Source organism: Bacteroides uniformis, assembly GCF_025147485.1.
GTDB classification, from domain to species: Bacteria; Bacteroidota; Bacteroidia; order Bacteroidales; family Bacteroidaceae; genus Bacteroides; species Bacteroides uniformis.
Window position 1 is genome coordinate 1,081,887 of record NZ_CP102263.1, and the last position, 230,686, is coordinate 1,312,572.

At 46.8% G+C, this 230,686-nt stretch carries 162 protein-coding genes, 1 tRNA gene and 8 pseudogenes (2 of these 171 only partly in view); 79 read left to right on the plus strand and 92 right to left on the minus strand.

The features are described from left to right. The 3 genes in view from NQ510_RS04135 to NQ510_RS04145 are tightly spaced (at most 52 nt apart) and all read left to right on the plus strand, a layout consistent with a single transcriptional unit that may run on beyond the window. Nucleotides 1-1,115: the 3' portion of a DNA topoisomerase IV subunit B gene (locus NQ510_RS04135; protein WP_005830915.1), read on the plus strand. Its footprint begins 820 nt before the window's first position; only the last 1,115 of its 1,935 coding nucleotides appear in the window; the start codon falls outside the window, past its left edge; its stop codon occupies nt 1,113-1,115. Beyond that, the gene (gene coaD / locus NQ510_RS04140) at nt 1,112-1,570 is read left to right on the plus strand and encodes a pantetheine-phosphate adenylyltransferase (RefSeq protein WP_005830918.1); all 459 of its coding nucleotides are present in this window, start codon (nt 1,112-1,114) and stop codon (nt 1,568-1,570) included. Before NQ510_RS04135 ends, coaD begins: the two co-directional genes overlap by 4 nt. A 52-nt stretch (nt 1,571-1,622) precedes the next feature. Continuing rightward, entirely contained in the window at nt 1,623-3,236 is a 1,614-nt protein-coding gene (locus tag NQ510_RS04145) for a S41 family peptidase (RefSeq protein ID WP_034526010.1), read from the plus strand. 82 nt (nt 3,237-3,318) lie between these two features. Here the strand turns inward: NQ510_RS04145 and NQ510_RS04150 are convergent, their stop codons facing one another. Next, entirely contained in the window at nt 3,319-3,921 is a 603-nt protein-coding gene (locus tag NQ510_RS04150) for a phosphatase PAP2 family protein (protein WP_005830921.1), read from the minus strand. A gap of 105 nt (nt 3,922-4,026) precedes the next feature. Here NQ510_RS04150 and NQ510_RS04155 point away from each other — a divergent pair, with 105 nt between their 5' ends. The 4 genes from NQ510_RS04155 (at nt 4,027) to NQ510_RS04170 (ending at nt 8,562) form a co-directional block, all read left to right on the plus strand. Continuing rightward, entirely contained in the window at nt 4,027-4,929 is a 903-nt protein-coding gene (locus NQ510_RS04155; RefSeq protein WP_005834304.1) for a helix-turn-helix domain-containing protein, read from the plus strand. Nucleotides 4,930-5,091: 162 nt separating this feature from the next. Next, on the plus strand, nt 5,092-5,790 hold the full coding sequence (locus NQ510_RS04160) for a succinate dehydrogenase/fumarate reductase cytochrome b subunit (protein ID WP_005830923.1): 699 nt from the start codon (nt 5,092-5,094) through the stop codon (nt 5,788-5,790). Between the two features lie 36 nt (nt 5,791-5,826). Beyond that, on the plus strand, nt 5,827-7,773 hold the full coding sequence (locus NQ510_RS04165; RefSeq protein WP_005830924.1) for a fumarate reductase/succinate dehydrogenase flavoprotein subunit: 1,947 nt from the start codon (nt 5,827-5,829) through the stop codon (nt 7,771-7,773). 33 nt (nt 7,774-7,806) lie between these two features. Continuing rightward, complete coding sequence (locus tag NQ510_RS04170) at nt 7,807-8,562, plus strand: succinate dehydrogenase/fumarate reductase iron-sulfur subunit (RefSeq protein WP_005830925.1); 756 nt, start codon at nt 7,807-7,809, stop codon at nt 8,560-8,562. A gap of 138 nt (nt 8,563-8,700) precedes the next feature. Here the strand turns inward: NQ510_RS04170 and NQ510_RS04175 are convergent, their stop codons facing one another. The 4 genes and pseudogenes from NQ510_RS04175 to NQ510_RS04190 form a co-directional block, all read right to left on the minus strand. Next, complete coding sequence (locus NQ510_RS04175; protein WP_008662453.1) at nt 8,701-9,564, minus strand: helix-turn-helix domain-containing protein; 864 nt, start codon at nt 9,562-9,564, stop codon at nt 8,701-8,703. Nucleotides 9,565-9,712: 148 nt separating this feature from the next. Next, nucleotides 9,713-10,681: a fimbrillin family protein gene (locus tag NQ510_RS04180; RefSeq protein ID WP_005830928.1), complete on the minus strand. Its 969-nt coding sequence runs from the start codon at nt 10,679-10,681 to the stop codon at nt 9,713-9,715. Between the two features lie 45 nt (nt 10,682-10,726). Then, on the minus strand, nt 10,727-11,731 hold the full coding sequence (locus NQ510_RS04185) for a DUF5119 domain-containing protein (RefSeq protein WP_034525948.1): 1,005 nt from the start codon (nt 11,729-11,731) through the stop codon (nt 10,727-10,729). After that, nucleotides 11,707-12,222: pseudogene (locus tag NQ510_RS04190) on the minus strand (DUF3575 domain-containing protein); the annotation flags it as partial. The gene NQ510_RS04185 and the pseudogene NQ510_RS04190, both read right to left, overlap by 25 nt. 536 nt (nt 12,223-12,758) lie before the next feature. Here NQ510_RS04190 and NQ510_RS04195 point away from each other — a divergent pair. Beyond that, a complete protein-coding gene (locus tag NQ510_RS04195; RefSeq protein ID WP_005830938.1) occupies nt 12,759-13,562 on the plus strand; it encodes a glycerophosphodiester phosphodiesterase in 804 nt (267 codons plus the stop codon). A 19-nt stretch (nt 13,563-13,581) separates the two neighbouring features. Here the strand turns inward: NQ510_RS04195 and dprA are convergent, their stop codons facing one another. Genes dprA through NQ510_RS04210 form a run of 3 tightly spaced genes read right to left on the minus strand, consistent with a single transcriptional unit; the run spans nt 13,582 to nt 16,452 of the window. Next, nucleotides 13,582-14,700, minus strand: coding sequence for a DNA-processing protein DprA (dprA, locus tag NQ510_RS04200; RefSeq protein WP_005830940.1), 1,119 nt, complete (start codon nt 14,698-14,700; stop codon nt 13,582-13,584). 11 nt (nt 14,701-14,711) lie between these two features. Continuing rightward, nucleotides 14,712-15,128 (minus strand): acyl-CoA thioesterase, encoded by a 417-nt coding sequence (locus NQ510_RS04205; protein ID WP_005834284.1) that lies wholly within the window; start codon nt 15,126-15,128, stop codon nt 14,712-14,714. A gap of 31 nt (nt 15,129-15,159) precedes the next feature. Further along, nucleotides 15,160-16,452, minus strand: coding sequence for a peptidase U32 family protein (locus tag NQ510_RS04210; RefSeq protein ID WP_005830944.1), 1,293 nt, complete (start codon nt 16,450-16,452; stop codon nt 15,160-15,162). Nucleotides 16,453-16,521: 69 nt separating this feature from the next. On the opposite strand from NQ510_RS04210, the gene dusB reads away from it, so the two are divergent. Both dusB and NQ510_RS04220 read left to right on the plus strand, forming a co-directional pair. Further along, on the plus strand, nt 16,522-17,502 hold the full coding sequence (gene dusB, locus NQ510_RS04215) for a tRNA dihydrouridine synthase DusB (protein ID WP_005830947.1): 981 nt from the start codon (nt 16,522-16,524) through the stop codon (nt 17,500-17,502). A 359-nt stretch (nt 17,503-17,861) separates the two neighbouring features. Further along, nucleotides 17,862-17,987 (plus strand): hypothetical protein, encoded by a 126-nt coding sequence (locus NQ510_RS04220; protein WP_005834280.1) that lies wholly within the window; start codon nt 17,862-17,864, stop codon nt 17,985-17,987. Here NQ510_RS04220 and NQ510_RS04225 read toward each other — a convergent pair. The 3 genes from NQ510_RS04225 to NQ510_RS04235 form a co-directional block, all read right to left on the minus strand. Further along, nucleotides 17,984-18,949 carry a phosphatase PAP2 family protein gene (locus NQ510_RS04225; protein WP_005830954.1) on the minus strand — a complete coding sequence of 322 codons (966 nt, stop codon included), beginning with the start codon at nt 18,947-18,949 and terminating at the stop codon, nt 17,984-17,986. The two genes, NQ510_RS04220 and NQ510_RS04225, sit on opposite strands and share 4 nt — an antisense overlap. Beyond that, nucleotides 18,940-19,947, minus strand: a complete 1,008-nt coding sequence (locus tag NQ510_RS04230; RefSeq protein ID WP_005830955.1) for an NAD-dependent epimerase/dehydratase family protein — start codon at nt 19,945-19,947, stop codon at nt 18,940-18,942. The genes NQ510_RS04225 and NQ510_RS04230 overlap by 10 nt, the downstream gene beginning before the upstream one ends. 61 nt (nt 19,948-20,008) lie before the next feature. After that, nucleotides 20,009-20,947: a cation diffusion facilitator family transporter gene (locus NQ510_RS04235; protein ID WP_034523299.1), complete on the minus strand. Its 939-nt coding sequence runs from the start codon at nt 20,945-20,947 to the stop codon at nt 20,009-20,011. A gap of 226 nt (nt 20,948-21,173) precedes the next feature. Between NQ510_RS04235 and rnr the strand changes: the two genes are divergently transcribed. Next, the gene (gene rnr / locus NQ510_RS04240; RefSeq protein WP_005830959.1) at nt 21,174-23,318 is read left to right on the plus strand and encodes a ribonuclease R; all 2,145 of its coding nucleotides are present in this window, start codon (nt 21,174-21,176) and stop codon (nt 23,316-23,318) included. Between the two features lie 165 nt (nt 23,319-23,483). After that, nucleotides 23,484-23,960, plus strand: a complete 477-nt coding sequence (locus tag NQ510_RS04245; RefSeq protein ID WP_005830961.1) for a pyridoxamine 5'-phosphate oxidase family protein — start codon at nt 23,484-23,486, stop codon at nt 23,958-23,960. A gap of 63 nt (nt 23,961-24,023) precedes the next feature. On the opposite strand, the gene cysK is transcribed toward NQ510_RS04245, so the two are convergent. Next, on the minus strand, nt 24,024-24,971 hold the full coding sequence (gene cysK / locus NQ510_RS04250) for a cysteine synthase A (RefSeq protein WP_005830963.1): 948 nt from the start codon (nt 24,969-24,971) through the stop codon (nt 24,024-24,026). Nucleotides 24,972-25,190: 219 nt separating this feature from the next. Here cysK and epsC point away from each other — a divergent pair, with 219 nt between their 5' ends. From epsC to NQ510_RS04295, 9 genes are all read left to right on the plus strand, one after another. Next, the gene (epsC, locus tag NQ510_RS04255; RefSeq protein ID WP_005830965.1) at nt 25,191-26,090 is read left to right on the plus strand and encodes a serine O-acetyltransferase EpsC; all 900 of its coding nucleotides are present in this window, start codon (nt 25,191-25,193) and stop codon (nt 26,088-26,090) included. A gap of 139 nt (nt 26,091-26,229) precedes the next feature. Next, nucleotides 26,230-27,729 carry a THUMP domain-containing protein gene (locus NQ510_RS04260; protein WP_005830967.1) on the plus strand — a complete coding sequence of 500 codons (1,500 nt, stop codon included), beginning with the start codon at nt 26,230-26,232 and terminating at the stop codon, nt 27,727-27,729. 20 nt (nt 27,730-27,749) lie between these two features. Beyond that, on the plus strand, nt 27,750-29,975 hold the full coding sequence (locus NQ510_RS04265; RefSeq protein ID WP_005830969.1) for a S9 family peptidase: 2,226 nt from the start codon (nt 27,750-27,752) through the stop codon (nt 29,973-29,975). A gap of 174 nt (nt 29,976-30,149) precedes the next feature. Continuing rightward, nucleotides 30,150-31,424, plus strand: a complete 1,275-nt coding sequence (gene purD / locus NQ510_RS04270) for a phosphoribosylamine--glycine ligase (RefSeq protein WP_005830971.1) — start codon at nt 30,150-30,152, stop codon at nt 31,422-31,424. Beyond that, nucleotides 31,425-32,420, plus strand: coding sequence for a hypothetical protein (locus tag NQ510_RS04275; protein WP_005830973.1), 996 nt, complete (start codon nt 31,425-31,427; stop codon nt 32,418-32,420). It abuts the gene before it with no gap. Continuing rightward, entirely contained in the window at nt 32,405-32,884 is a 480-nt protein-coding gene (locus NQ510_RS04280) for a YqaA family protein (protein WP_005830979.1), read from the plus strand. The genes NQ510_RS04275 and NQ510_RS04280 overlap by 16 nt, the downstream gene beginning before the upstream one ends. Nucleotides 32,885-33,046: 162 nt before the next feature. After that, a complete protein-coding gene (mnmD, locus tag NQ510_RS04285; protein WP_005830981.1) occupies nt 33,047-33,727 on the plus strand; it encodes a tRNA (5-methylaminomethyl-2-thiouridine)(34)-methyltransferase MnmD in 681 nt (226 codons plus the stop codon). 77 nt (nt 33,728-33,804) lie between these two features. After that, the gene (locus tag NQ510_RS04290) at nt 33,805-34,707 is read left to right on the plus strand and encodes a metal ABC transporter solute-binding protein, Zn/Mn family (RefSeq protein WP_005830983.1); all 903 of its coding nucleotides are present in this window, start codon (nt 33,805-33,807) and stop codon (nt 34,705-34,707) included. 34 nt (nt 34,708-34,741) lie between these two features. After that, the gene (locus NQ510_RS04295) at nt 34,742-35,551 is read left to right on the plus strand and encodes a metal ABC transporter ATP-binding protein (protein WP_005830985.1); all 810 of its coding nucleotides are present in this window, start codon (nt 34,742-34,744) and stop codon (nt 35,549-35,551) included. 82 nt (nt 35,552-35,633) lie between these two features. On the opposite strand, the gene NQ510_RS04300 is transcribed toward NQ510_RS04295, so the two are convergent. The 6 genes from NQ510_RS04300 to NQ510_RS04325 all read right to left on the minus strand — a co-directional run bounded on the left by NQ510_RS04300 (nt 35,634) and on the right by NQ510_RS04325 (nt 48,958). Continuing rightward, the gene (locus tag NQ510_RS04300; RefSeq protein WP_172679951.1) at nt 35,634-37,523 is read right to left on the minus strand and encodes a hypothetical protein; all 1,890 of its coding nucleotides are present in this window, start codon (nt 37,521-37,523) and stop codon (nt 35,634-35,636) included. Further along, entirely contained in the window at nt 37,513-40,041 is a 2,529-nt protein-coding gene (locus tag NQ510_RS04305) for a glycoside hydrolase family 9 protein (protein WP_005830988.1), read from the minus strand. The genes NQ510_RS04300 and NQ510_RS04305 overlap by 11 nt, the downstream gene beginning before the upstream one ends. A gap of 5 nt (nt 40,042-40,046) precedes the next feature. Next, nucleotides 40,047-41,291: an AGE family epimerase/isomerase gene (locus NQ510_RS04310; protein WP_005830990.1), complete on the minus strand. Its 1,245-nt coding sequence runs from the start codon at nt 41,289-41,291 to the stop codon at nt 40,047-40,049. Nucleotides 41,292-41,493: 202 nt separating this feature from the next. After that, complete coding sequence (locus tag NQ510_RS04315) at nt 41,494-43,173, minus strand: RagB/SusD family nutrient uptake outer membrane protein (protein ID WP_008662437.1); 1,680 nt, start codon at nt 43,171-43,173, stop codon at nt 41,494-41,496. A gap of 24 nt (nt 43,174-43,197) precedes the next feature. After that, the gene (locus NQ510_RS04320; RefSeq protein WP_211475851.1) at nt 43,198-46,371 is read right to left on the minus strand and encodes a SusC/RagA family TonB-linked outer membrane protein; all 3,174 of its coding nucleotides are present in this window, start codon (nt 46,369-46,371) and stop codon (nt 43,198-43,200) included. Between the two features lie 211 nt (nt 46,372-46,582). Then, the gene (locus NQ510_RS04325; RefSeq protein WP_005830996.1) at nt 46,583-48,958 is read right to left on the minus strand and encodes a glycoside hydrolase family 31 protein; all 2,376 of its coding nucleotides are present in this window, start codon (nt 48,956-48,958) and stop codon (nt 46,583-46,585) included. Between the two features lie 256 nt (nt 48,959-49,214). Here NQ510_RS04325 and NQ510_RS04330 point away from each other — a divergent pair, with 256 nt between their 5' ends. After that, nucleotides 49,215-53,126 (plus strand): hybrid sensor histidine kinase/response regulator transcription factor, encoded by a 3,912-nt coding sequence (locus NQ510_RS04330; protein WP_005830998.1) that lies wholly within the window; start codon nt 49,215-49,217, stop codon nt 53,124-53,126. Nucleotides 53,127-53,131: 5 nt separating this feature from the next. On the opposite strand, the gene NQ510_RS04335 is transcribed toward NQ510_RS04330, so the two are convergent. Genes NQ510_RS04335 through NQ510_RS04345 form a run of 3 tightly spaced genes read right to left on the minus strand, consistent with a single transcriptional unit; the run spans nt 53,132 to nt 58,054 of the window. Continuing rightward, nucleotides 53,132-54,862, minus strand: coding sequence for a glycoside hydrolase family 9 protein (locus NQ510_RS04335; protein WP_005831000.1), 1,731 nt, complete (start codon nt 54,860-54,862; stop codon nt 53,132-53,134). A gap of 40 nt (nt 54,863-54,902) precedes the next feature. After that, the gene (locus NQ510_RS04340) at nt 54,903-56,777 is read right to left on the minus strand and encodes a glycoside hydrolase (RefSeq protein WP_229031923.1); all 1,875 of its coding nucleotides are present in this window, start codon (nt 56,775-56,777) and stop codon (nt 54,903-54,905) included. A 23-nt stretch (nt 56,778-56,800) separates the two neighbouring features. Beyond that, entirely contained in the window at nt 56,801-58,054 is a 1,254-nt protein-coding gene (locus NQ510_RS04345; protein ID WP_008662425.1) for an AGE family epimerase/isomerase, read from the minus strand. Between the two features lie 339 nt (nt 58,055-58,393). Between NQ510_RS04345 and NQ510_RS04350 the strand changes: the two genes are divergently transcribed. Next, nucleotides 58,394-60,928: a glycoside hydrolase family 9 protein gene (locus NQ510_RS04350; RefSeq protein ID WP_005831008.1), complete on the plus strand. Its 2,535-nt coding sequence runs from the start codon at nt 58,394-58,396 to the stop codon at nt 60,926-60,928. Nucleotides 60,929-61,081: 153 nt separating this feature from the next. On the opposite strand, the gene NQ510_RS04355 is transcribed toward NQ510_RS04350, so the two are convergent. Then, nucleotides 61,082-62,503 carry a sialate O-acetylesterase gene (locus NQ510_RS04355; protein WP_005831010.1) on the minus strand — a complete coding sequence of 474 codons (1,422 nt, stop codon included), beginning with the start codon at nt 62,501-62,503 and terminating at the stop codon, nt 61,082-61,084. 193 nt (nt 62,504-62,696) lie between these two features. Here NQ510_RS04355 and NQ510_RS04360 point away from each other — a divergent pair, with 193 nt between their 5' ends. Further along, nucleotides 62,697-63,824, plus strand: coding sequence for an AAA family ATPase (locus tag NQ510_RS04360; protein ID WP_005831012.1), 1,128 nt, complete (start codon nt 62,697-62,699; stop codon nt 63,822-63,824). Between the two features lie 791 nt (nt 63,825-64,615). On the opposite strand, the pseudogene NQ510_RS04365 reads toward NQ510_RS04360, so the two are convergent. Then, nucleotides 64,616-65,572, minus strand: a pseudogene (locus NQ510_RS04365) (ATP-binding protein); the annotation flags it as partial. 389 nt (nt 65,573-65,961) lie between these two features. Between NQ510_RS04365 and NQ510_RS04370 the strand changes: the two are divergent. Continuing rightward, nucleotides 65,962-69,306: a DUF2723 domain-containing protein gene (locus NQ510_RS04370; RefSeq protein WP_005831023.1), complete on the plus strand. Its 3,345-nt coding sequence runs from the start codon at nt 65,962-65,964 to the stop codon at nt 69,304-69,306. 134 nt (nt 69,307-69,440) lie between these two features. Then, entirely contained in the window at nt 69,441-70,097 is a 657-nt protein-coding gene (locus NQ510_RS04375) for a polysaccharide deacetylase family protein (RefSeq protein WP_005831030.1), read from the plus strand. Between the two features lie 143 nt (nt 70,098-70,240). Here the strand turns inward: NQ510_RS04375 and NQ510_RS04380 are convergent, their stop codons facing one another. Beyond that, nucleotides 70,241-71,137 (minus strand): DUF4595 domain-containing protein, encoded by an 897-nt coding sequence (locus NQ510_RS04380; protein WP_005831035.1) that lies wholly within the window; start codon nt 71,135-71,137, stop codon nt 70,241-70,243. 321 nt (nt 71,138-71,458) lie between these two features. On the opposite strand from NQ510_RS04380, the gene NQ510_RS04385 reads away from it, so the two are divergent. Further along, the gene (locus NQ510_RS04385; RefSeq protein ID WP_005831040.1) at nt 71,459-73,348 is read left to right on the plus strand and encodes a tetratricopeptide repeat-containing sensor histidine kinase; all 1,890 of its coding nucleotides are present in this window, start codon (nt 71,459-71,461) and stop codon (nt 73,346-73,348) included. Then, nucleotides 73,345-73,977 carry a response regulator gene (locus NQ510_RS04390; protein WP_005831042.1) on the plus strand — a complete coding sequence of 211 codons (633 nt, stop codon included), beginning with the start codon at nt 73,345-73,347 and terminating at the stop codon, nt 73,975-73,977. The genes NQ510_RS04385 and NQ510_RS04390 overlap by 4 nt, the downstream gene beginning before the upstream one ends. A gap of 78 nt (nt 73,978-74,055) precedes the next feature. Here NQ510_RS04390 and NQ510_RS04395 read toward each other — a convergent pair whose 3' ends face one another. The 28 genes and pseudogenes from NQ510_RS04395 to NQ510_RS04540 all read right to left on the minus strand — a co-directional run bounded on the left by NQ510_RS04395 (nt 74,056) and on the right by NQ510_RS04540 (nt 101,893). Next, nucleotides 74,056-75,288 carry a DUF4861 domain-containing protein gene (locus tag NQ510_RS04395; RefSeq protein WP_008662385.1) on the minus strand — a complete coding sequence of 411 codons (1,233 nt, stop codon included), beginning with the start codon at nt 75,286-75,288 and terminating at the stop codon, nt 74,056-74,058. A gap of 174 nt (nt 75,289-75,462) precedes the next feature. Further along, entirely contained in the window at nt 75,463-76,266 is an 804-nt protein-coding gene (locus NQ510_RS04400) for a gluconate 5-dehydrogenase (RefSeq protein WP_005831048.1), read from the minus strand. Nucleotides 76,267-76,322: 56 nt separating this feature from the next. Next, a pseudogene (locus NQ510_RS04405) lies at nt 76,323-76,457 on the minus strand (5-keto-4-deoxyuronate isomerase); the annotation flags it as partial. A gap of 253 nt (nt 76,458-76,710) precedes the next feature. After that, nucleotides 76,711-76,781: transfer RNA gene (locus NQ510_RS04410), tRNA-Gln, on the minus strand. Nucleotides 76,782-76,905: 124 nt separating this feature from the next. Beyond that, on the minus strand, nt 76,906-78,198 hold the full coding sequence (tyrS, locus tag NQ510_RS04415; RefSeq protein ID WP_005831052.1) for a tyrosine--tRNA ligase: 1,293 nt from the start codon (nt 78,196-78,198) through the stop codon (nt 76,906-76,908). A gap of 107 nt (nt 78,199-78,305) precedes the next feature. Then, on the minus strand, nt 78,306-78,971 hold the full coding sequence (locus NQ510_RS04420; protein WP_005831054.1) for a TatD family hydrolase: 666 nt from the start codon (nt 78,969-78,971) through the stop codon (nt 78,306-78,308). Then, nucleotides 78,968-79,189: a membrane protein insertion efficiency factor YidD gene (yidD, locus tag NQ510_RS04425; protein WP_005831056.1), complete on the minus strand. Its 222-nt coding sequence runs from the start codon at nt 79,187-79,189 to the stop codon at nt 78,968-78,970. The genes NQ510_RS04420 and yidD overlap by 4 nt, the downstream gene beginning before the upstream one ends. Next, nucleotides 79,186-79,602 carry a ribonuclease P protein component gene (rnpA, locus tag NQ510_RS04430; protein WP_005831059.1) on the minus strand — a complete coding sequence of 139 codons (417 nt, stop codon included), beginning with the start codon at nt 79,600-79,602 and terminating at the stop codon, nt 79,186-79,188. The genes yidD and rnpA overlap by 4 nt, the downstream gene beginning before the upstream one ends. A gap of 185 nt (nt 79,603-79,787) precedes the next feature. Continuing rightward, nucleotides 79,788-80,540: a uroporphyrinogen-III synthase gene (locus NQ510_RS04435; RefSeq protein ID WP_005831061.1), complete on the minus strand. Its 753-nt coding sequence runs from the start codon at nt 80,538-80,540 to the stop codon at nt 79,788-79,790. Nucleotides 80,541-80,544: 4 nt separating this feature from the next. Beyond that, nucleotides 80,545-81,276, minus strand: a complete 732-nt coding sequence (locus NQ510_RS04440; RefSeq protein WP_005831062.1) for a DUF4271 domain-containing protein — start codon at nt 81,274-81,276, stop codon at nt 80,545-80,547. Then, on the minus strand, nt 81,273-81,860 hold the full coding sequence (locus NQ510_RS04445) for an LOG family protein (RefSeq protein ID WP_034526017.1): 588 nt from the start codon (nt 81,858-81,860) through the stop codon (nt 81,273-81,275). The genes NQ510_RS04440 and NQ510_RS04445 overlap by 4 nt, the downstream gene beginning before the upstream one ends. A gap of 299 nt (nt 81,861-82,159) precedes the next feature. Next, the gene (locus NQ510_RS04450; RefSeq protein ID WP_005831064.1) at nt 82,160-82,981 is read right to left on the minus strand and encodes an RHS repeat domain-containing protein; all 822 of its coding nucleotides are present in this window, start codon (nt 82,979-82,981) and stop codon (nt 82,160-82,162) included. Nucleotides 82,982-83,173: 192 nt separating this feature from the next. After that, on the minus strand, nt 83,174-83,446 hold the full coding sequence (locus tag NQ510_RS04455; protein WP_005831065.1) for a hypothetical protein: 273 nt from the start codon (nt 83,444-83,446) through the stop codon (nt 83,174-83,176). Nucleotides 83,447-83,449: 3 nt separating this feature from the next. Then, a pseudogene (locus NQ510_RS18835) lies at nt 83,450-84,858 on the minus strand (RHS repeat domain-containing protein); the annotation flags it as partial. Nucleotides 84,859-84,953: 95 nt separating this feature from the next. Then, complete coding sequence (locus tag NQ510_RS04475; protein WP_225982726.1) at nt 84,954-85,220, minus strand: hypothetical protein; 267 nt, start codon at nt 85,218-85,220, stop codon at nt 84,954-84,956. A gap of 2 nt (nt 85,221-85,222) precedes the next feature. Then, nucleotides 85,223-86,909: pseudogene (locus NQ510_RS04480) on the minus strand (RHS repeat domain-containing protein); the annotation flags it as partial. 530 nt (nt 86,910-87,439) lie between these two features. Next, a complete protein-coding gene (locus NQ510_RS04485) occupies nt 87,440-89,938 on the minus strand; it encodes an RHS repeat domain-containing protein (protein WP_005825328.1) in 2,499 nt (832 codons plus the stop codon). A gap of 147 nt (nt 89,939-90,085) precedes the next feature. Continuing rightward, nucleotides 90,086-90,634, minus strand: a complete 549-nt coding sequence (locus NQ510_RS04490; protein ID WP_005825326.1) for a hypothetical protein — start codon at nt 90,632-90,634, stop codon at nt 90,086-90,088. Further along, a pseudogene (locus NQ510_RS18870) lies at nt 90,624-91,934 on the minus strand (RHS repeat domain-containing protein); the annotation flags it as partial. The gene NQ510_RS04490 and the pseudogene NQ510_RS18870, both read right to left, overlap by 11 nt. Nucleotides 91,935-92,116: 182 nt before the next feature. Continuing rightward, nucleotides 92,117-92,695 (minus strand): hypothetical protein, encoded by a 579-nt coding sequence (locus tag NQ510_RS04500; RefSeq protein WP_008662344.1) that lies wholly within the window; start codon nt 92,693-92,695, stop codon nt 92,117-92,119. Continuing rightward, nucleotides 92,658-95,639, minus strand: a complete 2,982-nt coding sequence (locus NQ510_RS04505; protein ID WP_236253218.1) for a DUF6443 domain-containing protein — start codon at nt 95,637-95,639, stop codon at nt 92,658-92,660. The genes NQ510_RS04500 and NQ510_RS04505 overlap by 38 nt, the downstream gene beginning before the upstream one ends. A 14-nt stretch (nt 95,640-95,653) precedes the next feature. Continuing rightward, nucleotides 95,654-98,914, minus strand: coding sequence for a hypothetical protein (locus NQ510_RS04510; RefSeq protein ID WP_005825321.1), 3,261 nt, complete (start codon nt 98,912-98,914; stop codon nt 95,654-95,656). A 107-nt stretch (nt 98,915-99,021) separates the two neighbouring features. After that, the gene (locus NQ510_RS04515) at nt 99,022-99,123 is read right to left on the minus strand and encodes a smalltalk protein (RefSeq protein WP_005825315.1); all 102 of its coding nucleotides are present in this window, start codon (nt 99,121-99,123) and stop codon (nt 99,022-99,024) included. Between the two features lie 26 nt (nt 99,124-99,149). Further along, a complete protein-coding gene (locus tag NQ510_RS04520) occupies nt 99,150-99,590 on the minus strand; it encodes an N-acetylmuramoyl-L-alanine amidase (protein WP_005825313.1) in 441 nt (146 codons plus the stop codon). A 158-nt stretch (nt 99,591-99,748) separates the two neighbouring features. Then, nucleotides 99,749-100,237: an HU family DNA-binding protein gene (locus NQ510_RS04525; protein ID WP_005825310.1), complete on the minus strand. Its 489-nt coding sequence runs from the start codon at nt 100,235-100,237 to the stop codon at nt 99,749-99,751. 185 nt (nt 100,238-100,422) lie between these two features. After that, the gene (locus NQ510_RS04530; protein WP_005825306.1) at nt 100,423-101,286 is read right to left on the minus strand and encodes a DUF4373 domain-containing protein; all 864 of its coding nucleotides are present in this window, start codon (nt 101,284-101,286) and stop codon (nt 100,423-100,425) included. A 47-nt stretch (nt 101,287-101,333) separates the two neighbouring features. After that, nucleotides 101,334-101,648, minus strand: coding sequence for a hypothetical protein (locus NQ510_RS04535; RefSeq protein WP_008662326.1), 315 nt, complete (start codon nt 101,646-101,648; stop codon nt 101,334-101,336). A 101-nt stretch (nt 101,649-101,749) separates the two neighbouring features. After that, nucleotides 101,750-101,893, minus strand: a complete 144-nt coding sequence (locus tag NQ510_RS04540; RefSeq protein ID WP_005834025.1) for a hypothetical protein — start codon at nt 101,891-101,893, stop codon at nt 101,750-101,752. A 180-nt stretch (nt 101,894-102,073) separates the two neighbouring features. Between NQ510_RS04540 and NQ510_RS04545 the strand changes: the two genes are divergently transcribed. Then, nucleotides 102,074-102,796 (plus strand): LexA family transcriptional regulator, encoded by a 723-nt coding sequence (locus NQ510_RS04545; RefSeq protein ID WP_005825301.1) that lies wholly within the window; start codon nt 102,074-102,076, stop codon nt 102,794-102,796. A gap of 155 nt (nt 102,797-102,951) precedes the next feature. Next, a complete protein-coding gene (locus NQ510_RS04550; protein WP_034525440.1) occupies nt 102,952-104,898 on the plus strand; it encodes a tetratricopeptide repeat-containing sensor histidine kinase in 1,947 nt (648 codons plus the stop codon). Between the two features lie 104 nt (nt 104,899-105,002). Here the strand turns inward: NQ510_RS04550 and metK are convergent, their stop codons facing one another. From metK to NQ510_RS04590, 8 genes are all read right to left on the minus strand, one after another. Beyond that, nucleotides 105,003-106,295, minus strand: coding sequence for a methionine adenosyltransferase (metK, locus tag NQ510_RS04555; protein WP_005825299.1), 1,293 nt, complete (start codon nt 106,293-106,295; stop codon nt 105,003-105,005). Between the two features lie 301 nt (nt 106,296-106,596). Beyond that, a complete protein-coding gene (folK, locus tag NQ510_RS04560; protein ID WP_005825297.1) occupies nt 106,597-107,073 on the minus strand; it encodes a 2-amino-4-hydroxy-6-hydroxymethyldihydropteridine diphosphokinase in 477 nt (158 codons plus the stop codon). A gap of 2 nt (nt 107,074-107,075) precedes the next feature. Further along, a complete protein-coding gene (gene queA / locus NQ510_RS04565) occupies nt 107,076-108,134 on the minus strand; it encodes a tRNA preQ1(34) S-adenosylmethionine ribosyltransferase-isomerase QueA (protein WP_005825296.1) in 1,059 nt (352 codons plus the stop codon). A 123-nt stretch (nt 108,135-108,257) separates the two neighbouring features. Next, nucleotides 108,258-108,965, minus strand: coding sequence for a tRNA pseudouridine(55) synthase TruB (truB, locus tag NQ510_RS04570; protein ID WP_005825294.1), 708 nt, complete (start codon nt 108,963-108,965; stop codon nt 108,258-108,260). A 115-nt stretch (nt 108,966-109,080) separates the two neighbouring features. Next, on the minus strand, nt 109,081-109,872 hold the full coding sequence (locus tag NQ510_RS04575) for an undecaprenyl-diphosphate phosphatase (protein WP_005825291.1): 792 nt from the start codon (nt 109,870-109,872) through the stop codon (nt 109,081-109,083). A 156-nt stretch (nt 109,873-110,028) separates the two neighbouring features. Next, on the minus strand, nt 110,029-110,268 hold the full coding sequence (locus NQ510_RS04580; protein ID WP_005825288.1) for a DUF3098 domain-containing protein: 240 nt from the start codon (nt 110,266-110,268) through the stop codon (nt 110,029-110,031). A gap of 83 nt (nt 110,269-110,351) precedes the next feature. Next, nucleotides 110,352-111,227 carry a cell division protein FtsX gene (locus tag NQ510_RS04585; protein ID WP_005825286.1) on the minus strand — a complete coding sequence of 292 codons (876 nt, stop codon included), beginning with the start codon at nt 111,225-111,227 and terminating at the stop codon, nt 110,352-110,354. 82 nt (nt 111,228-111,309) lie between these two features. Further along, nucleotides 111,310-112,209 (minus strand): class I SAM-dependent methyltransferase, encoded by a 900-nt coding sequence (locus tag NQ510_RS04590; RefSeq protein ID WP_005825283.1) that lies wholly within the window; start codon nt 112,207-112,209, stop codon nt 111,310-111,312. A gap of 372 nt (nt 112,210-112,581) precedes the next feature. On the opposite strand from NQ510_RS04590, the gene NQ510_RS04595 reads away from it, so the two are divergent. Further along, nucleotides 112,582-113,085 carry a DUF3836 domain-containing protein gene (locus tag NQ510_RS04595; protein WP_005825281.1) on the plus strand — a complete coding sequence of 168 codons (504 nt, stop codon included), beginning with the start codon at nt 112,582-112,584 and terminating at the stop codon, nt 113,083-113,085. Nucleotides 113,086-113,187: 102 nt separating this feature from the next. Here NQ510_RS04595 and miaB read toward each other — a convergent pair whose 3' ends face one another. Next, entirely contained in the window at nt 113,188-114,561 is a 1,374-nt protein-coding gene (miaB, locus tag NQ510_RS04600) for a tRNA (N6-isopentenyl adenosine(37)-C2)-methylthiotransferase MiaB (RefSeq protein WP_005825279.1), read from the minus strand. Nucleotides 114,562-114,955: 394 nt separating this feature from the next. Between miaB and NQ510_RS04605 the strand changes: the two genes are divergently transcribed. Both NQ510_RS04605 and NQ510_RS04610 read left to right on the plus strand, forming a co-directional pair. Beyond that, a complete protein-coding gene (locus tag NQ510_RS04605) occupies nt 114,956-115,336 on the plus strand; it encodes a hypothetical protein (protein WP_005825277.1) in 381 nt (126 codons plus the stop codon). A gap of 73 nt (nt 115,337-115,409) precedes the next feature. After that, nucleotides 115,410-116,906: an acetyl-CoA hydrolase/transferase family protein gene (locus tag NQ510_RS04610; protein WP_005825276.1), complete on the plus strand. Its 1,497-nt coding sequence runs from the start codon at nt 115,410-115,412 to the stop codon at nt 116,904-116,906. A 431-nt stretch (nt 116,907-117,337) separates the two neighbouring features. Here the strand turns inward: NQ510_RS04610 and NQ510_RS04615 are convergent, their stop codons facing one another. Genes NQ510_RS04615 through NQ510_RS04625 form a run of 3 tightly spaced genes read right to left on the minus strand, consistent with a single transcriptional unit; the run spans nt 117,338 to nt 123,097 of the window. Continuing rightward, nucleotides 117,338-118,744, minus strand: a complete 1,407-nt coding sequence (locus NQ510_RS04615) for a TolC family protein (protein WP_005825275.1) — start codon at nt 118,742-118,744, stop codon at nt 117,338-117,340. A 29-nt stretch (nt 118,745-118,773) separates the two neighbouring features. Then, the gene (locus NQ510_RS04620) at nt 118,774-121,953 is read right to left on the minus strand and encodes an efflux RND transporter permease subunit (RefSeq protein ID WP_005825274.1); all 3,180 of its coding nucleotides are present in this window, start codon (nt 121,951-121,953) and stop codon (nt 118,774-118,776) included. Between the two features lie 37 nt (nt 121,954-121,990). Beyond that, nucleotides 121,991-123,097, minus strand: coding sequence for an efflux RND transporter periplasmic adaptor subunit (locus NQ510_RS04625; RefSeq protein WP_034523281.1), 1,107 nt, complete (start codon nt 123,095-123,097; stop codon nt 121,991-121,993). A 222-nt stretch (nt 123,098-123,319) separates the two neighbouring features. Here NQ510_RS04625 and NQ510_RS04630 point away from each other — a divergent pair, with 222 nt between their 5' ends. Beyond that, the gene (locus NQ510_RS04630; RefSeq protein WP_005825269.1) at nt 123,320-124,231 is read left to right on the plus strand and encodes a helix-turn-helix domain-containing protein; all 912 of its coding nucleotides are present in this window, start codon (nt 123,320-123,322) and stop codon (nt 124,229-124,231) included. A gap of 97 nt (nt 124,232-124,328) precedes the next feature. Here the strand turns inward: NQ510_RS04630 and dacB are convergent, their stop codons facing one another. Continuing rightward, a complete protein-coding gene (gene dacB / locus NQ510_RS04635) occupies nt 124,329-125,768 on the minus strand; it encodes a D-alanyl-D-alanine carboxypeptidase/D-alanyl-D-alanine endopeptidase (RefSeq protein ID WP_005825265.1) in 1,440 nt (479 codons plus the stop codon). A 177-nt stretch (nt 125,769-125,945) separates the two neighbouring features. Between dacB and NQ510_RS04640 the strand changes: the two genes are divergently transcribed. After that, the gene (locus tag NQ510_RS04640) at nt 125,946-127,217 is read left to right on the plus strand and encodes a M1 family aminopeptidase (protein ID WP_005825263.1); all 1,272 of its coding nucleotides are present in this window, start codon (nt 125,946-125,948) and stop codon (nt 127,215-127,217) included. 8 nt (nt 127,218-127,225) lie between these two features. Here NQ510_RS04640 and NQ510_RS04645 read toward each other — a convergent pair whose 3' ends face one another. Both NQ510_RS04645 and lpdA read right to left on the minus strand, forming a co-directional pair. Continuing rightward, a complete protein-coding gene (locus NQ510_RS04645; protein WP_005825260.1) occupies nt 127,226-127,648 on the minus strand; it encodes a putative signal transducing protein in 423 nt (140 codons plus the stop codon). A 34-nt stretch (nt 127,649-127,682) separates the two neighbouring features. Then, the gene (gene lpdA, locus NQ510_RS04650; RefSeq protein ID WP_005825257.1) at nt 127,683-129,041 is read right to left on the minus strand and encodes a dihydrolipoyl dehydrogenase; all 1,359 of its coding nucleotides are present in this window, start codon (nt 129,039-129,041) and stop codon (nt 127,683-127,685) included. Between the two features lie 188 nt (nt 129,042-129,229). Here lpdA and NQ510_RS04655 point away from each other — a divergent pair, with 188 nt between their 5' ends. Further along, nucleotides 129,230-130,177 (plus strand): hypothetical protein, encoded by a 948-nt coding sequence (locus tag NQ510_RS04655; protein ID WP_061412812.1) that lies wholly within the window; start codon nt 129,230-129,232, stop codon nt 130,175-130,177. Here the strand turns inward: NQ510_RS04655 and NQ510_RS04660 are convergent. Next, a complete protein-coding gene (locus NQ510_RS04660) occupies nt 130,174-130,506 on the minus strand; it encodes a DUF4907 domain-containing protein (RefSeq protein WP_005825250.1) in 333 nt (110 codons plus the stop codon). The two genes, NQ510_RS04655 and NQ510_RS04660, sit on opposite strands and share 4 nt — an antisense overlap. A gap of 25 nt (nt 130,507-130,531) precedes the next feature. Beyond that, the gene (locus tag NQ510_RS04665) at nt 130,532-131,611 is read right to left on the minus strand and encodes a Kelch repeat-containing protein (RefSeq protein WP_005825248.1); all 1,080 of its coding nucleotides are present in this window, start codon (nt 131,609-131,611) and stop codon (nt 130,532-130,534) included. A gap of 242 nt (nt 131,612-131,853) precedes the next feature. Between NQ510_RS04665 and NQ510_RS04670 the strand changes: the two genes are divergently transcribed. Together NQ510_RS04670 and NQ510_RS04675 are read left to right on the plus strand one after the other, a co-directional pair. After that, nucleotides 131,854-133,170, plus strand: coding sequence for a DUF4270 family protein (locus tag NQ510_RS04670; RefSeq protein WP_005825247.1), 1,317 nt, complete (start codon nt 131,854-131,856; stop codon nt 133,168-133,170). Continuing rightward, on the plus strand, nt 133,167-134,378 hold the full coding sequence (locus tag NQ510_RS04675; RefSeq protein ID WP_005825246.1) for a PorV/PorQ family protein: 1,212 nt from the start codon (nt 133,167-133,169) through the stop codon (nt 134,376-134,378). Before NQ510_RS04670 ends, NQ510_RS04675 begins: the two co-directional genes overlap by 4 nt. A 153-nt stretch (nt 134,379-134,531) precedes the next feature. On the opposite strand, the gene NQ510_RS04680 is transcribed toward NQ510_RS04675, so the two are convergent. The 3 genes from NQ510_RS04680 to NQ510_RS04690 form a co-directional block, all read right to left on the minus strand. Then, nucleotides 134,532-135,278 carry a LytR/AlgR family response regulator transcription factor gene (locus tag NQ510_RS04680; protein WP_005825244.1) on the minus strand — a complete coding sequence of 249 codons (747 nt, stop codon included), beginning with the start codon at nt 135,276-135,278 and terminating at the stop codon, nt 134,532-134,534. A 225-nt stretch (nt 135,279-135,503) separates the two neighbouring features. Further along, complete coding sequence (locus tag NQ510_RS04685) at nt 135,504-135,896, minus strand: PH domain-containing protein (RefSeq protein ID WP_005825240.1); 393 nt, start codon at nt 135,894-135,896, stop codon at nt 135,504-135,506. A 33-nt stretch (nt 135,897-135,929) separates the two neighbouring features. Further along, nucleotides 135,930-136,304, minus strand: coding sequence for a helix-turn-helix transcriptional regulator (locus NQ510_RS04690; protein WP_005825238.1), 375 nt, complete (start codon nt 136,302-136,304; stop codon nt 135,930-135,932). 220 nt (nt 136,305-136,524) lie between these two features. On the opposite strand from NQ510_RS04690, the gene NQ510_RS04695 reads away from it, so the two are divergent. From NQ510_RS04695 to NQ510_RS04710, 4 genes are all read left to right on the plus strand, one after another. Then, complete coding sequence (locus NQ510_RS04695) at nt 136,525-138,444, plus strand: tetratricopeptide repeat protein (protein ID WP_005825236.1); 1,920 nt, start codon at nt 136,525-136,527, stop codon at nt 138,442-138,444. Between the two features lie 76 nt (nt 138,445-138,520). Then, nucleotides 138,521-140,092: an L-aspartate oxidase gene (nadB, locus tag NQ510_RS04700; RefSeq protein ID WP_005825234.1), complete on the plus strand. Its 1,572-nt coding sequence runs from the start codon at nt 138,521-138,523 to the stop codon at nt 140,090-140,092. A gap of 18 nt (nt 140,093-140,110) precedes the next feature. Next, the gene (locus tag NQ510_RS04705; protein ID WP_034525438.1) at nt 140,111-141,859 is read left to right on the plus strand and encodes a transglutaminase domain-containing protein; all 1,749 of its coding nucleotides are present in this window, start codon (nt 140,111-140,113) and stop codon (nt 141,857-141,859) included. A gap of 30 nt (nt 141,860-141,889) precedes the next feature. After that, on the plus strand, nt 141,890-144,073 hold the full coding sequence (locus NQ510_RS04710) for a DUF3857 domain-containing protein (RefSeq protein ID WP_005825230.1): 2,184 nt from the start codon (nt 141,890-141,892) through the stop codon (nt 144,071-144,073). 293 nt (nt 144,074-144,366) lie between these two features. On the opposite strand, the gene rbr is transcribed toward NQ510_RS04710, so the two are convergent. Beyond that, nucleotides 144,367-144,945, minus strand: coding sequence for a rubrerythrin (gene rbr / locus NQ510_RS04715; protein ID WP_005825226.1), 579 nt, complete (start codon nt 144,943-144,945; stop codon nt 144,367-144,369). Between the two features lie 321 nt (nt 144,946-145,266). On the opposite strand from rbr, the gene NQ510_RS04720 reads away from it, so the two are divergent. Together NQ510_RS04720 and NQ510_RS04725 are read left to right on the plus strand one after the other, a co-directional pair. Further along, entirely contained in the window at nt 145,267-146,949 is a 1,683-nt protein-coding gene (locus NQ510_RS04720) for a SulP family inorganic anion transporter (protein ID WP_005825218.1), read from the plus strand. Between the two features lie 7 nt (nt 146,950-146,956). After that, the gene (locus NQ510_RS04725) at nt 146,957-147,796 is read left to right on the plus strand and encodes a DNA/RNA non-specific endonuclease (protein ID WP_005825215.1); all 840 of its coding nucleotides are present in this window, start codon (nt 146,957-146,959) and stop codon (nt 147,794-147,796) included. Between the two features lie 5 nt (nt 147,797-147,801). Here NQ510_RS04725 and NQ510_RS04730 read toward each other — a convergent pair whose 3' ends face one another. From NQ510_RS04730 to NQ510_RS04740, 3 genes are all read right to left on the minus strand, one after another. After that, a complete protein-coding gene (locus tag NQ510_RS04730; protein WP_009037517.1) occupies nt 147,802-148,311 on the minus strand; it encodes a flavin reductase family protein in 510 nt (169 codons plus the stop codon). Nucleotides 148,312-148,321: 10 nt separating this feature from the next. Further along, nucleotides 148,322-149,095, minus strand: a complete 774-nt coding sequence (locus NQ510_RS04735) for a radical SAM protein (protein ID WP_034525437.1) — start codon at nt 149,093-149,095, stop codon at nt 148,322-148,324. Between the two features lie 138 nt (nt 149,096-149,233). Beyond that, nucleotides 149,234-151,279 (minus strand): helix-hairpin-helix domain-containing protein, encoded by a 2,046-nt coding sequence (locus NQ510_RS04740; RefSeq protein ID WP_005825210.1) that lies wholly within the window; start codon nt 151,277-151,279, stop codon nt 149,234-149,236. Nucleotides 151,280-151,376: 97 nt separating this feature from the next. On the opposite strand from NQ510_RS04740, the gene NQ510_RS04745 reads away from it, so the two are divergent. Further along, a complete protein-coding gene (locus NQ510_RS04745; protein ID WP_005833968.1) occupies nt 151,377-152,009 on the plus strand; it encodes a DUF4294 domain-containing protein in 633 nt (210 codons plus the stop codon). Here the strand turns inward: NQ510_RS04745 and NQ510_RS04750 are convergent. The 3 genes from NQ510_RS04750 to NQ510_RS04760 form a co-directional block, all read right to left on the minus strand. Continuing rightward, entirely contained in the window at nt 152,004-152,744 is a 741-nt protein-coding gene (locus NQ510_RS04750; RefSeq protein ID WP_005825207.1) for a DUF5131 family protein, read from the minus strand. The genes NQ510_RS04745 and NQ510_RS04750 overlap by 6 nt on opposite strands. Before the next feature lie 129 nt (nt 152,745-152,873). After that, nucleotides 152,874-153,836: a YitT family protein gene (locus NQ510_RS04755; RefSeq protein WP_005825206.1), complete on the minus strand. Its 963-nt coding sequence runs from the start codon at nt 153,834-153,836 to the stop codon at nt 152,874-152,876. Nucleotides 153,837-154,159: 323 nt separating this feature from the next. Continuing rightward, nucleotides 154,160-154,687 carry an RNA methyltransferase gene (locus NQ510_RS04760; protein WP_005825205.1) on the minus strand — a complete coding sequence of 176 codons (528 nt, stop codon included), beginning with the start codon at nt 154,685-154,687 and terminating at the stop codon, nt 154,160-154,162. A 464-nt stretch (nt 154,688-155,151) separates the two neighbouring features. On the opposite strand from NQ510_RS04760, the gene nadA reads away from it, so the two are divergent. Next, nucleotides 155,152-156,090, plus strand: coding sequence for a quinolinate synthase NadA (nadA, locus tag NQ510_RS04765; protein WP_005825202.1), 939 nt, complete (start codon nt 155,152-155,154; stop codon nt 156,088-156,090). A 93-nt stretch (nt 156,091-156,183) separates the two neighbouring features. Here the strand turns inward: nadA and NQ510_RS04770 are convergent, their stop codons facing one another. The 3 genes from NQ510_RS04770 to leuS are packed head-to-tail and all read right to left on the minus strand — an operon-like array spanning nt 156,184 to nt 160,545. Beyond that, nucleotides 156,184-156,762 (minus strand): non-canonical purine NTP diphosphatase, encoded by a 579-nt coding sequence (locus NQ510_RS04770; RefSeq protein WP_005825199.1) that lies wholly within the window; start codon nt 156,760-156,762, stop codon nt 156,184-156,186. A 37-nt stretch (nt 156,763-156,799) separates the two neighbouring features. Then, complete coding sequence (locus NQ510_RS04775; protein ID WP_005825197.1) at nt 156,800-157,702, minus strand: YitT family protein; 903 nt, start codon at nt 157,700-157,702, stop codon at nt 156,800-156,802. Nucleotides 157,703-157,707: 5 nt separating this feature from the next. Continuing rightward, a complete protein-coding gene (gene leuS / locus NQ510_RS04780) occupies nt 157,708-160,545 on the minus strand; it encodes a leucine--tRNA ligase (protein WP_005825196.1) in 2,838 nt (945 codons plus the stop codon). 548 nt (nt 160,546-161,093) lie between these two features. Here leuS and NQ510_RS04785 point away from each other — a divergent pair. Beyond that, entirely contained in the window at nt 161,094-161,972 is an 879-nt protein-coding gene (locus NQ510_RS04785; RefSeq protein WP_034525442.1) for a DMT family transporter, read from the plus strand. 70 nt (nt 161,973-162,042) lie between these two features. On the opposite strand, the gene NQ510_RS04790 is transcribed toward NQ510_RS04785, so the two are convergent. The 7 genes from NQ510_RS04790 to NQ510_RS04820 form a co-directional block, all read right to left on the minus strand. Then, a complete protein-coding gene (locus NQ510_RS04790; protein WP_005825193.1) occupies nt 162,043-163,476 on the minus strand; it encodes a DUF4185 domain-containing protein in 1,434 nt (477 codons plus the stop codon). 6 nt (nt 163,477-163,482) lie between these two features. Then, nucleotides 163,483-165,456, minus strand: a complete 1,974-nt coding sequence (locus NQ510_RS04795) for a glycoside hydrolase family 97 protein (RefSeq protein ID WP_117652920.1) — start codon at nt 165,454-165,456, stop codon at nt 163,483-163,485. A 76-nt stretch (nt 165,457-165,532) separates the two neighbouring features. After that, nucleotides 165,533-167,107 (minus strand): RagB/SusD family nutrient uptake outer membrane protein, encoded by a 1,575-nt coding sequence (locus tag NQ510_RS04800; RefSeq protein ID WP_005824689.1) that lies wholly within the window; start codon nt 167,105-167,107, stop codon nt 165,533-165,535. 18 nt (nt 167,108-167,125) lie between these two features. After that, the gene (locus tag NQ510_RS04805; RefSeq protein WP_229031968.1) at nt 167,126-170,050 is read right to left on the minus strand and encodes a SusC/RagA family TonB-linked outer membrane protein; all 2,925 of its coding nucleotides are present in this window, start codon (nt 170,048-170,050) and stop codon (nt 167,126-167,128) included. A gap of 102 nt (nt 170,051-170,152) precedes the next feature. Beyond that, entirely contained in the window at nt 170,153-171,328 is a 1,176-nt protein-coding gene (locus NQ510_RS04810) for a glycoside hydrolase family 172 protein (RefSeq protein ID WP_005824687.1), read from the minus strand. Between the two features lie 29 nt (nt 171,329-171,357). Continuing rightward, nucleotides 171,358-172,296 (minus strand): FGGY-family carbohydrate kinase, encoded by a 939-nt coding sequence (locus NQ510_RS04815; protein WP_081030281.1) that lies wholly within the window; start codon nt 172,294-172,296, stop codon nt 171,358-171,360. 329 nt (nt 172,297-172,625) lie between these two features. Beyond that, on the minus strand, nt 172,626-173,690 hold the full coding sequence (locus NQ510_RS04820) for a hypothetical protein (RefSeq protein WP_005824685.1): 1,065 nt from the start codon (nt 173,688-173,690) through the stop codon (nt 172,626-172,628). 230 nt (nt 173,691-173,920) lie between these two features. On the opposite strand from NQ510_RS04820, the gene NQ510_RS04825 reads away from it, so the two are divergent. From NQ510_RS04825 to NQ510_RS04945, 24 genes and pseudogenes are all read left to right on the plus strand, one after another. Beyond that, nucleotides 173,921-174,925: a LacI family DNA-binding transcriptional regulator gene (locus NQ510_RS04825; RefSeq protein WP_005824684.1), complete on the plus strand. Its 1,005-nt coding sequence runs from the start codon at nt 173,921-173,923 to the stop codon at nt 174,923-174,925. Nucleotides 174,926-175,002: 77 nt separating this feature from the next. Next, the gene (locus NQ510_RS04830; RefSeq protein ID WP_005824683.1) at nt 175,003-176,790 is read left to right on the plus strand and encodes an L-fucose isomerase; all 1,788 of its coding nucleotides are present in this window, start codon (nt 175,003-175,005) and stop codon (nt 176,788-176,790) included. A gap of 14 nt (nt 176,791-176,804) precedes the next feature. Then, nucleotides 176,805-178,028: a DUF6786 family protein gene (locus NQ510_RS04835; protein ID WP_005824682.1), complete on the plus strand. Its 1,224-nt coding sequence runs from the start codon at nt 176,805-176,807 to the stop codon at nt 178,026-178,028. Nucleotides 178,029-178,053: 25 nt separating this feature from the next. Then, nucleotides 178,054-179,484 (plus strand): L-fucose:H+ symporter permease, encoded by a 1,431-nt coding sequence (gene fucP, locus NQ510_RS04840; RefSeq protein WP_005824680.1) that lies wholly within the window; start codon nt 178,054-178,056, stop codon nt 179,482-179,484. A gap of 11 nt (nt 179,485-179,495) precedes the next feature. After that, nucleotides 179,496-181,136 (plus strand): ribulokinase, encoded by a 1,641-nt coding sequence (locus NQ510_RS04845; protein WP_200998837.1) that lies wholly within the window; start codon nt 179,496-179,498, stop codon nt 181,134-181,136. Between the two features lie 28 nt (nt 181,137-181,164). Beyond that, nucleotides 181,165-182,346 (plus strand): glycoside hydrolase family 172 protein, encoded by a 1,182-nt coding sequence (locus tag NQ510_RS04850; protein WP_005824517.1) that lies wholly within the window; start codon nt 181,165-181,167, stop codon nt 182,344-182,346. Between the two features lie 100 nt (nt 182,347-182,446). Then, the gene (locus tag NQ510_RS04855) at nt 182,447-185,665 is read left to right on the plus strand and encodes a SusC/RagA family TonB-linked outer membrane protein (RefSeq protein WP_005824519.1); all 3,219 of its coding nucleotides are present in this window, start codon (nt 182,447-182,449) and stop codon (nt 185,663-185,665) included. A 13-nt stretch (nt 185,666-185,678) separates the two neighbouring features. After that, the gene (locus tag NQ510_RS04860) at nt 185,679-187,487 is read left to right on the plus strand and encodes a RagB/SusD family nutrient uptake outer membrane protein (RefSeq protein WP_005824521.1); all 1,809 of its coding nucleotides are present in this window, start codon (nt 185,679-185,681) and stop codon (nt 187,485-187,487) included. A gap of 24 nt (nt 187,488-187,511) precedes the next feature. After that, complete coding sequence (locus NQ510_RS04865) at nt 187,512-187,925, plus strand: DUF4945 domain-containing protein (RefSeq protein ID WP_225982630.1); 414 nt, start codon at nt 187,512-187,514, stop codon at nt 187,923-187,925. Between the two features lie 94 nt (nt 187,926-188,019). Then, nucleotides 188,020-189,426, plus strand: a complete 1,407-nt coding sequence (locus NQ510_RS04870) for a DUF4185 domain-containing protein (protein ID WP_008662231.1) — start codon at nt 188,020-188,022, stop codon at nt 189,424-189,426. Nucleotides 189,427-189,448: 22 nt separating this feature from the next. Beyond that, entirely contained in the window at nt 189,449-191,545 is a 2,097-nt protein-coding gene (locus NQ510_RS04875; protein WP_005824527.1) for a hypothetical protein, read from the plus strand. Nucleotides 191,546-191,638: 93 nt separating this feature from the next. Further along, nucleotides 191,639-194,551, plus strand: coding sequence for a GH116 family glycosyl hydrolase (locus NQ510_RS04880; RefSeq protein ID WP_008662228.1), 2,913 nt, complete (start codon nt 191,639-191,641; stop codon nt 194,549-194,551). Between the two features lie 40 nt (nt 194,552-194,591). Further along, nucleotides 194,592-196,574: a glycoside hydrolase family 97 protein gene (locus tag NQ510_RS04885; protein WP_200998835.1), complete on the plus strand. Its 1,983-nt coding sequence runs from the start codon at nt 194,592-194,594 to the stop codon at nt 196,572-196,574. Nucleotides 196,575-196,675: 101 nt separating this feature from the next. Continuing rightward, a complete protein-coding gene (locus NQ510_RS04890) occupies nt 196,676-198,124 on the plus strand; it encodes a glycoside hydrolase family 125 protein (protein ID WP_005824760.1) in 1,449 nt (482 codons plus the stop codon). 31 nt (nt 198,125-198,155) lie between these two features. After that, nucleotides 198,156-199,349, plus strand: coding sequence for a glycoside hydrolase family 172 protein (locus tag NQ510_RS04895; RefSeq protein ID WP_034525426.1), 1,194 nt, complete (start codon nt 198,156-198,158; stop codon nt 199,347-199,349). A 179-nt stretch (nt 199,350-199,528) separates the two neighbouring features. After that, nucleotides 199,529-202,615 carry a SusC/RagA family TonB-linked outer membrane protein gene (locus NQ510_RS04900; RefSeq protein ID WP_005824769.1) on the plus strand — a complete coding sequence of 1,029 codons (3,087 nt, stop codon included), beginning with the start codon at nt 199,529-199,531 and terminating at the stop codon, nt 202,613-202,615. 16 nt (nt 202,616-202,631) lie between these two features. Then, the gene (locus NQ510_RS04905) at nt 202,632-204,554 is read left to right on the plus strand and encodes a RagB/SusD family nutrient uptake outer membrane protein (RefSeq protein ID WP_005824772.1); all 1,923 of its coding nucleotides are present in this window, start codon (nt 202,632-202,634) and stop codon (nt 204,552-204,554) included. A 20-nt stretch (nt 204,555-204,574) separates the two neighbouring features. Next, the gene (locus NQ510_RS04910) at nt 204,575-205,453 is read left to right on the plus strand and encodes an Ig-like domain-containing protein (protein ID WP_005824774.1); all 879 of its coding nucleotides are present in this window, start codon (nt 204,575-204,577) and stop codon (nt 205,451-205,453) included. 122 nt (nt 205,454-205,575) lie between these two features. Then, nucleotides 205,576-207,519, plus strand: coding sequence for a glycoside hydrolase family 172 protein (locus tag NQ510_RS04915; protein ID WP_005824777.1), 1,944 nt, complete (start codon nt 205,576-205,578; stop codon nt 207,517-207,519). A gap of 22 nt (nt 207,520-207,541) precedes the next feature. Further along, nucleotides 207,542-208,687 (plus strand): DUF4185 domain-containing protein, encoded by a 1,146-nt coding sequence (locus NQ510_RS04920; protein WP_005824779.1) that lies wholly within the window; start codon nt 207,542-207,544, stop codon nt 208,685-208,687. A gap of 23 nt (nt 208,688-208,710) precedes the next feature. Continuing rightward, the gene (locus tag NQ510_RS04925) at nt 208,711-209,883 is read left to right on the plus strand and encodes a glycoside hydrolase family 76 protein (protein ID WP_005824782.1); all 1,173 of its coding nucleotides are present in this window, start codon (nt 208,711-208,713) and stop codon (nt 209,881-209,883) included. 40 nt (nt 209,884-209,923) lie between these two features. After that, nucleotides 209,924-213,535, plus strand: a pseudogene (locus NQ510_RS04935) (glycoside hydrolase family 38 N-terminal domain-containing protein). A gap of 11 nt (nt 213,536-213,546) precedes the next feature. Continuing rightward, nucleotides 213,547-215,631: a DUF2961 domain-containing protein gene (locus tag NQ510_RS04940; protein WP_005824790.1), complete on the plus strand. Its 2,085-nt coding sequence runs from the start codon at nt 213,547-213,549 to the stop codon at nt 215,629-215,631. Between the two features lie 136 nt (nt 215,632-215,767). Continuing rightward, entirely contained in the window at nt 215,768-217,993 is a 2,226-nt protein-coding gene (locus NQ510_RS04945) for a sensor histidine kinase (protein WP_005824793.1), read from the plus strand. Nucleotides 217,994-217,995: 2 nt separating this feature from the next. Here the strand turns inward: NQ510_RS04945 and NQ510_RS04950 are convergent, their stop codons facing one another. After that, on the minus strand, nt 217,996-218,469 hold the full coding sequence (locus NQ510_RS04950) for a metalloprotease family protein (protein ID WP_229094639.1): 474 nt from the start codon (nt 218,467-218,469) through the stop codon (nt 217,996-217,998). Nucleotides 218,470-218,640: 171 nt separating this feature from the next. Between NQ510_RS04950 and NQ510_RS04955 the strand changes: the two genes are divergently transcribed. The 3 genes from NQ510_RS04955 to NQ510_RS04965 all read left to right on the plus strand — a co-directional run bounded on the left by NQ510_RS04955 (nt 218,641) and on the right by NQ510_RS04965 (nt 221,032). Further along, on the plus strand, nt 218,641-219,339 hold the full coding sequence (locus NQ510_RS04955; protein ID WP_005833949.1) for a response regulator transcription factor: 699 nt from the start codon (nt 218,641-218,643) through the stop codon (nt 219,337-219,339). Nucleotides 219,340-219,449: 110 nt separating this feature from the next. Continuing rightward, complete coding sequence (locus tag NQ510_RS04960) at nt 219,450-220,316, plus strand: hypothetical protein (RefSeq protein ID WP_005833948.1); 867 nt, start codon at nt 219,450-219,452, stop codon at nt 220,314-220,316. Nucleotides 220,317-220,606: 290 nt separating this feature from the next. Further along, nucleotides 220,607-221,032, plus strand: a complete 426-nt coding sequence (locus NQ510_RS04965; RefSeq protein WP_005824804.1) for a DUF3836 domain-containing protein — start codon at nt 220,607-220,609, stop codon at nt 221,030-221,032. 85 nt (nt 221,033-221,117) lie between these two features. Here the strand turns inward: NQ510_RS04965 and NQ510_RS04970 are convergent, their stop codons facing one another. Continuing rightward, nucleotides 221,118-222,383, minus strand: coding sequence for a S41 family peptidase (locus NQ510_RS04970; protein WP_005824806.1), 1,266 nt, complete (start codon nt 222,381-222,383; stop codon nt 221,118-221,120). A 199-nt stretch (nt 222,384-222,582) separates the two neighbouring features. Here NQ510_RS04970 and NQ510_RS04975 point away from each other — a divergent pair, with 199 nt between their 5' ends. The 5 genes from NQ510_RS04975 (at nt 222,583) to mutS (ending at nt 228,615) form a co-directional block, all read left to right on the plus strand. Beyond that, entirely contained in the window at nt 222,583-222,939 is a 357-nt protein-coding gene (locus NQ510_RS04975) for a cupin domain-containing protein (protein ID WP_005824807.1), read from the plus strand. Nucleotides 222,940-223,210: 271 nt separating this feature from the next. After that, the gene (locus NQ510_RS04980; RefSeq protein WP_005824809.1) at nt 223,211-223,351 is read left to right on the plus strand and encodes a hypothetical protein; all 141 of its coding nucleotides are present in this window, start codon (nt 223,211-223,213) and stop codon (nt 223,349-223,351) included. Nucleotides 223,352-223,535: 184 nt separating this feature from the next. Continuing rightward, the gene (locus tag NQ510_RS04985; RefSeq protein ID WP_005824811.1) at nt 223,536-224,057 is read left to right on the plus strand and encodes a DUF3836 domain-containing protein; all 522 of its coding nucleotides are present in this window, start codon (nt 223,536-223,538) and stop codon (nt 224,055-224,057) included. A gap of 421 nt (nt 224,058-224,478) precedes the next feature. After that, on the plus strand, nt 224,479-225,291 hold the full coding sequence (locus NQ510_RS04990) for an SPFH domain-containing protein (RefSeq protein WP_005824816.1): 813 nt from the start codon (nt 224,479-224,481) through the stop codon (nt 225,289-225,291). A 708-nt stretch (nt 225,292-225,999) separates the two neighbouring features. Then, entirely contained in the window at nt 226,000-228,615 is a 2,616-nt protein-coding gene (gene mutS, locus NQ510_RS04995) for a DNA mismatch repair protein MutS (RefSeq protein WP_005824820.1), read from the plus strand. 94 nt (nt 228,616-228,709) lie between these two features. On the opposite strand, the pseudogene NQ510_RS05000 reads toward mutS, so the two are convergent. Then, a pseudogene (locus tag NQ510_RS05000) lies at nt 228,710-230,686 on the minus strand (glycoside hydrolase family 2 TIM barrel-domain containing protein); it runs 2,271 nt beyond the window's last position.

Sequence of the window (230,686 nt, forward strand, 5' to 3'; positions counted from 1 at the left end):
TTGTCAACGGGCAACACACCACCCAAGGCGGCACACACCAGACTGCCTTGAAGGAACACATTGCCCGTACCATCAAGGAGTTCTACAACAAGAACCAGGAATATGCCGACATCCGCAACGGACTGGTAGCCGCCATTGCCATCGACGTGGAGGAACCCATGTTCGAGAGCCAGACCAAAACGAAACTGGGCAGCAACAACATGTGGCCTGCCGCGCCGCAGGAACACAAGCCCGCCGGCCCCACGGTGAACAAATACGTAGGAGACTTCATCAAGACGGAAGTGGACAACTACCTCCACAAGAACCCGCTTGTGGCCGAAGTGATGCTGCAAAAGATACAAGACTCCGAGAAAGAGCGCAAAGCCATTGCCGGCGTCACCAAGCTGGCACGCGAACGCGCTAAGAAAGCCAACCTGCACAACCGCAAGCTGCGCGACTGCCGCTACCACTTGAGTGACGGTAAAGGCAAAGACCAGGAAACCGAATCCTGCATCTTCATTACCGAGGGAGACTCCGCCAGCGGTTCCATCACCAAGAGCCGCGACGTGAATACCCAAGCAGTATTCAGCCTGCGTGGTAAACCGCTAAATTCCTACGGACTCACCAAGAAAGTAGTTTATGAAAACGAAGAATTCAACTTGCTTCAAGCAGCCTTGAATATAGAAGACGGCATAGAGACACTGCGCTACAACAAAGTCATCGTAGCTACCGATGCCGATGTGGACGGCATGCACATCCGCCTGCTCATCATCACCTTCTTCCTGCAGTTCTTCCCCGACCTGATAAAGAAAGGGCATGTATATATCCTGCAAACCCCTCTCTTCCGCGTGCGCAACAAAAAGAAGACAAGTTATTGCTATACAGAGGAGGAACGTGTGAAAGCCATTGAAGAACTGGGTCCCAACCCCGAAATCACCCGATTCAAAGGTCTGGGAGAAATCTCGCCCGACGAGTTCAAGCATTTTATCGGCAAGGATATGCGTCTGGAACAAGTGTCCCTGCGCAAGACAGACCTCGTAAAAGAGCTGCTGGAATTCTACATGGGTAAGAATACCATGGAACGACAAAACTTTATTATCAACAACTTGGTTATAGAAGAAGATTTGGCATCATGAGAAGAGCTATCTTTCCGGGAACATTCGACCCGTTTACTATCGGACACTCTTCGGTAGTGAGCCGTGCACTGACTTTTATAGACGAAATCGTCATAGGCATCGGCATCAATGAAAATAAGAATACGTATTTCCCCTTGGAAAAGCGCGAACAAATGATACGAGACTACTACCGGAACGAGCCGCGCATCATTGTGCAGTCCTATGACTGCCTGACTATCGACTTTGCCCGGCAGGTAGATGCCAGTCTGATAATACGCGGCATACGCACCGTGAAGGATTTCGAATACGAGGAAACCATTGCCGACATCAACCGCAAACTGACCGGCATAGAAACCATCCTGCTCTTCACCGAGCCGGAACTTACCTGCGTCAGTTCCACCACCGTGCGCGAACTGCTGCAATACGGCAAGGACATAAGCATGTTCATACCGGAGGGAATGGAGATTAGGGATTAAGGATAAAGGATTAGGGATTAAGGATAAAGGATTAGGGATTAAAATGGAAATGATGAAAAAACTATTTACTATTATAATATGTATATGCGCGGTGACGGCACAAGCGCAAAAGCCGAACAATGAAGCCCTGCGCAAACTGCAAATGGCAGAGTTTGCCATCACCAACCTTTATGTGGACAAGGTGGATGAAGACAAGCTGGTGGAAGAAGCCATCATCAAGATGCTGGCACAACTCGACCCGCACTCCACCTACAACAACGCCGAAGAAGTGAAGAAGATGAACGAGCCGTTGCAAGGCAATTTCGAGGGCATCGGCGTACAGTTTCAGATGATAGAAGATACCCTGCTTGTGATACAACCCGTGAGCAACGGACCTTCCGAGAAGGTGGGCATCCTTGCCGGCGACCGTATCGTAGCCGTCAATGACAGCGCCATTGCCGGAGTAAAAATGAGCACGGAAGATATTATGAGCCGCCTGCGCGGACCGAAAGACTCGGAAGTGAAACTCACCATCGTGCGCCGTGGCGTGGACGACCAGCTGTACTTCACCGTGAAGCGTGACAAAATTCCCATCCTCAGCCTGGACGCATCTTACATGATACAACCCAAAACCGGCTATATCCGTATCAACCGCTTCGGGGCAACCACCGCCGAAGAGTTTGCAGAAGCCCTGAAAAGCCTGCAAAAGAAAGGAATGAAAGACCTCATCCTCGACCTGCAAGGAAATGGAGGAGGGTATCTGAATGCCGCCATCGACCTTGCCAACGAATTTCTGAAGCAAAAAGAACTCATCGTCTACACCGAAGGAAGGGCCGCACGCCGCAGTGATTTCTTTGCCAAAGGTACGGGCAACTTCAAGAACGGCCGTCTCATCATATTGGTGGACGAGTACTCCGCTTCTGCCAGTGAAATCGTGACCGGAGCCATCCAGGACTGGGACAGAGGCGTGGTAGTAGGACGCCGCACCTTCGGCAAGGGATTAGTACAGCGTCCTATCGACCTGCCGGACGGTTCCATGATTCGCCTCACTATCGCCCGCTACTATACTCCTTCGGGCCGTTGTATCCAGAAGCCTTACGACAGCACCGCCAACCTCGACAGCCGCCTAACCGGCGAGAACAGTCAGGATAAGTATAACCAGGAACTGATAGACCGCTTCAATCATGGAGAAATGATTCATGCGGACAGTATCCATTTTGCCGACTCCCTGAAAGCACAGACCAAGCGTATGGGACGTACCGTTTACGGAGGTGGAGGTATCATGCCCGACTTCTTCGTCCCCATCGACACTACCCAGTACACAGACTATCACCGCAACCTCGTAGCCAAAGGCGTGGTTATCAAAGCCACTACCGGCTACATCGAGAAGCACCGGAAGGAGTTGCAGAACAAATACAAGAAATTCGAAGCCTTCAACGAGAAGTTCGAGATAGACGATAACTTCCTTGCCGAAATACGTACGCTTGCCGACAAAGAGAAAATCAAGTTTGACGAGAAACAGTACAACCAATCCCTACCGCTCATCAAGACACAACTTAAAGCCTTGATAGCCCGTGACCTATGGGACATGAACGAATACTTCCAAGTGATGAACAGCACGAACCAGAGCGTGCAGCAAGCTCTAAAAGTGCTGAACGAAGGCATCTACAGCACTATTATCCAATAGCCGACTTGAAACAAACTTAGGCGCGGATTATGCGGATTTAGTTTATCTAACTCCGCGTATTCCGCGTAATTCGCGCCTAAAATCATTCTCCGAACAGCCACTTATTCAGCCACTTGTTGACGTAGATGTTGACCACAGCACATCCAGCACCGATTGCAGCCCCCGCCAACACATCTGACGGATAATGCACTCCCTCGTTCATACGGGAAACTCCCACGGAACAAGCCCACAGGGCAGACGGAGCTATCACATACCATTTAGGATACTTTACACTGAGCGAGGTGGCAAGGGCAAAAGCCGTCGCCGTATGTCCGGAAGGAAAAGACGGGCTGCCTTCATGGCTATATGCATGCACTCTGTCGGGATATTTATCATAAGGACGCTCACGGTCCACCAGATATTTCATTCCATAAGTCACAACAAAAGCCCCCGCTACACTTGTACCTACGTAGACCGCATCTTTCAGCAAACCCTTATCATGTTTTATCCAAGCGGCAACCGCCATCGCCACCGGAACACCGACAGCAACATAGGGCTCCGAACGTGAAATTATCTTATTATAGTTACGGACAAACTTGCCATCCCAACTGTTAACCCGATGCAAAGTGTTAATATCCCAATTCTGTGCCGAAAGACCGGATACAACAAGGCAGATAAAATATACAAAAAAAATAGCCTTTTTCATAAGTCCTTTATATTAGTTTGACGCAAAGATAGGACAAATAGATAGAGTTTTCACAAAAAAATTCTATCTTTGTTGCCACATTTATAATAATTCGCTAATCATTTCATGAGACTGGAAACTTGCTGCAACCGACAGATTGATTGTATGGTATGTCCCCAAAAATCAGAAGGAGTATTGGTTTACCGCCACTACCCCAAGGGACAACATTTCTCTGCTGAAAAGTGCACACAGAACTGCATGATATTTATGCTGAAAGGTGAATTACTTGTAAACAGTGACGAATATCCGGGCACCACTCTCCAAAGCCGCCAGCTCATCTTGCAAGCCATCGGCTCCAAAGTAGAACTCCTGGCTTTGACCGAAGTGGAATATATTGTCTATTGGTTCACCGAGCTTCCTCTGATTTGCGAAGAGCGCTACAAGGAGATACTGAAACGCTCGGAAGCCCCCTTGACTTATACCCCGCTTACCGCGATTTCCATGCTCGAAGGGCTCCTGAAAAGCCTTGCCTGCTACCTCAACGAGCAACCCTATGCGTGCAGCAAATACATTGAAATGAAATGCCAGGAATTGGTATACATATTGACATGCTACTATCCGCTACACCAAATCAGTACATTCTTCTACCCCATCAGCACTTATACGGAAAGCTTCCAATATTTCGTCATGCAGAACTACGACAAGGTGAAGAATGTGGAAGAGTTTGCCCACCTCGGTGGATATACCACCACCACATTCCGCCGTCTGTTTAAAAATATGTATGGGGTCCCGGTCTATGAATGGATTCTGGACAAGAAACGTGAAGGAATTCTGAACGACCTGCAATACACCAAACAACGCATTTCAGTCATCAGCGCCCGCTATGGCTTTGATTCCCTATCCCACTTTGCCCACTTCTGCAAAGACTCTTTCGGAGACACGCCCCGCGCCCTGAGAAAACGTTCAGCAAACGGAGAAAAGATTTCCATTATCTGCAAAGAGCAAGGCAAAGACCAGGAGGACGAGTAAACCTTTTACTTGTCCGTAAACTTCGCATTCTGCCGGATTACGGAATTATTTCTTTAATCGCTTGCTTTATCGCTGGATTTCTCCTATTTTTGCGAAACATTTACAGAAGTATCCTGATAGAACAAATTTTCAAACTATTAAATAACTTAAATTCAATCATTTATGTGGTTAAGTAATTCATCTGTAGGAAGGAAAGTGGTGATGAGCGTTACCGGTATCGCCCTTGTCCTGTTTCTGACATTTCACATGGCGATGAACCTGGTTGCATTAGTCTCGGCTAATGGCTACAACATGGTTTGTGAGTTCCTGGGAGCAAACTGGTACGCATTGGTGGCTACGGTAGGTCTGGCTGCCTTATTCATCATCCACATCATCTACGCTTTCTGGCTGACTATGCAGAACCGTAAGGCACGTGGTAGCGAACGTTATGCCGTTACGGAAAAGCCCAAGACTGTGGAATGGGCTTCTCAGAACATGCTCGTACTGGGTATCATCGTAATCGTGGGTTTGGGCCTGCACCTGGTAAACTTCTGGGCTAAAATGCAGCTTCCCGAGTTGATGCACAACATGGGCATGCATGCCGACACCCTCACGCTGGCATATGCAGCCAACGGTGTCTATCACATTCAAAACACCTTCAGCAATCCGGTATTCGTAGTGCTTTACCTCGTTTGGCTGGGCGCATTGTGGTTCCACCTCACTCACGGTTTCTGGAGCTCCATGCAGTCTTTGGGCTGGAACAACAAAGTATGGATTAACCGTTGGAAATGTATCTCCAACATCTATTCTACTATCGTTGTCCTCTGCTTCGCTCTGGTAGTTGTCGTATTCTTTGCAAAATCATTGTGCGGCGCTTGCTAAATTCAAATTGTAAATGACTAAATTGTAAATTGCATTATGACTAAGATAGATTCTAAAATACCGGAAGGACCGGTGGCTGAGAAATGGACCAATTATAAAGCTCACCAAAAATTAGTGAACCCTGCCAACAAGCGTCGTCTGGACATCATCGTAGTAGGAACCGGACTTGCCGGTGCCAGTGCTGCCGCCTCTCTGGGCGAAATGGGTTTCAGAGTATTCAACTTCTGCATCCAGGACTCTCCGCGCCGTGCACACTCCATCGCTGCACAAGGTGGTATCAATGCTGCTAAGAATTACCAAAACGACGGTGACTCTGTATACCGTCTGTTCTACGATACAGTAAAGGGTGGCGACTACCGTGCCCGCGAAGCTAACGTTTACCGTCTGGCTGAAGTATCCAACAATATTATCGACCAATGCGTTGCACAAGGTGTTCCTTTCGCCCGCGAATACGGCGGTACACTGGACAACCGTTCTTTCGGTGGTGCTCAGGTATCCCGTACTTTCTATGCCAAGGGTCAGACCGGACAGCAGCTGTTGCTGGGTGCATACTCTGCATTGAGCCGCCAGGTGAACGTAGGCACTGTGAAACTGTATACCCGCTACGAAATGGAAGACGTTGTCCTCATTGACGGACGTGCCCGCGGTATCATTGCAAAGAACCTCGTTACCGGTAAATTGGAACGTTTTGCCGCCCACGCTGTGGTAATCGCTACCGGTGGTTACGGCAATGCCTACTTCCTTTCTACCAATGCAATGGCATGTAACTGCTCTGCAGCAATGGCTTGCTACCGTAAAGGTGCCTGGTTTGCCAACCCTGCTTACGTACAGATTCACCCCACTTGTATCCCGGTTCACGGCGACAAGCAGTCTAAGCTGACTTTGATGTCCGAATCTCTGCGTAACGATGGTCGTATCTGGGTTCCGAAGAAGCTGGAAGATGCCAAGAAACTGCAGGAAGGTACACTGCAAGGAAAAGATATTCCCGAGGAAGACCGCGACTACTACCTGGAACGCCGTTATCCGGCATTCGGTAACCTCGTTCCGCGTGACGTTGCCAGCCGCGCTGCCAAAGAACGCTGCGACAAGGGCTTCGGCGTGAACAACACCGGTCTTGCCGTATTCCTTGACTTCTCCGAAGCTATCAACCGTCTGGGTAAAGATGTCGTTGCACAACGTTACGGCAACCTCTTCGATATGTATGAAGAAATCACTGATGTCAGCCCATACGAAAACCCGATGATGATTTATCCGGCTATCCACTATACCATGGGTGGTATCTGGGTTGACTACGAACTGATGACCTCCATCAAGGGACTGTTCGCCATCGGTGAATGTAACTTCTCCGACCACGGTGCAAACCGCCTCGGTGCTTCCGCCCTGATGCAAGGTCTGGCCGATGGTTACTTCGTATTGCCTTACACTATCCAGAACTATCTGGCCGACCAGATTACAGTTCCCCGTTTCTCTACCGACCTGCCCGAATTTGCAGCTGCAGAAAAGGCCGTTCAGGAGAAGATTGACTGGATGATGAACATCAAGGGTAAGAAGTCTGTAGACTCTATCCACAAGGAACTGGGCCACATTATGTGGGAATATGTAGGTATGGGACGTACGGCCGAAGGCTTGAAGGAAGGTCTGAAGAAGCTGAAAGAAGTCCGCAAGGAGTTCGAGAAAGAACTGTTCATCCCGGGCGACAAGGAAGGTATGAATGTAGAACTCGACAAGGCTATCCGTCTGTACGACTTCATCACTATGGGCGAGCTGGTTGCTTACGATGCACTGAACCGTAACGAAAGCTGCGGCGGTCACTTCCGTGAAGAATATCAGACTGAAGAAGGCGAAGCCAAGCGTGACGATGAAAACTACTTCTACGTGGCTTGCTGGGAATATCAGGGTTCTGACGAAAAGGAACCGGTATTGCTGAAAGAGCCGCTGGTTTACGAAGCAATCAAGGTACAGACTCGTAACTACAAGAGCTAATCGGGAAGTTGAACATTTAAAGAATTAAAGAAAATGGATAAAAATATATCATTTACGCTCAAGGTATGGCGCCAGAAGGGTCCGAAAGCAAAAGGCGCTTTTGAAACATACCAAATGAAAGATATCCCGGGCGATACTTCATTCCTCGAAATGCTGGATATCTTGAACGAACAGCTGATTTCTGAAGGTAAAGAACCGGTTGTATTCGACCACGACTGCCGCGAAGGTATCTGCGGTATGTGTTCGCTCTACATCAACGGACATCCCCACGGTCCTGCAACCGGCGCTACGACTTGCCAGATTTATATGCGTCGTTTCAACGACGGCGATACCATCACTGTTGAACCGTGGCGCTCTGCCGGTTTCCCGGTTATCAAGGACTTGATGGTCGACCGTACGGCCTACGACAAGATTATGCAGGCAGGCGGCTACGTCAGCGTACGTACCGGTGCTCCCCAGGATGCCAACGCTATCCTGATTCCGAAGCCCATCGCTGACGAGGCTATGGATGCTGCCAGCTGTATCGGTTGTGGTGCTTGTGTGGCTGCTTGTAAGAACGGTTCTGCTATGCTGTTCGTTTCTGCCAAGGTGAGCCAGCTGAACCTGTTGCCCCAAGGCAAACCGGAAGCATTGCGCCGTGCCAAGGCTATGTTGAGCAAGATGGACGAACTCGGTTTCGGTAACTGTACAAACACTCGTGCGTGCGAAGCTGAATGCCCGAAGAATGTTTCCATCAGCAACATTGCTCGCCTGAACCGCGACTTTATCATTGCGAAACTGAAAGACTAATCCGGTCTTTCTGCAAATAATATAGGATGCGCTTCGGATAAACCTTTTGAGCAAGCTCAGATTTATCACTCAGCTTTCACTATATTTGATTAATATCACAAGAGACTCCTCTGCCGGGAAACCGCCGGAGGAGTTTTTTTATGACATGCCGTTTACTTCAGATAAATTGCCGGCACGCAAGCTACGGGGAGAAGCCCCGAAATTCTTTTTGCAGAAATTGGAAAAATGAGGCAGCGATTCAAAGCCATATTTATAGCAAATCTCTGATATAGAAGCATCCGTATAACGAAGTTCATAAACCACGCTTTCCTTCCTCCGTTCCATCATCCACTCGTACACCGGTTGATGAAAAACAGAATTGAATATACGCCGGAAAGTAGCTACTGTATATCCTCCCAACTGGGCAAGTTCCTCTACCGTCTTGACTTTGGCATGATTCTGCAAGACAAAGTAGTGGAAGGAATTAGTATACTGGGCAAGAGGATGTATCAGCATGGAAAGCTCATAGTCGGAGTAGTAATTTCCAAGAATGAAAGCAAGTTCTTTCCGTTTGAAACAAAGTATTTCCCGGCAAATCTTCTCCTCGGACAAATAGGCCTTGGAACTTTCCAGAAAGAGCTGCAACTCGGGAGTAATGGTCAAAGGATAGAATATCAATGGAGGGGTAACCTCTTTCATAATATGGTTATACCGGTCCTCACAGAAGAATTCAGGCTTACTGAACCGGTAACAAACGCATTCCACATCCGTCATGGCAAGTATTTCGTACTTGGAACCAATAGCTTGAAGGATGAACTCACCTGCATGCAACACAGTTCCCGCATACTCCTTACTGTTGACAAGCACTTCTCCTTTCAGCAGGAAAATTATAATATTTTCCTCACACTTTCGCGCCGGCAGATGGAATCCTCTGGGGTGGGAAGCATATATTATTGCATTGTCCACAGCCTTGGGACATTGAGCGCATTGTTTTTTACCTCTGCAAGCAGAAGAGTTGGGCATCGGCAAGTAGATTTGTTTGTTTGTTGCAGTGACAAAAATAGATAAATAATACTCATAAAAGAAACATTCCCCGAAAACTTTCATAAAGAAGTTTCGGGGAATGAATAAAATAGAAGTAATTCAGTTTTTTATTGCGGACAGTGCCGTTTTATTTTTCCACGTTCGTATCATCAGCCGTACTCCATGGACCAACTTCAGGTACAAAGGTTACTTTTGCCGCCTTATTGGCCAGCGTCAGCGTATAACGTATCTTTTTGCCTTCACCCCAGGCTTGTGTATCATTCAAGTCAATGGCGGAAGTTACAGTATCAAGAAGAACGTCTTTCTCATAGATGTCATAGACAACATTGATTTTGGCATTCGTATCCAACGTCTGGGGCATCAACATCCAGGCTGCATTCATTTCCACACCCGTTGTATTCACTTCCAATGCACTGCCGGCAATCGTATGCGCATAAGTGGCTGTTCCTTCTTGTGACTTCCATGTTGAATCATCAAAACCATAAGTTCCCTTATTGTGCACGCCGGATATTGTAAGTGTTTTCAGTTTATAAGTCAAAGCGTCGGCTGCCTTGACAGTGAAATTTATTTGGGTCAGTATATGGCCGAATTTCAAAGATACCCCACTGGCATTTGATGCCTTGGTTGCATCCGTCACTTTCGCGGCTACCAAGTCCGTTTGGGCAGCTACATCTGCTACCGTATAAGTAATGGAAGGATATATAGCACCAGCAGCCGGTTGATTGTACGTCAAGGCTCCGGTACCCGGATTCCCGTAAGCAAAGAACTGCAAGTTATCCGTCATTGGCCAATAATATGTTCCCCCAGTCAAACTCCAGTTGGGAGCACTATAGGTTACTTTAACATCTGTCATGAATTCCTTCATCGCATCAAAAGTCGCAACGGAGGCCATTGCTGTCGCTCCCGTATTATAAGCATACACAGTGAACCCTACCTTCTGCAATTCCGGCAAATCAGTCACTGTGGCTCTCGTAGTGTTACCCACTACTGTTCCCAATTTAATCTCTGCCTTTTGTCCGGCATTCTCTATCTCCTCACTTTCCGAGCAACTCATTACTGCTGCTGCAGCCAAAGCCAAAAATAAAACCTTCTTCATAATTGTCTGTTATTAAAGTTAATATATTTATTTGTCTGTTTGCTATCAATTCACTGGTAGCTCCACATCCGTCTCATCATCCCAATCGTCCACATCGCCACCAATCCCTCCATCTCCTTCATCGGTTCCCGGTTCCAAATCATCCACCACAACCTTGTCCTCCGGTACGGGAACTTCGATATGGATTTCCGACCCAGGAACGCCCACATCAGGTTCTTCTTCGCCTCCTCCCGAGGGAGGAGCTGTTTCAATCACTTCCGTGATGTCTACCTTCACCTCTTGAACCGTTTTATCTCGTTTCACAATCTTCAGTGTCAGCAACATAGGACTATCCGCACGGGTCTTGGTATCTTTCAGTAATACAAAACTGGAGAAATACCCCCATAAAAGCCCGTTTTCACGCTTTGTATCCACACATATAGGTACCTCGCTCAAATGGCAAGCACGGTTGCCTATAAAGTAACTTCCGTTCAAGCCGTCCACATGGCAGATGATGCTCGATATTCTATCCCATCCTTCCACCTTTATATCAAAGGAATAATGGTCCACTACCGCTTCCGGCTTCCAGTCCAACGGAAGCGCCACATCACTCTGCCCTATTTCCACCTCGTCCAAAGCCACCACATACAAAGGGTCGGGCGACCAAACCATATTTTCGTGTACATCCAGCCCCGTACAGTGTCCCGTAAAAGCCTCAATCGTCTCATAACTCTCGTCGCCCCGTATCTGTATACTCTCCGTATTGAAGTTATAGGCCACCACCGCATACTTCCCCGGCGGTACCTTCACCTCACCCCCTCCGGCAGGCAGATAACTTTCAACCTTTCTCCCCTGAGTATCTTTCGGATAGAAGATAATCCGCATGGTCTGCGGCAGCTTATCCGTCACCCCTTTCCAATCCAGTTTAATCTGTACTCCGCTAACGGGATAATCATCCAGCATATCGCGGAAGTCACAGCTTCCCAGCATTGGCAACAGTCCGAAGAACAGCCAGAGAATCATATGCCGTGCATCTTTCATACCACTCATCTCCCCGACGTTAGAAGCCATACCAAAGAAATTTTTGCTTTTGTCGGCCCGATAAAGTGATACTTTCCACTACTGACCCAAACCAAGTCATTTCCATAAGAAGTATATTTCCTGTACTCCGTATCCAAGTATCCAATGCCCACACTGAATTCAATCGCCAGATGCCGAGCCAGTGGACGCACGTATCCATAAGTTATTCCTGCAGCTGCGTAATACTTCCCCCGGTATCCCTTCTCCTTTTTCAACTGAAAATCATAGGTACCTCCTTCGGCATATGCTCCCAGGAAGTGTCCGGACAATCTTCCGCGCGTATGGCGGTTTCCCAACCAGTAACGCGCCTCTGTCCCTCCCGAAAGGAGCTGATAGCAGAAATTACATCCGCTGTCAGACCACCAAGGGCATTTGTACTCAACATTCAAAGACCACCTCTTTCCCAATGGCAGCTCCACTTCTATGTTCGGAGCCAAGGCCAGGTCGTAAAGCAAATTATTTTTTAACGCCAGCACCGTTTTACAAGTATGGCTATGGGATTCTGCCGACTTATTCTGCCCTATTACCTGCCCCGACATCATACAAAAAAGGAGTAGCCAAAGGACATATATAAAAATGCGTTTTCCCATAATTTCGCGTTGTATATAAACAAAAGTAGAAGATAATTACCGAATAAAAATCACTTTCCATCACTCTTTTCAAAGGCTGAAAGGTTCTGTGAAACGATTGAAACAGATTTGCAACTTCTGCCTTATCCGGGACGCTGTGAATAGATTCTTCTCTCTCAAAAAGTCAATCCGTGTGCGAAAACAGTAAAATTCAGTGAAAGAAATACAAAAGAAGTAGCAGGAACATTCTGAAATTTGGAAGATAACAACGGGAACCTTACATTTGTAATGTGATTTTTTTCATAGTATTAGATTTAAGGTTAACAAAGGTTGGAGTACAGCGGTACTCCTTTTTTTATGCCCATACGTTTCTCCGAATGACAAAAAATAGCTATCTTCGATGGCTTTTATAACTGTTAAAGAAGAAAACATCACCACTTGAGCCCATTATGAAAAAACCGGTACTCGCATTGCTTTCCATAATCCTACTTACCGCAGGATGTTCCCAACGGCCTGCCGCCACCACCAAGATACCCCTGACCAGCGCACACCGTGGTGCCGCCACCATCGCTCCCGAAAACACAATGGCATCCGTAGATTCGTGCATCAAATACGGTGTAGGCAATATAGAATGCGATGTCTGCATCAGTAAGGACAGTGTCTTCTACGTACTGCACGATTCCACCCTCGACCGTACCACCAACGGTACCGGCGCCATCTCCCAATGGCTGTCCACCGACATCGACACACTGGATGCCGGCTCTTGGTTTGCGCCCCGATTTGCCGGACAACGGGTACTACGCCTTACCGACCTGCTACGCAAGGCCAAAGAGCACGGTTTAAGAATCACCATCGACTACCGCAACGGCGGTCTGCACCAATTACTGAACTTGATAAAGGACGAAGGCATGCTGGAAAACTGCAACTTCACCTTCAGCAAGGAGTATCATGCCAAATGCTTCAGAAAGATGGCACCCGAGGTAAGAACCCTGCAAGCCTACATCAAAAGTGAAAAGGACATAGAGCATGTCGTAAAGGAACTGCATCCCGACATCGCTGTCGTCTGGATTGACTCCCTTACCCCGCAATTCGTAAAGAAATGCCGTGAGCACAACCTGCAGGTACTGGCACTCGTCCTGGGGCTGGACGACAAGACGGAAGAGAACCAGAAGGCAGTCGACCTGGGGGTAGACATCATAGCGACGGACCACCCGGAAAAGTTCATCATGAAATACGGGAAACCGTCCATGTAAGGCAAGAGACCTGCCGCGCTCAAGTCAGCAAGTGATAGACACCGCCCACCATTGCCTTGACCACTCCCTTCATCTCCAACTCAAAAAGCAAGGCACTCATCCGGTTGACGGGTATGTCCGCTTCCACCACCATCGCATTGATATGGAGGTCTCCCTGCCGCATAAGAATACGCACAACGAGCTCCTCCTCTTCCGTCAGTTCCGGGAAGAGATTACGCTGGATACCTTCTGTCCGGGCAGGCTGCTCCGCTACGGCCCAGCCCATAATCTGCACAAACTCTTCCGCACTCTGGATAAGGGCGGCCTTGTTGTCGCGTATCAACCGGTTACAACCGATGGAAGATTCGTCCGTAACACGCCCCGGAACGGCAAAGCAGTCACGATGGTATCCCTCCGCCAACTCTGCAGTGATAAGGGAACCTCCCTTTGCGGCAGACTCCACCACAATGGTAGCATCACTCATACCCGCCACAATACGGTTGCGGCTGACGAAATTATGCTTGTCCGGATTCGTCCCGGTAAGGAATTCGGTCAACAGTCCGCCTTGTGCCAGCATGTCGATGGCTGTTTTCCGGTGTACATACGGATAGATGCGGTCCAGTCCGTGAGCAAGGACAGCAACGGTAGGGAGATGATTTGCCAAAGCGGCCTGATGGGCATGGATATCTATCCCGTAAGCCAGTCCGCTTACTACCAGCACATCGGGACAAAGAACGGCCAAATCGCGCAGGAAGTCGGCACAGAATTGCTTGCCGTAATCGGTGGCACGGCGTGTACCTACCATATCGATGACATGCAGGCGGTTGAAATCGGTGTTTCCTTTAAAGAAAAGTACAATCGGCGCATCCTCACATTCGCGCAAGCGGGAAGGGTAAGCCTCATCCTTCAACGTCAGGCAGGAAAGACGATTCTTCTCTACAAACTCCATCTCCTGCTCGGCACGCAGAAAGGCAGCGGGACAATCAAGAGCCGTCACTACCCCCGGATTCACACCGGGCATGATTTCGGGGAGCTCCTTCCGCCGACTGAATACTTCGGCAGCACTGCCCATACCCTCTATTAAACGCTTTGCCCCGATATGTCCTATACCGGGGCAAAGTGTGAGAGCTATGCTGCAAATCCGTTCGTCACTGTTCATTCCACCACAGATTACACAGATTCACACGGATTGAGATAAGGGGCAAAGAGACGGTCGAACAGTTCGCTATCGCTTAACCGTCCGTTCACCACACATACGGTTTCAACTATGCCTTTGAGACAGACTTTGCCGTCGGAAGCACGGAAGATATCTTGGTAAAAGACGTACTTGATACCCTCCTTCTTCATGTAGAGTTTGGAGACAAACTCGTCACCACTCCTCAGGGGAGTCTTGAAAGCCATATTGATACGTGCCACTACCGGGTCTACCCCCTGCTCGTGCAGTCCGGCAAAGCTGACGCCGGCACTCAACAGAAACTCATGGCGCGTATGCTCCAGATAATGCTGATAATTGGCATTATTGACGATGCCTTGCAGGTCGCATTCATAGTCGCGCACCTTCATGGGAAGTTCATAGATATAATTCATATTTACTATTGGACTATTTACTATTTGATACTTAGCCACGTTGTTTCTCCACATCCAAGCCTTTGAACTTCTTCAGTTCCTCTACGCTGACCAGCTTGTAGAGTTTGTCACTGGGACGTATTTTCACCGATTTCATCGAGAAATGCTGGCCTTTCTTTACAGTCTGCACGGGTTTCAAATCGACGCGTGCCTCGTCCAAAGTGACGAATTCGGCACCCGTTGTGGGACCCGTAATCAGCAACTTGTCGCCTACGCTCACTTCGGCTGCTTCTACCAGGAACTCTGCCACACCGATGTTTGAGAAGTAGCGGATGCCCTTACCCACATAGATTTTACGTTCCGTAGCGGCAGAGCCGTAGTTCTTGGTCCATTCGCCCAAGCGTTGTCCCAGGTAGTAGCCGTCCCAGAAACCACGATTGAAGACCGTCTTCAAACGTTCGTCCCACCGGGCAATTTTCTCATCGGTGAATGTATCGTCCAGATAGGAACGGATGGCTTCTTTGTAACACTCCACTACCGTGCGCACGTACTCGGGTCCGCGGGCACGTCCTTCTATTTTGAAAACACGAACACCTGCATCCAGCATCTTGTTCATGAAGTGGATAGTTTTTAAGTCTTTGGGGGACATGATGTATTGGTTGTCCACCTCCAATTCCACATCCGTCTCCTTGTCGCGCACCGTATAACTACGGCGGCATACCTGCATGCAGGCACCGCGGTTGGCGGAGTGGTTCATTTCATGCAATGAGAGATAACACTTTCCGCTGACTGCCATGCAAAGCGCACCGTGGCAGAACATCTCTATACGTATCTGCTCTCCACTGGGACCGCAGATATTCTCCTCACGGATATGTCGGTAGATTTCTGCCACCTGCTCCAAATTCAGCTCACGCGCCAGCACCACCACATCGGCAAACTGCGCATAGAAGCGCAGGGCTTCCACGTTGCTGATGTTGAGCTGTGTGCTGAGGTGTACCTCCTGCCCTATCTGCCGGGCATAGCTCATCACTGCCACATCAGCGGCAATGACTGCCGAGATGCCTGCCGCCTTTGCCGCATCTACAATGGTACGCATCAGCGGAATGTCATGGTCGTATATAATGGTATTGACGGTGAGGTAGCTCTTCATGCCATGTTCGTCGCACGTCCGGGCTATTTCCCGCAAATCGTCGATAGTGAAGGTATTTGCCGAACGGGCACGCATGTTCAGGTTCTCGATACCGAAATAGATGGAGTCGGCACCTGCTTGTATGGCTGCTGCGAGAGATTCGCGCGAGCCTACCGGTGCCATGATTTCGAAGTCACTGATTGAGTGTTTCATCATTTCTTTTTGAATTAGAGTATGCAAAGGTAGGCTTTTTTCTGTACTTTTGCGGACAAATCCGCTTAGATTATGAAGATTAAAGATATAGACCTGGGCCCACGCCCCGTATTCCTCGCCCCGATGGAGGACGTCACCGACCCTGCTTTCCGCCTGATGTGCAAGCACTTCGGAGCAGACATGGTATATACCGAGTTCGTTTCTGCCGATGCCTTGATACGCTCCGTAGGCAAGACCCAGCAGAAACTGAACATCAGCGATGAAGAGCGGCCCGTAGCCATACAGATATACGGACGGGACACCGCCACCATGGTAGAAGCCGCCCGCATTGTGGAGCAGGCACATCCGGACACGCTGGACATCAACTTCGGCTGCCCCGTGAAGCGCGTTGCCGGCAAGGGTGCCGGTGCCGGTATGCTACAGAACATTCCGCTGATGCTGGAAATCACCCGTGCCGTGGTAGATGCCGTGAAGATTCCCGTCACCGTGAAGACCCGCCTGGGCTGGGATGCCAACAGTAAAATCATCGTAGACCTTGCCGAGCAGTTGCAGGACTGCGGCATTGCCGCCCTCACCATCCACGGCCGTACCCGCGCCCAGATGTATACCGGCGAGGCGGACTGGACACTTATCGGCGAGGTGAAAAAGAACCCACGCATGCACATTCCCATCATCGGCAACGGTGATATCACCACTCCCCAACGGGCCAAAGAATGCTTCGACCTCTACGGTGTGGACGCCATCATGATAGGCCGTGCCAGCTTCGGCCGCCCGTGGTTCTTTAAGGAAGTGAAGCATTATTTGGAGACGGGCGAAGAACTCCCTCCGCCGAGTTCCGAATGGCGGCTGAACGTACTCCGCCAGGAAGTGGAAGACAGCGTCAACCTGCTGGATGAACGACGGGGCATACTGCACGTGCGCCGCCACCTGGCAGCAAGCCCGCTCTTCAAAGGGATTCCCAATTTCCGCGACACCCGGATAGCCATGCTGCGGGCAGAGACGAAGGAGGAACTGTACCGCATCTTCGAAGAGATAGAACCGTTGCTGCCATAGGAGAAAACCGCATACGATTTTTACCATCGAGTCCGATACTTGAGCAATCATCCTCACGCCCCTTCTTGAATAGCTTCTGAGAGGGGGGGAGTATTCAGACGCAGATGACACGCTTTGTTGCCATCCGCATAACTCACTGTCTGTCAGCAAGAAATTTTGCCAACCACTTGCCTTGCCCTTGGCAAACTTTTGCCATGCCTATGGCAAAGTTTTGCCAACGCGGTGGCAAAGCCTTGCCAATGGGAAGGCAAAACCTTGCCAACAAGGAGGCAAGAAAAAAACATTGTTTCTTTGGCAGAAAGAAACAAGTCCCTATATTCGTCTTCCCAAGAAAGAAAGAATCCCATAAATATGTCTTTATGAAAAAGAAAAAACTGCTCAAACAGCTCATCGTAAACTTCCAGCATTCACTTCCGGCAGAAGTTTATCCGCGTACATTGGTATTGCCCACAGACAGTGGAAAGATAATCACCGTGCCCGACTAGCGGAACATCGGCTGCGCAAACCATCGCTTGAACATCCACGTGGCCAGGATATAAATGCCGAAAGCCGATACGAAACCCACGATAGAGTCTATCAGGTAATGTGCCTGGATATAGACCGTAGCCCCGCACAACAGCAGATAGAAAGGAAACAAGCAGGCAAACAGACGCTTGCTGCCACGCCATGCCATAATCATCAGTACCGTAGACATTCCGACGTGCGAACTGGGAAAAGCAGCCGTGGGGCGCTCACCCACCTGCTGGGAACTCTCCACCAGGTTGTAGAAGAAGCCGTGCTCATAGCCCGGACCGGGAAGAAGTTCCTGATGGTGATGGAAATAGTCACCGATGGACGGGAAGATACCTTGCGCCACATGGTCGCTTCCAATGGCGGGGAAGTAGAACTGCGGCCCGGCAACGGGGACGAAAATATAAATAAGGTAATAGATGAAGAAAGCGGTGACGATGACGAACGAAACCTTCTCGAAAAGGTCGAAACGATAAAGGAAATACCACACCACCACCAGCAGAATCATCGGATAATAGAAGAAGTATCCCATATTGAACGGCTCGCTCACCCACATCTGCGGAAACCTTTCACAGAACCACACAGCAGGCTGTCCACCAAACATCCACTGCTCCACCGACGCGAACACGTGGTCGAGATTGGGGAATATCCGGTTGAACTCAAAGGTGTCGGGATACCAATAGGAAAGCAGTGACATCTGGATGGCTATGCGCACAAAGGCAGAGAACTTGCAGGGTGCCAGCCGGTAAAGATACATCAACAGGAACGTCATACCCGCAATGACAACACGGTCTGCAAGCATCTGCACCGGATGATCCATTTCCTGAAAAAGAAACAGAATGAGAATGGAAGTCAGCAAATTGTATATCAGCGTAATCTTCTCTACCGCAAAAAGCCCCTTACGGGTTTCTACCCTTTTAAATAAATCTAAAGCCATCCCTTATCCTTATACCAGGCAATGGTTTCCTTTACACCCCGTTCCAGGTCGTACTCAGGACTGAAGCCCAGTTCCTCGACGGCCGGCGTGATGTCACACTGCCAGTTGCGTTGTTTCATTATTCTATACTTGTCCGAATTGAGCGTACTGGTCTTGTTCTGCCGCTTCGCCCAAAATTCAGCGAGCAAAGATACGACTTTCAATACAATTAACGGACATCTCAGGCGAATAACAAACGGATTGCCCAATTCTTTCCTTATCAAATCGGAAAAAGCACGGCTGCTATACACCTTCCCGTCAGCCAGGAAATAGGCGCGGCGGGACACCTGCTTCTCTATCCCGAGGAAGACGGCCTGCACGATATCCTTTACATATACAAACGTCAAGTCCTGGCGGCAGAAGCCTACAGAAAAGTCCGTATGCTGCCGGATGGACTTTGCCATAAGATAATAATCCTTCTCACGCGGCCCGTATACACCCGTCGGCCGGTAGATGACGTAGGGGAAACCCGGAATACTCTGCAAATAAAGTTCTGTTTTCAGTTTACTGAGTCCGTAAGCGGTATTGGGTGAAGGGGGGTCACTCTCCATAATCGGGTCGTAGGTCCTCTCGCGTACCGGGCCGAACACACTCAGCGTACTGATGAAGATAAACTGCTTGGGAATCATGTTCAGCTCCCTCAGCGTATCGATGAAGTATTTGGTCTGCAGATAATTCACCAAATCGAATTCGTTCTTGTCCACACACTTCGTCACACCGGCACAATGGACAATATAATCAAACTTATTGTAGGTCCCTTTATGTCCCGAGAGTTGTGCCCTCAGTTCATTGGGGTGCGCAAAGTCCAGTTCGAGGAAATGTATCTTGCGGTCACGCAGATACTCGCGGCTGCTGGACGAACGTACACCCGCCCACACACCGAACTTGCGCTTCAACGCCTCCTCCACGATGAAACTTCCGATAAATCCGCTTGCTCCTGTAATTAAAATCGATTCCACTTCTTCAGTTACAAATTACTAATTACTTTTCATCCGGTCCGTCACCTTGACGCTCCTTGTGTTACTCTGTCGCCTCGTTACTCTTCTTCACCGGCTCCACATGGATGCTGACCAGTGTTCCTTTGCCGAACTGCCTTTTCAGCTTGTTCTCCACCGCCGTTGCCGTCTCGTGAGCTTCCTCCAGCGAGATGCTGCCATCCATACGCACATGCACCTCAATGGCACAATAACTGCCGATGCGGCGCGTACGAAGGTGATGCGGCGAGCTGATACCGGGAAAAGAGAGAATCGTCTTCAGTATCTCATCCTCCACCTCGGCAGGCAATGATTTCTCCAACAGTTCGTCCACACACGGTATCAACAACTGCACAGCCACCTTCATAATGAAAAAGCTGACAATAACCGCTGCCACCGGGTCCAGCACCCGCCAATGGTCACCCAAAAGAATGGCGCCACCTATACCCGCTGCCGTGCCTATGGACGAAAACGCGTCACTCCGGTGATGCCAGGCATTGGCAACAACCGCCTGCGAATTCAACTTCCTGCCCTTGAATACGGTATATTGATAAAGCACTTCCTTGAAAACGATGGATACCAATGCAGCCACCAGTGCCAGTATACCGGGTTCCTGCAGAGAGCCGCCTTGCAGGAAGCGGTAAATGGAGGAAGCCCCGTTCCAGAAAATGCCGAATCCCACAAACAACAGAAAAATACCGATAATGGCAGTTGCCAGCGTCTCGTACTTGCCATGACCGTAATCGTGTCCTTCATCTTCGGGCTTTGCCGAAATGCGCACAAAAACAATGACAATAATATCTGTAATGAAATCCGACAAAGAATGTACCGCATCCGCCAGCATGGCGGCACTGTGACCTACAATACCTGCAAAGAATTTGAAGACAAGCAAGAGAAAGTTTACCACACTTCCCACAACCGTCACCCGGTAAATGTCTTTTTCCCGTGTGGCATCTGCTTTTTTGTTCAGAGTTTGCATTTCCATCTGCTTTTCGTCTAAGGTACAGCCTATCTTCACTTTGTGTGCAAATATAGTACATAAATCCATTACAATCTGTCGTTCCTTCATTATTTTCAATAGAATGATAATATTTTGAAGTCTGAGTGAACGAAGGAACGTATTTATTTGTTTACTTTGCAAGAGGTAATCACCACAGATTACACAGATTGACACAGAATCTCTATTTATACATAAAATACATCATAACATTATGGCCAAAAAGAAAGAAAAGAAAGCCGGCAAACGCATGAAGAAGAAAGAGCTCGTCAAAGTACTGCTGGAATTCTTCCACACAAAGCAAGACGAAGTATTATCCCTGAAATACATCTTTGAACAACTCCACCTCACCACACATCCGCTGAAGATGCTGTGCATGGACATCTTGTCCGAACTGTCGATGGACGACTACATCACAGAAGTGGACAAGCACAAATACAAGCTGAACAACCACGGCGTGGAAATGACCGGAACCTTCCAGCGCAAGAGCAACGGCAAGAATTCCTTTATACCGGAAGGTGGAGGCGAACCGATATTCGTGGCCGAACGCAACTCGGCACACGCCATGAACAATGATAAAGTGCGTATCGCCTTCTATGCCAAGCGTCGCGGACGCGAAGCCGAAGGAGAAGTCATCGAGATACTGGAACGTGCCAACGACACCTTCGTGGGTACCCTGGAAGTTGCCAAGTCATACGCTTTCCTTGTAACGGAAAACCGTACGCTTGCCAACGACATCTTCATCCCCAAAGAAAAGTTGAAAGGCGGCAAGACGGGCGACAAAGCCATCGTAAAGGTGGTGGAATGGCCCGACAAAGCCAAGAACCCCATCGGCCAGGTAATCGACATCCTGGGGCGCGCAGGAGACAATACCACCGAGATGCACGCCATCCTGGCGGAATTCGGCCTGCCCTATGTCTACCCCGCTGCCGTAGAGAAAGCTGCCGACAAGATACCCGCCGAAATCTCCGCCGAGGAAATAGCCCGACGTGAGGACTTCCGGGGTGTGACCACCTTCACCATCGACCCCAAGGATGCCAAGGACTTCGACGACGCCCTCTCCATCCGCAAACTGAAAGGGGGACTTTGGGAAGTAGGCGTACACATTGCCGACGTGACCCACTACGTGAAAGAGGGCGGCATCATAGACAAGGAAGCCGAGAAGCGTGCCACATCCGTCTACCTCGTAGACCGCACCATCCCAATGCTCCCCGAACGGTTGTGTAATTTCATCTGTTCACTCCGCCCCGACGAAGAGAAGCTTGCCTACTCCGTCATCTTTGAAATGACGGAAAAAGGCGAAGTGAAGAACTCACGCGTGGTACATACCGTCATCAAGAGCGACCGCCGCTTCACCTACGAAGAAGCCCAGGAGATTATAGAAACCGGCAAAGGAGACTTCCAGGAAGAGGTGCTCCAACTGGATAAGCTTGCCAAAATACTGCGTGAGAACCGCTTTAAGGCAGGAGCCATCAACTTCGACCGCTACGAAGTGAAGTTCGAAATTGACGAGAAGGGCAAACCCGTCAGCGTCTACTTCAAGGAGTCGAAAGATGCCAACAAGCTGATAGAGGAGTTCATGCTGCTTGCCAACCGCACCGTAGCCGAAAAGATAGGCCGCGTGCCCAAAGGCAAGAAAGCCAAAGTGTTGCCATACCGTATTCACGACCTCCCCGACCCGGAGAAGCTGGACAACCTGGCACAGTTCATCGCCCGTTTCGGCTACAAGCTGCGTACCAGCGGTACAAAGACCGACATCTCCAAGTCCATCAACCACCTGCTGGACGACATCCAGGGCAAGAAGGAGGAGAACTTGATTGAAACCGTCTCCATCCGCGCCATGCAGAAGGCACGCTACTCCGTGCATAACGTGGGGCACTATGGTTTGGCTTTCGATTACTATACCCATTTCACCTCGCCCATCCGCCGCTATCCGGATATGATGGTACACCGTCTGCTCACCAAGTACTTGGACCAGGGAGGCCGCACCGTGTCCGAACAGAAATACGAAGCCCTCTGCGAACACAGCAGCAGCATGGAGCAGATAGCCTCCAACGCGGAACGCGCCTCCATCAAGTACAAGCAAGTAGAATTCATGACCGAACGCCTGGGACAGACCTTCGACGGCGTCATCTCCGGCGTAACGGAATGGGGACTCTACGTGGAGCTGAATGAGAACAAGTGCGAAGGCATGATTCCCATCCGCGACCTCGACGATGACTATTACGAATTCGATGAAAAGAACTACTGCCTGCGCGGACGCCGCAAAAATAAAATTTATAGTCTGGGAGATGCCATTACCATTAAGGTGGCACGCGCTAACTTGGAAAAGAAGCAGCTGGACTTTGCACTGGTGTAACCTCACCCCCGACCCCTCTCCGAAAGAGAGGGGAGAGGAGAGCAATGAATTGAAAACTTGCGAAACTTGAGTGAAGTGAAATAAAGAATAACCCTACAATATTAAATATCCCCACTTCCCCACTCCCCTCTCTTTCGGAGAGGGGCCGGGGGTGAGGCTTTGCACATGAAGACAATTACTATTACAGACCCTACACAGATTGAGGAAATTATCCGTAAATGCCCATACTGCATAGTGGGCATCACAGACCTTGAAGGAAACCCATATGCGGTTCCCATGAACTTTGCCTATCAAGACGGGGTAATATACTTGCATTCCGGCCCGGAAGGCAGTAAAGTGGAGATGGTAACAAAGCACCCGCAAGTTTGCATCACCTTCTGCGAAGGACACGAGCTGGTTTATATGCACCGGCAAGTGGCATGCAGCTACAGCATGAAGTCGCGCAGTGTTATCTGTCGTGGGAAAGTACACTTCGTGGAAGACATGGAAGAGAAGCGACGCGTACTCGACATGCTGATGAAGCAATATACGGAAAATGAATGCAAATATGCCGAACCCGCCGTACGCAATGTCAAGATATGGGAAGTGAAAGTAGAGAAAATAAGCTGCCGGTCATTCGGGTTAAGACCAAGCGAACTATAAATACCATCTGCCGGTCACCTGCTCCACATTGATGGAGCGGATAACCGGCAGAAATATTTACTTTTACAACGGATATTCCTCAAATGCATACAACAGCGTCGAAAGATACCGTTCTCCCGTATCGGGCAGCAGCGCTACAATCGTCTTTCCTTCATTCTCGGGCAACCGTGCCAAGCGGGTAGCTGCAGCAACGGCAGCTCCCGAAGAGATGCCGACCAACAATCCCTCATACTTCGCCAGTTCGCGGCCCGTACGTATGGCGTCATCATTGGATACCTGCAGAACTTCGTCTATTACGGCACTGTTATAGTTCTTTGGCACAAATCCGGCACCGATACCTTGTATTTTATGGGGACCGGGCTTCCCACCGGAAAGTACGGGAGAATCTTCGGGCTCCACAGCCACAATCTTTACCTTCGGGTTATTGGCTTTCAAGGCTGCACCCACACCACTCACTGTGCCTCCCGTCCCTACACCGGCCACGAAAATATCCACCCGGCCGTCTGTATCACGCCAGATTTCTTGTCCGGTAGTACGCTCGTGCATTGCCGGATTGGCAGGATTGTCAAATTGCTGTAGAATCAGCGAGCCGGGGTTGGCGGCTTTCAGTTCTTCGGCACGGGCTATTGCGCCTTTCATACCGTCGGCACCCGAAGTCAGTACCAGTTCCGCACCAAGGGCTTTCAAGAGGTTGCGGCGTTCCAAACTCATCGTGTCGGGCATCGTCAGTATCAGCTTGTAACCTTTGGCGGCGGCCACAAAAGCCAGCCCTACGCCCGTATTCCCACTGGTAGGTTCGATGATGGTGGCACCAGGCTTCAACAGCCCTTTTGCCTCGGCATCTTCTATCATGGCAAGCGCCACGCGGTCCTTCACACTGCCGGCAGGGTTAAAATATTCCAATTTGGCAATAACACGGGCTTTCAGACCCTTATTCTTGTTATAATTATTCAACTCCAGCAAGGGAGTGTTGCCTACCAGGTCGGTAAGGCGTTCTGCTATCTTCTTCATAATCCAACTGTTTTTAAATTCCTCATTCCCCTAAGGGAAAAGACTAACAATCCGGAGTGGAACGAGGTATGTTATTTCTTACAAGACAAAAGTAGCGCAAAATTGGTTCGTAGAAAATACCACAAATATGGTAAATACGTACTATAAATGAGGGATATGTAGGATATTTGACGAGTATTTCCTATCTTTGTTGCCACTTTTAAACTTAAGGATATCATAATGAGTCCACTCAACTTTACCCACATTTTGACACAAGCAGTCGATGAGCTATCGGAAAGCGAATCATACAAAGGACTGTTTCACCAGCATACGGACGGCAACCCGCTGCCTTCGGCAAAAGTGCTGCGCGACATCATCGAACTGGCGCGAGCCATCATCTTCCCCGGATATTTCGGAAATTCTACGGTCAACAGCCGTACGGTGACTTACCATATCGGTGTCAATGTCGAACGCTTGTTCGACCTGCTGACCGAGCAAATCCTTGCCGGCCTCTGCTTTGCAGGCGACGGCGAATGCAACTGTTGTACCGAGCTCCAACGGGAAGAAGCCGCCTTATTGGCTGCCAAGTTCATCAGCAACCTGCCGGCAATGAGACGTACACTCGCCACAGATGTGGAAGCCGCCTACAACGGTGACCCCGCCGCACAGTCGTTCGGCGAAGTCATCAGCTGCTATCCGGCCATCCGCGCCATCAGCAACTACCGCATCGCACACGAGTTGCTCAAGTTGGGTGTTCCCCTCATTCCCCGCATCATCACCGAGATGGCGCACAGTGAAACGGGAATCGATATCCATCCAGGAGCGGAAATAGGTGGTTATTTTACCATCGACCACGGTACGGGTGTGGTAATCGGCGAGACCTGCATCATCGGCAACAACGTGAAGCTGTACCAGGGTGTGACCCTCGGTGCCAAGAGCTTCCCGCTAGACGAAGACGGCAAGCCCATCAAGGGTATTCCCCGCCATCCCATTCTGGAAGACAATGTGATAGTCTATTCCAACGCCACCATATTGGGACGCATCACCATCGGACAAGGAGCCACCGTAGGCGGCAATATCTGGGTGACAGAAGATGTTCCCGCAGGAGCAAGGATTGTACAGACAAAGGCCAAGAAGTAAGTCACAAACAACCAATAAACAATTAAAATCGTAAATAACTCAAATCAGCAGTTCAAGTAGTTAAATGGTTATCAGCCACTAATGAGAGAAACGAGTGACAACTACCCAGATTGCCGATTCACATAAAGTAAATGCATAGATGAGCGAACAATCTTTTGAAATGATTGCCAAAACCTTCCAAGGACTGGAAGAGGTACTGGCACAAGAGCTGACTGCACTGGGCGCCAACGAAATAGAAATAGGCCGCCGCATGGTATCTTTCAGTGGTGATAAGGAAATGATGTACAAGGCAAACTTCTGCCTGCGTACAGCCATCCGGATACTGAAACCCATCAAACACTTCACAGCCAAGGATGCCGACGAGGTTTACGAACAGATTAAAGCCATCCGATGGGAAGACTATCTGGATACGGACAAGACCTTTGCCGTGGACGCGGTTGTATTCAGTGAAGAGTTCCGTCATTCCAAGTTCGTTTCCTACAAGGTGAAGGATGCCATCGTGGACTATTTCCGCGAGAAGACCGGCGAACGTCCCGGCGTGCGTGTCAACAAACCGGACGTGCTGCTGAACATACACATTGCCGAAACCAAATGTACGCTGTCTCTCGACTCCAGCGGCGAATCGCTGCACCGCCGCGGTTATCGCCAGGAAGCAGTAGAGGCCCCGCTGAATGAGGTGCTGGCCGCCGGCATGATATTGATGACCGGCTGGCGTGGCGAATGCGACCTGATAGACCCGATGTGTGGTTCGGGAACCATTCCCATCGAAGCGGCGCTGATTGCACGCAACATCGCTCCGGGCGTATTCCGCAAGGAGTTCGCTTTCGAGAAGTGGGTGGATTTTGACCAGGAGCTGTTCGACACGATATACAATGACGACAGCCAGGAACGTGAATTTACGCATAAGATATACGGTTACGACAACAGCCCGAAGGCAAACGAAATTGCCACACACAATATAAAGGCTGCCGGCGTAAGCAAGGACGTGGTATTGAAGCTGCAACCTTTCCAGCAATTCGAGCAACCTGCGGAGAAATCCATCATCATCACCAATCCTCCCTACGGTGAGCGTATCTCTACCAACGACCTGCTGGGCCTTTACTCCATGATTGGCGAGCGTCTGAAACATGCCTTTACGGGCAACACCGCATGGATTCTTTCTTACCGGGAAGAGTGCTTCGACCAAATCGGGCTAAAAGCCACCTCCAAGATACCTTTATTCAATGGTGCGCTGGAATGCGAATTCCGCCAGTACGAAATCTTCGATGGAAAGTACAAGGAATTTCGTGCCGAAGGCGAGGAGTTGAGCAAGGAGCGCAAAGAATTTCGTCCGGCTTCTGGGGAACGGAAAGAGTTCAAACCCGGAGAAAGACGCGAATTCCGTCCCCGATTCAGCGGAGAGAGACGTGAATTCGGTGGCGAAAGACGCGAATTCAACGGTGAACGCAGACCAAGAGAATTCAAGGACAGCGAAAAGCGCGAATTCCGTCCGCGTGAAAGAAGAGAGTTCAAAGACGGGGAAAAACGGGAGTTCAGACCGAGGGAAAGACGTGAATTCGGTGGAGAACGCAGAACAAGGTCGGGTGAGTCTTACCCGGAAAGCAAAAGAAGAGAGGCGGGAAAGAAGGAAGAAGAATAACACGAACAATGACAAGGAGAATGAATGCAAAGAAAATAAGTAAGAGCATTCTTGCACTGCTGATAACAGTACCTGCTCTGCTTGCAACAAACGCTATGGCACAAGAACTAAAAAAGCCGACCCTGGAAGATCTGATTCCCGGAGGTGAGACCTACCACAAACCGGAAAACAAATCGTACCAGTGGTGGGGCGATGCCGCTTGTCTGGAACTTGGCATCGACAATATAGAAGGTACATGGGCTGTCAAAGGATTAGGTGCCAAGCCCGGAGAGAAATTCACTGCCATCACATTGGAAGAAGCCAACGCGCTGCTGGAAGAAAAAGGACTTGGAAAACTGCGTCACTTTCATGCTGCAAAGGCTGTCAACGTACCCCGAGGCGTCAATCTGGGTATTCAAGTCCAAATAGACCCACTCCTGCTGCTGAACACCGGCAAGTACCGTGCCCTCGTCGACTGGAAGAAGAAAAAAGTCATCTGGAGCCAGCCTTGCCCCGCCCAAGCCGCAAATGAGGATTGGAACGAGGTAAGCCGCCATTTGGCTTATACTATCGGCAATAATCTCTATGTGATGACCGGTGACGGGCAAACCCTGAAAGTCACCAACGAACCGGAAGGTATCGTCTGCGGACAAAGTGTGCACCGCAATGAATTCGGCATTTCAAAAGGCACTTTCTGGAATCCTGCCGGGGACCTGCTGGCCTTTTATCGAATGAACGAAAGCATGGTCACCCCCTATCCATTGGTTGACATCACGACAAGAATAGCACTGGTGGATAAAATACGCTACCCCATGGCCGGCATGCTCAGCCATCAGGTAAAGGTAGGTATCTACAATCCGGCTACTCAAAAGACCATCTACCTGGACATGGGCGACCCAAAAGACCGCTACTTCACCAACATCACCTGGGCACCGGATGGTAAAAGCCTCTATCTGATAGAGCTAAACCGAGACCAAAACCACTCCAAACTGTGCCGGTACGATGCGGAAAGCGGAAAGCTGCAACAAGTGCTCATCGAAGAGAGACATCCCAAATATGTGGAGCCGCAATCTCCCATTCTATTCCTGCCATGGGACAGCCACAAGTTCATCTATCAAAGCCAGCGTGACGGCTTCAACCATCTATACCTATACAATACGGAAGGGGAACTGCTGAAGCAACTCACCTCCGGCCCCTGGCTTGTACAAGACATCGTAGGTTTTAACCGGAACACGAAAGAGCTCATCATCAAGAGTACGGAAATCTCTCCTTTGCAGAGCAACCTTTACGCTGTCAACCTGAAGAATGGCAAACGCAGCTTGATAGGAGACCCAACCGGCATGCACTCGGCACAAATCTCCGGTTTCATGGGAACTTACCTCATCGACAATGCCTCTTCGCCCACTTGCCCCCGTATCATAAAACTGATGTCCACCAACCCGAAAAAACAACGGGAACACACACTGCTGACAGCCAAGAACCCCTACGAAGGCTTTGAAATGCCCAGCATAGAAGTAGGCACCATCAAAGCCGCCGACGGCAAGACAGACTTATACTACCGCCTGATAAAGCCTACCGACTTCGACCCGGCAAAGAAGTATCCCGCCATCGTCTACGTATACGGCGGCCCGCACGCCCAGATGATAACGAACGGCTGGATGAACGATGCCCGCGGCTGGGACATCTACATGGCAAACAAAGGCTACATCATGTTCAGCCTCGACAACCGTGGCAGCAGCAACCGTGGACTGGAGTTTGAAAACGCCACCTTCCGCCAGCTGGGCATCGAAGAGGGCAAAGACCAGGTGAAGGGCGTAGAATTCCTGAAAAGCCAGCCTTATGTGGACGGAGAGCGTATCGGCGTGCACGGCTGGAGCTTCGGAGGACACATGACTACGGCGCTGATGCTGCGCTATCCCGAAATTTTCAAGGTAGGCGTTGCCGGCGGACCGGTTATCGACTGGGGATACTACGAGATAATGTACGGTGAGCGCTATATGGACACTCCGCAAGCGAACCCGGAAGGCTACAAGCAGACAAATCTGAAAAACCTTGCCGGTAACTTGAAAGGACATCTGCTCATCATACACGACGACCACGACGACACCTGCGTGCCGCAGCACACCCTTTCATTCATGAAGGCGTGCGTGGATGCCCGTACCTATCCCGATTTGTTTATCTATCCCACGCACAAGCACAACGTCCTGGGACGCGACCGTGTGCATCTGCACGAGAAGATAACAAGATATTTTGAAGAATATCTTTAATGTACAATGTACCGTACAATTTGCTATGCAGTGCGGGCGTGCAAATAGGGAGTAGATGGTAGAAGAAAGAAGAGAATAAAAGAGAGAATAAATCATTAAGTATAACAATCTGTACAACTTACCTGATGCCCCACAGCACAGACAAATTGTACATTGTAAATTGTAAATGAACCCATGAAAGTATTATTATTAGGCTCCGGTGGCCGTGAACACGCTCTGGCATGGAAGATTGCCCAAAGCCCGAAAGTAGAGAAACTATATATTGCGCCCGGCAATGCAGGTACAAGCGAAGCAGGCGAGAATGTGAACCTGAAGGCGACAGACTTTCCCGCACTCAAGGCCTTTGCCCTTGAGAAAGAAATCGACATGATTGTTGTGGGTCCCGAAGACCCGTTGGTACAAGGCATCTTCGACAGCTTCAAGGAAGACCCTGCCACCTGCCATATCGACATCATCGGCCCCACCGCCAAAGGTGCCACACTGGAAGGTAGCAAGGAATTTGCCAAAGGCTTCATGATGCGCCACAACATCCCCACTGCCCGCTACAAGAGCATCACCGCCGACAACTTGCAGGAGGGACTCGACTTCCTCGCTTCCCTCGAAGCGCCTTACGTACTGAAGGCCGACGGACTGTGTGCAGGCAAGGGCGTGCTGATTCTCCCCACACTGGAAGAAGCTCAGAAAGAGCTGAAGGAAATGCTGGACGGCATGTTCGGCGATGCCAGCGCCACGGTAGTCATTGAAGAGTTCCTCAGCGGCATCGAATGTTCCGTATTCGTGATGACAGACGGCCGCCACTATAAGGTATTGCCCGTAGCCAAAGATTACAAGCGTATCGGCGAAGGCGACAAAGGCCTCAACACCGGCGGTATGGGCAGCGTTACTCCCGTACCTTTTGCCGACGAAACATTTATGGAAAAAGTACGCACCCGCATCATCGAACCTACCGTAAACGGTCTGCTGGAAGAAGAAATCGGCTACCAAGGCTTCATCTTCCTGGGACTTATCAACGTGAAGGGCGAACCGATGGTAATTGAATACAACGTCCGCATGGGCGACCCCGAAACCGAAAGTGTAATGCTGCGTATCAAGAGCGACCTGGTAGACCTACTCGAAGGCGTTGCCCAGGGCGACCTCGACCAGCGTACACTGGAATTCGACTCACGCACAGCCGCTTGCGTCATGCTGGTAAGCGGAGGATATCCGGAAGCCTACGAAAAGGGCAAGGTGATGACCGGATTCGAGAAGGCTGCCGAAACGGACAGCATCCTCTTCCATGCCGGAACAGCCACCAAAGACGGACAGACCGTAACTGCCGGTGGCCGTGTCATCGCCGTCTGCTCCTATGGTGAAACAAAGGAAGAAGCCTTGCAGAAGAGCTACCGCGTGGCCGACATGATAAACTTCGAGAAGAAATATTTCCGTCGCGACATCGGATTTGACTTATAAATGAGAACGAAGAGATTCCAGAACCGGATAACGGCAGGGCGGTTCACACTACCCACCGCTATCCTGATTTCAGTATCCTGCTGGATACTGACCGCTGTTCTGTTGCCCGAGACGGAGACACAGCAAAGCGGATATTCCCTTTGGGAAACATTCTGCGACTTCTGCATCCCCACCTGGGCAAACCGTCTCTTCAGCTTTATTCTGTATGCCGTCATCGGGTACTTCCTAATACAGCTCAACAATACGTTCGCCATCATCCGGATGCGGGCATCGGTACAGACTTCTGTCTACTTCCTGCTGATATCCGTCTGCCCCAGCCTGCACATGCTGTATGCGGGAGACTTGGCAGCCGCCTCCTTCCTGGTGGCACTGTTTTTCCTCTTCAAGAGCTACCAGCAGGCACGGCCCACAGGCAGTCTCTTCCACGCCTTTGTCTTCATCGGACTGGGCAGCCTGCTTTTTCCGCAGCTCATGCTGTTTGCCCCCATCTTCTGGATAGGTGCCTACAACTTCCAGTCTCTCCAACCCAAAAGTTTCTTCGCTTCCTTGGTAGGATGGAGCGTACCCTACTGGCTGTTGCTGGGACACGCCCTCTACTACGGGCAAATGGAACTCTTCTGCCAGCCCTTCCGCGAGCTGGTGACCTTCGCTCCCACCCGGTTCGACTATCAGCCGTGGGAACTCGCCACCCTCGGGTATCTCCTTGTTCTGTTCATCGTCAGCGCGGCACACTGTCTCATTGCCGGCTATGAAGACAAGATACGCACCCGAAGCTATCTACACTTCCTCATCCTGCTGAATTTCTGCATCTTTGTCTATATCGGACTGCAACCGGTATTGAGTGTCCACCTGATGTCCTTCCTGCTCATCGGTGTCAGCATCCTGGCGGGACACTTGTTTGTACTGACAAATAGCCGCAGTTCCAATATATTCTTCATTTGTGCATTTATCGGATTATTCATTCTATTAGGATTCAACATATGGACGCTTTTGTAGATACACTCGTACAGCTGCTGATTGACTGGGGATATGTCGGTCTGTTCATCTCTGCCCTATTGGCAGGAAGCATCATTCCGTTCAGTTCCGAGATAGTGATGGTAGCACTGGTCAAGGTCGGTCTAAGCCCGGCACTGTGCGTACTCTCCGCCACCTTGGGAAATACGCTGGGAGGCATGACGTGCTACTACATGGGACGTCTGGGACGTATAGACTGGATTGAGAAATATTTCAAGGTAAAAAGGGAAAAGATAGAACGGATGCAGCATTTCCTCCAAGGGAAAGGGGCACTGATGGCTTTCTTCGCCTTTCTGCCTTTTGTGGGAGAGGCCATAGCCATTGCACTGGGCTTCATGCGCAGTAATCTGATGCTGACCACCACGTCCATGTTTGCAGGGAAACTGGTGCGCTACATAGCTATGCTGTGGGCACTGCAAGGAGCCATTTCGATGATGAATTATTGACATGTAGTGAGTTTGAGCAATAGATGTATAGATACAACGCGTTGGATGTATAGATGCAACGTGCTGGATGTATAGATGCAGCACGCTGGATATATAGGCGCAACAACACGCTGAATCACAGATAATTAAACTAAATAAAAACATTCAACAAAAGCAGAAGTGATGCAACGAATCATAGAGAAGACGGAAGACGGAAGTGCGACACTGTTTGTACCGGAACTGAATGAACATTATCATTCGGTAAAGGGGGCACGTACAGAATCACAGCACATCTTCATCGACATGGGACTGAAAGCATCCGCTACTGCCCGCCCGCATATCCTTGAAATCGGTTTCGGCACCGGACTGAATGCCCTGCTTACACTGGAAACTGCCGAAAAGGAAAAGAGACCTGTGCACTATACCGGTATCGAACTCTATCCGCTTGCATGGCCGGAGGTGGATGCGCTAAAATATAGCGACAATCCTCTGTTCGAGGAACTGCATCGGGCTGCGTGGGAAGAAGAAGTTGCCATAACTCCTTATTTCACACTGAGAAAAGTGCGGGCAGATGTCGAAACAATAAGCATTGACAGTTTGTTAATGATTAATAAATCTCCGTTCGATGTTGTCTACTTCGATGCCTTTGCACCCGAAAAGCAACCGGGAATGTGGGAGGAAAAAGTCTTCCGGAATATCCATGCCGCCATGAGCACTGATGGCGTGCTGACCACCTACTGCGCCAAAGGAGTAGTACGCCGCATGCTGCAAGCCGTAGGATTCAAGGTAGAGCGTCTCCCAGGTCCCCCCGGAGGGAAACGGGAGATACTGAGGGGAAGGAAAGAGGAAGTGATAAATGGATAAGGAATAGTTGATAATGAATAGTTGATGCCCCCTGCCACAGCGCAGCCAAATTGTAAATTGTAAATAGTAAATTGTAAATGAAAAAGTTTTGTTTTTTACTCCTCATAGCCACCTTGCTCTTCTCGTGCAAGCAAGGAGGCCAACAGAACAAGAAGAATGACGATAAACCCGTGATTACCGTCACCATCGAGCCGCTGCGGTATTTCACCGAAGCCATTGCCGGCGATGAATTCACCGTCGTCAGCATGGTGCCCAAAGGTTCAAGTCCGGAAACCTACGACCCCACGCCCCAGCAGCTTGTCGACCTTGCCCAAAGCAAAGCCTATTTCCGCATCGGCTACATCGGTTTCGAGCAGACATGGACGGAAAAACTGACGGACAATGCTCCCCACCTGCAATTCTTCGATATGTCCGAGAATGTGGAACTCATTCTGGACGATACCCATGCACATCATCATAAAGACGGGCATGTACACGAAGGCCATACGCACGCCGGTGGTGTGGAACCCCACATCTGGAATTCCACCATCAACGCCCAAATCATTGCCGGAAACATTCTGAATGCACTCTGCGCCATAGACAAAGCCAATGAAAGCGTCTACATGGAACGTTACAACGTACTCATCCGGCAGATAGAGCATACAGACAGCCTCATCTGCCAGATGCTTTCCAGCCCGAATGCCGACCGTGCCTTCATGATTTATCATCCGGCACTTTCCTACTTTGCCCGCGACTACAACCTGAACCAGATTCCTATCGAGGCAGGTGGAAAGGAGCCCTCCCCCGCCCATCTGAAGAGCCTGATAAACTCCTGCAAGAAGGAGAAGGTACGCATCATCTTTGTACAGCCGGAATTCGACCGCCGCAATGCCGACCTTATCGCCCAGCAGACCGGAACCCGGGTAGTGGCTATCAATCCCCTCTCATACGACTGGGAGGAGGAGATGATGAATACGGCCAGAGCGCTTGTAAAAGAGTAAACGATGATTCTGTCCATTTAACGAAGAAGAAGCTATGCCTGCATCCCCCATTATAGAGATAAAGAACCTCAGCGCCGGATACGATAACCGGACCGTACTGCATGATATAAACCTGACTATCTACGAACGTGATTTTCTGGGTATCATCGGTCCCAACGGTGGTGGAAAGACTACCCTTATCAAATGTATACTGGGACTGCTGAAACCCACTACCGGGGAGATTCTATATCACTCCTGCCCTCCATCCCCCTCCGAAATTGCCAATTGTCAATTATCAACTGTCAATTGTCAATTATCCATGGGTTACTTGCCCCAGTACAGCAGCATCGACCGGAAATTTCCCATCACCGTAGAGGAGGTCATCCTTTCAGGACTCAGCAGCAAGAAGCCGCTGGCTTCACGCTTCACCGCCCGACACCGCGAGAAAGCCTCTGCCGTGATAGCCCGCATGGGGCTGGAAGGCATGGAGCAGCGTGCCATCGGCGCTTTGAGCGGCGGACAGTTGCAACGTGCCCTCCTGGGCCGTGCCATCATCTCCGACCCGCAGGTGGTGATTCTCGACGAACCCAGCACATACATCGACAAGCGTTTCGAAGCCCGCCTCTACGAACTGCTGGCAGAGATAAACAAGGATTGCGCCATTATTCTCGTCAGCCACGACATCGGCACGGTGTTGCAGCAAGTCAAGTCCATTGCCTGCGTCAACGAAACCCTGGACTACCATCCCGATACCGGCGTTACGGAAGAATGGCTGGAACGCAACTTCAACTGCCCGATAGAGTTGCTGGGGCACGGGACACTGCCGCACAGGATATTGAAAGAACACAAGCATTCTCACGGATGACTGGAAGCAAAGGAGGCCGACCCATTGTAGAACCGACCTCCCGTTACCCTTCCGAATAACTATCCGACAATCTTCTTACCCGTCATTTATATTGGAAAGCCTTATACGAATGGGGTAGTAATGACAAACGGAAAGAGTTCTTTGGTGTCACCGGACGCCTGCTCTGTACGGGTTCGGCAGGAAGGGGAGCCAGAATATCTCCATTCTCCAGATTTTCCAACCTCGTCACCTCATCATCGGTAACAATACGCACTTCCACCGGTTCATCATTGAAGTTCTCCACCACCAGTGTTTTATTGTCATACACAAACAATCCGACTTTGGAGGGAGCCTCCAGATAGATATCCATATCCCTACTCATAATGCGGCGAATCTCATTCAAGGCTTTTGCCGGAAAATCATATAAATTTCCCATATCATCGGGAATGGTCAATACATATAGATTGCCGGCGGCATAGGGAGCTCTCAACAAAATAGGATACCCCGATACTCCTCCCGTCAACGGACGGCCCGCACTGACTACTTCCCAAGCATCATTCGTATAATACTGAACCTGCGGTATCAATAAATCGCGTCCGGCTTGTCCATATCGGCCAAAATCATTGACAAGAGCTTTCAAATCGGTACAACGCAACTCTACTATTTCGGCAATTTTTTCAGGAATGGCTTTCAGCAAGCCGCTTGTAATCACCACATCCCGTCCGCTTTGCAATTGCTTCCTAATGTCGGTCATGAGCTCCGGAGCTTGAGCCGCCTGGGCAGTCAGCAGCACCACTTGTTGGTCTTTCGGAAAAACGGGACGTATATCCATCGGCAAACCTATCATGCCCAGATAATTCTGCAAGAAATCATCACCCGCCACATGAAAAGGCTTGTAGGACTTGATGCCAATGGGGTTACCCAACTTACCTACCAGTTTATCAGTCTGTTTCAATACAACATCCGCAATGCGTGCCATGGTGGTAGGCTCTATGGAAGTTCCGTTCTTCTGCCGGATAGGGGCAGTCATCTCATCATAATTAAAGCTGGTGCCCATGCCCTGCCAAGGGGTACGGAACCTGGGAGACAACTTCACGCCCAGAAGCTGGTTATAGGCAAAGAGAATGATTTCGGGAGCCTTGGCAAGCATGGTCAGATGCAGCTGCTCAGCATAGCGGTCCATACCCAGATTCAGTCCACCGGAGTCCACCCATCCTCCACCATTGTAGCCCGGACGCAGATTATCAAAATAACGGATAATATTATAGCTTAGATAATTCTGCAGATGCTGGTTGCCGGCAGGGTCCCTTGTTTCGGTACCCGTCCAGACACCGTCAAAGAGTTGGGGACCTTCCTCCAGATTAAAGCCCAAACCTTGGAAATGGTCGTACCAGTTGGGATACTTGATGATTACCTTTACACGAGGATTCACCTTCTTGGCAGGTTTCAGCACAAGGTCGCGCCCGGCTTCAGTCATCAGCTTCAAACGGTATTCCGTCCAGCTCTGCGTACCTTTGGCTTTTATCTCTATGTCCGACTTGCAACTGGTGAAGAAAAAGTCATCCAGAATAAACTCGTCAAAGTGCTTTGCCGTATGTTCTGCAATCTTTCGCACCATCTCACGATGCTCGGGATTGGAATAGCAGAACGTCTCGAAACTGTTCGCCTCGTTGATGGTGTAGGTAATTCCTCCGGCAGTCTCTATTCCCCGGTCATGGAAAAATTTCTTAGCTTGCTCCAGGGTGGCGTCATCCACAATCAGTAAATCACGATGTGTTTCCAAATAAATCTTGTCCACTTCCAACTGTTGTGAAATCACATTCCAAGTCGAATCCAGCCAATGGATGTCCTTCATCTTGTCTACCTCGTAGGCACGTACATAGACCGATACCTTAAAATTGTCATAAGCTTTTGCCTGCATGGCCATAGTGCAGACCATGCAGAGCAGAAAAGCTACAATTACAAACTTATCTACCTTTATTTTACTGTTCATTACCATTCAATATTTTCTGAGATGCCAATACCATATACATAAACCACGTAGCATGTCCGCCCAAACAGTACTCACCTTCCTGCCATAAGAACGGGAAATGAAGTAATTCGGGCAAGTCGGGACGAATCAGATTTGTACCCGGAGACACTCCACCCGGAATATAAGACCAGTCGGCACGGTTGACACCATAGGCGGCTTTCATCGTTTCGGCACCGACTCCCGTTACAAACGCTGCCTGATTACGTCCCGGATGCATACCGAGCAGGTATTGGACAGCATTGAAAATATAGTCCGGTGCAAACAAGTCAGGATAGGCAGCATGCAGGTAACAGTAATTGTAGCCCAGATGCTGGGGTTCCCATGAACCGGAAGAACGGTTACCTCTGTCATGCGGCACTCCATACGGAGTTTTACTGCTATACTCCTGATACATAGCCTGCAACTCCGGCAGTGCTTTGCGAACAGCCTTGCTGAAACGTGCATTTCCCACAGCTTTGTCGAAACGTCCGATGAACCAACCCGTCTGACGGATATTCTTGCAGATGAAATCCTGCTGCTGCAAAACGAAATCACGGTACTCCACTTCCTTTGTCGCCAGATAAAGTTCTACGGCAGCATGTACCTTGGCTGTCAGCACCCGGTTGTTGTCGCAGCGGGTAATCCTGAACAATTCACGGGCTATCTCCAGACAATCCGCTCCCAATGCATCGTTATGTCCCTTCAAGACACGTGAAATACCTGCCAGCCAAGCGGCTACCTGAAGTTCCCTACCAGGGTTGTCTTCCGTAAACACCCAGCGGTCGTCGGCAGTCCCACTGACATGGTCTGTATGGGCCGACGCATCACCCAAGTGTGCATACTGGCGTACGGTAGGACACAGAATCCCTCTGTAGAGACGCCCCAGAGCCTTCCAACCCGCCACTATCGTCAAAGCACCGTTTTCCACCTGCTGCAACAAGTCATTCTTTCCATCCGGCTGGTGAATCTCGACTATCTTCTTTTCAAAATCTATGGAAGTCTCGTCCCAATAGGTACCAAAGTTCTCACAAGCCATGGCAAGTATATAGGCCTCGCCTGCCTGGGATTCCACACGCAGGTCATAGTCCCCCGCATCGTGCCATCCACCCACATTCAGCCCTGGAACCAAATCACCCGGCTGGTACTTACAAAGAGTAGAGGTTCCCTGAGTATATCCGTCTATATGGTTGATATCGGTTTTGGCCATACGTGCATCGTCATGATGACAGAAGTCATGCCATACACGGTATTTTTCGTTCACACGCATGTGGCACATCTGTACCGGCAAAAAGTATTCCACCTCTGCCTGCCAGATACCCTTGTCCCACACATCTTTGGCAATGCGGAACACCGGAGAAGCAGCATCGCCGTACATTACCTGATAGAGCCCTTCTTCCGTCACTTCCGTGAAATCGAACTGCAGATAGTGGTAGCGTTGGAAATCTCCCCAATCCTTGGCAGCCTGCTGCTTTACCAGTTTCCTGCCATCGGCAGCAATGCGATAAAGGGCAGGTTGCTTGAAGTCTGTATCCCGTTTATCCAACTCTATGACAGCCACTTTCTTCTGTCCAGGATGGTAACCTACTTGAGAGGCTTGCACCACCGGTGCATAACGCCAGTCTTTAGTGACTGTCGGACGGATTATCCATTTCACCGCACCTTCCTTTGTCCCTGCCGGGAACTCCGAACGGAGCACAAACCAACCGTTGTTATGATTTATCCTTCCATCATACAGCAGCAAGTCTCCTTTCTCACTTTCAATCGTAATCTTTGCCAAATCATCCTGAGGATTGAGTACAAACTTTTTCCCTGCGGCCAAAGGAGCAGAGACGATATCATCGGCAATCATCGGGTTATAAGTCTTTCTATCCAACAGCAACTGGTCCAAATCAGCTTTCCCGTCAGGGTTGAAATCTCCGATATGCTCCATATTGGAAGACTGTTTCATGGTGGGCCCCATCGCCTGGTGGGGAAAGACTCCCGTCCGGTTGTCCATAATCCACGGCTTGCCCAGCAAAGTGGAAGGTACCAATTCCAGATTAAAGCCCAACTTGCCGGCAAACCGCTCGGGCACCGGTTGGTCCAAATCAACGGTCAATACCAGATAATCCTTCTCGCCTTTGACCTTAATGGTATAGCCAAAAACAAAATCCGGATAAAGCATCGGATTAAAGCCTGCCATGTGTTTGGCCGAATCCGGATAACTCAATGTGACACGGATTTCATTGTCAGCCTCATCCACCACCCGGCTTCTCATCTTGGGCAATCCCTGCCATTGCCCTTGCGAGATTTCAAAGCGCACATCTCCATTGGCAGCCCTGCGGTCTCCATTCAAAACAAGGGTCAGTCCTCCCTGGTGTCCTTCAGGGTAGACGTCACTGAACACCATCACATTGGCCCCGCCATTCTCAAAATATCCCGATGGATTGATTCTGAAATCCTGGGCGTGCAGCCCCATACAAAGCATCAGTGATGCTGCACCTGCTATAAATTTCTTCATAAATACTATTTTAAACGATTATGTATTTCTACTCCCAAGCGTACCGTATGATACGGGCAACGCCACATACTCACTTTGGGAGTATCCTTCTTGGGTTCTCCATCAAAACAATCACTGTACCATTCACCGTATTCCCGGTCTATCATACAGTCCTTTACGAAAGTCCAAACCGTATCGGCCGATTGCAGATAAACGTCATTCCCGCTGATTTGCCAGGCATTGACACAAGCTATCATCGTTTCAATCTGGCCCCACCATGAGGCATGCCCGGTTGTTCTTCCGCCCTTCTTTTCATACATCATATACCCTTTGTCACTCAGTCCTTCCACCAAGCAAGCATCCGTCACATCCAGCGCAAGCCGATTCGCCCTATCCATCAGTTGCCGGTCTTCTAACACACGGGCAGCCTCACAAAGCAGCCATCCCGCCTCTACATCATGTCCATAAGAGTCCATCTCAACCAGACTGTTCCATGCATTATCAAAGAACAAATTAAAATGCCTCCTTGAAGAGTCATAAATACGGTCCATAAACAACTCGGCGCAGAACTTGAGTCTTTTCCTCAGTCCGTCGTCTTTCCAGCATTGATATAAAAGGGTATAAGCTTCCAGCACGTGCAAATGCGCATTCATAGTCTTGGATGCATTGTTATCATAATTATCCAGTTGTTTCCAATCTTCAGTAAAAGATTCCACATAACCGTCATATTGCGGTTCGCGGCCTTTCTCCTCCAAGGTATGATATAAACCGACAGCCATATCCAGACTCTCGCTGTTACCTGTTGCCAGATAGTGTTCAGCCAGCCCATAGATGGCGTAGGTCATGGCATACGTATATTTGGAAGCATTCAGCACCTCACCGTCAGGATTGACCAGCCAATATACCCCACCATGTTCCTTGTCTATAAATGTATCAATGAAGTAGCGTTGCGATTTATCCGCAAGCTTCAGATAAGCCTCATCCTTAAACGTACGGTATGCGGCAGAAAAACTCCACAGAATCCGGGCATTCAGAACCCCTCCTCTCGGAGCATCCACTACCGGAGTACCATTCCGCAATACAGTTCCATAAAAACCGCTGTCGGGAGCCACTGCATAATCCATCCAAAACGGCAACACGCTGTCCCTGACATTCGTGACAATCTCTGTACGCATGCGTGTCTGCATATCTGTCTCCCCTGAATGCGACCGGCAGCCTGCCAGACAAGACGCAACCAGCAGTGCTATCCAATAAAACATCTTCCTTTCCATAATTATTCTCTAAAACCATCAAACTTTTCCTTGTTTAATTCCCCGTTTATCAGAGACTGGTGTTCGTCGTCTCAAGTACTGGTGTTTGTCATGTCAGACACCGGCTTTCATCACGACAGACGCTGACGTCTATCACAACAACTACTGGTGCCTGACATTTCACTCACAAATATTTTATTATTAAGTGTTTATTTATAATTTATCAATATCCCGGATTCTGGTCAGCCTGATTGATGAGCGGGTTGGTCAGAATCTCATTCGTCGGAATCGGGAAGATTTCCTGATAAGCCTCGTGCTCAAAGAAACGGAATGAGTCACCAGTCTGCAGACAAGCCTCTTGTGAAGAGTTGGCTGCTGTCTTCGGATATTCGGCGGCAAACCATTCTTTGCACATACCCATACGGCACAAATCATGGTAAAGCGAGAACTCGGCATTGAATTCATGGCGACGCTCTATAATCAGCGCCACCTTCCATACCGGAGAAGTATAGCCTTTGGCTGCTTTATAGCTTGTATAATAGGTCTCTGCATCCGGCACTTCCACCGTCTGGGTATTCAACATGTCGGCGGGTAGGTCAATCATCGTCGCTCCCATCTCCAAATTACCCCAAGCACGGTTACGTATCTGACGTATCATGTTCCATCCGGTAGCGTTGTCACCTGTCTCGAAACAACATTCTGCATAGTCGAGCATGATGCCTGCATAACGCTTCAAAGTCAACGAAATAGGATTGAATACTTTGTTGTTCTCACCTGGCTTGCATCTCCAGTATTTCAAGGAATAAACAGTAGGCATATTTTCGGAACCTTGGAAAAGACCGTCAAAACCACTTGTCACCCCTACAGTCTGCCCGGTAATGGGATGCGTATCCCCTTTGGCAACAGCAGAGTATTGGCGGCGTTTGTCACCCGGTTCAAAGGAACGTACAAACTCCCAAGAAAGACAGAGAGACCCCCAGCCTCCCCATTCGGGTGCCGCACACATATATCCGTACCACATCATGGCATCTGAAGACGAATCGGCTCCCCAGCCCATATATCCTTGTTCATGATACATCACCTCAAATACAGATTCTTTGGTCCAATGTGTATCCCAGGCATGCAGGTTACCGAAGCAGGGCTCCAATGAATAGGTTCCACTGTCCACTATATCCTTTAGTTCCGTCTTGGCTTTCGTAAAGTCTTTCTTCAACATATACAGCTCGGCCAAATAAGCTTTGCAGAACCCCTTGGTTATACGTCCGTATTCACCATTCATGGGTAACCAGTCCAGATGGTCGCGTCCAAAAGACAAATCTTCCTCGATAGCCGCATAAGTCTCATCCACGGATTCCGGACGTGCCTTTCCTACCGAAGTAGTATAGGTTTCACCGGTAAGCAACATCGGTACCCTTCCGAAAAGTTTCGTCAGGTAAAGGTAGTTATAACCGCGGATGGCACGTGCTTGCGCTTCATAAACGGTCTTGGAATTGCTGTCCGCAAATATAGAGGCATCCGCCGTCTCCAGGCCAGCCAGGAAACGGTTTGCACGGTCCACTGCACGATAACTCATCCGCCATGCAGTCTCCAGGGAACCCTTATCGGGTTTCCAGGCATGACGCTGCCATTCCGCATCCCAACCGGAAGCCTGACAGTCCATCGTAGAATGGTTGGCAGCAAATACCTGAGGCTTGAATCCCCATGTTTCGTCATCACCGGAACCGTGCTGGTCCGTATAAAAGGTATCATAAAGTCCGTTCAATCCGGAAAGGACATTCTCCTCCGTTTTAAACATGAAATCTGCCGGAAGAATATCGTAATGATCCACTTCCAAATAATCGTCACAAGACGTTACGGTGCTTAAGGCCAGCACACCGATCAACAGTTTATATAAGTTTTTCATAATCATATTTTTTATCCGTTAGTATTAGAACTGTACACTCAGACCGAAAGTAACCGACATCGGGAACGGATAACGTCCTCCGTCAAATCCCGAATACAATACATTGGAGTCACCAACTTCCGGATCGCCGAACTTATTGTACGAAGAGATGGTACATACATTGTCGACACTGGCAAATACGCGTGCATTTTCCATTTTCACCGGTTTCAGCACATTCTTCGGGAATGTATATCCTATCTGAATATTTGAAATCTTCAGATAATCCCCCTTCTGGATGTAGGCGTCGGACACACGCATGTTCTTATTATAGTCTGTCTTGGTGATACGCGGATATTTGGCGCCGGTATTCGAAGATGACCATGCATTATTGATATATTCCTTCAGTACATTCTGATAACCGCCGTCGGGTGCATAGACTGAGGTCAAGCGGGCCGAAGAATAAGAAAGGATATCCATACCGGCTACACCGTACAAGTTCATCGAGAAATCAAAGTTTTTCCAGGAAGCGGTAAGGTTCATTCCGTAAGTGAACTTGGGATATCCATTGCCTATAACAGTACGGTCGGCATCGGTAATCTGCCCGTCACCATTCAAATCAACAAACTTATAGTCGCCGGGCTGGGTAGTCTTGTCCTGATATACACCACTTTCAACTCCCTTTTCAACCGCCAGCCTATTCATTTCATCAATTTCGGCCTGGGTTCTGAAAATGCCTTCTACCTTCCAGCCATAGTAGGAACCTACAGGATAGCCGTTCTGTGTAATGGAGTGGTTGTCCCAGTTGTCGCCATCTTGTGCTGAACCTGACTTGCTGAATATCGGATCGCCGACTTCAATAGCCTCGTTCTTCAGGGTAGACCCATTCAGTCTTATGCCGATATTCCAATCGCTGAAGCTCTTGTTCCACGCAGCAGTAAACTCGAAACCTGAGTTACGGATATGTCCCGCATTAGTATAGACATTGGAGAAACCGGTGGAAGGACGAATCTGGCGATACAGAAGCAGATCCTTTGCGTCACGGATAAAGTAATCGGCAGAGAAAGAAAGCTCATTGTTCATAAAGGCAAAGTCAATACCGATATTTGTCTGCTCATTGGTTTCCCATTTCAGGTTGGTATCAATTTCTTTCTGCTGGGCAATACCGGCACCGTTAATCACACTCGAACCATTAAAGAACCAGTACATTGCATTTGCCGAAGACAACTGTGCTATGGACAAGTTGGTACCATTGCCCGCATTACCGGTCTGTCCCCATCCGGCACGCAACTTCAAGTTACTGAACAGTTCTAAATCCTTAATGAACTTTTCCTCGGAAAGACGCCAAGCTACAGAAGCGGAAGGGAATGTACCATAACGATTGCCGGCACCAAAGTTCGAAGAACCGTCGCGGCGTACCGTTGCAGTCACAATATAGCGGTCGTTCAAAGTATAAGTCAGACGGCCGAAGTAAGAAAGGAATCTTGTCTTCAAATCCAGCCCACCATCCGTTTGCTTAGACGATGGGTCATTGGTCAATGAAATTTTGCGGATGTTGTCTGCCGGGAAATCGTTGGCACTGGAATTCAGCCAGGCACCGTTCGTATCGCTGGTAGAGAAACCGGCCATTGCACTTACGCGGTGATGCTCATTGGACCAGTCATAGTTCAAGAACGCTTCCAGACCGAGTGAAGTGGACTGGCTCTGGTTCAGCGAGAACGAGTCCTTACGGTCTTGAGTTCCAAAGGTTCTATCATTATAGGCTGTATAGCCATTATAACCTTTTGTATAATAATTATAACTGGCAATAGTCTTGAAAGTCAACCCTTTGTACAAATCGAGTTGTAGGAAAGCACTAGCAAGCATACGGTCCCATTTATTAATACTGTCGGCAGTCTTGGCAGCAGCAACCAGATTGTCAGCTCCCTTGTTCACGTCTCCATTGCCTTCTTTCTTGTAATGTCCCCAAGTACCGTCGGGCAACACAATAGGCATGGAATAGAAAACACCGTCCTCTACATAATCCATGGTTGGAATGGCTTGTGCATAGTTTCTCAGGTTGCCTCCTCCCATCTTTTCCGAATGTGCATAGTTCAAGTTCAAGCCTACATGCAGAAAGTCTTTCACTTTGTGAGTGATATTAGCGCGTGCCGTCAAGCGTTTAAAATTCGACTCAATCACGATACCCTGGTTGTTCAAATAACCCAGAGATAAGTTGGCTTGGGTATTTTCGCTGCCTCCCGAAGCAGAAAGGTTATAGTTCTGCTGTAATGCCGTGCGTGACATTTCATCCTGCCAGTCAATGCTGTTCAGTCTGCCTATGTAATCCTCGCCATATGCCAGATTGGTCATGGCAATACCGTCATTCTTGACGGCGGAACGTACAGCACTTGCAAACAAGCCCGCATCAGCCACATCAATCTTATTCGAATTGAACTGGAGGGCATAGTTGGCCGAAAAGTTCACCTTTGCCTTCCCCTTACCACCGTTCTTGGTAGTAATCATAATGACGCCATTGGCACCGCGAGTACCATAGATTGCCGTAGCCGAAGCATCCTTCAGAATTTCGATGGACTCTACATCATTAGGATTCAAGAAATCGATGGAAGTTCCTACCTGCACACCGTCCACTACATAGAGTGGGTCGGCAGAACCATTCACGGTTGCCACACCGCGGATACGGATGGAGAAACCTCCTTCCGGGTCACCGGAAGAACGGATGACAGATACACCTGCCGCAGCTCCCTGCAAACCTTGTCCCAAGTTCACCGGATTCCGCTTCATCATTTCCTCCGCATTCACGGAAGCCACAGAACCGGTGAGGTCGGATTTCTTCATCGTACCGTAGCCCACAACAACTACCTCATCCAAGGTTTCGGTATCCTCCTTTAAAGTAATTTTCAGAGCATTCATATTCCCGGTTACTTTGACCGTTCGCGCCAGATAACCGATGTAACTGGTCTTCAGCGTAGAACCTACGGGACACTGCAAGGAGAAGTTACCGTCCAAATCGGTAATCATACCGTTTGTCGTACCTTCCACAATGACATTGGCACCGATGATGGGCTCGCCTTTCTCATCCACCACTTGGCCCTTCACAGTAACTACACTCTGCTGTACGACAGTGACACCTGCAAACGGCTGTACGCTTGTTGCAAAGAGAGGTCCGGCACATGCCAGCGATACTGACATGATACCCAAATACTTCATCACATTTCTCATAAATACTAAATACTTAGGTTTAACAAATACCCCGGTCATAAGCACATCGGGAAAAAGATATGCGACACAATTTTGTGCCACTATAGAGGCACTGCCGTGCCATTGGGAAGGCACATCTGTGCCACCATAGTGGCACAGATTTCGGTAACTATATCCCTTTCTCTTCCATACCGACAGGGGTGAATTCAATATAGATTTTCAAAGATTAAGTTCAGAAACTCAGGGAAGTGCCTTCAATCTGGTTCAACAGTTGCGGTTTGGCCTTTCCACAATCCACTTTCACAACCTGAATACGGTTGTCGGCAGGTAGACAAACCAATCCTTCTGCCTGCTTCTTGTCAGCACTGTATACCTTCAGGCTCATTTTGCTCCAATCCATCTCAGCAGTGGACTGCGCCAACTTCAGATGAGGAAGTACCGAACCGTCACGTACCAGCATGATTATCGGCAGACTGCCTGCTTCAATCCGGTGCCATCCGCCTTCGTAGACTTTCTCTGTCTGGTAGTCTATCCATTTTCCTTCGGGAAGGTAAACTGTGCGGCCCGTCATACCGGATTCAAGCAAGGGGGCAACCAGAATCTGCGAACCGAAGAGATACTCGTCATCCACTTTCCATGCTCCCGGATCATCGGGGAATTCTACAAACAAGGCTCTTAGCATCGGTAAGCCCTTTTCTGTACATTCCTTAGCCTGAGCATACACATAAGGCATCAGACGGTACTTCATCTCCGCACTCTTGCGGAAGACATCCTGCACACGCTTGCTGTCGTACAACCACGGCTCTGTCGGAGGTGCCCCATGCGCGCGGGTATGGGAAGTAAGAAAACCGAACGGTATCCAGCGGCAATACAAGTCCTCCGGAGTGGATTTTACAAAGCCGCCCATATCATGGCTCCAGAAGGAGAAACCGGACAAGCCGAAGGACAAGCCTGCACGAAGCGTACCCAGCAGACCCGTGTTCGTAGTTGCAGCATCACCGCCCCAATGCAATGGATAACGCTGGGAACCAGCCCATGCGGCACGTGCCCACATTATATTCTCGTTGTGCAACTTCTTGGTTATCTCGGACACTGCCATATCATAACGCACCGGATAGAGGTTATGCTCATACCATCCGCTCTTGCCGGAAGCGTAAATACCATTCAGTGGAGCAGCCTCGCCAAAGTCTACTTTAATGGCACTGACACCGATATTCAGCAATCCCGCCAGTTTGTCCTGATACCACTTTACTGTTTCCGGATTGGAAAAATCAAGCACCACATCTTCGTAGGGAAGTTCACCATTTCCATTTTTCACATACATGTCTTTCTCTATCAGTTCAGAGAAATAACGGTTTTTAGGAGTGAAATAAGGCAACTGCCACAAACATACATGGAAACCTTGAGACCTCAAATCCTTCAACATCTGCTGTGGATTCTGGAAACGGTTCTCGGAGAATTTATAGTCACACTGCCAGTCCACATCAAACCAGCCGGTATCGAAATGGATAACATCGCACGGATACTTGTTCTTACGGATATTGGCCGCTACATCATAACCTTCCTTTTCACTGAAATAGGTAATACGGCTCATCCACGTACCGAAAGACCACAAGGGGGGCATGCCCGGCTTTCCTACCAAATCGGTGTACTCGTCCAGAATATCTTTCGGCTCGCCGAAGAAAACGAACAAATCCAGGTTCTCGTCACCCATGAACATTTTGTTCAGCCCAATATAGGTAGCACCAAAATCACAAGTCACGGGAGCGGATGTATGCATAAACATACCATATCCCCGGTTACTCATAAAGAAAGGAATCGGTTTGTACATCTGGTCCGTCTCAGGCCCTTGTGGGTCTGTAACGAACAAGTTCACCTTCTGTCCGGCCTTGTTCAGCCCAGTGGCAGACTCTCCGCAACCAAAAATCATTTCATCTGCAGTCAAGGTAAATACCGGATTGATGCGGCGAGCATTGTCGCTTCCCCGCTTCACAAAACAGAACGGCGTATATTTTACCTGCGTAGAGTCCGCGTCGCTCAAAGCGGCAGTCTGGCTCAAGATACGTCCGGCTTTATCCTTCAAGACGATTCTCCAAGGATTCTTGTTAATCTGAATGGTTCCATAGTCGCTGGAATAGATAATCTTGTCATTCGTCTCGGTAACTTTCCAGCTTCCATCCCTGCCCGGTTCCTTTGCCAACATGATGGAAGCGGCAGGTTTGGGTTCCACCGGGGTCGTTAGCATACGGATACGTACCGTACGCGGAGTTACAAAGTCAATCTTGAATTTGAGGTTAGGGTCATTTTCATAGGCAGTGAAGGGGAAATCGAGCATTCTCATTTTACGGGGCTGTGCACCGTTGGTATTGAAGGCTTGGCGGGGCATCAGATGCCCGCGTTTCCAATTCACCAGCCCTTCACCCGACTTGGCATCGAATGACTCCAGGTGATCTGCAAAAAACAAGGTATTACTCAAGTCACGGAAATCGGTACTCATGTCCAGAGGTTGGTTCATCAAATACGAAGTACCGTCATTGACATGTGGCTGTGCCAACAGATTGCCACCGGCAAACAACAGCATCGCCACTGCTAAAAGTTCTTTCTTCATACTATTAGGATTTAAATGATCTCGCCTGCAAATGTATTTTTCTTAAAGGAAACACAGATGCCTTAAAAATGTCTTTTAATATCCGGTTTTGTTTCATAGAACCCATATAGGGCCATTGGAAACAAAATGCATACTATTTTTCACCAAACGGAGGATATCATCCCACACGAATACGCAAATCTTTCCTTGCTCGTTCGAAGGATTATATTTAAGTTTGCAGTTACAATATTGTTAATCCTTCTAATAAAGAAAATACATGAAACAACTGCTCCTATTCCTTATATGCAACCTGGCCTTCCTCCTTACTGTTCAAGGTAACTCAGCGGAAATCCCGCCGGCTGTCATGTTCAAGCAGCTCTCTACAACAGAAGGACTCTCCAACAACAGTGTCCGAAGCATCTACAGAGACAATAGGGGATTCCTCTGGGTGGGGACAGAATCAGGACTCAACAAATACGACGGCTACTCCTTCCAGCAGTATTACCAGAACAACTCCGACCTGCCGGACGATGCCATCAGCGAAATTTTCGAAGGACCGGACGACAATGTATGGATAAGGACTTCCAGCGGCTACAGTATCTATAATTATAAGACCGGTAAATTCGACAATGACTATAAACCCATACTCGATGGGCTGCAAATCCCCAGTAAAAACATTCTGAGGATGGGAAAAACATCCAAGAATGAGTTTTGGGCCTACGACTATTCCAAACTTTACATACGAAGCATGGACAACAGCTCCATCAAAGCCTATCCACTGGCAGTTGAAAAGATTTCAAACCTCTATATAGGTGTCCAGTTCATTTATATAATGTACTCCAACGGTACCCTATACAGTATCAGCAAGCAGACTTCCGAAGTCAAGGAAATAGCCATTCCCACCATCTATAGACCTTTGCTGGAGAATCATGAGCCACACATTTACATAGACCAAAACGAAAGCCTATGGGTATACACCTTCCAAAACAGCCTACTTTTGCACAAGAACAGTTTTACACAGCAATGGGAGGACATCAGCCTGAACAATAACACTCACATACAGTACAATCGCGTGCAACGCATCCTCGACCTGGGAGACGGCAACGTATGGATACTTACCAGCCATATGGGGCTGTTCGTTTACAACACCCTGACCAAATCGCTTACCAACTTGGTGCACAATCCATTGAAACCGCACACCATTGCCAGCAACAATCTGAATACCATTTACCGGGACAAAGACGGAACCATATACATAGGGAATTTCAAACACGGTATTTCCTATTATAGCCCCATGTCCCAAATCATACTATGCAACAAATCCCTGGAATATGATGATATCCTGACCTTCTGCGAAGACACCAGCCAGGAATACATTTACTACGGAACAGACGGTACGGGACTAATCCGACGTTCACTAGTGACCGATTCATACGAAAAGATAGCAACTCCCGCCAATATTGTAGTCGACTTATCCATCGACTCCAAAAACCGCCTATGGATAGGCACCTTCCAGAAAGGACTGCTATGCTACTCGAAAGGGCAAATCAAACAATACACAGTAAGTAACAGCCAGCTTCTCGAGAACAATGTGTATACAGTAAAGGTAGACAAACACGGATACATCTGGATAGGTACCATGAAAGGATACATACAGAGGTTAAATCCGGAAACCGGGCAGTTTGACACCATCTTGTACCGTCCGGGAGAATTCTTTGTCCGAGATATGTACTATGATAAAGACAGTACCCTTTACGTAGCGACCAAAGGAGGACTCATTATCATCGATACGGAAACCCAAGCCTATAATATCTACGCCGAAGCCGGCCGCTTCAAGGAGAACAATATGCTCACTGTCTATAAGGACAGCCGGGACCTTCTTTGGATAGGACATCCACACGGACTGAGTATATGGAACCAGAAGAACGACTCCATCTACTTCCTTGACCAGAAAAACGGACTTGCCGCCAACCTCGTCAGAGCCGTCACGGAAGACAACAACAACCAGATGTGGATTGGTACCGGCAACGGCATCTCACGAATCAAAATAACAAACGGTACATACGCCATCGTGAACTACTCCGTAAGCGACGGACTGATATGCAACGATACCAATGTCCACGCCATCCTCAAGCTACAGAACGGCAATATACTGATAGGCACGCCACAAGGTTACCAGACTATCATTCCACAAGACATCCTGACCACAAGTTATGATGCCAATATTTACCTTACCGGTATTGAGCTCAAATCCGGAATGACCCATCCGGACATCCTGAACGGCAGCTCACTTGAATGTGCACAACATCTTTCCTTCACTGAAAAGGAAAATTCATTCACTCTGTCCTTCTCTGCCCTCGACCTGGTGGAAACGGATAAGATAAAATATGCCTATAAGATTCATTCCAACTGGATTTATGCTGAAAACAACAAAGTAAACCTATCCATGCTGACTGCCGGAAACTATACTTTATCCGTCAAGGCATGCAACTCACAAGGCATATGGAGCCCCAACGTCAAGGAACTGAAAATAAAGATACTCCCTCCTTGGTGGCGCACTTGGTGGGCTTATACCATATATAGCGGTATCGTTTTGTGCATCCTTCTGTCCATTATCCGCAATCTGCGCTTACGCCAAAAGCAGAAACAAATCATGCAGGCCATCGAGGTGGAAAATGAAAGGCAGCAGAAAATCAACAATATGAAACTGCAGTTCTTTGCCAACATAAGTCACGAACTGCGGACCCCCTTGTCACTTATCATCAATCCGCTTGAAGAGTTTTTCGTAGACCATCCCGAATATCGTAAAGGCATTCTGGATATGGTCAAACAAAATGCCGACTATCTGCTGGAACTGATTAACCAACTGCTGGATTTCAGAAAGCTGGATGCCAAGGCTGAAACCCTGAAATGCAAACATGACAACATCCTTATCATTCTGAGTGAAATATTCCACTCTTTCGATCCGATAGCACAGAAACGGAACATCAGCTATAGCCTTACCGCTCCACAACATTCTGTATTCATGGATTTCGACTATGACAAGATACGCAAGATATGCACAAATATCCTGTCAAATGCATTCAAGTTCACTCCCAATAAAGGAAGCATCTCACTGGATATTGCCGTAAGAGGCACAAATCTGGAACTGACCTTTACCGACACCGGTTGCGGCATAGAGGATGAAGCCAAGGAGAAAATATTCCAAAGATTCTATCAGTCGGGCAAAAACCAGTCGAACAACGGAGGCAGCGGCATTGGACTGCACATTGTTTCCGAATACGTAAAGATGCATCAGGGTACTGTCTGTGTCAGGGATAACCAGCCTTGTGGTTCTGTATTCCTGATTGCCCTACCCCTACACCAGAACAGTAATGAAACCAAAAACGGAGAACCGGTCGAAGGACCGGAAATAAAAGAAGAATCCCATCCATTCACCATACTACTCGTAGATGACAACTACGACTTCTTGAAATTTCTCTCTGAAAGTCTTGCCAGGCAGTATCATGTATTAAAAGCCACAAACGGAAAACATGCACTGAATGTACTGGAAAAGGAAGATATTGATTTAGTGGTCAGTGACATCATGATGCCCGAGATGGATGGTCTGGAACTATGTTCAACCATCAAGAATGACATACGCTACTCCCATATCCCCATTATCCTCCTGACAGCTAAGGCAAGTGAAGAACACCAATTGGAAGGGCTTAGCGTTGGCGCAGACGACTATATCACCAAGCCTTTCAATATGGAAGTCCTCAAGCTGCGCATCAACAAGATTATCGAGATGAACGTCAAACGTCAGGAAATATTCAATCAGGACATTAAAATCGAGCCAAGCCGTATCACCATCACTCCCCTTGACCAGCAGCTGGTGGAAAAAGCCATCCAGATTGTAGAGGACAATATCAGCGAAACCGAGTTTTCCGTCGAGGAGCTTGCCAGCAGCCTGAATATATCACGCAGCTATTTCTACAAGAAAATGATTAAGATAACGGGAAAGAAACCCATCGAATTCATCAGGACCATCCGTATGAAACGTGCACAACAACTCTTGACAGAAAGCCAGATGCAAGTTTCGGAAATTGCATATACCTTGGGGTATAACTCCCCCAAGATATTCTCCAAACATTTTAAAGAAGAGTTCAACATCAGCCCATCCGAATTTATAAGGCAGCAGGCTGAATAGAAACATTATTTTGACATCAAAGCATCCAACGAAGACACCAACGCCACCAAAGCAGCACTCCAATTAATGGCTATTTCATTGGAAGCATACGAACCTTCCACATCTGCATAAGACTCATCCGGCAGATTGGAAGGATAGGGTACACCGTCTTGTTGGCCAGGATTGGGACCGCCAACAAGGAAACCGGGAAGAGGTGCCTCTATATCATCCGATGCAGAAAGACGATGGTGCGGATACAGAGGACTTTTCATCCCGAAACCGGTGACATAACAATATCCCGTGGCATTCTTTCCTAAAATGTAGTCCATATTGCGGTAGGCGTTCGTCAGGTACGACTTCTCACCCGTAAGCAAATAGGCGCAAACCAGTGAAGTGGCTTGGTTAGCACACCCTTCGGCAAGGCATCCCCAAAAGAAATCTTTGGCATCGTTGCCGTAAGGAGCGTGGAAAGGAGAGCGGTCAGCACCCCGCACAGCCTCGGCAGCATAGTCCAGTAGCAGGTCTTTCATGGCATTTGCCAACTCCACGTCTTCACCCTGATATTCCCTGCCCGGTTGCAGCCAGGCAAACACGCCCAACGCAGTGGTATTGCCCCAAGAAGGAGTCTTATATGCAGTGGGCAGATGCTTCTTCACTTGTTCCCGGTAAACGGGCTTTCCCGTAGCAAGATAGAGCTCGGAAGCCGCCCAGAAGAATTCGTCATCGGCACTACGATCACCGTAAGCTCCCGTAACCACGGCAGGTTGATATTGCTTGTTGAGGAGGTCCTGATGATAGAGCGCTTGCGGATGCGCTTCTGCCCAGGCGTAAGCACGTTCGGCAGCCTGCAAAGCCACTTCCGAAAAGCCAGGATAATCCTCTTCGTAAGGAGCAAACAACACGGAAGCTTGCGCTAAAGCCGCAGCATAGTCCAATGCCGCCGTTACTGATTTCTGAACTACATAACGGGGCTGCTTACACTCCGTAGGCTTGATAAATCCCTCGAACGAAGGGGTAGTCAGCTTGTGGTAGACTCCTCCGTCGGCAGGGTCTTGCATGGTCAGCATCCATTTCAGGTTATAGTACATCTCGTCCAGCAAATCGGGCGTGTGGTTTCCGCTTTCCGGGATGTTCACCCGTTGACGGATAAAATAGTCAGGAAAGCGGGCATAAATCGCCTGCATCAATCCGATGGAATAAGCGGAGTTCACAATGTACTTGTTATAATCTCCGGCATCATACCATCCTCCCGGAGAAGAAATCACCGCTCCCGCCTTACGTTCCGGCCCGGCAGCATTGGGATGTACCAGCACCTTGTCATCTGGATGGCCTGCCGGACGGCTCCACCGACCCGCATAAGTCGCTTCGATGGGCATACCCGTACGTTGGTAATAGAAAGATTTCAAAGCGGCATCGGCCAAAGGGGACAGCACCTTTTCCTTTACTTCGAATGCCACTGAATCGCCGTTAACCAACAGAAGATATCTTCCCGGTACCGTGATGTCACTGAAATCCAATATTGTCCTGCTCCTATCCGACCAAGCGGATGAAGCGGTATATCCGGGTTTGCCGGAAAGTAGCCGATTGCCCGTGGCTGCATCTACTATGGTAAATTCACGTACCTCACCGGCATTCACCACAGCTACTTTTTCCTGCTGGGGATAATACCCTAACTGATTCAAACGTACAGTTTCTGAAGGATGCCCTAAAGTGGCCATTCCTCCCAGAACTGTAAACAGACATGTAGTTATATTCATATCACTATTCTTTATATATTAATATTATTCCATTTCAAAATTATTTATCCGACAATAAGGTAATGAAACTGATAGCCGGCAAGTGTACCCGTACCAGTCCATTCTCCACCTTCACTGCAGTTTCCTTCATGCAGTCCTTTGTATTGGTCACATAGACTTTCAGTTCCTTCACTTCTGCAGGGATACCGGAGATGACAGCCTCGCAATCCGCCCCATTATTGACCATATGGACGGCATATTCTCCGCGCACCATATTTCCGAAAGCCGCACAGTTTACATTTTTCTTGCTGCTACTGACTGGAATAGCCAAGGCATCGGCCGGAGTGGAGGCCAGCTGCTTAATGTTCCAGAAACGTTGTGTAGGACGCAAAGGACCTTTGGAGCCATAAATGCCGTCTCCCCACAACAACGAATAGTCTGAAGTGAGCTGCCACTGCAAGATGGACAATGGTTGGCAAATCGCACAAATACGTGTATACAGATTGATTTCATAAAGTGCAAACGTCGACTCATTGAATATCTCGGCATAACCATGAGCAGCGGCATCCGTACTACCCTCACCAACCAAGAGTAGTACATTAATCTCTTTGGCAGCACCCGCCCACTTCCTTAACGTAACATCATCACAACCACGCCATGAATGGAAAGAAACTGCACCAATATACTTATGAGTCTCAGGATTGTTCAAAGCAGGAAGGATAAAATCGAAAGTAGTGGCATCCGAATTGTCGCCAAGCAGCATGCGGGTAGGAAGATTCAACCCTGCCAGATAAGCACCGAACTCCTTAATGAAATCTGCATGCTCCTGCGGAGTGTGGAGGACATCAATACCCAAATCCGATTCATTGAACGAGAACATGGAGAACTCAATACCATAATACCGTTTGGCATACAACAGATAATCTGCCATGGATTTATAAATCTTCTCCTTTTTCCGGTTATCCAGACGATAAGCAATGACACCACCTTGACGGGCATAACTTGCAGGACCTCCGTCAATGGCCCATGCAGGCGGAAACCAACAGCTTAGTATTACCGGCATTCCCATCGCCTTCAAGCGCTTTGCCATGAGGAGACTTTCCTCCACCCGCTTGTTCAGTCCCCCATTCTGTGCCACGGCAATAGGATCGGATTCTTCTTCGGGTTGCCACAATCTCCACGGAAATTCCACACGGCCATAAGCTACGCGCAAGTTTTCCAGACAGTAATCTATCACTTTAGGGTCGGCAGCAGGATTCTGCAGGCGGAAATTCCCTCCAAAGCCTGCAAACAAACTTCCCGGATTCTGCATATCCAATGTAATTTCCGCGTCACTGTGATCTATCACTCCGGAAGCATGCAGTTCCATAGACAATGCTGTTCTCCCAGCCTTTTTCAGAATCGGCATTAGCGAGATATACACAACAGTACCGGTAGACTCTTTTTCAACCGTGGCCTTTACAGACTTATTGAACTTGAATTCCAACTTCCTATTGGCCGAAGTAACGGTCAGCTTCCTGCCACTTACCCTTACTTTGGCATCAATGTAGTTTTCCGGACTTAAAGCAATACAGTAATAGGCTGCCTGGTTCAAAGTAGTGTCCGACAGCGCATCAATAGAAATCTCCACCAAGCCTTTTCCCTTATCGGTCACTTTCTGATGGAACTTTACACCTCGCAGAGTAGCCGTCACTTCCTGCATATTCCCCTCACGATGGAAAACGGGACGGACCTGCTTCTCCTTTCCGGTAATCTCCATATCTCCTTTCAAGGTTCCGACACGCAGGGATGACTCAAAGTCTATCAATTCACCGTCTACGCGGACACCCGTGATATTGCTCCATGCCATCACTTCCGTCTGGGCAGAAAGCGGCAGAGATAATATACCACACAGCAATACAACTATTCCAAACTGGAAAATTCGTAAATTCTTCATAATATCAAATCTATAAAAGGTTGTCATTTCAGTCTGGTATCAATCTCAAACCCCATACGGCTGTTATGATAAGGACAATTCCACATACTTGCTTTAGGCTCCTTGTAGCGGGGAGTTCCATCTTCCAGCACCGTTCTGAACCATTCACCATACTCCTTGTCTATCATCCGTGATTTGATGAAGTTCCAGGTGCGGACGGCACTGTCCAGATAAGATTGTTCACCAGTCAGTTGCCAGGCATTGATACAGCCGACCACAGTTTCCGCTTGGCACCACCAGGAAGCGTCCTTCCTGATTTTGTCCTTATGTCGTTCATACATCATAGCTCCCATCGGGTTGATGCCCTCCTTCAAGGAAGCATCTGCAAGTTCCAATGCTACCTTCCTGCACCTCCCGATAACCTCCGGGTCACCCAGAGCCTCTGCAGCTTCCGTCAGCAGCCAAGAAGTTTCGATATCATGCCCGTAAGAGTCGATGTCATCCAGATTATTCCAATTTAAATCACAGTATGATATCAAGTGATGTGTTTGTGGGTTGTACAGCCTGGTTGTTATTAAGTCTATTACTTTTGCAAGGCGCTTGCAAAGGCTGTTATCCTTCCATACTTTATATAAAGCCGTGTATGCCTCTAATACATGGATATGTGTATTCATTGTTTTGGCAGCAATGCCATCTCCATCATACCCCAGCTTTTGGGGAGTTCCCCATTCGCGGGTAAAGGATTCTATATAGCCATCATTTACGGGATCTTTGACTTTGCTCTCCATTATCCGATAAAGCTCTATGGCTTTTTGCAGGCTTTCATTGTTGCCCGTTGCCCTGAAATGTTCGGACAACCCATAGATAGCATAAGAGCAGCCGTAAGTCTGCTTGTTCGTATCCAATGGGGTACCGTCCGCTTTTATCAGCCAATATACGCCTCCATACTGCGAATCAATGAAGTGATCTATGAAATACCGTTGCGCCCTGTCAGCCAATTTACGGTAGGCAGTATCGCCATACATCCGGTAGGCGGTTGAAAAAGTCCAAAGGATGCGGGCATTCAGTACACCACCTTTGGGAGCATCCGCTATCGGGGCACCGTCACGTCCCAATGAACCATAAAAGCCTCCGGAAGAATCTACGCTGTATCTTTCCCAAAAAGAGAGGATATTCTCTTTCAAGTCCGAGGTTATTTCATCTTTTAAAACCTTGTCTACGTGTGACTGTGCTTGCAGGAAAGGTGTAACCAGCAACCATACTGTAATCAGCAAAAAAACGGAAAACATACGTTTCATAATATAGCGATTTAAGGAGTTAGCCATAGTTACATTGCAAATGTACAAAAAAACAAATGGACACTACTCATTGCCATCCTTTTTCAAGGGATACAATTGGTTCCGATAAAGGCTATTTTTGGGTACTGAGTCCTTGTTTTACCAGACATCAGCTTCTATTGGCTCAAACGTGGGTATCCGGCAGCTCAAGCGCCATTGTCTGACAAATATAACAATGAATATCATAAAAATAGAGGAAAAAGACACATTTCATAACGTTATTGGCTACAAACAAAAGCCATCCGTTTCCTTTTTAGTCCGTATATTAGTAGAAAATTTTGTAACTCAAAAATAGATACTATGAGAAAGAAACATTTCCTATTTGCATCAGTCTTGGCACTGCTTTGCGGCAGCAGTGCGCTGCATGCGCAAGACTTCAAGCTGACATCCTCCGGTTATTTCAAGAATCAGGGAGTCGACATCATGGCTTTTGATGATATCTATCCCGAAGGACACCAAGGAGGGGTATGTATCATCATGAACGGACACCGTGTGGCGACGAATGGAGATATCCGTCTGGAAGCCACACCCGGACAATGGCAGCCCGTACCGAAACAGCTCGACCGGAAGCTCGGTGACAACAGCATCACCGCCACGCTGTGCTATCCCGACTCCTCACGCCATCTCACCGGATTCAACCCGATGATTTACCCGGACCTCCACCTTATATATACGGTAAACGTGGAAAGCAAAGGTAAAAACATAGAGGTGACCGTAGACCTTGACCGCCCCATTCCCCAGGAATTCATCGGAAAAGTGGGCTTCAACCTTGAATTCTTCCCGGGTTCCCTCTTCGGCAAGCCCTGGATTATGGACGGTCAGAGCGGCATCTTCCCGCAACAACCCAACTCTCCCCTAATGACAACCCAACCCAACTATCTGCATACGGGAAATTATCATGACGGCAAGCAATCGCTGGCAGACATGGACAAACTGATAGGAAAAGGTTACAGCCCGATTGTGGCCGACGACATCATCAGCGAACCTTATGCCAAAGGCCGTAAGTTTACCTCCCGCCCCGACGACCCTTACAACAAAGTAACCATCGAATCATTGAGTGGTGACCTACAACTGTTTGACGGGCGTATGAACCACAATAACGGCTGGTTCGTACTGCGCAGCAACATAAAACCGGGTGTCACCAAAGGGGCCGTCAAATGGATTATCACTCCGAACGTAGTGGCCGACTGGATGTATCAGCCGGTTATCCAGACTTCACAGATAGGTTATCATCCCGCCCAGGACAAGGAAGCCGTCATCGAAATGGATATACGTGACAATAGAAAGGAAACGGCACAAATCATCCGCATTGACGCAGACGGCGAGAAAGTGGTCAAGAACGTCACTCCTGCCAATTGGGGCAAGTTCCTGAGATACAACTATCTGAAGGTGGACTTCACGGATGTGAAGGAACCGGGACTCTACAAGATTAAATACGATACCTCCGTATCCCCTATCTTCCGCATCGACAATGACGTATATGCCCGCGGCGTATGGCAGCCCGTACTGGAATACTTCCTTCCCGTACAGATGTGCCACATGCGCGTCAACGAAAAATACCGCGTATGGCACGACTGCTGCCACATGGACGATGCCCAGATGGCACCGGCACACAATCATATCGACGGCTACGACCAGAAAGAGGGCCTGTCCAAGTTCAAACCGGGTGAAGTGGTTCCCGGAGTGAACATAGGCGGCTGGCACGATGCCGGAGACTTTGACCTCCGCATCGAATCCCAAGCCGGAGAATCCTATATCCTGGCACTGGCCTACGAAGCTTTCCACCCGAATCTCGACGTGACTTCCATCGACCAGATAAACCGTGTGACGGAAATCCACCAGCCCGACGGTAAGAATGACTTGCTGCAACAAGTAGAGAACGGCGCCCTTACGGTAGTCAACGGCTACCTGGCACTGGGACGTCTCTACCGGGGAATCATCTGCAACGACCTTCGCCAATACGTACTTCTGGGTGATGCCGCCGCCATGACGGACGGAAAAATCGGTAATGAAGACGACCGTTGGATATTTACAGAGGACAACCCCGGACGAGAACTGTCGACAGCCGCCCAACTTGCTGCCGTATCACGCGTATTGAAAGGCTTCAATGATACATTGAGTGTACATTGTCTCGACATTGCCCGCAAAGTATATGCTTCTACCGGAAACGGCAACAACAGAGCCTTGTTCCCCAAAGTGCAGGCAGCCGTAGAACTGTACCTCACCACGGGCGAACAACCCTATATGGACTTCATTCTGGACAACAAAGAGCTCATCATCAAGCAGATAGGCCGCATCGGCTGGTACACGGCACGTGTGGAAAAACAGTTTGCACAAATGAAGAACAAGAAAGCCAAAGCTTTCTCCACCGCTTTCCGCAAAGCTCTGACCGGATATGAACAAGAGCTGAACAAGCAAGTGCAGGAGACTCCTTACGGCATTCCCTACCGTCCACATATCTGGGGTGCAGGCTGGGATATACAGCGTTTCGGCTTCCAGCACTACTTCCTGACAACCGCCTATCCGGAAATATTCCCGAAAGCACCGGTATTCAATGCCCTCAACTTCATTCTCGGATGCCACCCGGGCTCCAACCAAGCTTCCTTCGCCTCGGGTGTCGGCGCACAATCAGCCACTGTGGGCTACGGACTGAACCGCGCAGACTGGTCGTATATTCCCGGTGGAGTCATTTCCGGTACAGCTCTTATCCGTCCCGACTTCCCGGAACTCCTCACGTTCCCGTTCCTCTGGCAGCAAACTGAATATGTGCTGGGAGGAGGTTCATCCCACTATATGTTCCTGGTACTTGCAGCAGAACAGTTGCTGAAACAATAAGAAAGACAGAGGGGGAACAAAACCCTCTGGATGTTTTCTTTTAGGCGCGGATTACACGGATTTCACGGATTTAGTTTACTGCATCCATGGATTCCGCGTAACCCGCGCCTAATATTATAGTATAATGAAAGTGTTTATCTACTTTCCGTTCTTTCACCAATTATCCGTACGGAACGGAATGGTAGGCAATTCATTTCCGCCAATCATCGTACCAATCTGGAAATCATGGAAACAATAGCGCACGCTGACGGGATGGGATACCTTTTCTGAAGAGATTACCACTTCATTCGTCTGCCAGTGCAGCCATACTTTGTCGGCAGGATGGAACACACGGTCCTCACCCGCCACTTCGAAACCGCGAAGGTCATAGTTGCGACAGATACCCATTTCCAAATGGTCGAAGGAAACCCATGCTTCACTGCCTTTAGCAGTCCATGACTTATATTGTGGGCCGAAACAGTGTATCTGCTTCAATCCATAGGTAAGGTTCAATGCCAGATAGCTCAAGCGTTGACCTACCTTTGTCTTGTTGCGGGGATGGATATTGTACATCTCATAAGGCTCTACAAGGTCGTTTGTCGAAATCATACCACTGTTCGGAATCAGGCTTTGGGCACGGAATTGCGCTTCACGTAGGTAAGCAGCTTTCTCTTGCTGGGTACCTCCATAGGCGTACGGCGCTATTTCGGCAAAGTAGAAAGGCAATTCGCCCAGCCCCCATTCCTTGCGCCACAGCTGCACCATGTCGGCCAAGCGTTCGGCATATGTTTCATGGCGACCTACGTTCGACTCTCCCTGATACCAGATGAACCCTTTGATGGTATAGTTCTGAAGCGGCTTCAGCATGGCATTGTACATCAGCATGGGGCGGAGCATGGGATGCAGGCGTTCGATGGAATCGGGGTTGAGAGATATGTCTGGATAGTTTTCCAGCAGTTCACGGCTTATCCAACCTTCTACAGTGGATCCACCGTAAGCGCTACAGATGATGCCGACCGGAATCCGGAGGGCACGGCTCAACGAAGTGGCAAAATAGTAGGCCGTCGCACTGAAATCGGGTGCGGTTTCTATGGAAGATATGTTCCAGCTACCTTTGCAGTCGGTTTGCAGTTCATAAGTCTGGTGCTTGGGAACGGTGAACATACGCACCCCCTTATTCTCGGCAGAAACTATGATGTCATCCGCTCCGTTCATGATGCAACAGCCAGCAAAACCTTTCAGGGGCATTTCCATATTGCTCTGGCCGGAAGCAAGCCATACTTCACCGATTAGGATATTCTTCAACGTAGTTTTTTCTCCGTCATCAAAAGTTATCTCATAAGGCGTGTATCCTGCTGCCGGAGTCTCCACGGCAAGCGTCCAACCGCCATCCTTATCGGCACGGCAAGTCATTGTCTGTCCGTTCCACGAAGGCGTAACGCGTACTTCGGCTTCCGGAGCAGCCGTTCCCCACAGTTTCACTTCAGTCTGCTGCTGGAGTATCATGTTGTCGCCCACCAGTGCAGGCAGTTTTACTTTGGCGCCCAACGAGGCGGCACCGCATAATAGAATCAATGCAAGAACCTTACTTTTCATAGTATATTTGTATTTAACATTATATTCGGAATCAATAACGCGAGCAAAAATAAGGCTTTTTTGCTCACGTTCTCCGTTTCATGTGCAAAAAGTGGGTGTTTTTGCACATGTGCTCAAACAAAATTATACATTGATGTATTATACATTGATGTATAATTTGTATATTTGTCATTAAATCAAGAACAGAAAGTTTATGAAATCACCTTTTCAATACGGCACACTGGTTGATAAAGAAAGTTTCGTCAATCGGGTAGAAGAACGAAAGCAACTGAAAGAATTACTTGGATCGGGCATCAACGTAATGCTTATTTCACCGCGCCGATGGGGAAAATCGTCGCTTGTAAAAGTAGCTATGGACGAACTGACACAAGAAGACAAGCATATCCGTGTCTGCTTCATTGATGCATTCAGCATCAAGACGGAAGCTGAATTCTACCGCATCTTTGCGCGAGAAGTCATTTCTTGCGCCGCCTCCACCCTTGAAAAGAGGCTTGAAGATGTGAAACAGTTTCTTAAAGCCGTTTCTCCCAGTATCACATTGAAGAGCGACCCAACCGATACCCTCTCCTTTGACCTGAAATTGGAACTGGAAGAAAAAAGTGTCATGGAGATACTGGAACTACCCGAAAAGATAGCAGCTGCCAAAGGCATACACCTGATTGTCTGCATCGACGAGTTCCAACAACTGGCACTACTACCCGGCTACAAAAGTATGGAGGGAAAAATGCGCTCTGCCTGGCAGAAGCAGCAACAAGTTTCCTATTGCTTTTACGGAAGCAAGCGGCATATGATGATGGACATCTTCAACAATTCTTCTAACCCCTTCTACCGCTTCGGACAAGTACTGTTCCTGCAAAAGATAAAGAAAGAGGAATGGGTGCCCTTCATCGTCAATGCCTTCCACCGGACGAACAAAGAAATCAGCGAACAGCAAGCAGAACAACTGTGCGACATCGTGAAATGCCATTCGTGGTATTTGCAACAGTTGTGCTATTTCATCTGGAGCGGTACGTCTGAAAAAGTGACAGATGAGATTATCGAAATCCGTACCCACCAACTGATAGACACCAACATGCCTATGTTCATGAACGACACCGAGAACCTGACTGCTGCCCAAACTGCCATGCTTCGTGCTGTAGCCGATGGTGAATACCGCTTCAACTCCATCCCCGTAGTGCGGAAATATGAATTGGGCAGTGCACAGACCATCACACGCAACAAGCGTATGCTGACAGAACGTGATTTCATTGAGAAAGAGGGGAACAAGTATGTTTTCTCCGATCCGATATTCGAGCTTTGGTTCAGGAGGGAGTATTGCTGAATATAAAAAAAGAACGTGGAACTGCGTGCTATCCATCGTCTTTGAAGGTCCTGAGAAAACCCCACTATACAAATGAACAGACAGCAGACCCACGCCGAAACCAGCACAGGAGCAGTCCATGCCATTCTTGTGTATCATTGATGAATTTCTCAGGTTCTCAAAGACAAGAATGAAGCACAACGCTTCTTACAATATCATTTCACAAAACATTGAAGCTAAGGACACTTCCTTGCTTCGATGGCAAATTTAACGATAAAGAATGAAAACAAGAAAAAGATTGGAAAGTATTTTTGAGGTTGATACCTACAGAAGATAAATATGATTTTGTCATTCTGACACTTTGTATTTTCTATCGCACGAGAATCCCATATTTCCATCCCATTACCCACCCAGCAGTAAATACGAGAGTGGAAATCTGTAAGTATCAGGCTATAAGCATTATACCAAAAGAACATCCTTCCAATAAATCGGAATCACCTCTCCGAAAGCCCTGATACACCGAAAAGGCAAAAGCAAAAGAACGTTTTACTAAAACAGAGTAACCGTTTTACTAAAACGCAATACCCCTTTTAGTAAAAAGCAATCACCCTTTTAGCTTAAAGGTGTAGCCAATTTCTGCATAAAAGCCCCACAAAAGCGGAAGAACATGCAAGAAGAACGCATCTTTATGAACCGAATATCCACAACATATCCCAAATCCGTTCTTCTGTAAAACCAAGTGCGGCAGGAAAACCGGGAAAAGCATTACTTTTTGTCAAGGTTATAGGGATATTTCCGTCTTTCAGCACCTTTTACAACAACCCATGCAGTTCCCACGCCCGCACATGCCGTATTCCTTCATGAGACGGCAGGCAGAAGTCATCAAGCGAGACAACCAGTTTCTCATAATTATCTTGTATCGCCTCCAACGAAGCATACTCACGGCGCACCGTCTGTTCATCTACCAGCATGTAGGTGGATTGCAGATATATCGTACGGTCACCTTTCCGAGCGATGAAGTCCACCTCTTTTTCTTTAGCACATCCGGTATAGACATCATAGCCCGCCCGAAGCAACTCCAGATAGACAAGAGTCTCCAGTTTATAACCCACACCATAGGCTGTTCCGGGATAGAGGAAATTCTTAAAGGCAAGGTCGTTGATGTAATATTTCGCCGTACCGGACAGTATTTCCTTTCCGCGCAAGTCAAAGCGTTCACAACGATACGCCAAGAACGAGTCTTCGATATAGCCTATGTAGGCAGCCACGGCATCATAGCTCGTCTTCCGGCCTTGGCTCTTGAAATAGTTCACGATGTTGCCGATGGACACTAAATTGGAGGCATTGCCTACAAGAAACGCAAAAAGGTCCTCAAGCAGCCGGGGGTCACGTATGCTGTAGCGTTGGATGATGTCCTTCAGCAAGATGGTGTCCTTCAAGGCAGACAAGTAATTGCGCTGCACCTCCTGCTTTTCGGGCAAGACAAAAAGTTCCGGGATTCCGCCCGTATTCATATAGCCCATATAGCTCTCACGGTTCTGTTCCAGATGCCTTATCTCTGTATACTCCTGATAGCTGAAGGGATATACCGGAAATTGGACGTATCGCCCCGAAAGCAGCGTGGCAAGCTCACCGGACAGCATCCGTGAGTTGGAGCCGCTGATAAAGAGCTCGTACTCCTCGGTATAGTCCTGCGAATAAGAATTGACCGACTTTTCCCATTCTTCGATGAGCTGCACTTCGTCGATGAAAATATAAATCTCCTCTTGTCCAGAGATTGTACTTCCTAAGTATATCCATTCTTTCGTTCATAACCTAAAAAGTTTGCGAAAAAGGCTAGATTTTCGGTTATAAACGAAAGATTCATTTAGACAAGCAAGGAGGATACTTCCTTTCCGCATCCCCTTTATCGGCCGGATATTCCCTCTATAGAATCATCATTGTTGCATCTATATATCCACCGCGTTGCATCTATACTTCCACCGTGCTGCATCTATAGATGCAGCAAATCCCTTAACCTATCCTAATAATGCTGCTTATTGTCACCTATTTAGAAGCGAAATCATTATATTTGCGCCCATATATGCCAATACGTTGACTAAGCGATGGCAAAACAGCTTGTAAAAAACAAAACTGAATAATAACGAATTTCATCTGAATGAAACAGTACAAAACCGTAAACAACCTTGTAGGCTGGATTACCTTCCTCATTGCAGCGACGGTCTACTGCATGACCATCGAACCTACTGCAAGCTTTTGGGACTGCCCGGAGTTCATCACCACCGGCTATAAGCTGGAAGTAGGACACCCGCCCGGCGCACCGTTCTTCATGCTGGTAGCCAACCTATTCTCACAATTTGCTTCCGATGCCTCCACCGTTGCCAAGATGGTGAACTACATGAGCGCGCTGATGAGCGGCGCATGTATCCTGTTCCTTTTCTGGAGCATCACGCACCTGGTACGCAAACTTGTGGTGACAGACGAAAACAATATCACACGCGGCCAGATGGTTACCATCATGGGTAGCGGTCTGGTGGGCGCACTTGCCTACACGTTCAGCGATACCTTCTGGTTCAGCGCTGTGGAAGGCGAGGTGTATGCCTTCTCCTCACTGTTTACTGCCGTCGTATTCTGGCTCATACTGAAATGGGAGGACGTTGCCAACGAGCCTCACAGTGATCGCTGGCTGATTCTCATTGCCTACCTGACCGGTCTGAGTATCGGCGTGCACTTGCTGAACCTGCTCTGCCTGCCCGCCATCGTACTGGTATACTACTACAAGAAAGTACCCAACGCCAATGCCCGAGGCTCCCTGCTGGCATTGCTCGCTTCGGGCATACTGGTAGCAGCCGTACTCTACGGCATCGTGCCGGGTATCGTGAAAGTGGGCGGCTGGTTCGAACTGCTCTTCGTCAACACGCTGGGCATGTCCTTCAACACGGGTGTCATCGTATATATCATCCTGTTGGCAGCCTGCCTCATCTGGGGTATCTACGAAAGCTATACCGAACGCAACAAGGCACGTATGGCACTCTCGTTCATACTCACCATCGCCATGCTGGGTATCCCGTTCTACGGACACGGTACCAGCTCGGTAGTTATCGGTGTCATTGTCATTGCCGCATTGTGGCTCTACCTCCGTCCGAAGACGCAGGCAGCCGTCAAAGAGAAATTCCGCGTATCGGCACGCACGCTGAACACCTCGCTGCTCTGCACCATGATGATTGTCATCGGATATTCCTCGTATGCACTTATCGTCATCCGCTCCACCGCCAACACGCCGATGGACCAGAACTCTCCGGAAGACATCTTCACACTGGGCGAATACCTGGGACGCGAGCAGTATGGCACACGCCCGCTGTTCTATGGCCCTGCCTTCTCCTCGCAAGTGGCACTGGACGTGAAAGACGGTTACTGCGAACCGCGCATCAAGTACAACGGCACGAAGTTCATCCGCAAGGAGAAAGCTACGCCCGACGAAAAGGATTCGTACATCGAAATCCCCGGACGCATTGAGTACGAATACGCCCAGAACATGCTGTTCCCGCGTATGTACAGCAGTGCCCATACACAACAATACCATGCCTGGCAGGACATCAAGGGTTACGATGTGCCCTATGACAAATGCGGCAACATGATTATGGTAAACATGCCCACACAGTGGGAAAACATCAAGTTCTTCTTCTCCTACCAGCTCAACTGGATGTACTGGCGCTACTTCATGTGGAACTTCGCCGGACGCCAGAACGACATACAAGGCAGCGGAGAAATTGAACACGGCAACTGGATTACCGGTATCCCGTTCATCGACAACTGGCTGGTAGGCGACCAGAGCCTCTTGCCTCAGGAACTGAAAGACAACAAGGGACACAACGTATTCTACTGCCTACCCCTGCTGCTGGGTATCATCGGCCTGCTATGGCAAGCCTACCGTGGGCAGAAAGGCATCCAGCAATTCTGGGTGGTCTTCTTCCTCTTCTTCATGACCGGTATTGCCATCGTGCTCTACCTGAACCAGACTCCGAGCCAACCGCGCGAACGTGACTATGCCTACGCCGGTTCGTTCTACGCCTTCGCCATCTGGATTGGTATGGGTGTGGCAGGACTCGTCCGTCTGCTTCAAGACTATGCCAAGATGAAGGAACTGCCTGCTGCCGCCATCGTTTCCGTAGCCTGCCTCTTTGTCCCCGTGCAGATGGCAAGCCAGACTTGGGACGACCACGACCGCAGCGACCGCTACATGGCACGCGACTTCGGCCAGAACTACCTGATGTCCCTGCAAGAAAGCGGCAACCCGATTATCTATACCAATGGTGACAACGATACCTTCCCCCTCTGGTACAACCAGGAGACCGAAGGTTTCCGTACCGACGCCCGTACCTGCAACCTCTCGTACCTGCAGACCGATTGGTACATCGACCAGATGAAGCGCCCCGCCTACGACAGTCCTTCTCTCCCCATCACCTGGGACCGTATGGAGTACGTAGAAGGCACCAACGAATACGTCCCCATCCAGCCTGAGTACAAGAAAAGCATCGACCAGCTCTATGCCGAAGCCGAGAAGCAGGCACTGGACGGTAATCCCGAAGCACTAGTCAATGTAAAGAAAGAATTCGGTGACAACCCGTATGAGCTAAAGAATATCCTCAAGAACTGGGTGCGCAACAAGAATCAGGACTTGAAGGTGATTCCTACCGACAGCATCGTCATCAAGGTAGACAAGGAAGCCGTGCGCCGCAGCGGCATGATGATACCGGGCGACTCAATCCCCGACTACATGCACATTTCGCTGAAAGGCAAACGCGCCCTCTACAAGAGCGAGTTGATGATGCTCGAAATGCTGAGCGAGGCCAACTGGGAACGCCCCATCTATATCGCTGTCAGCGTAGGCAGGGAGAACCAGCTGAATATGGAAAACCACTTCGTTCAGGAAGGTCTTGCCTATCGTTTCACTCCGTTCGACACCAGTAAGACGGGCGTGACAATAGACTCCGAAAAGATGTACGACAACCTGATGAACAAGTTCAAGTTCGGTGGCATCGACAAGCCGGGCATCTATATCGACGAGAACGCAATGCGCATGTGTCACTCTCACCGTCGCATCTTCTCCCAACTCGTGCAGCAGCTGATGCGTGAGGGCAAGAAAGACAAGGCAAAAGCCGCCCTGGACTATGCCGAAAAGATGATTCCCGCCTACAACGTGCCTTACGACTGGCAGAACGGTGCCGTACAGATGGCGGAAGCCTACTACCAACTGGGCGAAACCGCCAAGGCGGACGAGATGATGAAAGCCCTTGCTGACAAGGCTGTAGAGTACCTGACCTGGTATCTGAGCCTGGACGACAACCGCTTCATGATTTCTACCCGTGAATTTGAATACCACTGGGCTGTACTCGATGCCGAGGTGAAGGCCATGAAGAAGTACAACTCCAAGCTCGCCGAAATCTACGAGCCGAAGGTGGAAGAACTGTATAATATGTATGTGGACAGAATGAAGGAGTGAGAATAAGGATTAGGGATTAAAGGATTAGGGATTAGCCTGTGCAGTTCATCACTAATCATTAACCCCTAATCCTTAACCCCTAATCCTTAAAATCCCTAATCCTTAAAATCCCTAATCCCTTAATCCTTAATCACGTGTTTATAGAACAACCTCCTGAGTTTTTTCGCAAACTATATCCCGGTGCAGTCTGGAGGATGGACCCCAATGAAAAAGCCGTTTATCTGACTTTCGACGATGGCCCTATCCCCGAAGTAACTCCCTGGGTGCTCGACCTGCTGGATAAGCACAACATCAAAGCCACCTTCTTCATGGTAGGTGACAACATACGGAAGCATCCGGACGAATTCCGGATGGTCGTTGAGCGTGGGCACCGCATCGGTAACCACACCTTCAACCATATCCGTGGATTTGAATACACGGCCAAGAATTATCTGGGAAATACCGAACAGGCGAAGATTTTCATGGAAATGGGTGGGGACATCAATTGCAATGTGGAGAAGGTTCTCTACCCTCTCTTGTTCCGCCCTCCCCACGGCCATATGTTCGCCAACCAGTATCTCACGCTGAAACGAACCTACAAGATTGTGATGTGGGACCTCGTGACCCGCGACTACAGCAAGAAGCTGCGCGGTCCGCAAGTGCTAGCCAACGTGATGCGCTACGCCCGCAACGGCTCCATCATCACCTTCCACGATTCCTTGAAATCCTGGTGCAACGGAAACCTGCAGTACGCATTGCCGCGCGCCATTGACTTCCTGAAGGAAGAGGGATATGAATTCAAAGTATTATAAACTTGAAACAGCAGAAAGTTACCAACATCTGCTGTCACAATAAATTCCACATAAAATAAGAAGGGGTTGTCTCGGCAAAAGGCAACCCCTTACATTTTATAGGCTCATGTCCTGTTCCACAAGAATAAACAGATGTTTTATAATTACCAAGTAAATGTACATCTGTATTCATCCCACTGGTCTTTTACAACCAGTTCCGTAGGATAACTGTCGGAATTCAATGTCCATGTAAAATACATATCGGACACAGAGTCCTCGCCATTGTATGTATAATGCCCTACAAGCGGCAGATGTTTCGTAGCCTTACCAAGCATGCCTCCATAATAGGCATATATCATCTCGTCCATATCCACATCCAGTATTTCATCAAACAACATCAGGCAGCCCTTATTCTCGATAGGAGCTGTTATATTATCCGTCGTATAGTCTATGGCAGCACTATACTCCCACTCGTCATTGCTGTCGATAATTCCGTCACCATTGAGATCCCCACTAGCTACATAACGTGTGGAAGTCTTCACCACATCTCCATCCTTATAGGTGATGTTCGTTATTTCACCATCGCTTTCAGAGCGTTTCATTACAACCAGATGGCCTTCAGTGTCGTATTCCATCTCCCAAGTAAACTCATCGGCATCGGGAGTACCAGCGTGGTCTATTGAGTTGCAAAATTCCACATAACCATCGCTGTTGAGCTGCAAGTTCAGTTCTGTAACATCGCCCTCTTCATCCGTCACGGTGATTCTTGCTCGGTCCTTTGCAACATCTGCCTTTGTAGTAGCGGGAAAGTACTCAAAGACGGCTTTATCCCCATCCTCAGTTGTAATGTTCGTCACCAGCCCTTCTTCATTGTGAGAAATCGCCATGCCCGAAACCGACTTCGGAAGCCCTCCCGTAAACACTTGCGAAGGATTGACCACAGTGGCGGTGTTTTCGCCACCCTCACCATTCTCATTTTCGTCATCGTCACTGCAAGCAGTGAATCCCAAGCACAACGCCACACCCAACATGGAGGCAGCCATCATTTTAAACATTTTCATAAGTTACAAATCTTGTTTTATCCCCATCCCTCTAAGGAAAATCCATAATAACAAAAGTATAAGGAATGCCGTCCGTATCTCACGACAACAAGACTCTGCCATTCAAACCCGGACAGATACTTTTGGCCATTTATCATTCCCAGACAAAGCTTAATATTTTTTGCAAAGTAATAAACTTTTCCTTTCACTCCTTGTCACTGAAAAAGGTGATTTTTCAGCCACATACAGAAAAAATTCAGCATCTCCAATAAAAAGCAAAATGAATAAGACGTATATTTGCAACAACTAAGCACAGATTGAATTCCACTAAAATATACCGATATGAGGGTACGCCATACTAAGCTATTATCACTCCTCTTTTCTTTAACCACTATCCTGCTTCACGCCGGAGAAATACCAACAGACACTCTGTTGGCACACTTCTACAACCGGGCAGCCAATCTCATGGAAGAAGGACACTACGATGAAGCGCAACGTAGCTTCGACAGCGCCTTTGCCACCCGGAACGTAAAGCACTCCTTCATGTATCCCATCTTGCTGAACGAACAAGCCACACTACTGATCTATGTGGGAAAGACAGAAGAAGCCTTTGCCATGAAAAAAAATGTGCTCCCCTACCTGCCGCAGATAGATGATTTGGAAAAGCACATCAGCGTATACAACGATTTGGGCCTCCTCTACCGTCAGCACCAAATGAATGACTCTACACTCTACTATTACAATAAAGCACTGGACAGTGCCTTGCAATATGGGGACGAAAGCTGGATAGCCCACATCTGCAACAATGTGTCCATCCTATACTTCAATATCAGGCAGCTGGACGAAGCTGAAAAGTATACCGACATGGCCACCGAACATGCCGCCAGAACCGAAGACCCATTCGTAGCTTTCACCACCTGGCAAATCAGAGCAACCATAAAGGCTGAGCTGAACAAGCTGGATGATGCTGAAAAATCCAACCGCAAAGCCTGGAACATTGCCTGCCACGGAGAGGGAAACGAAGACTTATGGAAGATACGCTGCCTGCCCGGCATGCTGAGACTCTTTGAACGAAAAGAACAACCCGATTCCATAGACCACTACTTGAAATTGGGGAACAAACTACTACAACGGGTACCATCCAACTCCATCGCTGCCATAGGATTCATACAATCGAGGGCAGCCACCGAAACAAACCGCAAAAACTATGCCCGCGCCTTGAAGGACTTCCACTGGCTGCGTAACCGGAAAACCGGTACCGAGCCCAAAACATTATTTACACAAATGGCACGATGCTACGATGCCTTGGGAAACCCCAAACTGGCCTACACCTATATGGATAGTGCCCGCATGTGGACTGATACGCTGGCACAGCACAATCTGACGCAACAAATGGCAGAATTCAACGTGAAATATCACACACAAGAAAAGGAATTGGAGATAGCCCACCTGCAACAAGAACAACTGGAACACCAAGCCTTCCTGCTAAAAGCCTCCATTGCTGTAGCCCTTCTGTCCGGTCTTGCTCTCATTACTTTGTTGACGCTCCGCCACAAGAAACGAATAGCCGAAAAGAAGATTGAACTGCTAAAGCAAGAAAACGAACTGAACTCGGCACGCCGTTACATTGAAGGGTTGGAAGAGGAATGCAAATATTTTGCCAAGGAACTGCATGACGGCATAGCCAACGACCTGCTGGGGCTGCAAATGAAGATAGAAACTTCTGCCAGCAAAGGGAATGAGCAGGAACTGGCCTCACTCGTCAGCAAACTGAGAAACAACGTGCGGAATATCTCACACGAACTGATGCCTCCCGAATTCGAGCATCTCAGTCTAGACCAGATACTCGACCGTTATGCTGCCAAACTGACCGAGAACACCGGCATAGAGGTCAGCTATCATCCAACGGAGAACAACGCATCACGCCATCTTCCCAATGAAACCGCTTATGAGCTGTACCGCATCGTACAAGAGCTCACCATGAACATCGTGAAACATGCCTCAGCCAGTCATATAGTCATCAGTCTCCGTGCCGACAATGAAAATAAATATACCCTGCAAATTACAGACAACGGTAAGAATGCAAACAAGCAACAAACAGCAACAAACAACAATGACGGCATAGGATTGCGCACCGTAAACGACCGTATCAGAGCCATCAACGCTACCGCCAATGTATGCTCGTCAACAGAAAACAACGTTTTCACCCTACTGCTTAACATAAACGAATGAAACCAAACAAAGAAACATACAGAATACTGGTAATAGATGACCACCCGATTGTTGCTGAAGGCATCATCGCATTGGCCTCGCAACTCGAAGGAGTGACGTGCAAAGGAGCCACTTGTGCAAAAGACGTGGAACAACTGACCCTCAAAGAGAGATTCGACCTTTGCATCATTGACCTTGAACTACCGGATATGAATGGATTCCAACTCATATCCCACCTTCACAGCCAGATACCCGAATGCGGCATTTTAATCTATACCATGCATGAAGAACCTTGGATCATAGCCAAATTATCCACCCTAAACATCAACGGAGCTGTTTCAAAAAATGCCAGCACCAGCGAATTGAGAGACGCCATCAGTACACTGAAAAACGGAACCAGATACTTCAGCAATGTTTTCAGCGAACTGGACAAGGAAAAACAAAACACCCTACCACATGCACTTCCCGAATTGTCGAGACGTGAAAAAGAAGTGCTCGCCTATCTCTCGCAAGGACTGAGCACTTCTGAAATATCCCAATTACTATTTCTCAGCATCAATACAATACAGACTTACCGGAAGCGCCTGATGGAAAAACTGGAGGCCAAAAACGTTGCAGAACTTGTCTACAAGGGGAAGAGCTTATTCTGAGAACACTTGTCATTCGCCCGGACAGTTACAAGCCTCCAGCTTCTCAAGCTTCTCCGTCTGAAAAGGAAGAAAATCAACTTAGCGGATACTCACCGTCATCGGATTGCGCACCTTCTGTGCAAAATCAGCCATGTATCGGTTCCAGGCTTCAGCAGTCTTGATGTCTGCGCGGTCCCAGGCAAAGCCCCAGTAATACACGTAGTCAGCGCCCGGCTCATAGTCGCTGACAACCAGTACATGACCGTCCGCATTGTTACGCATCTTCTTCTCCTCTATGGGGAAAAGCACGGTTTTGGCTTCCTTCACAACGGCAGGGAAAGCGGCCCCCATAAATATCTTGCCATTATCCGGTCCGGTAGTGGGGTCTACATACGTCATATAACCACCGGCGGCATCAGCCACCACAGCACCGTCCGGTTCGTGCAGCACAATACCGGTAACAATGGGCAAAGATTCCTTTAGATTGCTATACGAAACGGCAGTACGGTTCAGATGAGAACCGGCATCCAGCGTAATCAGACGCGTTTCCACCACCGCAGTATCCCCTTTCACAGCCAACGGATTGAACTCCAGCTTCACGGTGAAGCGCAACGGACCGTTGTCCAGCACCTCCTGCGTCTTGTAGCACCACGGATAGATAATGGTATCATTCACCATCAATGCAGACACTCCGGCTCCCAATGTTGGGCCTACTGCATAGCAGTCCATGCCATAACCGTGGTCTATATGATAGGAGAATGTGCGTACCAGCTCATCGGCTGCCTTCGGGTCTGTCTTGCGCAATTCATTAACCTGCTTCCAGGAGTCTGCATCCAGTTCCTTGGCATACATGTCTTCCAGTACCGGTGCAGCAGTGCCTCGCTTCGTGAACAAGTCGTAGCCGAAACCGCGTTCACCCCTTGCCTGCAATGCAGGACCGTAGGCACGGAAGCCTACCAAGTCGTTCTCCCAGGCCATGTCGTCCAGACGTTCGGGATACTGCCGCCCACAAGCCCTTACCTCCACATCGACGGGAGCACCGGCCTGGACGGTATATGCAGCCGATGCATTGGCGGCTACCGTAGCAGGGAAGATTAATTTGTCATCGTAGGTCACTTGGTAAGGCACCTGCTCCCCTTCGACATTCAGAACCACAATCTGTGCGGTGTCTGCCAGATTCAGAAGGTTTGAGATTTCGGTCATGGACACCTCTACCATCTCATCGGAACGGTCCATCGCTAACGGATTGGTTACCGTAACAGTCACTATCTTGCTATCGTTGCAAGCAAGACAGCAGAGGGCCGCCATACATAATAAAAGAAAGTTTCTCATATAATCATTGCTTTTTCCTAATCAGTTGTATAACTTTCTTTTAGGCGCGGATTTCGCGGATTATACGGATTTTCCTTATCCTTTCCGCGAAATCCGCGTAATCCGCGCCCAAAAGAAAAAGGTGACAAGTGACATTATCCTGCCACTTTATCACCTTCTCAATTATCCTTAAATTTATTTCGGTTGCTTTCCGATATAAGCCAAGATACCTCCGTCTACATAGAGGATGTGACCGTTTACCGCATTAGAGGCTTCCGATGCCAGGAACACTGCCGGACCGGTAAGTTCTTCCGGAGCCAGCCAGCGGCCTGCCGGAGTCTTGGCGCAGATGAACGAGTCGAACGGGTGACGGCTACCGTCGGCCTGCTTTTCACGCAGCGGAGCAGTCTGCGGGGTAGCGATGTAACCCGGACCGATACCGTTACATTGGATGTTATATTCACCATATTCAGAGCAGATGTTGCGAGTCAGCATCTTCAAGCCACCCTTGGCAGCGGCATAGGCCGACACAGTCTCACGACCCAGTTCGGACATCATAGAGCAGATATTGATAATTTTACCGTGGCCCTTCTTCATCATGGCAGGCAGAACAGCCTTTGATACGATGAACGGAGCATTGAGGTCGATATCGATTACACGACGGAAGTCAGCAGCCTCCATCTCGTGCATAGGAACACGGCGGATGATGCCGGCATTGTTTACGAGGATATCAACAGAGCCTACTTCCTTTTCAATCTGGGCTACCATGGCCTGAACAGCAGGTTCGTCTGTCACATCACATACATAACCGCGTGCCTTGATACCCTTTTCAGTATAGGCAGCCAAGCCTTTGTCTACCAACTCCTGGTTGATATCGTTGAAACAGATAGTTGCTCCTTGCTCTGCAAAAGCTGAAGCGATAGCAAAACCGATACCATAAGAAGCACCTGTAACAAGGGCTACTTTACCTTCCAAAGAAAAATTCAAATACGGATTCATAACGTTAAATTATTAAGTTTAAATAAGTGATATTCTATTTATGTACGATTTGCAAGTAGTTTATACTCAATGGAAACTTTATTTTGGGAGAATGCCTTCCCTATAAGGAAATCGCAGCGAATGCTTTTCGTATCGTAGCTTTTCACATCATCGGGATGCTCAGCATAGCGAATTTCATAGTTCGTTTTCATGATTGCACTACATTTAATAGGTTATAACTTCAGCCATCAAATACACATCGTTTGCGTACACGATGCAAATGTAACAAAAGAAAATGGAGAAACCGTATAAATTTGTGTCAATTATATAGCAATATCGTTCAAAGATTCGTAAAAAGAAAAAATCTATACCTATAGTGCCAACAAGAGGGGGAAAGAATAACAAAAAAACCCACTAAAACTTGCGATTTTAGTGGGTTTTTAGCTGCAATTAGCTGTATCGTAGTTGGACTACCAGGATTCGAACCTGGACAAACAGAACCAAAACCTGTTGTGCTACCATTACACCATAGTCCAAACATAGGGCTTTCTGTTAAAAAGCGGTGCAAAGATAAAAGGAAGCCCCGAAATATCCAAATATTTCGGGGCTATTTTTACTGCCGAAGCATCATTTCCTTAATTACTTCTCTTTAGGCTACCGTTATTTGGCGATAATCAGATAGTAATTCTTCTTGCCGCGCTGTACCAGCAGGTATTTTTCGTCCAGCAGGTCGGCTGTCGTAATCACCTGGTCGAAAGCAGCCAGTTTCTCCTTATTCAGAGAAACGCCACCGCCTTGCACCAGCTTACGCATCTCGCCCTTGGAAGCGAATACAGCAGCATTATCCACGAACAAATCCACCGCCTTCACACCGGCAGCCAGTGCATCACGGGATATTTCAAACTGGGGAACACCCTCGAACACAGCCAGCAGCGTATCTTCGTCCAACTTCTTCAGTGCATCCGAAGTTGCATTGCCAAACAAGATGTTGGATGCATCCACGGCGGCATTATAGTCCTCTTCGGAGTGAACCATGATAGTCACTTCCTTCGCCAGACACTTCTGAAGGACGCGCAAGTGGGGAGCAGCGTCGTGCTCGGCCGTCAGAGCGTCAATCTCTTCCTTGGACAGTGCAGTGAATATCTTTATGTAGCGTTTGGCATCCTCGTCGCTCACGTTCAGCCAGAACTGGTAGAACTTATATGGAGAAGTGTAGCGCGGGTCGAGCCAGATGTTTCCGGACTCTGTCTTGCCGAACTTGCCACCGTCGGCCTTCGTAATCAGCGGGCTGGTCAGTGCAAATACCTCCCCACCGTTCGTACGGCGAATCAGTTCGGCACCGGTGGTGATGTTACCCCACTGGTCGCTGCCACCCATCTGGAGCTTGCAGCCTTTGGTTTCATACAGATGAAGGAAGTCGTACCCCTGCAACAGCTGGTAGGTGAATTCCGTGAAGGAAAGACCGTCACGTGCCTCACCGTTCAGACGCTTCTTTACAGAATCTTTCGCCATCATATAGTTTACGGTGATGTGCTTACCCACTTCACGGGCAAAATCGAGGAAAGTGAAGTTCTTCATCCAATCGTAGTTGTTCACCAACTCGGCACGGTTGGGGGCATCCGAATCAAAATCCAGGAACTTGGAGAGCTGGGCCTTCATACCGGCCAGGTTGCGCTGCAACGTCTCTTCCGTAAGCAGATTGCGTTCGGCAGACTTTCCGGAAGGGTCACCAATCATACCCGTAGCACCGCCAATCAGTGCCAACGGCTTGTGTCCGCAACGCTGGAAGTGACGCAAAATCATCACACTGCAAAGGTGCCCGATGTGCAAAGAGTCCGCAGTAGGGTCGAAACCAATGTATGCAGTCACTTGTTCCTTAGCCAGAAGTTCTTCCGTACCCGGCATCATATCGTGGAGCATGCCACGCCATCTTAATTCTTCTACAAAATTCATCGAATGATTAAGTTATCTGATTAATTATTTAAGTGATTATCTATGAATTGTTTGATTCCTATTTTAATCTGCGCAAAAATACGACTCTTTATTCGAAGAAACAACTCTTAGGGTTTAAAAAAGACTTTGCAGACATTTCTCCGGAGTGTTTCTCCAAGCTCCTCGGGAGAGATGCCGCGCACTTCGGCAGCGCGTGCATACAATTCCCCGATGGAAACTTCGCTTTCATCCGTTTCGATGAACAGCCGGTCGGCAGGTACCCGGCACAAGGCTACTTCCTGGTATTTCTCCCCGAATGAAAGGTAAAAGCCATGTTTCAGATATTCCTCCACCAGCGCCGCCTTGCCACGGAAACCATGTATTATCCACGGATTCGACGGGCGCAAGTCCCGCTTCACCTTCAGCAGTTCATCAACCGCCTTCACCAGATGAATCACCAGCGGCTTTCCCACTTCCTCTGCCAAACATGCCTGGCACCTGAACACTTCCACCTGCAAATCCATCGGAGCATCTGCCAGCTTGTCCAGCCCGGCTTCGCCCACGGCAAGTACTTGGGGATGGCGCACTAACTCCTCCAGGCCGCACACCCTGCTAGCCACAGCACCTTCAACTCCTGAGTGTTCACCTCCACTCCGACCTATACGCCAGGGATGTATCCCCACCGAATACCATCCGCCGCTCTGTGGAGAGAACGTTTCGGGATAGCAATTTGCAATGGCAGTTCCGGGTACTTGCGGAAGCCGGTGTGTATGTATGTCAACTGGAATATTCATGGAACGGGATCATATCCGGAACCTCCCCAGGGATGGCAGCGCAGAATGCGCCTGACTGCCAGACAAAACCCCTTGAAAGGTCCGTGTTTCTTGATGGCCTCCACCGCATATTGCGAACAAGTGGGGGTAAAACGGCATGAAGGCCCTATCATGGGCGATATGCACTTCTGATAGAAATAGATGGGAAGCAGCAGCAGATATGAAAGCAGACGCTTCATGACACCTGCGGAGTTTGCTCGGTTTCAGCATTTGCCGCTACCTTCTCGGCAATGCGTGCCAAAGCTGTCTTCATACGGTCCTCGATGACAGAAGAGTCTACCAACTGGTCCGAAAGATAGATGAAGGCCACGGCCAAACGGCACTTTTTTTCCGTCAACACTGCCAGCAGTCCGTGTTTGTTCATGCGGTAGGCTTCACGTATCTGACGTTTCACGCGGTTGCGCTTCACCGCCCGCTTGAAACGGCGTTTCGAGACACTTACAAGAATGGAAACGGGTGCCTCCAGCTCCTCCACCGGCAGATACACCACACGCAAAGGGAAAACCGAAAACGAGCGTGAGCCGCCCGCAAACATCTTCTCTATCACTTTCTTCCTGTCCAACCGTTCGGACTTACGCAAGGTATTTGGCATGGGGTGATGAGTTATAAGTTATGAGTGATGAGTTATGAGTGATAAGTTATGGGGGCGATACAAAAACGAGCTACAAGTACCTGGCAACATAAAAGCACAACCACTTGTAGCTCAATTTTATAAATCCATTGTTATGCCTACAAGCTATAAGCAAATCACTCATAACTTATAACTCATAACTCTTTTTACTTTCCTTTATTATTTTCCTTGATAAACATGTCAAGCGCCGCCGTCATTGAGGGTGCCTGCACGCTGGGAGCTTCCAGGTCAAGACGAAGCCCGGCATCACGGACTGCCTGGGCAGTGGTAGAGCCGAATGTTCCGATCTTGATTTCCTTCTGGTCAAAATCAGGGAAATTCTTCTTCAAGGCACTGATGCCTGCCGGACTGAAGAACACCAGCATGTCATAATCAAAAGCCTCATCTGCAGCAAAATCATTGCTGACAGTGCGGTACATGACAGCTTCCGTGTGCTGAATCTTATTCTTATCCAGCAGATTCTTCACGTCATCATTGTGTACATCCGACATCGGTACCAAGTACTTTTCAGTCTTATGCTTAACAATGGAAGGTATCAAATCGTCAATCTTCCCGGTGTTTCCGAAGAAAATCTTACGCTTACGATACTGCACATACTTTTGGATATACAGAGCAACGGCCTCCGTCACGCAGAAATACTTCATTGTTTCGGGAATTGTCACACGCAATTCTGTACACAAGTGGAAGAAATGATCAATAGCATGACGCGAAGTAAAAATAACGGCAGTCTGATCCAAGACCGAAATTTTCTGTTGTCTGAACTCTTTCGCTGAAAGGCTCTCCACTTTGATAAATGGGCGAAAATCTATTTTCACACCATACTTCTCGGCGATGTCGTAGTAAGGAGATTTCTCTGATGCCGGTTTCGGCTGCGACACAAGTACTTTCTTAATTTTCAACGTCCTAAAATTTTATTATCAAATAATCGTTTAGCTGCGTCACGCCTTGATATAACACAAAACAAGGCATGATTTCAAGGGCACAAAAGTACACAATTAAAAGCAAACCGCCATATAAATTGTTACAAAAAAGCTTTAACCACTTGTATAACATCAATATTTTAGCAAAAAAGGCTAAAATCAATCCTATTATTATCGTCAGCTGCAAACTCAAATCAAAATAGACTATGAACAGAGCAAACGGGAAAAGGGCGAATCCCAAGTAATAAAGTAGCGTAGAATAGGACTCAAGCCATAGCGTTGTAACACTTTCGTCAAAAAAAATCCAACCCAGAAAAGAGTAGAGCATCCACTTCAAGCACAAATAGAAGAGACACACACCGATGTAAATCCCCAGCAGAAGCCCCGGCGACACATGACGTACCAGTTCCGGCTGTATATCATTGAAGTAGCTGAAGATACAGACACCCGCAAGGATGCAAGTCTGCAGGATGAGCAGCAGCAAATAGCGCATATCGGCGGCTGTGGAAGTGGCAAATATGCTGGTACGTTCGCGATGAAGCAGGAAATCCTTCACCAGCTGCAGCAGGAACTTGCGGCTGCGTGACAAAACATAGGCCGACAGAAAGAAACAGCACAAAAGAACCACGGTGATGCCATCGTCCATTCTCGGAGAATATGGAATAGGAATCCCCTCCGTCCCCACTACTGCCCAAGCCATCAACAGCCCTATCATATTGCAGCGAATTTACGGATGGAGGCGTCCCACAAGGGAGTGGTATACATCAGTTCCACGGCTTCCTGCGGTGTCTGCGCCACATGCCAGATGGCACCGTGCTGCACGCGCATGAAGTTTTCGTCCACTGCCTGCCGGAGCATATCGAGCAGAGGGTCGAAATAGTTCTTGACATTCAGTATCACAATCGGGTTCAGATACAGTCCGAGTTGCTTCCAAGTGATGATTTCCAGCAGTTCTTCCAGGGTGCCGCAACCACCGGGCAGGGCGATGACGGCATCGCTCAGGTCGGCCATTGTCTTTTTCCGCTGGTGCATGCTTTCCACTTCCACGAGTTGGGTAAGTCCGGTGTGATGCCATCCCTGCTCCACCATGAAGCGGGGAATGACGCCCGTCACCTCTCCCCCTGCCCGGAGTGCCGCATCGGACACAGCGGACATCAGTCCCATATTTCCCGCACCATTAATCAGGCGAATTTGCCGCTGCCCCAGCAGAGTGCCCAACTCACGGGCTGCATCGAAATAAACGGAATCTATCTTTGTGCTCGAAGCACAATATACGCATACGGAATTTATCTTGTTCATCATCTTGTTACTTCCTTTTTTAGGTACCGCCACAAAGGTACATGATTTCGGGGAGATTTGAAACAAATTTCTTTCTTCCCACTTACGACGGGGGATTTTTCATGAGTCAATAACGGATTATGTGTGCCGCAGGCACTGATAAGGCACATTAAACAGAGCTACACCCTTTGCCCCGGATAGCTACACCCTTTGGGGTAAATGGCTACACCATGTCAGGGAAAGGGTGTAGCCTTATATAAAAGGTAAAATTCCCTGTTGACATATAGTGATGAAAGCAGGGAATCGTTCACTTTATTGAATCAGAGGACCTTATATATCAATATTCGAGCCAAAAGTAATCCGTCAAGGTCAATCCGATTAATAGGATTATTCCCGCAATAAGCATAGAGACTTGTATTGAAGTAATTTTCAGCAGAAGGGTCCACCGTCGTAAACCTTCCCAGCGCAGCATCATACATGCGTGCCCCATAATCATACAGATTCAACCCCTTCTTGCCATCGTACTCCTTGCCGTTGTATTTATAAGGCTGCACATTGCCTGAACTTGCAAACACACCACCGAAGGGATAGTAATGGTTCGCTTCCTCAACAGCACCGCTGGAACTGAGGACAACGCGGTTGTTTCCCTGATGGTCCTGCAGGTAATAGTGATACTTCTTGTCCGAAAGCGTAACATACCCCTCTTCCGTAAGAAGAAGCTTGGCAACACCGTTTTCATAGACCACATTGCAGCAATACACAGTAGGAACCGGATTGCCCGAACCATCTGCCTCCTTATACATCATGCGCCGCTTGATGCCGTCGGCAGTATAGCCATACTGTATGAAACCGCCGGAAGCAAAAGTGACGCCCGTTGGCAAATTTAATATATTATACGTAATATTGCTAATTCCCTTGTTTAAATCTTTGGTCAAATTGCCGTTCGCATCATAAACGTACTCGTTCGCCTGCTTAACACCGTCCTTGAACTCGAAGCCATTGTTGTAAGCAGAAGTCGTAGCGGTATCGTCCACATGATTCAGCAGATTGCCCGTAAGAATGATTAGGGCGTAGACTGATGCGGAGGTCTGCCCGTAGCACTGCGAAGACAGGACATTGTCGTTCTTGTCGTAACCGGTCACCTTTTCTGTATAGCGGCCTGCGCCGTGGGTGAAAGCAGTCAGACGGTTAAGGCCGCCGTATCAGTATTAGAAAGAAAAAAGCTATCCTAACATGCAAGATATAAGATATCTGATGTTAGGATAGCGATAAAATAGTCAATTCATATCAGGTCAAGACGCCCTAATTATCAATACAAAAGAGACTGCGTTTGTTTATGATAAACTGCATTTTTCTTTTGAAGATTTACGGCTATTGACAAGAGAAGCTATTAAATAAAAGATATTAATGATTACATAGCATAGAAAAAACTGCCACACTTTAATCGTTTCTTTTAGCCACTCCTCAACCCATAAGATATCAATTTTATCCCCACATCGATTTTCAATCTCATATTTATAACTAATTTCACAATTAATAATTGCGCATACAATTACTAATGAAAGAATTATTGATGTGGCAACAAACACAATTCTAAGCCATTTCATAATCTATCTTGTTTTATAAACTACACCTCCAGGTTTGGATATTCTCACTAAATGATTCTGCATTGATATTGGAAGAATAAATCTGTTGACAATAGGAATAGTAGTCCATGTTCCAAAATTGCTTGTTTGTTGTAGCCTTGTCTCTTTCAGAGCATTTGACCCGCTTTTATTCAATACATCAGATACCATTGTTGTACAATTATTACTTGTCAGCTTATATTCATCAATAATACGAGCAGAAGAACTGTTATAATAATCACTTTTAGGATTATCTGGCATTGTAGTTGACATATTAAACTTTTCGTCTAAAATATTAGCAACTTTTTCATCTGCCACATCTGTTACTACAAATACAGACATTCCGCCAGCTGCTTTTTTGTCATTGTAAGCTTTTGCTTCATCCCCCATTAACTTTAAAAGAACACCGGAACCGTTTCCTAAAGAATTAGAGCTTCTATCTGGTCCTTTGTTAGTCCCATTGTATCGTCCGTAGCTATAAACAGTCATATTAGATCCTTCACCAACACTAATCCACGTGTGACCAAAGGACTGAGTTTCAGTGTAAACTCTAATACTATCTCCATTCACATCAATATTCCCAACCGGACTATTCGCCCCATACTGATACGGAGACATCGAATAATATTTCTCGGCAAATCTGTCATTCGTCGTAAACCTACCCAATACCGCATCATAATGCCTCGCCCCATAATCATACCAGTTCACCCCTTTCTTCGCATCAAGCTCCTTGCCGTTGTACTTGTAAGGCTGCACATTGCCTGAACTTGCAAACACCCCTCGAATGGATAGTAATGGTTCGTCTCCTCTACCGTGCCGCTCTGGTTGATGACTACCCGGTTGTTACCCTGATGGTCTTTCAAGTAATAGTGATACTTGCTGTCACTCAGAGTAACATAACCCTCATCAGTCAGCAGCAACTTCTGAACACCGTTCTCATAGACCACGTTTCCGCAATAGTCCGTCGTGGTGGTAGTGCTGCCTGTCTTATGGACAGTTTTCAGCTTTGTGCCGTCGGCTGCATAGGTATAGGTGACGGTGCTGCCGTCACTGAACGTCACCACACTGGGCAAATTTAAGCAATTATACGATATATTGGTAATTCCCTTGTTCAAATCTTTAGTTAAATTCCCGTTGGAATCGTAGTTGTATTCATTCGCCTGCTTCACGCCGTCCTTGAACTCGAAACCGTTGTTGTAAGCAGAAGTCGTAGCGGTATCGTCCACACGATTCAGCAGATTGCCCGTAAGAGTGATCAAGCCGTAGACTGATGCGGAGGTCTGCCCGTAGCACTGCAAAGATAGGATATTGCCGTTTTTGTCGTAACCGGTCACCTTTTCTGTATAGCGGCCTGCGCCGTGGGTGAAAGCAGTCAGACGGTTAAGGCCGTCGTATCAGTATTAGAAAGAAAAAAAGCTATCCTAACATGCAAGATATGAGCTATCTGATGTTAGGATAGTTATTAAAGAGATTAGTCAACTAAGACAGATTATTTCTTATTAATGTTAAGCAACCAATATACAGCCAATGATAAAGCATAAATTGCATATATAACTACTATTTCAGCATAATTGACAAGAGCATGTATTTCATCTAATCTGTCACTCACTACCGGGAAAGTGCCTTTACCACCTAAGGGCAAACAGTCTTCTATGGAATATTTTATCACTAAATAATAATTAAGAATAAAACCTATCCCATAGACAATCATCAACAATGAGAATATCAGAAATACCATTAAAATAACCTTTTTCATAATTACCATTTTGTTCCAGCTCCATGCAAATTAAACTCTTTCTTTATTTCATTATAAGTAATTCTTCTGATACTATGCTCATCCTCTTTAGACATTACTTTCAAACGGTCTCCTAAAGAAGCAGGGGCTTTAGAATCTTTCAAATCCAAATCTTTTTTTACTCCCTCTTGTATACCTTTTATGGAAGTGGTAGCGCAGTTGTTAATAAATAAATTATATTCATCAATAACTTTCGCATTTTCTTTACCTGCATACTTACCTTTTTGAGGTATTTTATTACTATTATCTAATTGCTTATCAAAGTGTTTCGAAACAAGTTCATCTGAACCTTTTGTAAACTCATATCCCACTGCTTCATTAGCAAGCATTTGATCCTGAATAAAGCTAATAGCATCTCTACCCGTCAATTTAATAAGCACTCCTTCTCCTGTAGGCGAAGTATTCCGTGCCGAACTTTTATCTTTTCCCAATTCTCCATATCTACCATAGGTATACACAATTGTATTATCACCATTGCCAACTGTTACAAATGCATGTCCAAAACCTTTTCTTTCGATATAAATTCTTGGCAGTCTCCCGTCTGCATCAATAAATTTGATAGGATTATTCAAACAATACCCATACGGACTCATCGGATAATACTTCTCTGCCAGTGGATCAACTGTCATAAACCTACCCAATGCTGCATCATACATACGTGCTCCATAATCATACCAATTCAACCCCTTCTTGCCATCATACTCCTTCCCGTTGTACTTGTAAGGCTGCACATTGCCTGCACTTGCAAACACCCCTCCAAATGGATAGTAATGGTTCGTCTCCTCTACCGTGCCGCTCTGGTTGATGACTACCCGATTGTTACCCTGATGGTCTTTCAAATAATAATGGTACTTGTTGTCGCTCAAAGTAACATAACCCTCATCAGTCAGTAGCAGCTTCTGAACACCGTTCTCATAGACCACGTTTCCGCAATAGTCCGTCGTGGTGGTAGTGCTGCCTGTCTTATGGACAGTTTTCAGCTTTGTGCCGTCGGCTGCATAAGTATAGGTAATCGTGCTACCATCACTAAAAGTTACTACACTAGGCAAATTTAAACAATTATACGATATATTGGTAATTCCCTTGTTTAAATCTTTAGTTAAATTCCCGTTGGAATCGTAGTTGTATTCATTCGCCTGCTTCACGCCGTCCTTGAACTCGAAACCGTTGTTGTAAGCAGATGTGGCTACAGCATCATCTACACGGGTCAACTGATTACCACCGAGGGTGAAAGTCAGGTTATCAATCAGACCATAGGTAGAAGCTCCGGTTTGACCGTAGCGTTGCAGGGTCTTGATGTTGCCGTTCTTGTCATAGGCGGTTACATTCTCACTGAAACGGTCGGTGTTCGCGTTGATGCCGGCTGTTTCGCCGTAGGTCGCGTTCAGCAGCCTGTCCAGCCCGTCGTAGGTGAACTTGTAGCCGCGGACGGTGCTTTCATTCCCTGCCTTCCAAGTCATGCTGCTGATGCTGTTATTGTATTTGGCTGTTGTAAAACAAATTCCGCGTAAGCTTGCTTCCACTGATACCCGTCAGTCAGCTGCAGACATTGTAAGTGTACGACTGCTTGTTCACGGCAGAACCGTGCAACGACTTGCTCTGTAGACGGCCCAGATTGTCATAAGCGTAGGCGGCAAGCGTTACCTTACTCGAATCATCAACCTGATACTTCAAGAATAGTTCACGTTGAACAGGCTGATTATGAGATGTCCGACAAGACAATACCTCTCAAGGTGTCAGGAATACTAAAAAGTCCAAAGATTAGATACAATGCCCCCTAAAAGTTGGATAAAATACTTTTAGGGGGCATCTCAGCAATATTAAAACACATCAGATGAAGAATATCTGCTGCAAATCACTTCGTTACCTTCGTCCATACTTCCTTAACATATATACCAAAACTATAAAATTCATAATAGGGATCAATATATATATCATAGGCAATTCAAAGAATAGAAATAAAAGGAACATTATAAGACCTAAAGCTACTGAATATAAAAAGCATATACCTAAAAATATAATGTTATAGGTATTACTCTTAATAACTATTCCAAGAAATGATATTAATAACAATATGATTGCGGCAATAAAGGTCTCAATGGATTTAAACGATAAAAGCCAAATACTTTGTACAGCCCAAAAAAACGGTATTGTTAATTTTAATATATTCCCTTTTAGTATCATTTATTTCTCCTTATTATGTATCCTAATGGATTGTTCTTTTCTATAGCCTGATATGCCTTACTTAGCAAATAAGGATTTACTTTTACATTGAAAATGTTCCCAGTTTGCCTATTGGTTACTTTCATTTTGTTCATTGTTTCTATACCAGCTTTATTTAATGATTTTTGAACTACGATGGAACAATGATTGCCCACTAAAGAATACCCTTGATCTACAGTTTCAAGAAATGTATTCTTGATGATTCTATCCTGTTTCTCCGTTGTCGGAATAAGATAGCCTTCTTGATAGCCATAACCATTAACCTTGCCACTTTCTAGGTCCTCCTTATAAGTATTCTGATTATACTCACTATCCAGAAATGCTTGGGGAGTAGGCCAAGAAAGCTCCCCTTTATTATCTTGAGGACCGCCTCCTAAACTTCCTTCTGTCGAGTTGTATATTTTATCGCCATTGAAAGAATAGTATTCCCAACGATTAGAACTATTCTGAATTAATAAACCTAAATGTTCACCACTCGTATAATTAAGTACTACAATGCTATCCCCATTCACATCAACATTCTTCACCGGATTATTCGCCCCATACTGATACGGAGACATCGAATGATACTTTTCAGCAAATCTGTCATTTGTCGTAAACCTCCCCAACGCCGCATCATAATGCCTCGCCCCATAATCATACCAGTTCAACCCCTTCTTCGCATCAAGCTCCTTGCCGTTATACTTGTAAGGCTGGACATTGCCTGAGCTTGCAAACACACCACCGAACGGATAGTAATGGTTCGTCTCCTCTACAGTGCCACTCTGGTTGATTACTACACGGTTGTTCCCCTGATGGTCTTTCAAGTAGTAATGGTACTTGCCGTCGCTCAAAGTAACATAGCCTTCATCGGTCAGCAGCAACTTCTGAACACCGTTCTCATAGACCACGTTTCCGCAATAGTCCGTCGTGGTAGTAGTGCTGCCTGTCTTATGGACAGTTTTCAGCTTTGTGCCGTCGGCACCATAAGTATAGGCAATCGTACTACCGTCACTGAACGTGACCATATTGGGCAAATTTAATACATTATAGGTAATTGTACTAATTCCCTTGTTTAAATCTTTAGTTAAATTTCCATTGGAATCGTAAGTGTATTCGTTCGCCTGCTTCACGCCGTCCTTGAACTCGAAGCCGCCACCGTAGGCGGAAGCCGCTGCCGCATCGTCCACGCGGTTCAACAGATTGCCACCGAGGGTGAAAGTCAGGTTATCAATCAGTCCGTAACCGGAAGCGGCGGTCTGACCGTAACGTTGCAAGGTCTTGATGTTGCCGTTTTTGTCATAGGCGGTTACATTCTCACTGAAACGGTTGGTGTTTGTATTGATGCCGGCTGTTTCGCCGTAAGTGGCGTTCATCAGACGGCTTAATCCGTCGTAAGTGAACTTATAGCCACGGATAGTGCTCTCATTTCCAGCCTTCCACGTCATGCTGCTGATGCTGCCGTTGTATTTGGCGGTGCCGGTGCCGGTGTTGTAGTACAGATTCTGTGTAAACTTGCTTCCACTAATTCCCGTCAGCCAGCCACGGACATTATAGGCATACGTCAGCTTGTTGGTGGCACTTCCGTGCAGAGACTTGGACTGCAGTCTGCCCAAGTTGTCATACGCATAGTCGGCAAGGGTTATCTTGGTGCCGCCTAATGTATGCTCTACTTTCAAGAGTCTGTCCGCGTGGTTGTAGCTGTAAGTATACATTTCAGTACGAGTGGGCTTTCCGCTTGCAGTATGCGTATGCGTTACAGTAGCGGGCTTATCGGTGAAGGTATATATGGTAGCCGTCACATCATAGCCCCCCAAGAGATTGCTTTGCACGGTCTTTGCCACACGGCCCTTGATGTCATAGTAGTATGCGGTATAAATCTTGTTACTACTACCAAGTACCGTTGCCACACTTGCAGTCAAGGCACCTTTTCCATTGCCCGAAGCATCATCAGGGAAATTGCTGTTATTGAAACCTGCTTGCGAACGGAAAGCGTAACTGTCATAGAAGTGCTGCACAAGTACATTCGTTCCAGAAGTGGTCACTTTGTTGGTACAAGTCCCCTGTTCCGTCAGGCGGTTCAGCCCGTCGTACTTGTAGTACGTCCAGTTACCGGATGTAAGGGCACGCTGGTTGCCGTCCTGCGAGAATACCAGGCGGTCGGCATTGTCATACACCATTTCCATATATCCCGCACCGGGAAGCTTCTTCCAGATACAGCGGTTGCGTCCGTCGTATTTGTACTGAAAAGCATACAAGTCGAGATTGGCCGAGCTCTGGTACATAGGCTGGAGTACGAAACAAAGATTACTTTTGTCGTCATACACATAGTAAGTGTCGTGCGTTTCACTGCCTTTCATCTGACGCGTCAATACAACATGTCCCATCTCATCGGTAAAGGTGTAGCTCACGTTCAGGTCTTCATCGGTGGTTTTAATAACCGAAAGCTGACCGGAAAAATTGCGTATAGAAAGCAAAAGGCAGATGATTCACGAAGCCAAACTGAAAAACAAATTCCCTGCTTATATTCAAAAGACATAAGCAGGGAATCATTTAGTTTATTGAATCAGAGATTCGGGGACTTGGGAACAATGGGGGAAGAACATACACTGAAACAGAATATTTTATCTTATCAAGAAACGTCCAAATATAAAATACCATTCTTCAGAAAGTGCATTATTCGTTTTTTGCCAACTTCCTTCAGTGGATAGGAGTATTTTTTTTATTAACTTATCGTAATTATACTTGGAGTTATTATACCCTGCCCTTTTCACAATTTTTATTTCTCTAATTTTAAGTTTTCTGTCAAAAAGAATAGTGTATAAACAAGAGGCATTCTGTTCATCACCATTGTAGTTTTCCCAATAAAGACTATCTTGGTATTTCCTTAATGATTCGTTTCCACCAATATAAGAAATTTCCGTTGAGACTTCTCGCAACCGCTTCCTAAAATAATAAGAAGTATACATTTTAGAAGATCTTGCAGTATCCAATATCAATTCAAAAACTGGTAAGTTGGTCTCAGTATCAAAAAAGATAGTTTTTTCTATCTTCTTTTTATAGGAACTTATATCACTTGAATATATTATACTTTCTTCCACCAACTTATTTTGTCCGTACAATAATGGCGGAAGCATAATAAACATGAAAAATAGTTTTAATTTAATAGTCATATCCTAATCGTTTTGACATTACATCAGCTCTTTTATTGTATATAAAATTATTGACCCCTGGCTGTCCGTGGCTAAACGGTACATTCCTCAAGTATAAAATAACATGCCCAAATTCGTGTGCAATCCCAACTGTTCGATGATTCAAAGTGCCATTCTTATTAATTATGACTTGTACATGGCTATTGGTTGAACTCTTACCGGAAGCTAACCTCTTGTCAGGTACTAATGTCTGACCTAAATTTCCTTGAATATGTTTTCCAAAAGGGACTCCAGCCTTTGAATACTCTTCTTTTTGATGAGCAGGTATTTCGCTATCATCATCGTCATAAGGAGTACCAAAAGTTTCTTCTACAGTCTTCCCATTCATTTTATATGTATTCTTATCAGATAATGACAGTTCTACCATTTTCTCACTATTGGCAATCTCAAATAAGTCTTTCAGAAAGAAATCATTACTACTATTAGCTTGTTTCGCAATGGAAGTTGGATCCAATATACCATTATTGAATTGCATCTTTATGTTACTACCATCCTGCAAACCATTGTAAATAGCTTCAATAGCTGCTGGAGTTACAATAAGCAAGCTATCTCCATTGATGTCAATGGTATTCACTGGATTATTCGCTCCATACTGATACGGAGACAATGAATGATACTTCTCAGCAAATCTGTCATTTGTCGTAAACCTCCCCAACGCCGCATCATAATGCCTTGCACCGTAGTCATACCAGTTCAACCCTTTCTTCGCATCAAGCTCCTTGCCGTTATACTTGTAAGGCTGCACATTGCCTGTACTTGCAAACACACCACCGAACGGATAGTAATGGTTCGTCTCCTCTACAGTGCCGCTCTGGTTGATGACTACCCGGTTGTTCCCCTGGTGCAAGTAGTAATGATACTTGCCGTCGCTCAAAGTAACATAGCCCTCATCGGTCAGCAACAACTTCCGAACACCGTTCTCATAGACCACGTTTCCGCAATAGTCCGTCGTGGTGGTAGTACTGCCTGTCTTATGGACAGTTTTCAGCTTCGTGCCGTCGGCACCGTATGTATGACTTATCCTACTGCCGTCACTGAAAGTCACCGTACTTGGCAAATTTAAGCAATTATACGATATGTTGCTAATTCCCTTGTTCAAATCTTTAGTTAAATTTCCATTGGCATCGTAGGCGTACTCATTTGCCTGCTTCACGGCATCTTTGAACTCGAAACCGCCACCGTAGGCAGAAGCCGCTACCGCATCGTCCACACGGGTCGGGCGGTTGCCCGCAAACGTGAAGGTGAGGTTTTCAATCAGACCGTCGTAAGTGAGCTTAGAAATTCTTATCATAGAAATAATACTATATGAAATTCCCTGCCTACATCGCTGTATGTAAGCAGGGAATCATTTAGATTATTGAATCAGAAGATTCTGATATTCAGAAGTAGTAAACAAATAACATCCGTTACAACAAAATTTATCTGATTACTAAACTATAATTTCTAATTTTTGAGAGTAGCGCTTCTATTTATATATATATCACCTGATTCACAATCTCTTCTAACAGATAAACCATGTTGCAATAATACATAAATAACATACCTTTGTTCCGATAAACTTAATACACTATTCTCATTATAACACGGAGTAAACCATATATCATCAAAATAAGCTGAAAACAAACCTTTTATTCCTTCACGTTTACAAATAGAATCTATACGATATTCCGGAACAACGACATAGTCTTTCAATTGTATATACGAGAGACTGTCCATTATTAAAGTGTCTTTATCAGATAACTTGATAAAATTTTCATAAAAAGGTTTCGTTATATAGTCCTCTTCATCTATAACTGATACCAATTCAATCTCATCTAATACAACCTTACAAATAGAATCATGCCACGCTATATTAGTTGTTATCATACAAGGCGCAGTAGTAATTAAGTTATTAGAATCTATCGTAGCTTTTTCAGAATAATCATACTTTATGTATAAATATAAAGATATCCCTCCGATAATAATTACTATTAAAATCAGCATCCTACTCCAATAATTCTTTCGGTACTTTTTGGGTTCCATACATCGTTCTTTTAGGTTCACCTATTACTTTTCTTATTCGGTTCTCGGTATTGATAGCGCGTATATCCATTAATAAAATACCGTTTTTCGTCCTTTCATAAGTAGCCACCTTCTTATCAACATCAAATGAATGTTGAAGTTCATGAGCTAAACCTATTCTTGGTGTTCTCATGTCGCTGTCATTTCGGCCTCTTCTCCGATTATAGGGGTTATAATAAATTTCACTACCTTGTGAAATATTCTTTTTTACCTTGTCTGCATTAAACCCAGTAGAGTTATACTCTCCTTTTTTAGGCATTGTGATATAATGTATATTCTTACTCTCTTCTAATTTTCCAATAATATCAGCTACCTTTTTATCATCTTGTTTAAGTTGGAAAAGATCTGCTTTTACATCTTTTTGGAATTTTGTATCATACCCAAAGAGCACTTTTATCTGATCAATTATTCCATTCGCATTAGGTTTAATAATTATGCTATCCCCATTCACATCAATATTCCCAACTGGACTATTCGCCCCATACTGATACGGAGACATCGAATAATATTTCTCGGCAAATCTGTCATTCGTCGTAAACCTACCCAATACCGCATCATAATGCCTTGCACCATAATCATACCAGTTCAAACCTTTCTTCGAGTCATACTCCTTGCCGTTATACTTGTAAGGCTGCACATTGCCTGAGCTTGCAAACACACCACCGAAGGGATAGTAATGGTTCGCTTCCTCTACCGTGCCGCTTTGGTTAATCACAACCCGGTTATTACCCTGATGGTCTTTCAAGTAGTAATGATACTTGCCGTCGCTCAAAGTAACATAGCCTTCATCGGTCAGCAGCAACTTCTGAACATCGTTCTCATAGACCACGTTTCCGCAATAGTCCGTCGTGGTAGTAGTGCTGCCTGTCTTATGGACAGTTTTCAGCTTTGTGCCGTCGGCACCATAAGTATAGGCAATCGTACTACCGTCACTGAACGTGACCATATTGGGCAAATTTAATACATTATAGGTAATTGTACTAATTCCCTTGTTTAAATCTTTAGTTAAATTTCCATTGGAATCGTAAGTGTATTCGTTCGCCTGCTTCACACCGTCCTTGAACTCGAAACCACCATTGTAGGCAGAAGCTGCTGCCGCATCGTCCACACGGCTCAACTGATTGCCGGCGAGGGTGAAAGTCAGGTTATCAATCAAACCGTAACTGGAAGCAGCGGTCTGACCGTAACGTTGCAAGGTCTTGATGTTGCCGTTCTTGTCATAGGCGGTTACATTCTCACTGAAACGGTTGGTGTTCGTATTGATGCCGGCTGTTTCGCCGTAAGTGGCGTTCATCAGACGGCTTAATCCGTCGTAAGTGAACTTATAGCCACGGATAGTGCTCTCATTTCCAGCTTTCCACGTCATGCTGCTGATGCTGCCGTTGTATTTGGCGGTGCCGGTGCCGGTGTTGTAGTACAGATTCTGTGTAAACTTGCTTCCACTAATTCCCGTCAGCCAGCCACGGACATTATAGGCATACGTCAGCTTGTTGGTGGCACTTCCGTGCAGGGACTTTGATTGCAGTCTGCCCAAGTTGTCATACGCATAGTCGGCAAGGGTTATCTTGGTGCCACCTAGCGTATGCTCCACCTTCAAGAGTCTGTCCGCATGGTCGTAGCTGTAAGTATACACTTCCGTGCGGGTTGTTTTTCCGCTTGCCGTGTGGGTATGGGTCACTGTAGCAGGCTTGTTTGTAAAAGTATAGACGGTAGCTGCTACATCATAACCACCCAAAGGATTACTTTGTACAGTCTTCACCACACGTCCCTTGATGTCATAGTAGTATGCGGTATAAATCTTGTTACTACTACCAAGTACCGTTGCCACACTTGCAGTCAAGGCACCTTTTCCATTGCCCGAAGCATCATCAGGGAAATTGCTGTTATTGAAACCTGCTTGCGAACGGAAAGCGTAACTGTCATAGAAGTGCTGCACAAGTACATTCGTTCCAGAAGTGGTCACTTTGTTGGTACAAGTCCCCTGTTCCGTCAGGCGGTTCAGCCCGTCGTACTTGTAGTACGTCCAGTTACCGGATGTAAGGGCACGCTGGTTGCCGTCCTGCGAGAATACCAGGCGGTCGGCATTGTCATACACCATTTCCATATATCCCGCACCGGGAAGCTTCTTCCAGATACAACGGTTACGTCCGTCGTATTTGTACTGGAAGGCATACAAGTCGAGATTGGCCAAGCTTTGGTACATAGGCTGGAGCACGAAACAAAGATTGCTTTTGTCGTCATACACATAGTAAGTGTCGTGCGTTTCGCTGCCCTTCATCTGACGGGACAATACAACATGTCCCATCTTGTCGGTGAAGGTGTAGCTCACGTTCAGGTCTTCATCGGTGGTTTTAACGACCGAAAGCTGGCCGGAAGCATAGCTGCCGTTGCTCGTCAGTGCGCCTGCACTGCTTACGCCATAGTTGATGCAGTTCAACTGCGCGTTAGCCGTACTGTTGGCCAGATAGTCCGTATTGACGGAATGCCCGCCATGCCATGCGGCTCCCGGTCCGTATTCCTTGACGGTACGGTTCAGCGGAGAAGCCTCGTACACCGGCTGGCCGTAAGGACGCGAGTCGTTGCCATAGTTGCTGGGCGCACTGCTCTTGAATGCAGCAGGCGCCACATACTCGGCAGACGAGACTATCGGCAGCCAGGAATTCACGGCACGTCCTGCAACGTCGTACTCCTGCAGCGTCACCAGATTGCTGTTGCTTGCCGTCACCTTCTTCAATACCGTCTGGAACGGACGTCCCAGGCCATCAAAATACTCCACCTTATCCAGGTATTTACCTCCCATTTCATCCAGCATGCTACGGGTACGCACATAATTGTGGCTGGCATCCTGCGCCGCTGTTGTCAGTGCATAGCACAGCAACGCCATGAACATATATTTTCGTTTCATACAATTCTTTCGTTTCATTGGGGTTTGTAATTATACTGATATTCGTTCACTACCTTTCCATTATGGTCCTTAACCTGGAACAAGCGGTTGAAGTCGTCATAGGCAAAGGTCGCTTTCTCTTTATTCGGTTCTACAATTTCCGTAACACCCACAAGCGGGCGATAGAGATAGGTAGTAACCAAAGCATTGTCGTTGGCAAGCCCGTTTCGCACTGTGTTCAGGACAGCTGTAATAGACGCAGTATTCACATTGGCTGGCAGTTGGCTGATGCTCGCCGACGAGATTTTCTCTACAGCCTCATACGTCTTTCCTTCTATCTTGGCCACCGGATAAAGATTGTTATAGGCCCATAGGAAGCTCACCGGCAAATTGTTGCGTATATAACCCAGCAGCCGGCCTCTCGAAGTGTACTTGCCAAACCAGATGTCCTGCACATAGGCTCCCGCATAGTCGGCCAGTGTCTTGGGAGCAGCAGAGCTGAATTTCAACGTACGTTTGGGCAGAATCATGTTGAGCGTGTCTTTATATTCCGTCTTCGACGCATTCACCACTTTGCCGGCAGAGAGTTCGACGCGTTCTATGGGTATGCCCACCATATATTTCCCTTTCATCTTGACGGAAACGGCATCCGTAAAGCTGTTTGCATATTTAAACTGCTTTTCTTTCTCCACCCCGTGCTTGTTGCTCTTCAAGGAAGAAAGTACCCCATAGTCAGTATAGGCATATCTCTCTTCGTCCACTATATTGCCTTCAGCGCGATAGTCGGTAGTCACTTTCTTGCTGAGATAGTACGATTGTGCCCACAGATTGTAAGGCTGCATGGTACGGGTAGGATGGGAATAATCCGGATTGAAATAATAGTTGCGTATTTTCGGTGCCCAAACCTCTTCCGAAGAAGAAGGTGAGTAGGTGTACTCCTCTCTCTTCAGCAGTTTATGATTTTTATCCCTATATTCTACCGACGAAAGTTTACCGTTCTCATAGTCAGGCACCGTAGGAATACCGGCCAGGTATATATCAGTAACCTCATCCGGAACGTTATGGTATCTGTAAGTGGTATATCCCTGAGTATCCATGTCGCCATATGATTCACTGACCGCCGTATATCCCACAAGGTTTCCTCTGGAAAGATTCGTCAAAGGGATATAAGGAGCAGATTGAATCAGTTCATAGTAAGCATTCATCCAGTTTCCCGCCCAACTTTGCATTTGTTCTACATAGACCGGTGCGTTGAATACCGGCTTCACCATCAGCTTTGCATCCTGATATTCAAACTTACGCCAACTCTGGTTACCGTTGCCGTCCGTATTCGTGATGGACTTGATGCGCAGCCCGGCACCCAGGTAATCCTTATCCAAGGGAGCATTCGTTTTGCCTACTATCTCTACCGAAATATTGATAGGATACTCCAACCTTACATTCTGCACTGCCAATGTCACACGATACGTACCTCTGTCCAGTTGCTTTTCAGTGTCATCAGGCCAGGGCTCCATCACATCATAATCGGGAGAAGAGAACAAGGTTCTATAACCATTACCCTCTTTCTTTTCGAGTTGTGTTGTGTAAGTAAGCGACGAAGCAAGATGTTCACTGGGATGAGGTTCGTCATGTCTTCTGCGGATGATAATCTTGGGATTGGCATCGTCCACTTCAAAAGGCTCGCCAATATACATAAGGACAGGAGCTCCGGGTGCTACGGGCGGCATACCGTTGTCTACCAGGTTAAGGGTTCCTTCGCGCAAGGGGGGCATCATAGGCAAAGTTTCAAAACGATGTCCTTCATACTCAAAGGTAGTTGTGCCACCCGTAGGATAGGTGATAGTGCGCAGCGTCCCTATCTTGCACAACGCCTCATTGAATGAACGGTCCATACCTTCTTTGAACAAGCTCGTCTTACTGCTCGGCTTTATCGACTCCGACCAATAAATGCTGGGGCTAATCTTTAAAGAAGCAGTCATTGGTGACGCACCGTTGTAGAATCCCCAGGCATCTACAGACAGAGAGCGTTTGGGCGGCAATTTCCCCATATTGTAATCCATGGTATATACATTGTTCTTCTTCGAACCAGCCACATCATATACCTTCGACAATAACAAACGGTCATCATAACCATTGGTAGTGGCAGCCATTCCGCTAAGCAGATATTTATACTCCAGCATGGTGGTCTTGATAAGGTTACCGGCAGTATCACTCACCTTGATACTCGACAGCTTCTGTACCTTTTTTCCGGTTTCCGCACTCTCTATATCCTCACGATCAGTTGTACCGAATTCTACTTTACCCCCTTCAAAAGTAATAGCCGACAATGTCCATTGCTCTATCTTGGAGTATGAGTAATTGTAGTTGAACTTATTGGTGAAATACTGCGGAGATTGTGAAGACAATTGGCCATTCACTATTTTAGACAAAGATATAACGTCTTCTGTAGTAGAAATGGGAGTAAAAATACTTTCTTTTTTGTAACTAAACGTAATCTTTCCACCGTTGGGAGATGTCACAGAGTCAAGCATCCAGGCTGTTACAATCTGCGGTTCGTTATAGTATGGAAATATATGACTTCTAGTTATATCTGTTTGAAAAAAATCAATGGTATTTAAGAAATAGTATGTGATTTCTTTTGTCGAGAAGGAATAGACATATCCTTCCAAGTCCGTCATGGTCCATGTTTTGTTACTTGTATTGTATACCATCTTTACCACTTTTTCTTGTGTTTGGATGGTAGGGACGGCATTCAGTTGTCGGTTGTTCTTCAATACGTCGAAATACATGGAGCCCGAATGTCCGCCTGCATTGAAGTAAAACATATCAGGTTCGGCATCATAGTCACCTTTGAAATAACCCATATACTTCTCCAAATTCTGGTCGGTCACTTCAAATCTGGGATTGGTCAGCCACGGAGCATCAGTAAGGTTATAGCATCCACGTGCTGCAAAGTCGTCCGTACCCTGCACTTGTCTGACGACGCACCCTCCTGCCTGGAGGGTCCATCCAAGGCCAATCCAAGTAGCTTCTTGTGCAACACGTGTTCCGTCCGTATGGTACGATAGTGCAATGGGGAACTTCTTTCCGTCAAGGTCAATCTCGTAAATGGGAATGCTGATTCGGGCTTGCCCCACATAATTGTCAGTAGGTATCAGTCCATACGTTCCCAATGAAGCTGCATTGGGAGATACCGGAACAATCCGGAAGTTGGTTTCAGGATGGCCATCCTGCGAATACATAACCGTTGCCTTCAGTAAAAGGAACAGTAATAAAAACAAGGATATTCTTTTCATGATAAATCGTTGTTATTAGAAAAATTATTCAATATGTTTTGCGGGATAAGGGATGGGGGAGGCTGTTTTCCAAGCCTCTCCCATTCCCTTGCTGGCTTTTCAGCCTCCTACAGTGGCATCGCCTGCACGCCCAGCACACTGGCTATGGTGGCAATGATGGTGCCCACAATTTTCAAGATATCTTTCCAGGTTTCTTTGCTTATTTTCATAATTCCATGTTTTAAGGATGATTGTTTTAAAATTCTTTACTTACCTCGAAGCACGGACACTGCTTCACCCACTCCCACGGCTCCACCGTCCCATCTCCGTCCAAATCGGGACTGAGGTCGCGGTGGCCGCATACACGGGCGTTCCGGAACTGTTGTAGCAGCTGGTACACCAGCAGGTGCAGGGCCGAACGCTGCTCCGGCGTACGGGTATCCTTCGGATTTCCCCGGGCATCCAGCCCGCCTTCGTAGCAGATACCTATCGAATACTTGTTGTGACCGCGGCAATGCGCACCGGGCAGTTCCAAGGAACGGGTTCCGAGCACAGTACCGTCTCTCCGGATATAGTAGTGATAGCCCGTCGTGCGGAAGCCACGGCGGCGGTGCTCTGCCTCCAGAGCCTCGGAAGTAAGCGTACAGCCCTCCCGCGTGGCGCTGCAATGCACCACGATGTAGTTGATTTTTCGCATAAGATTAGTTAGTGATTAATGATTGAAGATTAGTAATTTATGATTTGACGATTTACGATGTACGATTACTTTTCGTATCATAAATGCCTGCATAGGCGCGGTTATTTAGCAGTACGAATTTCAATCGTACATCGTAAATCGTCAAATCGTAAATGGCCTTATCCCAACGGATTTTCACCTTGGTCACCGTCGTTACCGCCCGAGCCACCGTCGTTGCCGCCCGAACCTGCCGTGTCCTGAAGGTCGAAGCGCACGCACTTCACCCCGGTCACCAGCGAACGGGTAGACACCGTATGGTCCAGATTACGCTTGGAGGTGGGCAGAAAACGCACTCGTAGTGTGGACTGGGTAGCCGATACCTTCAGAGGGTCTTCCACACCGTTCATGGTGGACTTCATCGTAAGGCGGAAAGTACCCAGACCGTCCAGCGTCACGCTCTCGGAAGACTGCAGGTGGCGAGTCATCACGGTCACCAGGTTGTCGATGACATTCTTCGAGTCACCCGTAGAGAGGGAAGACAATTCCGCAATCTCCTTGGCCACCTGCTCGGTGTCCACATTCCCCGTCAGCACCACGCGGGGATAGAAAAGCTTCTTGCCCTCTTTGTTGGCAAGAACCGACTGAAATGATTTGTAAATTACTGGCATAGTAGTTTTGTTTTAAAAATTAATAGTTTGTCTTGAAATTCAAGGATTCGTTTTTTTCAAATGAAACAGCATTGTTTTATTTTTGTGTATTAAGCTTAACCACATTGCAAAGATAACGCTATCCGGAAAAGTGTGCAAATTAAAAAAACCGTTTTTCTTCATGAATTTATTCACAAATCGAAAACTTACTTACAGCACAGGCTCAGCAGGTATCGCCCCGGTTGCCGTATCTTGCCATGACTCTCGCGCAAGGCATAGAAGCCCTTCCACAAAGGGTGGCCGATAGCACCGAAATTACTTTTGAGGATAATGGCATACTGCTCTTGCGGAGGAATATGGAACTGCTTCAGATTGAAAAGCAACCCGTCCAGGTTGCGGTCCGTGCCATCCTGCGGCGGTTGCAGTTGCTCTATTTTCCGAAGATATTCCCCCTCCGCGGATGGCACATCCGCGCCCTCAGTGCCCCCGGTTCCGGGGGAACTATGGAGGAGGGGATTTTCTTTGCTGTGTTGTGATGTGCTATGCTCTGCTGTGCTATGTGTACCCGATGTCGCATTTTCGGACTTAAATGCTGCACTTTCGGCAACGGACGGCACGCTTCCATTGGCAGACGGCACTCTCCCGGCGGCAGTCGGCGCGGCCTCGTCATCGCTCTGAGAATCATCCACCAGACAATAACGTGTGTCTATGGCAGAAGATTTCCGGCGCTTGGTACTGAACAGATACTGCCGCTGTATCTCAGCAGAAGTCAAGATGGCGTATTTGCCGAAAAGGGCGGCATTGAAAATGCCGTACTCCACAGCCAGGGCAAGAATGCGCTTCACGTCGGCAGCCGTCTTTTCATAGAGGCAGGCGGAAAGGTCTTCGTAGAAAAGCTCGTCGGCACACACGTAATAGCCTTCGTCGGCATAAATGCAGGAGAGGGCGCCCAGCAGAATGGCAAAGGAGCCGTCACCCTCACGCTTCATGATGCGGCGCACCAGACGGTCGTGTATAAAGTCTGTGTTCAAGGGGAAATAGTCAAGTCCCCGTTTTTTGATTCTGGACATGGTTTGATGATTAGGGGTTAGTGATTAGGGGGAGAGAGCGGCTTGTATCATTCTATATCACCTGCTTCGCATAGGCGTTTCCGCTTGCGGAGCACGCTTTCGCGCACTACCTTCAAAGCATTCAGAATAAGATACATACGAAGAGTACAGTCCGAAATTTCAGTGATGACCGGATAACGGAGGGGATTGCTTGCAGGAAGTGAGCGACGGTAGCGGGCGTTGCTCATCGCCCTACGGCATTCCTTGCAATAATTGTCGGGGGCAAGCGTACGCTTGTCTACATAAAAAGAATCAACGGGCAGTTCTCTGTGGCAACATCCACAGAAACGAACATTTTTTTCAATAATCTGTTCCATAACCATTTTTTGTTAAGAATTAGTACAATAATATTTTTTTCGGCACGCCCCTGCCAAAGATGCTTGTAGGGGCTGTTTGCTGGAAGTATATATCCAGCGTATTCTATCTATACATCCAGCGCGTTGTATCTATACTTCCAACGCACCTCATCTATACATCCGGCAAGGCGGATGCCCATTTTTTCAAATTCGTAAGTATTTTTGCTAAATTCGGATGCTTCCGGATAAAAGACCAGATGTGTATTTTCCATAAATCCCTCCCTTTTATTTGCATTTATAAAACATGATATGTATTTTTGTCCCAACAAAGATAATATTGTTTTCATTTATAAAACAAACAAATCGGGAATTAAATTCTTAAATAAGACGTAAGACAGTATAAATGAGGAGATAATAGTTTCTGAATAATTTACACGTAAAAACTGAAGAATATGGCGAATGACAAAGACCCGGTATTTTGTGCGGCAGACATCATAAAACGTGCCAAACTGGCGAAAGAATTCAAGACAGACAGCGAACTTGCCGCCTTTCTGGGTATATCACGCTCCACACTGAGCAACTGGAACGCCCGCAACAGCATCGACTTCCCCCTGCTGCTGGGCAGCCTGGACGACGTGGACTACAACTGGCTGCTGACGGGAAAGGGCTCGCCTGCACATCATTCAAAATTCTGTGACAATGACTTGGTACAAGGTGAAGTGGAAATACTTCACACACCGAAAACAGCCGACCCTATGGACGACCGTAGCGTGACCCTCTATGACATCTCTGCCGCCGCCAACCTGAAGACACTGCTGGCTGACCGCCCGCAGTACGCCTTGGGGCGGATTGTAATTCCCAATATCCCTGTGTGCGACGGTGCCGTCTACGTCTCGGGCGACTCGATGTATCCCATCCTCAAGTCCGGCGACATCGTAGGCTTTAAGTCCATCCGCGACTTCACCGACGTCATCTACGGTGAAATGTATCTCGTCTCCTTCGAACGGGGCGGCGACGAATACCTGGCAGTGAAATACGTCAACCACTCGGAACGGCCGGACTGCATCCGTCTGGTGAGCTACAACAACCACCACGACCCCATGGACCTGCCGCTGGCGGCAGTCAATGCAATGGCCATCGTGAAGTTCTCGATAAGGAAGAATATGATGATGTAGAGGGCGGCATTATCACCGGAAATTTCGTAAGAAAGCTCCTGGCAAGGATCATTCAACAAGCAAACAGAGAAATTATACAAAAAAAGCTTGTAATTTATTCTTTTATCTTATTTTTGCGATGCCATAGGCATAATAATAAGTATCCGGAAAAAAACATGCTTATTCCATCCAATAGAACAAAGAGGGAGTGCATTCTTTCAAGGTTATGTTTTCTAGTGCTTTCAGTATGGGTGTTCCTACCTTCCGCAGCACAGAACAATCCCTACAAGATAGACGATGCACTCTACCCCATCTACCAGCGGGCTTCCAAGCAGGCACGCCAGCAGGAGGGGTTGCTGGTGGCCGACACTTTGTATCAACAGGCTCTGAAGCTCGGTGACAAAAAAGCACAATGCCTGGCATACATCATCCCCCTGCAGTTCTATATATCCCAAAAAGATGATAGCAAAATAGAAAAGGCATCCACTGACCTGAAAGAGATTTCACGTGCCAATAACTATCTGCAATATTATTATCACGCTTGGAGCAGCGAAATCATCTACTTCCTGAACCAACAACGCTCATTGCTCGCCTTGCAGAAAGCGGAAAAAATGAAAAAGCAAGCTTTTGCCGACAGATACCCTTACGGTATCTTCAGCTGTATCCGAACCATGGGCCATATCTACAAATCACGCGGAAACTTCGACCTCTCCGCCCAATACTATCAGGAAGCCTTGGACTATATGCTGAAGAATATGCCCGACCAAGATCCCAGCCAACTATACTCAAGCCTTGCCGAATATTACCGTAACACCCAAAAAGATTACGCCACCGCACTGGACTATTGCGAAAAAGCCTTGAAGAGCGCCAAAACAGAACGGAACATAGCCCAAGCCATGATAGAGAAATGCCTGGTACTATTCCGGCAGGGACGTATAGATGAATTCAACGACTGCTATAAAGAAGCCGTACAAATGGCGGACCGTTGCAAGCTCTCTGCCAGCGTTTCCCTACTGATAGCCCACATCAGCAAGAACATACTGGACAAACAGTATGAGCAGGCCCATGCCCACGCTGACCAATTGTCCGAGAAAGGCTTGCAACAACATGCCTACATTTACGAATGCGCCAAAGACTATCCCAATGCCATCAAATATCTGAAAAAATACCACCAGCAGTTGGATTCGACGAACAATCTCCTGCAACTGTCGGACATCGCCGAACTGAACACCCAGATAGGCGCCGAACGTCTGAAAATGGAAAACATACAGGCCACCTCGCGCTACCGCATCACTCTTTTCAGCATTGTCACCGGCTTTTTGCTGTTATCCCTGCTTTTCCTGATGCTCTACCTCCACCGCAAACGTAAAGTCAACCTCGAACTATGCCACAAGAACGAGGAACTTTCCGAAGCGCGCGACCAAGCCGAAGCAGCCAACAAGGCAAAGAGCATCTTCCTGCAGAACATGAGTCACGAAATACGGACACCGCTCAACTCTATCGTGGGCTTCTCACAACTCATCACTTCCCCCGACGCGAACCTTTCCCAAGAGGAAAGGCAGGATTTCTGCCATCTCATACAGCACAATTCCGACCTCCTCCTTACACTGGTGGGGGACATCCTCAGCGCAGCCGAGTTGGAAAGCAACAGATACACCATGAAGATAGCGCCGCACAGTTGCAACAAGCTCTGCCGGGAAGCCATAACCACCGTTGAACACCGCAAGCCCGAAGGCGTGAAGCTCTACTACACCTCCGAAGTGGACGACTGCTACGAACTGAGCACCGACGGGCAACGTGTGTGCCAGATACTCATCAACTTCCTTACCAATGCAGAGAAACACACCACACAAGGCGAAATCCGCCTGCACTGCTCCCTCACAGAGCATCCCGGATACGTCACCTTCTCCGTCACCGATACCGGTACCGGCATTCCCCCGGAATACTCGGAAACCATCTTCGAACGCTTTGAAAAGGCCGACAACTTCGGGCAAGGCACCGGTCTGGGACTCAATATCTGCCGCCTCATCGCCGAACGGCTGAAAGGGAAAGTGCTGCTGGACAAGGAGTACAAGGAGGGGGCAAGGTTCGTGTTTGTACTGCCGGTGAAAAAATCCATTTGAAGAGCAAGACCAAAACAACAAAGGCTGCCTCTTCTGCATCCTCCGAAACATCGGTATCTGCAGAAGGGCAGCCTTCTATATAAATAGCCGTAAAGCTATGCTGATTATAAACCGAATGCGGCTTTCACCTTGTCCACATAATCCAGCTTCTCCCAGGTGAAGAGTTCCACTTCAATGTCCTTGTTGCCTTCGTAGCGGCTCTTGAAATGCTTGACGATGGTCTGCGGCTCGCGGCCCATGTGTCCGTAGGCGGCAGTCTCCTGATAGATGGGGTTGCGCAGTTTCAGGCGGTCTTCTATTGCCTTGGGGCGAAGGTCGAACAGCTCGTCAATCTTACGGGCAATCTCACCGTCGCTCATATTGACGTGGCTGCGGCCATAAGTATCTACGAAAATATTGATGGGGCGTGCCACACCGATGGCGTAACTTACCTGCACCAGCATTTCGTCGGCAACGCCGGCAGCTACCAGATTCTTGGCAATGTGGCGGGCTGCATAAGCTGCGCTGCGGTCTACCTTAGAGGGGTCCTTTCCGGAGAAAGCGCCGCCGCCATGGGCACCCTTGCCGCCGTAGGTATCTACGATAATCTTGCGTCCCGTCAGCCCGGTGTCACCGTGAGGACCACCGATTACGAACTTGCCCGTGGGGTTGACGTGGTATGTGATACGGTCGTTGAACAGTGCCAGCACCTTTTCATGATGGATGGAAGCAATGACACGCGGCATCAGAATCTCGATTACATCCCGGCGGATTTGGGCGAGCATTTCCTCGTCGGCCTTCAGCTGGGCGGCATCGCTGTCGTCGGCAGGCTGTACGAAGTCGTCGTGCTGGGTGGAAACTACGATGGTATCGATGCGTACGGGTGTGCCGTTGTCATCATATTCGATGGTCACCTGGCTCTTGGCGTCGGGACGGAGGTAGGTCATCACCTTGCCTTCGCGACGGACATCTGCCAGCACTTGCAGGATGCGGTGTGCAAGGTCCAGTGAAAGCGGCATGTAATTCTCCGTTTCGTTGGTGGCGTAGCCGAACATCATCCCCTGGTCTCCGGCACCTTGTTCCATGGGGTCCTGTCGCTCCACGCCGCGGTTGATGTCGGGGCTCTGCTCGTGGATGGCGCTCAGCACGCCGCACGAATTGCTCTCGAACATATACTCGCCTTTGGTATAGCCGATTTTCTTGATTACTTCGCGTGCGATGAGAGGCATGTCAACGTACGCTTTGGTTTTCACTTCTCCAGCCAGCACTACCTGACCGGTAGTAACCAGAGTTTCGCAAGCTACTTTCGAACTGGGGTCGTAGGCCAACAGTTTGTCAAGCACAGCGTCCGATATTTGATCGGCCACTTTGTCGGGGTGTCCTTCAGACACCGATTCGGATGTGAATAAATATCCCATTTCAGTTGAGAATTGATAGTTGATAATTGATAATTCAACGAATGGCGGAAGGAGGTGTGTGGAGTAGATGCATCCGGCACACAAACGTGCCGTCAGAAAAGGATGTGTTTTAGCATTTTTTTCTGTGGTTGCAAGCTACTCAAATCTCTCCACATATCGTTTTTCGGGGGCAAAGATAGTGCAAACCGAACGCAGAACAAAATGAACTTGTTCATTTTTTATGCTGAGGTGCAGCCTATCTTCGCTTTCCGGAGGCAAAGATAAAAAAGAAATCTTGTATCTGCGCTACAGATAGCAGAGATTAACACTGATTTTGCAACAATTCCCCGATTGTCTTTCCCAATACCGGATGCACCACGCCTGAAGCAATCTCCGCCAACGGCTCCATCACGAAACGGCGTTCCTGCATCAGCGGATGAGGAAGTTTCAGTTCGGGAGTATCCAGCAAAACGGGAGTACCGTCATCGGCAAAACAGAGCAACAGGTCGATGTCTATCACACGGTCGCTATACACTGCATTGACAGACTTATGCGTACGCCCCATCTCCCGCTCGATTTCCTGCGTCGTTTGCAACACCTCCAAAGGTGCCAAAGCAGTGTCTACGCAGAGTGCGGCATTCAGAAAAGTATTATCGGAAGAAAAGCCCCACGGGGCAGTAGCATAAAAAGCAGATAGGGAAATCACTTCCCCTATCTGCTTTCTTATCTTTTGGACGGCCATGCGGAGGTTCTGCTCCTTATCGCCGAGATTGGTACCAAGACTGAAATAAACAACCATAATTACCGGTCTGTAATCAGCATCGCATCTCCATACGTACCAAAGCGGTACTCTTCCTTCAATGCCACATTGTATGCCTCCATCACCTGCTCGTAACCGCCGAAAGCGGCAACAATCATCAGCAGGGTACTGAGCGGCATGTGGAAGTTGGATATCATGGCATTGGCCACGGTAAAGTCGTACGGCGGGAAGATGAACTTGTTGGTCCAACCCTCGTATTCCTTCAAATGTCCGTCGGTGCTGACGGTGCTCTCGATGGCACGCATCACGGTGGTACCTACGGCACAGACTTGGCGGTTCAGGTCTTTGGCATGGTTCACAATCCGTACGGCTTCCTCGTTCACAATCATCTGCTCGGAGTCTGTCTTGTGCTTGGTGAGGTCTTCCACATCAATGTCGCGGAAGTTACCCAAGCCGGCATGCAGGGTGATGTAGGCAAAGTCAATACCCTTGATTTCCATACGCTTCATCAGCTCGCGGCTGAAGTGCAGGCTGGCGGTAGGCGCCGTAACAGCTCCTTCGTTGCGTGCAAAAATAGACTGGAAACGTTCGGCATCGTCCGGCTCTACGGGACGGTTGATGATACTGTGGGGCAGCGGCGTTTCGCCCAGCGCATAGAGCGCCTTCTTGAACTCATCGTGCGGACCGTCGTAAAGGAAACGAAGCGTACGCCCACGCGAAGTGGTGTTGTCGATAACCTCAGCCACCATAGAGTCGTCGTCACCGAAGTAGAGCTTATTGCCGATACGTATTTTACGGGCAGGATCCACCAGTACATCCCACAACCGGAGCTCTTCGTTCAACTCACGCAACAAGAACACTTCAATACGCGCACCGGTCTTTTCCTTGTTACCGTACAAGCGGGCAGGGAAAACCTTGGTGTCGTTGAAGATAAACACATCTTTGTCATCAAAATAGTCCAGAACATCCTTGAACATCTTGTGCTCAATCTCACCCGTCTTACGGTGCAACACCAACAGACGTGACTCGTCTCTGTACTTCGTGGGGTGCAAAGCTATCTTCTCTTCGGGAAGCTTGAATTTGAATTGCGACAGTTTCATAATTAGTTATAAGTTATGAGTTATTTATTATTTATATCAGTCTGTTTTAGTCATAAGAGGGTATGAGTTATCCGGCAGTATGCTACACTTCATAGCAAATAACTTATAACCCATAACTTATAACTAAATATCTATCTCCTGCGCCTCTATCCACTCTTTGAAATCGAGGGGATTGAGGCAGTCTGCCAGCCGGACGTCGCCTACGCGGGTACGCTCCAGGGCGGTGAGGTGAGCGCCGCTCTGCAGGGCTTCGCCGATGTCACGTGCCAGGGCGCGGATATAGGTTCCTTTGCTGCATACTACGCGTACCTTTATCCACGGTTCGGCAATATCCAGCCCGTCGTCCAGCAGCTCTATCTCGTCGATGACGAGCAACTTGGGTTTCAGCTCTACCTCCTCTCCCTTGCGGGCAAGGTCGTAGGCACGTTTCCCGTTCACCATACATGCCGAGAAGGCGGGAGGCACTTGCTGTATCTCGCCGATGAACTTCTTCAGCGTCTCCTCCACCAGTCCGCGGGTGATGTGCTCCGTGGGATAGGTAGCATCTATCTCATGTTCCAGGTCGTAAGAGGGAGTGGTGGCACCCAACCGGATGGTGGCAACGTACTCCTTCGTGTGATACTGGAATTCCTCAATCCGTTTCGTGGCCTTGCCCGTACAGACTATCATCACCCCCGTAGCAAGCGGGTCGAGGGTACCGGCATGGCCTACTTTCAACTTCTTCTCCTTTATCCGCCGGCAGATGTGGTAACGCGCATGTCCCACAACCTTGAACGATGTCCATCCCAGCGGTTTATTGAAATAGAGGACTTCTCCTTCTTTAAAATTCATTGGCCTCTCCCCTAACCCCTCCCCGGTAGGGAGGGGGATAAAATGGTACAACTTAATATTTTTCTCTTATTGATTTCCGGAGTAATCAGTCTTTCCCCCACACAAGGAGGGGACTTTAGCTTAATATGAGCGTTATGACACCGGCTATCGCGCAATAGATGGCAAAATAAATCAGCTTGCCCTTCTTCACAATATTTATCATCCACTTGCAGGCCAGGCAGCCCGAAACAAAAGCAGCCAGGAAACCTACCACCAGCGAAAGCGTCGGAATATCCCCTGCAACCGCCTCACCTTTCATCATCTTCATTCCATCCAGCAGTGCCTCGCCCAGGATGGGAGGCATCACCATCAGGAAAGAGAACTGTGCCAGCTTCGCCTTGTTGTCGCCCAGCAACAGACCGGTTGCAATGGTACTGCCCGAACGGGAAAGCCCCGGAAGCACCGCGCATGCTTGTGCCAGACCGATGATAAAGGCATCCTTCATGCTGATGTTCTCCTTCTGCTTCGGCTTATAATAATAGGAGAAAGACAGCAGCAGAGCTGTCAGCAGCAGGCAGCAGCCCACAACGACCAGTCCCGAACCGAAAATGGCCTCTACTTCGTCCTTGAAAAATACCCCCACAATGCCGATAGGTATCATGGATACCAGTATATTGATGACGTAACGTGTCTCCTCGTTCATCTGCCACTTGAACAGTCCCTTGAAAATCCAGTCAATCTCTTTCCAGAGTATCACCAGCGTACTGAACACCGTAGCCACATGTACCACTATCGTAAAAGCAAGATTCTCCTCTCCCTCAATACCGAACAATGCCGAACCTATGGCGAGGTGTCCGCTACTGCTCACCGGCAGATATTCGGTCAGTCCTTGAATAAGCCCAAGGATAAGCGCTTCAAACCATTCCAATTTGTTTAAGTTTTTAAGTTCTTGAGTTGCCGGAGGGGCTGTCCGGAAGCTCTGTTACTACTTTCTTTCTGATTATTTTTCAGACGCAGATAACGCAGATGACACGGATTTCTAATATTCCAATCTGCGTCATCTGTGTAATCCGCGTCTGAAAGTTTACTCCTCTGCACGACAGCTTTTAGGCTTGCGCAGCACGGCATATATCATGAACACAAACCCCAGCAGGCAAACTACCGGAGCCACCTTGATGCGTCTCACACTAAAAATGTCCGGCTCAAAGGTCGTCGGGGTAGACGCGGGACCGGTCATCAGAAGAAAACCAATGATAACCACCGCCATTCCGATGCCAAGCAGGATAAAATTGGTCTTATCAAAAGCGAATTTCTCTTTACTCATCTATACATTTACTATTTTACTATTTACAATTTACTATTTGGAGGCTGCGATAACAGTGCTTTCTCTCTATGCACTTCAAGGCGTTAAATATAATACAGTGTGCTTGCCTTCATCCTCAGATATTTGTTGATGGAAAGCAAAGCGCACAGCCACGTAATAAGTACACCGAACACCAGCACGGCACCCGACACCAGCACCATCACCTCGGGCGTAATCACCTTGACCAACTCCGGTTCGTAGGACACCAGCCAATAGGCGGCTCCCCACAGAATGCTGTCGGCTATGAAAGCGGCCAGCACACCTATCCAGAAATTGCGCCGCAGAAACGGACGACGGATGAATGCCCAGCTTGCTCCCACCAGCTTCATGGTGTGGATAAGGAAACGCTTGGAATATATAGCCAGACGGATGGTGTTGTTTATCAGCGCAAAGGAGATAAACGTCAGTATCACAGCCAGCCCCAGCAGCATCAAGCTGATATTCCTTATATTATCGTTCACGGCATCTATCAAGTCTTTCTGGTAGAGCACTTCCTGGATATTGGTATTCTTTTTAATCAGTTTCTCTATTTTGGCGATGCTGTCCGAATTGGCATAGTCGGAATGCAGCTTGATTTCGATGGAGGCAGTGAAAGGATTGTAGCCGAGGAACTCTTGCGGGTCCGTACCCATCGCCTCAGTCTGCTCGCGGAGTGCCTGCTTCTTGGAAATGTATTCCGTCTGCTTCACAAAAGCCTCCTTGTCCAGCCTCTTCTGAAGCTTCAGGATGTCGCTCTCCTTCATGTCGTCACTGACAAGCACGGAGAAACTGATGTTCTCCTTGACGTACACGGAAAGATTATGAGCCGCGAGCACAAAGAATACGACCAGCCCCAACAGCAGTAACACCAGCGTCGTACTGATGCTGGACGTAATGAACTGCATGTCAAAATAGGATACCGAGTTATTCTTTGCTTTCATTATACCAATTATAAGTTACGAGTTACAAGCTACAAGTTATGTAAATCAGTCGCTATTAATCATTAATCCCTAATCCCTTTTCTCACCCTTTCTTCCTGAACACGTAAATCATGGAACTGCTGCGTTCCTTCTTCACCAACGCGCTGAACCAGGCCAGTGTACCGGTCACCATTCCCCGCAGGAAAGTACACGAGTGCCTCATGTGCTTTTCTGTCAGCATGGAGACGTAGAAGGCATCGAACGGCATGGGATGCCGCTCTGCCATGATGAAGCCATGCTTGGAACCGAATTGCTGGATGGTGCCCGGTGTGAAGTGCCACAAATGGCGGGGCACATCGTAGGCAGCCCAGTAAGCCCCGTATTTCTTTGCGTCGAAGGAGGAACAGTTGGGCACAGCTACAATCAGCACCCCCTTTTCAGTCAGCAGGGAGTGCAAGGTTTCCCACGTTTCGTTGAGGGGTTCCAGATGTTCCATGACATGCCATAGGGTGATGACGTCGAAACTGCCCGGTGCAAAATCTTTCAATGCCGTATGGGGTTTCACATCCAGATTGAAGTGTTCTTTGGCAAAGGCACGCGCCTGCGCACTCTTTTCCACAGCTTCCACCTGCCAGCCGCGACGCTGCATGACATCGGCAAAGTAACCGGTCCCCGTACCCAAATCCAGCAGGCTGCCCTCCTTGCGGTGTGCTTCACGGAGCACAAGGCGTGCCTTGCGTCCCAGCATATAGTTGCGCACCCAATGGTACACGGAGTTCATCGCCCCCTTGCGGGTATCGGTATGTGATATGTAATCAGGAGTTTCGTAGTAACGACCGATTTCAGCCTCCACGGGAAAGTCTTGCGTGAAAAGGAAACCGCAATCCCGGCAGCGGCACAAGTGGAACATTTCGCCCGAGGCATAATGGTCTACACATGTCAGGGCACGCTCCAAATGCGTTCCACCACATAACGGACAAGCTTTTATAGTGAGTTTATTCATCGAACGTTCTGCCAATAAGGAAGTGCAGCCCGAATGAAACAGACCACACCATACCTAAATTTGGTGCAAAATAACAAATAAAAAGTGATTTATAGGGTTTCCATTAAGGAGATTTAAGAAAACAAACGCTTGCTCCGGCCAGCTGGCGGAACGAATGACCAACTGTTCGATATTAAGCGGACAACTGTCCGATAATGAACAGTTTTCGAAAGCATCTATTCATTGATTATCAACAACTTAAATCTTTGGCATGGGAATTGACTATAATTAGGCGAAGGCGTTTGAGAAAAAGATTAGTTGGAATGCAACTTTTTAATCGGGAACAACGTCTAAAAGAAACAGAGTAAGTAACAACAATTAAAAATAAAGATTATGAAAACTACAAATTTATTCAAGGCAGTCGCATTCGTAGCAATGACTATCGTAAGCGTTATGAATACAGAAGTGAAAGCTCAGGAAAACAACTTCATCACCAATGAAGAAGTGAAAAACGAATTAGTAGTTGCCAAGACCATCTTTAAGCAAGACGGTGCACAACTTTACCGGCACATCCGTTATGAATACTCTTATGACGACCAGAAACGCCTGACCTGCAAGGAAGCCTCCAAGTGGGACGGTACAAAAGACGAATGGACACCTTACTTTAAGATGACATACCAATATGGCAATGATGAAATCACCATGTCCTACGCACGTTGGAACGAGTCTCACAAGGCTTATGACAAAGACATGAAGAAAAGTGTGTATGAATTGAACGATGAAAACATGCCGGTAGCTTACAAACTCTACAATCAGGACGCGCCAAAGTCCGAATTGACCCTGGTAAGCTACAACAAGACCGACTACGTAGCGAATATTCTGGCCATGGCAGAATAAAATTTAAAGTTTATAATATGAAAAGCACGAGCCTCACGGCTCGTGCTTTTATTCTATATACCGGTGTCATCATACTGATGTCATCGAGACTTTTCTATCCCGTCAGCCGGCTACCTCTTCTCCTTTCAGCGTAGCCGAACTGGATTCGGTAACCTTCACCATCACAAAATCGCCCACACGGTGCGTGCCACGGTCAAACACCACCACACGGTTTTGTTCCGTACGGCCGAACAACTGGTCACGACTACGTTTGGAAACACCTTCCACCAGCACCTCGTACGTCTTGCCCACGCAACGGGCATTCGCCTCGGCAGAGAGACGGTTTTGTAAGGCGATGATTTCATTCAGACGGCGAATCTTCACCTCCTCGGGCACATCGTCCGGCAGGTACTTGGAAGCATGCGTACCGGGGCGTTCGCTGTACTTGAACATAAAGGCGGAATCGTATCCGCACTCCTCCATCAGCGAGAGGGAAAGCTGGTGGTCCTCCTCCGTCTCACTATGGAAACCGGAGAATATATCCGTAGATAAGCCACAATCGGGGATGATGCGGCGGATGGCTGCCACGCGGTCCATATACCACTCGCGGTCGTACTTGCGGTTCATCAGCTTCAGGATGCGGCTGCTCCCACTCTGTACCGGCAGGTGGATGTGCTTACATACGTTGGGCATGTCGGCAATGACCTGGAGAGTTTCGTCGCTCATGTCTTTAGGGTGCGAGGTAGTGAAACGGATACGTACGCCCGGCGCTGCCTCTGCCACGGTGCGCAGCAGCATTGGAAAAGTAATCGTCTCTCCGTCCGGCTTCTCGAAGCGGTAGGAATTGACGTTCTGTCCCAGCAGGGTGACTTCCTTATAACCCTTTGCCACGAGGTCGGCCACTTCATTGAGGATGCTTTCCACATCACGGCTACGCTCACGGCCACGGGTGTAGGGAACGATGCAGTAAGTACAGAAATTATTGCACCCACGCATGATGGAGACGAAGCCGGAGATGTGGTTTCCGCAGATACGCGAGGGGATGACATCCCGATAGGTCTCTGTGGTGGAAAGCTCCACGTTGATGGCTTTCTCACCGGCCTCTACCGAGGCAATCAGTTCGGGCAGAGTAAGGTAGGCATCCGGCCCCACCACCAGGTCCACATGATGGTTGGTGATTAAGTCGTCCTTCACACGCTCTGCCATACAGCCCAGCACACCCACTATCAGGCCGCGTTTCTTCTTCTTGAGCGAGTGGAAGAACTCCAGACGGTTCAGAATCTTCTGCTCCGCATTGTCGCGGATGGAGCAGGTGTTCATAAACACTGCATCGGCTTCCTCCAGGGTGTCGGCCACCGAATATCCCGCCATCTGCATGACGGATGCAATCACTTCACTGTCGGCCACATTCATCTGGCAGCCGTAAGTCTCGATAAACAACTTCTTGTTGTCATCAGCAGTTGCAGATTTAAAGTCTGCTCCCGTTACTTTTTCCATAATCAGTTCGTTTAAAATCAGTTTATATCATAAGTTGGTATCTGTCATCCGGAGCGCAAAGATACTTCTTCCCTCCCAATAAACGGATGAAATGAAAGAAAAATGCCATTACAAGTTGTCAATCTGCGCCTTATCAGCTAATTTATGTTAAGAGAGCAAACATTTTCCGAGTGTTAATTTGGCATAGAGCAAATTAATTCACAAATTTGTGGAATGAAAGAAACATTAGATTTTTTCATAGTTAAGGTTTAGGTTAAAAAAATTAAGGGGAGCTGTGAAGCTGCCCTTTTTTATTACCAATTCCTTGGCTGTAATCAGATTAAATAATTAACTTTGCCCAAAAGCAAAGATAAGAGATAATTGCACTATCTTTGGGTGGAAAATCAAAAAGAATATGGAAGATGTCTTCAAGTTTCTGTTAGTTGCGGCTGTCATAGTAATCGGACTCGTCAAGCAGTTTAAGAAAGAAGCAAATAAAAATGCTGACAAGAGTCCCGACATACCTATGCCCGACGTTGACAACCCACTGCCCGAATACTGGGGCGGAGATACTTACGGAGGCTTTATTCCCGAAGGCCCCAAGCCGGCAGAAAAGCCCAAGCCGGTATCCAAACCGTCTGCCAAATCCAAGCACACTTCCATAAAGGCTTCCCCTCCCTCCCCGGCATCCCGTCCGCAGGAATCCGATGAAGTAACGTCCGAATACGGCATCCACTCGGCAGAAGAAGCGAGGAAAGCCATCATCTGGTCAGAAATACTTCAACGGAAATATTAAAGACAGTCGATAATTGCAGAACCAATTACGAGCCCCTTCAGAATCTTTACACGAAAAAATAACTATTTATATTATGGCACTCAATTACATTTCGGCAGCAGAAGCTGCGAGCCTGATTAAACATGGCTACAACATCGGCTTGAGCGGATTTACTCCCGCAGGAACAGCCAAAGCCGTTACGGCTGAATTAGCAAAAATCGCGGAAGCAGAACATGCAAAAGGAAACCCGTTCCAGATAGGTATCTTCACCGGTGCTTCTACCGGAGACTCTTGCGACGGTGTGCTCTCGCGCGTCAAGGCCATCCGCTACCGCGCGCCCTACACCACCAACTCCGACTTCCGCAAAGCCGTGAACAATGGCGAAATAGCCTACAACGACATCCATCTCTCACAGATGGCGCAGGAAGTACGCTATGGTTTCATGGGAAAAGTAAACGTTGCCATCATCGAGGCATGCGAGGTTACTCCCGACGGTAAAATCTACCTGACGGCAGCCGGCGGTATCGCTCCGACTGTCTGCCGCCTGGCCGACCAGATTATCGTGGAACTGAATGCCGCCCACAGCAAGAACGCCATGGGCCTGCACGACGTCTACGAACCCCTCGACCCTCCTTACCGCCGCGAAATCCCCATCTACAAACCGAGTGACCGTATCGGCCTGCCCTACATCCAGGTAGACCCGAAAAAGATTATCGGCGTAGTGGAGACCAACTGGCCGGACGAGGCACGTTCGTTTGCCGCCGCCGACCCGCTGACCGACAAAATCGGACAGAACGTGGCCGACTTCCTTGCCGCCGACATGAAACGCGGAATCATTCCGCCTACCTTCCTGCCGCTGCAATCCGGCGTGGGCAACATTGCCAATGCCGTATTGGGTGCTTTGGGACGTGACAAGACCATCCCGCCGTTTGAAATGTACACAGAAGTCATCCAGAACTCCGTTATCGGACTTATCCGCGAAGGCCGCGTGAAATTCGGCAGCGCCTGCTCACTGACCGTAACGAACGATTGTCTGGAAGGCATCTACCAGGATATGGACTTCTTCCGCGACAAGCTGGTGCTCCGTCCGTCGGAAATCTCCAACAGCCCGGAAGTGGTGCGCCGGCTCGGTATCATCTCCATCAATACCGCCATCGAAGCCGACATCTACGGCAACGTGAACTCCACGCACATCGGCGGTACGAAGATGATGAACGGTATCGGTGGAAGCGGTGACTTCACCCGCAATGCCTATATCTCCATCTTCACCTGTCCGTCCGTTGCCAAGGAAGGTAAAATCTCGGCTATCGTGCCGATGGTTTCGCACATGGACCACACGGAGCATGACGTCAACATCATCATCACCGAACAAGGTGTGGCCGACCTCCGCGGCAAGAGTCCGAAAGAACGTGCACAAGCCATCATCGAAAACTGTGTTCATCCGGACTACAAGAACATTCTGTGGGATTACCTGAAACTGACCGACGGCAAGTCACAGACTCCCCATGCCCTGCGCGCCGCACTGGCTATGCACGCTGAGCTGGCCCAAAGTGGAGACATGAAGAATGTAGACTGGGCACAGTATAAATAAACTGCTCCCTAAAAAGGCGGAGAGAAACCGCCCGAAAGATATGCCGCGTTGCATGTATATTTCCGGTTTGCTGGATCTATATATGCAACGCGTTGCATATATAGATGGAACACGCTGCATCTATAGATCCAACAACAAGCTATTTCAGTACCTACTACATCCCTGCATCAATTCCTGGCAAAACCTCCTTCTTACCGGTAAACTCACTATCTTTTGCTTCAGTTTCCTTTTCAGTTTCTTCAATCGATCTCTCACCGAGCCAACACTTATCGTTCGCATTGAGTGAAAAACTGCAATAATTTGTCTAGAGAAATACTTGCCTCCATTTGATCCCTCCTATTCATTGAAAACGGGCTGCCTGGAATCACTTCCCGGACAGCCCTTCCTTCACATTTAAAATGAAGATGCAGAGAGAGTAGTATGATGACACTCTATTCCTGACCTCCCCCTAACGCCTTGTAGAGGTTAATCAGGCTTTGTATTTCAGAAAATCGATTTGCCGTCTGTGCCAGTTGTGCATTGAGCAATGTCTGCCGGGCGGTAAGCACCTCCAGATAGGTGGTGTTGCCATGCTCCATCAGCAGGGAAGTGCTGCGGGCAGCTGTCTGCAAGGAAGCTACCTGCTTGTCCAGCAGTTCGCTTTTGGATAGGCTTGTCTGCCAGGCAGTCAAGGCATCGTTCACCTCGCTGCCTGCATTCAGCAATGTCTGCTGGAAGGCAAGGGAAGCCTCCTCCTGCTGGGCACGGGCTATGCGGTACTGTGCAATGACCTGCCCGCGGGCAAAGAGCGGCTGCGTCAGCGAACCCACTGCCGAAGCCAGGAACTTGCCGGGATTCACAATCATTGAACCGGCAGAATTGGTCCAGCCCGCACTCCCGCCCAGCGTGATGGAGGGATAGAAGGCAGAGCGCGCCGCATTGGTGCCGTAGAACGCCGCTTCCAGTGTCCGCTCAGCCGAGCGGACATCAGGACGGCAGGAAAGCATCTGAACAGGAATCCCTATAGAAAAGCCCACAGGGAACTGCTGCTCTGCCAGCACACCGCGCTCGTAATGACGGGGCGTCTCTGCCAGCAACAGCGCAAGGCTGTTCTCCACCTGGTTTATCTGTTCTTCCAAATCAAGCACGGAAGTCTGCACCTGATAGTACGTGGCCTCCATCTGCGACACGGCGGACTCGTTCGCCATGCCCGCATTCATCAGGGCACGGGTGGAAGCAACGGTTTCCCGCCACGTCTCTTCGGTCTGCCTGGAGATGGCAAGCTGCTGGTCCAGCATCAGCAGGGTATAGTAAGTATTGGCTATCCCGGCAATGAGCTGGGTACGCACGGCCTGGCGATAGTCCTGACTCTGCGCATAGAGCGCCTTCGACTGTTTCTTGGCATTGCGCATGCGGCCGAAAACATCCAGCTCCCAACTGGCAGTAACGGGCAGCGAATAGGTCTGTGTGGCCTTGTGGCTGTCAAAGCTGCTCACCGTGCCCTGCGGCGCAAGGGCAAAGGAGGGCAGGAAGGCAAGCTTTGCGGACAGCAGGGTAGCTTCGGCTTCCTCCACGCGGAGCTGTGCCGACTGGTAGTCGGTATTGTTCTGCAACCCTTGTCCGATGAGTGCCTGCAGATGTGGGTCGGTGAAAAGCTCGTGCCAGTCCATGCCGCCCAGGCCAAGGTCCAGGCTGTCTTCGGTGGCAGCCGGAGAACCGGCGAGGCTCTCCGTAAAAGTGGCTATTTCTTCCCCGTAGAGGCCGTCGGGGACCTCGGTAGCAGGTTTGTATTTGGTGTACACGCCGCAACTGCTGAACAGCAAACCGGCGGCGGACAATAGGATGATATGTTTCTTCATTGTTCCAATCTGTTTTTATTTTATTTTCCTCAATCTTTCGCCCGTTCTGCCTCACTCTTCTGCTTTTCAAGCAATACCTGCATATCGGCTTCTTCCTCCATTGGCGGACGAACCTTCTCCTGTAAGTACTCGAAGATGATGTAGAACACCGGAACGACGAAAAGCAGCGCTAGCGTTCCGATGAGCATGCCGCCTACTACGCCCGTACCCAGCGAAGAGTTACCGTTGGCGCCCGCACCACTCGAGAACATCAGCGGAAGCATACCGAATATCATCGTCAGCACCGTCATCAGGATAGGACGCAAACGGACCTGGGCGGCCGAATAAGCTGATTCCACAATGCCCATTCCCTTGCGGCGCCGCTCGATGGCATACTCCGTAATCAGGATGGCCGTCTTGGCGAGCAAGCCAATCAGCATAATCACACCCGTCTGCAAATAGATGTTGTTCTCCAATCCCAGAACCTTGGCAAAGAGGAATGAACCCATCAGCCCGAACGGTACGGAGAAGATGACCGCAAACGGTATCAGGAAACTCTCATAAAGACATGCCAGGATGAGATAGATAAGGAAGATACAGATGGCATAAATAAAGACAGTCTGCGCACCACCAGTATTGGCTTCCTCACGTGCCATACCTCCGTACTCGTAACCGTAGCCCAGCGGCAATGTCTGTTCTGCCACTTCCGCAATCACTTTCTGCACTTCACCGGACGAATATCCTTCCGCCGGATTCACATTAGCGGCGATAGCGCTGTACAGATTGAAACGGTTTGCCGTCTCCGGACCGAGCACCTTATTCAACGTCACGAACTGGCTGACCGGAGCCATCTCCGTACCGTTGCGCACAAACATATTACCCAGTGCTTGTTCGTCCAGACGATATTCGGGCGATGCCTGCATCATGACGCGGTACACCTTGCCAAACTGATTGTAGTTGGAAATATAGGCACCGCCGCAATAGCTGCCCAATGCGTCGAGCACCGCACCCGGCGAGATACCCGCACGCTTGCACTTGGCAGCATCCACATCTACCGATACCTGCGGGAAATTCATGGCATAAGAGGTATACGCCATAGCCACTTCGGGACGCTGGTTCAACGCACCCAGAAACTGTATCACTGCCTCGTAGAACGTAGCCATGTCACCACCCGTTCTGTCCTGTAGGTTCAGCTCCAGGGAGTTACCCATACCATAGCCCGGAATCATACCCGGCTGGAAGCTGAATATCTGTGCCTCCTTCACACCGTAGAACTGTGCATTGAGACGGGCCACCACAGCGTCGGACGTGTGTTCGCTCCCCTTCCGCTCGCCCCAGTCCTTCAGACGGATGATGATGGTACCGTAGGAAGTGCCCTGACCGGACATCAATCCGTATCCTGCCACCTTGGAATAGTGTTCTATCTCGGGAGTGTTTTTCAGGATGTCCTCCAGCTTGTTCATCACCTTCGTGGTTTCTTCCAGCGTGCTTCCCGGAGACGTGCTGACGTTCACCATGATGACACCCTGGTCCTCCTGCGGCACAAGCCCCGTCTTGGTGGTACTCATCAGGTAAACCAGCAATACGACGGTAGCCGCCAATGAAGTCCACACCATCCAGCGGTGGTGGATGAAGAACATCACACCTTTCTTATATTTGCCCAGCACGGCGTTGAACGAGGCATTGTATGCCGCACGCACCCGTCCGTTGATGCTCTTCGCACTCTTCGTACCGTCCGACGGACGCATCATGATGGCACACAAGGCGGGACAAAGCGTCAATGCCGAAATCATGGAGATGCCCACCGCCGTTGCCATCGTGACACCGAACTGCGTATAGAACACGCCCGAAGTACCGCCCATAAACGTCACGGGGATAAATACCGCCATGAACACGCAGGTACAAGAGATGATGGCCATCGTCACATCGCCCATCGCATCCTTCGTGGCAAGGTAAGGGGACTTGTATCCGGCATCGAACTTGGACTGCACCGCCTCCACCACCACGATGGCATCGTCCACCACCGTACCGATGGCAAGCACCAACGCAAACAGCGTCAAGATATTGAGACTGAACCCCGCAGCCACCAGGCAGGCAAACGTGCCGACCAGCGACACGATAATGGAAATGGAGGGTATAAGCGTACTCTTGAAGTCCTGCAGGAAGAAATACACCACCAGAATTACCAGTATAATGGCAATGACCAGTGTCTCCACCACATTGTGTATGGAAGCGAAGAGGAAGTCGTTGGAACTCATCATCGTCACAAATTCCGTCCCTTCGGGCAGGCTCTTCCTCATCTCGTCTATCTGTGCGGTAATCTGCTTGTTGACGGCGGTTGCGTTGGAGCCTGCCGTCTGGAACATCATGAAAAGTACCGCCGGCTTGCTGTCCATCTCACTGCGGAAACTATAGGTCAGCGTACCCAGCTCCACATCCGCCACGTCCTTCAGACGGAGCACGGAACCGTCACTCTGCGAGCGTACCACCGTGTTCTGGAATTCCTCCACACTCTTCAGACGTCCGCGATACTTCATCGTAAACTGGAACACGTTCTTTGAATTCTCGCCCAGCGAACCGGTAGGCGCTTCGATGTTCTGCTCGCCCAATACGGCGGTCACATCCGAAGGGACCAGTCCATACTGCGCCATCCGTTCCGGTTTCAGCCAGATGCGCATACTGTAGGTATCACCCAGCTCCATTACGTCACCCACACCTTCGATACGTTTGATTTGCGGAATCACGTTGATGTCGAGGTAATTGGCAAGGAACGTCTGGTCGTAGCGCCCGTCGGTGCTCACCAAAGCGCCGATTTGCAGGAAGCTGGTCTGCCGCTTCTGGGTAGTCACACCGATTTTCGTCACTTCGGCGGGCAGCAGTCCCTGCGCCTTGGATACGCGGTTCTGTACGTTCACCGCAGCCATGTCGGGGTCCGTGCCCTGCTTGAAATAGACTTGTATGGTGGCAGAACCGGCATTGGTGGCGGTAGAACTGATGTACATCATGTTCTCCACACCGTTGATGCTCTCCTCCAACGGCATGATGACACTGTTCAGCACGGCTTCGGCATCGGCGCCGGTGTAGTTGGCACTGACATATACCGTAGGAGGCGCAATGTCAGGATATTGTTCCACCGGCAGCGTAAAGAGCGAAATGAGCCCTATCACCAGAATCAGTACGGAGATGGAGATAGCCATCACCGGCCGTTTTATAAATATATTTCCTTTCATCTTAATGGGTCATTGATAGTTGATAAAATAGCAATCATCATTTCACTTGCGTTCCTTCGCGCAGCAGTCCGGCACCTGTGGAAACAATCTCGTCACCCACTTTCAGTCCGTCCAGCACCACGTATTCGCGTCCGTCATTTATTCCTGCCACGGTAATCAGGGTAGAGACGGCCTTGCCATCCACTACCTTGTATACCAACGTCTTGTCCTGCAACTGTACGGTGGCTTCTTGCGGAATCACAATGCAGTTCTTATACGTGGCAGGCACCACCACCGTGCCCGATGCCCCGCTATGGAGCAGGCGCGATTCGTTGGGGAAGACCACGCGTGCCACTACCGTACCCGTCTGGCGGTCGATGACACCACTGATGGACTCGATGGTACCTTTCTTGTCGTAGACGGAATTGTCGTTCAGACGCAGCTCTGCCGCCGGCATGTTCTTCAGCGCCTCGTCCATGCTGCCGTACTGGCGTGTCAGGGCGAGCAACTGGTTCTCGGTCATGGAAAAGTAAACGTACATGTCGCTGTTGTCACTGACCGTTGTCAGCGGTTGCGGCAAGCTGGGGCTGACCAATGCCCCTGCACGGTAGGGCAATGCCCCCACCACCCCGTCGCTGGGACTCTTCACTTCCGTATAAGAGAGGTTGTTGCGTGCGCTTATCTCCTGGGCCTCGGCCTGCGAGAGTTGCGCCTTGGCGGTAAGGTAGCTGTTTTCGGCAGTCTTCAGGCTGAATTCCGAAACCACTTTCTGCGCATACAATTCCTTGTTGCTGTTATAAGTCAGTTCGGCAGTAGCCAGTGCGGCACGTGCCGCTTCCACATTGGCAACGGCCGTTTTGAGTGCAGCCTTGTAGGGAACCTGGTCGATGATGAAAAGCAGTTGTCCCCGGCGCACCTTCTGCCCCTCGGTCACACAAAGCTTCTCGATGGTGCCCGACACTTGCGGATAAATATCTATGTCCTGCCGTCCGCGTATCGTTGCTGAGTACGAAGTGGAAAGCTCTTTGTCCGTCGCCTCCACTTTCATGGTAGCATAAGAAGGTTTCATTCCGGAAGCATCCGATGCCTGCTTGCAAGATGCCAAACACATTGTACAACCGACAATCCCTATCAGCCGTATCCATTTCCTGTTCAATGTAATCATACTTTTTCTCATTGTCTTTTTGTTAAAACTGGTGGCAAAAGTAGGAGAAAGGAACAACGCCATAATGACCAATTACACTCCAAAGATGTTCCTTTTTCGACATTCATCTTTTTTAAGGCTAATGAATTGTCTATAAATGACATATAGAACAAGAAAGCCGCATAATGGAACATCCCATATTTCCCATTATTCACCAACTTTGCAAAACGAAAAAGGAAGAATATGGAGAAAGGGAACATAAAAATCGTAGAAATCGCGGACTTTAAAAACAGCGAACATGTCCTTGACTATGTAGACAATGACTTTGTCATAATCAACAGTCTGGAGGGAAGCCCCTACAATGAAGATACAATAAGATTGGGATGCTTCCTTATCGCTATCTGTCTAGAAGGCTGCATCCAGTTGGACGTCAACTACAAAACCTACCAACTGGAAGCAGGCGACTTACTGCTCGGCCTTCCCAATACCATTATCAGCCACGCGATGGTAAGCCCGAAGCACAAGATAAGGCTTGCCGCATTCTCCACACAGTTCCTACAACGCGTGGTCAAGATGGAGAAGGATACATGGAATACCGTTATGCATATCCACAACAATCCCATAAAGTCTGTCGGGGAGGAAGGGGACAAGGAAATCTTCAAATTCTACCGAGAACTGCTTATGGCAAAGATAAACGACGAGCCTCATCACTATCACAGGGAAGTGATGCAATACTTGTTTTCTGCCATTTTCTGTGAGATGTTGGGACACCTCAACAAAGAAGTGAACCCTTCAGAAATGACAGTCGATACAAAAGAAAGCATCAAACAGTCCGACTATATCCTGCGTAAGTTTATAGAGATGTTGTCCAAAGACAACGGCATACACCGTTCTGTAGGATATTATGCCGATGCACTCTGCTATAGTCCCAAACACTTTTCGAAGGTCATCAAGCAGGCATGCGGACGTACACCGCTTGACTTGATTAACGAAAGTGCCATCGAGCACATCAAGTACCGGCTGAAGCATTCGGACAAGTCCATCAAGGAGATTGCAGAAGAATTTAATTTCCCCAACCAGTCTTTCTTCGGGAAGTATGTGAAGTCTTATCTGGGTATGTCTCCGGCACGCTACCGCAATACGAAAGAGGAATGATTTCCCCTACTCTTGGGGCTCACTCCGTAAAGGTCTGCATTAGGAAGCTAAACCTTAACTTTACGACGCTAAAGGTCAACTTTACGATGGCTAAACCTCAACGTATCACTTCATCACACACCGCATCCTGGAAAGCGCGTGCTTCCCTGCCCGACAGTGCATTCTGGTTCATGATGGCAAAGGCTATCTCGTGTCCGTTGCGGGCTTTAAGGTAGCCGGCCAGGCAGTTGATGGCGGTAAAGGAACCCGTCTTGGCATGTACATTTCTGTGGGAAAGGGTGCCTTTCTTCATGCGGAACTCCAGTGTACCGTCCACGCCGCCAATGGGCAAAGCCTTATAAAGTTTCTGGAAAACATCCGTACGCGAGTAGGCATATCGCAGGAAAGAAACCAAGAGTTCCGGTGAAATGTAGTTGTAATTGGAAAGGCCGCAACCATCTGCCAGATTATACCTATCGGGGTTATATCCCATCTCTTTTATCAGCATGCGGATGGCAGAAAGCCCGTCCTCGGCAGAGACACGCTTCTTTCCGCTGCTCTGCACACCCAACCGGCAGAGCATGGCTTCGGCATTGAGATTATCGCTCTCCTTCATTATCTGTTTCACCACATCCTGCACGGAAGTTTCGTAGGAAGCCATCCGTACGGAGAGGCTGTCTTGCCGGAACTCACCGAAGAGGTAAGAGACTTCCGCTTCTGCCGCCGGAATGCACCGGATGCCTCGTGCCTGCAACCGTTCCATAAAGGTATGCATGAAGAAGTCCTGCGAAGAAAATATATTGACCGTACCTGCACGGCGGGCATCGACGTTGCCCGTCACGGTGATGTTGTTCCCGTTCACCAGCCAGTCGCGCGACACACGGAAACGTCCGGCAGAAGGGGTACGGCTTTGGGTCTTGTTCGTCAGTGTATAATAGGAAGAGGCGGGAGTGCATTCAAGGCGTGCGCTGTCGCCCCGTTCGCCGGGTGTGGCGGTAACCTTCACCACTCCTTTATTCAGCATCAGCGGTGAGAGGTAGGGCTGGAAGGAATAGGGAGTATCATCCCACAACCAGCCGCTGCCCCAGTACAAGGAGTCTTTCATGGAGACATCTCCATACACCTTGCCTTTGATGACAGAGAAGGGGAAACGGGCCACGGTAGCCACCAGGGAATCCAATGCCTCTTCATCAAACTCCGGGTCGTAACCGCCTATCACATACATATCCCCCTGCAAGGTATCGCGCTCAATGGTTCCCTGATACCACACTTCCGTACGGAACGGCTCGTCGGCTTCGGGACGGGAAAGGGCGGTAATGGTGGTCAGCAGCTTCATGGTGGAAGCGGGACGGGAAAGCTTGTCCGCCTGATAGCCGTACAAGGGCTTTCCGGCAGTCAGGTCATAGACCGAAATGGCCACATTAGAGCCTGCGGGAAGTTTGTGTTCTATCAACGCATCAATCCGCGCAGAGAGCGGCTTCACCGGAGTTACCGTCTCTTGGGGCCATAATGGGAGCAGGCAGACGGATAAAATTAACAGCAACAATATCCTTTTCATAAATATATTTATCTTTAAAGGCAAAAGTACGACAATCTTACAAATGAACAACAACGAGGTAGTCTTTTCATAAATTATATCCAGCCATCCATCTTAATATTCCTTTAAAAATACTACTTTTGCATAGATTGCATAGGCAAAATCTCCCAGTTACTATCACTCTAAAATTGATGTACCATGAAACTACAACTTACAATTGCCAGCTTTACAATATGCCTCCTTTTCTCCCCCATGCTTCGGGCACAAGAATCTCCGCGCATTGTCAGTTATGACTTAACCGTACAGATTGATGTACCGAACCGACAAGTCGAAGTTGGCGGTTCGTTTGAAGTCGATTTCCATGACAGTGACTCAATCTCGTTGGTACTATGGCGCCATGCCCGTATCGACACACTACGCCACAGCAGCCGGGAGATAACCTACCGTTTCGATACGCTTGCCCCGGCACCTGCCCAATTCATTCCCGACGGACGGACCTTGACCCTCTACCGGCCGGCAGGAGCCGATGACCGCTGCCGCATAAATACCCGTTACACACTCTACATGCAGGAAGTGCAGGGCCCTGCAAAATCATTCAATGACCATTGGATTGAACTTGGTTACTATACGGGATGGTATCCTGTCTGCAACGGTAACCGGGCAGATTATTCGCACTTACGAATCGGCATCACTGACGGTTATACGGTGAGCGGCTCAGGTATTATTTCCCATACAGAAGAAGGGATATGGGAAATGGAGCAACCTTGGGAGAATTTCGACAATGTTATCCTGGCTTCACCCATGCTGAAAAGCCGCCGCATCAATGATAACGGAACTACCATTGAACTTATCTATACAGACTTCCCGGATGCCGGTGCAGACTCGGCACTTCAATGTTGCCACAATGCCTTGAAATTCTTCCGACGCCTTTATAAAATTGCGGGAGATGAGAATATTTACATGAAATTCCTGCTTTCAGCTTCCGGCACCTCAGGAGGGTACAGCCGTAAAAATTTCATTATGCTCAGTTCCCGAACATTCAATGAATATGTACTCAAGAACACCGCCCACGAAATCGGCCACTTCTGGTGGAACAAGGCTCCGGTGGAATCTTGGCACGACTGGCTGAACGAATCTTTTGCCGAATTCAGTGCTTTGCAATACATACGCCACGCCCGCGACGAAAAAGCCTATGCCGCTTACATCGACGCCTACCGTAAGGAAACACGCCATATCCGTCCTATCTGGGGTATTGACCGCAACGACCGCGAAGCGCATCTTGCCCTCTATAGGAAAGGGTCAGTACTACTCGCCGACCTGCTTGTCCGAGTGGGTGAAGAACCTTTCTTCAACTTTCTGGCAGGTGTCATCCAAGCCCATATAACAGACACATCGGCTTTCCTGGATTTTGCGGAAAGCCGATTGGGACGTAAAAACCGGGACTGGATTGAAAAGCGGTTAAAAGAATAAACACCTGATTATTCTTCAACTGTTCCTTTCGCCACCGGCTTCTCAAAATGAGTGCCGCACTTCCTGCATACATACTCCCAATGCTCAGTGCCCGGAGGTGCGGCCGACAATGCCGCAATAACAGCAGCCACCACAGCACGCACCCGATGGCTCTTCTTCAGCACAAACTTAATCTCATCCGAACCGCAATGGGGGCAGTACCTCAACTGTTCCGGAATCATCTGGTTCCGTTCAAGCAGGCGGAGGGCATTGTCATATTCATCTTCATAAACAAATATATCCACTCCCGTGACATCACGGACATATCCGCGCATCACGGAAGACATGTTTTCATTATGCAAAACAGACGCAATGCCCTCATTCTTCAAGGCACCCTGAATGACGTGTGCCTGGAAGGCATCGTCGCAGGTGATTAGCTTTACGGTTTTCATCTTTTATGTTTATATGAAACAATAGTCATGGGTTCTACAATGCCTCCTTGAATATCTCTCCCACCGTGGGGTGCGGAAAGACAATCTTCTTCCATCCATCGGCAGTAAGTTTCAGTTCAATAGCCATGCCTGCCAGCGTGATGATTTCCGAAGCGGGATTACCCAAGACATGTGCCCCCAATACGGTATCGTCACTGCCCAACAGTAACTTGCAGACGCCATTCACTCCTTCATTCTCTGCTACAAAGCGACCACTGTACGCCATCGGAAGCTTCACAGCACGATAGGCAACGCCTCTCTTCTGCAGGGATTCTTCTGTCTCGCCCACACCGGCTATTTCGGGATTAGTATATACCACGCCGGGGATGGCACGGTAGCTCATGGCATCCTTCTTGCCAATGATGGAATGTATGGCTACTTCCGCCTCGCGGACGGCTGTATGCGCCAGCAAGGAATATCCCGTCAAGTCGCCGCAAGCATATACTCCGGGAACTGAAGTCTGCATCTGTCCGTTGACAAAGACATTTCCGCGCTCCGTTCTTTCCAAGCCCAGATTCTCCAATCCGAAGCCTTTCATTACCGGACGGCGCCCGACACTCATCAGAAGCCGTTCGGCAACGACGGAACCGGGACCGTCGGCTGTTTCATAATTCACCTGGATAAGGGAAGAAGCTTCGGCAGTATCCGGCATGACAGACACTACTTTTGCACTCAGCATGAACTTGATTCCCCGCTTGGCGTACTCTGCACGGAGCATACCCGCCAGCTCTCGGTCCATACCGCCTCCCAGTATCTCGTCCAGCATCTCGACGACGGTTACCTGCACTCCCAGGCTGTTGAAGAAAGAAGCGAACTCCATACCGATGACACCGCCGCCGATGATGGCAAGCGAAGCGGGCAGTTCCTTGTTATCCAGTGCATCACGATGAGTCCAATAGGACACTTTGTCTATGCCGGGAATGGCAGGGACAAAGGTTTCGGAACCGGTGCAGAGCAGCAGGTTCTCGCATTCGTAGGTTTCTCCGCCGCACTCCACATGATTCTTGTCCGTCACTGTGGCCTCTCCGCTGACAATCGTCACACCATGGGCAGTCAGCTTTCCTTTGACTCCCAATACCAGCTTGCGCACTACCTTCTGCTTGCGGGCAATAATCTTGGGCAAATCGAACGATACTTCGGGCACACTGACCGCATACTTTGCAGCATGGCGGGCTCCGTCATAGGTCTTGGCCGAATACAACAAGGTCTTGGTAGGGATACACCCTTCATTCAGGCACACTCCACCGAGACTCTGCTTCTCAAATAGTACGACACTCAATCCTGCTTTTCCGGCAGCTTCGGCAGCAGTATATCCCGCAGGACCTCCACCGATAATGGCAACTTGGTATTTCATGGAATTAATGGTTAGTGGTTAATGATTAGCGATAATTTGTGCGCAAGTTAATAAAACCCGTATTATCCGGCAAAAAAGAGTACTTCTTTCTTTCGGAGAATACAGCGTAAAGAGGAAATAATTATCTTTGTCGTGCAGCATTTACAAAGAATGCCACGTCCAATGGACATAATCAAATAATAACCAACATGAAAACGACTGACTTATTCCAATCCATCCTTTTGTTCGCTCTTTTCCTTTGCGGCCTGACGGCTTGCAATGATAGCGATGAAATCCGCCTCTCGCCCTTTCAGGAAACTACCGTGAAGGGCGAAGCCTCTACCCTGCAGATAGACCTAACACGCGGCGACTGGCGCATAACCTCCATCACCACCCCATGGGGAGACCTCATGATGGATGGCAACAAGCTCCCACAACTGGAAGGTACGGGAAGCCTGCATTATAAATGGTGGGACTTGGAACGGGACACCGACAGCCATCTCATCCTGCACTTTAAAGACAACTTTGACTTAGGTGAATCCCGTAGCCTCATCATCAACCTTGAGATGAAAACGGGACTCTACAAGGAACAAATCATCATACACCAAGAACCGTGCACTAACTTCTATCAGATAGAGTCCATCGAATACAGCGTGGAAGAAGGTGACGGAGTGAAAGAAGCCGGAACAGGACCTGATAAGAGTACCTATAAAAATGAAAATCTGGGAAACACAACCGACAAGCATGACTACTATCCATTCATCAATAAATGGACAGAATACGCATTCATACCCGATGGGCACTCTGATGAAACCTTCAAAAGCATAGACCCGGAGAAACGTAGCATCTATCTGCCCAACCACATAGAAGACGGAAAAATAATCATGGGACAACAACTGTTATTCTTCATCAACCAAGGCAAGTATTACAAAGAAGACGAACTGAGATATAAACATTTTGAAGTAGACATAGTAGGTATGAAATGGAACATATACACTTCAACCATCTACTACAAACGGCTTCAAGTGACATTCACCGCCACTCTTTCACGTCCCGGTAGCGATACAAAGAAGGTACTCAAGGGTAAATTCATGCAGAGATACCCTTATGACTGCTCGGAAATACATCACGAAGTAAAGGATTCTTTAGAAGATTAGAGTCCGGTGTCTGTCAGACAAGACTCCACCTCCTCCCTGCTCAATGCCGGAGCTTGCCCATCGGCAAGCTTGCGGCATACCAACCGACCGGCCGCCAGCGCTTCCACCTTTGTTGCAAATGGCAGGCGACCGCTCAAAGCAGGTATAAAAGGTTGATATATCAGGGTATCGGCTCCATGCAGCACCACGTAGCCGTAACCGCCTTCCACCTCCATCACCCGGCATTTCAACTCATTGCCACCGCCGGCAGTATGACCCGAACAGCAAGAAAGGCATACCGCCATCACAGCCGGTACACCTATCTTTATCATAATAAACATCAGCTTCATAAGTTCCGTTCAGTTATGGGGCGAATCAGACTTCCTCTTCCTCATCGGGTAGAAGTTCGTACACATCATCAAAGTAGCTGGTACCACTTGTTCCTGTCAGCACAAAACCACGTTCGCCGGTAGAGAAACCAACGGCAGCCCTGCGCGAAGAAGCACCGGAAGGATAATTATGTACATCTGTAATGGGGGTAAAGTCGTCATCGGAATCGCCGTACCATAAGTCCTTGTCAGGGTCGTACAGCCAGTAGTCGCTGCTCAAGGAAGTGCTGTTACGTATTCCCGTAGCCACAAATCCCCTTCCACCGATGACGAAGGATACGGCTTCGGACCGTGTGATGGCGTAGTCATCGTCATAGTCATTGTCGGAGTCCGTATCGGCAATGTCACGCAACTGGGTCCAGTTGCTTCCGTCGAACTTCCAGAAATCCACCAGATCGGTACTGTTGTTTCGCCCGCAACAGATGTAGGCCACCTCATCGATGACGAATGCCGTACCGAAGTAGCGCTTCTCGCCTCCATACCCGCTCACCGCTTCCCATTGCGAACCTTCGGCGCCATTGGGGTTGAAACGGTAGAAGTCCATCTTGTAGGCACTCTCGCTGCCGGTAGCGTCGCTGTTGCAGCCCGTACCGACATAGCCATATCCGCCTATACTGAAAGCCAGGGCACCATCGCGTACTCCACCTTTGAAGTCGTCTTTCCGTGTCCAGGTATCCGTGGCAGGGTCATACTCCCAGGTATCTGCTACACAGTAGGACGAGGAGCCGTCCTTTACGGAACCGGTCGTAATGTATCCCTTGCCATTCACGGCAAAGCCCACGGCAGCCTTGCGCCCGGCAACGGGCATGTCGGCACACTGCGTCCAGCTGTTCCGGCTCATGTCATACTCCCAAAGGTCGTTCAGGTAATCCTTGTTCGCTCCGTAGAAGCCGCCACACAAATATCCATAATTGCCGATGGTGAAGCCGGAGGCATAAGCGCGGTACACACCGTTATAGCTGGCTTTCTTCATCCACTGCCCCTGAGTGTATTCATCCTCGTCCGTACAACTGCCGGCAATGCACACGATGGCCAGCAACATTATTCCTACCAATAGTCTGTTCATTGTTTATTGTTTTTTTAATGATTAAGCTTTATACTTCCCACTTTCCAAAACAAGAAGCTGCGGGAGGTCCTTTTTGTCTGTCCGCAAAAGTAAACCACCGCAACCACACCGACAAAAATAACCGACGAACAGTCCGAAATTCCCGTTAAACGCCTTTACCGATAAAAACCGTCCGAACGCCGATTTTTGTAGGAAGATATAAAAGTTTTGCCTTTCCTTTGCCGCCAACTAAAAGAACAGAAATGAAGAAGTCATTGTACAGCTTATTCGCAGTCCTCGCTATCTTCTGCGCCTGCCAGGACGAGAACTCGCAGCTTGGAAAGAGCCTCGTGGAAAGCTCCTTCTATAATGTATACGCAGACACCTGCTCGGTAGACATCAGCACCATCCTGCTAGACTCCATAGAGACCCGGGGCGACAGCATCTGCCAGCTAGGACATTACCGGAGCAGCGCCTGGGGAGAAGTATCCGCCACCTACTATGCCGAATACTCCACGTCCGACTTCACCCCCAACACAGACTATACCTATACCCTCGACTCCCTCGTACTGCGAATGATACCTTCGGGCCATTTCTGGGGAGATACCCTGACGCAACAGCGCATCTCCATCTACCGGCTGAAAAAACCTATCGTGCTGGACAACGACGAGGACCTTTACAACAGCACCGTACTCCCGACGGAAGATGCCCCGCTCTTCAGCTTTACCTTCACCCCCTGCCCGGGGCGGAAGAAGGAAGTAAGCGTCCGCCTGCCCGACTCATGGGGACAACAACTGCTGAATGACCTCGTGGCCCAGGACGACTACTTCGATACCCAAGACAAGTTCAAGAAGAAATTCCCCGGACTGGTCTTTGTTCCCGAAAACGACGGGCAGTGTATCACCGGATTCATGGTGAACGACTCTGCCATGAGCATCAACCTCCACTATCAGGAAGTCTCCAACCAACGTACCGGACAAGTGCTGACTTTCAACGTAAACACCGACTATGCCTATACCGGTATCCGGCACGACCCCACCGGCACCCACCTTGCTTCCCTGAAAAGCGGAATAGAGAACCTCGTCCACTCCAGCGACATGGGTTGCCTGGCCTATATGCAGGGATTGACGGGTTACTACAACCAACTGGAATTCCCCTACCTCAACAGCCTCGGAAGTGCCGGACAGATAGTCTCCATAGAGAGCGCCACACTCTACCTCTATCCTCTGGCCCGGAGCTACAACGAAGTGAGCCAGCTTCCCAATGACATCCGCCTTTATATCACGGACGAGAACAATGTGCTGGAGGACTACGTATACGGCAGTGACGGCGTAACCGTACAGACCGGCGACCTGACCATCGACGAGATGTACGGGAAAGAGACCTACTACTCCTTCGACCTCACCGAATTCATCCGCAACAACTACGGCACTTCGGGCATCAAGCGGCAGAAACTGCTGATGAGTCTGACAGACGAAGAAAGCACCACCACCTTCAACCAGGTCATCTTCACCAACGACCCCGAACAAGAGAGACAATGCAGATTAGACGTAAGATTCAAAATATACAACGAGCAATGAAACGCCATTACCGGATTCCCCTTCTGCTGTGCAGTCTGTGTACGGCAAGCCTCACCGCCGTGGCCCAGAACACCACCAACCTGCCCACCTCCATGTACGGAGTGGGCGAACTGAGTGCCGGTGACGGCGGACGTTATGCCGGCATGGGCAACACGGGCATCGCCCTGAACCGTACCGGATTTCTGAACACGCTGAACCCCGCAGCCATCACCCGCATGGACACCGCCTGCTTCACGTTCGATGTGGGTGTATCTGCCTCATATGCCCGCTACTCCTTTCTGAGCGAACACAGCTCCAACTTCACCGGCAACCCCAACCGCATCAGCATGGGCTTCCGTGTCCTGCCGCGCTGGTATGCCCTTGTAGGTGCAGCACCATACAGCAGTGTGGGCTATGTCATCCAGACCGAAGAAGAGATAGAGGGAATGCCCGGCAACTACACCTACTCGCTCTTTGAGGGTACGGGCGGACTATACCGGTGCTACGTCACCAATGCCTTTGCACTGAGCAGGCAACTGTCGGTCGGCATCAACCTGGGGATGATAGCGGGCACAGTGACGCAAAGCGAAACGCAGGAAAGCGCCGTCGTAAAGTACGAATCTTCTAAACAGGCCTTTTATGCGGACTTCGGCATACATTACGAATGGGGTGCGACCGGACAACGGAAGTGGGCGGCAGGGCTGGTATTTGCTCCCTCCCTTCCCATCAGCCACGACAATACACTGACTTACAGCAACTCATCTACCAGCGAGAACCTCGATAAAGGATACCACAGCCGTACACAATATCTGCCCATGCACCTCGGCACCGGCCTCAGCATAACCACCGAACGCTGGGTGCTGACCGCCGACTACAACTACCTGGACTGGAGCCGCAACTCCTCCTCCTACACTTCCATGAAATACGAGAACCAGCACAAAGTGAACCTGGGAGGCAGCTACATTACCAAGCCACGTCTGGCACGTTCCACCGAGCTGATGGGTGGAATAGGTTTCGGCAACTCCTATATCAACCTGAAAGGCGGGAAGATGCAGTATCTGGAAGCCAGCGTAGGGGCGAGCTTCCCCATCCGGTACTCCTATCTCTCGCTGGGCGCCACGTGGCGGAAACAACTGAACTCACGCAGCAATCTGATGCAGGAAAGCCGGTTCAGTCTGAATCTGAACTTGACGTTCGGGGAAAGAATTTCGAGAGCAAAACTAAAGTAATACAAGGTTCCGGTTCACCACAGATTACACGGATTTTACACCGAATGATTATCATTTGTTGGATCTATATATGCAACGCGTTGCATATATAGATGCAGCACGCTGGAACTATAGATCCAACAAACAAAGTATATAGTATCTGAAAACGGGGTATTACAACACTGCCAGCCTGGACACATACCCTTTCACCCTTTCGCGGTAAGCATCGCCAATGGGGACATCCTTCTGCTCGATGAGCAATGTGCTGCGCCCGATGGCGCTGATGCAGTCCATGCGGACAATAAAAGAACGGTGCACGCGGATAAATTCGTTCGCCGGAAGTTTTTCCTCCATGTACTTCATACTGCATAGGCTCAAGATAGGCTTAGGGGAATCTTTACAGAAAATCTTCACATAATCGCCCATACCTTCTATATAGTTTATCCGTTCCAGGTCGAGCCGCATGATGCGGTTGTCACACCGCATGTAAATCACCTTCGGAACCTCTTCCGGACCTTGCCTGTGTTTGGAGTCGGACGTACCTGCATCCTGCAAAGAGAACCAGCGTGCCGCTTTGCTGACAGACTGGAAAAACGTGGAGAAATTGAGCCCGTCCATCAGATAGTCCAACGCATCCAGACGGAAACATTCGGCAGCATAGCGGTCGGTGTCTGTAATGAAAATGACACGAGTGGACGAGGACAAGAGCCTGCAAAAATCCATTCCGTTGATTTCACCTTCTTCCACCGGATAGATGCCGACAAAATAAACTTCCACTTTTGTCTCATAATAATCCTTCAGCGCTTCAAGAGGATTGCCGTACTTTCCGTGCAAAGAGAGAAAAGGAACCTTGTCGATATACTCTTCCAACCTTCCGGCAATCTCCGGGTCTGCATGTAAAATGGCGCAATTCAAATTCATATTCGTTTCTCTTTTACATAATGGACGCTGCCATATCCGAAAAACTGCAAACAGAAGAGCTAAAATTAAGCTTTATTTATGATTCAAAGATTACCTGCATCTACGGAAAGACAGATAAAGGGAAAGTTCATACAAACAACTCCGGAAAGCTACACAGGAGACATTACCATGGAAGCGATAACGACAGATTAAAACGGAATTGCATACGTGGGCACACCATATTGCTCATCCTCTCCGTTCCTCCAGTAACCGGATAAACTCCTCCTCCTTGACGGGAAGAAGCACTACACACTTACCCTCGCCATATTTCACGAGCACATAGCGCATCACCGCAAACCGCCCTACCTGCATGGAAGAAGCACGCTCCACAGAAGTGATGTCTTTCATCAGAATTTCCTTACTCCGGGAGAAACGGCCGAAGGACAGCACCAACTTCCCGTCGGGCGTTACGGTATAGGTGGTATGAATCAGCTTCTCGATAATAACCACCAGCCAAAGCATGAAAATAGCAGCCAGGAACGGAGACTTGTACCAAAGCATATAGACGGCGAGAATACCTATCAGGATGAGAAACAGATACTGCCCCATAGCAATGCGCGCATGAAAGATTCGATTCATTTTATCTGATTTTTGCCGCTAAGGTACGTATTTTTATGATAACAACTTCTTCATTAGCATCTCCATTTCTCGAACTTCCGTCACATTCATCTTGCGGCAGACCGAAGCACATAACAATTCTACCCGTTCCGGCGAAAAATAAATCAGTTCTGCAATCTCCTTTACAGACTGTCCAAGAGCTACCAGCATACATATCAGTTCTTCATCCTTATCCACCTCCGGAATAGACTGATAAAGTTTCTCTAAAAAAGAAGGATAATGAAAAATAAAGATTTCACGGAATACAGCCTCACGAGTTCCGGACAACAAAGCCTCCGAAGCATTGGGAGAATCTTCCGAAATCATTTCGCGCAAAGCTCTGGCAATCTCCTGCATATTAAAAGGTGTCACTGTTTTCTTTGTTTTCATTGTATCTTATTTCACCATTATACATATTTACAATCGTTTTGATACAAATTTGCAAAATATGCACAACCTAACCATAAGAATACGATATACAATCTGATATACAATTTCATATTATATTTATTATCAAATAATTAACAAGAAAAAAAAAACAAGTCTATTGTTGTAAATTTTAAATTAAGAAATTATATCTTTGCCTTACAAAACAAACAGTCCACAAAATATGAATGCCAAAAAACTTTCATTTTTACTTCTGATTCTCGTAGCTGTAGCCTGCACCAACCGCTCCACCTCTTCGGAACAAGACGAAATGAGGCATTGGAACAATGTCCTTCAACAAATCAATGCCTTACTACTCGAAAACAAAGCGCGACAAACGTTGGATCTTGCCAAACAGACCTTGCCCGAAATCCTGGAATCGGCAGAAAAAAACGGAACTACAGATACCCTGATTTACTATGCCCGCAAGATATTTAATGCCTGCGGGAACAATTACATAAACACCAAACAATACAAAGACGGCATCGACTATATGGACAGCATTGGGAACCATCCCCTCATCCGCGAACATTGCCCGCACGAACTGCTGAGCTTCAAGGCCGGACTGAACCAACTGTATGGCAATAACCCGGAAGCTGTCCGACTGGCAGAAGACTACCTCCAGTTACCGGTCTGTACCAGTGCCAATGACTTTATCCGGCAGGCAGAAATCATAAGCGGTGTCTACATGTACTCCGGAAACAATCTACCCAAAGCTATCCAAATTTTGGAAAAAGCAATAGATGTCTACCGGAAAGGTGGAAACTTCCCGAACATGCTGCGGATAATGTCACGATTGGGCATCTATTACCACCTCAGTGGCGAATACGAGAAAGCTATAGCCACTAACCAAGAAGCCATAGCCACTTACAACGACAGCATAGCACCTGGAAATGTAGTGATTGCCTACGGAGAACAAGCTAATCTCTACGCCGAACTGGGTATGTACGACCAGGCCCTGGAAATGAACAAAAAAGCCCAATACTACTCCATGCTGAAAGACAGCTTCGGACTGGGAGACTTGTACCGCTACCGTGCCCAGATCTTTCGTAACATGAATCAAAAGGACTCTGTATTCCACTACCTCAGGCTGGGAGAAAAGTTGTCAATGATACAAAACAGCTTTAAGGGCGTATTCGTAAACAAAGTAGAAACGGTAAACAGTTATCTGGACTATCCCGACTCTTTGGAAAAAGCACTGCAACTTGCCCTTAGCATCTGTCCCGATACCGTGCGGATGCCCCAATGGGCCAAATACCAACTCAACCTCCACCTAGGCCGGGCCTTACTGCAAACCGGGAAGGAGCAAAACGGCATACACCTGATAGACCGGGCTGCACAAGACCTCATCAACATGAAGTTCATGGAAGGCCGCGATGCCAACGAGATATTAATGGATTACTATCTGGCCAAAGGCATGAACGACGATTTTGCTCGTTGCTACATCCGTAACCGACAGTTTGCCGATTCTCTGGACAATAACGAAAAGAAACGTGCTGTGGCAGCAGCCAACATCCGGTTTGATGCCAACCAAAAAGAGAAAGAAAACAAACTGCTCTCGGCACAAGTGCAATGGCAGCAACAGCAGTTGTTCTACAACATCTGCATCTCCATTACATTACTGTTGCTACTTATCACCACTACAGCCTATTTCATCATCCGAAGGAAGGCCAACCACCAGCTTATAGAAAACAACAAACGGGAAATACAGACCCTCATTACCCGGCAGCAAGACCTGAACCGCCGCAACGAACAACTGACGGAAGAAATAGAACGGGCCATGGCTACCAATAACCTCAACTCCATTCGCCAGCTCACCGTGCAAAGCCTGCTCAGCAGGGAAGATGAGAACACATTCCGCCGGTCGTTTGCCACCATACATCCTTCTTATCTGCCCAAGCTCCGCGAAAGTTATCCTCAACTGACCCGCAACGAAGAATTGCTGGCCATGCTCATCTGCATGAACCAAAGTACCGACGAAATAGCCCTTATCATGGGAATCAACCGGAATAGTGTAAACGTAGTCCGTTCGCGCATGCGCAAGAACATGGAATTGCCCAAAGAAAAATCCCTGGATGAAGTATTGAAACAATACCTTACATAACAAATAAAAATAAGCCCGCTTATTTTGCTCTACGTTTGGTTTACACTATCTTTGCGGCGTTTAATACACAAAACCTATGGTAAGAAAGTTCGATTTTCTCGTTATCGGCTCCGGACTTGCCGGTATGAGTTTTGCGCTGAAAGTAGCGCATAAAGGAACAGTAGCCCTCATTTGTAAGGCAGGTTTGGAAGAGGCAAACACTTATTTTGCACAAGGAGGTATCGCCTCTGTCACCAATCTGGCCGTAGACAATTTTGAAAAGCATATCGAAGATACCATGATTGCGGGTGACTGGATAAGCGACCGTGAAGCCGTAGAGAAGGTGGTGCGCAATGCCCCCGAACAAATCAAGGAGCTTATCAAATGGGGAGTGAACTTCGACAAAAAGGAGGACGGAGAGTTTGACCTGCACAAAGAAGGCGGCCACTCCGAATTCCGCATCCTCCACCATAAGGACAATACGGGTGCAGAGATACAGACCAGCCTCATTGAAGCTGTGAAGCAACACCCCAACATCACCGTACTGACCGACCATTACGCTGTGGAAATCATTACCCAGCATCACCAGGGAATCATCGTTACCCGCCACACCCCCGGCATCAAGTGCTACGGTGCCTATGTGCTGAACGAAGCGACGGGCGAGGTGGATACCTTCCTTTCCAAAGTCACCATCATGGCAACGGGCGGTTGCGAAGCCGTTTACCGCCATACCACCAACCCGCTGGTGGCCACGGGAGACGGCATTGCCATGGTCTACCGTGCCAAGGGAGCAGTGAAAGACATGGAATTCATCCAGTTCCATCCCACAGCCCTTTTCCATCCGGGAGACCGCCCCTCGTTCCTCATCACCGAAGCCATGCGCGGTTATGGCGGCGTGCTGCGTACCAAAGACGGAAAAGAATTCATGCAGAAGTACGACCCGCGACTCTCACTGGCCCCGCGTGACATCGTGGCGCGTGCCATCGACAACGAAATGAAACAGCGCGGTGAGGACCATGTGTATCTGGACGTCACCCACAAAGACCCCGAAGAAACCAAGAAGCACTTCCCTAACATATACAAGAAATGCCTCAGCATCGGTATAGACATTACAAAGGAATACATACCGGTAGCCCCCGCCGCCCATTATCTCTGCGGTGGCATCAAGGTGGATTTGGACGGACAGAGCAGCATCCGCCGCCTGTACGCCATCGGCGAATGTTCGTGCACCGGACTGCATGGCGGCAACCGTCTGGCAAGCAACTCACTGATTGAAGCCGTGGTTTATGCCGACGCGGCAGCCAAACACGCGCTGAGCGTACTGGAACGTTATGACTTCAACGAAGACATTCCCGAATGGAACGACGAAGGTACCATTTCCACCGAAGAACGTGTCCTCATCACACAAAGCATGAAGGAAGTGAACCAGATTATGGAGGCATACGTAGGCATTGTCCGCAGCAATACCCGGTTGACACGTGCCTGGAACCGACTGGACATACTTTACGAGGAGACAGAAGCACTCTTCAAGCGGAGCAAGGCTACCCGAGAGCTGTGCGAACTGCGCAACATGATAAACGTAGGATACCTGATAACAAAGCAAGCCATGGAACGCAAGGAAAGCCGCGGACTGCACTACACGATAGACTATCCGCACGCCAAGAAATAAACATAAATCCTCTCCATCATGAGGAAACAATATTTCTCTTTCATTTTTTTGTATATTTTCTCAAGCTGTCTCTACAGTCAGACGATGGACGACAATATCATCATCAACTGCTGTGAAGACAGCTATGTTTTTAAAGAAGGCCCGGGAAACAACCCCATCGTACAAAACACCCGAAAGACCGAATATGAAGCTTCACGAATGGGAGCTACCGTACAACCTCATATGTTCTATGGCGAATTCATCTCCCTGGACGAAGCCAGGGCCAAGGGAGTACTTGCCCCCAAAGCCATCCACCGCCATGCCACACCGGAAAATGTATTCTTCGATGATACCCGCATCTGCTACTTCAACCTCTCCCTAAGCCGGCAGGGGAAAAAGGCGGCCGTACAGTTCAGCCGTACCTTCCATGACCTGCGCTACTTTACACGTATCTACTTTCCGGAGGAATACTTCATCCGCGAGAAACGTATCACCGTCACCATTCCTGCCGCATTGTCCCGTTTCCGGCTGGTGGAGAAGAACTTCGGTCCCGGTATCCGGTGTGAAAAGAGCGTGAACAAGGAAGGGGATTCCCTTTTTGTCTACACCTTAAAAGGAGTACCTGCCACCCGAAAGGAAGAAGCTGCTCCCGCAGACAACTGCCTCTATCCCCATCTGCTGGTAACCGGTTCCTTTGCGGATGTGCAGGATATGTACCGCTGGCTGAACGGACTGGCCGAGGTGGACTGCACTCTCCCCCAAGCCGAAATGCTAACGGATGAAATTACTGCCGGATGCACCGATGAACTGGAGAAGATACACCGTACCTATGCCTACGTACAGCAGAACATACGCTACATCGCCTTTGAAAACGGGTTGGCAGGACATCGGCCCGACCGGCCTGCCGAAGTGCTGCGCAAACGTTACGGCGACTGCAAGGGAATGGCACTCCTGCTGCGCACATTGCTGAAAGCCCAAGGATTCGATGCCCGAATGGCCTATATCGGTACGGACGACATCGCCAGTTCTCCCGACGAAGTACCGACACTGGCTGCCATCAACCATGCCTTCTGCCTTCTTTTCCATCAAGGGAAAAGATATTGCCTGGATGCCACCTACCGATACCTACCGCCCGAAGACATCCCCCAAGGTATACAAGGCCGAAAAGCACTGGTAGAAAACGGAGACAGCTGCCTGATACTGACTCTTCCCCAGCAGGATGCCTCCGCCTCTACGGACAGTCTCAATTATCACTATCGCTTGATGACGGACAGCAATCCCCCTACCCTGAAAGGCACCGCCACCCGCGTAAGTACGGGCGAATACAAGGAATACCTGCTCAGTCTCTACCATGACACCCCCAAGGAGAAGCAGACAGACCTGCTAAACAATCAGATAAACAATACCGCTGCCGTACAATCGGCCGATGGAGAGTACTGCCTCGAAGCAGACCCGCACGAAGATTTCTTCCACCAGCCCATTGACACCACCCGCCGCAAGCAGGATTACCTACTGCCGTGGAGATGCCGTATTGTACGCGAGGTAACGATTGATATTCCACAAGGATATGCCGTGTCTTATTTGCCTGCAGACTTTCACATTGAAACGAATCAGGGCATCCTCAGTTGCTCCTACCGCGCCGGAGCAGGATATATCCACTTCCGAAAAGTGATGGAGATACGCAGAAAACGTATTCCACTTGCTCTTATCCCTGCTTGGAATGATGCCCTGCGACAATGGAAAAAAGCCTGCAACGAACAGATAGTAATCCGGCAAAGCACCCTTTAAACAAATAATTGAACATAAAACGCCATCACCATGAAAACAACACGTTCTTTCCTACTGCTGCTGATGTTACTTGCCACTTCGGGACTAAATGCCCAAAAGGAAGAAGACAAATATGCTGCGCTCGTAAGCGAAGTGCGCAATGAAGTATGGTCGCTGAACCTGCCCGACTTTAAAAATATGACTGTACCCGAGAAATACAGAAACGAACCCGCCGTTATCCTTGCCGCACACAGCCGTCTGGAGGTAACCCGGAAAACCAAGTTGGACTGGTGGGGAATGGGATTGACCAAACAACAGATAACCTGCCGCAGCATCTACCGCCAAATGGTATACATCAACAGCCAAAGTGCACTGGAAGAGATGTCACAGTTCAGCTTCCTTTCCCAGGAAAAAGAACGCTACACCCGCAATGAACAACAGCGTATACTGGGTGTGCGCATCATCAAACCGGACGGAACAATTCAGGAAACAGCCCCGCAGGAGTACATGGAAACCGATGAAGGCGGCCACCCACGTAGCCACAACATCCAAGAGAAATGGAACAAGCTGGCCGTACCCGGACTGGAAATCGGAGACATCATCGACTTGTTCTTCGTACGATACACCATACTGAACAACCAGAACCCCGAACCTTTCGGTTTTTACTTTATGGACAGCTATCCTCTGCTTGCCTATTCCGTCCATTGCGAGATAGACCCCAAGCTGAGCACTTTCTACCGTTGCCTGAACGGAGCAAGGAACTTCGACCATAGCACCGATACCGAAGGAAACCATATCCTCGACTTGCATACCGGAGACTCCGGACGTGTCATTCCCGACTTCTGGTACAACAGTGCCCGGCAAACGCCCATGATTCTGATGTACATCTACAACAGCAAGACACCCTATGCCTGGATGCCACCCAGCGCCCGCAAGCCGGGACTATATGCCAACCCCAATCCAAAACTGATGACAGATGACACACGTGCCTCCATGAAGGCTCCCGGCACCAACTGGTCCGGTCTGCGCAGCGGACGGAAAGGCGAAATATCCAAAGCCCTCAAAGCCCGTCAAGCCGAAGGATGGAGCGATAAGAAACTGATGGACTACCTCTACCAATACTGCTATTACCGGTATATGGAAAACGGTGCAGACTATACTCCCGCCAGTTTCATCCTGCTGATGCACGAACTTCTGGAAAAAGCAGGTATTCCCCACCGGACAGGAATCACGACCAAAGATACCCGGGAGCCTCTGGACCAGCTCATCAACTACAGCAATACCACTTGGTTTATCTATCTGGAATCCAACGGAAAATGCTATACTCCACCGGCCTGCTATGCTGTTCCCGGTGAAGTGCCTGCCAGCCTGCAAGGCGAAGAAGCCATACTGGAAGACAACACATGCCTTACCCTTCCCTCCACCACCCCCCAAGACAACCGGGATATGGCTACCATAAACGCTTCTATAAGCGGCACCACTCTCCACATCAGCCGCCGGGAAGAGATGAGCGGTGCACTGAAAGAACACTTCCAACCCTACCTCATTATGGACGAGGACCTTTACAACTCCGTTCGTCGCCAACTGGGTATTACAGCCACCATCTACGACGAAACCAAAGAAAAATTCCATGCCGACCTGCGCGAAAGTTACCGCCGTGAACGGGAGCAGGAGAAAGAGCGTTACCACAATGAAATCATCGGTTATCATGGCTCAGAAGAAGGACTGGAAACACTCCTCGGCTACCAGCTTTTCAGCATCGGAAACCGGGCAGACAGTGCGGCACTTGTCTATCAAGTGGACTATGTACTGGACGGATACGTAAAGAAAGCGGGTACAAACTTTGTTCTCTCCGTAGGTCGGTTGATAGGGTCACAGCCAGAGCTGAAAGGCGAACAACGCCTGCGCAAGGAGGACATTTATTGGGAGATGCCCCGTTGTTACCAATGGGACATCACAGTCAATCTGCCGGAAGGTTATCGAATTTCTCCCGAAGGCCTGGAAAGACTGAACGTAAAAGTAGAAAACGACTGCGGCGCTTTCATTGTCCAAGCCACCACTGAAGACGGAACATTAAGAATAAAAGCCGAAAAACGCATCAACCACAAGACGGAACCGGTAGCCAACTGGGAGAAACTGCTTGAAATAACCGATGCTGCCAACAGTTATGAAGCACTTTCAATAGTGTTCCAAGCAACCATTAATCCCCCTACATCTCCAACAACCGGCTATTAATCCTTCTCTACCCGCTGCAGCATCGCCATACACAGCTTGCTGTCGTACTGTACAGCCACTGCAAAACGACTGCATACTTTTTGCAGCGTCACTGCATACCGGTTTGCAGCAGTACTGCAATTGATTTGCAGCAGCACTGCAACAGTTTTGCAGTCGCACTGCAATTTGTTTGCAGTGACGCTGCAGCAAATGTGCAGCAATTACAAGCTATATGACTGTCACAGCAAACAAAAAGCCCCGCAGAGCTTGCTTTCGCTCTGCGGGACTTTGTTCTCTCTATGAGGAAATTATCATCAATAGTTTGACTTCTTTACTTCGAAATAAGCCTGCGGATGCAAGCAAGCCGGACATACCTGAGGAGCTTCCTTACCGGTGTAGATGAAACCACAGTTGCGGCACTGCCATACCACTTCGCCTTCCTTGGCAAATACGCTGGCAGTCTCTATATTCTGGATAAAAGCGCGATAACGTTCTTCGTGTCCCTTTTCGGCAATGGCGATGTTACGGTACATAAGAGCGATTTCGGGGAAACCTTCTTCGTCTGCAATATCAGCAAACTTAGGATAATCCAATGACCATTCTTCGTGTTCGCCGGCAGCAGCTTCCTGAAGATTTTCCAGGGTAGTGCCGATAACACCTGCAGGATAAGAAGCGGTGATTTCCACCATACCGCCTTCCAGCCACTTGAACATACGTTTAGCGTGTTCCTTTTCCTGGTCAGCCGTTTCTGTGAAAATAGCGGCGATTTGTTCGTAACCTTCTTTCTTGGCTACACTTGCAAAATAAGTGTAACGCATTCTTGCTTGTGATTCACCAGCGAATGAAGTCAGCAGATTCTTCTCAGTCTGAGTTCCTTTAACACTTTTAGCCATAGTCTCTTTTTTTATTAGTTAATATAATTACGTATAAATGTCGTTCGTACTGTTTATAAACAACACAAAATTACGAATTTAGTTTGGAATAATCACACCTCTGCCCCATCGGATTTATTTATCGTCTTATAGAAAGAATCTATCTTCACCGATAACCCGAAGAGGTATTTCAGACATAATTAATAGCACATATCTGATAAGGAAAACAAAATACATCACAGTTGTGTTCACTAATATCCATTATTTTATCTACTTTTGCAGGCAATTTGCAATATATACATTACATTCTGTATAAAAAAACGTATAAAAAAGTAGATTATAATGAAAGCGTTCGGATTCAGACCAAAGCTATACACGGCTTTAAAAAATTACTCTAAAGAACTGTTCATGGCAGACCTGATGGCAGGTATCATTGTAGGTATCGTTGCCCTCCCGCTTGCCATTGCATTCGGTATCGCCTCCGGCGTATCACCGGAGAAAGGTATCATTACGGCTATCATAGCCGGTTTCATCATCTCCCTGATGGGTGGGAGCAAGGTACAGATTGGAGGACCGACCGGTGCGTTCATCGTCATTATCTATGGCATCATCCAGCAATACGGTGAATCGGGGCTTATTGTCGCCACACTGATGGCAGGCGTACTGCTCATCCTGCTGGGAGTGTTCAAGCTGGGAGCTGTCATTAAGTTTATCCCCTATCCCATCATCGTAGGTTTTACAAGCGGTATTGCCGTCACCATCTTCACTACGCAGATTGCCGATATTTTCGGGTTGACGTTCGGAGGAGAGAAAGTTCCGGGAGACTTTGTAGGAAAATGGATGATTTATTTCCGACATTTCGATACCGTAAACTGGTGGAACACGATTGTAAGTATTGTCAGCATCTTCATCATTGCCATTACACCGCGGTTCTCGAAGAAGATTCCGGGGTCACTTATTGCCATCATCGTGGTGACAGTGGCAGTCTGGCTGATGAAAGTATATGGAGGCATTGATTGTATCGATACCATCGGCGACCGTTTCAGCATCCGTGCCGAACTGCCGGATGCCGTGATGCCTGCCCTGGATTGGGAAGCGATAAAGAACTTGTTCCCCGTAGCCATTACAATCGCTGTACTGGGTGCCATCGAATCTTTGCTGTCTGCCACCGTGGCCGATGGTGTGATAGGCGACAAACACGATTCCAACACGGAACTGATAGCACAAGGTGTTGCCAACATGGCTACCCCGCTGTTTGGCGGTATCCCTGCCACCGGAGCCATCGCGCGTACCATGGCAAACATCAACAACGGAGGAAAAACTCCCGTAGCAGGCATGGTGCATGCAGTGGTATTGCTGCTTATCCTACTGTTCCTCATGCCGCTGGCACAGTATATCCCAATGGCTTGCCTGGCGGGTGTACTGGTCATAGTATCCTATAACATGAGTGGTTGGCGTACGTTCAAGGCATTATTGAAGAATCCTAAATCGGATGTCACGGTACTGCTGATTACTTTCTTCCTGACCGTCATCTTCGACCTGACTATTGCCATTGAAGTAGGTCTGGTGATTGCCTGCGTGCTGTTTATGCGCCGCGTCATGGAGACTACCGAAATATCCGTCATCAAAGATGAAATAGACCCGAATGCAGAATCGGACATTGCAAGCAATGACGAGCACCTGATAATCCCCGAGGATGTGGAAGTATATGAAATAAACGGTCCTTACTTCTTCGGCATCGCCACCAAATTCGAAGAAATCATGGCGCGGCTGGGCGACCGCCCCAAAGTGCGCATCATCCGCATGCGTAAAGTTCCGTTCATCGATTCTACCGGTATCCACAACTTGACAAGCCTTTGTGAGATGTCCCAAAAGGAAAAAATAACCATTGTGCTCTCCGGTGTCAATGAAAAGGTACATAAGGTACTGGAAAAATCGGGCTTCTATGAGCTGTTGGGCGAAGAAAATATCTGTCCGAACATAAATGTGGCACTGGAAAGGGCCAAAATGATTATCCAACACTAATCCCGGCATGGCACGAAAAAAAAAGAAACAATCGCAAGGCGTCTATTATCTTATATTGTTTATATGTGCGGTCTGCCTTGCCTATGAACCCGTTGCAAAGATACTTTCGGATGCCAGGCAAAAGAGTTCTACGCCTGCCAAGATAGAACTCACGGCAGGCACACGCCTTGAAATACCGGCAAAGCTGAAGAACGTCTCCGAACAGATTCTCCAGCGGAAAGGCTACACAGTATCCTACAACAAAGATTTAAAGATACCCAATTGGGTAGCCTGGGAACTCACTCCCGAAAAACTGATGGAGCGTGAAAGCCGTACAGACAAGTTCCTGCCCGACCCCGACCTGCCTGAGCACGAGGCAGTAACCACCGATGACTACAAAGGAGCCGGCATGGACCGCGGACATATGTGTCCGGCCGGTGACAACCGCTGGCACTGGAAAGCCATGCAAGAGAGCTTCTACATGACAAACATTTGCCCGCAGAACCACAATCTAAACCGTGGCGACTGGAAAGAACTGGAAGAGTCATGCCGCCGTTGGGCACAAGAAGAAGGCAAGATATACATTGTATGCGGTCCTATTCTCTATGACCAACGTCACCGTACCATTGGTAAGAAGCACAAAATTACAGTGCCCGAAGCATTCTTCAAGGTCGTTCTGTGTGCAGACAGCAATCCCCCCAAAGCCATCGGCTTCATTTATAAGAATGCATCAGGCAATCATCCGTTGGACAGCTACGTCAATACAGTGGACGAAGTGGAACGAATTACAGGTATAGACTTTTTCCCTACCCTTCCGGATGAAATAGAAGAGAAGGTGGAAGCCGAATATGACTTGAAACTGTGGTAAAGGAGTTATTCCTTTACCCAGGCATCTACAATCTCGGCTACATAAACCCGGTGCAATCCGCCGTGGTCACCGCCATACCAACGTTCGTAGACGGAATGGTCGAGAAAGAGTTCTTCTTTCATATCGGTAATGAAAAGCTTGCGGCACTCCAATCCCAGGCGGTCCTGCTCAAAGAGAATGTTTCCCCGCTCGGTAACGATAGGATTCAGACCCGTTTCCTTTACCTTATCCACTTCCCTACCCGATTTACTGCCACAAAGGTTGTAAATGCTCCGGTTTTCCTTTCCTAAAAAAGAAAGGGTGAAATATTCGTTCTCCTCCATAAACTCATACGTATAGCGCTCGGAACGAATAAAGACAAACACCACCGGCTTGTTCCAAAGCCAGCCAATACCTCCCCAACTGGCAGTCATGGTGTTGAAATGTTCTTTACTGCCTGCCGTAACCAGCATCCACTCTTTGCCTATCACTTCGAAGAAGTTCTCGCTTAAATCTTTAATTGCTATTGATTTCATAAGTATATTATTAATAAGAAACACTTACCGGTATACCCGTTTCACGTATCCGTTCCGCAATGCGATCCAGTTCCTCATGAGTGGCCTTCTGCAAATCATGGTCGGGCGTTTCACGGTCGATGGTATAAATCATCACTTGGCGGGGAGCAATCTCCTTGACAGCTTCCAGCCAGGGAAGAACAAATTTATCGGATGTATTATCCATATCTTGTCCTTTATAACTTCCTTTGAGAAACATGGTCTGGATAATGCAGTTCCCTTTGAATGCTTTCATCCCTTCTATAATCTCCCGGATGGAGTAATGTCCGGTAGGACGGTCAAGTACACGGATATACTCTTCATCCACCGTATCCAGTTTAAGGATGTTGTTGTCAATCTTGTTCAAAGCCTCGAATACGGCAGGACGATGAATAAAGGTAGAATTGCTCAGTACGCTCACCTTTGCATTCGGAAAATACTTGTCGCGCAAGGCAAGTGTATCTTCTATGATTTCGGGGAAACGGGGATGTGCCGTCGGTTCTCCATTACCGGCAAAAGTCAGAACATCCGGTGTAGGTCCGTTTTGCTGCATGTCCCGCAGGCGGGCTTCAAGGGCCGAACGGACTTTTTCGCGTGTGGGCAGCGGCTGTTTGGAACGATGGTCGGCATTGAAACCACATTCACAGTAAATGCAGTCGAAAGTGCATACTTTGCCGTCTGCCGGCAATAAATTTATTCCCAAAGATACTCCCAGACGGCGAGAATGAACGGGACCGAATATGGGAGACGGATAAATGACAGTCATACTATTTACGATTTGACGATTTACTATTTACTATTTAATGCTCCGAGTATCTATTAATCTTAGCACTCCAGAGTTCATCCTTGGATTATCATACGGACAAAGATAAAGAAAGAAATAAAAAAGCTATCAATCATTCCTCTAAAACTTGATACGCAGTTGCATCTGCAAGTCCGCTTTCCTATTTCCCGGTATCTCATCATTGCCCGAACCAATCGTCTCCCTATCCTGATAAACCGTCTGTCCGAATTTGGCAAGAAACATGAAGTTCTTACTCAAATCATATCGCAGATGAGCGGAGTAACGGAACCCTTTGCCATAGAAGGAAGGGGTATAGAAAGTATATAACAATCCACGCTCGGAGGCGTAAACACGCGAATCGTAATCGTCCGTATGAAACCAGGTTCCCTGCACGGAAACTGACAGAGGGAAGGGGAAAGTGTACGAGCAAAATTGAGTACACTGATAACCTTGCCGTCTATCAAAGCGATACCCTTCCCCATCCTGCTGACGGAAGTGGTTATAATCTATTGTAGTACGAAAGATATATCTTCCCGGCATATAGGTCAGCCGATAACGGAGTTTATGGTGATAGATAGGTTCGATAACTGCACCGCTTGTACCCGTCACGTCTCTTTCTTTCTGTTTGTACCGATAATTAAAATACATCGAAAGGCTCTTTCGAGGAGTATAAGTAACCTGAAACATGGCATCCACTCCCTTTGAGGGCTTACTTATACGGTATTTCCACCAAGGAAAAGAAAACACATCCAGTGAAGTGAAAAACTTCCACCGGGCGAAAGGTGTGGCCTCTGCTGCCAGATACCATCCGTTCTCATTCTGCGGCATACTGCTTTCGCCAAAGGAACGCCCAAACAAAGTCCAATAATCATATGAATAATACCGGTGAACAAGTAGCAGATGATAATCGGAAGAAAGATTATACTTCAGCCGGTTCAGCAACGCATAGCCTTTACTGCCGGTTGCCGCTTCCCCCACCCAGACAAAACGGCCCAGACGATACCTATAATCCATGCCCACATTATAGAAATCACTTCCATGAAGATTGTACTTTGCATACTTGTTCAACCGAGGCTTGTAAGGACGGTCGAAAAAATAGTAAATCCCCGTCACTCCCACCTTCAGAGAGTTCTTTTCATAGGTCATGTTTCCACCTATCACCTGCAAGACAAAGGCATTCATTTTATCTGCCTCCTTCTGCGTGCGATGCAATCCCGTCTTGTAAATGGAAGTTATCTCGCCATCCTCCACCACACCGTCCATGGAGCGATGCGAATAGAAAGCCGAAATATCCAAGTAAGGCAATACTCCCACCGTTGCCGCCACTCCCCGGAAATAATTGTACTCATCGGTAGAACTATGCTTACGGATGCCTCCGGTACGATATTCTGTTGTAGACATAGAGAATGTTTTTCCTAAACGAAAATCCGTACTAAGTACCAGTCCCTGCCCGAAGCTCAGACGGTAATTGCCCAATGCCAAAGCCTTCAGCCGCCCCAGATTCTTTATCAGAAAATAGAAAGAATAGTAATCATAGCCTTTTCTGTTGTGCAGGGCAAAGAAGGGTTCTCCGGCATCCTTCTCTCCCGTCACGCCTATTTGGAGATAATCTCCATAATGAAAATTATAGCGCAAAGAATGGTAAAGGGAAGGTCCCAGGTAATTCTTCTCATATCCTTTACGGATATAGAACGGTACATCCAAACGTGCCAATGTTTCGTGTTTCCCGTATTTCAGTATAGATTTTAAAGCAGGATACCCCCTACCCGCTTTCACTGCCCGCACACAGACAAAGGGCAGCAGTAGGTCGATGGTACGTTTATCCATCTCCTCCACCAGTTGCAATTCATAAATGGTCTGCATCTGTCCGTGTATATAGACATAAGCCAGAAGATTCTCTATCTGTATATCCGTAAGAAAAGGAAACTGCTCCAATTGCCGTTTAGTGGCGGCATTGAGGTTGACAGGCTCTTGCAGACGTCGGGACAACTCCTCCAATTCATCTTCCCAACCGTATTCTTCCTCATTCCCGATGGAAAGTTGTTCCAAATTTTCTTCCAAAAGAAGTAAAGGCTGTTCTTTCTGAAGGCCGGATATATTTTGAGCTTCAAGCATAGGAGTCATTGACAGCATACTTACAAAAACTCCTATCTTGAGTAATTCCATTAATAGTAGGTCACTTTCATGTTTTGGGAAGCGAAGTTACCTTAAATAAGTTAATTGAGCAAGGAAAAATCAACATGATGCAACAACATTACACAGAATGGTGTACTTTTGCAACATGAACGCAAGGCTTAACATAGTAATACTCATCATGTTTCTTTCTCTCGGAAGCCTGAAATGTTTTGCACAGCAGCAACCACAGTCTGCTGCGCAAAAGAGTGTCTATCTTACTCCCATGTGCGTTTACGAAGGAGATACCATCCCTTATGTCAAGCTCCCCACTGTCTACATCTTCAAGCCGCTTAAATTCAAGAACAAGCGCGACATGAACAAGTACTACAAACTCATTCGTGACGTAAAGAAGGTACTTCCCATCTCCAAGGAGATTAACCGTGCCATCATTGAAACCTACGAATACATGATGACCCTGCCCACCGAGAAAGCCCGCCAGAAACACATGAAAGCAGTAGAGAAAAGCTTGAAGGAGCAATACACTCCCCGCATGAAGAAACTTACCTTTGCCCAAGGCAAACTGTTAATAAAACTGGTAGACCGACAGACCAACTCCACCGGATATGAACTGGTAAAAGCTTTTATGGGCCCTTTCAAAGCCGGTTTCTACCAGACTTTTGCCGCACTCTTCGGCGCCAGTCTAAAGAAGCAATACGACCCTATGGGAGACGATGCATTGACCGAACGGGTGATATTGATGGTAGAAAGCGGACAATTATAAACTGATGTTTATTCCCGCCTTGCGTGCCTGCGAATGTTGAAATTGGCGTTTCACATTATATGTCTTTCCGTCTTTGACGAACTTAGAACCGGTCTGCTTGAACCAGAAGTCCACTTTATTTTCCACACAAATTCTGCGAAGGTCCATCACCCATTCAAAATCACAAGGGCGGGCTTCGTAACCGGATTCTCCCCCTGCAACTATCTGTTCAATCCATTCGCCAACAGCATAAGTACTTAAATCTATCCTTTCCAGCAGCGGTTCACAGATTATTATCTTATGCTTTATGGGAGCTCTCCTATAGATGGGCAAGCGATAATCGGCGCAAGTCTGGTTTTCAACCGTACAACAAATGGTTACATTATCATATCCGTCTCCCCAATCATCGGGCAGACAGTCAGAAAAACGGTCTATACGCTTGGTAATCATCATAAAATGCAGGTCACTGCGACAACGAATCATCTCCCATGCTTCGGCCCGCCATTTGTCAGCATCTTCCACAAAGAAATCGGAAGTAAAGCAGGTGTAGACAAATGTTCCAGGTGGTATCTTGAATTCTCCGTTACGCTTTTTACGCAAAGGCAGGTCAAAGTTTTTTGTCCGCACCACCACCGAACTGTCCACCTCTCGCCGGGCATCACCACGATAAACATAACAATGCTTGCAACCTGCACTCAATTTATGGCAACCATGCCATAAGTTCCACATCATCGACTTCGCAACAATACCGTTCATTCAAACAAAAAACTTATCGTTAACACCATGTTGAAAACTATGTTAGCAACACAAATAATTAGTTATTAAACAATTGATATTAAGCTATATATTCAGTTAATAATAGAATGAACAATTGTTTATTACTACCTATTCGGGTTGTACCTCTCCTGCCATCGGAAGCTCTTTCCAACCTTCACCAAATGCATCATAAGCATCGGTAACCACTACAAAAGCCTTTGGGTCTACTTCCCTTATCTTCTGCTTGATACCTACCACTTCCTTGTAACTCACCACAAGAAACAGCATTTCCTTGTCTACATTGGTATAAAGACCACTACTCTTGATGCAAGTGGCTGTACGGTCCAAATCTTTAAGAATATAGTCGTGCAAAGCGGTAAGGCGCATATCACTGATGACAAACAGTATCTTGTCATTCTTCTCCCCATTTATCACATAGGCCAATACCCTCGAAGTGACAAAAATAGCTATCAGTGAATAGAAAGACAAATGCCACGAAGGTTGTGTAGCATCATCCGGATTTCCGATACCGAAACCGATAACCAATAGGCCGAATCCCACCACAATACCATCTACCAGCAGTATCGCCTTTGAAAAACGTATATGGCAATATTTCTGCAATATCATCGCCACAATATCCGTACCTCCTGTAGTAGCCCGGCTACGCACTACAATACCACAGCCTATACCGATAACCACCGCACCAATCACAGAAGTCAGCATCAAATGGTCGGACATATTCAGACTGCCACCCAGCAACTGTGTAGGGTCCAACTGATGGAGCGCTTCTTCAGAAGGATAGGAGAGGAGAGACAGCACATTCATGGCAAGCGGAGTGAATAGTGCCGCCACGATAGTACGTGCTCCCAATTTTGCTCCCAGTACCAGCACGGAAATGATAAGCAAAGGAATATCAAACATATAACCGAAAGTACCTACCTGAATAGAAGGGAACAGATTATGAAGCACAATACTGGCTCCATACACCCCGCCAGGAACAAGATTATAAGGATTGATAAAGTAAACAAAACCTGCTGCCAGAATAGTACAACCTACAAAAATGCCTATCCATGAAGATATTATCTTTTTCATATCGATATGATTTATATATATTCAGCAAATATACAAAAAATAAGAAAAGACACCAACTGTACAGCAAGTTTTCCACATACAACCGATATGTGTTGAATACATGGTTAACAAAAAGGATAAATTAGGAGATAAAGCATTAATTTACAATGAATGAAGTGGTTGATTATAAAAATAAACCACTGTTCATAAAATCTCTCATCATACCTATATAGAACTAGTTTATTGGATCTATAGATGCAACACGCTGGATCTATAGATGCACCGTGTTCGATCTATAGCTCCAACAAACCCGATATATTGACAGCTTATTAACAGCCCTGTTATTATCTCAGTTTCTTGAATAAATCCCAAATAACAATACCCGCCGTAACCGATACATTCAACGAATGCTTTGTGCCGTATTGAGGAATTTCAATGCAACCGTGCGAATGGTCAATCACTTCTTGTTGAACACCCTTCACTTCATTTCCCATTACCACAGCATACTTTTTAGTCTTGTTCAGCACCAGTTCGTCCAGCATCACACTACCTTCCGCCTGCTCTACAGAATAAACGATGTATCCCTCGGATTTTAGGTTATCAACAGCTTCAACAGAGTTATCAACATATTTCCAATCTACGGTAAATTCCGCTCCCAAAGCTGTTTTGTGCATCTCCGGATGGGGTGGGGTAGCTGTAATGCCACAAAGATAAATGCACTCGATGCGGAAAGCATCCGAAGTACGGAAAACGGAACCTATATTATGGAGACTGCGGATATTATCCAATACCACTACCAAAGGCAGTTTTTCGGCTTCCTTAAATTCCTCTACACTAATACGATTCAGTTCAGTTATCTTCAGTTTACGCATGACAATATACTTTTAAATCTCCCTGCAAAGATACTTTTTTCCGTTTATATCCCGGTTAATAACCGTTGAAAAGGTGTCAATACAATAGGGAAACAATTTTAAAAATAATCCTTGCATTATTCAAAGGTCTGCATATTACAGCAGTGAAACGAACAAACCAAAAAAGTTAAGGAGAATTTTCCAGGCTTCATTCAACATATTTTTCAGCCTGGTTTCATCGGTTTATAACTCTAAAGTTATTAACTTTGCATATTATTAACAACATGTTAATGCTGTTTAGCAGAAGTCTTATTATCAACGGATAAACTTAAAAACCCCGGTTTATAAGCATAAGAGTAAAATTCAGCTTGATACTAATAACTTCATAGGCAAGAAAAATCGTATTTATTTGTCCACACTGTTAACAGCCTATCATTACTATCAAAGGATTTTTAAAGAAGAAAGAGAAATTAAAAAATATAATTATGGATAATCTTATAGAAGCTATCAAGCAGCTGAAGAAGGAGAAGAACGCAATCATTCTGGGGCACTACTACCAGAAAGGTGAAATACAAGATATAGCCGATTACGTGGGCGACAGTCTGGCTTTGGCGCAATGGGCGGCCCGAACGGAGGCGGACATCATCGTGATGTGCGGTGTGCACTTCATGGGAGAAACGGCGAAGGTGCTTTGTCCCGACAAGAAGGTACTGGTGCCCGATATGGCGGCAGGCTGTTCGTTGGCAGACAGTTGTCCGGCAGACAAATTCAGTCAGTTTGTCAAAGAGCATCCCGGATATACGGTGATATCCTATGTGAACACAACGGCTGCCGTAAAGGCGGTGACCGATGTGGTGGTAACTTCTACCAATGCAAAGCAGATTGTGGAAAGCTTCCCCAAAGATGAGAAAATAATCTTTGGCCCGGACCGGAACTTGGGTAATTATATCAACTCCATTACCGGAAGAAATATGTTATTATGGGATGGCGCATGCCATGTACACGAGGAATTCTCGGTTGAAAAGATTGTTGAAATAAAACGGCAGCATCCCGATGCGGTGGTACTGGCACATCCCGAATGCAAGAGTACAGTCTTGAAACTGGCTGATGTGGTAGGCTCTACGGCAGCTTTGCTGAAGTACGCAGTGGCACATCCCGAAAAGAGCTACATTGTAGCTACCGAAAGCGGTATCCTGCACGAGATGCAGAAACAATGCCCGCAGACAACATTTATTCCGGCTCCTCCCAACGACAGCACTTGTGCCTGCAATGAATGCAGTTACATGCGGCTGAATACACTGGAAAAGCTTTATGATTGTTTGAAAAACGAATCACCGGAAATAAAGGTGGATGCTGAGATTGCAGAAAAAGCAGTGAAACCGATTAAGAGGATGTTGGAAATATCGGCTCAACTGGGGTTATAATGTGCTGATATGCCAATGTGCCAATGACCTTTCGGCGTGACAGCGCAGCCAATTAGCACATTGGCACATTAGCATATCAGCACATTAAAAACATTATCTCATTAAGAACTTACACAACTTGTTAGTGGCCAATGCCCGGTGACTGATTTTATTCTTCAGTTCATTCCCCATTTCTGCAAAAGTCTGCGTATATCCTTCGGGAATGAATATGGGATCGTAACCGAAGCCTGAAGCGCCTTTTCTGTTTTTCGTGATTTCTCCTTTCACGATGCCTTCAAACAGATGTTCCTTTCCGTCGATGATAAGTGCAAATACGGTACGGAATTGTGCCTTACGGTTCTCGATGCCCTCCATATCTTTCAGCAACTTCTTCATGTTTGCTTCCGAATTGTGTGCATCGCCGGCATAACGGGCGGAATATACACCCGGTGCCCCACCAAGGGCCTCCACTTCCAAACCGGTATCATCGGCAAAACAATCCAGATGATAGTTATCGAAGATATATCTTGCTTTCAGCAAAGCATTTCCTTCAAGTGTGTCTGCAGTTTCCGGAATGTCAGTATCGCATTTGATATCCTTCATGCTGAGAAGTTCGACCTTCTCTCCCAAAATGGCAGTCACTTCTTCCAGTTTGTGTGAATTGTTGGTGGCAAATACAAATTTCTTTCTCATATTATGTTCTCCTTATACTTGTGGCTTATACAAGTCCCTATTTCACTTTCAACCGGTCGAAACCTTCTCCGTATACACCGATGACGGAACTTTGGGAAATGAAAGCGTTCGGGTCTATATCTTTCACCATCCGGAATATTTCTACCGATTGGCGTTTGTAGGCAAGGACGACCAGTACCTTCACGTTGTGTTTACTGTACCAGCCGATACCGTCGAGTACCGTTACACCGCGATGGGTTTCTTTGGTGATGCGGTCGGCAATCTTTTCATATTCTTTGGAGAAAATAAAGAACTGGACGGATTGCCGGGCACTGTTGACTATGTAATCCAGTACAAATCCGATAACAAACAAAGTTACAAAACCAAATATCACACGTCGCCAGTCATGGAATACCACATAACAGGAACTGATGATGATGAAGTCGCAAGCCATAATCATGCGTCCCAGCGTGACATCCTTGTATTTATGGATGATGGCTGCAATGATGTCCGTACCTCCCGTGCTGCCGTTGCAGTTGAACACGATACCCAGTCCGGCACCGCACATTGCCGCACCTATCAGGCAAGCCATGAAGTCTTGTCCTTCGCCCAGCAGTTGGGGAGGGACGCCGTCCGAACCGTTCACCAGCAACTGGAAAAACCATAAGAAGAAAGTGAGTCCGAAGATGGCAAACGTAGTCTTGATACTGAACTTCGGTCCGAGTATCTTGATGGCAAAAGTCATCAGTACGGCATTGATGATGAAGTATGACCACTGGATGGGAAATCCGGTGGCATAATAGATGATGGCACCGATACCGGTAGTACCTCCGGTCGTAATCTGATAGGGAATGAGGAATGCCGCCCATCCCAGTGCATAGCTGATGAGTCCCAGAGTGATGAAGATATAATCCTTCAGCTCTCTCGTCACTTCCGCTTTGGTTGGTTTTGTAATTTGCATATCTGTTATTTGACAACGATGTTCACAATCTTCTTCGGCACTACGATTACTTTGACGATGGACTTGCCTTCCATCCATTTTTCAGAACGTTCGTCGGCCAATACAGCAGTCTGGATGGCATCCGATGCCGCATCTGCCGGGAACTCCATGTTGAACCGTGCTTTTCCGTTGAAGGAAACGGTGTAGTTGACCGTATTTTCCACCAAGTATTCTTCGTTGCATACCGGCCACTTGGCATCGCATACGGAGCCTGCATTGCCCAGTGTCTCCCACAACTCTTCGCATACATGCGGAGCAAAGGGAGCCAGAACGATGATAAACTGGTTCAGGATTTCCTTCTTGCTGCACTTCATTCCGAACAACTCGTTTACACAAATCATAAAGGCACTGATACTTGTGTTGTAAGAGAATTGCTCGATGTCTCCTGTCACTTTCTTAATCAGTTTATGGAGGGATTTCAGTTCTTCCTTGGTGGCAGGTTCATCCGTTACCAGATAATTGTCGTTGCGGTCGTAGAACAGTGACCAGAACTTCTTGATGAAGCGGTGCACACCGTCTATTCCGTTTGTATCCCACGGCTTTGATTGTTCTACCGGGCCGAGGAACATTTCGTACATGCGGAGAGTGTCGGCACCGTATTTGTCGACAATCATGTCGGGATTGACCACATTGAACATGGATTTACTCATCTTTTCCACAGCCCATCCACAGATGTACTTGCCGTCTTCCAGAATAAACTCGGCAGTTTCGTATTCTGGACGCCATGCCTTGAAAGCTTCAAGGTCCAGAACATCATTGGATACGATATTCACATCTACGTGGAGTGGGGTAGTGTCGTACTGGTCTTTCAGATTTAGGGACACGAATGTATTGGTATCTTTGATGCGATAGACGAAATTGCTCCGTCCTTGAATCATACCTTGGTTCACCAGCTTTTGGAACGGTTCTTCGGCTACGGAAATGCCGAGGTCGTACAGGAACTTATTCCAGAAACGGGAGTATATCAAGTGACCGGTGGCATGTTCGGTACCGCCTACGTAAAGGTCTACATTGTGCCAGTACTCATCCGTTTTCTTGTCTACAAGTGCCTGGTTGTTGTGTGGGTCCATGTAGCGCAGATAATAGGCGCTTGAACCGGCAAATCCGGGCATAGTATTGAGTTCCAGCGGGAAGACGGTGATGTTGTCTATCTTTTCGTTTTCTACGACGCATTTGTTTACGGTATTCCAAGCCCATTTTGCGGCATGTCCCAATGGAGGTTCACCGGTTTCGGTAGGCAGGAATTTGGCTACTTCGGGCAGTTCCAAGGGCAGGGCGCTCTCGTCAATCATGTAAGGCATGTTGTCCTTGTAGTAAACCGGGAACGGCTCGCCCCAATAGCGCTGGCGTGAGAAGATGGCATCGCGCAGACGGAAGTTCACCTTTACACGTCCCAAGTTATGCTCTTTCACATATTTCTTGGTAGCGGCAATCGCTTCCTTGATGGTCAGCCCGTTCAGTGAGAGGTCGCAATAGGGAGTAACGCCTTCGCGTGGAGAGTTGCATACAATGCCTTCCTTGGCATCGAAGCTCTCTTCGCTTACATCGCAGCCTTCTACCAACGGACGAATTTCGAGACCGAAGTGCTTGGCAAAAGCATAGTCACGGCTGTCGTGCGCAGGCACAGCCATGATGGCACCCGTACCGTATCCTGCAAGTACATAGTCGCTTATCCAGATGGGAACTGCCTCACCGGTAAAGGGATTGATGGCATAGCTTCCGGAGAATGCACCGGTAACGCTACGGTCGGCAATACGTTCGCGTTCGGTACGTTTCTTGGTGCGTTCCAGATAAGCGTTTACTTCATCTTTCTGTGTGTCGGTGGTAAGTTGCTGTACCAGTTCGCTTTCGGGAGCCAATACCATGAAGGTGACGCCGAACATGGTATCTGCACGGGTGGTGAAGATAGTGAATTCCAAATCGCTGTCTTTTACCTTGAATTCTATTTCAGCGCCTTCGCTGCGTCCTATCCAGTTCTTTTGGGTTTCTTTCAGGGATTCGGTCCAGTCGATGGTATCGAGTCCGTCCAGCAAGCGTTGTGCATAGGCAGATACACGGAGGCACCATTGACGCATCTTCTTTTGAATGACGGGGAAGCCGCCTCGTTCGCTTACGCCGTCCACCACTTCATCGTTGGCAAGTACGGTTCCCAGCTGAGGGCACCAGTTTACCATCGTCTCGCCCAGATAGGCTATACGGTAGTTCATCAGGATTTCCTGCTGTTCCTTTTCGCTCTTGGCATTCCACTCTGCGGCGGTGAAACTCAGTTCTTCGCTGCAAGCCACGTTTATTCCTTCGGTACCGGTTTGGCTGAATGCTTCAATCAGTTCCTGGATGGGACGTGCCTGCTTTTCATCGTTGCAGTAGTAGCTGTTGAACATCTTTTGGAATGCCCATTGGGTCCAATGGTAATATTCCGGTTCGCAGGTACGGATTTCGCGGTTCCAGTCGAAAGAGAAACCTATCTTATCCAACTGTTCGCGGTATCGGTTGATATTGTTGACGGTCGTAATTGCAGGGTGCTGTCCCGTTTGTATGGCATATTGCTCTGCTGGAAGTCCGTAAGCGTCATATCCCATGGGATTCAGTACATTGAAACCTTGCAGTCGTTTGTAGCGGGCGTAAATATCCGAAGCAATATATCCCAGCGGATGACCTACATGCAATCCCGCACCGGAGGGGTAGGGGAACATGTTCAGTACATAGAATTTTTTCTTCGTTTCGTCTTCCGTCACTTGGTAGGTTTTGTTTTCCACCCACCTTTTCTGCCATTTCTTTTCAATTTCCCTGAAATTGTATTCCATAGTGGTACTTATTAATATTTTGTTGAAAACATTGTTTATTCAATGGTTAAAACCGGTTAGTATCCGGTTAATATCGGTGCAAAGTTACGGGTTTATTTTCAGATTTGTAGCGAAGTAACATAAAAAACAATGGCAAAGGCTTGATAATTCACTTTTTATTACTTATATTTGTGATGTGCTTTTAAAACTAATTTTTTGTTTGTAATACAAATAATAGCTAAATTGATTCAATAGGATATTTACTAAAAGATTTTTAGGATATAGCGAAGGATGAAGTCTGGGAAGATTTCATCCTTCGCGTTTTTTGTCTGTGTATTCGGCAGATTGTTGTTTATTATTCTGCCGATAAATGAGAGTTCGTTCAATAGGCTTCTAATAAGGGATTTAAAGATTTACTAAAACTCGAAGGAAGATTTACTAAATCTTTCCTCCCGTTTTAGTAAATCTTCCTTCGAGTTTTAGTAAATCCTCCCTGAACATTATTTATGGTTGGTTTCATTGTATTGAAAAAAGAAAGTACGTATATTTGTGCGACTTATCGGAAGTGTATGAACGCAATGAAAAATTATACTTATCATCTTGTCGCCGTCCTTACGGTAGGTATTTGGGGGCTGACCTTTATTTCAACGAAAGTATTGATTGGGCACGGTCTTTCTCCGCAGGAAATATTCTTGCTTCGTTTCCTGATAGCTTATATGGGCATTTGGCTTATTTCTCCCCGAAAACTGTTTGCCGACAATTGGAAAGATGAATTTTGGATGTTTTTAGGAGGCATAACAGGCGGTTCATTCTACTTTTTTACAGAAAATACAGCTTTGGAGATTACATTGGCGACGAATGTGTCGTTTATTGTCTGTACGGCTCCGTTGCTCACCACCATTCTTTCTTTGTGGATTTATAAAAAGGAAAAGGCTACCCGTGGATTGATGGCTGGTTCATTGCTGGCATTGGTTGGTGTGGCATTGGTGGTTTATAATGGTAGTTTTGTATTGAAGATTTCTCCTTTAGGTGATTTCCTTACTTTGCTTGCTGCTTTTTCCTGGGCATTCTATAGCTTGATAATGAGAAAAATGTCCAATTGTTATGGTATAACTTTCATTACCCGTAAGATATTTTTTTATGGAGTATTGACTATTCTTCCTGCATTTCTGATTCATCCCTGGAATTTCGACATTGCCCGTCTTCTCGAGCCGGCTATTCTGTTCAATTTACTTTTCCTGGGTGTATTGGCTTCCTTGATTTGTTTTGTAGTCTGGAACGTAGTATTAAAACAGCTGGGAACGATAAGAGCTTCCAACTATATTTATCTGAATCCTCTCTTCACTCTGGTAGGTTCTGCTTTTCTGCTTGGCGAACAGCTTACTATAGTTGCTTTGATGGGGGCGATACTGATATTGGGGGGAGTTTATTGGGCAGGAAAAAAATAAATACAAGATAAATGGGGTTGTGTCTGCAAAGACACAGCCCCATTATTAATGTGATTTAGCAAAATTCTTTTTATGGATTACATTTGAGTTCAGCAGACATTAAATAAGTATTATATGGTAGCCACATAGACATAATGAAATAAAGTATATTTCCTTTGAGTGATATGGGGTGAATATAAGAACCATACAATTGTGAATATTGCCAGCCATCGACTAGTTTTTGTGGTTTACTCCATTCCCCTATAATATGATCTGCTGTTCGGAATGAGATATCATAGCGTGTACTATTGAAATAGAGCAATATCCATTTTTTAAATTCTGGATGATAAGCGATGGAAAGTTCTCCAGATATATCATTGAATAATGGAGTGGCTGCAGTTTCATTTCCTTTAATCCATCCACTTCCATTCCAAAATTCGTATTCTGTTTGATTTTCAATATTTTCTTCTAAAAAACGAGCAAGATGAGGCTTATTGTCACGTCCAGTAATTGTACCCACCATATAAATATATCCGTCTTTTTTGAAATAGCTTACTTGACCAAAATTACTTGTTGAACCAAATTTTACATTTTGGCAACGTGTCCAAGTAATTCCATTGTCTGAAGATTTGTAAAGACTTGAAAAGTTAGTTATCCATCCTGCCCAATTACGAATATTCATGTAATGAACATAATCTATGCCATTGGCACGAATGGCTGCTGTGGGAATAGAAGTCCAATCTCCATTACCACTTCCATCTTTACCTCCATAACATATTTCACGAGCATTTTTACCACTTTCATCCATAGTAGCACCATTAATGGTGAGCCCATCAGAAAGATCTTGATCGTCAGAGAAAAGCAAAACATTACTTCTCCAGTTACTCCCATTGGGTCCTGGATTTACAAAATTTGGATAAAAGTCACTACCGAATGTATCGCCGAAAAAAAGTCCATAATGTCCGGGTTGTAATTCCCAAACAATACCTAAATCTGTACCACCTACATTGTATAATTCATTAGTACGATTATTTACTTCAAATTCTACAATAGGTAATCCGTTTGTGCCATTTATTTCAGCACCAGTAATACGGGATACACATTTTAAATTTGAAAATTTTAATTCTCTAGAATAATTGACGATACCTTTATTGACTATCAATTTGGAAATTTCTGATGACTGATTATTATTATCTACTGCAATAAATTCAAAATAAAATGTAGAAGAATCATCCTTTTTTATAATATATTCAAATATATATTCTGGTGATAAATTTGATTTTATATATTTCTCAGAAATATTATTAGTATCGTTAATTTTATTTATTACTAAATAAGCTAGTTGATCGAATTCTTTTATTGATACTTTGATAGATATTATACCATTAATCGCAGTAATTTCATTTTGAGAAAGGTTAACTTCTAAATTATAACTATTTACTTTATCTGTATCCGAATTTTCACAACTTGTAAGCCCCCATATAGAAAGGAGGCTTGCAAGTAATAATACATGTATTCGTATCATGATTTTTTATAATTTTGTAATATGTAATAGCGCTCCTCCATCCCTTGCCAGATTCAGTTCAATGATATCCTTCCTTGTAACTTTCCGCACCAGTCTGTCCAGATTGTTTGGATTCCGCTCCACATCCTCCGCATCGGTATAGATCGTTGCCTGGTAGTCCCCCTCACTAAGGAAGTCCAATTCCAATTTCAGATCCCTTTCCGTACCGTTGTTCAGCGAGCCCACCCACCAGTCCGAACCGCTCCTGCGGGCCACCGTGACATGCTCATTCATCCTTGCCAGCGGAACTCTTATCTCATCCCACGTTCCCGGCACGGTACGGAGCACCTCGAACCCCGGTTGACCTTCATAAGCCTTTGGCGTATCGCACAACGAGGTGAGATGGTTTTCCAAAACCACATACATGGCCAACATATGGCAGCGTGTGCTCATTACATGAGGATTTACATACTGTATCTTGAACTCCGAGCGCGGCAGTGCCCTGAACCCTCCCAGGTGATAGTCCGTCGCTCCCGCCAGCATCCTGGTGAAGGGTATCGCAATGTCATGGTCCGCATTCACCAGCGTGTCCCATTTGCATACTTCATAGTTGAGTGTCCCCTCCCGTGTGAATTCATTCGGATACGTCCTTACCAGTCCGGAAGGCTTGCTCGACCCATGGAACTGTATGAAGAGCCTGTGTCTTGCCGCACATTCCAGTATCTCTTCTTGGATGCGTATCATCTCTTGGTCATTACGGTCCATGAAGTCCACCATGAGTCCTTTTACTCCCCATCCCTCATAGAGCGCAAAGGCTTCTTCGAGTTTGTCGTACAACGGTCTCCAGTGTACCCACAGATGTATGCCAACCCCCTTGCTCCTTGCATATTCCACAATTCTCGGCATGTTCAGGCACGGTATCGGTTTTGTAACGTCCGCATTGGGTCCCGCCCATCCGAAATTGAAGTTGTCATCATAGTACCAAGGAGTCTCCGCATATCCGTAGATTCCATGTGCATCCAAGCCATTGCGTGCTGCAAAATCGATGTAGTACTTGTTTGTATCGAAGTTGTTTCCCGGAGAGAAGGTGCTGTCCGGCACGACATTCCCGTTCCACCATGTGAACGTGGTCCTGCAAGGCTTAATCCATGAAGTGTCTTCAATCCTGCAGGGCTCGTTCAGGCTTGTTAGTATATTCGTCTCCAGCAATCCTCCCACCCGGTCTGCAACGGAGATTACGCGCCACGGTGTGCGGTGCGGGAAACTGTCTGTCTCGACCTTTATCTTCTCCTGCCCGAGTTTTGGCGAGAGCTTTCCCACCAGTCCACCCTTCTCCTTCATCAGGTACATTCCCGCATAGTCCCGTATGGCCGCTTCGGTTATGGCCACTGCCACCCCGTTGTCGAACTCGAATGTGGCGGGCATCTCTATCAGCCTTTTCCTTGCCACCTTGTCATATCTTACATGACTGTATACCCCTTCGTGTGTATTCACATACCCGGGCAGGTACATGAGCAACGCCATCGGGTTTCCTTGCAAGTTGAACTGTGTCCTTTCATCATACATCACGTATGAATCCCATGCTTTCTGTTCCGGAAATTCATATCTGAATGCTATCCCGTCATCGAATGCTCTTACAATTAGGTTCACTGTTCTCTCCTTCCCATTCCTTTCCACCAGGGGCACTGTCATCTCGTTGCAGTAGTTCCTCGCTCTGCGGACCTTCCCCACTACCAGCTCGTAGGCCTCGTCTATTTTCCTCCTTTGTACCTTTCCCGCCTTGAGCCCTGCCCCGAACTCCCCGCTGTCGAACTCGAATCCCAGCCTTGAGTCCTCCAGCAGCTGCTGTTTCCCGTATTTCACGCTGTAGGCCACTTTCTCAGGTGCTATGTCCAACACAAGCTTCAGCTTCCCGTCGGGAGATGCCACAGAGAACTTCTGCTGGGCTGAAGCGGTACCAAGGCAGAATAGGAGGGCACATATAATAAAAAGTTTTCTCATTTTTATAATAATATATTTAGTTAGAAAATACAAGCGGAATTTACATTTTTCAAATTCCGCTTGAAATATGATAGTATTATTTAGGGTTTTGTACTAAATTAGAATTACGTTGTAGCTGATCAAATGGTATTAGCATGAGATTACGTTTTGTATCATTAGTAGGCTGGTGTTCCCACCAAGTACCTTTTGTGAAATTATTATCAAAACGAATAAGTTGACTTCGACGTAAGCCTTCTAATGCAAATTCTACACCAAGTTCTTGAAGAAAACGACCATATTTTACTGGAACTCCATTACAAATTGTGGTAGCTTCTAATTCTGAACCGGTTAATTCATTGGTTGTATCGAAGTTTCTTCTACGTACTTCATTTACTAATTCGGCAGCTTCTTGTGAGCTACCTCCTGTACGGAGTATACATTCAGCTTTCATCATTAATACTTCGGCATATCTCATAATGACATAATCATTATCAGGAGTACCTGTTGCACCTATTTTGATTTCATATTTGCCAAAACGATACCCTTGATACATGGTAGCATCTCCACTAATATTAGTAACATCTTTGGTATAACTGAGCAGCATTTGTGGGTCTCCGCACCAACCATTTGTCCATAATGGAGTACCATCAAGTGCATATTGTTGTCCCATGCGCCATGTTTTTTCTAAACGCTTATCACCTTCTATATAGTTATCAAAGAAAGTAGGAACTCCGACGCACCCACCATCAAGCCAAGTGGCTTGGAGGTTGAAAGTTTGCATTTGAGAATAGTGTAAAGTTTTGCGTGCCCACATATAAATTTGACCACCTGATTTGGTTTCATCGAATGGAATTACAAACATTGTTTCATTACTCAATTCGTTATTTGTAGAAAATGGGAGTGAATAATCTCCGTCTAGTCTATATTTATTAGTAGCAATAATTTCATTGCATAAATTTTCACATTCATTATACATGGGAGTTCCTATCCATGCTTCAGCATTCAAATATAGACGTGCCAAAAGCATTTTTGCGTTCCATTTATTAAAACGTCCATAGGTGTTTAAGACATCTTCACTTAAGTTATTGATATTATTTTTTAATTCCGACTCAACGAATTCAAAAACTTTAGACCGTGGCTCTGTTGCTGGTAAATAACCATCAGGAACATCAAATCGATCAATAATGGGAACATTACCAAAAGCTTCTAGTAGTAAGTAATAATAAAATGCGCGAGCTACTTTTAATTCTGCAATATAATTTTCTTTACCATTCATTTCTATTGTTGAATTTTCAAATTGGTAAAGAACTCTATTAGCACTTGAGACACCTGAATATAATGCATTCCATATATTGTTTAGATGTGCATCTTCTTCCATCCAAGAATGTTGGTGTAAGCGAATATAAATACCTCCATCATACCATAAGCCATGATTTTTAACTGGAGTAACACAAACATCGGTAGTTTCTTCTAAATCCCACCAGTTTGAATGTTCTGTTAAGGTACGCATACTGGAATATATGGGAACCATGGCTGCCAAGAATTCAGATTCAGTTTTATAAAAGTCTTTTTCAGGGATGCTACTAAAAATTTCTTCATCCAAATTGGTACAAGAACTGAATAAAGAGATAACAGCTAAAAATGCACCAGTAATATATTGTTTTTTGAACATTGCTGTAATTTTTTAAGGTTAAAATAAAAGATTTAAGCCAACAGTGAACTGACGTGTAGTGGGATATAACTCGCCTGCACCAGATCCTTCAACACCAGGAGCAAGTCCTTTAATACTAACTTCTGGATCTAGTCCTTTATAACCAGTCATTGTGAGTAAATTATTGCCTGCTACATATAGACGAAGACGTTGAATGACTTTTTGTTTTTTAAGATTAAATGTATAGCCAACACTTATATTATCCAATTTTACATAATCACCATCTTCTACATAATAACTTTGCATAGCAGGAGCACCTTTTACATATGAATTACTACCAAATGGTTTTTCCAATACTGAGCGAGGTAGATTGCCTTCTCCAATACGTGAGGTTGTTTCCCAATGCATACGTTGGCGGTTCAAGACTTGAAAATTGAATGCACCGCGGAACATAACAGATACGTCGAAACCTTTATAGCTTAATGCTAAATTTAGACTTCCATAAGTTGTTGGAATACCATTACCAATAACTTTTTTGTCGCCATCATCAGCATCAGTCAATAATTTGGGTTGACCATCAGCACCATATACCATCCATAAACCATCAGATGTAAGACTATGAGTCTGGAAACCATGGAAATTACCAACGGGATCACCTTCTCTTACTATGTGAGTATGGGTTTGAATTGGTGAACCGGTAGCTCCTTCATACCAATAATCTTTTTGATAAAGTCCATTTGATAAAGAAATGATTTTATTTTTGTTATAGGAAAATGTTCCTGTAATGTCAAAACGTAAATCGCGTGTTTTAATAGGAGTACCACTTAATAACAATTCGATGCCTTGATTTCTAATTTTTCCAACATTTGCCATCATACTTGATACAATGTAAGGTGGAGTTGGTACTTCATAGGTAGAAAGTAGATCTGAAGTTTCACGGTGATAAATATCAATAGAACCAGAAAGTCTATTTTTTAGGAATGAAAAATCAAGTCCCAAATTTAACTCACTCTTCGTTTCCCATTTTAAATCGGGATTAGGATTTTGGTATGGACCTGCACCTTGTGTCCATTTTCCATTAATATATGCATATCCACCATAATTTAACAAATACATGGATAGTAAATTAGATGTGACTTCATTACCTGTAACGCCATAACCTATGCGAACTTTTAAGTCATCTAACCATTGGATATCTTGCATAAAATTCTCTTTGCTAATGCGCCATCCTGCTGATATAGCAGGAAACCAACCCCATTTATGGTTATCTCCAAAGCGTGATGAACCTTCACGGCGTAAACTGGCCATAAACATATACTTTTCATTGTAATTATAAGTCAATCGACCAAAAAATGAAATTAGTTTATGAGTATTTCTATAACTGGTCATAGCTGCCTTATTATCCTTCATATCATTCATAGAACCAATATTCCAAGGTCCAAACATATCTGTTGGAAAATCTTTTGCCCATTGATATATACCTTTAGCATCATCATCTTGGTAACTATAACCTATCATGGCACCTAGATTGTGTAAACCTAATGATTTGGTATAATCACCTACCAATTCTAAATTCTTTTGCATTGTATTATCAGCCCAATTCCAAACATTACCATAATCTCCGTTTACCACAGTAGTCATATGTTTAAATGTATTGCTTTTATTCTCCATGCGATCAAAACGTTGCATAGCTCCCATCACACTTAGATTAAGACCTTCAATTGGTGATAAAGTTATTTTCCCGCTCATCATTAATTGATTGTATCCTTCTACATCATATTCTTCATTAATCATGGCAACCGGATTATAAGGTTTAAGATTTACTTTATATTCCGTATAATTTCCATTTTCATCATAGATAGGGCGGGTAGGATTTTCTAATAAAGCATTTAAATAGGCTGCATACCATGCACGTTGTTGGGTGACATAACTATCATTGATATTGAATTGAAAGCGTAATTTATTATTGAACATATTATGATTTAGACCTATTTTAGCTGTAATAGATTCACGATCTGTATGACGAATGACACCTTCACGTTTGCGATAATCTATGGAAGCTACGTAATTGGATTCAGCGCTACCACCTTTCAAAGAAAGAAAATGATTGTGGCTGATAGCTGTACGACTAATAGCGTCCACCCAATCAGTGGTAGTTCCCTCATCTTGAATACCTGGAAAATCAGGATCATCTGTTAATCTACGATAATCATTGGCTGTTAACATATCAGCATGTTTTGCAAATGTTTCAAATGAGATAGATCCATTATACTCCATGGAAAGTTTAGTCGCTTTAGCACGATTGGTAGTAATTACAATGACACCATTTGTACCACGAGTACCATAAATAGCAGCTGCAGAACCATCTTTTAGCACATCTATAGATTCTATGTCTTCACTTGAAATAGCTGTTAAACTACCACCTGGAATTCCGTCAATAACGATCAATGGACTAGTATTACCAGATAATGAATTAACACCTCGAATAGTCATTTCGAGTCCTAATACAGGATCACCAGTATAATTTGAAAGTTGAAGACCTGCTACTTTTCCTTGAAGGAGTTGTTCGGGACTTTTTACCATCCCGGCAAGAAAATCGTCTTTTTTTACTGATGTAATAGCACTGGTTACTTCACCTTTTTTCATGGAACCATAACCTACCACTACCACATCATCAAGCTGAAATACATCTTCTTCAAGAATGATGTTTAAAAAAGTAGTTTTATCGTTAGTTGGAATGGTGCGAGTAATGTATCCAATATAACTTACTGTTAATGTACTGCCAGGTCTTAATTTTATCTCAAATATTCCGTCAATATTTGTTGAAACTCCATTACTGGTGCCAGTTTCCAATATTGTAACTCCTGGTAATGTGTTGCCTTTTGCATCTTTTACGACACCTTGGAAGTTTTTGGTTTGTGCAATAGCTAATTGACATATGCATAACATATATAATATTGTCATTAGTCGAATTGTATTGGACAAAGTCCTTTTTTGATAAAAATTTAGCATAGATTCAAAGTGATAAAATGTTTAGATAAATAATTATATATTTCTCAGAGTATTTTAAAAAGGTCGTACAATTTCTAGATCGTCTACTGAAGGTAATGTTGGAAATTTAGCATGTGGTTCAGTTTGATACCAAAATACAACAGAAGAAATGTCTGATTTCTGATCGAGATATCGGCCGTCGTTACGCCATCCAAGATCTTGAATTGTAACTTTTAAATCCTTTTCAAAACGGATTGGATCAAGTATGTGCCAACGATACATGCCAAAACGTTGTTGTGAACGATAAACTCCATCTGGGCGAATAATCTGATGTAATCCTGCATAAGGAGTAGTGAATTCTTCATATTGATGCGTCGTTTTATTTTCAAAGTTGTAAGATCCGCAAAAGTAATCTTCTGTACCAGTACCGCAGATTGTCGGAAATTTCTTATCACCATCCATGAAGAATTTAATTTCACCTTCACCCCACCAACCGTTATTATTCACTTGCCAAGCAATATATGTACCAACGTATTGTCCTTTACCTTTAATACCATCAACCAATACATGGTCAGAATTTATATTAGGATTTGAGCGACGGAATTGTGCATGAAAATAAGCTGCATCCTCAGGAACTTCTGTTAAAGTGTAGTTTATTTGGTAATAAACTCTCATTTCATTATTGGGGTCAATGTTTTCCATTGTAATTTTACATTTTTTGCGGAAAGGCATTTGCCAATAACAATTGAACGCACTACCAGGGTTTACACAAACTGCTAATGAACTTAATGGAGAATATAGTCCCCAACCACTGCAGAAAAAATCACCTATAGGGCACTCTACAGAAGGTTCTTTTTCATCATCCCAATAAAAGCGAATAATTGTTTTTCTCCATTCACCTGTTGGTGTCATCCAAATTTGTTGTATAGAACCAGGGCCTTCGATTTCTGCTAAAGTAAAAGTTTCGTTAGGGCCAATGTTTACATAAGGATTGACTTTCCAGCCTTGCCCTAAAGTTTTAGCTGCATGATGTGCATTAGCTTGATTTATTTTTTCTTTATCTGTAATTGGATCAGCCATACCACCTTTACCTTTCTCACCTGTAAAGTTTTCAGGGCTGATGGAACGTGTCTTGGCATTGGATAAGCGATATAAATTACCCATATTCATGTCAAGTCCATTAAAATTTTGAGCGTAAATGCTTATAGTTGCCATACATAAGGCTGCTAAGATAAAAAATTTGATTTTCATGGTTTAAATAAATTAATTGGTTTATATACTTAGTTAATGGTTTCAGCAAGTTTTGCCAGTTCAAGATATTTCTTGTATAGTTTTTCGTAGATGAGGGCTCTTTTCTCATCCGGCCGGTATTCAGCCTCGATGTCCGACCCCATATGCCTTGTCGCCTCATTGATATCCTTGTACACCCCTGCGGCAACTGCCGCGAACATTGCCGCTCCCAAGGCACAGGTCTGTTCCGAGCGGACCACACGGATGGGCATGTCCAGCACGTCCGCCAGCGTCTGCATCACGAAGGGCGCCTTCTTGCTGATACCTCCGATGGCATTGACCGAATCAATGCGCAGCCCCTGGCCCTTCATATGCTCCACAATACGGCGGGAACCGAAGGCGGTGGCTTCCACCAGCGCACGGAATATTTCCGGGGCGCTGGTACCCAGCGTGAGTCCCGCAACGGCACCCTTCACGTTCTGGTCCGCATCGGGGGTACGGCGGCCGTTCATCCAGTCCAGGGCGACAACACCATCCTCGGAGGGTTCCATGTCCTGGACCTCACGGGTGAGTTCCACCAGCATGCCGTCCAGAACTTTCTGCCTGGCCTCCCCTCCGGGGATATCTTTCAGTGTCCATGCCAGCATCTTCCTGAACCAGGCGTAGATGTCTCCGAAAGCCGACTGTCCGGCTTCGAAACCGATGAATCCCGGAAGCACCGAACCGTCCACCTGGCCGCAGATTCCCTTGATACAGCGTCCGCCTACCTCGTCTTTGCCGGCAACCATGATGTCGCAGGTGGATGTTCCCATGATACGTGTCAGTATCCCCGGGGCGACGGATGCGCCTACGGCTCCCATATGGGCGTCCAGCGCCCCCACGGCCACGGCGATTCCTTGGGGAAGTCCAAGCCTGTCTGCCCACTCGGGTGTCAGTTCCCCTGCCTTGGTGTCGCTGGTGTGGGTTTCTGTGAACAGATGGGGGAGCATTTCCTTCAAGGCCGGATTAAGTTCTTCGAGAACTTCGCCGGAAGGAAGACCCCAACAATAGTTAAGAAGTATCTCTTAAGTTGACTTTAAAAGATTGTTTTGAGATTTTATACTATGACAAGTTGTATATATATATAAAATGAGAACAGTAGAAATAGAGTATCTATTTTCTGCTGCTCTCATTAGAGTAATAAGCTATTTAGTAAGTTTTGTAATTTATCCTTTTCTTATTTTTATCCACCTTTTATCCTTTTCTGTTCTATAAATTAAGAACAAAAGAGGGGATAAATAAGGAGGAAAAGAAGTTCTACCCAAAAAGTAGTCCGTTCTTATTTCATAATGTGGTTTATTAATTCTTCCGGTGAAAGAGGTGTGATACCAAAAATATAGCTTTGACCAGACTGAAATGGTTCAGTCAGTTCAAAGTTCTCATAAGCGATACCACCAGGTATCGGAGATTTACTTGCCCAATAAGTATAACGACCATTCACAACTCCTTCTAACTCATTACTTGGATTGGAACAATACCAATATTGCGTTGCTTTTTTACCAGTATATTTCCAATGTGTATGTGTATCTTCAGCATATACAGCTTTTGTAGGGTCTTTCTCATCAGGTGACGCTATAAACCATACACCTCCATTTTTATCTTTTATCATTTCTGCCACTGGAGTATGGTTATGTTCTGTGAAATTAGAATCTTTATAGCTCGGCCATAATTGGCCGGCTTCTTTCGTTTTACCATCTGCGAGATGTAATGTCCTAAGTCTTGCTTTGTTTCCCATAGTAGCTGTGAGTATAAAACGATTTAGCTCATCTGATTCTTCCGTGGTATACGTAGTTAATTCAAACTCATAAGGCTTTCCTTCTGTGAATTTAGTCCGGACATAAATATCCGCACCATTATCAAAAGTTTCACAAAAGAAATACACAGTAAGTGTTTCAACTCCATTTTCCTTTGCTATTACTCCGTGAGCTGGATAATATTGATTTGGGAATGAGGGAGCTTCAGGAGTATTCCCACTCCAAAAACGTTTTCCACGAACATTATCAAGTTGACTCCATTCCAATTCTGAGAGCCCCCTATTATTTTTTGCTTTATCAATTGGTTCAAAAGCAATGAAATTGGTAACAACAAATTCATCATGTTCTAAATAAGGTGTATAGATACGAATTAGCCCACGTGGACCTCCTAATGGAGCAATTCCTATTCGGATACCATTTGCAAATCCCCAAATGGGTTGTGCTTTTGTATTTTGAGCAGGTTGTAACCATATTCCATTTTTTTCCGGAGTTGCTAAAGTTTCCGGAGCTATTTGTAGGTTAGTCTGTCCATAAAGGTAGTGTATTCTGCATGCAAAGAATAAAAGTGTAAATAGAATCTTGGTTTTCATGATTTTAAAAGTTTAAAATTAATTTTTATGTGTCGTTTATGGTAGTTCATATCGTTTTTAGCATGATTTGATACTGCAAATATAAAAACGTTATAACGAATTAGCAAAATAATTTGCAGATTTAATTTTTATGTTTATATTTGCATCGTGAGAATACGATAAGTGCTACTGATTCAAGAGGTAACCTAAAAGTATAATACTATTATATAGCAAAAACGTTACACAAATATATGTCGTCACTAAAAAAAATATCGCTGAAGGATATTGCTGAAGCTGCAGGCGTTTCAACAGCATTGGTTTCGTTCGTTTTGAATGGGAAAAAGAAAGAGTATCGCGTGGGAGAAGAAACTGCCCAACGCATATTGAAAATTGCCAATGAAATGAACTACCAGCCTAATCTTGCGGCCAAAAGTCTTCGTAGTGGCAAAACAAAAACAATAGGATTAGTGGTTTCTGATATTTCCAACCCATTTTTTTCTCAATTAGCGCGTGTATTGGAAGATGAGGCAACCAAACGGGGATATACCGTACTTTTTGGAAGTTCAGATGAGGATAAGGATAAGATGACCCGTGTTGTTAGTAACCTTATTAATAAAGGGGTAGATGGACTCATCATTGTTCCTTGTGACAATTCTGAGAAATCCATCGCTTCACTTGTGAACAATAATATCCCTATTGTTTTGTTCGACCGCTATTTTCCGGAAATCAATGTCAGCTATGTGGCGTTGAATAACTTCAATGCTTCCTATATATCAACCAAACATCTTTTGAATGCAGGCTATAACGCTCCTTGTATGGTGGCTTATGATGTCAACCTTATCCATATGAAAGAGCGTATCCGTGGTTATAAAAAGGCTATGGATGAAGCCGGTAAGAGAAACTTGGCTAACGTGGTCTTTTTGAGGCAGGATGCTCCCAGAAAGTCCGCAGACCGTTTGTTGCCTAAAATGATTGATGGCGGTGTAGACGCTTTTCTTTTTGCCACCAACATGATTTCATTGGCTTGTTTATATACAATAAAGGACATGGGAGAGGGAATTATTGGTAAAATAGGTTTAGTGGGTTTTGACGGTAATCCGGTATTTGACTTTTTTGATGCCCCTATATCCTATATTCAGCAGCCTATAGATGTTTTAGTACAGAAAGCACTTGAAATACTGATAGATATCATTATTAACGGTAATACAGTGCAGTCTGTGCTTGCCGAGGGAGAATTTATTGAAATGGCTCCTTAGGAGAGCTGTTTTTTTTACATGATAGCTTAATCGATTTAGTTAATTTTTATATTAATCTCAATAAAATCAGTTGAACCATGAGAAATTCAAGATTAATCGGTGGAAAGCCGAAAATTGGTATCAGACCTATTATTGACGGTCGTCGTGGAGGTATCCGTGAGTCATTGGAGGATATGACTATGGCCATGGCCCATAAAGTGGCCGAGCTTTATTCTTCTGTCTTACGTCATAGTGACGGCACTTCCGTAGAGTGCGTCATTGCAGATACAACTATTGGTGGAGTCGCTGAAGCTGCCATGGCGGCTGAAAAATTCCGTAATAGTGGAGTCGGTGTTGTACTTTCTGTAACTCCTTGCTGGTGTTATGGATTCGAAACTATTGATATGGACGGAGAAATGCCAAAAGCCATCTGGGGCTTTAATGGTACAGAACGTCCGGGTGCGGTTTACCTGGCTTCAGCATTGGCAAGCCATACACAGAAGGGATTGCCTACTTTTGGCATTTACGGACGTGATGTACAGGAGGTGACCAATATGGAGATACCGGAAGATGTACAGGAAAAATTGTTGCGTTTTGCCCGTGCAGGTATAGCTGTGGCTACAATGAAGGGGAAATCCTATCTTTCAATCGGCAGTGTATCCATGGGCATTGCAGGCTCTATTCCCAATCCTGATTTCTTCCAAGAGTATTTGGGCATGCGTAATGAGTATGTGGATGCCAGTGAGATAGAACGTCGTGTCCAGTTGGGCATTTATGACCATGAAGAGTTCGCACGTGCCATGGCATGGACAGAAAAGTATTGCAAGAGTAATGAAGGGACAGACTTTAATCCGGAACATCTGGTATATTCCCGTGAAGAGAAAGATGCCCGTTGGGAATACGTGGTAAAAATGACTCTTATTTTCCGTGATATGATGATTGGCAATCCCAAATTGGCTGAAATGGGGTTCAAGGAAGAGTCAATGGGACACAATGCGATTGCTGCGGGTTTCCAGGGACAGCGCCAGTGGACGGATTATAAGCCTGACGGTGATTTTTCAGAAGCTATACTGAATACTTCTTTCGATTGGAACGGTATCCGTGAAGCATTTACTTTCGCTACGGAAAATGATACGTTGAATTGTACTTCAATGCTCTTCAATCATCTATTGACCAATACTGCACAGATATTTGCGGATGTGCGTACTTATTGGAGTCCGAATGCCATAGAACGGGTAACGGGTAAGAAATTGGAAGGTAAGGCGGCAAACGGTTTCATTCACCTGATCAACTCCGGCTCTTGTACGCTTGATGGAACAGGCTGTCAGACACGTGACAATAAACCGGTAATGAAGCCTTTCTGGGAAATTACGGAAGAGGAAGTGGAAGCTTGTCTTTCTGTAACCAAGTGGCATCCGGCCAGTCGCGAATATATGCGTGGCGGTGGTTATTCTTCCCAGTTCCTGACTCGTGGTGAAATGCCGGTAACAATGTGCCGTTTGAATCTCGTAAAAGGTCAAGGTCCGGTATTGCAGATTGCCGAAGGCTGGACAGTAAATTTGGATAAGGATGTTTTCAAGGCTATCAATGAACGTACTGACCGTACATGGCCTTCCACTTTCTTCGCTCCACGTCTGACAGGTAAGGGGTATTTCCGTGATGTATATACTGTTATGAATAACTGGGGGGCTAATCATGGCGCTATCAGTTATGGTCATATCGGTGCTGACTTGATTACTCTGGCTTCCATGCTTCGTATCCCGGTATGCATGCACAATGTTTCTGAGGAAAATATTTTCCGTCCCAGTGCATGGACCGCTTTTGGCGAGGATATGGAAGGCAGTGACTATAGAGCTTGCAAGAATTATGGACCTCTCTATAAATAAAGGAAACAGGCGTTATGTTGAAATCAACCAAACTGAAAAACACTCTGCTGGTAGGTGCAACTGCAATACTTGTATCATGCGGCGGACAAAAAGAAATCAAGATGGGAAGTTATGCTTATGATGCCCAGTTCTTAAAGGACCACGGCATTGAATATACTGAATTGGTATCTGCTGATGGGAATTCTAAAGTGATGGTTATTCCTGCATGGCAAGGCCGTGTAATGACTACTTCTGCTTCCGGCGATGAAGGTGATAGTTACGGCTGGATTAATTATCGTTTCATAAATGAAGGCAAAGTCAGTTCTCAATTTAATCCGGTAGGAGGTGAGGAACGCTTCTGGCTTGGTCCGGAAGGTGGTCCGTTCTCACTTTATTTTAAGGAAGGACAAGAGCAGGTTTATGATAATTGGATAGTTCCTCCGGTACTTGATACTGAAGCTTTTGACATAAAGTCGCAAGACAACAGTAGTATCCGTTTTGTGAAAGATACTCGTTTGACAAATGCTTCCGGTACTACTTTTGATATGAATATTGACCGTACTGTATCGTTGATGGATGCTGGTGAAGTGGCTGCCGATTTTAATATCCAGCTTACAAATGATATGAAAATTGTAGCTTACAAGAGTGAGAATAAGATTACCAATACAGGTGACAAGGCATGGACAAAAGAGGGTGGTCTTGTATCTGTGTGGATGCTCGGCTGTTTTAATCCTACACCGACCACTACTGTATTCATTCCTTATAAGCAAGATGCGGAAGGAACAATTGTGAATGATGAATATTTCGGTAAGATACCGGCGGATAGGCTGATAAAGGAAAATGGTATTATCTATTTCAAGATTGACGGGCTCTATCGTTCCAAGCTGGGATTGCCGGCTTCACGGGCAACGGATATTTGCGGAAGTTATGATTCATCGAAAGGCGTACTCACAATCCTGTGGTGTAGTCTTCCCGAAACTCCTTCAGTCTACGTAAATGGCCAATGGGGACCTCAGGAAGATCCGTTTGCCGGCGATGTAATCAACTCTTATAATGACGGTCCGGTAGAAGACGGTTCTATAATGGGACCTTTCTATGAAATTGAAACGTCTTCTCCTGGTGCGGAGCTGGCTCCCGGTGCCTCATTGGTCCATACGCAAAAGGTGATTCATGTACAAGGTAAGGATGAACAATTGGTTCCTATCGTGCAAGATTTATTTGGAGCAGATTTGAATGTAATAAAAACAAAGTTTCAATAGGGTAACTATATAATGGAGAATTCGTATGGAATCAAATAAAATAATACCGAAAGGAATCCTCTTCCCATTCATTCTGCTCACTACTCTTTTCTTTGCCTGGGCTGTGCCGAATAATCTGACAGATACTATGCTTGCAGCTTTCAAGCGCATCATGAGTATGAGTGATTCAAAAACAGCTTGGATACAGGTAGTGTGCTATTTGTTGGGATATGGATGTTGTGCTGTTCCCGGTGCCTTGTTTATCAAGAAATACACTTATAAATCAGGCGTGATGCTGGGGCTTGGTCTATATGCATTTGGGGCTTTACTGTTCTATCCTGCCATGCTTAGCTCGGGAGTGAATGTTGATTTCAGCTTCTTTATGTATCTGCTGGCAATCTTTGTTCTCTTTGCCGGACTTTCAGTTCTGGAGACGTCTACTAATTCTTATGTATTGGCAATCGGTCCTGAAAGTACCGCGACACGCCGTTTGAATCTGTCTCAGGCCTTCAATCCGTTCGGAGCGATTACGGGAGTGGTGATCAGTCAGATTTTCATCCTCTCACAACTGAATGGAATGACAGCGACAGAGCGTGCCCAACTTCCGGCTGAGGAGCTGGCCGCCATCCAGGGGCAGGAATTGAATGCTGTTACTACTGCTTATGTGGTACTTGGTCTGGTGATGTTGGTGCTCTTACTTGCTATTCGGCTTACCAAAATGCCTAATCTTAGTGAAAAAGGTGAAAAAATAGAGTTTGGTGCCACTCTTCGTCGTCTTATAAAGAATAAGAATTATGTATGGGGTGTAATAGCACAATTTTTCAATATTGGTGCACAGATAGCCGTATGGTCATTCGTGATCCGTTATGCTATGGTACAGCTGAATTTTGACGGTGTATTGGCTTCTTTAGGAGATTCTGCTTCTGCAGATGCTGTTGTAAATGCATTACGGGGAGTGGAACCGGTAGCTGCCGCATTCTATAATTGTTGTGAATGGCTTGGATTGAATGATTTGCTGCCACGTACGGCAGAACAGGCTGCAGCTACTTACTATATCATGTCACTTATTCTCTTTGTAGTAATGAGATTCGTATGTACTGCCATGATGAAATATGTGAAAGCTTATAAACTCTTGATAGGACTTGCGCTTCTTGCTGTAATGTGTTGTTTGGGTGCCATGTTCGGCAAGGGCAGTTTCGGCGTCTATTGCCTGATGGGCATTTCTGGTTGTATGTCATTGATGTTCCCGACCATTTATGGTTTTGGTCTTACAGGTTTGGGGGATGACACTAAGATTGGAGGTTCATTCATGGTAATGGCTATTGCCGGTGCTGCCGTTCTGACCCAAATTCAGGGTATTGTCTCCGACCAGACGGGTAGTATTATGGCTGCATATGTTGTACCGGCCGTTGCTTTTGCAGTGATTGCCTATTATGGGCTTTTCATTGCAAGAAAACAAGAGTTAACAACCAAATAATGCTTTAGAGTATGGAATCAAACAAGAAATACGTTATTGGTCTTGATTTTGGTACGGATTCTTGTCGTGCACTGGTAGTGGATACATATACTGGCCGTGAAATGGCTACGGGGGTAAGTTTTTACCCCCGTTGGAAAGCGGGGCTTTACTGCGATGCACACAACAATCGTTATCGCCAACATCCATTGGATTATATTGAATCCATGATAGAGGCTGTACATATAGCCTTATCAGATTTGAAGGAAGAAGAGATTGCTTCTATTTGTGGATTATGTTTTGACACAACTGGTAGTACTCCTGCTTTAACCGATAAGGCAGGAATGCCATTAGCTTTATGTCCCGAGTTTGCAGAAGAACCGGATGCTATGTTTATTCTTTGGAAAGATCATACAGCTGTTCGAGAAGCTGAGCAAATCAATGCACTGATCAATAAACGTAACCTTGATTATTTACTTTATGAAGGTGGTACTTATTCATCAGAATGGGTATGGTCAAAGGTTTTACATATTATCAACACAAACGTCGCTATAAAGGATGCTGCTTATGCTTGGGTAGAACATTGTGATTGGATGACCGGATTAGTAACTGGTAACACTATTCCGGAACAGATCTTTCGTAGCCGTTGTGCTGCTGGACATAAAGCAATGTGGCATGCCAGTTGGGGTCTTCCTTCCGGCGAAGTTCTCGAAGAACTTAATCCGGCCTTGAAGGAAATGCTCCCCCATCTGTTCACAGAAACCCACACCAGCGACACCAAGGCAGGGGAACTGACACCCGAGTGGGCAGACAGGCTTGGACTTCCCCAAGGAATCGCCGTGGCCGTGGGGGCGCTGGACGCCCATATGGGAGCCGTAGGCGCATCCGTCGCCCCGGGGATACTGACACGTATCATGGGAACATCCACCTGCGACATCATGGTTGCCGGCAAAGACGAGGTAGGCGGACGCTGTATCAAGGGAATCTGCGGCCAGGTGGACGGTTCGGTGCTTCCGGGATTCATCGGTTTCGAAGCCGGACAGTCGGCTTTCGGAGACATCTACGCCTGGTTCAGGAAGATGCTGGCATGGACACTGAAAGATATCCCCGGAGGGGAGGCCAGGCAGAAAGTTCTGGACGGCATGCTGGTGGAACTCACCCGTGAGGCCCAGGACATGGAACCCTCCGAGGACGGTGTTGTCGCCCTGGACTGGATGAACGGCCGCCGTACCCCCGATGCGGACCAGAACGTGAAGGGTGCCGTTGCGGGACTCACGCTGGGTACCAGCGCCCCGGAAATATTCCGTGCGCTGGTGGAAGCCACCGCCTTCGGTTCCCGCCGTATTGTGGAGCATATGAAGGGCCAGGGGCTGCGCATTGATTCGGTCAATGCCATCGGAGGTATCAGCAAGAAGGCGCCCTTCGTGATGCAGACGCTGGCGGACGTGCTGGACATGCCCATCCGTGTGGTACGCTCGGAACAGACCTGTGCCTTGGGAGCGGCAATGTTCGCGGCAGTTGCCGCAGGGGTGTACAAGGATATCAACGAGGCGACAAGGCACATGGGGTCGGACATCGAGGCTGAATACCGGCCGGATGAGAAAAGAACCCTCATCTACGAAAAAATATACAAGAAATATCTTGAACTGGCAAAACTTGCTGAAACCATTAACTAAGTATACAAACCATTAATCTATTTAAAACATGAGAATCAAATCATTAATTTTGGCGGCCTTATGCATGGTCACCGTGGGTGCTTACGCCCAAAGCAACTACCCGTTCAACGGTCTGGACATGAACATGGGCAACCTGTCAAGACTGTCCGATGCGAAGACACGTTCCATCAGTCCCGAGAACTTCACGGGTGAGAAGGGCAAGGGCGGCATGGCCGACCCGGTCAGGGACAAGGACCAGCGGAATGTGGCCAACGCCCACCATGCGGCCAAAGACCTAGGCAAGGGTTGGAAGGTAAACCCCTTCATCATCGTGAAACCGGGAGAGACAATCACGATTGCGGAGATCGAGGGTCCGGGAGCCATCCAGCAGATCTGGATGACACCGACCGGGAACTGGCGCTTCTCCATCCTGAGAATGTACTGGGACGACGAGAAGGAGCCTTCCGTCGAATGTCCGGTGGGTGACTTCTTCTGCAGCGCATACAATGAATATGCACAGCTCTCCTCACTGGCCGTCTGCGTGAATCCGGGCAGCGCCTTCAACTGCTACTGGAAGATGCCTTTCCGCAAGAAAGCCCGTATCACGCTGGAAAACATCAACACCGCCGAGGAGATGCGCCTGTACTACCAGGTCAACTACACCCTGACGGAAGTTCCCGAGGACGAGGCCTACTTCCACGCGCAGTTCCGCCGCTCCAACCCGACCCAAGGGTCGCTGCACACATTAATCGACGGAGTGAAGGGCAAGGGACAGTACGTGGGCACATACATGGCATGGCGCGTGAACGACAACTGCTGGTGGGGGGAAGGCGAGATCAAGTTCTACATGGACGGCGACAAGGAATACCCGACCATCTGCGGGACAGGGGCCGAGGACTACTTCTGCGGCTCGTACAATTTCGAGAACCAGAAGACGCGCCGGTACCAGGAGTTCACCACCCCTTACGCCGGCATGCACCAGGTGATCCGTCCCGACGGGCTGTACCGTGCGGTGACAGCTTTCGGGCTATACCGCTGGCACATACTAGACCCGGTGCGATTCGACAAGGACCTGAAGGTAACCATACAGGACCTGGGATGGCGCCACGACGGACGCTACAACAACCAGAAGTCGGACATCTCCTCGACCACCTTCTGGTACCAGACCGAGCCGCATGCAAGATTCCCAAGTCTTCCGAACAAGGACGAACTCGAAATACCAAGATGGTAAGAATGAGAGTTTAAGATATAGAAGCTGTGCAGTACAATTTCTGGTAAGATGAATTGTACTGCACGGTAGATGAATAGTTATTAACCTTTTTATTTATATTATGAAATATTTCAAAAGAAATGGTTTCGTAGCATTGGTATCAATGCTATCATTGGCAGCTTATGCAGAAGATATTCTACCTCTTTCTGTGGCCGGATCGGAGACAAAAGAATTTATTCAAGCATCTGGATATGGCATAGATACTTCTAACATGATTCAACAAGAGAGGATAATACAAGGAACGGTTTTGGAAGAAGGAACCAATGAACCTCTTATTGGAGTGAATGTCGTTGTTAAAGGAACTACTATCGGTACCACGACTGATATTGATGGAAAATACTCTATAAAAATACCTTCTGATAAAGCGGTATTGGTTTTTTCATATATTGGTCAAAAAACAGAAGAATATTCGGTTAAAGGCTTGAGTCTTTTGAATGTTGTCATGAAGAGTGATGCTACAATGTTGTCAGAAGTTGTGGTATACACCGGTTATATGACACAGAAGAAAGCTGATTTGACAGGTTCCGTTGCAATGGCAAGTGCGAGTGATTTAAAGAAGAATGCTTCTGCCAATGCCATGAAGTCATTGCAAGGAAAGATGGCCGGTGTGCATATTACTACAAACGGTGGTAATCCTGCTGAAGGAGCTACGGTGCAGATTCGTGGATTGTCTTCTCTTTCGGGAGGAGTTAAGCCTTTAATAGTTTTGGACGGTATGCCTACTGAGAATTTGAATCTTCGTGATATAAATGCTGGTGATATTGAATCTATTCAAGTGTTGAAAGATGCTGCGTCTGCCTCTATTTATGGTGCAAGGGCTTCCGGTGGTGTTATTTTGATCCAGACGAAAAAAGGTCAGGCAGGTAAGACAAGCATTGAGTATAACGGTAGTGTTTCCATAAATACAGTATTGAACAAACCTGCTTTAATGAATGCCGAGCAATATGGTAGAGCGGCATTCCAAGCTCAAGCTTATGATGAAAGAGTATATGGTACTTCTATTTCCTTGCCTTCGGCTTATGATTATACATGGCATCGAGGTGATAATGGAATGGCCGTGCTGGACGGGGTTAAAGTAGCGGAATTCCTTAATGCAGACCAAACTGTAAGAGGGAGTGATACAGATTGGATGGGAGAAGTTTTTCAGACCGCTGTTTCCCATAATCATCAGTTGACTATTTCCAATGGTTCTGAGAAATCCAAAAGTTTGTTTTCATTGGGTTATTTCAACAATGAAGGTACACAGATACATACATTCTTCAGACAATATTCGGTACGTGCCAATACAGAATATAGTTTGATAAAAAATCGTTTGAAAGTTGGCGAAAATCTAGCTGTGTCTTATTTGCAGTATAGAGACCAAAGTGAAACATGGTGGGCAATGATTAATCCTCCCGCTTCTCCTGTATATGATGAAAATGGAGGATGGGCTGGTGCTCCGGGTTTTGATGATTTTACCAATCCCGTTCGATTATTGAAAATGAATAAGGATAACATCAATAATTATGTGAAGATTATCGGCAATATTTTCCTTGATTTGAATATTTGGAAAGGTATTTCGGCAAGAACCCAGTTTGGCCTTGATTATGGCAATGCTTATAATCGTGCTGTTGATGGCGTTTGGTCGGAAACAGGAGGAAGAAACAGTGATGGAGAAAATTATGTGGGCAGTTATCAATCACATCCGTTGAGCTATGTATGGACTAACACTTTGTCATATACATTGAGTACCGGTAAACACAATTTGGATGTTGTATTGGGTACTGAAGCAACCAGATTCGTTCAAGAAGGGTTTTCTGCAAGAAGGGAAGGCATTTATCTGGAAGATAGAGATTTTGCACATATTGGTGTAACTACCGGAGAGAAATATAACTTAGGTAGTTCGGCAGATGAGTATACTTATTTCTCTTTGTTCGGCAAGGCCAATTATGTTTATAACGGAAAGTACTTGTTGTCCGCTACTGTTCGCCGTGACGGTTCTTCTTTATTCGGTGAAAATAACCGCTATGCTACTTTTCCCGCTTTCTCCGCCGGTTGGAGAATCAAGGATGAAGCTTTTATGGAAGATTTTGACTTCTTGTCCGACCTTAAGTTGCGTGCCAGCTGGGGAGCGAACGGAAGTGTGCAAGGCCTTCCGAGAGGGTATACTACCACTCCGTTTACGACAGATTATTTTGGAACATCTTATCCCATTCAGGGTAATGAGAGCGGTCCCTTGTATTCCGGTTATAGCAGGACCTGGCTTGGTAATCCTGACTTGAAGTGGGAAACTACTACGCAGACGGATTTGGCTGTTGACTTCGGATTTTTCGACCAACGTCTTACGGGCTCTTTAGGCTACTATTTCAAGAAAACAAAGGATGTTCTTGTGCAGACTCCTTATATCGCCGTAATGGGAGAGGGGGGAGAACCTTGGATCAATGGTGCAAGTATGAACAATCGAGGTCTTGAATTTGAAGTTAGCTTTAGAAGTGACCCAAGCGCCGAATTCCAATATACTATTTCTGCAAATGTAGGTACTTACAAGACAAAATTGACGGAACTTCCTGAAAACGTGATTAATAAATATCCGGGAGATGGCGTTCGTGATTTCGTGATCGGTAGGTCTCCCAATGTGTTTTATGGTCTTGTGGCTGATGGAATTTTCAAGACACAAGAAGAAGTGGATAACCATGCCGAACAACCCGGAAAAGCTGTTGGCCGAATTCGTTATAAGGATTTGGATGGTGATGGTCGCGTGGATGAATTGACCGACAGGACATATATCGGTACAGCCGATCCGGATTTCTTTGGAGGAATCACTTTCGATTTCAGGTATCGTAATTTTGATTTGAATATGTTCTTCCAAGGTGTATTCGGCAATCAGGTAAGTAATGATTGGAAACGTCAGAGTGATTTCTGGCATATATCAGGTTCCGTTCCTGTCGGAAAAAATCATCCGACCAGATTATTGGATGCCTGGTCGTTCGACAATCCAGATTCGGATATTCCGGCTATGACAAATGTGATGACCAATAATGAACAGAGAATGTCTACTTATTATATAGAAGACGGTTCTTACTTGAAGTTGAGAAATATAGAATTGGGTTATACTTTTCCTGCTAAAGTCACCAATAAGATGATGATGAAGAATCTGAGAGTATACGCTTCTGCAAGAAACGTCTTTACCTTGAAGAAATTCTGGGGAGGTGACCAATTTACAAGTTTTGATCCGGAAATGTCCGGCTATGGATATTTGACCCCGTTTACAATGACTTTCGGGCTTAATGTTACATTTTAATTAGAAAAACACAATGAAAAAGTTTATATCATCATTATTAATCTTAACCGCAGCATTCGGTATGACCGGATGTGAGGACTTCCTACAAGTAAATCCGAAGCAGGTTTTGGATGAGAACCTGCTTGTCAAGCCAAGTGATATGGAAGGTTTTGTAACAGCTGCTTATGCAAGAATGACAGATATTCCGTCTTGGGATTCACCATTCTCACCTTGGTGGTCGGGTTCTCTTCGTTCTGACGACTCTTATAAAGGCGGTGGCGGTGTCTGGGACGGCGGCGACGGATGGGGATATATGGAAACCTTTGTGAATTTGACTCCTAACGGCTGGCCTATTGATTTCCCTTGGTATGTTTCTTATCAGGTTATCCAGAGATGCAATACTGCAATCCAAAAAATGCAGCCCATTTCCGAAGACGATTTTCCAGTGAAGAATAGTCGAATGGGTGAAATGCTGTTTCTTCGCGGATTTACTCATTTCAGACTGAAGGAGTTTTTCAAATATATGCCTTACATGGATGAAACCATAACGGGTACTTCTGCCGATTTTGAAGCTGTACCGAATAGGGACAAGAACTATCCGAATGACCAGTATTTGTGGGAGAGAATCCTCAAGGATTTCAAGGATGCAGAGTCATACCTTCCGGAAGTACAGATAGATAAAGGAAGAATCACTAAGAATGCGGCAACGGCAATGGTTGCAAGGACATTGATGTTTATGGCTTATGAGCAAGATGAGAGACATCAGGTGATTAATGTAAACAAAGAACGGCTGAATGAAGCTTTGATTTATCTGAACAAGTTGACGGAACAAGAAGGTAAAGCTTTGGACTTATGTAGCAATTTTGGTGAGAATTTCATGATTGAGTCTGATAACAATACGAAAGAATCCATTTGGGAGATTCAGTATTCTATCAATGATAATAGTTCTACTGGGGGTAAAATCAATAGAAGTGAAGGACTGAATCATCCGTGGAATTGGGGAGGTTTTCAGTGTTGTGGTTTCCATCATGCAAGCTATACAATGGGTAATGCTTTCAAGACTGGTGAAAATGGATTACCGTTGTTTGATACCTATAATGATGATTGCTATGGTGATTACATAAAGAAAGCCGATGGTTCGGATGATATTACACTTGTAGATGCCGGTAATAAGGCTTTCTTCGACCGCTACACTTTCGACCCTCGTTTCAGTCATACGATATGTGCACCCGGACAGCCTTGGAAGTATGACCCTTATTTGATTTTTGAGGCTCGTGGTATTCGTAATGGTGTTGAGTATGGTTATTTGAAATCTGTGAAGGAATTACCGCATCCTAATTGTGACTGTTTGCTGTACGATGGTTGGCAGTTTAACTCTATGAACAAGAGATTAATCAGATATGATGAAGTGATACTATGGAAAGCAGAAGTCCTAATTCAATTGGACAGACAAGATGAAGCTTTGCCTTTGATTAATAAAATTCGTCAGCGTGCCGCCAATAGTCTTGAGAATCTGAAAACTGCGGATGGAAGCTATATTCTGAACTACAAATGTGAGTTGTATAAACCTGGTGTGAATTGTACATGGACCAAAGAATTTGCATGGAAGGCCATGGAATGGGAAAACCGTCTTGAACTAGCTTGTGAAGGACGCCGTTTCTTCGACTTGCAGCGTTGGGGAACTCTGGAGAAAACGATGAATGCTTATTTTGCAGTGGAAAGAAATAGATTTGACTGGATGAATATAGCACGCTTTACTGCTGGTAGAGATGAATTCTTCCCCATATCACAGGCTCAGATGAAGTGGGCAAAAGGTAATTATACACAAAATCCGGGATATTAATATTAAACTTTTAGAATTATGATTATGAAAAATATAGTAAGAATATGCATGGTAATATTTACTTGTTTATTGTTTACTGGTTGTTACGACAGAGATGTTGTAGGCAGTAAAGGAACACATTATATTTTGCCTAAAGTGGAAAACCTTGATTATTCAGTACAAGGGAATACAGTGAAGTTGACATGGCAAATTCCAGATAATATACCTGATGAGTTTTTGAGGCCTCTTGAAGTAAGTATTCAGAAAGTGGAGAATGACATCTATAGAGATGTGATAACCATTGGTAATGAAGGGACATTTGCCGAAGGCATTGCAATCGATGCGAATAAAAGGTACAGATTCGTTGTAAAATTGGTAGGAAACTTGACAGACGAAGTTGTAGAAACCGGAATATCCAGCAGAATATACTCCGAAGGTCAGGTAATTGACATTCAATAATTAAAGTTTGCTGTATCATAGATGCAGTCCGGTATTTCTATGCTTCCCGTGTACTGCATCTATAGATACAGTAAACTGACTTAAAACAGACGTTATGAAAAATATTCTATTTATGGTTCTTTCTTTCTCTATATTCTTGTTGTTTTCTTGTTCGGATAAAGAGGAAAATGAGCCTTTTATACCAGTTGATGAGATTATCTCTGCGAAAACTTTTCTGATTCCAAATAAAGACACGAAGGTTGTTTCAACGATTCTGAATTTTAAGAATATAGATGCCATAGATTATCTGATGGTTCGAAAAAGTGGAGGAAATAGTTATTCAGTCAAAATAGATAGAAATGAGTTAACTGCAGATTATGTATTTAATTATGTGGTTCAGAAGACGGATCCCCAGAATTTTAGATTGATATTGGTAGCAGTTTATAAAGATGGAAACAAATCGAATGACCTTTCTTTGAATGTGGATAACCGTTGGGGATTCTTTATCCGAAGCGTCAGTCGTACTGCTCGTGTAACTGGTAGTTCTATGGACGGAGAAAACTTCCCAAACCCTAATAATACTGCGACAAAATGGAATGTAGGAGGAACAGATCTTGGCATTATTTGGGAGATGCAGCCCGGAAAATATGGAATTTTCTTTGGTGATACTTTTGGGTATGACTTTAAGCCTAATCTGGCTAATCCTGGACCTAACGGAGGGAGTTGGCGTAGTAATGTGCTGGCTTTCTCGGAGGATAATGATTTAGAAGATGGATTGTCATTCAGCAATATGGCTACTGATGATAAAGGGTATGCCCGCGAGATAGTATATGGGGGAAAAGATTCGTCAGGTAATGGTGATTGGACTTCTATCCCAACAGCTGCTATTCGTGCTAATGGAATAGATTATGTGCATTATTTTAATATGAGAAATTGGACGGGATGGATTACAAATTATTCGGGAATATATAAGTCGGCTGATAATGGTTTGACATGGGCTAAATGTAAAGATATAACCTTCTCATCTTATAGTTTTTTTGGTCAGGTAGGGTACTTTAAGAAAGATGGATATGTTTATATGATAGGTACTCAAACGGGGAGGGATAGCAATGCTAAATTAGCACGATTTCATGAAACAGATATTGAGAATAAGACAGCTTATGAATATTGGAATGCTTCTACTAATCAATGGATAAAAGGCAATGAAAATGAGGCAACAGTATTAATAGAAGATAAGGTTGGTGAACTTTCTTTTATATATAACGAGACACATAAGAAATGGATAATTGCTTATTTCAATGCAGATAGATATAATATAACTATGCGTACGGCAGAAGACATAACTGGCCCATGGAGTGAACCCTATGAGCTTGCTAATGGTAGAGAGTATGCCCAATTGTATGGTTCTTACATTCATCCGTTGTCGGTAACTGGTGATAATTTATATTTTACGATGTCAATGTGGATGCCTTATAATGTTTTTTTAATGAAGGCTGAATTGGCTGATATGGGAGAGTTTTAATTATATTGATAAATATAATATCATGAACACACGCACATTAATTATAACTTTTGTTTGGATGATAATGTCCAACATAGGCATCTTTGCTCAAGAGCATTGGGATGCACAAGAGAGAATTGAGTTGAATAAGGGTGTTTTTCCGAAGAATTTTAGTAAAGCTATTGATATTATACAGTATGATTTATTAGGAATTGAGAGAGGAAAAAGCCATGTGAAAGTGATAGATAACAACACTTTGTACATAAACCTTTCTTTTTCGCTTAAAAACTCTGTTCAACAAGGTGATTGGCGTATAGCGGTAAAGCCGGATTTTTTACCTTCATTCCATTGGGCGCCACATCTTACTCCTACTGATAGAAATGTCATCGATCAACATGTATTCCGTTCTCCTGCCCTTATCGTAGCAGACGATCATCAAACTCTTATTCTTATCCCCGATTTGGATATTATGCAGAAGGGGACTCCTGTACGATGGTATATGGATATGGACGCATCCTCTAATACACTTATTCTCGGAATGTGTAATAACCATGTATCCGAACACGTTCTGTTTGAGCGTGATCAAGAAACTACTTACCCAAAAGGAGATATTGAAATAGGCTTTTATTTGATGTATTCTGATAGCAAGGAAGTATTGCGGAATCCTTTTAAGAAGCCGTTAGAATTTATGTGGAGTCGATGGGGGCATGCTGCATATGAGAAAGGTAATCCGGTGAAGGAAAACCTAGAAACGTATGTGAAACATACTTATAATTGGGCTTTTAATTCATGGTCAGAAAATGTGTGGCAGCAATTTGAGTTAGATGGGAAAAAAGTGGGTGCTCCCGTATTCATTGTGAATGTTACTCAAAGTCCTAATTATCCGGGAGAGATTAATGAACGTGAATTTCGTTCTATCTGGAATCAGGCATGGTTCAGTTCATTGCGTTCTGCAAGTGGATTATATCGATATGCAAGAAGAACCGGTAATAGGGAGCTTCTTGCAAAAGCAAATTTGACAAAAGAACTGGCTCTGTCATTTCCGCAGAGGAATGGTTTTTTCTATGGACTTATCGGTACGGAAATGCATGAAGTAGAGATTGATGGTAAAAAGTATAATCGGAGCAAGGGGTGGAATACCTATTATTGGGGAAATTCCAACAGAAATCCTTATACCTGGAATCCGAAAGAATCTCCGTATCATATTCTTGATATGAGTTGGACAGCATTGTTGATGCTTCGGTGGTATGATGAATTAGAAAAAGATGCCCGTCTTTTGGCTTATGCAGAAGATTATGCGATGGCTTTACTTGGAATACAGTATGAAAATGGTTTTTTCCCTGGCTGGCTTGACTTAAAGACAATGCAGCCGATGAACCATTTGAATGCTTCTCCTGAAACATCTTTATCAGTTACTTTTTTACTTAAACTGTATGAGCTTACACATAAGGAAGAGTATAAACGGACAGCATTTAGAGCTATGAATGCAGTTATCCATGAAATTATCCCGGTTGGGAAGTGGGAAGACTTTGAAACCTATTGGTCTTGTTCTCGTTACGGTTCGGATAACTTGGTAGGTAAAAAAGTTTTGCGGAACAATATGCATAAACAGAATAATTTTTCAATGTTCTGGACAGCTGAAGCCTTACTGGAGTGCTATCGTCTTACCTCAAATAAAGAATATCTTGATTATGGACAGCGTACACTTGATGAATTGCTGATGACCCAAGCATCGTGGCAGCCGCCATACATGTATGTAAATGTATTGGGTGGTTTTGGTGTGTTGAATGCCGATGGTGAATGGAATGATTCACGCGAAAGTCTTTTTTCCGAACTCATCATTCAATATGGAAAACTTCTTGATAAGCCAGAGTATATAGAACGGGGATATGCTGCACTTAAGGCATCTTTTGTAATGATGTATTGTACTGAAAATCCTCAAACCAAACAGCAATGGGAAAAAGTTCATCCGTTCTTTGCTTCAGAGGATTATGGATTCATGATGGAAAATTACGGGCATGGCGGCCGTACAAATCCGGCAGGTGAAGGTATGGGTGAGTTTACAATCTATGATTGGGGAAATGGAGCAGCGGCTGAAGCGTACAACCGCATCCTTGATAAATTTGGAAAAATAGAATAATGATTCGTTAACATTAATAATTCAACTATGGTAAGATCAACTTTAACCTTATTGGCCCTATTTAATGTGGCTATACTGTTTCCGGGTAAAGCAATGTCCCAGAACAGTGAAGGGCGGGAGTTTAACGGTAAGTATCAAAAGGAATATCTGGATAAGATTGCATTTCCTATAGGGGGAATCGGCGCCGGAATGTTCTGTTTGGAGGGAACCGGTGCCATTTCGCATGTGTCTCTCAGACACCATCCTGATGTGATGAATGAGCCGTATACCTTTGCTGCGATTTATGTAAAGGGGGTTGAGAACGGAGCAAAGGTATTGGAAGGGCAGGTTCCGACTTGGAAGTTATTTGGTCCTGCACAGAGTGGTTTAGGTAGGGGAGACAAGACGTACGGTCTTCCACGCTTTGAAGAGGCGGTATTCCAGGCACGTTTCCCTTTTGCAACTGTAGATTTGAAAGACAAGGATATGCCTTTGGCTGCAAAGATTACGGGTTGGAGTCCTTTCATTCCGACGGATGCGGACAATTCCAGTTTGCCGGTTGGAGTACTGGAATATCAATTTACAAATACTTCCGGTAAGGCTATCGAGACGGTATTTTCTTATAATACCAAAAATTTCATAGATGGTCAGGGTACTATCCGAGGGGTAAAGAACGGGTTTGTTTTAGAATCCGATCAGAACAACAGTGGGCTAGCTATTTATGTGGACAATGCTGCTGCTGTTGTAGACCATTGTTGGTTCCGTGGTGCCTGGTTCGATCCGCAGACTGTGGTTTGGGATAATATTCGCTATGGGCGGATTGCTGATAAGCAGCCGGTTAAGGGTGTTGCTCCGGGAGCATCTGTTTATGTTCCGCTGACGTTGCAGCCGGGAGAGACAAAAACAGTCAAGGTAAACTTCTGCTGGTATCTGCCCGATTCAAACCTTTCTATCGGTGGTGCCAGAAAGGTAGGACAGGCATTTACGGGAATGCCCTGCAAGGGAACGGCTTCCGGTCAGCAACCTGTGAGCGGCTTTGTCGGCAAGCAGTTGCTGAACTCGTTCGATAGGGGTGGAGATGGACTGACGGGTATTATTCAGTCTCCTGAGTTCAATATTGGGAAAAGATATCTGAAGTTTCTGGTAGGTGGAGGCAGTCAGGCTGACCGTACTTCTGTAAATCTTGTAGTAGACGGAAAGATTGTAGAGACGGCGGTCGGAAATCAGACGGAGACTCTGAGTGAAACCGTATGGGATTTGAAACCTTATCAAGGAAAGAAGGCTTTTGTGAAAGTCATTGATTTGGATGTTTACCCGTGGGGACATATTCTGGCCGACCAGTTTGTGTTGACAGACAATAGGAATGAAGATATTTACAACTTGTCTTCTACATCCACCTTACTTGCCGATTTTGAAAATAACAGTTGGGGAGATTGGCAGGTTGTGGATTCTTCTGAAGAAGAAAAACAATTCCTGGCAGATGAAGGAGATGTCGAAGCTACCTACAGACCTTGGTACTCGGAGCGCTTCAAGAGTTTGAATGAGGTTATCGGCTATTGGGATGCAAACCAGGCGATGCTGGAAAAGAACAGCCGGCTGTTCAGTGATGCATTCTATAGTTCCTCTTTGCCGGCAGAAGTACTGGAGGCTGTTGCTGCTAATTTAACTATATTGAAATCTCCTACGGTATTACGTCAATGGGATGGAAGATTTTGGGCTTGGGAAGGATGTCAGGATTCTTTTGGCTCTTGTCACGGAAGTTGTACGCATGTGTGGAACTATGCACAGGCTTTGCCCCATTTGTTCCCGTCTTTGGAAAGAACCTTGCGTGAAACGGAATTCAGGGTAAGCCAGAATACGGAAGGACACCAGAATTTTAGAGTCAACTTGCCTATTTCGGCACCGCCTCACAACTTCCATGCTGCTGCCGACGGACAGTTGGGTGGGATTATGAAAGTTTACCGTGAATGGCGTATCAGTGGGGATACACAGTGGATGAAAGACCTTTTCCCGGCAGTGAAAAAGAGTCTTGACTATTGCATCCGTACATGGGACCCCTTGCATAAGGGCTATCTTGAAGAGCCGCACCACAATACTTATGACATCGAGTTCTGGGGACCGGACGGCATGTGTACAAGTTTCTATTTGGGAGCTTTGACTGCGTTTATAGAGATGGGCAAGGAGCTGAAGCAACCCGTTAAGGAATATACGGCCCTGCTGTCAAAAGGCAAGAAATACATGGAAACTGCACTCTTCGATGGAGAATATTTCATACAGAAAATTCAGTGGGAAGGGCTTCAGGCTCCCAATCCGGTTGATGTAATGTCTTTCGGGGGAAGTTATTCCGAAGAGGCCCTGAAATTGCTGAAGGAAGAAGGGCCAAAATACCAATACGGTACCGGTTGTCTGTCCGATGGAATTTTAGGGATGTGGATGGCTTCCGTATGCGGACTGGATGAAGTGCTGGACAATGAAAAGGTCAGGAGCCATCTGGTGGCCGTACACAAATACAATCTGAAACATGACTTGATAGACCATTTCAATCCTCAAAGACCGGTGTATGCTTGTGGTAAGGATGGTGGATTATTGCTTTGCACATGGCCGAAGGGTGGTATGCTGTCACTGCCTTTTGTATACAGCAATGAAGTCTGGACCGGTATCGAATATCAGGTTGCCAGTCATTTGATGATGAAAGGTGAGGTGGAAAAGGGCTTGGATATTGTCCGTGAATGCCGTGAGAGATATGATGGAAGAGTAAGAAACCCATTCAATGAGATAGAGTGCGGGCATTGGTATGCACGTGCCATGGCAAGCTATGGAATGTTGCAGGGGCTTACAGGAGTGCGGTATGATGCTGTTGACAAAACCATGTACATCAATTCTAAGATTGGTGATTTCAAAAGTTTCATCAGTACTGATACCGGTTTCGGAACCATTGAATGGAAAGCAGGAAAGCCTGTGTTGAATGTGGTTTATGGCAACATTGATGTGAAACGCTATAATGTTTCGGGCAAGATTGTGGATTGAGGTCAATTAGGATAGGATGTACAATCAAAGACAGATTAAGATGACAGAGAAGAAGAAACTTTTTGTTTTGTGTGTTGCACTATTTTGCTTTATGGCTGTTTCTGCACAGCAGAGAATGTCTGTATCGTCTCCTGACGGAAAACTTAGATTTTCTCTGAAAGTGACGTCGGAGAGTGTTTCATATGACATCGACTATAGGAAGCAGCCTCTTATAACAAATTCTTTGCTTGGTTTCAGCTTTGATAGCGGAGAGTTCGGAAGGAATCTTAAAGCAGGAAAGGTGCAGCGTAAAAAGATTGATGAGACATACAAGCTCATTGTCGGCAAGACAAGTAGTGTACGTAGCCGTTGCAATGAAATGACCGTTCCCATGCAGGAACCGTCAGATTCCGGCCGTCTGATAAACCTGGTTGTAAGGGCATTCGATGACGGGATAGCATTCAGATATGAATTTCCGGAACAGAAAGCATGGGATTCATACGTGATGTATGATGAAAGGACACAGTTCAACTTGCAAGGAAACCCGATGGCGTTGCTCATGTACCTGCCCGGGTATGTGAATACACACGAAGGGGTATACAGTCATGTAAGATATGACAAGGTGGCAAGGAAAAGGCTGATAGAGATGCCCGCCACATTCGAGTTCGACAACGGGGTGGCAGTGGCCATAACCGAAGCGGCCATACGGGACTATGCGGGGATGTACCTGATGAAGGAGAAGGGTGGGCTGACTGGAAAGCTCTCGCCAAAACTGGGGCAGGAGAAGATAAAGGTCGAGATAGACAACTTCCCACACCGTACCCCGTGGCGCGTAATCTCCGTTGCAGACCGGGTGGGAGGATTGCTGGAGACGAATATACTAACAAGCCTGAACGAGCCCTGCAGGATTGAAGACACTTCATGGATTAAGCCTTGCCGGACCACGTTCACATGGTGGAACGGGAATGTCGTGCCGGACAGCACGTTCTCTCCGGGGAACAACTTCGATACAAACAAGTACTACATCGATTTTGCAGCACGCAATGGCTTGGATGCACATGGAATCTACGGATATGCGGAGACTCCTTGGTACTATGATGACAACTTCAATTTCGGATGGGCGGGACCCAATGCGGACGTTACAAAACCGATACCGTGCCTGAACATGCCGAGAATTGTGGAATATGCAAGGAGCAAGGGGGTTGGCATACATCTGTGGGTACACTGGAGACCGTTGTACGACAAACTCGAAGAAGCCTTTGCGCTCTATGAGGAATGGGGGGTCAGGGGACTCATGGTGGACTTCATGGACCGCAATGACCAAGAGATGATACGTATCCAAGAAGAGATACTGGAATGTGCGGCAAGACACAGGCTCTTCATACAGTTCCATGGGTCGAGCAAGCCTTCCGGACTGGTAAGGACGTATCCGAATGAATTCACACGGGAGGGGACACTCAACTATGAAGTATGCAAATGGGACACGCTGGTGAATGCGGACCATGACATTGCGATACCCTTCACCAGGATGCTGGCGGGAGCGACGGACTATCACCTGGGAGGGTTCAGGGCACTGCCGCGCTCGGAGTTCAAGATACAGTATGTAAATCCTCATGTAATGAGCACACGCTGCCATATGTTGGCCATGTATGTGGTTTTGGAAAACCATCTCACCTCGTTGTGCGATACGCCAAAGGCTTATGAAGGTCAACCGGGGTTCGAGGTGCTCCGTACCGTGCCGGGAACGTGGGATGAGATAAGAGTTCCGCTGGCAAGGATGAATGAGCATGTCACGGTGGCCCGCAGGAGCGGTTCGGACTGGTGGGTGGGCTCGCTGAACAACGGTACGGAAAGGGATCTGAAATTGGAATTGGACTTCCTTAGTGAGGGGGACTACCAGGCAACGATCTATACCGATGCGGAGGATGTGGAGCGGAATCCAAACAATCTGGACAGACAGGTACGGAAAGTTACAAGGAAGGATATCATTGAACTGAATCTGGCAAAGGATGGAGGAGCGCTATTACATATCAGAAGGTTATAAGGGTGATGTTTATCAGTTGAAATTGTATTTCAATCAGTTGTTAGTTTGTTAGGATAAGAAGATTGTTCCAGGATAATATTTTTAATCAATGGATTTATAACATGAACAGAAGAAATTTTATAAAGAGAGTGGGCCTTTTGGGGGCAGGATATGCGCTGAATAAAAACTTGATGTTTGCGAATTCAGGCGTAGCTTCGACAGCTACCTCTTTTTCGTCGTTTCCAACAGTAAGGAAGCCTATATCGGAAAGGAACTTCAAAAGTCCTGCCATTGAAAAGGCCATTACTACTTTTAAACAGAAGGTCAAGAATGAAGAACTGGGCTGGCTGTTTGGGAATTGTTTTCCGAATACGTTGGACACAACCGTTTTTTATTCAGAAAAGGATGGCCGACCGGATACATATGTGATTACCGGTGATATTGATGCCATGTGGTTAAGGGATAGTTCTGCCCAAGTATATCCGTATTTGGATTTCATGTCTGAAGATAAAAACCTGCAAAGACTGATAATTGGCGTTATCAATAAGCAGACCTCCTTTATATTGAAGGATCCGTATGCCAATGCCTTTTATGATGATGATACGAAGTATACAAGATGGAACAGCGATCATACGGAGATGAAACCGGGTATTCATGAGCGTAAATACGAGTTGGATTCGCTTTGCTATCCCATTCGCCTGGCATATGGATACTGGAAAAAGACAAATGATGCTTCTCCTTTCGATGCGCAATGGAAGAAGGCGATAGAAACCGTTTTAAGGGTCTGCAAGGAACAGCAGAGAAAACATGGTAACGGGCCTTATAGCTTTCGCAGAACTTCGGAATGGGCTATAGATGCTGTTCCTATGGGTGGAGTGGGCTATAAAGTAAATCCGGTCGGATTGATTTGCTCTACTTTCAGGCCTAGTGATGATGCCACTATCTTTCCTTTTCTCGTCCCGTCCAATTTCTTTGCGGTGGCCAGTTTGAGGCAGGCTTCCGAAATGGTTCAAAAGATAACCAAAGACAATGTACTGGCTGATGAACTGTTGGCGTTGAGTAAAGAAGTTTATAATGCTTTGCAGACTTATGCCGTGGTGAATCATCCGAAGTTCGGTAAAATCTATGCTTTTGAAATAGATGGCTTTGGATCGGCTTATCTTAGTGATGATGCCAACGTCCCTAATCTGCTGGCGTTACCCTATCTGGGTGGTGTTGATAGTGATGATGCAATTTATGCCAATACCAGAAGATTCGTGTGGTCGGAATACAATCCTTATTTCTTTAAAGGTTCTTATTTTGAAGGGATAGGAGGACATCATATTGGTACGGACATGATATGGCCGATGAGCCTGATAATGAAAGCCCTGACTGCTCAAGACGATAAAGAGTTACAGCAATGTATCCAGATGCTCCAGAAAACGCATGCCGGTACCGGGTTCATGCACGAGTCATTCCACAAGGATGACCCCAAGAAATTCACAAGGAGCTGGTTTGCATGGGCCAATACATTGTTTGGAGAATTGCTGTGGAAAACATTCAATGAGAAACCATATTTATTGGAATATTAATCATCTAATTAATCAATGTAAACAAAAATTTATGAGAAGAATTACAAAATTCAGTTTGTTACTCTCCCTTGTTCTGGGATTGTACTTTCCTACTGTTTTTGCACAGTCGAACATGACGAACGAAATGTTTGACTTGGCAAAGTTGAAGTCGGGTGTAAAAAACAAAAGAATCTCCAGTACAGATCCTACCGGAGGTAACAGAGATCACTTGGAGCCCTTCAAACCAGGTGAGAAACGCATCATTGCAGACATCAAGGGAATGGGAGTCATCAACCACATTTGGGTGACGATTGCGCCTCCACCTCCCACTTTGAGCAGAAACGACATTATCATTCGCATGTATTGGGACGGCAACGATTATCCTTCGGTAGAGTCTCCCATCGGCCCTTTCTTCGGACAAGGCTGGGATGAGAGATACAACTACGCATCCTTGCCTCTTTCGGCCGGTCCTGAAAACGGTACCGGTCTGTCGTGCTATTTCGCTATGCCTTTCGAGAAGGGCGCACGCATTGAAATTGAGAACCAGAGCGACCGCAACATAGATGCTTTCTACTTCTACGTGGATTATCTGGAGATGGCGAAGCTTCCCAAGGACATGGGCCGCTTTCATGCCTGGTATAACCACAACCTGACTGAAGCACTTCCCGAAGGCGAGACGGAGTGGGGAGTTACCGGTGCCCAGAAGCCGAACACCACCGGCGAACGCAACTATGTGTTCATGGAAACCCAAGGCAAGGGACACTTTGTAGGTATCAATTACTATGTGCATTGTCCCACTCCCATGTGGTATGGCGAAGGTGACGACATGTGGTTCATTGATGGAGAAAAGGTTCCCTCGCTGATAGGTACAGGTACGGAAGACTTCTTCAATACGGCCTGGTGTCCTAAAGAAGCCTTCTCGCATCCTTACTTCGGTTATCCCCGTGTGAACAATGATATAGGCTGGCTGGGTCGTACCCACGTTTACCGATTCTTCATTGAAGATCCCATTTTCTTTGAAAAGAGCCTGAAGGGAACCATCGAACATGGCTCCAACAACAACTTGACGTTGGATTTGTCTACCGTGGCTTATTGGTACCAAGATTCGGCTGTGGCTCTTCCCGAAGCTCCTACAAAGGCACAGCGTGCTCCGAAACCTTTCATCAACCATGTTGATATACATCGTTGGCGGGATGCCTGGCGTAAGTCCAAGGGTAACAAAGCCACTCTGTGGGGCAACGAGTAAACTTTTGTAACGCTCTTTTTTTATACGTTCATAGGCTGATATTTATATCCGGGGTTTTGCCATTATATTGGCAAAACTGTGTCTCTATATTGGCAAAACTGTGCCACTATATTGGCACGACTATGGAAAAATAGTTCTACGGAGCAGCAAATTCAATAAATCATTAATAAAGGTACGAAATGAAGAATATTCCCAAAAAGCAATTTGCGGGCTGGATGCTGATGCTACTGTTGTGCATCAGTATCTCGGCATTTGCCCAGTCGCCTAAGAAGGTGACCGGACGTGTGATGGATGCACAAGGTGAGTTACTCATCGGTGTGAATGTGACGGAGGCGGCAGACCCTTCTAATGGTGTGGTGACGGACATCAACGGTACGTATACGATTACGTTGAAAGGTAATAAGCCGTCATTAAAATTCTCTTATATTGGCTTTAAGGATAAAGTGGTAGCGGTAGGCTCCAAAGGAGTGCTTGATGTAGCTTTGGAAGAAGATGTGGCAGCCCTTGACGAAGTGGTGGTAGTGGGCTTCGGAACGCAGAAGAAAGCTTCTGTGGTCGGCTCCATTACCAATATAGAGCCGGCCAAACTTGCCGCGGCTCCCAGCCGTTCGCTTAGTAACAACTTGGCGGGTATGGTTCCCGGTGTGATTGCGGTTCAGCGTAGCGGTGACCCTTGGTTCAATAACTCCGACTTCTGGATTCGTGGTATCAGTAGCTTTACTGGCAATACCAATCCGCTGGTATTGGTGGACGGCGTCGAGCGTTCGCTCCACGACATCGACCCTGAAGAAATCGCCTCCTTTTCCGTGTTGAAGGATGCTGCCGCCAGTGCCGTCTATGGTGTGCGCGGTGCCAATGGTGTAGTGATGATTGAGACCAAGCGCGGCAAGATTGGAAAGCCGCAGGTGAACGTCCGCTTCGAACACTCCTTTACGCAACCCATCAAGATACCCGACTACATCGGCAGTGTGAAGTATCTGGAACTGATTAACGAAATGTATGCCGAGCAGGGTAGAAACCCGTTTGTAAGCGAAGCCACCCTGCTGAACTACAAGAACCAGACCGACCCGGAACTCTATCCCGATGTGAATTGGTGGGATGTTATCTCCAAAGACCATGCAGACAACACAAAGGCGAACGTTAGTGTCAACGGTGGTACGGACATTCTTCGTTATGCGTTGGTGGCAGGATATTACAATGAGAACGGTATCATTGAACGCGACAAAAACCAGGAGTGGGACTCTTCCCTGAAGGTGAGCCGATATACGGTGCGTTCCAATGTAGATGTGAATGTGACTCCCACCACTTTGTTCCGCGCCAATGTGGGCGTATTCCTGCAAACTCGTAACGCTCCTCCGGGAGACACGGAAACCAACCAGGGCATTTTCTATCAAGCCATGCGTGTACCTCCCTACGTGCATCCGGCTATCTATGCCGATGGGCGCATTCCACGTGTGATGTACAAGGAGAACCCTTGGGCGTGGGCCACGCAGCGTGGATACGAAAAACTAAATCATAATAAGATTGAATCCTTAGTATCGTTGGAACAAGATTTGAAGTTCGTTACACCGGGATTGAAGTTCAAAGGAACCTTCTCTTTCGACAAGTTCTCGGCAACTTCCGTAACACGTTCCAAGAACCCCTATTACTACAATCCCGCCACCGCACGCGATGCAGAGGGCAACATCATCACTGATGTGCAGACCACCGGACAAGAGTTCCTGGGCTATGCAAAAGGAGCTGAATGGGGCGATCAGTCCATCTATCTGGAAGGAATGTTCTCGTACAACCGCATTTTCGGCAAAGTGCACGATGTGAACGCCATGTTCCTCTACAACCAGAAGGAGTATGACAATGGTGATGCGCTTCCCTATCGTACCCAAGGCATAGCCGGAAGATTCTCTTATACTTACGACAGCCGCTATGTTGCCGAGCTGAACTTCGGTTACAACGGCTCCGAGAACTTTGCCAAAGGCAAGCGCTTCGGCTTCTTCCCCGCCGTGGCGTTGGGATGGATTGTATCTTCCGAGAAATTCATGGAGCCGGTTTCCGATGTCATCTCCAACTTGAAGCTGAGAGCTACTTGGGGTAAGGCCGGTAACAGTAACATTGGTGGTAACAGACGTTTCGCCTATATTTCTACCATTGTCAATACCGGTTCGTACAGATGGGGTACAGATGCGGAAATCTATCGCCTTGGACGTTCGGAAGGCGAAATCGGTGTGAACAACTTGACATGGGAAACCGTGACCAAGATGAATGCCGGTATCGACTTAGGTCTATGGAATGGTAGCGTGAACCTCGTAGTGGATGTGTTCAAGGAAAAGCGCGATGACATCTTCATGCAGCGTAAGAATGTGCCTGGTTCTGCCGGATTCAACCGCCCTGTTTGGGCCAATTATGGCAAGGTCGAGAATCAGGGATTTGATGTGTCTTTGAATGTCAACCATAAGTTCAATAGCGATTGGGCCATTTCCGCTATGGCAAACTATACCTACGCACACAATAAGGTTGTGGAAATAGACGAACCTGCCGCCATCTTGGGTACATACCGTTCGCAAACCGGTAAGCCTATAGGGCAATTGTTTGGCTTGATAGCCGAAAGGCTCTTTACGGAAGATGATTTCGATGAAAACGGTATGCTTAAGGAAGGAATTCCGGCACAGAAGTTCAGTGATATGAGTAACCTACGTCCCGGTGACATTAAATACAAAGATTTGAACGGGGATGGTGAAGTGACCGCAGTAGATAAAACAGCCATTGGTGGTACACGTATTCCCGAGATTGTCTATGGTTTTGGAGCTACAGTAAGCTATAAGTCGTTCGATTTGGGAGTATTCTTCCAAGGAACAGGTAAAACCTACCAGCTCTTGGGCGGAGAGACCTGGTTGCCGGGTTCTTCCTTAGGTGCTGGTAACATCTATTCGAACATTGACGACCGTTGGACACCCGAAAATCCGAGGCAAGATGTATTCTGGCCCCGTATGGGAGACAAGGCTGTGGCAAACAATGAACAAGCTTCCACATGGTGGTTGCGTGACATGAGTTTCCTGCGCTTGAAGAATCTGGAACTTGGATATACCCTTCCGCAACGTTGGACTACCAAAATTGGCATCCGCGGCTGCCGTTTGTTTGCAAGAGGAACCAATCTGCTGACGTTCTCCAACTTCAAGCTTTGGGACCCCGAACTGGAAACTACCGATGGATTGAGATACCCACAGATGAAATCTGTATCAGTGGGTTTTAGCATCAATTTCAACAATTAATTAAGATACGAAGAAAATGAAAAAATATAAATCTATAGCAAAAGCTGTCTTATTGTCGTGCACCCTGGCATTGACAACGAGTTGCAACGATTTCTTGGACAAGGCTCCCGACGACCAGCTTACCATGGAGATGATTTTCACGGACAAGATAAGGACTGAGGACTGGTTGGCAGGTGTTTATTCATCCATTCCCAGCCCCATGTGGGGGTATTTCAAGGCACAAGGTTATAACATTATGGGCGATGATATCACTATTCCCCAAGATTGGTCGCCGTATGGATGGAGCAATGTGTATGCCTACACCACCGGAAACTGGAGTCCTATCTCAACATGGGACCCCTATTATTGGGTAGAATTACACAAGCGCATACGTTCCGGCCTTATCTTCTTGCAAGAGGCAAAAGTACTTCCGGAAAAAGACCTGAAGGAATCTTATGTCAACCAGATGAAGTACGAAGTCCGTTTCCTGATAGCCTACTATTACTCTTTGATGATTGAGTTGTATGGTGCCATACCGTTTACTCCCGGTGTGCTTGTTTCCGTCGATGCGCCCGAATCGGAGATGATGACTCCCCAAAGACCCTATGCCGAAGTGGTAGATTGGATTGACAAAGAGCTGCTGGAAGTGTCAGAGCATTTGCCCGCTGTCTATCCCAATAATACCGATTGGGGCAGGGCTACCTCTATCATGGCTTTGGCAATACGTGCCAAAACACTGTTATTTGCCGCAAGTCCATTGTTCAACGGCAATCCGGATCTCAAGGACTGGAAGAATTCGGAAGGAGAATTCCTCTTTGATGCCGAAGCCAAGCCGGAAAGATGGGAAAAGGCTGCCAAAGCTCATCTCGACTTGATAAAGGCAGCCGAAGCGGCCGGACATAAGCTGTACTATGAGTATAATGTGGATGGAAGTATCGACCCCTTCATGTCTTACTACAACATGTCGTTGAAACGCTTCTCAGAAGGCAACAAGGAGATTCTTTTCGGACGCCCCGAAAATGTGGACCTGAACTACTGGCAGGCTCATCATCTGCCGAAAGGTATCGGTGGAAATGCCGCTATGGGTGTTACTCAGGAACTGGTGGACGCTTTTTATATGAAGAACGGTGAAATGCCTATATTGGGATATAACGAGGATGGTTCGCCCATTATCAACCCGGAATCGGGGTATGTGGAAAACGGATTCTCTACCAATACAGAGTATAGAACCACGAAGTGGCCGGGCGGTGGACCTTCGAACCTTGCCAATAAAGAAACCGGTGTAAGCCCGGTAACAGAAGAAGGTACCTACAACATGTATTGCAACCGGGAGCCTCGCTTCTATGTTTCCGTCATCTATAATGGCGCATGGCTGGGAGTTGATAACCGTCGTGTGGACTTCCTTCAAGGAGGCCGTGATACGGATATGACTTTCGACTCTCCGCAGAACGGTTATAATGTCCGTAAGCGAATCTCTTTGGATGTACTTCCCAGAGATGGAAAGTATGTATATCAGCCGGGTATCTTATACAGAATGGCTGAAGCGTATTTGGGCTATGCGGAAGCATTGAACGAGTCTTCGCCAGCTCCCACTCCCGATGTATATAAGTATGTGAACTTGATTCGTGAACGTGCCGGAATTCCCGCTTTGAAGGAAGGGCTGAGTAAGGAAGAAATGCGTGCCGCCATTCAGCAAGAACGTCGGGTAGAGTTCAATTGTGAAGGTATCCGTTTCCATGACCTCCGTCGTTGGAAGATTGCCGACAAATACCTGGGCGGCAAGCTTTATGGTATGAATCATGACGGTTCTGAGAAGAGCGATGATGTGAACAATCCGAAGGCTTTTTATAAGAGAACTTACTACAAGAGCCGTACCTTCAACAAAAGAATGTATTTATGGCCCGTTCCGCAGGCTCAGATGGACATCAACCCCAATTTGAGACAAGCTCCCGGATATTAATAAATAATTAGAGAACAAGTATGAAATCAATAAAATTCATTTTTAGTGCGATGACATTGGCATTTGCTGCATTGACATCCTGTTCGGATGATAACAGTGTGGACTTGTCCAATCGTAAGTTTGTACGTATTGACCAATCATCGGTTTATTTGGAGATTGACGAAACTGCCACAGTTACCGCTTCTGTTGATGACCTGGCAGGCGATTCCTATCAGTTGAAGTGGAGTGTCCTCAACTCCGATGTGGCTACCATTGAAGGTGTGGAAAATAATGCAGCTGTAATTACACCTGTTGCTGTTGGAAAAACGGTCATCAAGGTAGAAACGGCTGATGGCAAGTTGTGCTACTTTAGCGACTTGACTGTTACCAAGACTCCTAAGACGTGTTACATTGACTTTGGTGTCATTGATTCTCCGGCTCCGTTTAACAACTATAGGAATCCCAGAGACCCCGGATTGGTAAATATGCTCGACCATAGAGGTCGTCCTACTACTTTCGGCATCGAGGTGGACAAACCGTTTTCCGGAGAATTGGCTCGCGGTTTGAATAATAATTTGGGTCTTCCAAAAACAGCTTCTGAGGATATGTTTTTCAGCGACGGTATTGCTATTCCGCTCAGTGGATTTAAGGTGACAGGTCTCTCTCAAGGAACAAAATATACGTTCAGTTTCTATGGTCACATCAATGACCGTGGAACTGAAACCGAGTTCCATGTAATCGGAAAGAACGATGGCGTTGCTTATTTGGTTAATGACGATAATTTCGATAGAACGGTAGAGATTAAGGGTATTGAGCCTAATGACGAAGGTGTTGTTTATATCGAAATGAAACCGGGCCCGAACAATGTACAATGGGCCAAATTCTTTGGCGTAAATACCATGGTACTTTCAGAAGAGTAGAATTGATGTGGTTTTATAGACCATAATCTTTTCTATTGAAATAATACTGTCAGTGAGGAGAGATACCGTTTAAACAGGCATTCTCTCCTTGCCTTTTTAAAAAACATATAGTAAAATAGTTTATGAAAATTAATTTGAAAGAAGTTTCTGTTTTCTTGTCTGCCATTCTATTGGCAGGCTCGTATGCCGTGGCTCAGAATCCATACAGATGGACGGATGAGCTGGAGTTATTGAAAAGAGTGGATAAATTGCCGGAGTATCGCACTGGCTCTTATGTGGAGCAGTTCTCGAGTTACGACCGTACCGGAGGCAATGATGATGGTTTTGCGGGTACTTATTCTTTCCTTCGTAAGGAAGGTGATAAGTTGGTGATTGCTGAGATGGAAGGCCCCGGAGTCATCAACCGAATCTGGACTCCTACACCGACGGACAATATGCTCTATTTCTATTTTGATGGACAGAAAGAGCCCGGTCTGAAAATAAAGTTCTCGGATTTGTTTTCCGGTAAGGTTTATCCGTTTACAAAGCCCGTTTGTGGTAATGAAATCGGTGGTTTTTATTGTTATCTGCCCATTACGTACAAAAAGTCCTGCAAAATTGTTTTCGATGGACCTAAATTGGAATTCATTCAGATACAATACCGTAACTTGCCGGAAAAGAAGGTGGAAACCTATACCGGTGAATTCTCACAGCAGGATAAGGATTTGTTGGCTGAGGTGAATAGAATATGGGCTGACTTGTCTCCTGCTGTAACGAATTATACCTTTGGAAAATCAGCTGGTGTACAGACGGAAGAAAAGGTATTTACACTGAGTCCGGGAGAAGAAGTTTCTTTCTTTGAGATGGCAGAACCGGGACGTATTGTAGGTATGTCGATTGATGGCGGAACATCTTTCGAAGGTTTATACAAAGATGTGATTCTTTCAGCTAAATGGGATAATGAGAAGGTGGAGGCTATTTATGCCCCCGTTGCTGATTTTTTTGGATATGCCTATGGAAAAGGAGCAATGCGGAGTATCTTAATGGGTAAGCAAGGTACTTCCAACTACTGCTATCTGCCAATGCCTTTTGACAAGTCAGCTTCTATGAAGATGATTTATAAAAAGAGAGAAGGTATTCAGCAATCTCCTATTTCTGTAAACGTTAAAGTGTACTATAACAGTAATAAGCGTAATGTGAAGGAAGAGGGTAAGTTCTATTCTGTATGGCGTAGAGAGAAAACTCCTCTCGGCATTTTCCATAAGTTTGCTGCACAAAAAGGAAAAGGACATTATGTAGGAACCATCCATCAGGCACAAGGCCTGCGTCCGGGAATGACCTTGTTCTTCGAAGGGGATGACAGCACTTACGTAGATAATAAAATGCGTCTGCACGGCACTGGCTCCGAAGACTATTACAACGGTGGCTGGTATGCTTTATTGGATCGTTGGGACAGAGGAAACAGCCTCCCCCTCCATGGTTGCCTGGATTATTCGCTTCCGATGGCCAGAACCGGTGGATACCGTTTCTTCTTGGCCGACAAAATGTCCTATGAGAAGGAAATCTATCATGGAATGGAACATGGTGAAGTAAAAAATAATTTTCCGGTAGATTATACATCTGTTGGATTCTTCTATGCAGCCCAGCCATTGCAAGGCAGAGAAGAGCCTACTGCTGAATTACGCACTGTATATCAGCCGACAGAACATATCTATTTCCCTCAACTGATGCAGCTGAGTCTTGGTGGAGGTGTCCAGGTAACAAATGAGCGTGGAATCCGTATGACCACCCAGCATGGAGGAGTAGTGCGCATCATGCTGAACGATGTGCCCGAAGGAAAATATAAAGTGCTGATAAACTATTTTGAGAAACCGAATGGTGCCGACTTCCAGGTTTGGCAACGCCAGAAGCAACTGTCCGGATGGATCTCTACTAAGAAGGACAAAGAAGTGTCTAAAGACAGAGTACATGTAGGAGACATCAATTTGACGGAACAAACCAATTCAGTCACTTTCCATGTGAGAAATAATAACGGTGGGGACCAGTTTGAACTGGGACTGATTATCCTGGAAAGAATAAAGGAATAGATGTGGGAATGTGTACTTGTATATGGAATTGATAAGAATGAGAACTAAACAAATTTTACTGTTCGGGCTTGTTACCTGTAGTTTGACGGGCAATATGGCTTGTAAGGATGCTGATAGTGAAAAAACGCTGTGTATTGATAATGTACGTATGATATCCCGTGTCACGGGTGATCCTTTGCCGGGAGATACATTGCTGAATCCCAATAATACCGGACCTGACTTTGATGTATATGGAACGGATTTGGGGTTAATGTGGCATATGGATGGAAACCGTGTGGGCATGTTTTTCGGAGATACCAGTGGAGAAGGTTTTGTCGTGAATAAAAATGGTGGCAATGGTTCCAACTGGCGTTCCAACGTACTGGCTTTTTCATCGGATACAGAGCTTACAGACGGTCTTAAAATAGATTCAATGCTGCTTGATGCCGATGGTAAGGCGCTTGAGGTATGTGCGGGCGGTAAGACGAATCCGGAGGTATACCAGACTTCCATCCCTACGAGTGCTATTCGGGCCGGTAAAACGGATTGTGTCCATATTATGAACATCTATGATTGGGGAGCGCCTCATGGACGCTGGCTTACCAATTTTTCTTCTGTCTATACTTCCAATGATGACGGTCGGACATGGGAGCGGCGTGAAGAGGTGACTTTTTCTCCCGACAGTCATTTCTCGCAAGTGGCTTATGCCAAATGTGACGGATGGATTTATATGCTCGGCACACAGGCCGGACGTGGTGATGCTGCGTATCTGGCGCGTTTCCTTGAGAAAGATCTTCTGGATATGAAGGCCTATGAATACTGGAACGGTGAAAGTAAAGAGTGGATACGTGGAAATGAGGCTGCCGCTACTCCGGTATTGAGAGGTCCCGTAGGAGAAGCGTCGCTGATATGGCACAAGAAGTTTAAGCGTTGGATTCTGACTTATAATTATGATCCGAATCATGACGAGAATCCTTTGACCAAAAGGCATGCCATTCTTTATTGTACATCGAAGGATCTCGTCCAGTGGAGCGAGCCGAAAGTATTGGCGGAAGCGGACAGATATCCAGCTTTGTATTGCGCTTACATACATCCGTTGAAAGACAATGATGACCAGCTTTGGTTCATCATGTCCATGTGGGGGCCATACAATGCTTTCCTGATGTGTGCCGATATGAAGCTGGAATAATAATCACTTGACTTGAATTGGATATGAAGCTTAGGAATTTATTTTTATTAATAGCTCTCTCGTTACCGGTTTGCTTGTCTGCACAGACAAGCAAACAAATCTATCTGCAACGAGCCGATTCTTTGCTTCAGCAGATACTTACTCTCTATAAAGTGGAGAAGTATGGCCTGCTGACGGAAACTTATCCAAGAAAGCCGGAGCAGAGAATTACATATACGGCCAATACCGGCGCTGTTGTTAACCAGCAGGAGGTCTCTTTCTTGTGGCCTTATTCAGCCTTGGTATCCGGTTGTGTTTCTTTGTATAAGGTTTCCGGGCAAAAGAAGTACAGAAAACTGATGGACCGGCAGATAAAGCCGGGACTGGACCTTTATTGGGACTCTACCCGGATTCCCCATTGTTACCAGTCGTATCCGGCTTTTGCAGGTCATAATGATCGTTATTACGATGACAATGACTGGGTGGCCATTGATTTCTGTGATTACTATGAACGGACTGGTGACAAGGAGTATCTGGAAAAAGCCATCCAGCTGCATGACTATATTTATTCCGGATGGTCCGAAGAGTTGGGGGGAGGAATCTATTGGTGCGAACAGAAGAAAGAATCAAAAAACACTTGTTCGAATGCTCCGGCTACTGTTCTTTGTATGAAGCTGTTTAAGTTGACTAAGGATGCAAAATACCTTGAGCAAGCTAAGAAGACCTATCAATGGACCCGTGACAATCTTTGTGACCCTTCTGACTTTGTATATTGGGACAACAAGAATTTGCAGGGAAAAGTGGATCCGGCCAAATATACTTATAACAGCGGGCAGATGATTCAGGCCGGTGTACTTCTCTATCAGGTAACTGGAGAGAAGCATTACTTGAAGGAAGCGCAGCAGACAGCCGAGGGTGCCTGCCGTTTCTTTCTGAAGGTACAGCCTATCGCAACAGGAGAGATGAAATTCTTCCCGGGAACTCCTTGGTTTAATGTAATCTTGTTCAGAGGTTTGAAGGCGCTATATCTGGTGGATAGGAATGAGGCGTACATAAAGACCATGATTGAGAATGCGGATTATGCCTGGAACTATACGCGTGATGAGAATGGCTTGTTTAGTAATGATTGGTCGGGAAACAGAAAAGAGCAGTTCAAGAGTCTACTGGAGAATGCCTGTATGATTGAGCTTTTCGCCGAGATCAGCGAATTGCAATGAATAAAACCTTTAAACACAATAAACAATAAATAAACAGAAAATGAAAAGACAGATTGCAGTATTGGTATCCGCCTTGCTAATGGGTGGCGGTACCTATGCTCAGAATGGTGCTCAGGCGCAAAGACCGAAAGCCTACATGGTGTCTGATGCACATTTGGACACACAGTGGAACTGGGATATCTAGACCACAATAAAGGATTATGTATGGAACACGATCAGTCAGAATTTGTTTCTGCTGAAGCAGTATCCGGAATACATCTTTAATTTTGAAGGTGCGGTCAAGTATGCCTGGATGAAGGAATATTATCCGGCGCAATACGAAGAGATGAAGAAATTCATAGAGAGCGGTCGTTGGCATATTAGTGGAGCCAGCTGGGATGCCACTGATACGCTGGTTCCTTCCATAGAGTCTGCGCTTCGTAACATCATGCTCGGCCAGGATTATTACCGGAAGGAATTCGGTGTGGAGAGCACGGACATTTTCTTGCCAGACTGTTTCGGTTTTGGCTGGACACTTCCTGCCATTGCGTCCCATTGCGGACTGATCGGCTTCTCCTCCCAGAAGTTGCAGTGGCGCAACAAACCGTTCTACGGTAACGACAAATATCCTTTCACTGTCGGCTTATGGCAAGGTATAGACGGCTCTACCATCATGATGACCCATGGATATGATTATAACCAACGTTTTGAGGACGGGGACCTGTCGGAAAACAAGGACTTGTTGGAATTGACCGGCCACTCTCCGCTTCACATGGTCTACCGCTATTACGGTACGGGAGACATAGGCGGTTCACCTACATTGGAGTCTGTACGTGCCGTAGAGAAAGGCTTGCAAGGCAATGGTCCGTTGCAGATTGTCAGTGCCACGAGTGACCGGATATATAAAGACTTCCAGCCTTACGCAAGCCATCCGGAACTGCCCAAGTTCAACGGTGAACTGTTGATGGATGTTCACGGTACCGGATGTTATACTTCCCAGGCTGCCATGAAGCTGTACAACCGTCAGAATGAGCTTTTGGGGGATGCAGCGGAACGCTCTTCCGTTGTAGCCGAATGGCTGAACCAGGCTTCCTATCCCGGAGCTGCATTGACTGAGAACTGGCAGCGTTTCATTTTCCATCAGTTCCATGATGACCTTACGGGAACAAGTATACCGCGGGCTTATGAATTCTCATGGAATGACGAGTTGATTTCCCTCAAGCAGTTCTCCGGTATTCTTACTTCCTCCATTGACGCTGTGGCAAGAAAGATGGATACCAGGGTGAAAGGGATACCGGTGGTGCTTTACAATGCGCTTGGATTCCAGGTTACCGATATGGCAGAGGTAGAGCTTGCCTTGCCAAAGGAACCGAAAGGGGTTGCCGTATATGATATGAATGGTCGGAAAGTGGCCTCCCAACTGCTGTCCTATGCCGACGGTAAAGCCAGACTCTTGATGGAAGCCGTTGTACCTGCTACCGGTTATGCGGTATATGATGTCCGCACATCCAGTCCGTCGGCTGATGCCCGGGTATTTGTGAATGCCAATGCATTGGAGAATTCTGTTTACAAGATAACGTTGGATAAGAAGGGAGACATCATTTCACTGTTTGACAAGAAGAATGGCAAGGAGCTGGTGAAACCCGGTAAATCCATTCGTTTGGCGCTTTTCACGCAGAACAAGTCCTACATATGGCCTGCTTGGGAAATCTTGAAGGAGACCATAGACCGGGAACCGGTTTCCATCACAGAGGATGTGAAGATGACATTGGTGGAGGATGGTGAGCTGTGCAAGTCACTCTGCATCGAGAAACGTTATGGAGAGTCACTCTTCAAGCAATACATCCGCTTGTATGAAGGCAACCGTGCCGACCGCATAGACTTCTACAATGAGGTGGACTGGCAGTTGTCCAATGCCTTATTGAAGGCCGAATTCCCTTTGAACATAGCAAATACGGAAGCTACTTACGATTTGGGACTTGGAAGCGTGAAGCGGGGCAACAATACGGAGACTGCCTACGAAGTCTATGCACAGTATTGGGCCGATTTGACTGACCGTAGTGGAAACTATGGTGTGTCTGTCCTGAATGACAGCAAATACGGTTGGGACAAACCGGACGACAACACCCTCCGCCTGACTCTGCTGCATACCCCCGAAACAGACAAGGATTATGCTTACCAGAATCGCCAGGACTTCGGTCATCATTGCTTTACATACAGTCTGGTGGGTCATGCCGGCGGACTTGACAAGGCTGCCACCATAGAGAAAGCGGAGATGTTGAACCAGAGGTTGAAAGCTTTCCGTACCGACAAACACAAGGGTACGTTGGGTAAGGAGTTCTCTTTCGTCTCTTCCAATAACCGTAATGTCATTATCAAGGCATTGAAGAAAGCCGAAAACTCGGATGAGTATGTAGTGCGTGTCTATGAGATGGGCGGTGAGAAGGTGCAGGATGCGGTACTTTCTTTTGCAGGCGAAATTGCCAGTGCCTGCGAAGCGGATGGCACTGAAAAGAGTATCGGTTCGGCCGAATTCAGTGGAAACGGGCTGTCTGTAAGTATAAAGCCTTATTCTGTAAAGACATTCAAGGTACGTTTGAAGTCATCGGGTGAAGACGCCTATCAATTGCAGTATGCCTCTTTGCCGCTGTCCTATAACTATAAATGTTCATCATTCAACGAGTTTCGCGGCGAAGCTGATTTTGAGTCGGGCTATTCGTTTGCGGCAGAACTGTTGCCCGAATCCCTGGCTGTAAACGGGATTCCTTTCCAGCTCGGCGAGAAAGATGCCGCCAACGGAATGACGTGCAATGGTGATACTATTGTTCTACCGGAAGGTAAAAAGTATAATAAACTGTATTTTCTGGCTGCCGCTACGGACGGGGACTATGCCGCCACTTTCCGGTGCGGAGGGAACAAGAGTGAGGTCATTGTACCTTCCTATACCGGATTTGTCGGACAGTGGGGACATTCGGGACATACCAAAGGTTATCTGAAGGATGCCGAAGTGGCTTATGTGGGAACTCACCGCCACTCTCCTACAGCCGATGAGGCCTATGAGTTTACCTATATGTTCAAGTTCGGTGTTGATATTCCGACAGGTGCTGCCAGCCTTATACTTCCGAAGAATGAAAAGGTTGTTCTTTTTGCTGCCACATTGGTGGAGGAAACTCTGAAACCCGTCCAGGTTGCCACTAGCTTGTTCCATACAGCCATCCGTGACAATGAGATGGAGTTGAACAGTGTGGAGGTGGAAAAAGAAAATCTGTTGAAGGGCGCGAAGATTATCGCCTATTCCGGCTATTTTAATGATAATGAGAAGCCCGAACGCATCGTTGACGGGGATGTCGATACCAAATGGTGTGAAGTGGGAAGTGCGTTGAACTATGTGGATTTTGATTTGGGTGAGGCGAAAACTGTGAGCGGTTGGAAACTGGTGAATGCAGGCCGTGAGGACAAAGGGTACATTACTTCCGCTTGCTTCCTGCAAGGCAGAAACAGCCAGACTGAAGAATGGAAGACACTTGACAATATAGATGGAAACCGGCAGAATGTCGTATCACGTATGATTGACACTCCGGCGCAGGTACGCTATGTACGCTTGATGATAACCCGTCCTATGCAGCATGCAGGAGGAAAGGTGTTACGCATCAATGAGATGGAGATTTACTAAAATAATCGGTTATGATGAAAAAACTAGTTTTTGTAATTCAGTTGATATTTCTCTATAGCGGTTTGGCTATGGCCGACCCGGTTATCTCTCTTAAGACATTGTTGCATGAGATGACAGACCGTTCCGTGCTGGCGCGTTGGCCCGAAAATGCCTATACGTGTAAGCAGTTCAGCAGCTACGACCGTAGTTCGCATAACATGACGGATAAGCGTGCCTGGTTTGGTAATTTCGACCAAGGACAGTTTATCCGCCAGGAAGAGAACGGAGGGAGGACGGAATATGTGATGATGGATGCCGAAGGCCCCGGTGCCATAGTTCGTTTCTGGATGACTTTCTCCGGCATAAATCGGGGACAAGGGACTCTGCGTATCTACATAGACAATGAGGAAAAACCGGTAATTGAAGGCAATGTACGTGATATATTGAGCGGACAAGTCCTTTGTGGAGAACCTCTTTCAACTTCAGTACCCGATGAGGCTCCGATGGAAGAAAGAGGGCATAATTTATATTTGCCAATACCTTATGCCAAGCGGTGCAAGGTGACTATCGAATCGCCGGACTTGAAGATTACTCCGGAGGGGAAAATTGAGAGTAAGACCATTGTATACTATGCTATCAATTACCGCACTTATACTTCTCCGGTCAAGGTGATTTCTTTCTCGGCCAAAGAGTTGAAGAAGAATGCCCGGCTGATAGCTGCTGTCAATAAGAAGCTGTCGGAAGGAACACCTGGTATTGATACTCCGCTTGCGGGAAGAGAAAGTACGCTCAATCTGGCGGCTTCTCTGGCTCCGGGTGAAAGCCGTAGTTTTACGATTGACGGCTCTCGTGCCATTCGTCGTCTTTCGATGCGGATTGATGCGGATGACCGTCGCCAAGCACTTCGCTCTACGGTCTTGTCCCTTGCCTTTGATGGGGAACAGACTGTCTGGGCTCCGGTCGGTGAGTTTTTTGGGGTAGGCTATTATCCCGTTGCAACTGGTACGTGGTATACGCGGGCCGTGCAGGATGACGTGATGAGTGCATGGTGGGTGATGCCTTTCGAGCGGAACTGTACGATTACCTTGACCAATTATGGGGAACAGCCGGTGGAAATATCCAAGGCGGCTGCAGTTAGTGGAAAGTGGCAGTGGGATGAACGTTCCATGCACTTTGGTACCACATGGCAGCAGTTTACGCATATCCATGCCCGGGGCGATGAGTTTGCCCAGGACCTTACGTTTGCCGATCTTAAGGGTAGGGGCGTGTATGTGGGAGATGCGGTTACTGTCTATAACCCCAACTTGGGTTGGTGGGGAGAAGGTGATGAAAAGGTGTATGTGGACGGTGAAACCTTTCCGTCACACTTTGGAACGGGTACAGAAGATTATTATGGCTATGCCTGGGGGCGCTATGAACCGTGGATAAACCATCCTTTTGTTGCCCAACCCATAGGAGATGGTTGTTATGCTCACATAGGTTTGGCGCAGAATACCCGTGTCCGCAGTTTGGATGCGATTCCGTTTACTCGGAGCCTGCGCTTTGACATAGAGTTATTCGACTGGTCGAATATACACCTTAATTATGCTCCGATAACCTTCTGGTATATGCTTCCCGGAGGCGAAATACAGCCGAAACCCTTTGTGAGCGATGTACGCGAACGGGTTGCCAACCAACCGTCGGATATTTTCGGTTCAGGGATGAGTCTGGTTGTGGAAGGCGAAGCCATGCAGCCTCGTCCGGGGCATACAGGCTCCGTTGAATTGCAGACCAACTTCCATCCCTTGTGGAGTGAGGGTATGCAACTCTATTGGAAAGATTTCAAACCGGGAGATAAGCTTTCACTGGCTTTTGACAGTGAAGTGGAAGGAATTTATTATGCGAAAATACAGTTTACGGTAGCACCTGATTATGGTACGTTTGCCCTCCGTGTAAATGATAAGGTGATTACTCCGGAAATCAATCTGACCAATGAAGAAGTGTCTTTGCTTCTGGTGAATCTTGGGCAGGTCAATTTGAAAAAAGGAGAGAATGAGTTGCAGATTGAGTCGGCTGCACTGGCTTCGGGACATGATACCGGTTTCTTTGGGATTGATAAGTTGACTCTTCGCAAATAATTCTGTAGACGTCTCTATCGCAGGGATTGTACTTGTATGGATAGCTTTGGATAAATAAAAGTCCAAGGCTATCTTTTTTGTATCAGTTCTTTTTCTATGATAAAATGCTATCTTTGTCCTCAAAATAATAGGTAAGATGAAACTTCGTTCACTCTATATCCTTTCTATTGTAGGGCTGCTACTGGTAATTGTGGTGCAGATTGGTGGTATGATGTATGCTTACGACAATACCAAGAAAGAGGCGGAACGCGCACTGAACGAATGTTTTCGTCTGGCTTTTATCGAAACGGTGGACAACGAGATTAATAATTTACCGTTTCCTGACATGACTATCCCTTTTTACTCGTATCTATCCAAAGACAGTATCAGGTCTTTCGAAGATGAGATGTTTTTAAACTATCAGCAGGCAGCTTCCTTTCTCGAAGATGTATATCATGTCGCCATTCCATTAGATGTGATGGCGAGGTTGGTAGAGAAGAAACTGAAATGGAAAAATATAGACCGGACTGTAAATATCCGTCCTGCGACGGACAGAAGCAAGCGTTCGGTATATGTACGGTTCAAGTCTGTTCTTTCGGAAAAAGCCTGGTTGAATGAGAAGAAAGGAGAGGCCATTGAAGCTGTCATGTTTTCTCCTTTTATACCGCTTGTCAAGGATATAGTCTTTTTGTTCCTTCCTACGCTTCTCTTGGTTGTTTTTCTGGTGTACAGTTGGGCCAGGCAAATGGATTCCATACTTAAACAAGGTAATGATATTGAGAAGCAGCGGTCTGCTTTTTATGTGCTGGCAGAGAAGATGAGGTTGCCGATAGGTGAGGTACGTAGTCAGATATCGGAGAGCCGGTGGGCAGATATAGAAGCCTCGGGGCAACATTTGCTGGACATGACAGAACATACGCTTACGGGAGCTAAGCAAAGCGAACGGCAGCGGCAGGTGCGCAAGCAATATTCTTTTAAAGTCTTTTCGATTGTCGGGTTGATTGCCGGCTGTCTGCTGATGGTAGTCTGGTTTGTCTATCTGTACCGTGCTTCTTTCAAAGAAACTGCCTATCAGGTAAATGATTGTTTTGAAGCAGCTTTTTATGACGAGGTCTTGAAACGCCGCCTTTCTTTGCTCTACGAACAGACTGATAGGGATGGAAAGGATGAATGGGAAGAGAGTGTTGAATCGCCTTTTGCAAAGGAGCAAAGGGAATTTCTGGAGAAAGAGCAGTCGAAGTATAAGGTGAACCGCTTTGGAGTGGTACATATGTACAATCCGGTCGATTTGAATTATCGACTACGCTCTGCTTTGATTATGCAGCGCAGCATCAATGAAAGCGGAATGGAACTTCCTCTCTCCGTGCAGTACCTCGATTCTGCTTTTGCTTCCAGGTTGGAAGCCTTGGGAATGACCTATAAGAGTGGTATCCGCCAGTACTACGCTCCCTCCGATAGTACAGTGGTGGAAGCAGGATATGCCTCGGCAAAATATCAGGATATTTCTTCCCGGTTTATACCGTTGAAGGAGGACAGCATCCTTTGTATACAAGGTGTGGTGAAGAATCCGTATCGCTACGTCATAAGTTCCGTATGGTATCTGTTTCTGCCTCTTTGGGTGATGTTTTTGGTGGTGTTGGACTGTATTCTCGGCCAGGTGAAAGTTTTGCGTACACAGCGGCATTTGGAGCAATTCCAGAAGGATTTTACTTATGCTATGATACACGACATGAAGTCTCCTCTGAGTTCCATCCTGATGGGAGCTCATATTCTGAATAGCGGCAAATTGTCCGGTAAGCCTGGAAAAGAAGAGAAATACCGGCAGGCGATGATGGAAGAGTGTGAGCATCTGCTTACCCTTTCCAATCGTGTACTGGTACTTACCAAGCTGGATGAGGGACATTTGGAACTCCATCAGGAAGAGGTGCCTTTGCGGCCTTTACTTGATGATATAATTGCCAAAATTTCTCTGAAAACCAGCAAAAGGGTAGAATTTACGACCGTTTATCATCGTTGTGAAATGGTGTATGCCGATGCCTTCTGTTTGCGTGAAGTGTTGGGCAATCTGCTGGACAATGCCATTAAATATTCCCATGAAGAGGTAAAGATAGATATTATTTGCGAATCGGAGAAAGGCTTCTGCAAGATAAAGGTGTGTGACAACGGATTGGGTATTCCCTTAAAAGACCAGTCTCTTATCTTCAACCGTTTTGAACGTTCTGCAGCAGTCGGGCGAAGTGGAAGGGGCGGTGCTGCAGGTTTTGGTCTGGGCCTGAATTATGTACAGCAGGTGATGCTGGCACATGGCGGCAGGGTAGAAGTGGAAAGTGAAGAGGGGTGCTTCAGTGAATTTACACTCTACTTTCCTATTGAGACTGTATAAATTTACCACACGTGGAAATTCAATCCTTCTGATTTGTCAGTAATATAGGAGCCTCCACCGAATGAGCGTAATTGCCAGAGGATGTAAAGGTCGTCGAAACTCATGACAGCCAGTAATATTCCAAATCGTGTGACATCATAATTGCCACTTGTCATACCATATATAAGGGGCAATATACCCAGTAGCAGGAAGGGCAGCAGGCATGTGATGCGATATTGCCACATGCGTATCGGCGAAAACAATCTGAACAACAGTTTATGTAGGAATAGATTTACCAGGACAGCTGCCAATATACACATGAAGAATCTGACCAGCGATAGATGGCTGGTTGTTTCTCCATGTATCGACTGAAACAGAATCAGCATTGGTACTGCAAATACTATGGCAGCTATGATGCCGTATTTATTAATCCTCTTGCCCGAAACTACTATCTCTGTCCCTTTTCGGCTTTTTGTTATTGAAATATCTGCTTTCATAGTGTGGATTTTTTGTATTGATGTTGCAAAGGTAGAGTGGGGCACATGCTTCATAAGTTATCGCTACGTTAATATTAGGTTAAGAGGCGTTGTTTTCCTCGTTTATTTTATAGCAATATGACTGTTGCATTCATTCTTTTCCTTATTTTTGCAATATATAATAAACGCATTATGATAAAGTTATTGTTGGTAGAAGACGATGCAAGCTTGAGATATATAGTTCAGGGCGGGTTGGAAGATATGATAGGCGGTTATGAAGTGATTGCTGCCGCCAATGGCGAGGAGGGCTTGAAACAGTGGAAAGAACAACATCCTGATGTGATAGTATCTGATATAGAAATGCCCGTTATGAACGGTTACGAGATGGTGAAGCGTATCCGCGAGACAGATGGGGAAACTCCGATTCTGTTCTCCTCTGCCCTGATATCTCCTAAAGATGTGGTAAAAGGTTATGAAATCGGTGCCAATAACTATATAAAGAAACCGTTCATTCCCGAAGAACTGGATGCACATGTCCACGCCTTATTGAAGCTTTCCAAAGGCGAAAAATCGAAAGACATGAGTCAATGCTACAAGATAGGCAAGGAATATGTGTTGGATGCCACACATGCCACTTTGAAACATGCTTCGGGTGTAAACAAGACTTTGACTGTGCGCGAGACAGGTTTGTTGCAGATGCTTTGTGAGAAGCGGGGAGACGTTATCCGCCGGGAAGCTATCTTGGATAAATTCTGGAATACGGAAGATGATTACTTTGCTTCCCGCAGCCTGGATGTATTTGTGACGAAACTTCGGAAATTTCTTTCGGAAGACGAGTCGGTAACCATTAAAACAGTGAAAGGAGTAGGATTGATACTGATAGAAAATTAATAATGTATCCTTCTATATTGCAATAATTTAGCAGTACATGTACTGTTCTTCTGGTTTATTTTCGTTATTTTTGTATAGCAGTATTATATGAATATAAAGAAGGAGGGTATATGTGTATAAAACGGAAAGTCAGTATCTCTTGTCTTGGTGGCCGTTTGGGAATCTGCCTGCTGTTGGCTTTTGTGCCGCAATTGCTTTTTGCGCAGGAAGACAGTGTACGTTTCATTCGTGACAGTATACAGATACAGCCGGAATTCAATGAATCTCTATTCTCTCCTTTTGAGCTTCCTTCTGAAAACTCTGCCCCTTCTTCCATGTTTCATCCGGAGCACTCCTATTCCCTGCCCGATTTTTCACTGAAAGAGTCTCTTCGTCTGCCTTATCAGACCAATCCTTCCCTGCTATTTCGGGGAGATTACAGTACAAGCGGTGTATTAAGACAGTTTCCTCACGGTATGTTATTCGGTTCCGGTGGGCAGACCAGCGTACCGGGTATCGGACGTTTCAACAATGCTTCCCTGGGATATCAGCATGCCTTTAACCAAAGGCTGACGCTCCAGCTTGGCGTAGATGCCATGAAGATAAATATGATTCATTCCACCGGGCAGGCTTTCAGTACTTCGGGAGCTTTGCGGTATCAGGCTTCGGACCGTGTAGCTTTTAAGGTTTTCGGTTCGTATGCCATAGGAAATACTTACGGGATGGATACCCACCGCTACGGTGCCACCATGTCTCTGGATATGTCCGAACGTTTTGGTATGGAAGTTGGAGTACAACGTTATTACGATGCTTATCGCGGTCGTTGGGAGACGGTTCCCGTTGTGATTCCCTATTATAATTTCGACAAGTTTAAATTAAGTCTGGATGTAGGTGGAATCTTGTATGAGATTCTGCGTAACACCGTCTTTGATAATAGAGGGGGCAGTGGCGGAGCGACTATTGCCCCACCACGTTTTCAGATGCCGCCATTGAGATAAGATAAGTATACATCAGCTTTTTGTAGGGACAATCATCAAACAGTTTACTACTGTTACATAATATTATTGCTAATGTAGAAATACTTTCATGATATTTCGTTTATTTTTTGTTTTGCTGTTCGTTTTTGTGCGGACAGTTGTCCGAAAATGGACATTACTATAAAATAGTTATTCTTTGATAATCAGTGATTTAATTCTTTGGCACGCAGATTGACTATATATAGGCGAAGGCGGTTATGAAACAACAACCTCCTCAGAGAAAGAAGTAATAACAATAAAAAATAACGATTATGAAAGCAACAGTATTTTCAAAAGCAGTGGTAATGATGGCAGTGGTAATGGCAAGTGTAATGAACTTTTCTGCAAGCGCGACAACTCCTGCCGATTATGTGAAAAACGAGGAGATGACCGGAGAACTGATGACCGCCAAGACTATCTTCCGCAATGAGGACGGACACCTTTTCCGTCACCTCCGCTACACTTACACTTATGACAGTGAGAACCGTGTGACGAGCAAGGAAGCTTTCAAGTGGGATAGCGTAAAGGAAGCCTGGGTGCCTTATTTCAAGCTGGATGTTGAATACACTGACAGTGAAGTTGAGTTGAACTATGCCCGTTGGAACAGTAGAACTAATGGTTACGACAGCTATACGCAAACTACCGTTTACGAACTGAATGACAGCAATGCGGCTTTGATGTTGGCAAGTACCAAATAAAGGATAATATATCAAATACAAAAGAGCCAAGTATCGTGAGGTGACACACCTTTGATACTTGGCTCTTTTTCGTTGAGGAAATGTATTATTGTTTCTCTGTTATCAGTCCGACAGCATAATTCAGCACTGTATCTTCATCCTTCATGAAATCTGCTACGGTTTGGGATACTTGATGATGGGGCGGTATGCCTATACCTTCCATGGGGAAACCTTTAGAAGAGACGTCCGGCTGGCGGGTAGGGATACGGAAATAGGTCCGCTGTTTGGTACAGAAAGGACGGGGGCCATTGCCGGTATCCCCTCCGGTAGCTTCGCCGATGAGGGTGACATTTCCGCTTTCCTTCATGTCGAGTGTGAAGCTCTCGGCAGCAGAGAGCGTATATGTGTCGGTCAGCAGATAGATTTTACCTTTATAGGCGTCGGCTTCGGGCTGCATGATGTAGCTCTTGCTGACGCAGTGTGGTTGTGCTTCGCGGATGAAGTACTTGCAGATGTTTACTCCATTCATGCTGTTTCCTCCGCCGTTTCTACGTACGTCTATAATGAGGTATGGTAAATCCTTGACTTTGGGATAGACCGCCTTGAAATCTTCCATGACGGGGTTCATCATGGTTTTGATGGTAAGGTAACCAATGCTGTCTTGTAATATCCTGCTCTCCACAGTTTGTTCTTCGTTATCCGGAAAATAGTCCCTTTGTTTCAAGGGAAGGGTGACGGTCAGAGTATCGCCCCCTCTCAGCAGTGTATAGTTTCTTAGGGTGTCTGCATAACTACGGAACGCATCATAGGCTGTACGGAGCCGTCTGTGGGGGACGGTAGATGCTTCGGTATATTTTTCGTTCTGTTCAATCCATTGTTTATAGGGGAGTCCGTTGATAGCTATAATCCGGTCTTTGTCCTGGAAGCCGTATTCTGTCAGATAGTCATTGGGTTTGTCAACGAACAAGAAATCCTCTATAAAGGCTACGCGCTGATTGGCTGTGTACCTCTTGTAGCAGGTAATGGCGTGGGCGCATTGTAAGGCAGAGATGTATTCCTGCACTATCAGTCCGTAGTCTGTGGTGGTCTGCGCCTGGCGAACGCGGGCGTCACAAGCTTGATACAATGAATCCATATTCAGATGCTTGGCTTGGTATAATGAATAATTCTCCATGACAATCTGGTGTATTTCTTTGAAATCTTCTTCAAACTGCGAGGGGGTTAACGGTAGTTCCGCGATGTAGAAGTTTTCTACATCAATCTGCTTGTCATTATAGAAATAGTTGGCATAAACATACAAACCACACCAAATGGTTGCCAGTACAGCCATTACGATGACTATTACTTTTGAAATTTTTTTCAGAATCTTCATGTTTTATAGAGTTTAGTCGATATTTGCTTTTTCGGCAAAAATAGTAATAATTTTTGTTAATCTTATTTTTCTAACTCCTTATTTGCCAATAATGGTAACATGGAGGTAACTAACTGAGCTTCAAGTGCCTTCTTGTACGATGTCTGGTAGTTGGCTAACTTTGCAGCCGTAAATCAAAACATACTAAGGAGAAGTGATTATGAAGAACTATCAGAAAGTAAATGTGCCCGCAGGCGAGGCACGTGTCGAGTTGCACGATTCATTGAATCTGACTGGTGCAGAAGTATCTATCAGCAATTTGCCGGCTGGTGCAGGAGTACCTTTTGTGCATTCGCACAAGCAAAATGAAGAAATTTATGCCGTCCTCTCCGGACGCGGCACCATGGTGGTTGACGGAGAAACCGTAGAACTGCAGGCGGGTGACTGGCTTCGCGTGGCTCCGGCAGGAGAACGCCAATTGTCGGCTGCGGCAGACAGCGCCATCAGTGTGATTTGTATTCAGGTGAAAGCCGGCTCTCTGGAAGGCTTTACGATGACGGACGGTGTGGTGAAGTAAGAGGAAGTCACACAAGTAGAATTAAGGTGATAGGGGATGGTCTGTGGTGCAGGCTATTCCCTATTGTCATATGATGTGCAGTGATTTATTGACTGCGATTTGTTTTAAGTCAAAATAATCATATATTTTGTACTATACCTAAGAAAACAGACTATGTCAACTGATGCAATAAAACAGAAATTATGATTAAATTGAAGAAAGAGCATTGTTTCTGTCACATAACGAGGACCCAATCAAAGAGCTTAAAACTAAGAATTGAAAACATAATATCATGACCCAGCATAATGCCATCAAGCTTTTCGAAGCGAAGAAAGTCCGAACCGTTTGGGACGACATAGAAGAAAGATGGTACTTCTCAATAGTAGATGTGGTGACAGTCTGCTGTATGCCTATCCAGTTACGTCTCCGATAGATTGGAAAAGGAAAGATATAAGAGGAAACGTGTTTTCATTTTGTTCTTGTTTTGGGCGCAAAAGTAATAAATATCTCCGTTAACCTAACATTAACGTAACGATAACCTAAAAGCTTTTTACCACCTCCTATCTTTGCAATGTCGAAAGGGAACAACTCCCCCAAAGACAAGAACTTGAAACAAAATGTATAACTTAAAAAATAGAACCATTATGAAGACTTTAGTAATTTCAGCAATCATCGCAATGACCTCTTTAGTAAACGTAGTAAGCGCAGCAGCCGTTAACCGTACAGACAACTTTGCCTATAATACCGAAACCAACGACGGCCGTGTGGAAACACAAACCGTATTCAAAGTGGAGAATCAGAAATTCCTGCACCGCCACCTGAAGTACAATTACATTTACGACAACTCCGGTCGCATCTCCCAAAAAGAAGTGCTGAAATGGAACGAATCCACGCAAAGCTTTGAGAAGCACCACAGTCTTAACTTCTTCTATACGGACGACGTCACTGTGGAATACGCCCTCTGGAACGAGCAAAGCAATGCCTACACCGACATCAAGCAGAAAGCCGTCTATCGGCAGACCGACAGCAGTGTCTTGCGCTACCTCAGCTACGAATGGGACGAAAAGAACAATGACTGGAGCTTGACAGCAGACCATCACATGACGGATGAATCTGTGCAGCTATTGGCAGAGAAATAAGAAAACACGATTTCTATTCTATTTATTTTAAAAACCAAGACATTATGGCAATATTATTTCGCAAACACGAACGTTTAAGTAATTTGGCACAGAATTCTGTAAAAAGGTATATCCTACAATTATATATAAATACAGCAATCCGGCAAGACTGAAAGAAGTGGCAAAGGAAATCAGCACCATGTCCAGTGGGAGTGAGGGTAATTCCTATAGTGTGCTGAAAGTTATCTGAAGAAATCACTGTTGGCAGGTCGTATCGTGACTGAGTAAATTCTGAAAATATAGAGACTATGGGCCTCCTTTCTACACTGTGTGCGGGAGGGAGGCCTTCTTCTCTTCCAAAAATAACGGATTGCCTTTTTTGAACAAACAATTATAAATATCTTTGGAGCATTATTCACTCATTAAACTAACAGAAAACACCATGAAAGTCACAAACAAATCAACAGTGAGAGTAGGCGCGGCAGGAGTCGCAGTCATTGGAATTATAGTATTGTTCTTGGTCATGTTTGCCGTGGAGCGTATTGATTCGGGACAGACGGGCATCATCGTCAATCTGGCCGGTAGTGAGCGTGGAGTAGATGATGCCAAGGTGGAGACCGGATGGGTGGTTTACAACCGTTTTGCCAAGCAGCTATTCGAATATCCTGCATTTGCGCAGATTGTAGACTACGAACCTTTCGACATTCAGGACAAGAAGGGAACCATCTTCAAGACAGACCCTACTATAGAATACTTCATTGAGCGGGAGGATGCCAAAGTAGTTTTTCTACGCTATCGCAAGACTACCGAAGAATTGGAACAGAGTGTTATCCTGACGGAAGTGAAGAACGCTTATAAGGACGTGGCAGGACTCTATGAGACGGATTCGCTCATCAACAACCGTCCGGCTTTCGAGAAGGAGGTGGAGGCATTACTGAAGGAGCGTCTCAGTACCCGTGGCTTTACGTTTACCAACATACAGTCGTCCGTGAAACCCAACGATGTGCTGCAAGCTGCCATTGACGAAAAGAATACTGCTGTGCAGAATGCCTTGAAGGTGGAGAATGAAAAGAAAGCCGCTATAGCCGAGGCGGAAAAGGTAGTAGCTGCCGCCAAGGGTAAGGCAGATGCCAACCGTATCCTTCAACAAAGCATCACGCCGGAATTGATTCAACTAAAGGCTGTGGAGAAATGGGACGGGAAATTGCCGTTGTCTACCGGTGGAAATACGTTGCCATTCCTGAAGTTGCAATGACAATCTCTATGAGACCCCATTGGCAACTTGATTCTTTTGGGGAGGTACTGATTGTGTGCGCGGATAATCACAAATAAATCAAGCGGTAAGCCATCTATCTCTCTATTTGCTAAGATTTATTCGTCCGATACTTGTTGAATTATCGTCCGACAGCCGTTGAATTATCGTCCGACAATTGTCGGACGATAATTCAACGGCTGTCGGACGAATAAGTTTTAGTAAGCAAGAATTTAAAATGCAGTATTGCAGGAATTGTTGCTTAAATAGGGAATGTAGTAAATGGGAGACAACTGTTGCTCATCCTTGTTGGGATCGCATGAACAAGGTTTTCAAGAAGATAAAGGGCGTTTCGCCGAGTGAATATGTACTTTTGTAAGGGAAAAGGGGAAAGATACGAAAGGTATGGGCATAAAAAAAGGAGTACCGCTGTACTCCAACCTTTGTTAACCTTAAATCTAATACTATGAAAAACACATTGCAAAGGTACGAACTTTTTGCTTATCTCCAAATAAAGCAAATAAAAAAGACTGTTTTATAACATGTTTTAGGAAAATGCGTCTCTTTGTTAAGGCTTGCTAAGGTTTTGAAGCCTCTCCGTGGCTGTTTTCTAAAAAAGAATTATCTTTGTCACATTAAGTTTTGGGTCTTACTTGACGATTTCCTGCTCTCTTGGCTCAAAGCTTTGGAAATTAAAAATTAAAGACTTGTATGCACGAAGATATTGTCCTTACCCCGATGATGAAGCAGTTCCTCGACTTGAAGGCAAAGCATCCCGATGCTGTCATGCTGTTTCGTTGTGGTGACTTCTATGAAACCTATTCCACCGATGCCGTCGTCGCGTCCGAAATCCTCGGTATTACCTTGACCAAACGTGCCAATGGCAAGGGGAAAACCATCGAAATGGCGGGTTTCCCGCATCATGCGCTCGACACCTATCTGCCCAAGCTGATACGTGCCGGCAAGCGTGTGGCCATCTGCGACCAGTTGGAGGACCCGAAGCTGACGAAGAAACTGGTGAAGCGCGGCATCACGGAGCTGGTGACGCCGGGAGTTTCCATCAACGACAATGTGCTGAACTACCGGGAGAACAACTTCCTGGCTGCCGTGCATTTCGGTAAGGGTGCCTGCGGTGTGGCTTTCCTGGACATATCTACGGGCGAATTTCTGACGGCGGAAGGACCTTTCGACTATGTGGACAAGCTGCTGAACAACTTTGCCCCCAAAGAGGTGCTTTTCGAGCGTGGCAAGCGGCTGATGTTCGAAGGAAACTTCGGCAGCAAGTTCTTCACCTTCGAGTTGGACGACTGGGTGTTTACCGAGACATCTGCCCGCGAAAAGCTGCTGAAGCATTTCGAGGTGAAGAACTTGAAAGGCTTCGGTGTGGAGCATCTCAAGAACGGTATCATCGCTTCGGGAGCCATCCTGCAATACCTCATCATGACGCAGCATACGCAGATAGGGCATGTCACTTCGCTGGCACGCATCGAGGAGGATAAGTATGTCCGCCTGGATAAGTTCACGGTGCGCAGCCTGGAGTTGATGGGGTCGATGAACGACGGTGGCAGTAGTCTGCTGAATGTGATAGACAAGACCATCAGCCCGATGGGTGCCCGCCTGCTGAAACGCTGGCTGGTATTCCCGTTGAAGGACGTGCAGCCGATTAACGAGCGGCTGAATGTGGTGGAATACTTTTTCCGCCAGCCCGATTTCAAAGAGTTGATAGAAGAGCAGTTGCATTTGATTGGCGACTTGGAACGCATCATCTCCAAAGTGGCGGTAGGGCGTGTCTCTCCGCGTGAGGTGGTGGCGTTGAAGGTGGCTTTGCAGGCGATAGAACCCATCAAGGCAGCTTGCATGGATGCCGATAATGCCAGCTTGAATCATATAGGCGAGCAGTTGAATATCTGCCAGTCTATCCGCGACCGTATTGACCGGGAGATAGACAATGACCCGCCGTTATTGATTAATAAGGGAGGTGTCATCAAATCCGGTGTCAGTGCCGAGCTGGACGAGTTGCGCCGGATTGCCTACTCCGGCAAGGATTATCTGTTGCAGATACAGCAGCGCGAGAGCGAACTGACAGAGATTCCCAGTTTGAAGATAGGCTACAACAATGTTTTCGGCTACTACATCGAGGTGCGCAACACGCATAAGGACAAGGTGCCGGCAGAGTGGATACGCAAGCAGACCCTTGCCAATGCCGAGCGCTATATTACCCAGGAATTGAAGGAATACGAGGAGAAGATTCTCGGCGCGGAGGACAAGATACTGGTACTGGAAACACAACTCTATGCAGAGCTGGTACAATCTTTGAGCGAGTTCATTCCTGCCATTCAAATCAATGCGAACCAGATAGCACGGTTGGACTGCCTGCTCTCCTTTGCCACAGCGGCGCGCGAGAACAACTATATACGCCCCGTCATTGCCGACGACGATGTGCTGGAAATCCATCAGGGACGGCATCCGGTCATTGAGAAGCAGCTCCCCATCGGCGAGAAGTATATTGCCAACGATGTGATGCTGGACAGCCAGACGCAGCAGATTATCATCATTACGGGTCCCAACATGGCGGGTAAGTCCGCTTTGCTGAGGCAGACGGCGCTGATTACGCTACTGGCTCAAATCGGCAGTTTCGTGCCTGCGGAGAGTGCCCATATCGGTTTGGTGGATAAGATATTCACCCGTGTGGGTGCCAGCGATAATATTTCCGTGGGCGAGTCTACCTTTATGGTGGAGATGAACGAGGCGGCGGATATCTTGAACAACCTTTCTCCCCGCAGCCTGGTGCTGTTCGACGAGCTGGGACGCGGTACTTCTACGTACGACGGTATTTCCATCGCCTGGGCGATTGTGGAGCATATCCATGAGCATCCAAAAGCGAAGGCACGCACCTTGTTTGCCACGCACTACCATGAGTTGAACGAGATGGAGAAAAGCTTCAAGCGTATTAAGAACTACAACGTTTCGGTGAAGGAGATAGATAACAAAGTCATCTTCCTGCGCAAATTGGAGCGCGGCGGCAGCGAACACTCCTTCGGTATCCATGTAGCCAAAATGGCAGGTATGCCCAAAAGCATCGTGAAGCGTGCCAATGACATTCTGAAACAACTGGAAACGGACAACCGCCAGCAGGGGATTTCCAGCAAACCGATGGTGGAAGTGGGAGAGACACGCGGTGGTATGCAGCTCAGCTTCTTTCAGCTCGACGACCCGGTGCTGTGCCAGATACGCGATGAGATACTGAATCTGGATGTGAATAACTTGACGCCGCTGGAGGCGCTGAACAAGCTGAATGATATTAAGCGGATAGTGAAAGGGAAGTGATTTTTGCTTATAGGAGAAAACGTGGAATTTCAGGACTTGTACAAGTTTTTGCACAAGTCTTGAAACTCCATGGTTAATAGTTTTTCATATAAAATTATTCTTCCAAGATTATCTCTAATTCTGCTATGGCAGCTTTCTTTCCTTTGTCATGGGCCGATAATCCCGATAGTTTCACATAGCGTGCCCGGCAAGGAGTAAATTCTATAGTTTGCGTTGCTGTACCTATATGGAAGGTGCCATAGGTAATGGGCTGCCCCCAATTTTTTCCATCTTTGCTTGCATATACTTCATAGGAAGCTATCCGTCCTTCTTCGCTATCTTGTCGCGGAGTGTAGCGGATACCCTTTATAGTGGCCTCTTTGGATAGGGAAAGATGTATCTCATGAGGGTAGGGAGCTATGTAGAATTGGTTGTGTACCGTGTGCCAATAGGTGTTTATGTTACCGTCTGCCGCCAGCTTCATGCTGTTGTCTGCATCGCTGTCTACGGAGACCACTATTTGTCTCTGGGATGCTCCGCTGCTCACATTCAGTTCGGCTGCCGAAGCCCATTTCCTGCCGTGCATTTCGGACAAGGGAACGAATTTGAAGTAACGGGCAGTGACGGGTGTTTCCAATGTTATGGTTTGGGCAGACGTCAGATTGGAGAATGTACCTTTGACGGTGCTTTCCCAATTTTTTCCGTCTTTGCTGAAGCTTAGCTCGTAGTCTTTGACGTGTCCGTTATCATTGGAATGTCGTGCTGTGTAGATGAATTTGTCCACTACCAGTAGGGAAGCCATGTCTACCACAATGCTGTGTGGAAACTCTGGAATGGGTTCGTGCCAACGGGTGTGCCAATACGTGGAAGGGTCTCCATCGATGGCGTTTTGCGCCTCTTCTCCTTGGCTGTCGCTGCTGGAGGAGACCACCTTCCATGCCGAGTGGTCTACGAATATGGGTAGTTCCATAGTAGTGACCAGGCTCTTGCCTAATTTTCCAGAAACAGCGTATGTTTGTATCTTTCCACCGTCAATGAACTCGAATGGAGCTGTGTATTCCCGGTATTCGTTACCGTTAAGGCTGTAGAAGATGGTCGCGTCCGGAGTTCCGGTACTCATTTGCAGGTAACCGTTGTTATCGCGTTCTACCATTACGGGCATGCATGCAGGCATCTGTACGCGTGCTTTCTTGGTAAGCTCACTTTGCGTGTAGCTTCTTTCCAAAGGCATCATGATGAAGCTGAATGCTACGGGAGTTGCTTGCAGTTCGTATTTTTTCATCGGGCCTGGACCGCAGCTTGCGTTGCCCAGAGGACGATTGTGGGCATCAAGACAAAGAACTGTCTCCTTGCGCATCGGGATGTCGTATTTGTGAATCAGTTTTTGCAGATGGTCGGGGTCTGCCATGTCTTGTGCTCTGACATGCAGGGCAGAAGCCGCCATTTGGTCGCCTGCCACGAAAACGAAGCCCATACCGTCGGCGTTGGTGATGGAAATCCAGCGTACCTCTTCATGGTTACCCATCTCCTGAGGCTTTACATAGTTCACCCATTGGTCGGATACTGTACTTTCGTATACGCCTATTGGGGTGGCATCCTTGCGGTCTACGTAGTTTTCCCATGGGCCACGTCCATACCAACGCATACGCTCGAAGCCTTCGGGCAGTTCCATTCGATAGCCCACACGCGGAATGATTTCGCTGTCGGATACCGGGATGATGACACTGTTCACCATGATGGAACCATCGGCATTTACGGTGTATTCTATTTCTGTGCGATACTCAAAACCGAGTTTACCTTTGTGGCAGTTCCGGATGTGCAGGGTTATTCTGTCCTCTTCTTGGTGGGTTTCCCATTTGCCGGTTTCCGCTTGCAGCTGGTAAAGGCCTTTGCGTTGCCAATCGCCACTTACCTGTTTATCGTTGTCGGTGGGAGCACGGAAGAGGTTCAGTTCGAGTCCTTTACTTATCAGGGGGATATTATTCAATGTATATGCCGATAAAGTTCCTTCTTCCTTGGAGAAGACAGCTTCAAAACGTTCACCTTTCACCACCAATGCGTCGGCAGTTTCGTTTAGATTGATGTTTCCTTT

Excerpts from the sequence above, each read along its gene's own strand:
- NQ510_RS04835 (WP_005824682.1), top strand. The coding sequence starts at position 176,805 with ATGTTGAAATCAACCAAACTGAAAAACACTCTGCTGGTAGGTGCAACT.
- NQ510_RS04785 (WP_034525442.1), top strand. The coding sequence starts at position 161,094 with ATGAACGCAATGAAAAATTATACTTATCATCTTGTCGCCGTCCTTACG.
- NQ510_RS04380 (WP_005831035.1), bottom strand. The coding sequence starts at position 71,137 with ATGAAAATGTTTAAAATGATGGCTGCCTCCATGTTGGGTGTGGCGTTG.
- leuS (WP_005825196.1), bottom strand. The coding sequence starts at position 160,545 with ATGGAATACAATTTCAGGGAAATTGAAAAGAAATGGCAGAAAAGGTGG.
- NQ510_RS04855 (WP_005824519.1), top strand. The coding sequence starts at position 182,447 with ATGAAATATTTCAAAAGAAATGGTTTCGTAGCATTGGTATCAATGCTA.
- NQ510_RS04915 (WP_005824777.1), top strand. The coding sequence starts at position 205,576 with ATGAAAATTAATTTGAAAGAAGTTTCTGTTTTCTTGTCTGCCATTCTA.
- NQ510_RS04360 (WP_005831012.1), top strand. The coding sequence starts at position 62,697 with ATGAAATCACCTTTTCAATACGGCACACTGGTTGATAAAGAAAGTTTC.
- queA (WP_005825296.1), bottom strand. The coding sequence starts at position 108,134 with ATGAAACTGTCGCAATTCAAATTCAAGCTTCCCGAAGAGAAGATAGCT.
- NQ510_RS04670 (WP_005825247.1), top strand. The coding sequence starts at position 131,854 with ATGAAGAAGTCATTGTACAGCTTATTCGCAGTCCTCGCTATCTTCTGC.
- NQ510_RS04355 (WP_005831010.1), bottom strand. The coding sequence starts at position 62,503 with ATGAAAAGTAAGGTTCTTGCATTGATTCTATTATGCGGTGCCGCCTCG.
- lpdA (WP_005825257.1), bottom strand. The coding sequence starts at position 129,041 with ATGAAATACCAAGTTGCCATTATCGGTGGAGGTCCTGCGGGATATACT.
- NQ510_RS04625 (WP_034523281.1), bottom strand. The coding sequence starts at position 123,097 with ATGATTACATTGAACAGGAAATGGATACGGCTGATAGGGATTGTCGGT.
- NQ510_RS04210 (WP_005830944.1), bottom strand. The coding sequence starts at position 16,452 with ATGATGAAACACTCAATCAGTGACTTCGAAATCATGGCACCGGTAGGC.
- NQ510_RS04245 (WP_005830961.1), top strand. The coding sequence starts at position 23,484 with ATGAAGACAATTACTATTACAGACCCTACACAGATTGAGGAAATTATC.
- NQ510_RS04170 (WP_005830925.1), top strand. The coding sequence starts at position 7,807 with ATGGATAAAAATATATCATTTACGCTCAAGGTATGGCGCCAGAAGGGT.
- NQ510_RS04310 (WP_005830990.1), bottom strand. The coding sequence starts at position 41,291 with ATGGAAAGGAAGATGTTTTATTGGATAGCACTGCTGGTTGCGTCTTGT.
- NQ510_RS04195 (WP_005830938.1), top strand. The coding sequence starts at position 12,759 with ATGAAAAAACCGGTACTCGCATTGCTTTCCATAATCCTACTTACCGCA.
- NQ510_RS04695 (WP_005825236.1), top strand. The coding sequence starts at position 136,525 with ATGAATGCCAAAAAACTTTCATTTTTACTTCTGATTCTCGTAGCTGTA.
- NQ510_RS04590 (WP_005825283.1), bottom strand. The coding sequence starts at position 112,209 with ATGAATAAACTCACTATAAAAGCTTGTCCGTTATGTGGTGGAACGCAT.
- yidD (WP_005831056.1), bottom strand. The coding sequence starts at position 79,189 with ATGAAGCGTCTGCTTTCATATCTGCTGCTGCTTCCCATCTATTTCTAT.
- NQ510_RS04645 (WP_005825260.1), bottom strand. The coding sequence starts at position 127,648 with ATGAAAACCGTAAAGCTAATCACCTGCGACGATGCCTTCCAGGCACAC.
- NQ510_RS04705 (WP_034525438.1), top strand. The coding sequence starts at position 140,111 with ATGAGGAAACAATATTTCTCTTTCATTTTTTTGTATATTTTCTCAAGC.
- NQ510_RS04440 (WP_005831062.1), bottom strand. The coding sequence starts at position 81,276 with ATGATAGGGCTGTTGATGGCTTGGGCAGTAGTGGGGACGGAGGGGATT.
- NQ510_RS04370 (WP_005831023.1), top strand. The coding sequence starts at position 65,962 with ATGAAACAGTACAAAACCGTAAACAACCTTGTAGGCTGGATTACCTTC.
- NQ510_RS04870 (WP_008662231.1), top strand. The coding sequence starts at position 188,020 with ATGAAAAATATTCTATTTATGGTTCTTTCTTTCTCTATATTCTTGTTG.
- NQ510_RS04965 (WP_005824804.1), top strand. The coding sequence starts at position 220,607 with ATGAAAGCAACAGTATTTTCAAAAGCAGTGGTAATGATGGCAGTGGTA.
- NQ510_RS04330 (WP_005830998.1), top strand. The coding sequence starts at position 49,215 with ATGAAACAACTGCTCCTATTCCTTATATGCAACCTGGCCTTCCTCCTT.
- coaD (WP_005830918.1), top strand. The coding sequence starts at position 1,112 with ATGAGAAGAGCTATCTTTCCGGGAACATTCGACCCGTTTACTATCGGA.
- NQ510_RS04150 (WP_005830921.1), bottom strand. The coding sequence starts at position 3,921 with ATGAAAAAGGCTATTTTTTTTGTATATTTTATCTGCCTTGTTGTATCC.
- NQ510_RS04320 (WP_211475851.1), bottom strand. The coding sequence starts at position 46,371 with ATGAGAAATGTGATGAAGTATTTGGGTATCATGTCAGTATCGCTGGCA.
- NQ510_RS04905 (WP_005824772.1), top strand. The coding sequence starts at position 202,632 with ATGAAAAAATATAAATCTATAGCAAAAGCTGTCTTATTGTCGTGCACC.
- NQ510_RS04940 (WP_005824790.1), top strand. The coding sequence starts at position 213,547 with ATGATGAAAAAACTAGTTTTTGTAATTCAGTTGATATTTCTCTATAGC.
- NQ510_RS04175 (WP_008662453.1), bottom strand. The coding sequence starts at position 9,564 with ATGCCCAACTCTTCTGCTTGCAGAGGTAAAAAACAATGCGCTCAATGT.
- NQ510_RS04525 (WP_005825310.1), bottom strand. The coding sequence starts at position 100,237 with ATGCCAGTAATTTACAAATCATTTCAGTCGGTTCTTGCCAACAAAGAG.
- NQ510_RS04760 (WP_005825205.1), bottom strand. The coding sequence starts at position 154,687 with ATGCGTAAACTGAAGATAACTGAACTGAATCGTATTAGTGTAGAGGAA.
- dprA (WP_005830940.1), bottom strand. The coding sequence starts at position 14,700 with ATGAACAGTGACGAACGGATTTGCAGCATAGCTCTCACACTTTGCCCC.
- NQ510_RS04220 (WP_005834280.1), top strand. The coding sequence starts at position 17,862 with ATGAAAAAGAAAAAACTGCTCAAACAGCTCATCGTAAACTTCCAGCAT.
- NQ510_RS04975 (WP_005824807.1), top strand. The coding sequence starts at position 222,583 with ATGAAGAACTATCAGAAAGTAAATGTGCCCGCAGGCGAGGCACGTGTC.
- NQ510_RS04180 (WP_005830928.1), bottom strand. The coding sequence starts at position 10,681 with ATGAAGAAGGTTTTATTTTTGGCTTTGGCTGCAGCAGCAGTAATGAGT.
- NQ510_RS04865 (WP_225982630.1), top strand. The coding sequence starts at position 187,512 with ATGAAAAATATAGTAAGAATATGCATGGTAATATTTACTTGTTTATTG.
- NQ510_RS04830 (WP_005824683.1), top strand. The coding sequence starts at position 175,003 with ATGAGAAATTCAAGATTAATCGGTGGAAAGCCGAAAATTGGTATCAGA.
- NQ510_RS04750 (WP_005825207.1), bottom strand. The coding sequence starts at position 152,744 with ATGAACGGTATTGTTGCGAAGTCGATGATGTGGAACTTATGGCATGGT.
- NQ510_RS04895 (WP_034525426.1), top strand. The coding sequence starts at position 198,156 with ATGAGAAGAATTACAAAATTCAGTTTGTTACTCTCCCTTGTTCTGGGA.
- NQ510_RS04400 (WP_005831048.1), bottom strand. The coding sequence starts at position 76,266 with ATGAATCCGTATTTGAATTTTTCTTTGGAAGGTAAAGTAGCCCTTGTT.
- NQ510_RS04545 (WP_005825301.1), top strand. The coding sequence starts at position 102,074 with ATGGCGAATGACAAAGACCCGGTATTTTGTGCGGCAGACATCATAAAA.
- mnmD (WP_005830981.1), top strand. The coding sequence starts at position 33,047 with ATGCAACGAATCATAGAGAAGACGGAAGACGGAAGTGCGACACTGTTT.
- NQ510_RS04300 (WP_172679951.1), bottom strand. The coding sequence starts at position 37,523 with ATGAACAGTAAAATAAAGGTAGATAAGTTTGTAATTGTAGCTTTTCTG.
- NQ510_RS04385 (WP_005831040.1), top strand. The coding sequence starts at position 71,459 with ATGAGGGTACGCCATACTAAGCTATTATCACTCCTCTTTTCTTTAACC.
- NQ510_RS04585 (WP_005825286.1), bottom strand. The coding sequence starts at position 111,227 with ATGAAAGCAAAGAATAACTCGGTATCCTATTTTGACATGCAGTTCATT.
- nadA (WP_005825202.1), top strand. The coding sequence starts at position 155,152 with ATGGATAATCTTATAGAAGCTATCAAGCAGCTGAAGAAGGAGAAGAAC.
- NQ510_RS04515 (WP_005825315.1), bottom strand. The coding sequence starts at position 99,123 with ATGAAAATAAGCAAAGAAACCTGGAAAGATATCTTGAAAATTGTGGGC.
- NQ510_RS04675 (WP_005825246.1), top strand. The coding sequence starts at position 133,167 with ATGAAACGCCATTACCGGATTCCCCTTCTGCTGTGCAGTCTGTGTACG.
- NQ510_RS04260 (WP_005830967.1), top strand. The coding sequence starts at position 26,230 with ATGAGCGAACAATCTTTTGAAATGATTGCCAAAACCTTCCAAGGACTG.
- NQ510_RS04810 (WP_005824687.1), bottom strand. The coding sequence starts at position 171,328 with ATGAAAATCAAATTTTTTATCTTAGCAGCCTTATGTATGGCAACTATA.
- NQ510_RS04505 (WP_236253218.1), bottom strand. The coding sequence starts at position 95,639 with ATGAAACGAAAATATATGTTCATGGCGTTGCTGTGCTATGCACTGACA.
- NQ510_RS04535 (WP_008662326.1), bottom strand. The coding sequence starts at position 101,648 with ATGGTTATGGAACAGATTATTGAAAAAAATGTTCGTTTCTGTGGATGT.
- NQ510_RS04745 (WP_005833968.1), top strand. The coding sequence starts at position 151,377 with ATGGTGTACTTTTGCAACATGAACGCAAGGCTTAACATAGTAATACTC.
- NQ510_RS04530 (WP_005825306.1), bottom strand. The coding sequence starts at position 101,286 with ATGTCCAGAATCAAAAAACGGGGACTTGACTATTTCCCCTTGAACACA.
- NQ510_RS04500 (WP_008662344.1), bottom strand. The coding sequence starts at position 92,695 with ATGGAACCCAAAAAGTACCGAAAGAATTATTGGAGTAGGATGCTGATT.
- NQ510_RS04550 (WP_034525440.1), top strand. The coding sequence starts at position 102,952 with ATGCTTATTCCATCCAATAGAACAAAGAGGGAGTGCATTCTTTCAAGG.
- NQ510_RS04445 (WP_034526017.1), bottom strand. The coding sequence starts at position 81,860 with ATGAACAAGATAAATTCCGTATGCGTATATTGTGCTTCGAGCACAAAG.
- NQ510_RS04845 (WP_200998837.1), top strand. The coding sequence starts at position 179,496 with ATGGAATCAAACAAGAAATACGTTATTGGTCTTGATTTTGGTACGGAT.
- NQ510_RS04685 (WP_005825240.1), bottom strand. The coding sequence starts at position 135,896 with ATGAATCGAATCTTTCATGCGCGCATTGCTATGGGGCAGTATCTGTTT.
- NQ510_RS04165 (WP_005830924.1), top strand. The coding sequence starts at position 5,827 with ATGACTAAGATAGATTCTAAAATACCGGAAGGACCGGTGGCTGAGAAA.
- truB (WP_005825294.1), bottom strand. The coding sequence starts at position 108,965 with ATGAATTTTAAAGAAGGAGAAGTCCTCTATTTCAATAAACCGCTGGGA.
- epsC (WP_005830965.1), top strand. The coding sequence starts at position 25,191 with ATGAGTCCACTCAACTTTACCCACATTTTGACACAAGCAGTCGATGAG.
- NQ510_RS04160 (WP_005830923.1), top strand. The coding sequence starts at position 5,092 with ATGTGGTTAAGTAATTCATCTGTAGGAAGGAAAGTGGTGATGAGCGTT.
- NQ510_RS04390 (WP_005831042.1), top strand. The coding sequence starts at position 73,345 with ATGAAACCAAACAAAGAAACATACAGAATACTGGTAATAGATGACCAC.
- NQ510_RS04420 (WP_005831054.1), bottom strand. The coding sequence starts at position 78,971 with ATGAATATTCCAGTTGACATACATACACACCGGCTTCCGCAAGTACCC.
- NQ510_RS04630 (WP_005825269.1), top strand. The coding sequence starts at position 123,320 with ATGGAGAAAGGGAACATAAAAATCGTAGAAATCGCGGACTTTAAAAAC.
- NQ510_RS04225 (WP_005830954.1), bottom strand. The coding sequence starts at position 18,949 with ATGGCTTTAGATTTATTTAAAAGGGTAGAAACCCGTAAGGGGCTTTTT.
- NQ510_RS04735 (WP_034525437.1), bottom strand. The coding sequence starts at position 149,095 with ATGACTGTCATTTATCCGTCTCCCATATTCGGTCCCGTTCATTCTCGC.
- NQ510_RS04665 (WP_005825248.1), bottom strand. The coding sequence starts at position 131,611 with ATGAACAGACTATTGGTAGGAATAATGTTGCTGGCCATCGTGTGCATT.
- NQ510_RS04990 (WP_005824816.1), top strand. The coding sequence starts at position 224,479 with ATGAAAGTCACAAACAAATCAACAGTGAGAGTAGGCGCGGCAGGAGTC.
- NQ510_RS04970 (WP_005824806.1), bottom strand. The coding sequence starts at position 222,383 with ATGAAGATTCTGAAAAAAATTTCAAAAGTAATAGTCATCGTAATGGCT.
- NQ510_RS04740 (WP_005825210.1), bottom strand. The coding sequence starts at position 151,279 with ATGGAATTACTCAAGATAGGAGTTTTTGTAAGTATGCTGTCAATGACT.
- NQ510_RS04945 (WP_005824793.1), top strand. The coding sequence starts at position 215,768 with ATGAAACTTCGTTCACTCTATATCCTTTCTATTGTAGGGCTGCTACTG.
- NQ510_RS04620 (WP_005825274.1), bottom strand. The coding sequence starts at position 121,953 with ATGAAAGGAAATATATTTATAAAACGGCCGGTGATGGCTATCTCCATC.
- NQ510_RS04885 (WP_200998835.1), top strand. The coding sequence starts at position 194,592 with ATGACAGAGAAGAAGAAACTTTTTGTTTTGTGTGTTGCACTATTTTGC.
- NQ510_RS04640 (WP_005825263.1), top strand. The coding sequence starts at position 125,946 with ATGAAACTACAACTTACAATTGCCAGCTTTACAATATGCCTCCTTTTC.
- NQ510_RS04205 (WP_005834284.1), bottom strand. The coding sequence starts at position 15,128 with ATGAATTATATCTATGAACTTCCCATGAAGGTGCGCGACTATGAATGC.
- NQ510_RS04610 (WP_005825276.1), top strand. The coding sequence starts at position 115,410 with ATGGCACTCAATTACATTTCGGCAGCAGAAGCTGCGAGCCTGATTAAA.
- NQ510_RS04770 (WP_005825199.1), bottom strand. The coding sequence starts at position 156,762 with ATGAGAAAGAAATTTGTATTTGCCACCAACAATTCACACAAACTGGAA.
- NQ510_RS04820 (WP_005824685.1), bottom strand. The coding sequence starts at position 173,690 with ATGAAAACCAAGATTCTATTTACACTTTTATTCTTTGCATGCAGAATA.
- NQ510_RS04325 (WP_005830996.1), bottom strand. The coding sequence starts at position 48,958 with ATGAAGAAAGAACTTTTAGCAGTGGCGATGCTGTTGTTTGCCGGTGGC.
- NQ510_RS04795 (WP_117652920.1), bottom strand. The coding sequence starts at position 165,456 with ATGAGAAAACTTTTTATTATATGTGCCCTCCTATTCTGCCTTGGTACC.
- NQ510_RS04800 (WP_005824689.1), bottom strand. The coding sequence starts at position 167,107 with ATGTTCAAAAAACAATATATTACTGGTGCATTTTTAGCTGTTATCTCT.
- purD (WP_005830971.1), top strand. The coding sequence starts at position 30,150 with ATGAAAGTATTATTATTAGGCTCCGGTGGCCGTGAACACGCTCTGGCA.
- NQ510_RS04520 (WP_005825313.1), bottom strand. The coding sequence starts at position 99,590 with ATGCGAAAAATCAACTACATCGTGGTGCATTGCAGCGCCACGCGGGAG.
- NQ510_RS04340 (WP_229031923.1), bottom strand. The coding sequence starts at position 56,777 with ATGAAGAATTTACGAATTTTCCAGTTTGGAATAGTTGTATTGCTGTGT.
- NQ510_RS04605 (WP_005825277.1), top strand. The coding sequence starts at position 114,956 with ATGGAAGATGTCTTCAAGTTTCTGTTAGTTGCGGCTGTCATAGTAATC.
- miaB (WP_005825279.1), bottom strand. The coding sequence starts at position 114,561 with ATGGAAAAAGTAACGGGAGCAGACTTTAAATCTGCAACTGCTGATGAC.
- NQ510_RS04680 (WP_005825244.1), bottom strand. The coding sequence starts at position 135,278 with ATGAATTTGAATTGCGCCATTTTACATGCAGACCCGGAGATTGCCGGA.
- NQ510_RS04655 (WP_061412812.1), top strand. The coding sequence starts at position 129,230 with ATGAAAACGACTGACTTATTCCAATCCATCCTTTTGTTCGCTCTTTTC.
- cysK (WP_005830963.1), bottom strand. The coding sequence starts at position 24,971 with ATGAAGAAGATAGCAGAACGCCTTACCGACCTGGTAGGCAACACTCCC.
- NQ510_RS04235 (WP_034523299.1), bottom strand. The coding sequence starts at position 20,947 with ATGGAAATGCAAACTCTGAACAAAAAAGCAGATGCCACACGGGAAAAA.
- NQ510_RS04490 (WP_005825326.1), bottom strand. The coding sequence starts at position 90,634 with ATGACTATTAAATTAAAACTATTTTTCATGTTTATTATGCTTCCGCCA.
- tyrS (WP_005831052.1), bottom strand. The coding sequence starts at position 78,198 with ATGAATTTTGTAGAAGAATTAAGATGGCGTGGCATGCTCCACGATATG.
- NQ510_RS04720 (WP_005825218.1), top strand. The coding sequence starts at position 145,267 with ATGAAAGCGTTCGGATTCAGACCAAAGCTATACACGGCTTTAAAAAAT.
- NQ510_RS04925 (WP_005824782.1), top strand. The coding sequence starts at position 208,711 with ATGAAGCTTAGGAATTTATTTTTATTAATAGCTCTCTCGTTACCGGTT.
- NQ510_RS04595 (WP_005825281.1), top strand. The coding sequence starts at position 112,582 with ATGAAAACTACAAATTTATTCAAGGCAGTCGCATTCGTAGCAATGACT.
- dusB (WP_005830947.1), top strand. The coding sequence starts at position 16,522 with ATGAAGATTAAAGATATAGACCTGGGCCCACGCCCCGTATTCCTCGCC.
- NQ510_RS04580 (WP_005825288.1), bottom strand. The coding sequence starts at position 110,268 with ATGAGTAAAGAGAAATTCGCTTTTGATAAGACCAATTTTATCCTGCTT.
- NQ510_RS04290 (WP_005830983.1), top strand. The coding sequence starts at position 33,805 with ATGAAAAAGTTTTGTTTTTTACTCCTCATAGCCACCTTGCTCTTCTCG.
- NQ510_RS04280 (WP_005830979.1), top strand. The coding sequence starts at position 32,405 with ATGGACGCTTTTGTAGATACACTCGTACAGCTGCTGATTGACTGGGGA.
- NQ510_RS04615 (WP_005825275.1), bottom strand. The coding sequence starts at position 118,744 with ATGAAGAAACATATCATCCTATTGTCCGCCGCCGGTTTGCTGTTCAGC.
- NQ510_RS04660 (WP_005825250.1), bottom strand. The coding sequence starts at position 130,506 with ATGAAGCTGATGTTTATTATGATAAAGATAGGTGTACCGGCTGTGATG.
- NQ510_RS04805 (WP_229031968.1), bottom strand. The coding sequence starts at position 170,050 with ATGACAATATTATATATGTTATGCATATGTCAATTAGCTATTGCACAA.
- NQ510_RS04345 (WP_008662425.1), bottom strand. The coding sequence starts at position 58,054 with ATGAAACGTATGTTTTCCGTTTTTTTGCTGATTACAGTATGGTTGCTG.
- NQ510_RS04265 (WP_005830969.1), top strand. The coding sequence starts at position 27,750 with ATGAATGCAAAGAAAATAAGTAAGAGCATTCTTGCACTGCTGATAACA.
- metK (WP_005825299.1), bottom strand. The coding sequence starts at position 106,295 with ATGGGATATTTATTCACATCCGAATCGGTGTCTGAAGGACACCCCGAC.
- NQ510_RS04295 (WP_005830985.1), top strand. The coding sequence starts at position 34,742 with ATGCCTGCATCCCCCATTATAGAGATAAAGAACCTCAGCGCCGGATAC.
- NQ510_RS04955 (WP_005833949.1), top strand. The coding sequence starts at position 218,641 with ATGATAAAGTTATTGTTGGTAGAAGACGATGCAAGCTTGAGATATATA.
- NQ510_RS04875 (WP_005824527.1), top strand. The coding sequence starts at position 189,449 with ATGAACACACGCACATTAATTATAACTTTTGTTTGGATGATAATGTCC.
- rbr (WP_005825226.1), bottom strand. The coding sequence starts at position 144,945 with ATGGCTAAAAGTGTTAAAGGAACTCAGACTGAGAAGAATCTGCTGACT.
- NQ510_RS04395 (WP_008662385.1), bottom strand. The coding sequence starts at position 75,288 with ATGAGAAACTTTCTTTTATTATGTATGGCGGCCCTCTGCTGTCTTGCT.
- NQ510_RS04850 (WP_005824517.1), top strand. The coding sequence starts at position 181,165 with ATGAGAATCAAATCATTAATTTTGGCGGCCTTATGCATGGTCACCGTG.
- NQ510_RS04880 (WP_008662228.1), top strand. The coding sequence starts at position 191,639 with ATGTCCCAGAACAGTGAAGGGCGGGAGTTTAACGGTAAGTATCAAAAG.
- NQ510_RS04710 (WP_005825230.1), top strand. The coding sequence starts at position 141,890 with ATGAAAACAACACGTTCTTTCCTACTGCTGCTGATGTTACTTGCCACT.
- dacB (WP_005825265.1), bottom strand. The coding sequence starts at position 125,768 with ATGAAAAGGATATTGTTGCTGTTAATTTTATCCGTCTGCCTGCTCCCA.
- NQ510_RS04730 (WP_009037517.1), bottom strand. The coding sequence starts at position 148,311 with ATGAAATCAATAGCAATTAAAGATTTAAGCGAGAACTTCTTCGAAGTG.
- NQ510_RS04455 (WP_005831065.1), bottom strand. The coding sequence starts at position 83,446 with ATGAAATGGCTTAGAATTGTGTTTGTTGCCACATCAATAATTCTTTCA.
- NQ510_RS04860 (WP_005824521.1), top strand. The coding sequence starts at position 185,679 with ATGAAAAAGTTTATATCATCATTATTAATCTTAACCGCAGCATTCGGT.
- folK (WP_005825297.1), bottom strand. The coding sequence starts at position 107,073 with ATGGTTGTTTATTTCAGTCTTGGTACCAATCTCGGCGATAAGGAGCAG.
- NQ510_RS04960 (WP_005833948.1), top strand. The coding sequence starts at position 219,450 with ATGTGTATAAAACGGAAAGTCAGTATCTCTTGTCTTGGTGGCCGTTTG.
- NQ510_RS04185 (WP_034525948.1), bottom strand. The coding sequence starts at position 11,731 with ATGGCTTCTAACGTCGGGGAGATGAGTGGTATGAAAGATGCACGGCAT.
- NQ510_RS04950 (WP_229094639.1), bottom strand. The coding sequence starts at position 218,469 with ATGAAAGCAGATATTTCAATAACAAAAAGCCGAAAAGGGACAGAGATA.
- NQ510_RS04475 (WP_225982726.1), bottom strand. The coding sequence starts at position 85,220 with ATGAAAAAGGTTATTTTAATGGTATTTCTGATATTCTCATTGTTGATG.
- NQ510_RS04335 (WP_005831000.1), bottom strand. The coding sequence starts at position 54,862 with ATGAATATAACTACATGTCTGTTTACAGTTCTGGGAGGAATGGCCACT.
- NQ510_RS04980 (WP_005824809.1), top strand. The coding sequence starts at position 223,211 with ATGACCCAGCATAATGCCATCAAGCTTTTCGAAGCGAAGAAAGTCCGA.
- NQ510_RS04275 (WP_005830973.1), top strand. The coding sequence starts at position 31,425 with ATGAGAACGAAGAGATTCCAGAACCGGATAACGGCAGGGCGGTTCACA.
- NQ510_RS04725 (WP_005825215.1), top strand. The coding sequence starts at position 146,957 with ATGGCACGAAAAAAAAAGAAACAATCGCAAGGCGTCTATTATCTTATA.
- mutS (WP_005824820.1), top strand. The coding sequence starts at position 226,000 with ATGCACGAAGATATTGTCCTTACCCCGATGATGAAGCAGTTCCTCGAC.
- NQ510_RS04540 (WP_005834025.1), bottom strand. The coding sequence starts at position 101,893 with ATGGAAAATACACATCTGGTCTTTTATCCGGAAGCATCCGAATTTAGC.
- nadB (WP_005825234.1), top strand. The coding sequence starts at position 138,521 with ATGGTAAGAAAGTTCGATTTTCTCGTTATCGGCTCCGGACTTGCCGGT.
- NQ510_RS04790 (WP_005825193.1), bottom strand. The coding sequence starts at position 163,476 with ATGATACGAATACATGTATTATTACTTGCAAGCCTCCTTTCTATATGG.
- NQ510_RS04145 (WP_034526010.1), top strand. The coding sequence starts at position 1,623 with ATGAAAAAACTATTTACTATTATAATATGTATATGCGCGGTGACGGCA.
- NQ510_RS04510 (WP_005825321.1), bottom strand. The coding sequence starts at position 98,914 with ATGAAAAGAATATCCTTGTTTTTATTACTGTTCCTTTTACTGAAGGCA.
- NQ510_RS04755 (WP_005825206.1), bottom strand. The coding sequence starts at position 153,836 with ATGAAAAAGATAATATCTTCATGGATAGGCATTTTTGTAGGTTGTACT.
- NQ510_RS04815 (WP_081030281.1), bottom strand. The coding sequence starts at position 172,296 with ATGCTCCCCCATCTGTTCACAGAAACCCACACCAGCGACACCAAGGCA.
- NQ510_RS04825 (WP_005824684.1), top strand. The coding sequence starts at position 173,921 with ATGTCGTCACTAAAAAAAATATCGCTGAAGGATATTGCTGAAGCTGCA.
- NQ510_RS04900 (WP_005824769.1), top strand. The coding sequence starts at position 199,529 with ATGAAGAATATTCCCAAAAAGCAATTTGCGGGCTGGATGCTGATGCTA.
- fucP (WP_005824680.1), top strand. The coding sequence starts at position 178,054 with ATGGAATCAAATAAAATAATACCGAAAGGAATCCTCTTCCCATTCATT.
- NQ510_RS04305 (WP_005830988.1), bottom strand. The coding sequence starts at position 40,041 with ATGAAGAAATTTATAGCAGGTGCAGCATCACTGATGCTTTGTATGGGG.
- NQ510_RS04315 (WP_008662437.1), bottom strand. The coding sequence starts at position 43,173 with ATGAAAAACTTATATAAACTGTTGATCGGTGTGCTGGCCTTAAGCACC.
- NQ510_RS04350 (WP_005831008.1), top strand. The coding sequence starts at position 58,394 with ATGAGAAAGAAACATTTCCTATTTGCATCAGTCTTGGCACTGCTTTGC.
- NQ510_RS04775 (WP_005825197.1), bottom strand. The coding sequence starts at position 157,702 with ATGCAAATTACAAAACCAACCAAAGCGGAAGTGACGAGAGAGCTGAAG.
- NQ510_RS04155 (WP_005834304.1), top strand. The coding sequence starts at position 4,027 with ATGAGACTGGAAACTTGCTGCAACCGACAGATTGATTGTATGGTATGT.
- NQ510_RS04920 (WP_005824779.1), top strand. The coding sequence starts at position 207,542 with ATGGAATTGATAAGAATGAGAACTAAACAAATTTTACTGTTCGGGCTT.
- NQ510_RS04985 (WP_005824811.1), top strand. The coding sequence starts at position 223,536 with ATGTATAACTTAAAAAATAGAACCATTATGAAGACTTTAGTAATTTCA.
- NQ510_RS04910 (WP_005824774.1), top strand. The coding sequence starts at position 204,575 with ATGAAATCAATAAAATTCATTTTTAGTGCGATGACATTGGCATTTGCT.
- NQ510_RS04890 (WP_005824760.1), top strand. The coding sequence starts at position 196,676 with ATGAACAGAAGAAATTTTATAAAGAGAGTGGGCCTTTTGGGGGCAGGA.
- rnr (WP_005830959.1), top strand. The coding sequence starts at position 21,174 with ATGGCCAAAAAGAAAGAAAAGAAAGCCGGCAAACGCATGAAGAAGAAA.
- rnpA (WP_005831059.1), bottom strand. The coding sequence starts at position 79,602 with ATGCCAAATACCTTGCGTAAGTCCGAACGGTTGGACAGGAAGAAAGTG.
- NQ510_RS04690 (WP_005825238.1), bottom strand. The coding sequence starts at position 136,304 with ATGAAAACAAAGAAAACAGTGACACCTTTTAATATGCAGGAGATTGCC.